Source organism: Nocardia sp. NPDC006044, from assembly GCF_042871115.1.
GTDB lineage: Bacteria > Actinomycetota > Actinomycetes > Mycobacteriales > Mycobacteriaceae > Nocardia.
The window spans coordinates 1,256,082-1,481,793 of sequence record NZ_JBIAID010000001.1 but is presented as its reverse complement, the minus strand read 5'-3'; the positions used below and the strand labels follow the sequence as shown (position 1 = coordinate 1,481,793).

General features: G+C 67.9%; 226 protein-coding genes, 4 tRNA genes and 3 pseudogenes (2 of these 233 only partly in view). 87 read left to right on the top strand and 146 right to left on the bottom strand.

What is annotated here, in order from left to right; translation table 11 throughout:
* Positions 1-144: the final stretch of a hypothetical protein gene (locus tag ACFYO1_RS07000; protein ID WP_387227949.1), read on the top strand. Its footprint begins 384 nt before the window's first position; the window shows 144 of its 528 coding nt (coding positions 385-528); the start codon falls outside the window, past its left edge; it ends in the stop codon at positions 142-144.
* A 15-nt stretch (positions 145-159) separates the two neighbouring features.
* On the opposite strand, the gene ACFYO1_RS06995 is transcribed toward ACFYO1_RS07000, so the two are convergent.
* Positions 160-1,137, bottom strand: coding sequence for a TerC family protein (locus tag ACFYO1_RS06995; RefSeq protein WP_387227947.1), 978 nt, complete (start codon positions 1,135-1,137; stop codon positions 160-162).
* Positions 1,138-1,269: 132 nt separating this feature from the next.
* Here ACFYO1_RS06995 and ACFYO1_RS06990 point away from each other — a divergent pair, with 132 nt between their 5' ends.
* From ACFYO1_RS06990 to ACFYO1_RS06970, 5 genes are all read left to right on the top strand, one after another.
* Positions 1,270-2,106 (top strand): class I SAM-dependent methyltransferase, encoded by an 837-nt coding sequence (locus tag ACFYO1_RS06990; RefSeq protein ID WP_387227945.1) that lies wholly within the window; start codon positions 1,270-1,272, stop codon positions 2,104-2,106.
* A 36-nt stretch (positions 2,107-2,142) separates the two neighbouring features.
* Positions 2,143-2,769: a hypothetical protein gene (locus ACFYO1_RS06985; protein WP_387227943.1), complete on the top strand. Its 627-nt coding sequence runs from the start codon at positions 2,143-2,145 to the stop codon at positions 2,767-2,769.
* 273 nt (positions 2,770-3,042) lie between these two features.
* Positions 3,043-3,114: transfer RNA gene (locus tag ACFYO1_RS06980), tRNA-Arg, on the top strand.
* Positions 3,115-3,124: 10 nt separating this feature from the next.
* Positions 3,125-3,198: transfer RNA gene (locus ACFYO1_RS06975), tRNA-Leu, on the top strand.
* Positions 3,199-3,226: 28 nt separating this feature from the next.
* Positions 3,227-3,299, top strand: a tRNA-Arg gene (locus ACFYO1_RS06970).
* A gap of 154 nt (positions 3,300-3,453) precedes the next feature.
* Here ACFYO1_RS06970 and ACFYO1_RS06965 read toward each other — a convergent pair.
* Entirely contained in the window at positions 3,454-3,882 is a 429-nt protein-coding gene (locus ACFYO1_RS06965; protein WP_387227941.1) for a hypothetical protein, read from the bottom strand.
* 132 nt (positions 3,883-4,014) lie between these two features.
* On the opposite strand from ACFYO1_RS06965, the gene ACFYO1_RS06960 reads away from it, so the two are divergent.
* Together ACFYO1_RS06960 and ACFYO1_RS06955 are read left to right on the top strand one after the other, a co-directional pair.
* Positions 4,015-6,729 carry an AAA family ATPase gene (locus ACFYO1_RS06960; RefSeq protein ID WP_387227939.1) on the top strand — a complete coding sequence of 905 codons (2,715 nt, stop codon included), beginning with the start codon at positions 4,015-4,017 and terminating at the stop codon, positions 6,727-6,729.
* A 141-nt stretch (positions 6,730-6,870) separates the two neighbouring features.
* A complete protein-coding gene (locus ACFYO1_RS06955) occupies positions 6,871-7,905 on the top strand; it encodes an alpha/beta fold hydrolase (RefSeq protein WP_387227937.1) in 1,035 nt (344 codons plus the stop codon).
* A gap of 40 nt (positions 7,906-7,945) precedes the next feature.
* Here the strand turns inward: ACFYO1_RS06955 and ACFYO1_RS06950 are convergent, their stop codons facing one another.
* The 4 genes and pseudogenes from ACFYO1_RS06950 to ACFYO1_RS06935 form a co-directional block, all read right to left on the bottom strand.
* Entirely contained in the window at positions 7,946-8,644 is a 699-nt protein-coding gene (locus ACFYO1_RS06950; protein WP_387231740.1) for an ATP-binding cassette domain-containing protein, read from the bottom strand.
* Between the two features lie 387 nt (positions 8,645-9,031).
* Positions 9,032-9,541: pseudogene (locus tag ACFYO1_RS06945) on the bottom strand (ATP-binding cassette domain-containing protein); the annotation flags it as partial.
* 302 nt (positions 9,542-9,843) lie between these two features.
* Positions 9,844-10,695: an alpha/beta fold hydrolase gene (locus tag ACFYO1_RS06940; RefSeq protein WP_387227934.1), complete on the bottom strand. Its 852-nt coding sequence runs from the start codon at positions 10,693-10,695 to the stop codon at positions 9,844-9,846.
* 107 nt (positions 10,696-10,802) lie between these two features.
* Complete coding sequence (locus tag ACFYO1_RS06935; RefSeq protein ID WP_387227932.1) at positions 10,803-11,291, bottom strand: YkgB family protein; 489 nt, start codon at positions 11,289-11,291, stop codon at positions 10,803-10,805.
* Positions 11,292-11,411: 120 nt separating this feature from the next.
* Here ACFYO1_RS06935 and ACFYO1_RS06930 point away from each other — a divergent pair, with 120 nt between their 5' ends.
* Positions 11,412-11,981 carry a CGNR zinc finger domain-containing protein gene (locus ACFYO1_RS06930; protein ID WP_387227929.1) on the top strand — a complete coding sequence of 190 codons (570 nt, stop codon included), beginning with the start codon at positions 11,412-11,414 and terminating at the stop codon, positions 11,979-11,981.
* Positions 11,982-12,011: 30 nt separating this feature from the next.
* On the opposite strand, the gene ACFYO1_RS06925 is transcribed toward ACFYO1_RS06930, so the two are convergent.
* Positions 12,012-14,582: a DNA translocase FtsK gene (locus ACFYO1_RS06925; RefSeq protein WP_387227927.1), complete on the bottom strand. Its 2,571-nt coding sequence runs from the start codon at positions 14,580-14,582 to the stop codon at positions 12,012-12,014.
* Positions 14,583-14,802: 220 nt separating this feature from the next.
* A complete protein-coding gene (locus ACFYO1_RS06920; protein ID WP_387227926.1) occupies positions 14,803-15,426 on the bottom strand; it encodes a TIGR03085 family metal-binding protein in 624 nt (207 codons plus the stop codon).
* Between the two features lie 173 nt (positions 15,427-15,599).
* Between ACFYO1_RS06920 and ACFYO1_RS06915 the strand changes: the two genes are divergently transcribed.
* Positions 15,600-15,968 (top strand): DUF4189 domain-containing protein, encoded by a 369-nt coding sequence (locus tag ACFYO1_RS06915; RefSeq protein WP_387227924.1) that lies wholly within the window; start codon positions 15,600-15,602, stop codon positions 15,966-15,968.
* Positions 15,969-15,997: 29 nt separating this feature from the next.
* Positions 15,998-16,558, top strand: coding sequence for a hypothetical protein (locus ACFYO1_RS06910; protein ID WP_387227922.1), 561 nt, complete (start codon positions 15,998-16,000; stop codon positions 16,556-16,558).
* A gap of 64 nt (positions 16,559-16,622) precedes the next feature.
* On the opposite strand, the gene ACFYO1_RS06905 is transcribed toward ACFYO1_RS06910, so the two are convergent.
* Together ACFYO1_RS06905 and dapA are read right to left on the bottom strand one after the other, a co-directional pair.
* Complete coding sequence (locus ACFYO1_RS06905; RefSeq protein ID WP_387227921.1) at positions 16,623-18,662, bottom strand: RNase J family beta-CASP ribonuclease; 2,040 nt, start codon at positions 18,660-18,662, stop codon at positions 16,623-16,625.
* 67 nt (positions 18,663-18,729) lie between these two features.
* A complete protein-coding gene (dapA, locus tag ACFYO1_RS06900; RefSeq protein ID WP_387227919.1) occupies positions 18,730-19,638 on the bottom strand; it encodes a 4-hydroxy-tetrahydrodipicolinate synthase in 909 nt (302 codons plus the stop codon).
* Between the two features lie 147 nt (positions 19,639-19,785).
* Here dapA and ACFYO1_RS06895 point away from each other — a divergent pair, with 147 nt between their 5' ends.
* A complete protein-coding gene (locus ACFYO1_RS06895) occupies positions 19,786-20,229 on the top strand; it encodes a hypothetical protein (protein ID WP_387227917.1) in 444 nt (147 codons plus the stop codon).
* Here the strand turns inward: ACFYO1_RS06895 and ACFYO1_RS06890 are convergent, their stop codons facing one another.
* The 7 genes from ACFYO1_RS06890 to dapB form a co-directional block, all read right to left on the bottom strand.
* On the bottom strand, positions 20,230-21,429 hold the full coding sequence (locus ACFYO1_RS06890) for a winged helix-turn-helix domain-containing protein (protein WP_387227916.1): 1,200 nt from the start codon (positions 21,427-21,429) through the stop codon (positions 20,230-20,232).
* Positions 21,430-21,474: 45 nt separating this feature from the next.
* Entirely contained in the window at positions 21,475-22,494 is a 1,020-nt protein-coding gene (locus ACFYO1_RS06885) for a hypothetical protein (protein WP_387227914.1), read from the bottom strand.
* Complete coding sequence (locus ACFYO1_RS06880; RefSeq protein ID WP_387227912.1) at positions 22,487-23,680, bottom strand: ATP-binding protein; 1,194 nt, start codon at positions 23,678-23,680, stop codon at positions 22,487-22,489. The genes ACFYO1_RS06885 and ACFYO1_RS06880 overlap by 8 nt, the downstream gene beginning before the upstream one ends.
* Positions 23,681-23,766: 86 nt before the next feature.
* Positions 23,767-24,453: a response regulator gene (locus ACFYO1_RS06875; protein ID WP_387227910.1), complete on the bottom strand. Its 687-nt coding sequence runs from the start codon at positions 24,451-24,453 to the stop codon at positions 23,767-23,769.
* Between the two features lie 165 nt (positions 24,454-24,618).
* A complete protein-coding gene (locus ACFYO1_RS06870) occupies positions 24,619-25,074 on the bottom strand; it encodes a flavodoxin family protein (RefSeq protein WP_150405769.1) in 456 nt (151 codons plus the stop codon).
* A gap of 344 nt (positions 25,075-25,418) precedes the next feature.
* Positions 25,419-25,928: a hypothetical protein gene (locus ACFYO1_RS06865; RefSeq protein ID WP_387227908.1), complete on the bottom strand. Its 510-nt coding sequence runs from the start codon at positions 25,926-25,928 to the stop codon at positions 25,419-25,421.
* Positions 25,929-25,950: 22 nt separating this feature from the next.
* On the bottom strand, positions 25,951-26,697 hold the full coding sequence (dapB, locus tag ACFYO1_RS06860) for a 4-hydroxy-tetrahydrodipicolinate reductase (RefSeq protein WP_387227907.1): 747 nt from the start codon (positions 26,695-26,697) through the stop codon (positions 25,951-25,953).
* Positions 26,698-26,831: 134 nt separating this feature from the next.
* On the opposite strand from dapB, the gene ACFYO1_RS06855 reads away from it, so the two are divergent.
* On the top strand, positions 26,832-27,653 hold the full coding sequence (locus ACFYO1_RS06855) for an alpha/beta fold hydrolase (protein ID WP_387227905.1): 822 nt from the start codon (positions 26,832-26,834) through the stop codon (positions 27,651-27,653).
* Here the strand turns inward: ACFYO1_RS06855 and ACFYO1_RS06850 are convergent, their stop codons facing one another.
* Genes ACFYO1_RS06850 through ACFYO1_RS06840 form a run of 3 tightly spaced genes read right to left on the bottom strand, consistent with a single transcriptional unit; the run spans position 27,654 to position 28,853 of the window.
* Complete coding sequence (locus ACFYO1_RS06850; RefSeq protein WP_387227902.1) at positions 27,654-28,100, bottom strand: type II toxin-antitoxin system VapC family toxin; 447 nt, start codon at positions 28,098-28,100, stop codon at positions 27,654-27,656.
* Positions 28,100-28,381, bottom strand: coding sequence for a type II toxin-antitoxin system Phd/YefM family antitoxin (locus ACFYO1_RS06845; RefSeq protein WP_387227901.1), 282 nt, complete (start codon positions 28,379-28,381; stop codon positions 28,100-28,102). Before ACFYO1_RS06845 ends, ACFYO1_RS06850 begins: the two co-directional genes overlap by 1 nt.
* A 49-nt stretch (positions 28,382-28,430) precedes the next feature.
* Positions 28,431-28,853, bottom strand: coding sequence for a hypothetical protein (locus ACFYO1_RS06840; protein ID WP_387227899.1), 423 nt, complete (start codon positions 28,851-28,853; stop codon positions 28,431-28,433).
* A gap of 90 nt (positions 28,854-28,943) precedes the next feature.
* On the opposite strand from ACFYO1_RS06840, the gene ACFYO1_RS06835 reads away from it, so the two are divergent.
* The gene (locus ACFYO1_RS06835; RefSeq protein ID WP_387227896.1) at positions 28,944-29,384 is read left to right on the top strand and encodes a MarR family winged helix-turn-helix transcriptional regulator; all 441 of its coding nucleotides are present in this window, start codon (positions 28,944-28,946) and stop codon (positions 29,382-29,384) included.
* 16 nt (positions 29,385-29,400) lie between these two features.
* On the opposite strand, the gene ACFYO1_RS06830 is transcribed toward ACFYO1_RS06835, so the two are convergent.
* Together ACFYO1_RS06830 and ACFYO1_RS06825 are read right to left on the bottom strand one after the other, a co-directional pair.
* Complete coding sequence (locus ACFYO1_RS06830; RefSeq protein ID WP_387227894.1) at positions 29,401-30,513, bottom strand: alcohol dehydrogenase catalytic domain-containing protein; 1,113 nt, start codon at positions 30,511-30,513, stop codon at positions 29,401-29,403.
* A 46-nt stretch (positions 30,514-30,559) separates the two neighbouring features.
* Complete coding sequence (locus ACFYO1_RS06825; protein ID WP_387227891.1) at positions 30,560-31,798, bottom strand: DUF418 domain-containing protein; 1,239 nt, start codon at positions 31,796-31,798, stop codon at positions 30,560-30,562.
* A 179-nt stretch (positions 31,799-31,977) separates the two neighbouring features.
* Between ACFYO1_RS06825 and ACFYO1_RS06820 the strand changes: the two genes are divergently transcribed.
* From ACFYO1_RS06820 to ACFYO1_RS06805, 4 genes are all read left to right on the top strand, one after another.
* A complete protein-coding gene (locus ACFYO1_RS06820; protein ID WP_387227889.1) occupies positions 31,978-32,646 on the top strand; it encodes a response regulator in 669 nt (222 codons plus the stop codon).
* Complete coding sequence (locus ACFYO1_RS06815; protein WP_387227887.1) at positions 32,643-33,725, top strand: sensor histidine kinase; 1,083 nt, start codon at positions 32,643-32,645, stop codon at positions 33,723-33,725. The genes ACFYO1_RS06820 and ACFYO1_RS06815 overlap by 4 nt, the downstream gene beginning before the upstream one ends.
* Positions 33,726-33,865: 140 nt before the next feature.
* The gene (locus ACFYO1_RS06810; RefSeq protein WP_387231738.1) at positions 33,866-34,261 is read left to right on the top strand and encodes a VOC family protein; all 396 of its coding nucleotides are present in this window, start codon (positions 33,866-33,868) and stop codon (positions 34,259-34,261) included.
* A 239-nt stretch (positions 34,262-34,500) separates the two neighbouring features.
* Positions 34,501-35,628, top strand: coding sequence for an SGNH/GDSL hydrolase family protein (locus ACFYO1_RS06805; RefSeq protein WP_387227885.1), 1,128 nt, complete (start codon positions 34,501-34,503; stop codon positions 35,626-35,628).
* A 3-nt stretch (positions 35,629-35,631) separates the two neighbouring features.
* On the opposite strand, the gene ACFYO1_RS06800 is transcribed toward ACFYO1_RS06805, so the two are convergent.
* On the bottom strand, positions 35,632-37,032 hold the full coding sequence (locus ACFYO1_RS06800; RefSeq protein WP_387227882.1) for a pentapeptide repeat-containing protein: 1,401 nt from the start codon (positions 37,030-37,032) through the stop codon (positions 35,632-35,634).
* A 198-nt stretch (positions 37,033-37,230) separates the two neighbouring features.
* Here ACFYO1_RS06800 and ACFYO1_RS06795 point away from each other — a divergent pair, with 198 nt between their 5' ends.
* Positions 37,231-37,638, top strand: a complete 408-nt coding sequence (locus ACFYO1_RS06795) for a hypothetical protein (RefSeq protein WP_387227880.1) — start codon at positions 37,231-37,233, stop codon at positions 37,636-37,638.
* Positions 37,639-37,927: 289 nt separating this feature from the next.
* A complete protein-coding gene (locus tag ACFYO1_RS06790; protein WP_387227878.1) occupies positions 37,928-38,863 on the top strand; it encodes an FAD-dependent oxidoreductase in 936 nt (311 codons plus the stop codon).
* Positions 38,864-38,953: 90 nt separating this feature from the next.
* Here the strand turns inward: ACFYO1_RS06790 and ACFYO1_RS06785 are convergent.
* Both ACFYO1_RS06785 and ACFYO1_RS06780 read right to left on the bottom strand, forming a co-directional pair.
* Positions 38,954-39,025 (bottom strand) — tRNA-Gly (locus tag ACFYO1_RS06785).
* A gap of 73 nt (positions 39,026-39,098) precedes the next feature.
* Entirely contained in the window at positions 39,099-40,307 is a 1,209-nt protein-coding gene (locus ACFYO1_RS06780; protein WP_387227876.1) for an MFS transporter, read from the bottom strand.
* Between the two features lie 93 nt (positions 40,308-40,400).
* On the opposite strand from ACFYO1_RS06780, the gene ACFYO1_RS06775 reads away from it, so the two are divergent.
* A complete protein-coding gene (locus ACFYO1_RS06775; RefSeq protein WP_387227875.1) occupies positions 40,401-40,730 on the top strand; it encodes an ArsR/SmtB family transcription factor in 330 nt (109 codons plus the stop codon).
* 1 nt (position 40,731) lies between these two features.
* Here the strand turns inward: ACFYO1_RS06775 and ACFYO1_RS06770 are convergent, their stop codons facing one another.
* The 4 genes from ACFYO1_RS06770 to ACFYO1_RS06755 form a co-directional block, all read right to left on the bottom strand.
* Positions 40,732-42,027, bottom strand: a complete 1,296-nt coding sequence (locus ACFYO1_RS06770; protein WP_387227874.1) for a M16 family metallopeptidase — start codon at positions 42,025-42,027, stop codon at positions 40,732-40,734.
* An 86-nt stretch (positions 42,028-42,113) separates the two neighbouring features.
* The gene (locus tag ACFYO1_RS06765) at positions 42,114-44,405 is read right to left on the bottom strand and encodes a polyribonucleotide nucleotidyltransferase (protein WP_387227872.1); all 2,292 of its coding nucleotides are present in this window, start codon (positions 44,403-44,405) and stop codon (positions 42,114-42,116) included.
* A 373-nt stretch (positions 44,406-44,778) separates the two neighbouring features.
* Positions 44,779-45,048, bottom strand: a complete 270-nt coding sequence (gene rpsO / locus ACFYO1_RS06760) for a 30S ribosomal protein S15 (protein WP_194834828.1) — start codon at positions 45,046-45,048, stop codon at positions 44,779-44,781.
* Between the two features lie 125 nt (positions 45,049-45,173).
* Positions 45,174-46,145: a bifunctional riboflavin kinase/FAD synthetase gene (locus ACFYO1_RS06755; protein ID WP_150405749.1), complete on the bottom strand. Its 972-nt coding sequence runs from the start codon at positions 46,143-46,145 to the stop codon at positions 45,174-45,176.
* A gap of 235 nt (positions 46,146-46,380) precedes the next feature.
* Here ACFYO1_RS06755 and ACFYO1_RS06750 point away from each other — a divergent pair, with 235 nt between their 5' ends.
* Positions 46,381-47,049 (top strand): metal-dependent transcriptional regulator, encoded by a 669-nt coding sequence (locus ACFYO1_RS06750; RefSeq protein ID WP_387231736.1) that lies wholly within the window; start codon positions 46,381-46,383, stop codon positions 47,047-47,049.
* 187 nt (positions 47,050-47,236) lie between these two features.
* Here the strand turns inward: ACFYO1_RS06750 and ACFYO1_RS06745 are convergent, their stop codons facing one another.
* From ACFYO1_RS06745 to ACFYO1_RS06735, 3 genes are all read right to left on the bottom strand, one after another.
* Positions 47,237-47,407, bottom strand: a complete 171-nt coding sequence (locus tag ACFYO1_RS06745; RefSeq protein ID WP_387227870.1) for a hypothetical protein — start codon at positions 47,405-47,407, stop codon at positions 47,237-47,239.
* 170 nt (positions 47,408-47,577) lie between these two features.
* Entirely contained in the window at positions 47,578-48,663 is a 1,086-nt protein-coding gene (locus ACFYO1_RS06740; RefSeq protein ID WP_387227868.1) for a tartrate dehydrogenase, read from the bottom strand.
* Entirely contained in the window at positions 48,660-50,129 is a 1,470-nt protein-coding gene (locus tag ACFYO1_RS06735; protein ID WP_387227866.1) for an NAD-dependent succinate-semialdehyde dehydrogenase, read from the bottom strand. The genes ACFYO1_RS06740 and ACFYO1_RS06735 overlap by 4 nt, the downstream gene beginning before the upstream one ends.
* Before the next feature lie 144 nt (positions 50,130-50,273).
* On the opposite strand from ACFYO1_RS06735, the gene ACFYO1_RS06730 reads away from it, so the two are divergent.
* Together ACFYO1_RS06730 and ACFYO1_RS06725 are read left to right on the top strand one after the other, a co-directional pair.
* A complete protein-coding gene (locus ACFYO1_RS06730; RefSeq protein WP_387227863.1) occupies positions 50,274-51,515 on the top strand; it encodes an aspartate aminotransferase family protein in 1,242 nt (413 codons plus the stop codon).
* A 201-nt stretch (positions 51,516-51,716) separates the two neighbouring features.
* Complete coding sequence (locus tag ACFYO1_RS06725; RefSeq protein ID WP_387231734.1) at positions 51,717-52,211, top strand: DUF3830 family protein; 495 nt, start codon at positions 51,717-51,719, stop codon at positions 52,209-52,211.
* Between the two features lie 792 nt (positions 52,212-53,003).
* Here the strand turns inward: ACFYO1_RS06725 and ACFYO1_RS06720 are convergent.
* Together ACFYO1_RS06720 and ACFYO1_RS06715 are read right to left on the bottom strand one after the other, a co-directional pair.
* Positions 53,004-54,389 (bottom strand): amidase, encoded by a 1,386-nt coding sequence (locus ACFYO1_RS06720; protein ID WP_387231732.1) that lies wholly within the window; start codon positions 54,387-54,389, stop codon positions 53,004-53,006.
* Positions 54,390-54,416: 27 nt separating this feature from the next.
* A complete protein-coding gene (locus tag ACFYO1_RS06715) occupies positions 54,417-55,382 on the bottom strand; it encodes a D-2-hydroxyacid dehydrogenase (protein ID WP_387231730.1) in 966 nt (321 codons plus the stop codon).
* A gap of 86 nt (positions 55,383-55,468) precedes the next feature.
* On the opposite strand from ACFYO1_RS06715, the gene ACFYO1_RS06710 reads away from it, so the two are divergent.
* Genes ACFYO1_RS06710 through ACFYO1_RS06700 form a run of 3 tightly spaced genes read left to right on the top strand, consistent with a single transcriptional unit; the run spans position 55,469 to position 57,620 of the window.
* Positions 55,469-56,209, top strand: coding sequence for an Asp/Glu/hydantoin racemase (locus tag ACFYO1_RS06710; protein ID WP_387227861.1), 741 nt, complete (start codon positions 55,469-55,471; stop codon positions 56,207-56,209).
* A gap of 15 nt (positions 56,210-56,224) precedes the next feature.
* On the top strand, positions 56,225-56,956 hold the full coding sequence (locus tag ACFYO1_RS06705) for a maleate cis-trans isomerase (RefSeq protein WP_387227860.1): 732 nt from the start codon (positions 56,225-56,227) through the stop codon (positions 56,954-56,956).
* Entirely contained in the window at positions 56,943-57,620 is a 678-nt protein-coding gene (locus ACFYO1_RS06700; RefSeq protein ID WP_387227858.1) for a GntR family transcriptional regulator, read from the top strand. The genes ACFYO1_RS06705 and ACFYO1_RS06700 overlap by 14 nt, the downstream gene beginning before the upstream one ends.
* A gap of 9 nt (positions 57,621-57,629) precedes the next feature.
* Here ACFYO1_RS06700 and ACFYO1_RS06695 read toward each other — a convergent pair whose 3' ends face one another.
* The 3 genes from ACFYO1_RS06695 to ACFYO1_RS06685 all read right to left on the bottom strand — a co-directional run bounded on the left by ACFYO1_RS06695 (position 57,630) and on the right by ACFYO1_RS06685 (position 60,563).
* On the bottom strand, positions 57,630-58,469 hold the full coding sequence (locus ACFYO1_RS06695) for a hypothetical protein (RefSeq protein ID WP_387227856.1): 840 nt from the start codon (positions 58,467-58,469) through the stop codon (positions 57,630-57,632).
* 478 nt (positions 58,470-58,947) lie between these two features.
* Positions 58,948-59,370 (bottom strand): EF-hand domain-containing protein, encoded by a 423-nt coding sequence (locus ACFYO1_RS06690; RefSeq protein ID WP_387227854.1) that lies wholly within the window; start codon positions 59,368-59,370, stop codon positions 58,948-58,950.
* A 782-nt stretch (positions 59,371-60,152) separates the two neighbouring features.
* Positions 60,153-60,563 carry a DUF4345 domain-containing protein gene (locus ACFYO1_RS06685; protein ID WP_387227852.1) on the bottom strand — a complete coding sequence of 137 codons (411 nt, stop codon included), beginning with the start codon at positions 60,561-60,563 and terminating at the stop codon, positions 60,153-60,155.
* A 141-nt stretch (positions 60,564-60,704) separates the two neighbouring features.
* Between ACFYO1_RS06685 and ACFYO1_RS06680 the strand changes: the two genes are divergently transcribed.
* Together ACFYO1_RS06680 and ACFYO1_RS06675 are read left to right on the top strand one after the other, a co-directional pair.
* Entirely contained in the window at positions 60,705-61,334 is a 630-nt protein-coding gene (locus ACFYO1_RS06680) for a TetR/AcrR family transcriptional regulator (protein ID WP_387227850.1), read from the top strand.
* A gap of 55 nt (positions 61,335-61,389) precedes the next feature.
* Complete coding sequence (locus tag ACFYO1_RS06675; protein WP_387227848.1) at positions 61,390-61,998, top strand: MerR family transcriptional regulator; 609 nt, start codon at positions 61,390-61,392, stop codon at positions 61,996-61,998.
* Between the two features lie 106 nt (positions 61,999-62,104).
* Here ACFYO1_RS06675 and truB read toward each other — a convergent pair whose 3' ends face one another.
* From truB to ACFYO1_RS06660, 3 genes are all read right to left on the bottom strand, one after another.
* Positions 62,105-63,010, bottom strand: coding sequence for a tRNA pseudouridine(55) synthase TruB (gene truB, locus ACFYO1_RS06670; protein ID WP_387227845.1), 906 nt, complete (start codon positions 63,008-63,010; stop codon positions 62,105-62,107).
* Positions 63,010-63,678, bottom strand: a complete 669-nt coding sequence (gene npt / locus ACFYO1_RS06665; protein ID WP_387231728.1) for a 4'-phosphopantetheinyl transferase Npt — start codon at positions 63,676-63,678, stop codon at positions 63,010-63,012. The genes truB and npt overlap by 1 nt, the downstream gene beginning before the upstream one ends.
* Before the next feature lie 180 nt (positions 63,679-63,858).
* On the bottom strand, positions 63,859-64,815 hold the full coding sequence (locus ACFYO1_RS06660) for a metallophosphoesterase family protein (RefSeq protein WP_387227843.1): 957 nt from the start codon (positions 64,813-64,815) through the stop codon (positions 63,859-63,861).
* Positions 64,816-65,000: 185 nt separating this feature from the next.
* Here ACFYO1_RS06660 and ACFYO1_RS06655 point away from each other — a divergent pair, with 185 nt between their 5' ends.
* Complete coding sequence (locus ACFYO1_RS06655; protein WP_387227842.1) at positions 65,001-65,435, top strand: hypothetical protein; 435 nt, start codon at positions 65,001-65,003, stop codon at positions 65,433-65,435.
* Between the two features lie 3 nt (positions 65,436-65,438).
* Here ACFYO1_RS06655 and ACFYO1_RS06650 read toward each other — a convergent pair whose 3' ends face one another.
* From ACFYO1_RS06650 to rimP, 8 genes are all read right to left on the bottom strand, one after another.
* On the bottom strand, positions 65,439-66,857 hold the full coding sequence (locus ACFYO1_RS06650; protein WP_387227840.1) for an MATE family efflux transporter: 1,419 nt from the start codon (positions 66,855-66,857) through the stop codon (positions 65,439-65,441).
* Positions 66,858-67,404: 547 nt separating this feature from the next.
* A complete protein-coding gene (locus ACFYO1_RS06645; protein ID WP_387227838.1) occupies positions 67,405-68,406 on the bottom strand; it encodes a bifunctional oligoribonuclease/PAP phosphatase NrnA in 1,002 nt (333 codons plus the stop codon).
* Positions 68,407-68,419: 13 nt separating this feature from the next.
* Positions 68,420-68,863 (bottom strand): 30S ribosome-binding factor RbfA, encoded by a 444-nt coding sequence (gene rbfA / locus ACFYO1_RS06640; protein ID WP_375903578.1) that lies wholly within the window; start codon positions 68,861-68,863, stop codon positions 68,420-68,422.
* Positions 68,864-68,887: 24 nt separating this feature from the next.
* Positions 68,888-69,178 carry a DUF503 domain-containing protein gene (locus ACFYO1_RS06635; RefSeq protein WP_150405719.1) on the bottom strand — a complete coding sequence of 97 codons (291 nt, stop codon included), beginning with the start codon at positions 69,176-69,178 and terminating at the stop codon, positions 68,888-68,890.
* Between the two features lie 96 nt (positions 69,179-69,274).
* Positions 69,275-72,307: a translation initiation factor IF-2 gene (gene infB / locus ACFYO1_RS06630; RefSeq protein WP_387227836.1), complete on the bottom strand. Its 3,033-nt coding sequence runs from the start codon at positions 72,305-72,307 to the stop codon at positions 69,275-69,277.
* A 110-nt stretch (positions 72,308-72,417) separates the two neighbouring features.
* Positions 72,418-72,777 (bottom strand): YlxR family protein, encoded by a 360-nt coding sequence (locus ACFYO1_RS06625; RefSeq protein ID WP_387231726.1) that lies wholly within the window; start codon positions 72,775-72,777, stop codon positions 72,418-72,420.
* Between the two features lie 59 nt (positions 72,778-72,836).
* Positions 72,837-73,868, bottom strand: coding sequence for a transcription termination factor NusA (gene nusA, locus ACFYO1_RS06620; protein WP_364720839.1), 1,032 nt, complete (start codon positions 73,866-73,868; stop codon positions 72,837-72,839).
* Positions 73,865-74,539, bottom strand: coding sequence for a ribosome maturation factor RimP (gene rimP, locus ACFYO1_RS06615; protein WP_387227834.1), 675 nt, complete (start codon positions 74,537-74,539; stop codon positions 73,865-73,867). Before rimP ends, nusA begins: the two co-directional genes overlap by 4 nt.
* Before the next feature lie 257 nt (positions 74,540-74,796).
* Here rimP and ACFYO1_RS06610 point away from each other — a divergent pair, with 257 nt between their 5' ends.
* Positions 74,797-75,306 carry a hypothetical protein gene (locus ACFYO1_RS06610; protein WP_387231725.1) on the top strand — a complete coding sequence of 170 codons (510 nt, stop codon included), beginning with the start codon at positions 74,797-74,799 and terminating at the stop codon, positions 75,304-75,306.
* Positions 75,303-75,737 carry a ferritin-like domain-containing protein gene (locus tag ACFYO1_RS06605; RefSeq protein WP_387227832.1) on the top strand — a complete coding sequence of 145 codons (435 nt, stop codon included), beginning with the start codon at positions 75,303-75,305 and terminating at the stop codon, positions 75,735-75,737. Before ACFYO1_RS06610 ends, ACFYO1_RS06605 begins: the two co-directional genes overlap by 4 nt.
* A gap of 67 nt (positions 75,738-75,804) precedes the next feature.
* On the opposite strand, the gene ACFYO1_RS06600 is transcribed toward ACFYO1_RS06605, so the two are convergent.
* Both ACFYO1_RS06600 and ACFYO1_RS06595 read right to left on the bottom strand, forming a co-directional pair.
* Positions 75,805-77,556: an acyl-CoA dehydrogenase family protein gene (locus ACFYO1_RS06600; RefSeq protein WP_387227831.1), complete on the bottom strand. Its 1,752-nt coding sequence runs from the start codon at positions 77,554-77,556 to the stop codon at positions 75,805-75,807.
* A 159-nt stretch (positions 77,557-77,715) separates the two neighbouring features.
* Positions 77,716-79,473: a proline--tRNA ligase gene (locus ACFYO1_RS06595; protein WP_387227829.1), complete on the bottom strand. Its 1,758-nt coding sequence runs from the start codon at positions 79,471-79,473 to the stop codon at positions 77,716-77,718.
* 58 nt (positions 79,474-79,531) lie between these two features.
* On the opposite strand from ACFYO1_RS06595, the gene yaaA reads away from it, so the two are divergent.
* Positions 79,532-80,275: a peroxide stress protein YaaA gene (gene yaaA / locus ACFYO1_RS06590; protein ID WP_387227828.1), complete on the top strand. Its 744-nt coding sequence runs from the start codon at positions 79,532-79,534 to the stop codon at positions 80,273-80,275.
* A gap of 64 nt (positions 80,276-80,339) precedes the next feature.
* Here the strand turns inward: yaaA and ACFYO1_RS06585 are convergent, their stop codons facing one another.
* Complete coding sequence (locus ACFYO1_RS06585; RefSeq protein WP_387227826.1) at positions 80,340-80,975, bottom strand: metal-dependent phosphohydrolase; 636 nt, start codon at positions 80,973-80,975, stop codon at positions 80,340-80,342.
* 217 nt (positions 80,976-81,192) lie between these two features.
* Here ACFYO1_RS06585 and ACFYO1_RS06580 point away from each other — a divergent pair, with 217 nt between their 5' ends.
* Complete coding sequence (locus tag ACFYO1_RS06580) at positions 81,193-81,924, top strand: hypothetical protein (RefSeq protein WP_387227824.1); 732 nt, start codon at positions 81,193-81,195, stop codon at positions 81,922-81,924.
* A 425-nt stretch (positions 81,925-82,349) separates the two neighbouring features.
* Here the strand turns inward: ACFYO1_RS06580 and ACFYO1_RS06575 are convergent, their stop codons facing one another.
* Both ACFYO1_RS06575 and ACFYO1_RS06570 read right to left on the bottom strand, forming a co-directional pair.
* Complete coding sequence (locus tag ACFYO1_RS06575; RefSeq protein ID WP_387227822.1) at positions 82,350-83,027, bottom strand: NADPH-dependent F420 reductase; 678 nt, start codon at positions 83,025-83,027, stop codon at positions 82,350-82,352.
* Positions 83,028-83,113: 86 nt separating this feature from the next.
* Entirely contained in the window at positions 83,114-84,712 is a 1,599-nt protein-coding gene (locus ACFYO1_RS06570; RefSeq protein ID WP_387227821.1) for a PucR family transcriptional regulator, read from the bottom strand.
* A 135-nt stretch (positions 84,713-84,847) separates the two neighbouring features.
* Here ACFYO1_RS06570 and ACFYO1_RS06565 point away from each other — a divergent pair, with 135 nt between their 5' ends.
* The 3 genes from ACFYO1_RS06565 to ACFYO1_RS06555 all read left to right on the top strand — a co-directional run bounded on the left by ACFYO1_RS06565 (position 84,848) and on the right by ACFYO1_RS06555 (position 88,304).
* The gene (locus ACFYO1_RS06565; protein ID WP_387227819.1) at positions 84,848-86,338 is read left to right on the top strand and encodes a CoA-acylating methylmalonate-semialdehyde dehydrogenase; all 1,491 of its coding nucleotides are present in this window, start codon (positions 84,848-84,850) and stop codon (positions 86,336-86,338) included.
* Positions 86,339-86,370: 32 nt separating this feature from the next.
* Positions 86,371-87,738, top strand: a complete 1,368-nt coding sequence (locus ACFYO1_RS06560; RefSeq protein WP_387227818.1) for an aspartate aminotransferase family protein — start codon at positions 86,371-86,373, stop codon at positions 87,736-87,738.
* 152 nt (positions 87,739-87,890) lie between these two features.
* Positions 87,891-88,304, top strand: a complete 414-nt coding sequence (locus ACFYO1_RS06555; protein ID WP_387227816.1) for a PPOX class F420-dependent oxidoreductase — start codon at positions 87,891-87,893, stop codon at positions 88,302-88,304.
* An 18-nt stretch (positions 88,305-88,322) separates the two neighbouring features.
* On the opposite strand, the gene ACFYO1_RS06550 is transcribed toward ACFYO1_RS06555, so the two are convergent.
* Together ACFYO1_RS06550 and cobA are read right to left on the bottom strand one after the other, a co-directional pair.
* Positions 88,323-89,783, bottom strand: coding sequence for an MFS transporter (locus ACFYO1_RS06550; RefSeq protein ID WP_387231723.1), 1,461 nt, complete (start codon positions 89,781-89,783; stop codon positions 88,323-88,325).
* 323 nt (positions 89,784-90,106) lie between these two features.
* Complete coding sequence (cobA, locus tag ACFYO1_RS06545) at positions 90,107-91,297, bottom strand: uroporphyrinogen-III C-methyltransferase (RefSeq protein ID WP_387231721.1); 1,191 nt, start codon at positions 91,295-91,297, stop codon at positions 90,107-90,109.
* A 232-nt stretch (positions 91,298-91,529) separates the two neighbouring features.
* Between cobA and ACFYO1_RS06540 the strand changes: the two genes are divergently transcribed.
* Entirely contained in the window at positions 91,530-92,504 is a 975-nt protein-coding gene (locus ACFYO1_RS06540) for a hypothetical protein (protein WP_387227814.1), read from the top strand.
* A 90-nt stretch (positions 92,505-92,594) separates the two neighbouring features.
* Positions 92,595-93,980, top strand: a complete 1,386-nt coding sequence (locus ACFYO1_RS06535; protein ID WP_387227812.1) for a purine-cytosine permease family protein — start codon at positions 92,595-92,597, stop codon at positions 93,978-93,980.
* A 20-nt stretch (positions 93,981-94,000) separates the two neighbouring features.
* Here the strand turns inward: ACFYO1_RS06535 and ACFYO1_RS06530 are convergent, their stop codons facing one another.
* Positions 94,001-95,533, bottom strand: a complete 1,533-nt coding sequence (locus ACFYO1_RS06530; protein WP_387227811.1) for a PucR family transcriptional regulator — start codon at positions 95,531-95,533, stop codon at positions 94,001-94,003.
* A gap of 84 nt (positions 95,534-95,617) precedes the next feature.
* Between ACFYO1_RS06530 and ACFYO1_RS06525 the strand changes: the two genes are divergently transcribed.
* Together ACFYO1_RS06525 and ACFYO1_RS06520 are read left to right on the top strand one after the other, a co-directional pair.
* Complete coding sequence (locus ACFYO1_RS06525; RefSeq protein ID WP_387227809.1) at positions 95,618-96,091, top strand: nucleoside deaminase; 474 nt, start codon at positions 95,618-95,620, stop codon at positions 96,089-96,091.
* 100 nt (positions 96,092-96,191) lie between these two features.
* A complete protein-coding gene (locus ACFYO1_RS06520; RefSeq protein ID WP_387227807.1) occupies positions 96,192-97,151 on the top strand; it encodes an isopenicillin N synthase family dioxygenase in 960 nt (319 codons plus the stop codon).
* A gap of 7 nt (positions 97,152-97,158) precedes the next feature.
* Here the strand turns inward: ACFYO1_RS06520 and ACFYO1_RS06515 are convergent, their stop codons facing one another.
* On the bottom strand, positions 97,159-98,064 hold the full coding sequence (locus ACFYO1_RS06515) for a LysR family transcriptional regulator (RefSeq protein ID WP_387227805.1): 906 nt from the start codon (positions 98,062-98,064) through the stop codon (positions 97,159-97,161).
* A gap of 197 nt (positions 98,065-98,261) precedes the next feature.
* Between ACFYO1_RS06515 and ACFYO1_RS06510 the strand changes: the two genes are divergently transcribed.
* Positions 98,262-98,900 (top strand): TetR/AcrR family transcriptional regulator, encoded by a 639-nt coding sequence (locus tag ACFYO1_RS06510; protein WP_387227803.1) that lies wholly within the window; start codon positions 98,262-98,264, stop codon positions 98,898-98,900.
* A 3-nt stretch (positions 98,901-98,903) separates the two neighbouring features.
* Here the strand turns inward: ACFYO1_RS06510 and ACFYO1_RS06505 are convergent, their stop codons facing one another.
* A complete protein-coding gene (locus tag ACFYO1_RS06505; RefSeq protein ID WP_387227801.1) occupies positions 98,904-99,368 on the bottom strand; it encodes a thioesterase family protein in 465 nt (154 codons plus the stop codon).
* Positions 99,369-99,858: 490 nt separating this feature from the next.
* Between ACFYO1_RS06505 and ACFYO1_RS06500 the strand changes: the two genes are divergently transcribed.
* The 5 genes from ACFYO1_RS06500 (at position 99,859) to ACFYO1_RS06480 (ending at position 104,190) form a co-directional block, all read left to right on the top strand.
* Positions 99,859-100,965 carry a cytochrome P450 gene (locus ACFYO1_RS06500; RefSeq protein WP_387227798.1) on the top strand — a complete coding sequence of 369 codons (1,107 nt, stop codon included), beginning with the start codon at positions 99,859-99,861 and terminating at the stop codon, positions 100,963-100,965.
* Positions 100,952-101,176: a ferredoxin gene (locus tag ACFYO1_RS06495; protein ID WP_387227795.1), complete on the top strand. Its 225-nt coding sequence runs from the start codon at positions 100,952-100,954 to the stop codon at positions 101,174-101,176. Before ACFYO1_RS06500 ends, ACFYO1_RS06495 begins: the two co-directional genes overlap by 14 nt.
* Positions 101,177-101,250: 74 nt before the next feature.
* Complete coding sequence (locus tag ACFYO1_RS06490; protein ID WP_387227793.1) at positions 101,251-102,639, top strand: MFS transporter; 1,389 nt, start codon at positions 101,251-101,253, stop codon at positions 102,637-102,639.
* Between the two features lie 25 nt (positions 102,640-102,664).
* Complete coding sequence (locus ACFYO1_RS06485; protein WP_387227791.1) at positions 102,665-103,474, top strand: mycofactocin-coupled SDR family oxidoreductase; 810 nt, start codon at positions 102,665-102,667, stop codon at positions 103,472-103,474.
* Positions 103,474-104,190, top strand: a complete 717-nt coding sequence (locus ACFYO1_RS06480) for an SDR family oxidoreductase (protein WP_387227789.1) — start codon at positions 103,474-103,476, stop codon at positions 104,188-104,190. Before ACFYO1_RS06485 ends, ACFYO1_RS06480 begins: the two co-directional genes overlap by 1 nt.
* 40 nt (positions 104,191-104,230) lie before the next feature.
* On the opposite strand, the gene ACFYO1_RS06475 is transcribed toward ACFYO1_RS06480, so the two are convergent.
* Positions 104,231-104,530 carry a hypothetical protein gene (locus ACFYO1_RS06475; RefSeq protein WP_387227788.1) on the bottom strand — a complete coding sequence of 100 codons (300 nt, stop codon included), beginning with the start codon at positions 104,528-104,530 and terminating at the stop codon, positions 104,231-104,233.
* Positions 104,527-105,606: a DoxX family protein gene (locus ACFYO1_RS06470; protein WP_387227786.1), complete on the bottom strand. Its 1,080-nt coding sequence runs from the start codon at positions 105,604-105,606 to the stop codon at positions 104,527-104,529. The genes ACFYO1_RS06475 and ACFYO1_RS06470 overlap by 4 nt, the downstream gene beginning before the upstream one ends.
* Positions 105,607-105,928: 322 nt before the next feature.
* On the opposite strand from ACFYO1_RS06470, the gene ACFYO1_RS06465 reads away from it, so the two are divergent.
* A complete protein-coding gene (locus ACFYO1_RS06465; RefSeq protein WP_387227783.1) occupies positions 105,929-107,059 on the top strand; it encodes a phosphotransferase family protein in 1,131 nt (376 codons plus the stop codon).
* An 8-nt stretch (positions 107,060-107,067) separates the two neighbouring features.
* Positions 107,068-108,165, top strand: a complete 1,098-nt coding sequence (locus ACFYO1_RS06460; RefSeq protein ID WP_387227781.1) for a hypothetical protein — start codon at positions 107,068-107,070, stop codon at positions 108,163-108,165.
* A 1-nt stretch (position 108,166) separates the two neighbouring features.
* Here ACFYO1_RS06460 and ACFYO1_RS06455 read toward each other — a convergent pair whose 3' ends face one another.
* From ACFYO1_RS06455 to mqo, 7 genes are all read right to left on the bottom strand, one after another.
* Complete coding sequence (locus tag ACFYO1_RS06455) at positions 108,167-108,559, bottom strand: VOC family protein (protein ID WP_387227779.1); 393 nt, start codon at positions 108,557-108,559, stop codon at positions 108,167-108,169.
* A 108-nt stretch (positions 108,560-108,667) separates the two neighbouring features.
* A complete protein-coding gene (locus ACFYO1_RS06450; RefSeq protein ID WP_387227777.1) occupies positions 108,668-109,033 on the bottom strand; it encodes a cobalamin biosynthesis protein in 366 nt (121 codons plus the stop codon).
* 275 nt (positions 109,034-109,308) lie between these two features.
* Positions 109,309-110,943 (bottom strand): cobyrinate a,c-diamide synthase, encoded by a 1,635-nt coding sequence (locus ACFYO1_RS06445; RefSeq protein ID WP_387227775.1) that lies wholly within the window; start codon positions 110,941-110,943, stop codon positions 109,309-109,311.
* Between the two features lie 64 nt (positions 110,944-111,007).
* Complete coding sequence (cobO, locus tag ACFYO1_RS06440) at positions 111,008-111,622, bottom strand: cob(I)yrinic acid a,c-diamide adenosyltransferase (RefSeq protein ID WP_387227773.1); 615 nt, start codon at positions 111,620-111,622, stop codon at positions 111,008-111,010.
* 111 nt (positions 111,623-111,733) lie between these two features.
* Positions 111,734-113,842: a magnesium chelatase subunit D family protein gene (locus ACFYO1_RS06435; RefSeq protein ID WP_387231719.1), complete on the bottom strand. Its 2,109-nt coding sequence runs from the start codon at positions 113,840-113,842 to the stop codon at positions 111,734-111,736.
* Positions 113,843-113,992: 150 nt separating this feature from the next.
* Positions 113,993-114,442, bottom strand: coding sequence for a GNAT family N-acetyltransferase (locus tag ACFYO1_RS06430; protein ID WP_387227771.1), 450 nt, complete (start codon positions 114,440-114,442; stop codon positions 113,993-113,995).
* An 18-nt stretch (positions 114,443-114,460) separates the two neighbouring features.
* The gene (gene mqo, locus ACFYO1_RS06425; protein WP_387227769.1) at positions 114,461-115,990 is read right to left on the bottom strand and encodes a malate dehydrogenase (quinone); all 1,530 of its coding nucleotides are present in this window, start codon (positions 115,988-115,990) and stop codon (positions 114,461-114,463) included.
* A 206-nt stretch (positions 115,991-116,196) separates the two neighbouring features.
* Between mqo and ACFYO1_RS06420 the strand changes: the two genes are divergently transcribed.
* A complete protein-coding gene (locus ACFYO1_RS06420) occupies positions 116,197-117,261 on the top strand; it encodes an alpha/beta hydrolase (protein WP_387227767.1) in 1,065 nt (354 codons plus the stop codon).
* On the opposite strand, the gene ACFYO1_RS06415 is transcribed toward ACFYO1_RS06420, so the two are convergent.
* From ACFYO1_RS06415 to map, 5 genes are all read right to left on the bottom strand, one after another.
* Positions 117,241-117,804 carry an alpha/beta hydrolase gene (locus ACFYO1_RS06415; protein ID WP_387227765.1) on the bottom strand — a complete coding sequence of 188 codons (564 nt, stop codon included), beginning with the start codon at positions 117,802-117,804 and terminating at the stop codon, positions 117,241-117,243. The genes ACFYO1_RS06420 and ACFYO1_RS06415 overlap by 21 nt on opposite strands.
* A gap of 45 nt (positions 117,805-117,849) precedes the next feature.
* Complete coding sequence (locus ACFYO1_RS06410) at positions 117,850-118,242, bottom strand: PIN domain-containing protein (RefSeq protein WP_040737245.1); 393 nt, start codon at positions 118,240-118,242, stop codon at positions 117,850-117,852.
* A complete protein-coding gene (locus ACFYO1_RS06405; protein WP_387227762.1) occupies positions 118,239-118,532 on the bottom strand; it encodes an AbrB/MazE/SpoVT family DNA-binding domain-containing protein in 294 nt (97 codons plus the stop codon). The genes ACFYO1_RS06410 and ACFYO1_RS06405 overlap by 4 nt, the downstream gene beginning before the upstream one ends.
* A 91-nt stretch (positions 118,533-118,623) precedes the next feature.
* Positions 118,624-120,168: a cobyric acid synthase gene (locus ACFYO1_RS06400; protein WP_387231717.1), complete on the bottom strand. Its 1,545-nt coding sequence runs from the start codon at positions 120,166-120,168 to the stop codon at positions 118,624-118,626.
* A gap of 100 nt (positions 120,169-120,268) precedes the next feature.
* The gene (map, locus tag ACFYO1_RS06395) at positions 120,269-121,132 is read right to left on the bottom strand and encodes a type I methionyl aminopeptidase (RefSeq protein ID WP_378715253.1); all 864 of its coding nucleotides are present in this window, start codon (positions 121,130-121,132) and stop codon (positions 120,269-120,271) included.
* A 142-nt stretch (positions 121,133-121,274) separates the two neighbouring features.
* Here map and ACFYO1_RS06390 point away from each other — a divergent pair, with 142 nt between their 5' ends.
* Complete coding sequence (locus tag ACFYO1_RS06390; protein ID WP_387227760.1) at positions 121,275-122,285, top strand: LLM class flavin-dependent oxidoreductase; 1,011 nt, start codon at positions 121,275-121,277, stop codon at positions 122,283-122,285.
* A 102-nt stretch (positions 122,286-122,387) separates the two neighbouring features.
* Here the strand turns inward: ACFYO1_RS06390 and ACFYO1_RS06385 are convergent, their stop codons facing one another.
* Together ACFYO1_RS06385 and ACFYO1_RS06380 are read right to left on the bottom strand one after the other, a co-directional pair.
* The gene (locus ACFYO1_RS06385) at positions 122,388-122,735 is read right to left on the bottom strand and encodes a hypothetical protein (RefSeq protein ID WP_387227758.1); all 348 of its coding nucleotides are present in this window, start codon (positions 122,733-122,735) and stop codon (positions 122,388-122,390) included.
* Positions 122,736-122,965: 230 nt separating this feature from the next.
* On the bottom strand, positions 122,966-123,619 hold the full coding sequence (locus tag ACFYO1_RS06380; RefSeq protein ID WP_387227756.1) for a papain-like cysteine protease family protein: 654 nt from the start codon (positions 123,617-123,619) through the stop codon (positions 122,966-122,968).
* A 271-nt stretch (positions 123,620-123,890) separates the two neighbouring features.
* On the opposite strand from ACFYO1_RS06380, the gene ACFYO1_RS06375 reads away from it, so the two are divergent.
* Positions 123,891-124,739 (top strand): C1 family peptidase, encoded by an 849-nt coding sequence (locus ACFYO1_RS06375; RefSeq protein ID WP_387227754.1) that lies wholly within the window; start codon positions 123,891-123,893, stop codon positions 124,737-124,739.
* Between the two features lies 1 nt (position 124,740).
* On the opposite strand, the gene ACFYO1_RS06370 is transcribed toward ACFYO1_RS06375, so the two are convergent.
* A complete protein-coding gene (locus ACFYO1_RS06370; protein ID WP_387227753.1) occupies positions 124,741-125,508 on the bottom strand; it encodes a GntR family transcriptional regulator in 768 nt (255 codons plus the stop codon).
* Between the two features lie 97 nt (positions 125,509-125,605).
* Between ACFYO1_RS06370 and ACFYO1_RS06365 the strand changes: the two genes are divergently transcribed.
* From ACFYO1_RS06365 to ACFYO1_RS06330, 8 genes are all read left to right on the top strand, one after another.
* The gene (locus ACFYO1_RS06365; RefSeq protein WP_387227751.1) at positions 125,606-126,733 is read left to right on the top strand and encodes a TIGR03364 family FAD-dependent oxidoreductase; all 1,128 of its coding nucleotides are present in this window, start codon (positions 125,606-125,608) and stop codon (positions 126,731-126,733) included.
* Between the two features lie 9 nt (positions 126,734-126,742).
* Positions 126,743-127,432 (top strand): phosphonatase-like hydrolase, encoded by a 690-nt coding sequence (locus tag ACFYO1_RS06360; protein WP_387227749.1) that lies wholly within the window; start codon positions 126,743-126,745, stop codon positions 127,430-127,432.
* A gap of 85 nt (positions 127,433-127,517) precedes the next feature.
* Positions 127,518-128,591, top strand: a complete 1,074-nt coding sequence (locus ACFYO1_RS06355) for a 2-aminoethylphosphonate ABC transporter substrate-binding protein (protein WP_387227747.1) — start codon at positions 127,518-127,520, stop codon at positions 128,589-128,591.
* A gap of 27 nt (positions 128,592-128,618) precedes the next feature.
* On the top strand, positions 128,619-129,809 hold the full coding sequence (locus tag ACFYO1_RS06350) for an ABC transporter ATP-binding protein (protein ID WP_387227746.1): 1,191 nt from the start codon (positions 128,619-128,621) through the stop codon (positions 129,807-129,809).
* Positions 129,810-129,918: 109 nt separating this feature from the next.
* Positions 129,919-130,815: a 2-aminoethylphosphonate ABC transporter permease subunit gene (locus ACFYO1_RS06345; protein ID WP_387227744.1), complete on the top strand. Its 897-nt coding sequence runs from the start codon at positions 129,919-129,921 to the stop codon at positions 130,813-130,815.
* A gap of 4 nt (positions 130,816-130,819) precedes the next feature.
* On the top strand, positions 130,820-131,617 hold the full coding sequence (locus ACFYO1_RS06340) for an ABC transporter permease (RefSeq protein WP_387227742.1): 798 nt from the start codon (positions 130,820-130,822) through the stop codon (positions 131,615-131,617).
* A 57-nt stretch (positions 131,618-131,674) separates the two neighbouring features.
* A complete protein-coding gene (locus ACFYO1_RS06335) occupies positions 131,675-132,271 on the top strand; it encodes a DUF4126 domain-containing protein (protein ID WP_387227739.1) in 597 nt (198 codons plus the stop codon).
* A gap of 125 nt (positions 132,272-132,396) precedes the next feature.
* The gene (locus ACFYO1_RS06330; protein ID WP_387227737.1) at positions 132,397-135,690 is read left to right on the top strand and encodes a hypothetical protein; all 3,294 of its coding nucleotides are present in this window, start codon (positions 132,397-132,399) and stop codon (positions 135,688-135,690) included.
* A 226-nt stretch (positions 135,691-135,916) separates the two neighbouring features.
* Here ACFYO1_RS06330 and ACFYO1_RS06325 read toward each other — a convergent pair whose 3' ends face one another.
* The 3 genes from ACFYO1_RS06325 to ACFYO1_RS06315 form a co-directional block, all read right to left on the bottom strand.
* The gene (locus ACFYO1_RS06325) at positions 135,917-136,276 is read right to left on the bottom strand and encodes a DUF4254 domain-containing protein (RefSeq protein ID WP_150405685.1); all 360 of its coding nucleotides are present in this window, start codon (positions 136,274-136,276) and stop codon (positions 135,917-135,919) included.
* A gap of 516 nt (positions 136,277-136,792) precedes the next feature.
* Positions 136,793-137,215 carry a ribonuclease domain-containing protein gene (locus tag ACFYO1_RS06320; RefSeq protein ID WP_387227735.1) on the bottom strand — a complete coding sequence of 141 codons (423 nt, stop codon included), beginning with the start codon at positions 137,213-137,215 and terminating at the stop codon, positions 136,793-136,795.
* A gap of 71 nt (positions 137,216-137,286) precedes the next feature.
* On the bottom strand, positions 137,287-137,862 hold the full coding sequence (locus ACFYO1_RS06315) for a TetR/AcrR family transcriptional regulator (RefSeq protein WP_387227732.1): 576 nt from the start codon (positions 137,860-137,862) through the stop codon (positions 137,287-137,289).
* 169 nt (positions 137,863-138,031) lie between these two features.
* Between ACFYO1_RS06315 and ACFYO1_RS06310 the strand changes: the two genes are divergently transcribed.
* Both ACFYO1_RS06310 and ACFYO1_RS06305 read left to right on the top strand, forming a co-directional pair.
* A complete protein-coding gene (locus ACFYO1_RS06310; RefSeq protein ID WP_387227730.1) occupies positions 138,032-139,282 on the top strand; it encodes an NADH:flavin oxidoreductase/NADH oxidase family protein in 1,251 nt (416 codons plus the stop codon).
* Positions 139,283-139,488: 206 nt separating this feature from the next.
* Positions 139,489-140,352: a helix-turn-helix domain-containing protein gene (locus tag ACFYO1_RS06305; RefSeq protein WP_387227728.1), complete on the top strand. Its 864-nt coding sequence runs from the start codon at positions 139,489-139,491 to the stop codon at positions 140,350-140,352.
* On the opposite strand, the gene ACFYO1_RS06300 is transcribed toward ACFYO1_RS06305, so the two are convergent.
* Both ACFYO1_RS06300 and ACFYO1_RS06295 read right to left on the bottom strand, forming a co-directional pair.
* On the bottom strand, positions 140,349-141,170 hold the full coding sequence (locus tag ACFYO1_RS06300) for an ABC transporter permease (RefSeq protein ID WP_387227726.1): 822 nt from the start codon (positions 141,168-141,170) through the stop codon (positions 140,349-140,351). The genes ACFYO1_RS06305 and ACFYO1_RS06300 overlap by 4 nt on opposite strands.
* Entirely contained in the window at positions 141,167-141,982 is an 816-nt protein-coding gene (locus ACFYO1_RS06295; protein ID WP_387227723.1) for an ABC transporter permease, read from the bottom strand. The genes ACFYO1_RS06300 and ACFYO1_RS06295 overlap by 4 nt, the downstream gene beginning before the upstream one ends.
* A gap of 263 nt (positions 141,983-142,245) precedes the next feature.
* On the opposite strand from ACFYO1_RS06295, the gene ACFYO1_RS06290 reads away from it, so the two are divergent.
* The gene (locus ACFYO1_RS06290; protein WP_387231715.1) at positions 142,246-143,577 is read left to right on the top strand and encodes an APC family permease; all 1,332 of its coding nucleotides are present in this window, start codon (positions 142,246-142,248) and stop codon (positions 143,575-143,577) included.
* A 93-nt stretch (positions 143,578-143,670) separates the two neighbouring features.
* Positions 143,671-144,168 carry a hypothetical protein gene (locus tag ACFYO1_RS06285; protein WP_387227720.1) on the top strand — a complete coding sequence of 166 codons (498 nt, stop codon included), beginning with the start codon at positions 143,671-143,673 and terminating at the stop codon, positions 144,166-144,168.
* Between the two features lies 1 nt (position 144,169).
* Here ACFYO1_RS06285 and ACFYO1_RS06280 read toward each other — a convergent pair whose 3' ends face one another.
* The 4 genes from ACFYO1_RS06280 to ACFYO1_RS06265 all read right to left on the bottom strand — a co-directional run bounded on the left by ACFYO1_RS06280 (position 144,170) and on the right by ACFYO1_RS06265 (position 147,578).
* Positions 144,170-144,613: a DUF4254 domain-containing protein gene (locus tag ACFYO1_RS06280; protein WP_387227718.1), complete on the bottom strand. Its 444-nt coding sequence runs from the start codon at positions 144,611-144,613 to the stop codon at positions 144,170-144,172.
* Positions 144,614-145,368: 755 nt separating this feature from the next.
* The gene (locus tag ACFYO1_RS06275) at positions 145,369-145,860 is read right to left on the bottom strand and encodes a hypothetical protein (RefSeq protein ID WP_387227716.1); all 492 of its coding nucleotides are present in this window, start codon (positions 145,858-145,860) and stop codon (positions 145,369-145,371) included.
* A gap of 11 nt (positions 145,861-145,871) precedes the next feature.
* The gene (locus ACFYO1_RS06270) at positions 145,872-147,170 is read right to left on the bottom strand and encodes a MerR family transcriptional regulator (protein ID WP_387231713.1); all 1,299 of its coding nucleotides are present in this window, start codon (positions 147,168-147,170) and stop codon (positions 145,872-145,874) included.
* Between the two features lie 69 nt (positions 147,171-147,239).
* A complete protein-coding gene (locus tag ACFYO1_RS06265; RefSeq protein ID WP_387227714.1) occupies positions 147,240-147,578 on the bottom strand; it encodes a winged helix-turn-helix transcriptional regulator in 339 nt (112 codons plus the stop codon).
* A gap of 71 nt (positions 147,579-147,649) precedes the next feature.
* On the opposite strand from ACFYO1_RS06265, the gene ACFYO1_RS06260 reads away from it, so the two are divergent.
* Positions 147,650-148,402 (top strand): SDR family oxidoreductase, encoded by a 753-nt coding sequence (locus ACFYO1_RS06260; RefSeq protein ID WP_387227712.1) that lies wholly within the window; start codon positions 147,650-147,652, stop codon positions 148,400-148,402.
* A gap of 37 nt (positions 148,403-148,439) precedes the next feature.
* On the opposite strand, the gene ACFYO1_RS06255 is transcribed toward ACFYO1_RS06260, so the two are convergent.
* A complete protein-coding gene (locus ACFYO1_RS06255; protein WP_387227711.1) occupies positions 148,440-148,859 on the bottom strand; it encodes a hypothetical protein in 420 nt (139 codons plus the stop codon).
* 839 nt (positions 148,860-149,698) lie between these two features.
* Here ACFYO1_RS06255 and ACFYO1_RS06250 point away from each other — a divergent pair.
* Positions 149,699-150,199: a peroxynitrite isomerase gene (locus ACFYO1_RS06250; protein WP_387227710.1), complete on the top strand. Its 501-nt coding sequence runs from the start codon at positions 149,699-149,701 to the stop codon at positions 150,197-150,199.
* 6 nt (positions 150,200-150,205) lie between these two features.
* Here the strand turns inward: ACFYO1_RS06250 and ACFYO1_RS06245 are convergent, their stop codons facing one another.
* Positions 150,206-150,772 (bottom strand): TetR/AcrR family transcriptional regulator, encoded by a 567-nt coding sequence (locus tag ACFYO1_RS06245; protein ID WP_387227708.1) that lies wholly within the window; start codon positions 150,770-150,772, stop codon positions 150,206-150,208.
* Between the two features lie 75 nt (positions 150,773-150,847).
* Between ACFYO1_RS06245 and ACFYO1_RS06240 the strand changes: the two genes are divergently transcribed.
* Both ACFYO1_RS06240 and ACFYO1_RS06235 read left to right on the top strand, forming a co-directional pair.
* Entirely contained in the window at positions 150,848-151,312 is a 465-nt protein-coding gene (locus tag ACFYO1_RS06240; RefSeq protein ID WP_387227705.1) for a cupin domain-containing protein, read from the top strand.
* Positions 151,313-151,666: 354 nt separating this feature from the next.
* The gene (locus ACFYO1_RS06235) at positions 151,667-151,822 is read left to right on the top strand and encodes a hypothetical protein (RefSeq protein ID WP_364720668.1); all 156 of its coding nucleotides are present in this window, start codon (positions 151,667-151,669) and stop codon (positions 151,820-151,822) included.
* Here the strand turns inward: ACFYO1_RS06235 and ACFYO1_RS06230 are convergent.
* The 5 genes from ACFYO1_RS06230 to dxr all read right to left on the bottom strand — a co-directional run bounded on the left by ACFYO1_RS06230 (position 151,816) and on the right by dxr (position 158,603).
* On the bottom strand, positions 151,816-153,624 hold the full coding sequence (locus ACFYO1_RS06230) for a penicillin-binding transpeptidase domain-containing protein (protein ID WP_387227703.1): 1,809 nt from the start codon (positions 153,622-153,624) through the stop codon (positions 151,816-151,818). The genes ACFYO1_RS06235 and ACFYO1_RS06230 overlap by 7 nt on opposite strands.
* Before the next feature lie 88 nt (positions 153,625-153,712).
* Complete coding sequence (locus ACFYO1_RS06225; protein ID WP_387227701.1) at positions 153,713-154,579, bottom strand: GNAT family N-acetyltransferase; 867 nt, start codon at positions 154,577-154,579, stop codon at positions 153,713-153,715.
* A 111-nt stretch (positions 154,580-154,690) separates the two neighbouring features.
* Complete coding sequence (gene ispG / locus ACFYO1_RS06220; protein ID WP_387227700.1) at positions 154,691-155,848, bottom strand: flavodoxin-dependent (E)-4-hydroxy-3-methylbut-2-enyl-diphosphate synthase; 1,158 nt, start codon at positions 155,846-155,848, stop codon at positions 154,691-154,693.
* 142 nt (positions 155,849-155,990) lie between these two features.
* Positions 155,991-157,190, bottom strand: a complete 1,200-nt coding sequence (locus ACFYO1_RS06215) for a M50 family metallopeptidase (RefSeq protein ID WP_387227699.1) — start codon at positions 157,188-157,190, stop codon at positions 155,991-155,993.
* A 273-nt stretch (positions 157,191-157,463) separates the two neighbouring features.
* Positions 157,464-158,603, bottom strand: a complete 1,140-nt coding sequence (gene dxr, locus ACFYO1_RS06210; RefSeq protein ID WP_387227697.1) for a 1-deoxy-D-xylulose-5-phosphate reductoisomerase — start codon at positions 158,601-158,603, stop codon at positions 157,464-157,466.
* Between the two features lie 120 nt (positions 158,604-158,723).
* On the opposite strand from dxr, the gene ACFYO1_RS06205 reads away from it, so the two are divergent.
* Positions 158,724-158,993, top strand: a complete 270-nt coding sequence (locus tag ACFYO1_RS06205) for a DUF2631 domain-containing protein (RefSeq protein WP_387227695.1) — start codon at positions 158,724-158,726, stop codon at positions 158,991-158,993.
* Positions 158,994-159,126: 133 nt separating this feature from the next.
* Positions 159,127-159,459, top strand: a complete 333-nt coding sequence (locus ACFYO1_RS06200) for a hypothetical protein (protein WP_387227693.1) — start codon at positions 159,127-159,129, stop codon at positions 159,457-159,459.
* A 35-nt stretch (positions 159,460-159,494) separates the two neighbouring features.
* Here the strand turns inward: ACFYO1_RS06200 and ACFYO1_RS06195 are convergent, their stop codons facing one another.
* The 3 genes from ACFYO1_RS06195 to ACFYO1_RS06185 form a co-directional block, all read right to left on the bottom strand.
* Complete coding sequence (locus tag ACFYO1_RS06195) at positions 159,495-159,782, bottom strand: hypothetical protein (RefSeq protein WP_387227691.1); 288 nt, start codon at positions 159,780-159,782, stop codon at positions 159,495-159,497.
* Positions 159,779-160,330, bottom strand: a complete 552-nt coding sequence (locus tag ACFYO1_RS06190; protein ID WP_387227689.1) for an RNA polymerase sigma factor — start codon at positions 160,328-160,330, stop codon at positions 159,779-159,781. Before ACFYO1_RS06190 ends, ACFYO1_RS06195 begins: the two co-directional genes overlap by 4 nt.
* A gap of 162 nt (positions 160,331-160,492) precedes the next feature.
* Complete coding sequence (locus ACFYO1_RS06185; RefSeq protein WP_387227687.1) at positions 160,493-161,428, bottom strand: LysR family transcriptional regulator; 936 nt, start codon at positions 161,426-161,428, stop codon at positions 160,493-160,495.
* A gap of 36 nt (positions 161,429-161,464) precedes the next feature.
* Between ACFYO1_RS06185 and ACFYO1_RS06180 the strand changes: the two genes are divergently transcribed.
* Complete coding sequence (locus ACFYO1_RS06180) at positions 161,465-161,878, top strand: DUF5997 family protein (RefSeq protein ID WP_387227685.1); 414 nt, start codon at positions 161,465-161,467, stop codon at positions 161,876-161,878.
* 17 nt (positions 161,879-161,895) lie between these two features.
* On the opposite strand, the gene ACFYO1_RS06175 is transcribed toward ACFYO1_RS06180, so the two are convergent.
* The 5 genes from ACFYO1_RS06175 to ACFYO1_RS06155 all read right to left on the bottom strand — a co-directional run bounded on the left by ACFYO1_RS06175 (position 161,896) and on the right by ACFYO1_RS06155 (position 164,905).
* Complete coding sequence (locus ACFYO1_RS06175) at positions 161,896-162,321, bottom strand: hypothetical protein (protein WP_387227684.1); 426 nt, start codon at positions 162,319-162,321, stop codon at positions 161,896-161,898.
* A 43-nt stretch (positions 162,322-162,364) separates the two neighbouring features.
* Positions 162,365-162,709, bottom strand: a complete 345-nt coding sequence (locus ACFYO1_RS06170) for a hypothetical protein (protein ID WP_387227682.1) — start codon at positions 162,707-162,709, stop codon at positions 162,365-162,367.
* Positions 162,710-162,723: 14 nt separating this feature from the next.
* Positions 162,724-163,575, bottom strand: a complete 852-nt coding sequence (locus ACFYO1_RS06165) for an inositol monophosphatase family protein (RefSeq protein ID WP_387227680.1) — start codon at positions 163,573-163,575, stop codon at positions 162,724-162,726.
* 122 nt (positions 163,576-163,697) lie between these two features.
* Complete coding sequence (locus ACFYO1_RS06160) at positions 163,698-164,291, bottom strand: hypothetical protein (RefSeq protein ID WP_387227679.1); 594 nt, start codon at positions 164,289-164,291, stop codon at positions 163,698-163,700.
* Positions 164,288-164,905, bottom strand: coding sequence for a papain-like cysteine protease family protein (locus tag ACFYO1_RS06155; protein WP_387227677.1), 618 nt, complete (start codon positions 164,903-164,905; stop codon positions 164,288-164,290). Before ACFYO1_RS06155 ends, ACFYO1_RS06160 begins: the two co-directional genes overlap by 4 nt.
* A 304-nt stretch (positions 164,906-165,209) precedes the next feature.
* On the opposite strand from ACFYO1_RS06155, the gene ACFYO1_RS06150 reads away from it, so the two are divergent.
* Entirely contained in the window at positions 165,210-166,070 is an 861-nt protein-coding gene (locus ACFYO1_RS06150) for a C1 family peptidase (RefSeq protein ID WP_387227675.1), read from the top strand.
* 388 nt (positions 166,071-166,458) lie between these two features.
* Positions 166,459-168,429, top strand: a complete 1,971-nt coding sequence (locus ACFYO1_RS06145) for a glycosyl hydrolase family 18 protein (protein ID WP_387227673.1) — start codon at positions 166,459-166,461, stop codon at positions 168,427-168,429.
* Positions 168,430-168,481: 52 nt separating this feature from the next.
* Here the strand turns inward: ACFYO1_RS06145 and ACFYO1_RS06140 are convergent, their stop codons facing one another.
* Positions 168,482-169,888, bottom strand: a complete 1,407-nt coding sequence (locus tag ACFYO1_RS06140) for a serine/threonine-protein kinase (RefSeq protein ID WP_387227671.1) — start codon at positions 169,886-169,888, stop codon at positions 168,482-168,484.
* Positions 169,889-170,194: 306 nt separating this feature from the next.
* Between ACFYO1_RS06140 and ACFYO1_RS06135 the strand changes: the two genes are divergently transcribed.
* A complete protein-coding gene (locus tag ACFYO1_RS06135; protein WP_387227669.1) occupies positions 170,195-171,151 on the top strand; it encodes an alpha/beta fold hydrolase in 957 nt (318 codons plus the stop codon).
* A gap of 48 nt (positions 171,152-171,199) precedes the next feature.
* Here ACFYO1_RS06135 and ACFYO1_RS06130 read toward each other — a convergent pair whose 3' ends face one another.
* The 3 genes from ACFYO1_RS06130 to ACFYO1_RS06120 form a co-directional block, all read right to left on the bottom strand.
* A complete protein-coding gene (locus tag ACFYO1_RS06130; RefSeq protein ID WP_387227667.1) occupies positions 171,200-171,490 on the bottom strand; it encodes a hypothetical protein in 291 nt (96 codons plus the stop codon).
* Positions 171,491-171,736: 246 nt separating this feature from the next.
* The gene (locus tag ACFYO1_RS06125; RefSeq protein WP_387227665.1) at positions 171,737-172,009 is read right to left on the bottom strand and encodes a hypothetical protein; all 273 of its coding nucleotides are present in this window, start codon (positions 172,007-172,009) and stop codon (positions 171,737-171,739) included.
* A 199-nt stretch (positions 172,010-172,208) separates the two neighbouring features.
* On the bottom strand, positions 172,209-172,991 hold the full coding sequence (locus ACFYO1_RS06120) for a MerR family transcriptional regulator (protein WP_387227664.1): 783 nt from the start codon (positions 172,989-172,991) through the stop codon (positions 172,209-172,211).
* Positions 172,992-173,053: 62 nt separating this feature from the next.
* On the opposite strand from ACFYO1_RS06120, the gene ACFYO1_RS06115 reads away from it, so the two are divergent.
* Together ACFYO1_RS06115 and ACFYO1_RS06110 are read left to right on the top strand one after the other, a co-directional pair.
* Positions 173,054-173,539, top strand: a complete 486-nt coding sequence (locus tag ACFYO1_RS06115) for a DUF6194 family protein (protein ID WP_387227662.1) — start codon at positions 173,054-173,056, stop codon at positions 173,537-173,539.
* Positions 173,540-173,763: 224 nt separating this feature from the next.
* Positions 173,764-174,414, top strand: a complete 651-nt coding sequence (locus ACFYO1_RS06110; protein WP_387227660.1) for a hypothetical protein — start codon at positions 173,764-173,766, stop codon at positions 174,412-174,414.
* 13 nt (positions 174,415-174,427) lie between these two features.
* Here ACFYO1_RS06110 and ACFYO1_RS06105 read toward each other — a convergent pair whose 3' ends face one another.
* The 5 genes from ACFYO1_RS06105 to ACFYO1_RS06085 form a co-directional block, all read right to left on the bottom strand.
* A complete protein-coding gene (locus tag ACFYO1_RS06105; protein ID WP_387227659.1) occupies positions 174,428-175,219 on the bottom strand; it encodes an SAM-dependent methyltransferase in 792 nt (263 codons plus the stop codon).
* A gap of 316 nt (positions 175,220-175,535) precedes the next feature.
* Positions 175,536-176,273, bottom strand: coding sequence for an Rv3235 family protein (locus ACFYO1_RS06100; RefSeq protein ID WP_387227657.1), 738 nt, complete (start codon positions 176,271-176,273; stop codon positions 175,536-175,538).
* A gap of 536 nt (positions 176,274-176,809) precedes the next feature.
* The gene (locus ACFYO1_RS06095; RefSeq protein ID WP_387227655.1) at positions 176,810-177,565 is read right to left on the bottom strand and encodes a helix-turn-helix domain-containing protein; all 756 of its coding nucleotides are present in this window, start codon (positions 177,563-177,565) and stop codon (positions 176,810-176,812) included.
* Positions 177,566-177,655: 90 nt separating this feature from the next.
* Entirely contained in the window at positions 177,656-178,963 is a 1,308-nt protein-coding gene (locus ACFYO1_RS06090; protein WP_387227653.1) for a cytochrome P450, read from the bottom strand.
* Between the two features lie 320 nt (positions 178,964-179,283).
* Complete coding sequence (locus ACFYO1_RS06085; RefSeq protein ID WP_387227650.1) at positions 179,284-180,198, bottom strand: hypothetical protein; 915 nt, start codon at positions 180,196-180,198, stop codon at positions 179,284-179,286.
* A gap of 665 nt (positions 180,199-180,863) precedes the next feature.
* On the opposite strand from ACFYO1_RS06085, the gene ACFYO1_RS06080 reads away from it, so the two are divergent.
* Together ACFYO1_RS06080 and ACFYO1_RS06075 are read left to right on the top strand one after the other, a co-directional pair.
* Positions 180,864-181,205: a hypothetical protein gene (locus ACFYO1_RS06080; protein ID WP_387227648.1), complete on the top strand. Its 342-nt coding sequence runs from the start codon at positions 180,864-180,866 to the stop codon at positions 181,203-181,205.
* Positions 181,206-181,233: 28 nt separating this feature from the next.
* The gene (locus ACFYO1_RS06075; protein WP_387227646.1) at positions 181,234-181,860 is read left to right on the top strand and encodes a nucleotidyl transferase AbiEii/AbiGii toxin family protein; all 627 of its coding nucleotides are present in this window, start codon (positions 181,234-181,236) and stop codon (positions 181,858-181,860) included.
* 76 nt (positions 181,861-181,936) lie between these two features.
* Here ACFYO1_RS06075 and ACFYO1_RS06070 read toward each other — a convergent pair.
* Positions 181,937-182,332, bottom strand: a pseudogene (locus tag ACFYO1_RS06070) (23S rRNA (adenine(2503)-C(2))-methyltransferase RlmN); the annotation flags it as partial.
* On the opposite strand from ACFYO1_RS06070, the gene ACFYO1_RS06065 reads away from it, so the two are divergent.
* Both ACFYO1_RS06065 and ACFYO1_RS06060 read left to right on the top strand, forming a co-directional pair.
* Positions 182,295-182,627, top strand: a complete 333-nt coding sequence (locus tag ACFYO1_RS06065; RefSeq protein ID WP_387227643.1) for a type II toxin-antitoxin system Phd/YefM family antitoxin — start codon at positions 182,295-182,297, stop codon at positions 182,625-182,627. The pseudogene ACFYO1_RS06070 and the gene ACFYO1_RS06065 sit on opposite strands and share 38 nt — an antisense overlap.
* Positions 182,624-183,022 (top strand): type II toxin-antitoxin system VapC family toxin, encoded by a 399-nt coding sequence (locus tag ACFYO1_RS06060; RefSeq protein WP_387227641.1) that lies wholly within the window; start codon positions 182,624-182,626, stop codon positions 183,020-183,022. The genes ACFYO1_RS06065 and ACFYO1_RS06060 overlap by 4 nt, the downstream gene beginning before the upstream one ends.
* 210 nt (positions 183,023-183,232) lie before the next feature.
* On the opposite strand, the gene ACFYO1_RS06055 is transcribed toward ACFYO1_RS06060, so the two are convergent.
* The 5 genes and pseudogenes from ACFYO1_RS06055 to ACFYO1_RS06035 all read right to left on the bottom strand — a co-directional run.
* Positions 183,233-184,366 (bottom strand): TIGR02679 domain-containing protein, encoded by a 1,134-nt coding sequence (locus ACFYO1_RS06055; protein WP_387227639.1) that lies wholly within the window; start codon positions 184,364-184,366, stop codon positions 183,233-183,235.
* A 124-nt stretch (positions 184,367-184,490) separates the two neighbouring features.
* Positions 184,491-188,288, bottom strand: a complete 3,798-nt coding sequence (locus tag ACFYO1_RS06050; protein ID WP_387227638.1) for a TIGR02680 family protein — start codon at positions 188,286-188,288, stop codon at positions 184,491-184,493.
* 435 nt (positions 188,289-188,723) lie between these two features.
* Positions 188,724-189,818, bottom strand: a complete 1,095-nt coding sequence (locus tag ACFYO1_RS06045) for a DUF2398 family protein (protein ID WP_387231711.1) — start codon at positions 189,816-189,818, stop codon at positions 188,724-188,726.
* A gap of 49 nt (positions 189,819-189,867) precedes the next feature.
* Complete coding sequence (locus tag ACFYO1_RS06040; protein WP_387227637.1) at positions 189,868-191,418, bottom strand: DUF2397 domain-containing protein; 1,551 nt, start codon at positions 191,416-191,418, stop codon at positions 189,868-189,870.
* Between the two features lie 100 nt (positions 191,419-191,518).
* Positions 191,519-191,785, bottom strand: a pseudogene (locus tag ACFYO1_RS06035) (23S rRNA (adenine(2503)-C(2))-methyltransferase RlmN); the annotation flags it as partial.
* A gap of 215 nt (positions 191,786-192,000) precedes the next feature.
* On the opposite strand from ACFYO1_RS06035, the gene ACFYO1_RS06030 reads away from it, so the two are divergent.
* A complete protein-coding gene (locus ACFYO1_RS06030; protein ID WP_387227634.1) occupies positions 192,001-192,924 on the top strand; it encodes a hypothetical protein in 924 nt (307 codons plus the stop codon).
* 293 nt (positions 192,925-193,217) lie between these two features.
* Here ACFYO1_RS06030 and rlmN read toward each other — a convergent pair whose 3' ends face one another.
* Positions 193,218-194,327, bottom strand: a complete 1,110-nt coding sequence (rlmN, locus tag ACFYO1_RS06025) for a 23S rRNA (adenine(2503)-C(2))-methyltransferase RlmN (RefSeq protein WP_387227631.1) — start codon at positions 194,325-194,327, stop codon at positions 193,218-193,220.
* A 125-nt stretch (positions 194,328-194,452) separates the two neighbouring features.
* Here rlmN and ACFYO1_RS06020 point away from each other — a divergent pair, with 125 nt between their 5' ends.
* Positions 194,453-194,809 carry a lipopolysaccharide assembly LapA domain-containing protein gene (locus ACFYO1_RS06020; RefSeq protein ID WP_387227628.1) on the top strand — a complete coding sequence of 119 codons (357 nt, stop codon included), beginning with the start codon at positions 194,453-194,455 and terminating at the stop codon, positions 194,807-194,809.
* Between the two features lie 11 nt (positions 194,810-194,820).
* On the opposite strand, the gene ACFYO1_RS06015 is transcribed toward ACFYO1_RS06020, so the two are convergent.
* The 7 genes from ACFYO1_RS06015 to rpsB all read right to left on the bottom strand — a co-directional run bounded on the left by ACFYO1_RS06015 (position 194,821) and on the right by rpsB (position 200,840).
* The gene (locus ACFYO1_RS06015; RefSeq protein ID WP_387227626.1) at positions 194,821-195,552 is read right to left on the bottom strand and encodes a hypothetical protein; all 732 of its coding nucleotides are present in this window, start codon (positions 195,550-195,552) and stop codon (positions 194,821-194,823) included.
* The gene (locus ACFYO1_RS06010; protein WP_387227624.1) at positions 195,549-196,235 is read right to left on the bottom strand and encodes a hypothetical protein; all 687 of its coding nucleotides are present in this window, start codon (positions 196,233-196,235) and stop codon (positions 195,549-195,551) included. Before ACFYO1_RS06010 ends, ACFYO1_RS06015 begins: the two co-directional genes overlap by 4 nt.
* Before the next feature lie 52 nt (positions 196,236-196,287).
* A complete protein-coding gene (locus ACFYO1_RS06005) occupies positions 196,288-197,244 on the bottom strand; it encodes a phosphatidate cytidylyltransferase (protein ID WP_387231709.1) in 957 nt (318 codons plus the stop codon).
* 222 nt (positions 197,245-197,466) lie between these two features.
* On the bottom strand, positions 197,467-198,024 hold the full coding sequence (gene frr, locus ACFYO1_RS06000) for a ribosome recycling factor (RefSeq protein WP_387231708.1): 558 nt from the start codon (positions 198,022-198,024) through the stop codon (positions 197,467-197,469).
* Between the two features lie 50 nt (positions 198,025-198,074).
* The gene (gene pyrH, locus ACFYO1_RS05995; RefSeq protein ID WP_387227622.1) at positions 198,075-198,803 is read right to left on the bottom strand and encodes a UMP kinase; all 729 of its coding nucleotides are present in this window, start codon (positions 198,801-198,803) and stop codon (positions 198,075-198,077) included.
* A gap of 257 nt (positions 198,804-199,060) precedes the next feature.
* A complete protein-coding gene (gene tsf, locus ACFYO1_RS05990) occupies positions 199,061-199,885 on the bottom strand; it encodes a translation elongation factor Ts (RefSeq protein WP_378715123.1) in 825 nt (274 codons plus the stop codon).
* 100 nt (positions 199,886-199,985) lie between these two features.
* Entirely contained in the window at positions 199,986-200,840 is an 855-nt protein-coding gene (rpsB, locus tag ACFYO1_RS05985) for a 30S ribosomal protein S2 (RefSeq protein WP_387227619.1), read from the bottom strand.
* A 902-nt stretch (positions 200,841-201,742) separates the two neighbouring features.
* On the opposite strand from rpsB, the gene ACFYO1_RS05980 reads away from it, so the two are divergent.
* The gene (locus ACFYO1_RS05980) at positions 201,743-202,213 is read left to right on the top strand and encodes a M23 family metallopeptidase (protein ID WP_387227618.1); all 471 of its coding nucleotides are present in this window, start codon (positions 201,743-201,745) and stop codon (positions 202,211-202,213) included.
* Positions 202,214-202,567: 354 nt separating this feature from the next.
* A complete protein-coding gene (locus ACFYO1_RS05975; RefSeq protein WP_387227616.1) occupies positions 202,568-203,086 on the top strand; it encodes a DUF1990 family protein in 519 nt (172 codons plus the stop codon).
* Positions 203,087-203,175: 89 nt separating this feature from the next.
* On the opposite strand, the gene ACFYO1_RS05970 is transcribed toward ACFYO1_RS05975, so the two are convergent.
* From ACFYO1_RS05970 to ACFYO1_RS05935, 8 genes are all read right to left on the bottom strand, one after another.
* Positions 203,176-203,541, bottom strand: a complete 366-nt coding sequence (locus ACFYO1_RS05970; RefSeq protein WP_387227614.1) for a hypothetical protein — start codon at positions 203,539-203,541, stop codon at positions 203,176-203,178.
* 53 nt (positions 203,542-203,594) lie between these two features.
* Positions 203,595-205,511, bottom strand: a complete 1,917-nt coding sequence (locus ACFYO1_RS05965) for an alkyl/aryl-sulfatase (protein WP_387227612.1) — start codon at positions 205,509-205,511, stop codon at positions 203,595-203,597.
* A 71-nt stretch (positions 205,512-205,582) separates the two neighbouring features.
* Positions 205,583-205,891 (bottom strand): DUF202 domain-containing protein, encoded by a 309-nt coding sequence (locus ACFYO1_RS05960; RefSeq protein ID WP_387227611.1) that lies wholly within the window; start codon positions 205,889-205,891, stop codon positions 205,583-205,585.
* Positions 205,888-206,253 (bottom strand): YidH family protein, encoded by a 366-nt coding sequence (locus tag ACFYO1_RS05955; protein ID WP_387227609.1) that lies wholly within the window; start codon positions 206,251-206,253, stop codon positions 205,888-205,890. The genes ACFYO1_RS05960 and ACFYO1_RS05955 overlap by 4 nt, the downstream gene beginning before the upstream one ends.
* Complete coding sequence (locus ACFYO1_RS05950) at positions 206,250-206,423, bottom strand: hypothetical protein (protein ID WP_387227607.1); 174 nt, start codon at positions 206,421-206,423, stop codon at positions 206,250-206,252. Before ACFYO1_RS05950 ends, ACFYO1_RS05955 begins: the two co-directional genes overlap by 4 nt.
* Complete coding sequence (locus tag ACFYO1_RS05945; RefSeq protein WP_387227604.1) at positions 206,396-206,917, bottom strand: DUF3159 domain-containing protein; 522 nt, start codon at positions 206,915-206,917, stop codon at positions 206,396-206,398. Before ACFYO1_RS05945 ends, ACFYO1_RS05950 begins: the two co-directional genes overlap by 28 nt.
* Before the next feature lie 168 nt (positions 206,918-207,085).
* A complete protein-coding gene (locus tag ACFYO1_RS05940) occupies positions 207,086-207,817 on the bottom strand; it encodes an acetoacetate decarboxylase family protein (protein ID WP_387227602.1) in 732 nt (243 codons plus the stop codon).
* 99 nt (positions 207,818-207,916) lie between these two features.
* On the bottom strand, positions 207,917-208,663 hold the full coding sequence (locus tag ACFYO1_RS05935) for a TetR/AcrR family transcriptional regulator (RefSeq protein ID WP_387227601.1): 747 nt from the start codon (positions 208,661-208,663) through the stop codon (positions 207,917-207,919).
* Positions 208,664-208,717: 54 nt separating this feature from the next.
* Between ACFYO1_RS05935 and ACFYO1_RS05930 the strand changes: the two genes are divergently transcribed.
* Entirely contained in the window at positions 208,718-210,178 is a 1,461-nt protein-coding gene (locus ACFYO1_RS05930) for an MFS transporter (protein ID WP_387227599.1), read from the top strand.
* A gap of 127 nt (positions 210,179-210,305) precedes the next feature.
* Here ACFYO1_RS05930 and ACFYO1_RS05925 read toward each other — a convergent pair whose 3' ends face one another.
* From ACFYO1_RS05925 to ACFYO1_RS05870, 12 genes are all read right to left on the bottom strand, one after another.
* Complete coding sequence (locus ACFYO1_RS05925) at positions 210,306-211,229, bottom strand: tyrosine recombinase XerC (RefSeq protein WP_387227597.1); 924 nt, start codon at positions 211,227-211,229, stop codon at positions 210,306-210,308.
* A 48-nt stretch (positions 211,230-211,277) separates the two neighbouring features.
* Positions 211,278-211,712, bottom strand: coding sequence for a PIN domain-containing protein (locus tag ACFYO1_RS05920; RefSeq protein ID WP_387227595.1), 435 nt, complete (start codon positions 211,710-211,712; stop codon positions 211,278-211,280).
* Positions 211,709-211,948, bottom strand: a complete 240-nt coding sequence (locus tag ACFYO1_RS05915) for a ribbon-helix-helix protein, CopG family (RefSeq protein ID WP_387227593.1) — start codon at positions 211,946-211,948, stop codon at positions 211,709-211,711. Before ACFYO1_RS05915 ends, ACFYO1_RS05920 begins: the two co-directional genes overlap by 4 nt.
* A 64-nt stretch (positions 211,949-212,012) precedes the next feature.
* The gene (gene dprA, locus ACFYO1_RS05910; RefSeq protein WP_387231706.1) at positions 212,013-213,140 is read right to left on the bottom strand and encodes a DNA-processing protein DprA; all 1,128 of its coding nucleotides are present in this window, start codon (positions 213,138-213,140) and stop codon (positions 212,013-212,015) included.
* Between the two features lie 116 nt (positions 213,141-213,256).
* Positions 213,257-214,765 carry a YifB family Mg chelatase-like AAA ATPase gene (locus ACFYO1_RS05905; RefSeq protein WP_387227591.1) on the bottom strand — a complete coding sequence of 503 codons (1,509 nt, stop codon included), beginning with the start codon at positions 214,763-214,765 and terminating at the stop codon, positions 213,257-213,259.
* Complete coding sequence (locus ACFYO1_RS05900; RefSeq protein WP_387227589.1) at positions 214,765-215,121, bottom strand: YraN family protein; 357 nt, start codon at positions 215,119-215,121, stop codon at positions 214,765-214,767. Before ACFYO1_RS05900 ends, ACFYO1_RS05905 begins: the two co-directional genes overlap by 1 nt.
* Positions 215,122-215,261: 140 nt before the next feature.
* On the bottom strand, positions 215,262-215,567 hold the full coding sequence (locus ACFYO1_RS05895; protein ID WP_011210678.1) for a DUF2469 domain-containing protein: 306 nt from the start codon (positions 215,565-215,567) through the stop codon (positions 215,262-215,264).
* Between the two features lie 46 nt (positions 215,568-215,613).
* Positions 215,614-216,405, bottom strand: a complete 792-nt coding sequence (locus ACFYO1_RS05890) for a ribonuclease HII (RefSeq protein ID WP_387231704.1) — start codon at positions 216,403-216,405, stop codon at positions 215,614-215,616.
* A 43-nt stretch (positions 216,406-216,448) separates the two neighbouring features.
* A complete protein-coding gene (gene lepB, locus ACFYO1_RS05885; RefSeq protein ID WP_387227587.1) occupies positions 216,449-217,231 on the bottom strand; it encodes a signal peptidase I in 783 nt (260 codons plus the stop codon).
* Between the two features lie 59 nt (positions 217,232-217,290).
* Entirely contained in the window at positions 217,291-218,064 is a 774-nt protein-coding gene (gene lepB, locus ACFYO1_RS05880) for a signal peptidase I (protein ID WP_387227585.1), read from the bottom strand.
* Between the two features lie 77 nt (positions 218,065-218,141).
* The gene (gene rplS, locus ACFYO1_RS05875) at positions 218,142-218,483 is read right to left on the bottom strand and encodes a 50S ribosomal protein L19 (RefSeq protein ID WP_029893064.1); all 342 of its coding nucleotides are present in this window, start codon (positions 218,481-218,483) and stop codon (positions 218,142-218,144) included.
* 162 nt (positions 218,484-218,645) lie between these two features.
* Positions 218,646-219,212: a helix-turn-helix domain-containing protein gene (locus ACFYO1_RS05870; RefSeq protein WP_387227582.1), complete on the bottom strand. Its 567-nt coding sequence runs from the start codon at positions 219,210-219,212 to the stop codon at positions 218,646-218,648.
* Positions 219,213-219,286: 74 nt separating this feature from the next.
* Between ACFYO1_RS05870 and ACFYO1_RS05865 the strand changes: the two genes are divergently transcribed.
* Positions 219,287-219,727 carry a hypothetical protein gene (locus ACFYO1_RS05865; RefSeq protein ID WP_387227580.1) on the top strand — a complete coding sequence of 147 codons (441 nt, stop codon included), beginning with the start codon at positions 219,287-219,289 and terminating at the stop codon, positions 219,725-219,727.
* On the opposite strand, the gene ACFYO1_RS05860 is transcribed toward ACFYO1_RS05865, so the two are convergent.
* Together ACFYO1_RS05860 and ACFYO1_RS05855 are read right to left on the bottom strand one after the other, a co-directional pair.
* Positions 219,718-220,872: a serine hydrolase domain-containing protein gene (locus ACFYO1_RS05860; RefSeq protein WP_387227578.1), complete on the bottom strand. Its 1,155-nt coding sequence runs from the start codon at positions 220,870-220,872 to the stop codon at positions 219,718-219,720. The genes ACFYO1_RS05865 and ACFYO1_RS05860 overlap by 10 nt on opposite strands.
* Before the next feature lie 22 nt (positions 220,873-220,894).
* The gene (locus ACFYO1_RS05855; protein ID WP_387227576.1) at positions 220,895-221,311 is read right to left on the bottom strand and encodes a DoxX family protein; all 417 of its coding nucleotides are present in this window, start codon (positions 221,309-221,311) and stop codon (positions 220,895-220,897) included.
* 127 nt (positions 221,312-221,438) lie between these two features.
* Between ACFYO1_RS05855 and ACFYO1_RS05850 the strand changes: the two genes are divergently transcribed.
* Positions 221,439-222,308, top strand: coding sequence for a sigma-70 family RNA polymerase sigma factor (locus ACFYO1_RS05850; protein ID WP_387227574.1), 870 nt, complete (start codon positions 221,439-221,441; stop codon positions 222,306-222,308).
* 561 nt (positions 222,309-222,869) lie between these two features.
* On the opposite strand, the gene ACFYO1_RS05845 is transcribed toward ACFYO1_RS05850, so the two are convergent.
* Positions 222,870-223,766, bottom strand: a complete 897-nt coding sequence (locus ACFYO1_RS05845) for a hypothetical protein (protein ID WP_387227572.1) — start codon at positions 223,764-223,766, stop codon at positions 222,870-222,872.
* 24 nt (positions 223,767-223,790) lie between these two features.
* Positions 223,791-225,712, bottom strand: the 3' portion of a protein-coding gene (locus tag ACFYO1_RS05840; protein ID WP_387231702.1) for a Tex family protein. The gene runs 484 nt beyond the window's last position; the window shows 1,922 of its 2,406 coding nt (coding positions 485-2,406); its start codon lies beyond the right edge, outside the window; its stop codon occupies positions 223,791-223,793.

Here is a 225,712-nt window from a genome sequence, read left to right as displayed (position 1 = left end):
GAGGCCGGGCCGGTGCTGCCCGCCGGAACCACCCTGCACGCGCACGGATTCACCTGCCGCGCCGACACTTTCAGCGTCACCTGCAGCAATGATGAAGACGGGCACGGGTTCGAGATCGCGCCGGAAAGCAACCGGGTGTTCTGAACGTTCGCGCCCGGCTCAGCTCGACCGGGCGCGGGTACGCAGCAGGCTGGCGACCGTCGCGATGACCAGGATGCCGATGATCACACCGAGCGAGACGCCGGTGGAGATTTCCGGCACGCTGACGTGCTCGCCGCCGTTGACGAACGGCAGCGTGTTCTCGTGCAACGCGTGCAGCACCAGCTTCACGCCGATGAACGCGAGGATCGCGGACAGGCCGTAGGACAGATAGACCAGACGATCGAGGAGTCCACCGATCAGGAAGTACAACTGCCGTAAACCCATGAGCGCGAACGCGTTTGCGGTGAATACCAGGTACGGCTCGCTCGTCAGACCGTAGATCGCCGGGATCGAGTCCAGGGCGAACAGCAGGTCGGCGAAGCCGATCGCCAGCAACGCCAGCAGCAGCGGGGTCACCACGCGACGTCCGTCCATCCGGGTGACCAGCTTGTCGCCGTCGTAGCTGTCGGTGGTCGGCAGTATCCGTTTGGCCAGCGCGACGACCCGGCTGTCGCGCTTCTCCTCGTGCTCGGCCTCGTGCCCGCTTTCGGTGACCAGCTTGATCGCGGTGTAGATCAGGAACAGGCCGAACAGATAGAACACCCAGCTGAACGCGCTGATCGCGGCCGCGCCGACGGCGATGAACACCCCGCGCATCACCAGCGCGATCACGATGCCGATCAGCAGCGCCTTCTGCTGATACATCCGCGGCACCGCGAAGGTGGACATGATGATGAGGAAGATGAACAGGTTGTCCACCGAGAGCGCCTTCTCGGTGACGAAGCCCGCGTAGTACTCCCCCGCGAAGGTCGAGCCCCACCGCCAGGCGACGAAACCGCCGAAGGCCAGGGCGATGCCGATGTAGACGGCGGACCAGAAGCCGGACTCGCGGAAGGTCGGTTCGTGCGGGGTGCGCACGTGGGCGAAGAAGTCGAAGACGAACAAGCCGAGGATCACCACGCAGGTGATCACCCATTCGAGAGCGGTTACCTGCATGCGGTGCGTCGATCGGTAGCGAAGGTCATGGCGTCCATCATGCCCGATTTGTCCGTTCTGGTCGGCTAGCGGGTTGGTTGCTGACCATAATTTCACATGCGCTCGCCGCGGCCTCCGTGCCAGAGTGACGCCGTGACCGACGACTACCTCCGCCTCAACAAGGCCAACTGGGACGAGCGCGCACCCGTGCACGCCGCCTCGCGCGACTACGCGGTGCACCGGTTCCTCGTGGAACCGGACTTCCTCAGCGAGGTCGTCCGGTTCGATCGGCCGCTGCTCGGTGACATCGACGGGCTGCGCGGGGTGCACCTGCAATGCCACATCGGCACCGACACCCTGTCGCTGGCCCGGCTCGGCGCGACCATGACCGGGCTCGACTTCTCCCCCGCGTCGCTGGCACAGGCCCGGTTGCTCGCCGAAAAGACCGGGGCGCAGATCGATTTCGTCGAGGCGGACGTCTACGACGCGGTATCCGCGCTCGGCGCGGCGCGATTCGACCTGGTGTACACGGGAATCGGTGCGCTGTGCTGGCTTCCGAGCATCGAACGCTGGGCGCAGACCGTCGCCGGGCTCCTGCGGCCCGGTGGACGGCTGTTCATCCGGGACAGCCATCCGATGCTCTGCACGATCGACGAAACCCACACCGACCGGCTGGTCGTCGGCTACCCGTACTTCGAAACGCCGGAGCCGATGGTGTTTTCCGACGGCGGCACCTACGTCGAGACCGACGCCGAGTTCGTCCAGACGACGACCCACGAATGGAACCACGGGTTCGGCGAGATCGTGACCGCGCTGTTGAACGCCGGCCTGTCGATCACCGGGCTGACCGAACATCGAAGCGTGCCGTGGGAGGCGTTGCCCGGCAAGATGACGCGCGGCGACGGCGACGAATGGCACCTCACCGAACACCCGGAGCGGTTGCCGCTGAGCTTCACGGTGCAGGCGCGCAAACAGCCCGGCGCGTCCTGACCGAAAGGCTCGCGGACGCGGTACAGAATGCCCCTCATGCAAATCCGAGGAGCTCGTATCGCTGTGGTGCCCTGCGCCGTCGCGCTGGCGTTGCTGGCCGGGTGTGGCAATGACGACAAGGGTTCGGGCACGCCGCCGACCCGCGGCTCGGTGCCGCCGAGTTCGGCCGTGAGCAGTTCCCCGGTCGCGCCGGCGACCCCGGCGCCGACCTCCTCGGCCGCGCCGACCACGACCCGCGGCCCTGTGTCCGGTCCGGTCGATCCGGCCCAGTACCGGCAGTCGATGGGGTACTACTTCCAGTCGCCGACCGGGTCGTTCCTCTGCGCGATCCTCGATCAGCCGATCGATGACAACGCCCAAGCCGGTTGTCAGGGACCGACTTCCCCCGCGCCCGCACAGGTCAAGGACTGCTGGAGCAAGCACCCGCAGGCGAGCGCGCTCACCGTCGGCACGCACTCCGAGGCGCTCTGCTTGAACCAGGGCGTGTTCGTCGGCGCGCCGACCGACGGCGGCGATCGCGGCGGCGGCCGGGTGCTGCCGTACGGTGGGATGCTCACCGTGGGCGCGTTCACCTGCGACTCCGCCGAAAGCGGAGTGACCTGCACGAACGACACCACCGGTGCCGGATTCAAGATCTCGCGGGAGTCCAACCGAACCTTCTGAGTGGAAAATTCGGTTCCCATCGGGAAATCCGGGTGTTAACGTCGGTACCAACAACACACATGACCAGGAAGGCGAAGACGATGACCGGGACCCAGCAGCGACGGATGTCGCGCCGTGGTGCCTGGCAGTCGCGCGCCGATGTCGTGCTATCGACGGTCGCCTATCGACGGCTGATCGTACGGAGCGGCCCCTGATTCGTGTCTGCACACAGACCCGAGAAAGGGGTCACTCCGCGGCAAACGCCAAGGGGTGACCCCCTTTTTCGTGTTTCATATCCGTGTAGCTCAGTGGAAGAGCGGCACCCTCCGAAGGTGCAGGTCGGTGGTTCGACTCCACTCACGGATACGAAACCCGATCCCTCGTAGCCCAATCGGTAGAGGCACCGGACCTAGATTCCGGGAGGTGCGAGTTCGAATCTCGCCGAGGGAACCCGTTTTCCGCCCCCGCGGGGGCGCGCGTGCCCGTAGCTCAGCGGAGAGAGCGCCTGCCTACGAAGCAGGAGGCCGGAGGTTCGAATCCTTTCGGGCACACACACTTACGACTGGGCGAGTAGGTCTCGGACAGTGGGCCCCTGCCCGTGTAGCAGTGCGGTCTCCGACCAGATCCACAGTGCGGCGGGCGCGGTCGAAATCGTTGTCGCGCTGAGTAGGTCGACCCAGTGGGACATGTGCTTCAGCGCGTGCATCAGGCGGCCTTCAGCGGGACGGCGAGGGACTTGCGCAGGGAGGATGGTCCGATCAGCGGGAGCAACGCGGCCAGCAGTTTGGCTTTGAGCGTCTGCGGGGTCCGGGTCAGGACGACCTCCACACGACTGCCGGCGCCCTCGGGGGAGGTGCGGAAGGTCCAGCCGCCGCCCTGGCCGAAGAGCTTCGATTCGAGCGTGGTGATGGTGACGGTGTCGCCGTCCGGATTCCACTGGTAGCGGGCGCGCTCCCAGGCGGCGGCGGTGCCCTCGGTCACCTCGGCCCACGTCTCGCCGCGGTCGTGTACGACGAAATGGCGGGCGTCGATGGACGGCCACCGGTCGGGTCGGGTGGGGCCGAAATCGGTGAGCACCCGCACGACCTCGGCGGGAGTCAGCGTGGACGAGAGGTGGAAACGAACGGTAACCATGGAACTACCCTCGCCGCCGGGTGGCGGTCGGCGAATCAGTCAGGTGACGCTGGGTTGACGTATTCGCGGTTCAGATAGGGTCGCGGCGGGTCCGCGATATCGCCGGAGGACCCGGAGAAGGGATGCCGCACGATGCCGATGGTCGGACGAGACGCCGAGCTGAAAGCCCTGGCCGCGCTGTTGGACGGGCCCACCGAGCAGAGCGGGATCCTGATCGAGGGCGAACCGGGCATCGGCAAGTCGGCGCTGGTCGAGGCGGCGATCGCCGCGGCGGCCGTCGCGGGGCTGCGGGTGCTGCGCGCCACCGGCCTCGAGGCCGAGCAGAATCTGCCGTACGCCGGGCTGCATCGCCTGGTCTATCCCTTGCGCCGGGGCTTCGACGCCCTCCCTGCCCGTCAGGCCGAGGCGCTGACCACCGCCTTGGGCATGTCGGACACTTCGGGAGATCCGAGCCCGTACCTGGTCGGGCTGGCCGCGTTGACCGTGCTGGCCGACGCGGCCGCCGACCGGCCGCTGCTCGTCGTTGCCGACGACGTGCACTGGCTCGATCCGGCCAGCGCCGACGCGCTCGCCTTCGTCGCCCGCCGCATCGAGGCCGAACCGCTCGTCCTGCTCTGCACGCTGCGCGACGGCGGCGCCGCACCGCTGTGCGACGCCGGGCTGACCACGATGCGGCTGGACGGGTTGTCCGACGACGAAGCGACCGCACTGCTCGACCACGCCGCCGCGGACCTGCCCGCGCCGGTCCGGCGGCGGGTGCGCGCAGAGGCGCGGGGCAACCCGCTCGCACTGCTCGAACTACGCACGGCGGCCGCCGAACTCACCGAGCCGACCGCGGCGCTGCCGTTGACCGAACGCCTGGAACGCGCCTTCACCGCCCGCGCCGCCACACTGCCCGCGGGTAGCCGCTCGGCACTGCTGGTCGCGGCGATCAACGACAGCGACTCGCTCGCCGAAACACTCACCGCCACCGGCATTCTCCTGGATCAACCGGTCGAGCCCGAGATCCTCGAACCGGCGGCCGCGGCCCGGCTGATCGACATCGGCTCCGGCACAGTGACCTTCCGGCACCCGCTGATCCGGTCGGCGCTCGCGTCGACGGCAACCGCCGACGACCGCCGCCGGGCGCACCGCGCGCTCGCCGAGGTACTCGGCGCGCTGCCGAATCGCCGGGTCTGGCATCGCGCCGCCGGCACCATCGGCCCCGACGACAAGCTGGCGGCCGAACTCGAAACGACCGCGGAACAGGCCAGACACCGGGCAGGCGCGGTCGCGGCATTGGAACGGGCCGCGGCGCTCAGCGCCAGTCCCGAGTTACGTGCGCAGCGTCTGCTTCGCGCGGCCGAACTGGCCGTCGACTCCGGCCGTCGCGATGCCGTCGAACGCCTGGTCGGCCTCGCGCGGACGCTCGCGCTGACCCCGCGGCAGGCGGCCACCGCCGATTGGCTGCTCAGCGGGTTCGACGACGGGATGCGCGAAAGCCCTTCGCGGATAGCCGAACTGGCCGCGACCGCGACCGCCGTCGCGGCCGACGGGTACCACGACGCCGCCCTGCGCATCCTGTGGGGTGCGGCCATGCGGTGCTTCTGGATCGAGCCCGGCCCCGACACCCGTCGAACCCTGCTCGCCGTCGCCGACGCGCTCCCCATTGCCGCCGACGACCCGCGCATGGTCGCGATTCAGGCGTACGTGGCGCCGTTCGAACGCGGCGACCGGGTCCTGCGCCACCTCCGTGCGCTGGTCTCGATCACCGGGCGCGACCCGGAGGTGGACCGCTTCCTCGGCAGCGCGTCCCTTCAGGTCGGCGCCTTCGACCTGGCCGCCGACTTCTCCACCGCCGCCGCGCCCGGACTGCGCGCCGCCGGACGACTGGGACTGCTGCCCCGCGCACTCACGGTGCAGGCCTGGAGCCTGGCCCGGCTCGGCGACCTCGCCGCCGCGGCGCCGGTCGCGACCGAGGCGGCCGCCTTCGCCCAGGAGACCGGCCAGCCGTTCATGCATGGACTCGCCATCGCGGTGCAGGCCGAAATCGCCGCGCTGCGTGGGGATTTCCCGCAGGCGGTGACGCTGACGGCGGAGGCGGAACGGATCGGGCTGGCCGCGGGCGCGCGGCCGGTGCTGGCCACCGTTCAGCTCACCCGCGGACTCATCGCCCTGGGCGAGGGCCGATTCGACGACGCGTTCGCCGACCTGAACCGCCTGCACGATCCGCGCGATCCGGCCCACGCACCGTTCCTGCGCGGATATTTCCTCGCCGAGCAGGCCGAGGCGGCGGTGCGAGCCGGGCAGTCCGAGGCGATCCAGACCTTGCTGCGCGAATTGACCCCCGCGGCCGCGCTGACCCCGTCACCCGCACTGCACATCGGAATGCGTTACGCGCAAGCAGTTTTCGCTACCGAGGCGGTCGACGAGCGGTTCACCGCCGCACTGGCGGCGGACCTGCGCCGCTGGCCGGTCGAGCGCGGCCGCCTGCACCTGGCCTACGGCGAATGGCTGCGCCGGCAGCGCCGGGTCGTCGAGTCCCGGACCCATTTGCGCACGGCCAGAGAGACTTTCGACGCCCTCGGCTGCACCGCCTGGAGCGAACGAGCCCGGGTCGAACTGCGCGGCGCCGGCGAGTCGAGCCCGGACCGCAGCCTGGACGCCCGCGACCGGCTCACCCCGCACGAGCTGAGCATCGCGCAACTGGCCGCGCAAGGGCTGACCAACCGGGAGATCGGACAGCGGCTGTATCTGTCGCATCGCACGGTCAGCACCCATCTGCACCGGATCTTCCCGAAGCTCGGGATCAGCGCGCGCGGCGATCTGGCCGCGCTGCTGCCGACCCTGGGCGGCACGAACTCGTAGCCGAGACCTATCCCGGCACCGCTGACCGACACCGATTACGTCATCCGACGCTCGCGGTGGCTCCGCCGCGCTGGTTAGCGTCGGTACCAGCGGTGACGGACCTCGCCGCGCATCCGCCGGGAACCGACAGCAGGAGCGCAGATGGACATCAGCAGACGATTCTTCGGGGGCGCCCTGGCCGCCGGCGCGGTGGCCGCGTTGGGGGCCTGCGCCACCGACACCACCACCGTGCCCGCGACCACGGCGCCGAGCCCGAACCCGCGGGCAGGCTCGGGCGCCAACACCACGCTCGGCCCGATCAAGCAGATCGACGCCGGGGTGCTCAGTGTCGGATACGCCGAATTCGGGCCCAGCACCGGACAACCCGTGATCCTGCTGCACGGCTGGCCCTACGACCCCTACAGCTACGCCGATGTCGGCCCGCTGCTGGCGGCCGCCGGATACCGGGTGATCGTCCCGTTCCTGCGCGGATACGGCCCGACCACCTTCCGGTCCGCCGACACCGTCCGCAACGGGCAGCAGACGGCGATCGCCCGCGACATCGTCGACTTCATGGACGCGTTGCACATCGACCAGGCCGTCCTCGGCGGATTCGACTGGGGCGCACGAACGGTCGACATCATCGCCACCCTGTGGCCGCAGCGCTGCAAGGCGATCGTCGCGGTGAGCGGATACATCGTCACCCAGCAGGCGGCTCAGCAGCAGCCGCTCGCGCCGGAGGCCGAACTCGGCTGGTGGTACCAGTACTACTTCGCCACCGAACGCGGCCGCCTCGGTTACGCCCGCAACCGGCACGACTTCAACAAGCTGATCTGGCAGCGCGCCTCCCCGCAGTGGCATTTCGACGACGCCACCTACGACCGCAGCGCGGCCGCCTTCGACAACCCCGACCACGTCGACATCGTCATCCACAACTACCGCTGGCGGTTGAGCCTGGCACCCGGCGAGCCGCAATACGACGCGTACGAGCAGCAACTCGCCGCCGGGCCGGCCATCACCGTGCCCGCCATCACCATCGGCAGCGATTTCGACGGCGCGGCCAAGGACGGAAAACCGTACCGCGGCAAGTACTCCGGCAAGTACGAGCACCGCGTGCTCGACGGCATCGGGCACAACGTGCCGCAGGAGGCGCCGCATCCGTTCGCGCAGGCGATCATCGACGCCGATCACTTGTGAGCGTCGGGGCCGGTGATCCATCGCCGGCCCCGACGTCGCACTACAGGTAAGCCCGTTGCCGGATGCCGCCGCCGGACCCGAGCTCGAGCACGGTGTCGACGCCGATCCGGCGCAGGAACGGATAGTCGTGACTGACCACCAGAATCGCGCCGCGATAATCGGCCAAGGCGTCGACGAGCTGGTCGACGCTGGCGATGTCGAGGTTGTTGGTCGGCTCGTCGAGGATCAGCAACTGCATCGGCGGATCGGCAAGCAGCAAGCGCGCCAACGATACTCGGAACCGTTCACCACCGGACAACGTCGAGACCGGCCGCTCGACGCTGTCGCCGCGCAGCAGTAGCCGGGCCAGCTGATTGCGGATCGTGGCCGGCGGGGTGGCGGCGGCGACCGCGTGCACGTTGTCGAGGGCGCCGGCCCGCTCGTCCAGGTTGTCGAGGCGTTGCGGGAGGTAGCCCACCCGGTCGGTGTACAGGGTGCCGCGTTCCGGGGCGCGACCGTGGATCAGGTTCTCGATCAGCGTCGTCTTCCCCGCGCCGTTGCGGCCGATCAGGGCGACGCGTTCCGGGCCCTGGATGACGATGCCGCGTTCACCGTCGCGCAGTTCCGCGATGCGGCGGCTGCGCGGCACATCCGGGTCCGGCAGTTCGAGATGGATGTGTTCCTCGCGCCGCACCCGCGCCGCCGCGGACGCGAGCGCATCCTGCGCCGCAACGACTTTCGCGTCCAGCGTGGTACGCATGGCCCCGGCCGAAGCCTGCGCCTTGCTGGCCCGATTGCCTGCCAGGATCCGCGGAATGCCACCGTTCTGCTGGGTGTTGCGCCCCGTCCGTTCGCGTCGGGCGAGCTTGGTCTCGGCCTCGACGCGTTGGCGTTTCTCGACTTTCAACGCCTGCTCGGCGGTGCGGGCCGCCTGCGCAGCCGCCGCCTGTTCCTGTTCGATGTGCCGCTGCCAGTCGCTGTAAGGGCCGCCGAACACGTCCAGGGTGGCACCGTGCAGTTCCGCGGTGGCGTCCATCCGCTCGAGCAGTTCCAGGTCGTGGCTGACCACCACCAGGGTGCCGGGCCAGGTGTCGACGAATTCGGCCAGCTGGGCCCGGGTTTCGCGATCGAGGTTGTTGGTCGGCTCGTCGAACAGGGTGATCGGGGTGCGCTGGATCCGCAGGCCGGTGATCGCGACGAGCACCGCTTCGCCGCCGGAGATCTCCCCCACCTTCCGGTCCAGATCCGCCGCGCTGAAACCGATTTCGTCCAGGGCCTGGTCGGCGCGGGCCTCGATGTCCCAGTCGTCGCCGATGGTCTCGAAGTGCCGTTCCGCGCTGTCGCCGGATTCGATCGCCCGCAGCGCCGCGAGAGTGTCGGCGATGCCGAGCAATTGGGCGATGGTGGCATCGCGGCCGAGGGTGAGGGTCTGCGGTAGGTAGCCGACCGCACCGGTGGTTTCGACGCGTCCGGAGGTGGGGGTGAGGATTCCGGCGATCAGGCGCAGCAGCGTCGATTTGCCCGCGCCGTTGCGGCCGACCAGACCGGTGCGCCCGGCGGTGAGGGTGCCGTCGACCCCGGCCAGCGCGACGGTGCCGTCGGGCCATTCGAAGGTCAACTGCTGCAAGGTGATCGCGGATTGCGTGGATATGGACATGATGGGTCGACTCTTTCCTGCTCGCTTACGAGCGGGCCGCACGTTGCGCGCCGAGGTCGCGAAGACCGTGGCGCGGGGTGATTTCGGAACGTTGCGGAAGCAGACGGAGGCGAAACAGGCGCAGGCACGAAGACCTCGGACCGTCCCCGATACGGGACGCCGAGCGGAATGTGCGATCGATACGCCGCCCCCGACTGGGCGGCTACAGTCTGTCGACTTCCTCCATGATCACCAGATCACCCTAACATTCGGCCCGTCGGGGGCGAGGTAGACCGCCCTCGGCGAACTCCGCGGACCGCCCCTCAGTGGGCGGCGGTGTCCCGTGCGGCCTGCTCGATCACGTCCGCGACGGCGTCGGGGTGGGAGACGGCGACCGAGTGCGACGCGGCGATCTCGGTGACGTGCGCACGGGCCCGCTCGGCCATGAACCGCTGCGCCGCCACGGGGATGTTGAGGTCCTGGGTGGTGATCACGTCCCAGCTGGGCTTGTCGGCCCAGGCGGCAACGGTGGCCTTCTCCTCCAGCGCCGCTTGCGCGACCGGACGCTGCGCCGCGGCGGCCAGCGCTGCCCGGTCGGCGGGCACGTCGGCGGCGAACTGGGCGCGGAACTTGTCCTGCTGGATATAGACATCGGTGCCCGAGGCGCCGTCGGCGGTGGTGAACGGGACCGGGTCGAGCGTGCCGGGCAGGGTGCTGCCGGGGAACTTGCCGGTCAGCTCCAGCGCGGTCTCGCCGGGCGCGGGCAGGAACGCCGCGATGTACACCAATGCTCGCACCTGATCGCTGCCGGCGGCGGCGGTGCTGATGACCGAGCCGCCGTAGGAGTGCCCGACCAGCACGACGGGCCCGTTGATATGGCTGATCAATCCCCGCAGCGTGGCGGCGTCGGCGACCGGGCCGCGCAGCGGGTTGGCCGCCGCGAGAACGGGATACCGATCCTTGCGGAGCTTGTCGATGACGTCGTTCCAGCTGGACCCGTCCGCGAACGCGCCGTGCACCAGCACGACCGTCGGCTTCGGCGCGTCCTCGGCCGACTCGGCACGTGTGGTGCTCGCGGTGCAGGCGACGGCGAGGCTACCCGCGGCCACCGCGGCGGTGATCGCCGCGATCGCCCGGGCAGCGTGCCGGTTATGGGGGCGTCGGATGCCGGCCATGTGATTGTTCCTTCCGCGAAACAGTGGGCTTGACGGATTCCACTGTGCGTCGGCCGGTCCCACCGCCACATCTGTCAACTGACGCCGACCATGACGTAGCCGGTACGTCAGCGCCGCTGGGCGCGAAGGGCGGTGATGCCTTCACCCGCGGTGGCGACGGAAACCCCGAGCAGGACCAGGTCTTTGATCAGGAAGCCCCCACCCGCTCCGAGGAACGGGAAGCCGTAGCCGGGTTGCCAGACGCCGGGCGCGCTGAGCATGAAGCTCAGCGTGGTCAGGAACAAAATGACAGCGCCCGCGCTGCCGAGCAGGGCGACGCGCGGGGCGAAGCGCCACGCGGCGATCGATAGCCCGATCGCGATTTCCACGACACCGAGGACCGCCGAGAGGGCATTCACACTCAGCAGGTCGTAGAGCCACGACATCAGCGGCGAGCTGGCCACCAGCGGCTGGATGCCCTGAGCCTCGAAGGCGAAGAACTTCATCGCGCCGATCCAGACGATGACCAGCGCCAAGCCGTAGCGGCTCAGTGCGGCACCGATCGTCGGCACAGCGGTTACTCGATCGAACGTCGAGGTCCGGGTGATGGTTGCCATGACATGCTCCCTGCTTTCGGTGATAGCGCCGGGTTCCATCCTGAGAGTGACCGGCTAACTCGTAACACTGGTCATTGTGACCCGCGACACCGTGACCGGTCAAGTGGTTACACTGGTCTCATGACGATCGAGGGTCAGCCCGAAGCGGTGCATCGACTGGTGGCGTTCATCAACACCCGGCACTGCCCCGACGGCGACGACGTGCTGGCCGACGAGCGCGCTCCGGCATGGCTGACCAGCTGGCTCGGGCGCGACGACGCCGCACTGCACGTCGGACCGGATGCGCTACTGGCACTGCGAGATTTGCGCGAGGGCATGCGCGAGCTGGCCGCGGCCAACAATGGGCAGCAGCCCGACACCGGCGTGATCGAGGGCGCGGCAACGGTTTTGGCGTCCGCTCCGGTGATCCTGCGGCTCGGCGACAATCAGCGAGGCCCGCACCTGGTAGCCGAGGCCGACGCGGATCCGGCGCGGCACGCCGCCGCCGCGGTGGCGCAGTCCTACCTCACCGTCCGCGCCTCCGGCGACTGGGCCAGGGTCAAATCCTGCGCCGCGGCCGACTGCCGCTGGGTCTACTTCGACACCTCACGCAATCGCTCCCGCCGCTGGTGCGACATGACCAACTGCGGCAATCGAGCCAAGAACCGCACCTGGCGCGAACGGGTCCGCGCCGGCGAGCACGCCGACTGACTCCCTTGCCGCCGTACGGAATTCTACGAGCTAGGACTCCTCGGGCGGCGGCTCCTCGCCACCGCCGCGGATGGTCCACAGCAGACCGTCCAGCTCATCCGGCTTGATCAGGACATCGCGGGCCTTCGAGCCCTCGCTGGGGCCGACCACGCCGCGGGTTTCCATCAGGTCCATCAGGCGACCGGCCTTGGCGAAGCCGACGCGGAGTTTGCGTTGCAGCATGGAGGTCGAACCGAACTGGGAGGTGACGACCAGTTCGACGGCTTGGATGAACACGTCGAGGTCGTCGCCGATATCGGGGTCGACATCCTTCTTCTCGCCCTGTTTCGCGGCGGTGACGCCCTCCTGGTATTCGGGCTCGGCCTGATTCTTGGCGAAGTCGACGACGGCGTGGATTTCCTCGTCGCTGATGAACGCGCCCTGCAGGCGGGTCGGCTTGTTCGCGCCCATGGGCAGGAACAGGCCGTCGCCCATGCCGATCAGTTTCTCGGCGCCGGGCTGATCCAGGATGACCCGCGAGTCGGTCAACGACGAAGTGGCGAAGGCCAATCGGGACGGCACGTTGGTCTTGATCAGGCCGGTGACCACGTCGACCGAGGGACGCTGGGTGGCCAGCACCAGGTGAATGCCTGCGGCACGGGCCTTCTGGGTGATCCGCACGATCGCGTCCTCGACGTCGCGCGGGGCGGTCATCATCAGGTCGGCGAGCTCGTCGACGATGGCGAGGATGTACGGGTAGGGCCGGTACACCCGCTCGCTGCCGAGCGGCGCGGTAATCGCGCCGGACTTGACCTTCTTGTTGAAGTCGTCGATGTGGCGAACCTTGTTGGCCTGCATGTCCTGATAGCGCTGCTCCATCTCCTCGACCAGCCAGGCCAGCGCGGCGGCCGCCTTCTTCGGCTGGGTGATGATGGGCGTGATCAGATGCGGAATGCCCTCGTACGGGGTGAGTTCCACCATCTTCGGGTCGATCAGGATCATCCGGACCTCGTCCGGCGTGGCCCGGTGCAGCAGCGAGACCAGCATCGAGTTCACGAAACTCGACTTACCGGAGCCGGTGGAGCCGGCCACCAGCAGGTGCGGCATCTTGGCCAGATTCGCGGCCAGGTAGTCGCCCTCGATGTTCTTGCCGAGCCCGATCACCAACGGGTGGTGGTCGTTTCGGGTGGACGGCGCCTTGAGCACGTCGGCGAGGCGAACCAGCTCGCGATCGGAGTTGGGTACCTCGATGCCGACGGCGGACTTGCCGGGAATCGGCGCGAGCAGCCGAACGTTCTCGGTGGCAACGGCATACGCGATGTTGCGGGCGAGCGCGGTGATCTTCTCGACCTTCACGCCGGGCCCGAGTTCCACCTCGTAGCGGGTCACCGTCGGGCCGCGCACGAAACCGGTGACCGCGGCGTCGATCTTGAACTGCACCAGCACCTCGGTGATCGCCTCGATCATCGATTCGTTGGCGGCACTGCGCTTCTTGGGCGGCTCGCCGTCGGTCAGCAAGGACATCGGCGGCAGCACGTAGTCGCCCTCGACCTCGCGGTCGGCGACGAATTCGAGCTGCTTCGGCGGCGGCGGGGTCTGGTCCTCCACCTGCACGGCCGGGCGCTGCTTCTTCGGTTTCGGCTTGGCGGCCGGGGTTTCCGTCGCGATCGGCTTGGCGTCCTGCAGCGGCGGCTCGCCGATCACCTCGGTCACCGCGTCGGGATCGCCGAACTCGTCGGGCGGGTAGTTCTCCACCGGCGTCCGGCCGCGGCGCTTCGCCTTGGCCGAGTGCAGCGGGAACCCGTCGGCATCGTATTTGGCCGGGTCGTAGCCGTATTCGCCCTCGTACTCACCGTATTCGTCGCCACCGCTGCCGGTGCCGAAGTACTCGCGCAGCCGGGCGGGTACCTCGCGCACGGTCGTGCCGGTCAGCAGCAGCACGCCGAAGACGATGGCCAGCAACAGGATCGGCACCGAAAGCCAGGCGGTGAGCCCGTTGGTGAGCGGCCCGCCCACCACGAAGCCGACGAAACCCGCTGCGCGCGAACGCCCGTGCGGATCGGTCGGCGCGCCGGCCAGGACGTGCCACAGTCCGAGCACCGGCAGACCGACCAGCAGCCCGCCGAGCACCAGCCGCGGCCGGATCTCCGGACGCGCCTCGGTCCGCATCAGCACGACCGCGATCCCGGTCGCCACGAACGGCAGTCCGGCCGAGGCCGAGCCGGACACGGCCCGGATGGCCTCCCCCACCCAGTGCCCCACCGGGCCGCCCGCCGACAGCCACACCGCGGCGGCGATCACCGCGCTCACCGCGATCAGGGCCAGCGCGATGCCGTCGCGGCGATGGCCGTGCTCGATCTCCCCCGCCTTGCTCAGCGTCCGGGTGGTGGCGCCGAGCCCGCGCGCGAGCATGTTCCAGCCGCTGCTGATGCCGCGGCTCACCACGGCCAGCGGCGCGGTGTTCGAGGTGCGCCGAACCGGTCTGCGCGCAGGCGGTCGGCGCGTCCGAGGAGTCGTCGTGGTGCGGGGCGTTGCCGAACGAGACCGAGCCGCCGTGGTCCGTCCCCGCGCCGATCCCGCCCGCGCCCGAGTAGTCGTGGTGCTGCGGGACTTACCTGCCATGCACCCAGGCTAGCCGCAAACGCCCCTTACAGACCATCCGCAACACTGGTATCGCCCGTCTCAGGAGTGCCGAACTGTGCAGATGCCCAGGTCGCCAGGGATCCGGTGCGCTCGCCCCCAGCGGGTGATCCAGCGTGTCGAACCCGACCGGTCGGCCCTGAAGGACATCGAGCAAACCGTCCCTTCGCCGGGCCGCGACCGCCCGGCACGGTGCGAACGATCAGACGGAGCGATCCAACGTCAGAACGGACTGCACCGCCTCGGGCGTGCCGGTGGTCTCGATCCGAACCTCGTTCCGCCCGAACGAGTGCAGCAGCAGCTCCGACGGCGCCCCGGTCAGCACCACTTCCTCGCCCGGCTTGGACCGGACGACCGCGCGCCGCTCGTCCAGCGTCTCCAGCACGACCTGAACCGGCGCATTCCGGTAGGACCGCCGCGCCATCCGCCGGACCAGCTGCCAGTACCGGTCCTCGTCCGCCTGCGGCAGCGCCCGCGGCTCCCATCCGGGGCTGCCGCGCCGCACGTCCTCGTGGTGCACGAACATCTCGGTCAGATTCGCGATGGCATCGACCGGTCGCAGCGGCGACCACCACGGCGGCCCGGTCCGGACCAGTTCCAGCAGCTCGGGAAACGGGCGGCTCGCCGTCTTGGCCTGCACGCCGTCGAGATACCCGGCGAACGGCTTCAGCATGATGCCCGGCGCGGCATCGGGGCGTCGCTCGCGAACCACCAAGTGCGCGGCGAGGTCTCGCACCGTCCAGGTGCCACACAGCGTCGGCGCCTCCGGCCCGACCGCGGTCATGGTCTCGACGAGCTTCTGACGTTCCCGCTGCGCGATGCTCACTCCTCGAACATACCGACCGGCTCGAGCGCCTCCACCCCGGCATCGTGCGTACCGAGCGGCGAGACCCCCGAATTCTTGGGTAGCGCAATGAGGGTTCGCTATGTACCTTGTCACTCGGTCCATCGGGTCGTGGACCTAAATACAAGAAGGGCAAATTCCCTGTGAAGAAGTTTATGACTGGTGCAGCCGTCGTGGCCGCCGCGGGTTGCGCGCTGGCTATCAGCTCGCCTGCCGCGCAAGCCAAGGCTTACAACTACGGCGCGATCGCACTGTCCACCTCCACCGGACTGATCGGGTACTCCTACGACTACCCGGATTCGAGCTCCGCGCAGGCACGGGCGGTCCGCAGCTGCGGCGCCGACGATTGCGAGACGGTGGTCTGGTTCGCCAACGGCTGTGGGGCGGTGGCCTATTCGAACCGGACCGGCGCCTACAGCTGGGGTTACGCCGCGTCGCGCAGCGGCGCGCAGAGTAAGGCGCGGGTGAACAACTCCTCCGACGCCTACATCGTGCACTGGAACTGCACGTCCAACCACGGCTGATGTCCGCGAATCGATTCAGGGGAAACATCGTGAAACACCGCACTTTCCGGACCGCCGTGGCCGTCGTGCTGACCGCCGCCGCGTGCACGCTCACCGCCTGCGCCTCCGGTGACAAGGAATCCACGTCGCCGAGCACCACCGCCAACGCCGACACCAAGCCCGGCGAACTCCAGGGCGGAAGCGACAAGGGCGACAAGGAAACCGGCTCCGCGCCGACCACCCCGTCCTCGCCGGCGCTGGCCAAGCCCTCGACCCAGCAGTTGAACGACCGCCTGACCAAGGCGTTCGATCCGAACGTGCCGAACAAGGAGAAGATCAGCTGGATCCAGGCCGCCGAGCAGGATCCCTACCTGGTCGCCAACCTGGTCGACGCCGCCAAGAAGCAGGGCGTCAAGGTCGAGATCACCAAGGTGAACGACCCCGCCGACGGCAAGCTGAAGGCCGACGCCAAGGTCACCATCAACGGCAGCCCGGTCGACGGCGCGTTCGTCTCGTTCGTCTCCGAGGGCGGCGAATGGAAGGTCGACCACACCTTCGCCTGCAACATCGTCAAGAGCGCGAAGATCGAGTCCGCCGCTTGCGAGGAATGAGCTGGGTCTTACATCCGAAAAGCGCCGGAAGCCGTTGGCTCCCGGCGCTTTTCGTTGATCTGGGTCAGACGCCGATAACCGTGGGCACGATCATCGGGCGGCGACGGTAGGTGTCGGCGACCCAGCGGCCGACGACGCGCCGCACGCTCTGCGCGATCCGGTGGATGTCGGTGACCCCCTCGGTGGCCAGCCGCTGCAACTCCGCCTCGACCAGTTCGGCCGCGTCGGACAGCGCCGTCGGATCGTCGGAGAAACCGCGTCCGCTGACCTCCGGCGCGCTCACCGCCTTGCCGGTGGTCTCGTCGATCGCAACGGTGATCGAGATGAAGCCGCCCTCGCCGAGCACCAGCCGGTCCGACAGCGTCGACTCGCCGACGTCGCCGACCGAGAGACCGTCGACGTACACGTGCCCGACCGGCACCCGCCCGACGATCGAGGCGATGCCGTCGACCAGGTCGACCACCACGCCGTCCTCGGCGAGCATGACCCGGTCCTCCGGCACGCCGGTCGCGATGGCCAGCGCGGCGTTGGCCCGCAGGTGCCGCCATTCACCGTGCACGGGCATCGCGTTGGTCGGACGGACCGCGTTGTACAGGTAGAGCAGCTCGCCCGCGGACGCGTGCCCGGAGACGTGCACCTTGGCGTTCTGCTGGGTGATCACCGTGGCGCCGAGCCTGGCCAGGCCGTTCACCACCGCGAACACCGAGTTCTCGTTGCCGGGGATGAGCGAGGAGGCCAGCACCACGAGATCGTCCTGGCGAATGTTGATCTGGCGGTGGTCGCCGCGCGCCATCCGGGACAGCGCCGAGAGCGGCTCGCCCTGCGAACCGGTCGAGATCAGCACCAGTCGATCGCCGGGCAGCGTCGCGGCCTGATCGAGGTCGACGACCACGCTCTCCGGCACGGTCAGGTAGCCGAGGTCCTGCGCGATCTGCATGTTGCGGACCATCGAGCGGCCGACGAAGCAGACCCGCCGGTTGTACTTCTGGGCCACGTCGACGACCTGCTGGATGCGGTGCACGTGGCTGGCGAACGAGGCGACGATCACCCGGTTGCGCGCCTTGCCGATCACCGTGTCGAGCACGCCGCCGATTTCGCGTTCCGGCGTGACGAAGCCGGGCACCTCGGCGTTGGTGGAATCCACCAGGAACAGGTCGACGCCCTCGTCGCCGAGCCGGGAGAAGCCGGCCAGGTCGGTGAGGCGGCCGTCGAGCGGCAGCTGGTCGAGCTTGATGTCACCGGTGTGCAGCGCGACGCCCGCGGGGGTGCGGATGGCGACGGCGAGCGCGTCCGGGATGGAGTGGTTGACCGCGAAGAACTCGCAGTCGAACGGGCCGTGGTTGGTGTGCTGGCCCTCGATGACCTCGATCAGCTTCGGCTGCTGGCGGTGCTCCCGGCACTTCGCCGCGACCAGCGCGAGGGTGAACTTGGAACCGACCACCGGGATGTCGCCGCGCAGCCGCAGCAGGAACGGGACCGCGCCGATGTGATCCTCGTGACCGTGCGTGAGCACGACCGCGACCACATCGTTGATCCGGTGCTCGATCGGGCGGAAGTCGGGCAGGATCAGGTCGACGCCGGGCTGCTGGTCCTCGGGGAACAGCACGCCGCAGTCGACGATGAGCAGCTTGCCGCCGTATTCGAAAACGGTCATGTTGCGGCCGATTTCACCGATGCCGCCGAGCGCGAAGACCCGCAGGCCGTTCTTGGCCAGCTTCGGCGGCGCGCCGAGGCGGTCGTGCGCGAGCGCCGCGGCGCGCGGATCCTGTTGCGGCGCGGACTGTTCGCCGCGCCCGCGACCGGACTGCTGGCGGCCGCGGCCGGACTTGCGGGCCTGCTGGCCGTTGTTCGGCGCTTCGGCGCGCGGGGCACCCTGCTTGGCCGGCGCGGACTTCTTCGCCGCCGACTTGCGCGGCTGCGTGGTCTTCGCCGCGGCGGGCTCGGACGTGGCCGCCGGGGACTGCGCGACCTCGGGCTGCGCCGCGACTTCCGGCTGGGCCGCGGGCTTTTCGACGCGCTTGGGCTGCTCGACCGGAGCCGGCGGCGGGGGGCCCGCGGTACGGGACGCGGCTCGACGGGGACGACGCGCGACAGGTTCGGTCATGACCTGACCTCGATGCGCCGGGTATTCGGCTCGCTCTGCTGTGTGGTGATTCGCTCGCTCCGCTCTCTCATCCGAGCACCCCCGCCGCCCGTAGATCGGCGGCAAGGAACTCGAGTTGTTCAGGGTTCGGCATCAACTGCGGCAACCGCGGCTCACCGGCGTCGATCCCGAGCAGGCGGAGGCCGCCTTTGCTCATCGCGACACCGCCCAGCCGGAACATCGCCGAGTTCAACGGCACCAGGCCGGCGTTGATCTCGCGGGCGCGCTCGACCGCGCCCGTGGTGTAGGCGGTGAGCAGCTCACGCAGCCGCTCGGGGACGAGATGTCCGATGACGCTGATGAATCCGGTCGCACCGATCGACAGCCAGGGCAGGTTCAGTGTGTCGTCGCCGGAGTAGAAGGCCAGGCCGGTGTTGGCGATCAGGTCGGCGCCCGCGTTCAGGTCGCCCTTGGCGTCCTTCACCGCGACGATGCGTGGATGCTCGGCCAGGCGGCGGATGGTGTCGCTGGCGATCGGCACCACCGAGCGCGGCGGAATGTCGTAGAGGGTGACCGGCAGGTCGGTGGCGTCGGCGACCGCGGTGAAGTGCGCGAGCAGGCCCTCCTGCGAGGGACGCGAGTAGTACGGCGTCACCACCAGCAGACCGTGCGCGCCGGCCCGCTGGGCGTTGCGGGCGAGTTCGATGGAATGCGCGGTGTCGTAGGTGCCCGCGCCCGCGATCACGGTGGCCCGGTGGCCGACCGCCTCGACGACGGCGCGGAGCAAGTCCGCCTTTTCCTGTTCGGTGGTGGTCGGCGACTCGCCGGTGGTGCCGGAGATCGCGAGCAGATCGACACCACGATCGACCAGGTGAGCCGCGAGCGCGACCCCGGCATCGACGTCGAGCTTGCCGTCGGCGCTGAAGGGGGTCACCATCGCGACACCGACCGTGCCGGACGCGCGCAGCTCGTTCTGCGTCGATTCACCGTTCGTCATGGTCAGAAAGGCTACCCGGTCGGAGGAACACCCTCGACACCGTCGCCACCGAATGGACCGGCCGGTTCGGTGCGCGGTCACCTACGACAGGATCGTGATGTCACACCCTTCCTTGCGTGACATCAGATATGACGCCACACTGATGTCATGGATTTGAACAAGTACACCGCCCGCCTGCGCGAGGACCTGATCGCGGCCGCCGCCCTCGGCGACGAGAAGACCCAGGCCACCGCGGCGGCGCTGGCCGCGGCGACCGAGAGCTCGGCCCGGCTGGTGCTGCTTGCCGCGCTGTCCGACCTCGCCAACGAGCTCAGCGCCGAACTGGGCGACCGCACGGTGCACCTCTCGTTCGACGGCACCGAGGCCAAGGTCGATCTGCGCAAGAAGGCGTCCGCGGACGATCATCCGACCTTCGACGAAATGACCGGCGACATCAGCCGGGTCACGCTGCGGCTGGTCGAAACGCTGAAGTCCAAGGCCGAAGAGGCTGCCGCGCAGAGCAACCAGTCGCTGAACTCCTGGTTGTCCGGCGCGGTCTCGGGCGCCCTGCGCGACCAGATGCGCGGGTACGGGCAGAAGCGTGACGTCTGACTAGAGGAACGGGGCGAGATTGCCCTTGGACCCGAAGACCACCTTGTCCAGTTCGAGCCAGTCGGCCATGTCGCGCAGCGACTCGGTGAGGGCGTGCGCGGTGGCGGGGGTGTCGTAGCCGGGTTCGGCGAAGGCGGCGGGGACGGAGAGCCGGCCCGCGGCCCGTTCGGCGCGCAGGTCGACCCGGCCGACCAGTTCGCCGTTCAACAGGAACGGGAAGACGTAATAGCCGTGCACCCGTTTGGGTTCCGGGGTGTAGATCTCGAGCCGGTAGTGGAAGTCGAAGAGACGTTCGGTGCGAGCGCGGAAGAAGATCAGCGGGTCGAACGGGCACAGCAGCGCCGCCCCTTCGACCCGGCGCGGGATGGCCGCGCCCTCGCGTAGATAGGCGGGCTTATCCCAGCCCTCGACCTCGACCTGGTGTAGCTCGCCCGCATCGATGAGGTCGGCGATGGCCGGTTCGGTCTGGCTGCGCTGGAGCCGGTAGTAGTCGCGCAGGTCGGTCTCGGTGCCGATGCCGTGCGCGGTGGCCGCGCGCAGCATCAGTTCGCGGATCGCGTCCTCCTCGGAAACGGTGCGCGCCAAGATATCCGGCGGGATCACCCGTTCGGCTAGGTCGTAATACCTGGCGAAGCTGACCCGCTTGTCGATCGACAGCGCACCCGCGGCGAACAACTGCTCGCAGATCGTCTTGGTATCGCTGAGGTTCCACCAGGACCCGCCGCCGCGCGGCTTGTCCAGCTCCAGATGCCGTTCGACATCGCCGGCGGTGCACGGGCCGACCTCGGTGAGCACGTCCAGAATGTCGTTGCCCAGGCTGGGATTGCGCTCGACCACCTTGGTGGCGGCCGACCAGCGGCCGTTCTCGAACCGCTTCATCCGCCAGCGCATCAGCGGCCAGTCCTCGACCGGGATCAGCGCGGCCTCGTGCGCCCAGTACTCCACCAGCCGCCGCGGCCGCCGCGCGTTGTGGCTCCACGCCGCATCCTCGAGCAGCGACCGATCGTAGGCACCGATCCGGCTGAATACCGGCGCGTAGTGCGCCCGCACCACCGCCGACACCGAATCCAATTGCAGCAGTTGCGTTTTCTCGACCACCCCGAGGACCGACCGCCGGGTGGCCCGCGCCGGTTTCCGGGCGGTGAACCCCTGCGCCGCCAGCGCGATCCGCCGCGCCGCCGCGACACTGAACTTCCGCATCCCTGCAATATGCCACGGGGGTCCGACAAGCTTCGCCGAGCGGGCCTAGGTGGAGATCTTGATGCTGCCCGCGGCGTCGATCTCGGTGCGGCGGTCCTGGTCGGGAGCGTTGGCCAGGACGGTGGCGAGGATGCGCCGGCCCATGGGGAGCACGCGCACGGTGACCGAGCCGGCGTTGGCGGCGTCCAATTCCTTTGTCGCGGCTTCGATTACCTGTTGACGGACCCAGCGGGGCACGCCGGCGAAGCCGCCGTCGTCGAGCAGGACCACCTCGACGCCGCGGGAGCGCGCGCCGCGGGCGGCGCTGCTGAGTTCGTCGGTGACGAGTTGCGGGGCGCGCAGCCCGTCGCGCAGTTCGGCCTCCAGCAGCCGGCACTGCTCGCGTTCGGTGGCGGTGAGTTCGACGCCGTCGGCGATGCGTTCCAGGATCGGCCGGGCCACCTTGTCCAGGCGGGCCAGCTGACGGTCGCGTTCGCCGTTCTCCGCGGCCATGGTGGCCTCGGCGGCGGCGCGCATCGTCGACTCCTCGCGCAGCAGCCGCAACGAGCGTTGCGTCGGGCGCATGATCACCGCGAACAGCGAGACACCGGCCACCGTGGCGATCGGCACGATCGATCCGGCGATCACTTCGCCGCGCAGCCCGTTCACCACGCCGACGGTCGCGATGACCACCGCCACGCCGGCGACCCCGAGCCACGCCGCGCCCAATCGGCCACGCAGCACGAGTACCGCGAGCACATAGGACGCGGCGAACGCCGTCCACACCTGCTTGGACCAGCCGTCTTCGACATCGAGCACGGTGAGCGCGGTGGCCAGCGGCCCGGACGCGGCCACGAATATCGTGGCCGGCAGCGGCAGCGGATCGACCGGGATGACCAGCACCAGCACCCCGGCCGCGGCCAGCAGCACCAGCGCGGTCACCGCCGCGACCAGCGGCGAATCACCGAAGTTGCGCACCATGTACAGCACGATGGTCGCCTGCAGGATGAGCAGGAACAGCCCGGCCGCCGGATCCCGCAGTCCGAGCAGATCGCGCAGCCCGAATTCGGTATCCTGCTCAGCCATCGCTACCCCACACCAATGTCACCGTGGTGCCCTCGCCCGGCTGCGATTCCACGAAACCCGCGCCGCCGGCCAGCTGCCGCATCCGGCCGAGAATGCTCACCGAGATGCCGAGGCGGTCGGCGGGCACCTGGCCCAGGTCGAAACCCGCACCGTCGTCCCGGAATACCACTCGGATGCCGCCGGCGCTGATGGTCACCGTGACGGTGCGCTGCACCTCCCGGCCGGGCACGGTCGCGTGGCGCAGGCTGTTGCGCACCGCCTCGGTGAGCGCGGCGGCGATGGTGCCCGCGGCGTCCACCGGCAGTCGCAGGTCGTCGAATCCGGACCAGCGGCGCGCGGTGAAACGGATGCCGGGGTTGACCTCGTGCACCGCCGAACGCAGGAACCCGGTGGCGGACTGCGCGTCCAGCCGATTGGGTTCGACGTCGCCGACCCGGCATTCGTCGAGCTGTTCGAGGGTCCGCTCGGCCTGCCTGCGCAGCACCGGCGAGTCGGTGCCCGCCCGGGACGCGTCGAGCAGCGTGGACAGCACCGCGTCGTGGATCAGCGCGGCGAACCGTGCGCGTTCACGATCGCGAGCCGCCGCGCCGGCCACCGCCGCCGCCCGCCTGCTCTCGATCGCCGACTCGCGGTCCACCCGGTCCGCGGCGGCCTTCGCGTAGATGGCGCACCACAGGAACAGCGCGCAGAGTCCGGCCGCGCGAACGAAGTCCCCGGCCCACACCACGGGCGTCGAGTCGGGCAGCACGAAGGAATTGGCGAATGCCGACAGCGCCGCACCGATCACCAGGTAGATCACCGCGAACAACGGGCGCCAGGCCAGCACGGCCGCGAGCACGCCGAGCGCGAGCACCCGGTACAGCCACACCGAGGAGGCCTCCGGCACCGGATCCGGATACGCGAGCGGGATCACCGCCATGGCGGCGAGAAAACTCACCGCCGCCGCACCCGAAACCAGTTGGATCAGTTGCCGGCTCGACGCGATCGACACCGCGGCCAGCACCGGGAACAACCCGAACGCCAGGACCACCGTGAGGATCGTCCAGCCGCCCGCGATCAGGCGGCTTTGGTCCGCGATCTCCGGCAGTTCCACCACCGCGACGATCACGCCGGCGATGCCGATCGCCAACCCGAAGCGCCGCAGGATTCGATCGGACGCGCCCTCGTAACCACTCTGTTTGGACACCGGAGCCGCACCCCTGCGCCAGCGGCTCGGAGAGATGCGCTCGAGTGACACAGTGGGGGTCGGGGTGTCCAGCATGCTGGACGCAGTCATCCGCGTGGCTGCCGCTCGGGCACCGGAAGCCATCCGTCCTCCACTGCCCGCTTGTACAGGTCGGTCTTGGTCGGCGCGGGACGGCCCGCGTCGGCGTACTTCTGCCGGATGCGGCCGAGGTAGTCGTTGACCGTCTGTTCGGACAGACCGGTCAATCGCGCTACCCGGGAAGCCTTCTCGCCGGACGCGTACAGCGTGAGCACCTCTTCCTGACGCGGGCTGAGCCCGACATCGGACAGCTGCGGATCGCCGTCGATGGCGGCGGCCCAGTCGGTGGTCACGACCTGTTCACCGGAACCCGCGCGGCGCACGGCGGCGACCACGGTCTGCACGTCCTCGGACTTGCGCACCACGCCGAGCACCCCGGCCCGCGCGGCGGACCGCACGAGGAACGCGTTGTCCGCGCCGGTGAAGATCAGTACCTCGATGCCGCGGTCGCGCAGGGCGCGCACGTTGTCCTCGGGCGTCGACCCGTCGGCCAGGCGCAGGTCGAGCACGACCAGATCCAGTTGCGGTAGATCCTGAGCGGCGGCCAATAACTCCGGCACCGTGCCTGCGGTCAGCACCAGGTCGAGATCGGGTTCGGGCGCAAGCATCGCGGCCAGTCCGATCGCTACTGATTCGTGGTCTTCGACCACTCCGATCCGGCGCGGTGCGTTATTGCCCCCTTCGGCCAACGTCACCTGAAATCTCCATTCCCGAGCAAACTCGTCACATCCCCACCGCAACAACGTTCTGCCAGTATGCCGGGCCGAAGCACCGAATGGTCAGACACCAGAAATCGGGGCCGTGCCTAAATGACATCCGGCAGAGATTGTCACTGTCAGCTATTTCGGGGACAAAAACTGTCAGTCGCCCATTAGTTGCGCGGCAATGGTCGCACCGAGCTCCCAGCAGCGCTGGATGTCGTCCTTGGTGGGTGGGCCGGACACGATGACCGGTGCGGCCGACTGCTGCCAGCCGAGGCCGGTGGTGACCCGTTCCACCCCGCGTTCGGCGCCCTCGGTGCCCTCGTTGCCGTGCAGGTAGAAACCGAAGGGCCGACCGGTGGTGGAGTCGAGACAAGGATAGTAGAACGTGTCGAAGGCGTGCTTGAGAGCACCCGACATGTAGCCGAGATTGGCCGGGCTGCCCAGCAGATATCCGTTGGCGGCCAACACATCCGAGGCGGTGACCGCGAGCGCCGCGCGCCGCACCACCTGGACGCCCTCGATCTCCGGATCGTTCGCGCCGGAGACCACCGCCTCGAACATGGCCTGCATGTGCGGGGACGGTGTGTGGTGGATGATCAGCAGCTGCGCCACACGACGAGCTTAGTGTCCGGTCGCGGCGCGCGGGGTCGGTGCACGCCGCGGGCAGGTTGCGCGCGTCTTGCTCGAATCGTCGCGACGAGTCGGTTCGCGGATATCCAGCGAAGTGTCTGCCATCGGTCTGCCGGCATGTCCGTCTGCGATGAACGGCCGCGAAAAATCTTCGGACGTGAGCGAATTCACCAGGGGGCCGGCGCGCCGTGACCGATTCGGCCGATGTCCCGTCGCGAACGCGTAGTTGAAACCGCCACTACCACGTCGAGTCGGTTCGGCGGTGAAATCTGCGACCATCGGCGTTCGTGAAACTTCGCGAATTGAGCGGCTCGTTGTGCAGGGGTTCAGCGGGTTCGGTCGCGTTCGAGTTTTTCCAGCGCGACGGCGCGGCGCATGGTGGCGCGGGCGCGGGTGCGGTCGCCGGCGTAGTCGTAGGCACGGGCGAGGCGGTAGGAGACCCGCCAGTTGTCCGGGTCTGCCTCCCATTCGGTTTTGACCTGGGCGAACAGTTCGTCGGCGGCGTCGCGTTCGATGCGGCCGGACGGGCGGTGTGGAAGTTCGGAGACGTCGAGTTCGCCGCCCTCCTCGTGCATGCGCCGGGCCAGGCGCTGATGGGCCAGCGCGGCGAGCACGGTGGCCCAGACGACCCAGACGCCGACGAACGGCAGGATCAGCACCCCGATGCCGATGAGGATCGCGGCGACGCCGCCGGCGCCGATGAGGCTGAACGCGATTCGGCCGAGCAGCAGGAAGTAGAACCCGAGCACCAGGACCAGGACCGCGAGGAACGCGACGATCTTGATGACGTCCCGGTTCTGCTTGGCCCCGTCCGCGGCGGGGTCGGCGGCGTTCACGCCCGCACCTCGATGCGCTCGCTCACAGGTCGAGGAAGGGGTCGAGGCCGACGGTGAGGCCGGGCCGCTCGGCGATCTCGCGCACGCCGAGCAGCACGCCCGGGGCGAACGAGGACCGGTCGATGGAGTCGTGCCGGATGGTGAGCGTCTCGCCCTGGGTGCCGAACAGCACCTCCTGGTGGGCGACCAGCCCGGCCAGGCGCACCGAGTGCACCCGCACGCCGTCGACGTCGGCGCCGCGCGCACCGTCGAGTTCGGTGCTGGTGGCGTCGGGGCTGCGGCCGACGCCGGCCTGCTCGCGGGCGGCGGCGATCAGGCCGGCGGTGCGGTAGGCGGTGCCGGAGGGCGCGTCGGCCTTGTTCGGGTGGTGCAGCTCGATGACCTCGACCGATTCGAAGAACCGGGCGGCCTGTTCGGCGAAGCGCATGGACAGCACCGCGCCGATGGCGAAGTTCGGTGCGATCAGCACGCCGGTGTCGGGGCGGTCGGCCAGCCAGCCGCGCACCTCGTCGAGGCGGGCGGCGTCGAAGCCGGTGGTGCCGACGACCGCGTGGATGCCGTTGCGCACCAGGAACTTCAGGTTCGACATCACCACGTCGGGGTGGGTGAAGTCGACGACCACCTGTGCGTTCGCCGCGGTGAACGCGTCGAGCGAGTCTTCCTTGTCGACGGCGGCGACCAGTTCCAGATCGGCCGCGGCGTCTACCGCCGCGCAGATGGCCTGTCCGACTTTGCCGCGCGCTCCGAGCACTCCGACCCGTGTGGTCACCGCACCTCCTCTTTCCGCTTTCGTCGGTGCCAGCCTATCGACCTGGTCGAGGCGGCGGTCTGCTGACCTCTGTGATTTACATTGCTACATGCGCATATTTGCGCGTCCCCGGCATCTCCCCTACCGTCACGGGCGTGGTTTCGATTCGGGAACGGGCAGCGATCTTCTTCGGGCAGCACGACCGCAAGAAACTCGATGCCGGACAACACAGTTGGCGGTATTACACCGGCGGCGCCGGCGATCCGGTGCTGCTGCTCGGCGGTGGTGCGGGGATCGGTATCGGCTGGCTCGATCTGGCACCCGCGCTGACGCCGCGCTTCCGGACGATCGCACCCGACTATCCGTCGGGCGCCGGCTCCTGCGCCGAGTTGATCAACGGTCTGGTCGCGGTGCTCGACGCGGAGGGGGTCGATCGGGCGCATGTGGTCGGGCAGTCGGCGGGTGGCATGTTCGCGGAGCTCCTGTCGCGTCGGGTGCCGGATCGCGTCCGGTCGCTTACTTTGTCGAGCACCGGGTTGTACGGGCCGGAGGATGTGGACCGGCTGCGGATGCGGGTCGAATCCACCTTGTCGACGCCGTGGCCGGAGACGCGGGAGGCGATTCGTACCGCGCTTCGGCGCACCTGGCCGGACTCCGAGGACGCCGAGTTCTGGATCGAGCAGGTGGTGACTGCCACTGACGCGGCGGGCAGCGCCGGTGCCGCCAATTCCTATCGTCTGCTGCTCGAACTCGCCGAGGGTGTCGACGAACTCATGCGAGGCCCCGCCTGGGCCGGACCCACGCTCCTCTTCCGCGCGGACGACGATCCGCTGATCACCGCCACCCACACCGGACGCCTGCGCGACCTGCACCCGGACTGCGATTTCCGCACCTTCGCCGAGGGCGGTCACTCCTTGCTGATCAGCCGGACCGCCGACTACATCGCCCTGGTGACCGAGTCCCTCTCCCGCACATGACTATTCGTCCCAGGGGCACAGCAGCCGCACGCCGGTGCCCTGAAAGTCCTTGCGGTTACGGGTGACAACGGCCAGATCGTGTGCTTCGGCGGTGGCCGCGATCAACCCGTCCACCGCATCCACCCGCTGCCCGACGCCGTCGGATCTGGCGCGGATCCGGCCCCACGCCTGCGCGACGCCGAAGTCAACCGGCAGGAGTCGATCGTCGAATCGGTCCGCCACCTGTTCGGACAGCCAGGTGGTCAGCCGGGCTTTGCGCCGTCCGTCGGACATCCGGTCGACGCCGCGGCGGATTTCTCCGATCGTGATGACGCTCAGGAACATTCGTTCCTCGTCGGCCTCGTGCAACCACCGCATCAGGCCGGGGTCGGGTCGCGGCTTGATCCACTCCGAGACGGCGTTGGTGTCGAGGAGGTAGCCTGCGGGCTCGGCCTCGAAGGCCGCCATCACAGGGTCACGTCGCGATGCCGCGCATCGGTCCTGTCCCGTTCCACCACTAGGTCCGCGTCGCGAAGCGGCGAGTCGGCGAAAAACTCGGCCAGACTCCCCTGCCTCGCGTTCCGGCGACGCCATTCATCGATGGCTACCACGACGGCGACTTCACGCCCATGCTTGCTGATCACCTGGGGTCCCTCCCGCTCTACCGTGTCGATCAACTCGGACAGTCTGGCCTTCGCGTCGGCAAGGGGCCATGCGATGTCAGGTCGCTCCGACCGCTTTCGAGCCATCCGATCACCCGTTTCGACTACTCTGACTACTCTGACTACTCGAGAATAGCTATCGGACGGCCTCGGCGCCAGCCATATTCGCGGCCATCTTTTCCAGCACCCGCATGGTCTCGGCGAACTGCTCGTCGGTGATACCCTCGGCCATCTTCTGGCGGCGCGCGCCGATCCGAATCCAGGCCCGCGCGTGCAATTCCCGGCCCGAGCCGGTCAGCGCGAGCGTGCCCGACTCGTCGACGACCAGCCCACCGGCGACGACCGCCGCGAGCTCGGCGTCCCACTCCGCCGAGTCGGCCAGGAACGGATCGAGCGCCGCGTACAGCTCGGTCGACCGCTGCGGTCCGCCGGACAACGAGTGCAGGATCTGCCAATGCCTGCGGCTGAGCCCGCCGGCGGCGAGGTCCTCGTCGAACCGCTCGGTGATCAGGCGATCGAGTTCGACGAGCCAGTAACCGATATGGCGGCGCACGGCCATAGTTCCTCCCAAAGCATGCAAATGAACAACTACATGTACTATTACATGCACATCTGGTGGAGGGAAAGAGCACACACGCGGAAGGACCCGATGACGGAGCACGATGCGATCACCGAGGCCGTCGAGGCGGCGATGGTCCGGATACGGCGCAGACAGACCCGCGGCGCACTGGCCGGCGACTCGCCGATCCCGGTCGCCCTGCATCGCGTGCTGGACGCGGTAGCCGCCGCCGAATCCCCTACGGTCACCGCCCTGGCCTCCGCCCTCGGCGTCGATCAGCCGCGCGCCAGCCGCCTGGTCGCCCAGGCCGTTTCACACGGACTGCTGGAACGCGTCGCCGATCAGCACGACGGACGCCGCGCCGTGCTCCGCCTCACCGGCGACGGGCAGCAGGCGATGACGGCCGCCCGGACCGGGCGCCGCACCGCGATGGCCGCGGCGATGTCCGGCTGGACCGCGACCGAGCGCGCCGAATTCGCGCGCCTGCTGGCACGTTTCGTCGACGCGATGGACGCGCCGGACCCGCGCTGAGTGCCGGTGGCTCGGGTCAGTCGAAGACGATCACCTGGCGCAGCGCGTGACCGGCGGCGAGTTCGTCCATGGCGCGGTTGATTTCGTCGAGACCGATATGCGCGGACACCAACCGCTCGACCGGCAGCCGGCCTTCGCGCCACATGCCGACATAGGTAGGAATGTCGCGAGACGGAACAGCCGAGCCGAGGTAGCTGCCGACGATCGAACGCCCTTGCGCGACAAGCGCAAGCGGGGAGATGCCGGCCCGGGCGTCAGGAGCGGGCAGCCCGACGGTCACCGTCGTGCCGCCGGGCGCCGTTGCGGCGACGGCGGTTTCGAAGGCGCGAATGTTGCCCGCGGCCTCGACCACGATCTCCGCCTGCACCCCCAGCTCGGCCACCTGCGCCGGTGTGTACGCCGCGGTAGCGCCCAATTCCGTGGCCAACGCGAGCTTCTCCGGCACCGTGTCCACGGCGATGACCTCCCGGCCATCCGCCGCCAACGACACCGCGACCAGCACCGCCGCCATGCCGACCCCGCCGAGGCCGACCACCATGATCCGGTCCCCCGGCCCCGGCTTCGCCGAATTCAGTAGCGCGCCACCACCGGTCAGCACCGCGCAGCCGAGTACCGCCGCCACCTCGGGCGGCACGTCGTCGTCGACCGGAACCACCGACCGGCGGTCCACCACGGCATGGGTGGCGAACGCGGACACCCCGAGATGGTGGTGCACCGCATCGCCGTCGCGAGTCAGCCGCCGCCCACCGCCGAGCAGTTCACCCGCGTTGTTGGCGACGCTGCCCGGAATGCACGGTGTCCGGCCGCCGGTCGCGCAGCCGGCACATTCACCGCAGCGCGGCAGGAAGGTCATCACCACGCGCTGCCCGACCGCGAGATCGCTGCCGCCGGGACCGATCGCCTCGACCCGCCCCGCCGCCTCGTGCCCGAGCAGCATCGGCACCGGCCGCACCCGATTACCGTCGACCACCGACAGGTCCGAATGGCACAGCCCGGCCGCCTCGATCCGAACCAGCAGCTCCCCCGCGCCCGGCTCGCCCAGCTCCAACTCACCCACGCTGATCGGCGCCGATTCGGCGAACGGCACGGGCGCCGCGATCCGCTCCAGGACCGCCCCACGAATCTTCATTCCGCCGACGCTACCGTCCGCACTGTCCCAGGCACAGGGGCAGCGGCTACCGCACCCGATCCGCGACCGTGGTGGCCCGGTGGAGCAACCACTCCAAGGGTCCGCGGCGGAAGAACCGGCTCCAGCAGTAGGCGAACATCATGATGATCGCGCTCAGACCGAGCAGCACCGGGAGCGAACCGGCCGGGAGCACGTCGAAGCCGAGGACGGCGATCGCGACAACATGAAATACGTAGGCGGTCAACGACATACTGCCGACCGCGAGCAGCGGCGTGGTCACCCGCGAGCGCCGCAGGGGCCCGTCGCACGCAGCCAGGCAGGCGACCAGAACGGTCAGCGCGACACCGGTATTCGCGATGATCGACAGGGTGGTCTCGCTGTGCGGCATCGCCCCCAGCTGGTATCGCCAGCCCGACGGATCGTCGGCCATGTCGGACCACCACGGCGCGTACATGATTCCCGGCCGCTCCCGCATGCCCGACGCGAAATGCAATGCCAGCGCGGACCCGCCGTACCCCAGCACCGCGAGACCGACGCCGGCCGCCGCCAGCCGGACCCGAATCACGGTGGCGGTCAAGTCGAGTCGAGCGACGGCCATACCCGCGAACACGAACGGCATCCAGCTCAGCGCCGGATAGTTGCCCGTGACCAGCAGCCCGATGACCCCGTCACTACTTCCGGCCGGATCGCCCCGGCTGCCGAGCCAGGCCAGCGGATCGAACCGGTTGACCGCATCGGCCCAGCCGAGATCTGTCAGGACCAGGAACACGATCTGCGGCAACACCACCGCACTCACCGCCGCGATCACCGCCAACGCACCCGCCCGCAACCGCGCGAACGGCAACGCCAGCAGGAAGTACATCCCGTAGTAGGCCAGAATCACCTCCACCTTCGTCCCGGTCGCGGTCAGCGCGGTGCCGATCACCAGCAGGATCCCCGCTCGAATCAGAATCCTGACCCGCGCCTGCCGCCCCGCCCGCCCCACCTTCGGCACCCGCCGCCCGGTGATCAGCAGAATCGAGAACCCCGCCAGAAACGCGAACAGCGCCGAGGACCGCCCATGCGTCAGCTCCATGACGAAGCCCAGGACCCCGCCCTCGCGCGGATCCGGCCCCACGTGCGCCGCGTACATCCCGAGCACCGCGAGACCCCGCGCCAGATCCACCCCGAGCAATCGCGCACCGGCAGGCACCGCATCACCGGTTCGCGCGGCCGCAACCGCACTGGCCGGAGACGGAGGACCGATCTCGGCATCGATCGATGCCGGAGTTCCGTTGTGTGCCATACATTCATCGTCGATAACGCCCGATTCATCCGGTATCCGGCACGCGTCCGGATGATCTCCGCCCGGTGGCGGGCGGCGCCCCGCCGACCGGCTGGACCATCCCCGTCGGCCGGCCGTCGCGGCGCCTCGCCGACAGAGCGGTACCTCGCCGGGATCTAGGCTCACGTGCAGGAACAGGGATGGCGAAGGAGGTGTGGCGGGTGATTCGGGTGGTGGTCGTCGACGACGAGGCGCTGGTGCGGTCCGGTTTCGAGATGATCCTGAATGCGGCCGCCGACATCGAGGTGGTCGCGACGGCGACCGGGGCGGAAGCGGTCAAGGCGGTGACGACGGCCCGGCCGGACGTCGTGCTGCTCGACATCAGGATGCCCGATGTCGACGGGCTGACCGTGTTACGGCACCTGCGGGCCACGCCCGACCCGCCGGTGGTCGCGATGCTGACGACGTTCGACACCGACGACTACATTCTGTCCGCATTGCGTTCCGGCGCAGCCGGTTTCGTGCTCAAGGATACCGAACCCGAACAACTCGCCCAGCTCACCCGCACCCTCGCCGCGGGCGGCGTCGTGCTGTCCCCGAAGGCCTCGGCCGCTCTGCTGCGCAACGCCGAACCGGCCACCGCCGCGGGCATCGACGCCGACGCCGCGCGCGTCGAACGGCTCACCGGACGGGAACGCGCGGTGCTGGTGCTGATCGCCGGCGGCCTGTCGAACGCGGAGATCGGTCAGCAGATCCACCTGAGCGTCGGCACGGTGAAGGACCACGTCAGCGCCATTTTCACGAAGTTGCGGGTGACCAGCCGGGTGCAGGCCGCATTGCTGGCGCAGCGGGCCGGTCTGCTGCCGTGAACCGGCTCCCCGCGTGGCTGATCGACCTGGCGCTCGTCGCGATCGCCGCGGCCGACGTGCTCGTCGACGGCGGCGTCAGCACCCGGCTCGAACTGGCCGCCGCGGTGCTCGCGTGCGCGGCGTTGCTGCTGCGCCGCCGCTTCCCGTTGCTGACCTTCGTCCTGACGCTGCCGGTGAGCTGGATGCTCGACATCCTCGTCGCTCCGGCGGTCGCGCTCTACACCCTGGCCGAGCGCACGAGCAACCGCGCGCTGCTGTGGGCGGCCGTGCTCGCCACCTCGATCGCCGCATCGGCTCCGTGGCCGCTCGGCGTCACGTTCGACCAGCGCGGCGCGCTCGTCTCGTTCGCCTACTCGCTGGCCTGGGCGGGCGCGCCGGCGCTGCTCGGCCAGCTCGTGCGGACCCGTCGCGACCTGTCCTATCGGCTGGTCGAGATCGAGGAGGCGCGCGATCACGAACGGCTGCTGCACGCCCAGGCGGTGCTCGCCCGCGAACGGGCGCAGATCGGCCGTGAGATGCACGACGTCGTCGCCCATCAGGTCAGCTTGATCGCCGTGCGCGCGGGCGCGCTCCAGGTGGCGGCCACCGATCCCGACGCGGCCGACGCCGCCCGCACCATCCGCAGGCTCAGCGTCGACACCCTCGACGAGCTCCGCCACATGGTCACGCTGCTGCGCGCCGCGGGCGGCCAGAGCACCGAGCTCACGCCCCAGCCGACCCTCGCCGATCTGCGAAAACTGCTCGACTCCAGCGGAATTCCGGTGGAGTTGCACGGCGAGCTGCCCGACGACGTGTCCGCGCCCGGCCAGCGCACCATCTATCGCACCGTGCAGGAAGCCCTCACCAACGTGCGCAAGCACGCGCCCGGCGCGAACGCGACCATCGAGCTGTGGCACGACAGCGACCATTTCGGCGTCACTGTCACCAACACCAGGTCGACCCGGCCCGCGGTGGCGCTGCCGAGCTCGCGGCACGGGCTGGTCGGCCTGGCCGAACGGGCCGAACTGCTCGGTGGCACCTTCGACTCCGGCCCGACCGCCGACCGCGGGTATCGCGCGGCCCTGCGGCTGCCGCGCTGACCCGAAACATGGTCTGTGTCACTGGATACTGGCGAAATCCATGGGACGTTTGCTAGCGTCGTCGATCGTGACGGTGCTCCCGTTGGCCGCCTTGTACCGAGCCCGGGGTCGGGACCGTCACGGCACAAGGAGAAATTCCCCTGTCAGTACAGTTCAATCACACCATTGTCGGTTGCCGGGATAATCGCGTGACCGCAGAATTCTGGGCAGACATCCTCGGTACGGAACTAGGCGCCGAATGGGGCCCGTTCATTCCACTGCCGCTGGACAACTCGGTAACCTTCGATTTCGCGAACGTGCCACCGCACGTCACCGAAATCTCGCCCCAGCACTACGCATTCCTGATCTCCGAACCCGAATTCGACGTGGCCTACGAAAAGATCCAGCGCTACAAACTGGAGCACTGGGCCGACCCGCGTCAACAGGGTGTCAACCAGATCAATCACAATGATGGTGGCCGCGGCGTCTACTTCCTGGACCCCAACGGCCACTTCATGGAATTGATCACCGTCCCGTACGGTGGCTGGCCGAGTTAAGTGTTCCGGGGGCGGCAACTACTCGTATGCCGCCCCCGGGCAAACCGACTGATCCCTCTGTATTGTCGCTCTCGGCGACGATTTCCGCTGTCGCGGTTTGTTTTTCGAGTTGGGCGTGGCGCGCCTCGCGTCTGAGTACCCTTGACGTACTCCGGAAGGCCTTGCGGGGATTCGCACTTTGCGACTCTTATATCGAAACTCGTGCCGCTGGCGCGAGATACAGAAATGCGAGTAAATCCATGCCTATCGCCCTGCAGAATTTGATCGTGCTCGGGGACAGCCTGTCCGACGTCGGGAACAAACGGGAGGCCCCGACCGGGCTGTTCGCCCGTGCGATCAAAGCGATGCGCACCAACGAGATCGGCCGCTACAGCGACGGAAAGAACTGGACGGACTTCCTCATCGAGTGGACGGGAGCGGATCCGCTGGTCCAATCCACCAAGGAGCTCACCGAGCAGGCCACGCTGTACCATCGCAGCCTGAGCAAACACTCGCTGCTGCTGAAGACCGATGTCGACGCGAATCCGCCTGTCCGCTATGCCAATTACGCCGAGGGCGGCGCGATAGCGGGCTCCGACTGGAGTCCAAAGGCCGGCGCGCTGGGCTATCTGAAAACGCAAGTCACGCAGTACATCAAGGCCCGTAAGGCGCTGGGCGACCAGTACACCGGTGACACCATGCATATCATCTGGATCGGGCTCAACGACATCGTCACCGCCGAACGCGCCGAGGGCAACGTGATGACCTCCGCGGACGGCGCGTTCGAGGTTCCGCGCGGGATGAAGGACAAGGCGGGCACCGGCATCACGCCCGTGGTCGCGGAGATCAAGGGGCTGGTCGACAGCATCGCGAACGCGTTCCCCGGCCCGCCCGATCGCAATCACTTCATGCTGATCGATCTGCCCAGCCCGACCGTCTCGATCCGGTTCCAGGATCAGATCGCCGACGGCAAACGCAAACAGGTGGACCAGTTCTCGGCGAACACCGCCCGGTTCAACGAGGTACTCGACTACTTCGTCCGGTACTGGCCGATGACCGCCAAGGATCCGCAACCGGGCGCCACGCAGAACCACGTGAAGCTGGTGCGGATGTGCGACTGGATGACCTACGTCGCCGATAACGCGAAGGCATTCGACCTCACCGGATTCGCGCAGCTGCACGGTGTTTCGGTGCCCTATCTCGGCGAGAAGGACACTGTCGAACCGGCGATCCGCCGCTGTCTCACCACCAGCGACCTCGCCCATCCCACCCAGGCGGTGTACGAGCTGATCGCCAGGAAGATCGCGGACGATCTGCTCGACGGGTACACGCTGGGACGGCTGAACGCGCAGTCGTGGAAGAAGATTCGACCGTACGCGGACGTATAGCTCCTACTCGGGCCGCTCCGGCGGCCATGGGTTCGGTTTGACGTTGGCCGGCTTGCGGGTCGGGATGTCGTCCCAGTCGAAGTGGGTGCCGACCCAGGCCGTCGGCCGGTCGAAGGTGATCTCGCCGGCATTGAACTTGGCGTCGACGAAGGAGGTGTCGCCGAAGAAGTCGCCCTCGCTGAAATCGACGGAACGGCCGGCGAAGGTGGTGCCCGCGAAGGTGGTCTTGCCGTGGAATTCGGCTCGACTGAAATCGATCTCGCGGGTGCCGCGGTTGCGCATGCGGGCGGGGGCGCCGATTCGGGTCTCGTCGAAGGCGACGGTGCCCGCCTCGAACTGGGCTCCCGAGAAGGTGATTCGCGGGCTGGAGATGTCCGCGCCGGTGAAGGCGAGGTGCTGACCGTCCAGGGTGGCGCATTCGAACGAGGTGAGGTCGGCGTGGAACTTGGTGTCCTGGAACGAAGTTCGCTTCCCGGTGGTGCGGATACCGGCGAAGGTGGCGCGCGGGCCGACAAAAGTCGCCTGCTCGAAGGACACCGAGCCGTCGAACCGCGCGCCGTCGAAAGTGGTGCCGTACTCGGCGCGGACGGCCTTTTCCGGCCGGGTCGAACCGAAGTGCGCGTGGTCGAACAGCACGGGTCCGCCGTCGAAGGTCGCCTCCCGGAAGGTGACCTGCGGACCGGCGAAGCTGACGTGTTCGAAGGTGGTGCGGCCGCTGAATACCGCGCGGGCGAACGAGGTCTTCCGCCCGGCGAACACCGCGTGCCGGAAGTCGGCGCGTTCGATCACCGCGTTGTTGAAGGTGAAGTCACAGTTCGACCAGGAGACCTCGGCCGAGCGCTGCAGGTGATCGACGATCACCTGCACGATGGTGCGGCGCACCTCCCTATCGTTCTGCCGGAATTGGTAGACGCGTTGGACCTCGAGTCCCGATTCGTTGACCGTCTCCGCTTGCGACACAAGATGGTTCGCACCGGCGACCGGGTCGTAGGGCAGACGAAGATATGCGCAGAGCACGTCGACGCACTGCTGCCGCCGGCTCGCGGAACGGAACTCGTCGGCGATCCCGGTCATCGCGTAGACCCCGGCGATCCGCACCGCCACATCCGAATCGCCCAGTTGCCTGGACGCCGCCCCGAACAATTCGGCGAAGCGCCCGCGTTCGAGGTCCCGCTGCCGCCGGTAGGCCACCACCAGCGCGACGGCGCCACCGACGCCGGCCGCCACCGCCAACGCGATCTTGGTCAGATCCAGCTGATTCGGCGTCTCGGCCTTGGCCCCGAGCGCCAGCCACAGCAGCCACCAGGTGAGCGCCGCGATGCCGAGGCCGCAGACAACCGCCACCAGCACCGCGAGCAGCAACGCCGCGCGGTGCAGTCGGTCGCCCAACCTCCCCCATCGCATTAGCGCATGGTAGCCGCATTGCCGCCGGTCGACTACCGGACAAGATCGGCTATCCGTGCGCCCCAAACCCTTTCGAATGTCCTCTATCCACACCGGGCACACCGTGCGACTCGTTGGCGTCGGATGGCACAAAACGGACATCGATCGGCCATCGCGTCGCTCGGCTACGCGGCCGTTCCGCTCGAGTACGCTGCGGAGATGTCTGCATCCGATGCGCTCGATCCGGTAGCCGAAGTCGAGGCCGTGCACGCGCTGCTCGCCACCTGGTTGGGGACCGACGCCGAGCCGGATGTGCTCGAGCGTTTCGCCGCGACCCAGCACGACACCATGTCCATGGTCACCACCGGAGGTACGCGTCTCAGTCGCTCCGAACTCCTGTCCGGCCTGCGGCGCGCCCGCAACGCCCGGCCCGGCCTCGATATCGAGATCTCCGAGGTGGAGGTGCTGTTCGCCGAGGGGAATGTGACCGTCGTCCGCTTCATGGAACGGCACCACTTCGACGGCAATCACGCCGACCGCTGGACGACCGCGGTCCTGACCACCGAGGGCCGCCCGCCCCGCTACAGCTGGCGAGTGTTGCACGAGACCGAGGCGCCCGGCGAGTAGCGTCGCGGAGGCATCGGCGACCTCGAGCCTCGTCGATCAGGGAGCCCTCCGCGAACGGCCCCAGGGCGAGCCGTATGCGCGACGCTCAGGGCACGGTGCCGGAATCTTGCGGACGCGCACGAAATCGCTGGCTACTTCAGGCGCGGCGGACCGATGCGTGCGCAGCGGGACGATTCGGCTGCGGGAGGGCGGTTCAGTGCGCGGCGGGCAACATTCACCGCGGTTTGTTCAGCGGCGCGCATTCGCTCTTTCCAAGCCGGAGAACGGGATTGGTGAGTACCGTCCGAATATGGCAAATGATGTGTTGGTGCTGGGGGCGGGGGTGATCGGGCTGACCACCGCGGTCTGCCTGGCAGCGGAGGGCCATCGGGTCCGGGTGTGGGCGGAGCGACCGCCGCAGCGGACGACGTCGGCCGTGGCGAGCGGGCTGTGGGGACCCGGCAGCACGCCAAGGGATTTGGCGTGGAGCCGAGTGACCTTCGCCGAATTCACCGCGCTGGCCGAGGATCCCGCGTCCGGTCTGCATTTCGAACGCGGACTTCAGGTTTCGAGCACCTGGCCCGAACCGCCCTCCTGGATCGAGGATTTGGTCGACGTGCAGATGTGTACTCCCGACGAGCTGCCCCCGGGCATGCGGTTCGGCTTCCGGTGCACGGCCCCGCTCATCGATCTGCCCCGCTACCTGCGCTACCTGACCGATCGCCTTACCGCACAGGGCATCACGATCGAGCAGCGAACCGTGCACGATCTCGCCGAGGCCGCGGCCGCCGCACCCGTCGTGGTGAACTGCACCGGCGTCGCGGCCGGCAAACTCGCCGGCGACGACGCCGTCCAACCCGTCCGCGGGCAGCACGTGATCGTCCGCAATCCCGGCATCGCCGAGTTCTACGTCGAACTCGGCGGCGAAACCGAATGGGCCGGCTTCTTCCCGCACGGCGATCGCCTCATCCTCGGCGGCGTCCGCCAGCACGGTCAGTGGAGCCTGGACCCGGATCCGGAGATCGCCGACCAGATCCTGCGCCGCTGCATCGCCGTCGAACCGAAACTCGCGACCGCCGAGGTGGTAGGCCACGAAGTCGGCCTCCGCCCCGGCCGCACCGAAGTCCGCCTCGACGAGGAGCGCATCGGCGAATCCCGCATAGTGCACAACTACGGCCACGACGGCCAGGGCGTCAGCCTGTCTTGGGGCAGTGCCCGCGAGGTCGCGGGGATGCTCGCCGACTGATCACCGCGCTGAGTTACGGAAACGACTGCGGCTGAGCCAGGACGTCGTTCGGAGATCCCGGCTGGCCGGGGTGAGACAGTTCTTTCGAAGAGCGGATGACGGGATTTGAACCCGCGACCCTCACCTTGGCAAGGTGATGCGCTACCACTGCGCTACATCCGCATTCGCACCCCGGGTGACTCCGTGATGCGAGTAGAACTTTAGCTGATCGACGGCGGAAAATGCCAATCCGGGCTCAGGCGGCCGTCCGGGTGCGGCGCAGGCCGAGTCCGGCGGCGGTCAGGCAGGCCAGCGCGACGACCCCGACGAACCAGGGGAACACCGTGCTCAGCCCCCAGGTGGTGGCCGCCCAGCCGGCCAGGATGGTGGGCAGCGCCATGGCCGTGTAGGCGAGCAGGTAGTAGGCCGACATGGTCTCGCCCCGCTTCTGCTGCGGCACCACCTCGGACAGGTGTCGCAGCGAGCCGCCGAAGCCGAGTCCGAAGGTGGCGCCGAGCAATACACCGGCCAGCAACACCACGACCCAGTTGCCGGTGTGCAGCGCGGGCACGGTGAGCAGCAGCGCGATCGCCATGCCGGTGTCGCCGCCGATGGCCGCGCGGCGGGCCGGGATCTTGGTGGCGAACAGCTGCGAGGTGGCGCCGGCCAGCGCGGTCGACGCGACCACCGCGCCGCCGAAAACCAGGTTGTGGATGCCGGTTTCGGCCGAGGCCAGCGACGGGTACAGCGACAGCAGCACGCCGAGCACCGACCAGGCCGCCATCACGCCGAGCGCGGAGAACCAGAAGTCGCCGCGAATCTCCGGCGGCACAGCGGGTTTCGCGATCCGGATGCGTCCGGCGATGCGACCGGTGTGCGGCTCCTCCAGCGCGATGACGCCGATGCCGATCACCAGGCAGACCACGGTGATGACCACGTACGGCGTGCGCAACGGATGCGGCGCGTACTGCGCGAGCAGGGCCGAACCCAGAATCGCCACGGCCATACCGACATTGAACGCGACCCCGGTGAGCTGACCGGACCGCGCGCCGTGCTTGGGCCGCAGATCCAGCAGCGCCGCCGCGCCCGCGACCACCGTCGCCCCCACCGCGAACCCGTGCAACGCGCGCGCCACCAGCAGCATCACCACGTTGTCGGCGAGCAAGAACACCGCCAGCCCGGCGATCATCGTCACAAAAGCGCCGAGCAGCACCGGCTTCCGGCCGACCACGTCGGAGATCTTGCCGGACACCAGCACCGCACCCAACGCCGCGAACGCGTAGACAGCGAATACGAAAGTCGTGGTGAGCGGCGAGAAATGCCACTCCTTCTGGTACATGCCGTACAGCGGGGCGGGCACTCCGGACACACCGAGCGCCACTCCGCCGGCGGCCAGCACGAGCCCGTAGGCCCAGCGCTGCGAGGTCCGCTCGTCAGCGGCGGGCACCGCGATCGTCGCTGCCATCGAAACTCCGATCAGGTAAGTTTGATAATGATCGAACCGCATTCGACGGTACAGCTAGTTTGACGATCATCAAACCCCGGAGTGAGGTAGATCATGACCGAAGCTAAGGAGGCGGCGGCCGACGCCCCGCCGGTGGCCGGGTTATCCACCGTGCTCGGCGCGATCCAGGACCCCATCCGCCTGGAGATGGTGCGCCGCCTGAGCAACGCGGGCGTCGCGGTCCGCTGCAACGAGCTCTACGACGTGATCAACAAGTCGACCGCGACGCACCACTTCAAGATCCTGCGCGAGGCAGGCGTGATCGAGCGGGTGATCGTGGACGGCCAGATCTGGCAGCGCCTGCGCGCGCGAGATCTCGAATCCGCGCTGCCCGGCGTGGTGTCCGCGGTGGTCGAGGCGGCCAACCGCGCGAACGCGAAGTAGCTCAGCCCTCGACCAACCGGCGCACCGCGGCGGGCAGCTCCCGAGTTCGCTTGTAGGGGCCGGCGATCGACGCCGCGAACGGCCGCGACAGCAGCGTGTTCGCGATGGCGGAGACCTCGTCGGTGGTGACCGCGTCGATCCGGGCCAGCGTTTCCGACACGCTGCGATGGTTGCCATAGCTGAGTTCGCTGCGGCCGATGCGGTTCATCCGGGACGCGGAATCCTCCAGGCCGAGCACCAGCCCACCGCGCAGCGAACCCTTGGCCCGCGCGCACTCGGCGTCCGTGATGCCGTTGGCCGCAACCTCTTCCAGCACCCCGCGGGCCAGCGTGGCCACCTTGCCGAGGTTTTCCGGCTGGCAGCCGATGTACACCGAGAACGCGCCGGTGTCGGCGAAGGTGTCCACGCTGGAGTACACCGAGTAGGCGAGCCCGCGTTCTTCCCGGATCCGTTGGAACAGACGGGAACTCAGCCCGCCGCCGACCACGGTGTTGAGCACCGAGAGCGGCCAGCGCCGCTCCCCCTCGTGCCGCCCGAAGGCACGCACACCGAACGCCAGGTGCGCCTGCTCGCTGTCGCGGTGGCTCCAGTGCAGTTCGGGATCGCCGGCCGGGCGGAACTTGCCCTCGCGGCGCTTGGCCGGGGTGGCGGCCGGATCGAGCCGATTCTCGAACGCGCGGTGCACCAACTCCACCGTGTGCTCGTGTTCGACATTGCCCGCGACCGCGACGACCATCCGGTCCGGCCGGTAGCGGCGCAGGTGGAAACCGCGCAGCTGCGCGGCGTGCATCGCCTCGATGGATTCGATGGAGCCGATCACCGGCCGCCCGATCGGATGATCACCGAACAGCGCGGACAGGAACGCGTCGCCGACCAGGTCCTCCGGGTCGTCGTCGCGCATGGCGATCTCCTCGAGCACCACCTGGCGTTCCAGGTCGACGTCCTCGGCCCGGCACAGCCCGTTGAGCACCACGTCGGAGACCAGATCCACGGCCAGCGGCAGGTCCTCGTCGAGCACGTGCGCGTAGTAGCAGGTCTGTTCCTTCGCGGTGAACGCGTTGAGCTCGCCGCCGACGGCGTCCATCGCCTGCGCGATGTCCAGTGCCGTGCGCGTGGGGGTCGCCTTGAACAGCAGGTGTTCGAGGAAGTGCGCCGCACCGGCGACGGTGGGGCCTTCATCGCGGGAGCCGACACCCACCCAGACGCCGATCGAGGCCGAGCGCACGCCGGGCACATGTTCGGTCACCACGCGCAGTCCGCCGGGTAGCACGGTGCGTTGAACGCCGGGATCGGTCATGTTGGCTCGCAGCTCCAGTGACGAACCCCCCTGCTCGCGTCGGAGCAGAGGGGTTGTCGTCTTCTTCGTCGTCACAAAGACAAGTACTACTCGGTCGCTGCCGCGCCCGCATCAACGGTCTCGGCTTCCGCGGAGTTTCCTGCCGCTTCGGCGTTGTCATCCTCGACCGGGACCAGCGAGATCTTGCCGCGATTGTCGATATCGGCGATCTCGACGCGCAGCTTGTCGCCGACGTTCACCACATCTTCGACCTTGGCCACGCGCTTGCCGTTGCCGAGCTTGGAGATGTGCACCAGGCCGTCCCGGCCGGGCAGCAGCGACACGAACGCGCCGAAGGCGGTGGTCTTGACGACCGTGCCCAGGAAGCGCTCGCCGACCTTCGGCAGCTGCGGGTTCGCGATGGCGTTGATCTGGTCGATCGCCGCCTGCGCCGCGGGGCCGTTGGTCGCACCGACGTAGACCGTGCCGTCGTCCTCGATCGAGATGTTGGCGCCGGTCTCCTCGGTGATCTGGTTGATCACCTTGCCCTTGGGCCCGATCACCTCGCCGATCTTGTCGACCGGGATCTTGATCGCGGTGACCCGCGGAGCGTACTGGCTCATCTCGTCCGGGGTGTCGATGGCCTCGGCCATGACCTCCAGGATGGCGGTACGGGCGTCGTGCGCCTGGCTCAGCGCACCGGCCAGCACCTGCGAGGGGATGCCGTCGAGCTTGGTGTCGAGCTGCAGCGCGGTGACGAAGTCCCGGGTGCCCGCGACCTTGAAGTCCATGTCGCCGAAGGCATCCTCGGCGCCCAGGATGTCGGTGAGGGCGACGTAGCGCACCTCGTCCTCACCCTTGTCGTTGGTGATCGTGTCGGACACCAGGCCCATGGCGATGCCGGCGACCGGCGCCTTCAGCGGCACACCGGCGTTCAGCAGCGACAGGGTCGAGGCGCAGACCGAGCCCATCGAGGTGGATCCGTTGGAGGACAACGCCTCCGACACCTGACGGATGGCGTACGGGAACTCTTCCTGGCTCGGCAGCACCGGCATCAGGGCCCGCTCGGCGAGCGCGCCGTGGCCGATCTCGCGCCGCTTCGGCGAGCCGACGCGGCCGGTCTCACCGGTGGAGTACGGCGGGAAGTTGTAGTGGTGCATGTAGCGCTTGCTGGTCTCCGGGCCGAGCGAGTCGACCTGCTGGGCCATCTTCACCATGTCGAGGGTGGTGACGCCGAGGATCTGCGTCTCGCCCCGCTCGAACAGCGCCGAACCGTGCGCCCGCGGCACCACGGCGACCTCGGCGGACAGCGCGCGGATGTCCGCGAGACCGCGGCCGTCGATGCGGAAGCCGTCGGTCAGGATGCGCTGGCGGACCAGCTTCTTGGTCACCGAGCGGAACGCGGCGCCCAGCTCCTTCTCGCGGCCGGCGAAGTCGTCGCCGAGCCGGGACAGCACGTCGAGCTTGATCTCGTCGATCTTGGCTTCGCGCTCCTGCTTGTCCGCGATGGACAGCGCCTCGCCCAGCTCACGCTTGGCGGTGCCCTCGACGGCCTCGTAGACGTCGGCCTCGTACGGCGGGAACAGCGCGAACTCACCGGTCGGCTTGGCGGCCAGCTCGGCGAGGTCGGCCTGCGCCTTGCACAGCCGGGCGATGAACGGCTTGGCGGCCTCGAGGCCCTCGGCCACGACGGCCTCGGTCGGCGCCTGCGCGCCACCGTCGATGAGCGCGATGACCTTGTCGGTGGCCTCGGCCTCGACCATCATGATCGCGACATCACCGGACTCGACCACGCGGCCCGCGACGACCATGTCGAACACGGCGCCCTCGAGCTGCTCGACGGTCGGGAACGCGACCCACTGGCCTTCGATCAGCGCGACGCGCACGCCGCCGACCGGGCCGGAGAACGGCAGACCGGCGATCTGGGTGGACGCGGACGCGGCATTGATCGCCACCACGTCGTACAGATCGTTCGGGTCCAGGCTCATGATCGTGACGACGACCTGGATCTCGTTGCGCAGGCCGTCGACGAAGGACGGGCGCAGCGGCCGGTCGATCAGGCGGCAGGTCAGGATCGCGTCGGTGGACGGGCGGCCCTCGCGGCGGAAGAACGAGCCGGGGATGCGGCCCGCGGCGTACATGCGCTCTTCGACGTCGACCGTCAGCGGGAAGAAGTCGAACTGGTCCTTCGGGTGCTTGCCCGCGGAGGTGGCGGACAGCAGCATGGTCTCGTCGTCGAGGTAGGCCACGACCGCGCCGGCGGCCTGGCGGGCCAGCCGGCCGGTCTCGAAGCGGACGGTGCGGGTGCCGTAGCTGCCGTTGTCGATCAGCGCGACGGATTCGAACACACCGGGCTCGACCTCTACGGCCGAGGACTTGCGTTCAGTTGTTTCGGTCATTCTCTTCTCTCAACCTCTCGTCTTCGCCGGATCGAGCGCCCGCTGGCGCGATCCGGCTCTTCGTCAGCCGTACCTGGTATGGACGCGCGGCAACCCTCCTGGCTGCGGCGCGAGCACCCGGCCGAATCCCCTTGAATCACGGCGACGCGGAGGCGGTCATCGATCGAAGCCCGCCGGCGGTGTTCGCCCCTGCCGGGAGGCCACTACCGAAGACCGACGCCACGCAGGCGGGTGCTTACGGCTGTGCAATGTCGTCGTATTTCCGGGCGCGCAGAAGTGTGCGGCCCGCATACACGAATAGCCAACGGGGAGATTGTACGTCTCCCCGTTGGCCGGGTCTGCGGCTACCTCGGGTAACCGGCGTGTGGAGCGATCAGCGGCGCAGGCCGAGACGCTCGATCAGCGAACGGTAGCGCTGGATGTCGTTGGCGGCCAGGTACTTCGACAGCCGGCGACGACGGCCGATCAGCGCGAGCAGGCCGTGCCGGGTGTGGTGATCGTGCTTGTGCACCTTGAGGTGCTCGGTGAGGTCGGAGATCCGCTTCGACAGCATCGCGATCTGGGCTTCCGGCGAGCCGGTGTCCTTCTCGTGCAGGCCGTATTCCTTGAGAATCGCCGACTTCTGCTCGGTGGTCAGGGCCATGAGGCATCCACTCTCTATTTCAGTACCGCGCTCGAATTTCCGGTTACCCGGGCCGGGTGCCGCCGCGGACCGCAGCAAACCCGAGGATCTACATTACCGGATCGAATTCGGCGAACCGAATCGGGCTAGCGGTCGTCCACGGCGATCAGGATCTTGCGCGCGTTTTCCACGTCGCGACCCATGTGCTCGATCAGTTCGTCGACCGAGTCGAATTTGCGCTGGCCGCGGACGTGATCGACGAAGTCGACCGCGACGTGCTGGCCGTAGAGGTCGGCCTCGCCGTCGAGAACGTACGCCTCGACCGTGCGGGCCCGGCCGGAGAAGGTGGGATTCGTGCCGACCGAGATGGCCGCCATCGCGCGTTCGCCCGGGGTCACGGTGCCGATGGTCGGGCCGGGGCCGAGCACGGTGAACCAGCCCGCGTACACACCGTCGGCCGGGATCGCGGCGTGCATCGGCGGCGCGACGTTCGCGGTCGGGAAGCCGAGCTGACGACCGCGGCCGTCACCGTGCACCACCACGCCCTCGACACGGTGCGGGCGGCCGAGCGCCTCGGCGGCCGCGGCCATGTCGCCCGCGTCCACGCAGGCGCGGATGTAGGTGGAGGAGAAGGTGACCGCGTGTTCGCCGAGCAGCTTGACGCCGTCCACCTCGAAGCCCCAGCGGGTGCCGAGCTCGCGCATGGTGTCGATGGTGCCCGCGGCCTTCTTGCCGAAGGTGAAGTTGTCGCCGACCACGACCTCGGCCACGTGCAACCGCTCGACCAGCAGGTCGTGCACGTAGCGCGCGGGGGTCAGCTTCATGAAGGCCTGGGTGAACGGCATCACGCAGAACACGTCGATGCCCAGTTCCTCGGCCAGTTCCGCACGCCGGGTCAGGGTGGTCAGCTGGGCCGGATGCGAGCCGGGCCGGACCACCTCCATCGGGTGCGGATCGAAGGTCATCAGCACCGCGGGAACCCCGCGCGCGGCCGCCGATTTCACCGCCCGGCTGATCAGCTGCGCGTGTCCGCGGTGCACGCCGTCGAACACGCCGATCGTGAGTACACATCGGCCCCAGTCCGCGGGAACGTCGTCCAGCCCTCGCCATCTCTGCACAGCCGCAGCTTATATCGCGCAGCTGAACGGAGTTCGACCGAAGTCCGTGATGTCACACGCGGCTTCCGGTGTTGTGTACGAGTGATGAATCCCTGGTTCCACTGTGCGGCGAGCTGTGTCTTTCGGCATTGCTGTGCTTAAGCTCGAGTATGTGCCCGGTAAACGAGACATCGCCACCCGCCGTGAGCTAGCCGACGCTGCCGCGCCGAGACAGGCCACCGGCGGCACCGCGACGATCGCGCCGGTGCTCTCCTCGGTTGCCCAGGACTATCTGAAGGTGATCTGGACCGCACAGGAGTGGTCGCAGGAGAAGGTGTCGACCAAGTTGCTCGCCGAACGCATCGGGGTCTCCGCGTCCACCGTGTCCGAGGCCGTGCGCAAGCTCGCCGATCAAGGCCTGGTCGAGCATGCCCGCTACGGGTCGATCACGCTGACCGACGGCGGGCGCCGGGCCGCGATCGCGATGGTGCGCAGGCATCGGCTGATCGAGACGTTCCTGGTGAACGAGCTCGGCTACGGCTGGGACGAGGTGCACGACGAGGCCGAGGTGCTCGAGCACGCGGTCTCCGAACTGCTGATGGCGCGCATCGACGCCAAACTCGGCTACCCCGACCGGGATCCGCACGGCGACCCGATCCCCTCGGTCGACGGCGCCGTGCCGACCCCGCCGGCCCGCCAGCTCAGCGACTTCGGCGCCGGAGAGTCCGGCCGGGTCGCGCGCATCTCCGACTCGGACCCGGACATGCTCCGCTACTTCGACTCCGTCGGCATCGCCCTGGACACCGCCATCACGGTCGTGGAACGCCGGGATTTCGCCGGCACCATCGCAATTCGCATCGGCACCGCCGAAACCCCCACCGACCTGGGCAGTCCCGCCGCCGAAGCAATCTGGCTCACCACCTGAGGGGGTTGCCCACCGTCGTGGGTGCGGCGCACAGCCCGTAGAGGCAACCCACCATTGAGGATGCGGTGCACAGCCCACCTTCGAGGGCGCGCCGCACCGACCGCCCACTCATCCCGGGGGATTGCCAGCGGGTCTATTGACGAACCGCGAGGTCGCGGCGGGCTCGATCGTCAATGCGATTCGGCGCCTACTGTTCCGCCAGTTCGGCTGCGCGGGGCGCGACGGCCGCGGCGAAATCCGTGACTGCCGCAGTGCCGCCTGGGTCCGGAGTCAGGACTTCCCCTGCGGCGAGCACGTCGCAGACGGCGCGGTCGACCGCTTCGGCGGCCGGGTGTTCACCGAGGTGGTCGAGCAGCACCGCGCTCGATCGTCAATGCGATTCGGCGCGTGCCGGATCCACCAATTCCGCGGCGCGACGGGGGCATCGAGGGCGCAGGCCCACCACCTGAAGGAGCAGTCACCATCAACGGCGGCCGACCGACTGCGCAGGTCGCAGTCGCATCGGGCGGCTCGTATCGGTCTCGATCGTCAATGTGGTTCGGCGCCTACCTGAGTCGTTAGTTCGGCGGCGCGGTCGGCGATGGCGGCGGCGAGGTCCGTGGTTGTGGCGGTGCCGCCGAGGTCTGGGGTCAGGACTTTGCCTGCGGCGAGCACGTCGCAGACGGCGCGGTCGACTGCGGTGGCGGCCGTGTGTTCGCCGAGGTGGTCGAGGAGCATTGCGCCGGCGAGGATTTGGGCTACCGGGTTTGCGATGCCCTGACCCGCGATGTCGGGGGCGCTGCCGTGCACTGCTTCGAACATCGATGGTGCGGTGCCCGCGGGGTTGATGTTGCCGGACGGGGCCAGTCCGAGTCCGCCGGTGACCGCTGCGGCCAGGTCGGACAGGATGTCGCCGAACAGGTTCGAGCCGACGATCACGTCCAGGCGGTCCGGGTGCAGGACGATCTCCGCGGCCAGCGCGTCGACGTGCATCTGCCGGGTTCGCACGTCGGGGTATTCGCCGGAGATGCGGTCGAACACGCTGTCCCAGTACGGCATCGAGTGGATCAGGCCGTTCGACTTGGTGGCCGAGCACAGTGTGCCGCCGCGTTCGCGCGCCCGGTCGAAGGCGTAGCGGATGATCCGTTCGCAGCCGGCCCGGGTGAATACCGACTCCTGGAGCACGAATTCGTCCTCCCGGCCGGGGTTGTGTGTGCCGCCGATCTCGGAGTACTCGCCCTCGGAGTTCTCCCGCACGATGAGGATGTCGAGGTCCTCGGCGGTGCGGCCGCGCAGCGCCGACTCGGTGCCCGGCAGCAGCCGGACCGGACGGAGGTTGACGTACTGACTGAACGCGCGCCGCAACGGAATCAGCAGACCCCACAGCGAAACATGGTCGGGCACACCGGGAAAGCCGACGGCGCCAAGCAGGATCGCGTCGAAGCCGGCCAGCAGTTCGGGTCCGTCGGCGGGCATCATCTCGCCGGTGCGCAGGTAATTCGCGCAGGACCAATCGAATTCGGCCCATTCGATACCGGGCAGCACGGTGTCGAGCACCGTGACCGCCGCCGCGGTGACGTCGACGCCGATGCCGTCGCCGGGGATGGTCGCGATGCGGTACTTGCGGTCGGTCACAGGCGCACTCCGATGTATTTGGTCTCGAGGAACTCGTCGATGCCGATCGTCCCGCCTTCGCGACCGAGCCCGGACTCCTTGACCCCGCCGAAGGGTGCGGCGGGGTTGGAGACGACACCCTGGTTGAGCCCGACCATGCCGGTCTCCAAGGCCTCGCAGACCCGCAGCCCGCGCCGGAGGTGCTCGGTGAAAACATATCCGACCAGGCCGTACGGGGTGTTGTTGGCGCGGGCGATCACCTCGGCCTCGGTGCCGAACGCGGCGATCGCGGCGACCGGCCCGAAGATCTCGGTGTGGCACAGCTGGGCGTCGTCGGGCACGCCGGTCAGCACGGTCGCGGGATAGAAGTTGCCCGGACCGTCGATCGCCGTGCCGCCGGTCAAGACCTGCGCACCGCGGCGGCACGCGTCGGCGACCAGCTCGCTGACCTTGATCACCGCGTCGGCGTCGATGAGCGGGCCGACGACCACGCCGGGCTCGGTGCCCCGGCCCATCGGCAGGGCCGCCATCCGGGTGGCGAGCTTGGTCGCGAATTCGTCGACGACGTTGCGCTGCACGAAGATTCGGTTCGCCGCGGTGCAGGCCTGGCCGATGTTGCGCATCTTCGCCGCGAGCGCGCCCTCCACCGCCTCGTCCAGGTCCGCGTCGTCGAACACGATGAAGGCCGCGTTGCCGCCCAGCTCCATCGAGGTGCGCATCACCGTCTGCGCGCACTGCTCGAGCAGTCGCTTGCCGACGGCGGTCGAGCCGGTGAAGGACAGCTTGCGCGAACGGGGGTCCAGGATGAGCGGCGTCATCAGCGCGCCGGGGTCGGCGGTGGTGAGTACGTTGACCACCCCGCGCGGCACACCCGCGCGGTCGAGGAGGTCGGCGAGCGCGAGCATCGACAAGGGCGTCTGCTCAGCGGGTTTCACCACACAGGTGCAGCCGGCGGCGAGCGCGGGCGCGATCTTGCGGGCGCCCATGGCCATCGGGAAGTTCCACGGCGTGATCAGCAGGCTCGGGCCGACCGGCTGTTTGGTCACCAGGAATCGCGCGCCACCGGCCGGCGCGGGCAGATAGCCGCCGTCGAGACGCACTGCCTCCTCGGCGAACCAACGTAAAAACTCAGCGGCATAAGCGATTTCGCCACGCGCCTCGGCAATCGGCTTACCCATCTCCAACGTCATGATGAGCGCGAGCCGGTCGGTGTCGTCGAGCAGCGCGTGGTGCGCGCGCATGAGCAGGTCGGCGCGTTCCCTGGGCGGCGTCGCGGCCCACGCGGATCGGGCGGCGTGCGCGGCGGCCAGCGCGTCGAGACCGTCCTGCGGTCGCGCGTCGGCGACCGCGCACAGCGCCCCGCCGGTGGCCGGATCCAGCACGAGCAGTTCGGCATTCGTCTCGCACCACTGGCCGTCGATATACAGACCCGTCGGCACAGTGTCGATGACGGCTCGTTCCGCGGCGGACACGGTCTCGGTAAGCATCGGCGCCGGACTCCTTTCACTTGCCGGACGCGACCGTGGGCTATTGCTGCGGCCGCTGTCGCCATGTTATGCATATTGTCAACAATCCGACAATAGACAATGTGCGGATGTTGGGCGCGCACCACTTCCCCGGAGGCGATCACCATGACCGAACTCTCGCCCGTTCTGCGACAGGCCACCCCGGTGACCGTCGACCACGGAACCGGCTGCTACCTCTACGGCACCGACGGGCGGCGCTATCTCGACTTCACCGCGGGCATCGGCGTCACCAGCACCGGCCACTGCCATCCGCGGGTGGTCGCGGCGGCGCAGGCGCAGGTGGCCAGCCTGATCCATGGGCAATACACGACCGTCATGCACCGACCGATGCTCCAGCTGATCGAACGTCTCGGCACGGTGTTGCCCGAAGGACTGGACACACTGTTCTTCGCCAACTCCGGCAGCGAGGCGATCGAGGCGGCGCTGCGGCTCGCGCGCCAGGCCACCGGACGGCCGAATGTCGTTGTCTTCCATGGCGGTTTCCACGGCCGCACCGTCGCGGCGGCGACCATGACGACCTCGGGCACCCGATTCTCCGCCGGATTCAGCCCGCTGATGTCCGGGGTGCACGTGGCCCCGTTCCCGACCGCGTACCGCTACGGCTGGACCGAGCAGGAGGCCACCTCGTTCGCCCTGCGCGAGCTGGACTACCTGTTCGCCACGATCACCTCGCCGGCCGAAACCGCCGCGTTCGTGGTCGAGCCGATGCTCGGCGAGGGCGGTTACATCCCGGGCAACACCGCGTTCTTCCACGGGCTGCGCGAACGGGCCGACCGGCACGGCATCCTGCTGGTCATCGACGAGATCCAGACCGGTTTCGGGCGCACCGGAAAGTTCTTCGGGCATCAGCACTTCGGGGTGCGTCCGGACATCATCACCATCGCGAAGGGACTCGCCAGCGGGTTCCCGCTGTCCGGCATTGCGGCCCCGCGTGAACTGATGGCCAAGGCGTGGCCTGGCTCGCAGGGCGGCACCTACGGCGGCAACGCCGTGGCCTGCGCCGCCGCCGTCGCGACGCTGGAGGTCATCGAATCCGAGCGCCTGGTGGACAACGCCGCCGCCCGCGGTGAACAGCTGCTCGCCGGGCTGCGCGCGAGCGCCACCAAGGCGATCGGCGACGTGCGCGGTCTGGGGCTGCTGGCCGGTGCCGAATTCACTACCGCGACAGGGGAACCCGACACCGAGACGGCGAGTGCCGCGCAACGGCTCGCGGTCGAGAAGGGGCTGCTGCTGCTCACCTGCGGCGCGCACATGAACGTGGTGCGAATGATCCCGCCGCTGATCGTGACCGAGACCCAGATCGAGGACGCGCTCGCGATCTGGAACGAAGTGCTCGCCGAACTCTAGCCCGAAGCCCCGGGCCTGCTCGCCGGGCTCTAACCCAAAGCCCCGGGCCTGTTCGCCGAACTCTAGCCCGAAGCCACGGGCCTGCTCGCCGACTATGCCGAACCTTTCCCCGATAGCGCAGGTTCGCAACATTATTCGCGTCCCCACTGTTGCAACTTCATCGACCGCCGCGCCCATCGCGCGATGACCAGGAGACAGACCATGGCCCGCTACATCACCATCACGCTCACCAAGGCCGGCGTGACCTGCCGCGCCCGGCTGCTCGACACCGAAGCGCCGCGCACCTGCGCGGCGGTGTGGGACGCGCTGCCGCAGGAAGGGGACGCGTTCCACGCCAAGTACGCCCGCAACGAGGTATACACGCTGGTCCCCCGCATCGGCGCGGCCCCCCACCGAGAGAACCCGACCGTCACGCCGATCCCCGGCGATGTCTGCCTGTTCGACTTCGAGCCGTGGGAGATCGGCAACCCGGCCTACGGTTACGACCCCGGCTCCACCGCCCACCACGACCAGGGCGCAACCGATCTCGCGATCTTCTACGGCCGCAACAACTTACTCATCAACGGCGACATGGGCTGGGTCCCCGGCAACGTCTTCGCCACCATCGAAGAAGGCCTGGCCGATATCGCCGCAGCCTGCAACACCCTCTGGCTACACGGCGTAGCCGGCGAAACCCTGTCGTTCGCCCGCGCCTGAAACCACGACCCCGGGCACCAATCCCCCTCCCGCGCACCAATTCGCAAACGAACTCATACGCACCGCCACAAACGTGCGCGCCATCGATGGCCCGGCGCAGGCAGCGGCAATCGGTAATCGGCAGAGGCCGCCACGCACCAATCCGACTCCAGCGCACGAGTTGGCTGGCGAAGTCGTGCGCACTGCTACGAAACGTGCGCGTCATCATTGACCGGCGCTGGCAGCGACAGCGGCAATCGGCTGCCGCCGGAGCCCGCCCGCGCACCAATTCGACTCCCGCGCAAGCATTAGTTAGCGAATCCATGCGCACCACCACAAACGTGCGCGCCCTCGATGGCCCGGCATCGGCAGCGGGCCGACATGCCATCCCGACGCAGGGTCAGAGGCAATCGGCCGCCGTGCACCAATTCGACTCTCGCGCAAGCGTTAGTTGGCGAATTCGAGCACCGCCACAAAACGTGCGCGCCATCGATAGCCCGCCACCAGCCATGGACCGGCCAGCCGACCTGCCACCCGACACAGCGTCAGCGGCAAGCGGCTGGCGCCAGAGGCCGCCGCGCACCAATTCGCAAACGAACTCGTACACACCGCCACAAAACGTGCGGCCCTCGATGGCTCAGCACAGCAGCGGCTCGGCCAGCCGGTTGCCAACCCAACGCAGCGTCAGTGGCAATTGGCCGCCGCGCATCAATTCGACTGGCGCGCAGGCGTTGGTTGGCGAAGTCGTGCGCACTGCTACGACACGTGCGCGCCGTCGGCGGTTCGGTGCTGTCGGGTCGGCGGCGGGCTATTTCAGGGGGTCAGGATGTGTTCGGCGTAGCGGGCTACCGCGAGGACCAGGTCGTCGGAGTGGCGGGGGCCGATGATCTGCATGCCGACCGGAAGGCCGGCCTTGGTGGTGCCGACCGGGATGCTGATGGCCGGTTGCTGAGTCATGTTGAACGGGTAGGTGAATGGCGTCCACTGTGGCCAACTGGTCAGGCCGCTGCCGGGCGGCACGTTGTGGCCTGCTTCGAAGGCGGTGATCGGCATCGTCGGCGTGATCAGCACGTCGAAGGCGGTGTGGAAGGCGCCCATGGCGATGCCGATCTCGGCGGCCACGTTGCGGGCGTCGAGATAATCGACGGCGCGGACTGCGTCGCCCTGTTCCCACACGTCGCGCAGGGCCGGATCCACCCGCTCCCGCGCGCCCGCGGGAAACTTCGACAGCATGGTCGCCGCGCCCGCCGCCCACAGCAGTTCGAACGCCTCGCGCGGATCGGCGAAGCCGGGATCCGCTGCGACAACCCGCAATTCGGCGTCGGCGAGCTTGCGCACCGCCGCGTCGACCAGCGCGGCGACCTCGGGGTCGACCGTGGCGTACCCGAGGGTCGGCGAGTAGGCGACGGTCAGTCCGCGAACCTCGCGCACCACCTGCCCGCGAAACGTGGTCAGCGTCGGCGCGAGACTCGTCGGGTCGCGCGGGTCGGGCAGTGACAGGATGTCCATCAGCAGCGCGGCGTCCTCGACGGTCCTGGTCATCGGCCCCGCATGCGCGAGCGGGCCGAACGGGCTCGCCGGATACAGCGGAATCCGGCCGTGCGTCGGCTTGAACCCGACGATGCCGCAGAACGCCGCCGGAATGCGAATGCTGCCACCACCATCGGTGCCGACCGAGACCGGTCCCATGCCACCCGCGACCGCGGCCGCACTACCGCCGGACGAACCGCCCGCGGTGGTCGCCGGGTCGACGGGGTTGCGGGTGATGCCGGTCAGCGGGCTGTCCGTGACCGCCTTCCAGGCGATCTCCGGCGTCGTCGTCTTGCCGAGGAACACCATGCCGTCCTCGCGCAGCCGGGCCGCGACCGGGCTGTCCACCGTCCACGGCCCAGCCGGGTCCACCGACGTGGAGCCGCGCCTGGTCGGCCAGCCCTCGGTGAGGAAGATGTCCTTGATCGAGATCGGCACGCCGTCGAGCAGCCCGCGGGCGTGTCCGGAATGCCAGCGCGCCTCGGAGTCCTTGGCCTGCACGAGCGCTCGATCGGGGTCGACCAGGCAGTACGCGTTCACGTCCGGATCGCGGGTCGCGATGGCGTCCAGTACCGCCTCCGTCGCCTCGACGGGTGAGAGAGCGCCCGCCGCGTAGGCCGAGACCAGTTGCACGGCAGTCATCGCCGCCGGTTCGGTGGGAATGTTGATGTCGGGGTAGCTCATCCAAGGGCTCCTTCAGCCGGGCACGTACCCCAGCTCCTTGTCGACCACGTTCTGCAATGGCCGGCCGGCGATCCAGTTGTCGAAGTTCTCGGCGAACGCGCTGACGATCTCGGTCCGCCAGCCGATGAAATCGCCCGAATTGTGCGGTGTGATCGACACGTTCGGCAGATCCCACAGCGGATGGTCGGGTGGCAGCGGCTCGGGGTCGACCACATCGAGCGCGGCCCCGGCGATCGATCCGGCGGCGAGTGCGGCCACCAGATCGTCGGTAACTACGAGTTCCCCACGGCCGACGTTGACAAACCTCGCGTGCGGCTTCATCGCGGCGAATTCTCTGGCGCCGAACATGTTCCGGGTCTGCGGTGTCAGCGGGGCGATGGCCACGACATAGTCGGCCGCCGGTAGCTCGGCATAGAGGTCGGTGCCGACCGAGCCGAAATCCGGGTCGACCGAACGCATTCGGCGACCGACCGCGCGAATGTTCATCCCGGCCGCGCGCAGCAGCCGGGCGATGGCCCGGCCGATCGAGCCGGTACCGACGATCAGCACGGTGCTGCCCGCGACCCGTTCGTTCTCCCGGTGTTCCCACGCGTGGCGCAGCTGTCTGCGCATCGATCCGGGCAGGTCCTTGGCGAAGCCGAGAATCTGCCCGAGCACGTATTCCGCGATGGCTGTATCGAACAGGCCGCGCGTGTTGGTCACGACGACGTCGCTGGTCCGCAGCGCGGGGAACATCGCCGGGTCCACCCCGGTCGATCCCATGTGCAACCATTGCAGCCGGTCGGCCGATGGCCACGCGCCGGGGATCGCGCGGGTCAGGAAGTCGTAGACGAACAGCACGTCGGCACCGCGCAACGCGGTCGCCAGACCGGCTGCCTCGGTGTAGCGCACAGTCGCCCGAGCCGCGACGGCGGCCAGCAGATCCGCCTCGGGCACGCGGTCACTGTGCAGGACGGTGACAATGGGGCCCGTTTCCACATTGACACAGTAAGATCGCATCGTATGATTGTCAACAATCCGACTCCGCTCGGAGGTCCAGCCAGCTGAGTGCGAGAGGGGCCGTGGTGGAACTCAGCTTCCCGGATATCGAGGGCCCCGTCGCACAACGGGGCATCGGCATCATCGCTCCGTTCGACCTCGCGCTCGAACGTGAACTCTGGCGCTGGGCGCCGATGGAGGTCAGCCTCCACCTCGCCCGGACGCCCTACGAGCCGGTTCCGGTCTCGCTGGCCATGGCCGAACTGGTATCCAATCCAGCGCATTTGACCGCCGCCACCCGCGACGTGCTGCACGTCGAGCCGGAAGTGGTTGCGTACCTGTGCACTTCGGGCAGTTTCATCAAGGGCCTGGAGTACGAGCGCTCGTTGCGCGAAACGATCTGCGCGGCAGGGGCGTTGGACGCGGTCACCACCTCGGGGGCGCTGGTCGAGGCGATCCGGCATCTGGACCTCAGCCGGGTCTCGGTGCTCACCCCGTACGACGAAGTCCTGACCGGCAAGCTGCACGAGTTCCTCGGCGAGGCAGGCTGTTCCGTCATCCGCTCCGACCATCTCGGTCTCGGCGGCGGCATCTGGAAGGTCAACTACCGCACCATCGCCGAACGCATTGTCGGCGCGGACGATCCGGCCGCCCAGGCCATCTTCGTCAGCTGCACCAACCTGCCCACCTACGACGTCATCGAGCCGCTCGAACAGGCCCTCGGCAAACCCGTGCTCACCGCGAACCAGCTCACCATGTGGGCCTGTCTCGGCCGGATGAAGCTGCCGATGATGGGCCCGGGCAAGTGGCTACTGAACGTCTTCTGATCGGGAGAACACCACATGCGGACACCCACCATCGGTTTCATCTACCCGGACCACGCGGCCGAGGACGACTACCCGCTGGCCGCCGCCGCGCTCGGCGCCGGTCTGCCGGTGGCGCATATCTACGGCACCGATCTGCACGCCATCCCAGAGCTGCTCGATCTGGGTAGCCCGGACAAGCTGCGCCACGGCGCCGAACTGCTCGCGCCACACCGGCCCGACGCGGTCGTATGGGCCTGCACCTCAGGCAGTTTCGTCTACGGCCCGCGCGGCGCCCGCGATCAGGTCGACGCACTGGCCGTCGCCGCCGGTGTGCCGGCGACCAGCACCAGCCTCGCGTTCGTCGACGCGGTGCGGGCGCTCGGCGTGCGGACCGTCGCCGTCGCGGCCAGCTATCCGGACGACGTCGCGGCACTGTTCGTCGAATTCCTGGCGGACGCGGGCATCGACGTCGTCTCGATGCGCAGCTCGGGTATCGACACCGCCGCCGAGGTCGGCACCCTGACCGCCGAGCAGGTCCGGCGGCTCGCCGTGGCCAACGATCACCCCGAGGCCGAGGCGCTGCTCATCCCCGACACGGCCATGCATACGCTTGCCGTGCTGCCGGAGCTCGAGGCCACCCTCGGCAAACCGGTACTCACCGCCAACCAGGTCACCATCTGGGCGGGGCTGCGGCTGGCCGGCACCGCCGTGACCTGCCCGGCCCTCGGCACCCTGTTCACAGAAAGGCACGCGCATGCCGCTCGTTGAGATCGAGCCGGTCAGCAGGCAATCCACCGCCGAGGTCATCGCCGACCGGCTGCGCGAGGCGATCATGCGCGGCAGCTTCGCGCCCGGCGACCAGCTCGGCGAGGCCGACCTCGCGGCCCGCTTCGACGTGTCCCGCGGGCCGGTACGTGAGGCGATGCAACGACTGGTCTCCGAGGGTCTGCTGCACAGCATCCGCCACCGCGGCATCTTCGTCATCGACCTCACCCTCGACGACGTCGCCGACATCTACCAGGCCAGGACCGCCATCGAGGGCGGTGCGCTGGAGCTGATCCTGGACGGTCGCCGCGAGATCGCCTACGCGGCACTCGGCGACAGCGTCACCCAGATGTGCGCGGCCGCCGAAATCGGCGATGCCGGAGCGCTGTCCGACGCCGATCAAGCTTTCCACGTCGCGCTGGTCGACAGCGCGGGCAGCCCGCGCCTGGTCCGCGCCGCCCGCACCCTGCTCATCGAGACCCGAATGTGCTTGGGCGCCTTGCAGACAACCAATCCGGACCTGACGGAACAAGCCCGCGAGCACGTCGACCTCCGCACCGCCATCGGCGCCGGACCGCCCGCCCGCGCGCGCAAGCTGCTGATCGACCACATGCAGGGCGCGGTCCGCGCGATCGCCGCTCAGCGCAGTCAGCCGGACGTGGTGTGAGTCTCCCGGTCAGCAGCTGAAGTACGGGCGAAGCCGGGCGGGGACTCCGTCGGCGACGGCCGTGGTCCAGCAGACGTCGTGCGGGAAGTAGACGTAGGTGAGCCAGCCGTCGGCGGCGTGCCGGACGATGCGCTGGCTGTCGCCGTGCGAATCCCAGACGATGACCGCCCACGCGCCGTCGCACTCGCGCACCGTGGCGTTCGCGTCGATCAGCTCGCCGAGGTCGTCGAGGTCGTGCACGATCGTCGCGGCGGCGCACGACGGGACGAGTCCCGGTTCTTCGAAACGCAGTTGGCCGGAGACCTTTTGGCCTTCGCTCATCAGGAAGAGGCTGTGCATGCCCTCCGGGACCGGGGTGGCGCCGGGCGGTGGGGTTCCCAGGCCGAAGAGGTAGCAGCCGGTCGGCACCGAGAAGGTCGCGAGGCCGGTGCCGTCGGTGACCGCGTCGCGGCGCAAGGTTTCGGTGGTTTCGCCGAGTGGAATGTCGTGGGACGCCGGGTCACACGGTTGCACCAAGGACAGATGGACCGGCACGTTCGGTACCGGGGTTCCGGAGAGTGTTCTGGTGCGGATTTCCGCGGTGCCGAATGCCTGCGGCGGATTGCCGGGCGATGGATTGCCGGGCGATGGATTGACAGGTGACGGCTTGACGGGTGACGGACTCGCCGACGGCGAATTGCCCGGCGGCACAGACGTTGTGGATCGCTGCGGCGTGACTCCCGGCGCCGAGCTGATCGTCGGTATGGCACCTGTAGTCGGCTTGCCTCGCGCCGCCACTCCGTCATCCCCACCGCACGCCGAGGCGACCACCAGTACCGCGGCCAGCACCCCCGCCACTCGAACCAACATCGCCCCACCTCCCAATCGAGCGACCAGATACCTACTTATCGCCGACCAGAACCCGCCGGTTAACACCGAACGGGACATGAAGAAGGGCGAGGCGGCGTGTCACCACCACTATGTCCCGCTCGGGTGCGTGTCCTCGAACCTCTGGCGGCATCCCGTCGCCTCCGGTGCCAGGACATCCGCACCCTCGGGGGGAGAAGGCGGCTGAGCCATCGCGAACGTCCTGGAGCATCGCCGCCTTGGCGTCCGCACTGGTTGTCCCGAGATGATCGTGGCGACCTCGCAACGGTCGTCGACCGCGGATGGTTGACCCGCTGGGCCGAGCATTTGCGCTGAAAACCGTTGCCCCGCAATCGACTGAATCTGAATGTCCGGAGTCACACTCAACTGGGCCTTACTGAACTGGCGCCCACGGTGGCGTGAGGCAACAGCGTGGGGCGGGCCAGGGTATATCGCTGGACCACGTCCCGTTCGGGGGTGATCAGCGAGAGAGGAAGTCGAGCAGGGAACGGAATTCGGGGAGGGAGAGGTAGCCGTCGTTGTCCTGGTCGGCGGCGGCCAGGAGGGTTTCGGCCGATTCCTCGATGCGGCCCTCGCCGACGTGGCGGATGAGGGATTCGAGTTCCTCTACCGAGATGCGGCCGTCCTGATTCACGTCGAAGACGGCGAACGCGGCATTCGCATCGGTGACCTCGATCCGGCCGCCCACCAGCGCGGCATCGAATTCCGCCCGGGAGATCAGGAAGTCGCCGTCGGTGTCGGCGGCGGCGACCATCCGCTCGACCGCGTCGTCCTCGACCTCGAGGCCGAGCGCCCGAATACCCGCGGTGATATCCGCGACCGAGACGAGCCCGTCCCCATCCCGATCCCAAAGCTCGAACGTGTCGACCGGACGTCCACCCATTGCCCACTGCCTCCCACTACCACCCCGCCCAGGGGCCAATCCACACTGTACGGATTCCCTCGCCGCCCAGCAGCCCAGCGGCCTCGGCCCGCGAACGGGACTTCACCAAGCCACCACCCGCACTCCGCCGCAGGGAAGTCCCGCTCGGCAACGACTGGTGCTGTGAGCGGGACGTCAGGGAGGCGCTACTTGTACTTCGCCACGAGCTTGTCCGGAGCGGCGGGAGACGAATCGCCAAGCGATGGAAGTGGATTGAAGCGCGATGGTTGCGGACGCCGGTCCGATGGACGCGATACCGGCCCGATGAAACGCGACGACAGTCCAATGGACGCGATACCGGTCCGGTAAAGGCGACGCCGGTCCGATGGAGGCGACGCCGGTCCGGTCGACGCGATGCCGGTCCGGTAAAGGCGACACCGCCCCGGTGGACGCGACGCCAGTCCGATGGAGGCGACGCCGGTCCGGTCGACGTGATGCCGGTCCGATGGAGGCGACACCGGCCCGATGGACGTGACGCCGGTCCGGTCGACGCGATGCCGGTCCGATGGAGGCGACGCCGGTCCGATGGACGCGATGCCGGTCCGGTAAAGGCGACGCCGGTCCGATGGACGCGATACCGGTCCGGTCGACGCGATGCCGGTCCGATGGAGGCGACACCGGCCCGATAAACGCGACACCAGTCCTATGGAGGCGACACCGGCCCAATGAACGCGACACCGCCCCGGTGGACGCGACGCCAGTCCGATGGAGGCGGATTACCAGTTCGCGGAACGTATTTGGAGTCAGGCGCTGATCGAGGTGGGCGGGGTTGTGCGGGTGCGGTTTTCGTCGGCGGTGGCGAGCCAGAGGTAGAGCGGCGGGAGGGCGACTTCGAGGGCGGTGAGGACGATCTGGAACCAGTGTGGCCAGCCGTAGACGGCGACGGAGATGAAGCGGCCGACGGCGCCGAGCAGGAAGATGCCCGCCAGCCAGCGGATGACGATGGCGGGGATCGGGGTCTGGCGGGCGGCCCAGATCCAGGCGACACCGTAGCCGAGGAAGATGGCGCCGAAGAACCGGGTCTGGCTGTCGGCGGTGACGCCCGAGGAGCCCATGTCGGGGATGCCGTCGATGCCGGCCGCCAGGTGGAAGATCCCGATCGCGACGCAGGCGAGGCCCATCGTCATGGAAAGCCATTTGAGTGCGGTTGCCATGTTGTTTCTCCCCGGTGTGCAACGAATCCCGCTGGCGTGCAGCAGGTTTCCGACTCGAACCAGCAGCAGAAGACTAGTAGACGTTTGTCTACTAAAAGACCCTACGGCGCTTAGTAGACAAACGTCAACTAGAGTTTTGACATGAGCACTCGCCGTCGCCTGTCCCCCGACGAGCGCCGCCAGGTACTACTGGAGGCGGGCGCGCAACTGTTCGCCGAACGCGCCTACGACGCGGTGCTGATGGAGGACGTCGCGGCGGCCGCGGGAGTATCGCGGGCCCTGCTCTACCGCCACTTCCCGAGCAAGCGCGAGCTGTTCGCCAGGGTGTACGAGCAAGCCGCGGAACAGCTGCTGATCGCCACGCCCCTGGACAACGAACGACCGCTCGCCGAACAGTTGACCGCCGGGCTCAACACCCACTTCGACTACTTCGAAGCGAACGCCAACAGCGTGCTCGCGGCGAATCGGGTACTCGCCGGCGACCCGACCATCCAATCCATCATCGCCGGCGAACTCGGCGAACTGCGCCGCCGGCTGCTCGACGCCCTCGATCTCGAAGGAACCGTGCGCACCCAGGTCTCCTCGATCCTGATGAGCTGGCTCACCTTCGTCCGGGTACTGACCGTCGAATGGCTGGAAAACCAACACTATTCACGCACCGAACTGGTGGACATCAGCATCGGCTCTCTCCTCGGCGCCCTACACCCCATCCTCGGCCCGGCTTCCCTCCGAGTGATCAGGGTCGCGCGGTGTAATCCAATCGACACTTGAACCCGACGTTGCGTCAGGTTCTACCGTGGGTTGTGCACATCGAGAGGAAACCACGGTGGTCGAGCGGATTTGGCGGGTCGGGGAACTAGCCCGGGAAACGGGCATGACGGTGCGCGCGCTGCATCATTACGACCGGCTCGGGCTGGTGGTGCCGTCGTCGCGGACCTCGGGCGGGCACCGGTGCTACACCCAGGCCGACGTCCGGCGGTTGCATCGCGTCGTTGCCTTGCGGGGCTTCGGGTTTCGGCTCGACGACATCGCGGCGCTGCTCGACGCCGAACCGAACCAGGACCCTCGGGACCTGATCCGCCAGCAACTGGCGGCGGTCGGCGAACGCATCGCGCACGCGATACGACTCCGTGCACGCCTGCTCGGTGCGCTCGACGGTCTCGACCATGCGGTCGAGCCGACGACATCGGAGTTCCTGCAACTGATCGAGGAGACGATCACCATGAATAAGCCACTGACCCCCGAGGAATTCGCCCGACTGGCCCAGCAGCGCGCCGACTACACGCGCCAGTTGGACGCCGAACAGCTTGCGGCACTGACGAAACGACGCGAGGAGGCATTCGCGGCCATGAGCCCGGCCGAACGAGAGCGTCTCCAGGCCCGGCGCGCACAGCTGGTCCCACCCGGTAGCGACATCCCGAGCGCGGACAGCTGATCCGACGCGACGACCGCCAAGGCTGCCCATCCCACGAGCCAGCGCACATTCCGAGCGGAACTCGCTATGCCACAGCGCGTTCCGCCCGGCGCAGCACCCCGACGACCTACAGGTTCGACGGGCGGACGACCATGACGGAGGCGGCGCGCTTGCCGCTTTCCTGGAGGAGCGCGATGGCTCGGCCGTCGGGGGCGAGGGCGGCGTAGACGCCGGGGAGGCCGATGGGGTCCAGCCAGCGGCCGTTGCGCAGGTCGTCGACCTGGGATTCGTCTATTTCGCGGTGCGGGAAGGCGGTTCGCACCGCCTCGTCCATGCCGAGGCTGAGCAGGGTGGCGCCGGATTCGGCGGACTCGGCCAATTCGCCCAGGGTGCGGGCGTGTTCGAGGGTGAACGGGCCGACTCTGGTGCGGCGCAGCGCGGTCAGGTGGCCGCCCACGCCGAGTGCGGCGCCGAGGTCTCGGGCCAAGGCGCGAACATAGGTGCCGGACGTGCATTCGACGACCACATCGAGGTCGACGAATTCGCCGTCCGGGACGTCGCGGCGGGCGAGGATGTCGAAGCGGGACACCGTGACCGGCCGCGCCGCCAGCTGGACCTCTTCACCCGCGCGGTGCCGGGCATAGGCGCGTTCGCCGTTCACCTTGATCGCGCTGACGGTGGCCGGGACCTGTTCGATGTCGCCGGTGAGTTTCGTTGTCTGCGCGGCAATTTCGTCGTCGGCGAGGTGCAGGGCGGAGGTGGTCGAGAGCACCTCGCCCTCGGCGTCGTCGGTGCTGGTGGCCTGGCCGAGACGGATGGTCGCGGTGTAGGCCTTGGTGGTCAGGGTGAGCAGGCCGAGCAGCTTGGTGGCCCGTTCGACGCCGAGCACGAGCACTCCGGTGGCCATCGGGTCGAGGGTGCCCGCGTGCCCGACCTTCTTGGTGCGCAACAGTTTCCGGCAGCGCGCGACGACGTCGTGACTGGTGAGGCCGCCGTCCTTGTCCACGATCAGCAGCCCGCCGAGACCGTCCATCAGCCGTGCACGATCGCGGTGAGGATGAACCCGTCGGCGATCAGCCACCGGCCGTCGAACGACAGCAACGGCACCCCGCCGTCGGTGGTCTGTCCCGGCACCAGCAGCTCGCTGTGGAACGTGCCGTGGCCGGAATCGCCGGTGCTGTCCTGGATCTCGAAGGTGATGTGCGCGTCCTCGAAACCGAGCCAGCGCGCGGTCAGCGGGAACCACGCCTTATAGGTCGCTTCCTTGGCGCAGAACAGCAGCCGGTCCAGGTGCAGCGCGGAACCGGTGGCCTGCAGCCACTCCCGCTCCGGCGGCAAGCTCACCGAGTCGAGGATGCCCTCGGGCAGCGTCGCGTGCGGCTCGGCATCGATGCCAACCGAGCGGAAGCGCAGCTTGTGCGCCAGCGCCGCGGCCCGATAGCCGTCGCAGTGCGTCATGCTGCCGACGATGCCGCGCGGCCAGATCGGCGCGCCCCGCTCACCCTTGCCGATCGCGACCGGCGGCTCACCGAGCTCGGCCAGCGCCAACCGCGCGCAGTGCCGGGCGCCGATGAAGTCCCGGCGCCGTTTCTCCACCGCCTTCGCGATGAGATGTTCCTCGGCCGGATGCGCCTTCAGGTCCTCCGGGTACTCCAGCAGCTCAGCCGACGCGACACCCGCGGGCAGAATTGTCTCGATCAGTTCCCCCGCCTCCCCGAAACTTCAGGCCGGACTCGTGTGCCACACACGTATGGATGGCGTCCGGCGGTCAACGGGCGGGTGAGTGTGCCCGGCGAGTTACCCATGTACACACCAAATCAGTAGTTGCGTTGGGAATCAAATTGCGCAGTGACCTCCGCCGGGGTCACCGCGCGAGCTCGGTCAGACGCCGCGGCGACGCTCGGCTTTGGCGCGCATCTCCTCGGCGGCGGCCTTCATTTCGGGGGTCACCTGGAAGTGGCCACCCCACTCGTTGAGGGAGCCGGGTGGGTATACGGGAGCGGGGAGGATCTGGCGGAGGAGGCGTTCGGGGAGTCCGCGACGCTGCCATTCGCGGGGGTAACCGAGGGACACCTCCTCGAAGCGGACGCCGTCGTAGTGCGAGGTGCGGGGGATGTGCAGGTGACCGTAGACCGAGCAGACCACGTTGTAGCGGGTGTGCCAGTCGGCGGTCAGCTCGGTGCCGCACCAGAGCGCGAACTCGGGGTAGAACATGACGTCGGTCGGCTGCCGGACCATCGGCCAATGATTGATCAGCACCAGCGGCGTGCCCTCGGGCAGCGCGTCCAGCTTGCGCTGGGCGACCTGCACGCGGGCGTGGCACCACGCATCCCTGGTCAGATACGGGTCCGGGGAGAGCAGGTATTCGTCGGTGGCCACCACGTTGCGGTCCCGCGCGATGGCGAGCCCCTCCGCCTTGGTGGTGGCGCCCTTGGGCAGGAACGAATAGTCGTAGAGCAGGAACAGCGGCGCCAGCGTCACCGAGCCGCCGTACTGCTCGGCGCCCGCGCCCTCCCAGACCGGGAACGGATCCTCCGGGGTCAGCACGTCCAGGTCGCGGCAGATCGACACGAGATAGTCGTAGCGCGCGACGCCGGTCATCTGCACCGGGTCCTTCGCCGTCGTCCACAGCTCGTGATTGCCGGGCACCCAGATCACCTTGGCGAACCGGCCGCGCAGCAGCTCCAGCGCCCACCGGACGTCGTCGGTCTTCTCCCCCACGTCCCCGGCCACGATCAGCCAGTCCTCCGGTGAGTCGGCATGAATCTGCTCGACCACCGGCCGATTCCCCTGGTGCCCGACGTGAATGTCGCTCACCGCCATCAACTTGGGTATCACCACACCTACCTTGGCACACCCGACCCGCTTCGCGCCCGTCACCCCGCCGGGAACGAAACGCCCGGGCACGGCTGTGCGCGACGCACGAAGAACCGTCGAGCGCTCCCCCAAACCGAAATGAGGCAATTATCTCGGAACACGCAACCCGGTAGATCTGCGTGAACGATTCGGTAGGTTGACCGAACATGATCGCACGCAACACATTCCGCGGGATTGTCGTGGCATCATCGGCCGCGGCCGGCTTCGCCATTCCGGGTCTGGCCGGAGCAACCATCAGTCCGCCGAGCAGCGCGACGTTGCAGGTCGCCGGGGATACGCTCACCGCGACCCAGAGCCGGATCAGCTCCGACCTGCCCGGCGCCACCGTGCAGTGCACGCTGCTGGTCGACGGCAATACCAAGCAGAACACGCTGTCCCCCAGGCAGCCCGCCCCGGCCGATTTCACGCTGACCCGCCGACTGGCCGAGGGCGAGCATCTCGCCCTGACCTACTGCGCCGACTTCCCCGCCGATGCCGATACGCCGAGCTCGTACCCGACGCTGGCCTGCGCCAAGGTGACGGTGCCCGCCGGCCTGGTGGAGCAGTTGCCGAACGACGCCTGCTTCCTGACCAACAGCTGACCGCTATCCAGCGGCGCTGACCTGCCCTGGAAGCTCGGCGCCGACCTGCGCCCACCGGCCGGACCAGGCCCGCCAGGACACGGCGACCAGGCGCAAAACCATGAAAGCGACCAGGCCGGACCAGATTCCGGCGATCCCCCAGTCGAAGGCCAGCGACAGCCAGATCGCCGGGAGGAAGCCGAGCAGGGCCGAGCCGAGCGTGGTGGTGCGCAGGTAGGCGGCATCGCCCGCGCCGAGCAGGACTCCGTCGAGCGCGAAGACCACGCCGGCGACCGGGATGATGCAGACGAAGAACCACCAGGTGACGTGGGTGCGGTCCAGCACGGCCGGGTCGTCGGTGAACAGCCTCGGGATCAGGCCGGCGCCCGCCGCGAAGCACGCGGCGAGACCGAGGGCGAAGATCTCCGACCACCCGGTGACCCGTTTGGCCAAGGCGCGAGCGCCGGGTGCGTCGCCCGCGCCGAGGGCCGCGCCGACCAAGGTCTGCGCGGCGATGGCCAGCGAATCAAGGGTCAGCGCAAGGAAATTCCATAGTTGCAGCACCAGCTGATGCGCCGCGACCGAGGCCGCGCCGAACCGGGCGGCGACCGCGGCGGCCGACACGAAGCACGCCTGGAAGGCGAGGCTGCGCACGATCAGGTCTCGCCCGAGGACCAGCTGAGCGCGCATCACCTGCCACTGCGGCGCGAGCGAAACCCGCTCCCGGACAATGGCGTTCAAGAAGAGCCCGGCCATCACCAGCTGACCGGCCACGTTCGCGACGGCGGAACCGGGTAGCTCCAGCCGCGGCGCACCGGCCAGCCCGTGCACCAGCACCGGACACAGCACGCCCGAAACGATCAGCCCGGCGACGACATAGATCAGCGGACGACGAGTCTCCTGCACGCCGCGCAACCACCCGTTGCCCGCCATGGAGATCAGGATCAACGGCACGCCGAACAGCGCGATCCGCACCCACTCCAGCGCCGCGTGGGCGATATCCCCGCCACCGGCGATCGCATCGGTCAGCGGCACCGCGAAGACCTGAACCAGCAGCAGGATCAGCACCCCGACCGAGATCGCCAGCCAGGTCGCCTGCACCCCCTCGGCCACCGCGCCGCGCTCGTCCCCCGCACCGTGCTTGCGCGCGGCCCGCGCGGTGGTGCCGTAGGACAGGAAGGTGAGCTGCGAACTGGTCTGCGCCAGAATCAAACCACCCACCGCGAGCCCGGCCAGCGCGAGCGCCCCGAGCCGCCCGACCACGGCAAGGTCGAACAGGAGATAGATCGGCTCCGCGACCAGCACACCGAGCGTCGGCACCGCGATCCGCAGTATCCGCCCCGGCCCAGCCTCTGCCGCTGGCTCCACGACCGCACCCGTGGCAACCGTCGACGGCGCGGCACCCTCCGCCGGATCGCCCTCGGTGGACGACTCCCCGCTCATGAAACCTCCCTCACCGCAACACATCCTGCTAACCGCGCAGATAGACGGCCCGGACACCACGCTCGAATCACGATCCCCACCCGCTCGGCAACATGCCCGACACCATCACCCGACCCAGCAACTACACCCGCTACCCTGCCATGCGGCACCGACAGACCAGCCCTCACACCTCCTCGCCACCGACCCACCGCAGGGACACCGCCCACAGCCGCACGGGTTCTGATCTTCCGCACAGCGACATGCCGCGCTGACACGCGTGCGCATATCAAAAGGTGTTCGGCAAGGACTGTCACCGTGGTCGTCGCCCGATCGCGAGTTCGAACCGCCTGCCGAGGCGTGTAGCCCACCAGCCGCACAGGTCCTGATTCCCCGCACAGCGACTTGCCGCGCTGACACGCGTGCGTGTATCAAAAGACGTGCGGCTGCCGCTGGGGTGGTTCGGGGGTTCTGAGTTGCCTGGTGGGAGAGGTGGGTAGCTCGTCCGGTAGACGAGGACGACCTGCATTTCGCGGCCGGACCGTACTGCGCAGGCGGCTGCCGATAACGTTCAGCCCAGTGCGGTCAGCAGGGTGGTGACGAGTTCGTCGGCGGCTCCGTATGCCGTGTATCCGGCGGCGAAACGATGTCCGCCGCCGCCGAGCGCGGTCGCTACCTCGGCGACATCCACCCCGTCGTCGGCCCCGGGCCGGGTGTCGCGGGCACGCAACGACACCGTCCACCGATTGGCACCGGTCCCGGATTCCTTGAACACCGCGGCAATTCCGGCTTCGGAGGTGGTCCGGACGATGTCGATCACACTCTCCGCCTCCTCCGAACTCACGTCGGCGATGTCGTCGAGTCGCACGAACGCGTACACCAGACCGATCCCCCCGCGCACGTGCGGCACCAGCTGCGCGGTGGCGAGCACCCTGGACAGCATGGTCAACCAGCCGAACGGGTGCGTGTCCAGCAAGGTCCTGGCGATTTCGCCGCCGTCGATCCCGGTGGCCAACAACCGCTCGGCCAGCTCGTGCGTGCCGGGCCGGACCCAGCGGAACGACCCGGTATCGGTCACCAGGCCCGCGTAAAGACAGTGCGCCACTTCGAGATCGATCGGCACACCCCACACATCGAGCAACCGCACGATCAGGCTGGTCGTCGATTCCGCCCCGGCGTCGACTACGTTGATCGTCCCGAACCGGTCGTTCGATCGATGGTGATCGATCACCAAAGTCCGTGCGGCCCCGTCGATTCGATCGGCCAGCGCACCGAGCCGCCCGACGCTGCCGCAATCCACCGCGATGAGCAGATCCACCGACGCGGGCACCTCGGCGGGCGGCACCAGATGGTGCACCCCCGGCAGTGACCGCATCGATTCGGGCAGCTCCGCCGGCTCGGCGAACGACACCCAGACCGGAATCCCACGCCGATGCAGGACCAGCGCCAGCGCGAGGCCACTGCCGACGGTGTCGGCGTCCGGTTGTACATGGCAGACGACGGTGACCGAGCGGGCAGCGTTCAACGCCTCGACCGCAGCATCGAGGTCGACCGCGTCCCGCATTGTCGTCATCGTCTACCGCATGTCACTCGGTGTCGTCGCGTTCGACCTTGTACGGGTCGGCGTCGCCTGCGTGCCTGGCGTTGGCGGCGACCTTGGCCACCTCTTCGTCCGCGGCCTTGGCCCGCGCCAGCAGCTCTTCCATGTCCTTGGCGACCTCGGGGACCTTGTCGAGCACGAACGCCAGGGTCGGCGTGAACTTCACGCCGGTGCCCGCGCCCACCTTCGAGCGCAGCACCCCCTTGGCCTTCTCCAGGCCCGCCGCCGCGCCCGCGTAGTCCGGTTCGGCGTCCAAGGTTTCGCCCAGCACCGTGTAGTACACCGTCGCGTCGCGCAGATCGCCGGTGACCTTGGCGTCGGTGATGGTCACGAAACCCAGCCGCGGATCCTTGATCTCGTACTCGATCGCGGTGGCCACGATCGAGGAGATCCGCTTGGCGAGTCGGCGTGCCCTGGCTTGATCCACCATGGCTGAACCTTCCTCACTAGATAGTTAGTCTTCGGGTCCGAAGATCCTGCGGCGCACTGCCAGCAACTGTAACTCCGGACGTGCCGCGACGTGCCGCTCACAGCGGTCGAGCACCTCGGTCAGGTGTTCCATTCCGGAACTGACCAGGGCGACCCCCAGCAACGAGCGACGATGGCGGTCTTGTTCGCCGCCCTCGGCGGCACTCACGCCGAAACGCTGCAATTCGGCCAGGATCGGCCGGATCACCGAACGCTTCTCTTTCAGTGAGTGCACGTCTCCGAGGAGAAGGTCGAATTCGAGTGCCCCCAGGAACAACTACGTACCTCTTCGTGTCGAAGAAGCCCGAGCTATCGACGAGTCGATCCGCACGTCACGCCGGGCGTGGGGCCCGGCGTGACGTGCGAGTCCGAGTCAGTCGCGCGGCTTTTCGCGCAGCTCGTAGGCCTCGATGATGTCGCCTTCCTTGATGTCGTTGTAGGTCAGCGTCAAACCGCATTCGAAGCCCTCGCGGACCTCGGTGACGTCGTCCTTTTCCCGCTTCAAGGAGGAGATCGTGACCGTCTCCGCGATCACCACGTTGTCCCGGAGCAAGCGCGCCTTGGCATTGCGCTTGACCGAGCCCGAGGTGACCATGCAGCCGGCGATGTTGCCGACCTTCGACGAACGGAAGATCGCGCGGATCTCCGCCCGGCCCAGCTCGACCTCTTCGTAGATCGGCTTGAGCATGCCCTTGAGGGCCTTCTCGATCTCGTCGATGGCCTGGTAGATAACCGAGTAGTACCGGATGTCCACGCCTTCGCGGTTGGCCAGCTCGGTGGCCTTGCCCTCGGCGCGGACGTTGAACCCGATGATGATCGCGTTCGACGCCGAGGCCAGGTTGACGTTGGTCTCGGTGACGCCACCGACACCGCGGTCGATGACCCGCAGCCGAACCTCGTCGTCGATCTGGATACCGAGCAGCGCCTCTTCGAGGGCCTCGACGGTACCGGAGTTGTCGCCCTTGAGGATCAGGTTGAGCTCCGAAGTCTCCTTCAGCGCGGCATCGAGATCTTCCAGGCTGATCCGCTTGCGGCTGCGTGCGGCCAGCGCGTTGCGCTTGCGTGCGTTGCGGCGGTCGGCGATCTGGCGAGCGATCCGGTCTTCGTCGACAACCAGGAGGTTGTCACCGGCGCCCGGCACCGACGTGAAGCCGATGACCTGGACCGGCCGCGACGGGAGTGCCGCGATGACATCCTCGCCGTGCTCGTCGACCATGCGCCGGACGCGACCGTAGGCGTCGCCCGCCACGATCGAGTCGCCGACGCGCAGCGTGCCGCGCTGGATGAGCACGGTCGCCACCGGGCCACGACCGCGGTCGAGGTGGGCCTCGATGGCCACACCCTGCGCGTCCATGTCCGGGTTCGCCCGCAGGTCCAGGGCCGCGTCCGCGGTGAGCAGGACGGCCTCGAGGAGCGCATCGATGTTGATGTTCTCCCGCGCGGAGATGTCGACGAACATGGTGTCGCCACCGTATTCCTCGGCCACCAGGTTGTACTCGGTCAGCTGCTGCCGGATCTTGTCCGGGTTCGCGCCTTCCTTGTCGATCTTGTTGACCGCCACCACGATCGGCACGTCGGCCGCCTGCGCGTGGTTGATCGCCTCCACCGTCTGCGGCATGACGCCGTCGTCGGCGGCGACCACCAGGATCGCGATGTCGGTGGCCTTCGCACCGCGGGCACGCATGGCGGTGAACGCCTCGTGACCCGGGGTGTCGATGAAGGTGATCAGGCGGTCGTTCTCGCCGAGGTGGGTCATCACCTGGTAGGCGCCGATGTGCTGGGTGATGCCGCCGGCCTCGCCCTCACGGACGTTGGCCTTACGGATCGTGTCCAGCAGTCGGGTCTTACCGTGGTCGACGTGACCCATGACGGTCACCACCGGCGGACGCTGCTCGAGATCGTCTTCGCCGCCCGCGTCCTCGCCGTAGGTCAGGTCGAACGATTCCAGCAGCTCGCGGTCCTCGTCCTCCGGGCTGACCACGTGCACGACGTAGTTCATCTCGCTGCCGAGCAGCTCGAGCGTCTCGTCGTTCACCGACTGGGTCGCGGTGACCATTTCGCCGAGGTTGAACAAGGCTTGGACCAAGGCGGCCGGATTCGCGTCGATCTTCTCCGCGAAGTCCGAGAGCGAGGCACCGCGGGCGAGCCGGATGATCTCGCCGTTGCCCCGAGGCAGCCGCACGCCGCCGATGGCGGGAGCCTGCATGCTCTCGTACTCGGCGCGCTTCGCCCGCTTCGACTTACGGCCACGACGCGGTGCGCCACCGGGACGACCGAACGCGCCGGCCGCACCGCCACGACCACCGGGACCACCCGGACGACCGCCGCCGCCACCACCGGGGCGACCGCGGAAACCACCGGGAGCGCCGCCGGCACCGGGAGCACCCGTGCCCGCGCCCGCGCCACCACCGGGAGCGCCGCCGCCGCGGTAACCACCGCCACCGCCGCCGGGACGACCGGCGCCGCCACCGCCACCGGGACGACCGCCGGGACCACCCGGACGACCGGCGCCGGGTCCACCGGCACCGCCCGGACGTGCCGCACGAGACGGCATCGCACCCGGGTTGGGCCGCGGCGGCATCGAGCCGGGGCTGGGCCGCGGTCCGCCGGGACGGGGACCGCCCTGACCGGGCGCGGGACGGGTGCCGCCCTGCGCCGGAGTGCCCGGACGCGGCGAACCCTGAGCCGGACCCGGACGGGGACCGCCCTGGGCCGGACCCGGACGCGGGCCACCCTGGCCGGGGGCCGGACGCGGCGCGGGCCGCTCGGGCGCCGAGGAGTACGGGTTGTTGCCGACCCGCGGGGTCTTCGGTCCCGGACGCGGACCCGAACCACCCGGACGCGGCGAACCCTGCGCCGGGCTGGCACCGGGACGCTGCTGCTGACCCGGACGCGCGGCATTCGGCGTCGGGCGCGGCCCGGCCGGTGTCGCGGGCGCGGAGCTCGCGGGCGCCTCGGTGGACGCCGACGCGGCGGGCGCCGGGGCGACCTCCTGCGCGGCGGCCGGCTTGGGCGCCGGAGCCGGGGTCGGACGTACTGCGGGACCCGGCTTCACGGCCGGTCCCTCGCTGGTCCGCGGGGCTTCGCGGACGGTTTCCTGCTGTGCTGCCGCGGCCGGGGCGGGCGCGGGAGCCGGCGGGCGCGGTCCCGGACGGGGACCGTTTCCTGCGGGCTTCGCGGCCGGACGGGCCGACGAGGACGGGCCGGGGCGTGATCCCGACTTGGTGCCGTTCGCGGGGGCTGATTTGGATGCGAACGACTCACGCAGACGGCGTGCGACGGGAGCTTCCACCGTCGAGGACGCCGACTTCACGAACTCGCCCTGCTCCTTGAGCTGTGCGAGTAGTTCCTTGCTGGTGACACCGAGTTCTTTGGCCAACTCGTGCACGCGGGCCTTGCCTGCCACTGCTCTCCTCACTGAGAGGTCGAGCAGGTGCACCCGTTGTTCAGGGACGGGGCCCGCACGACCTCGGGTTATCTCCGATGGACGTTCATCGTTGGTGCTTCACGGTGTGCTCATGAGTGCTCGTGCCTGTTCTCGAGGTACTTCTCCAGGGCTGAGATATCCAGATTTCCGGACACTCTTAGTGCTCTGCCGAATGCTCGGCGCCGTTCTGCCGCAGTCAGACAAGCCGAGACGGGGTGCAACCAGGCACCCCGTCCGGGAAGTCTGCGCCGCGGATCGGGAACGATCGTGACAGAACGCGGACCGTTTCCGGTATCCGTGTCCCGTGCGACGATCCGCAACAGATCGGCGGCCAACTCGCGCTTCCGGCATCCGATACAGGTCCGAATCGGTCGCGCGTGCTGAACCTCTGTCCACTCTACCGCCGACCCGGTCGGATCAACGAACCGCTCCCCTGCGGAAGTTACCAACATGTCATCCCGACGGTCTGATTCCCGACCCGACGAACGGTCTGCCGCGCCGGTTCCGGTCAACTGCGGTGCGCCTCCGTCCGCACCGAGCCGCCGCCCATGTCCGGGGCGGCGTCGCTGCGGATATCGATCCGCCAGCCGGTCAGCCGGGCGGCCAGACGGGCGTTCTGCCCCTCCTTGCCGATGGCCAGCGAGAGCTGGAAGTCCGGCACCACGACCCGCGCGGCGCGCGCCTCCGGATCGACGATAGTGACCGACACCACTTTCGACGGGGAGAGCGCGTTGCCGACGAAGGTGGCCGGATCCTCGGCGTAATCGATGATGTCGATCTTCTCGCCGGCCAGTTCGCTCATCACGTTGCGCACCCGCTGCCCCATCGGGCCGATGCAGGCGCCCTTGGCGTTGACCCCGGACACGGTGCTGCGCACCGCGATCTTCGAGCGGTGCCCGGCCTCGCGCGCCACCGCGACGATTTCCACGGAGCCGTCGGCGATCTCGGGCACCTCGAGCGCGAACAGCCTGCGCACCAGATTCGGATGGGTGCGGGAGAGGGTGATCTGCGGGCCGCGCGGACCACGCGAGACGCCGACGACGTAACACTTGATCCGGTCGCCGTGCTCGTAGGTCTCGCCCGGCACCTGCTCGGCGGGCGGGATCAGACCCTCCGCGCCGTTGATCTCGCTGCCGATGCGGACCACGATGGTGCCGCGGGCGTTGGCTCTCGCGTCGCGCTGCACCACGCCGCCGACGATGTCGCCCTCGTGCGTGGAGAACTCGCCGAAGGACTTCTCGTTCTCGGCGTCGCGCAACCGCTGCAACACCACCTGGCGCGCGGTGGTCGCCGCGATCCGGCCGAAACCCTCTGGGGTGTCGTCCCATTCGGAGATCATGTTGCCGTCGGCGTCCAGCTCGCGCGCCATCACCCGGACCGTGCCGGTCTTCTGGTTGATGTCGATGCGCGCGTTGGGCTGGTGGCCCTCGGTGTGCCGGTAGGCGGTGAGCAGTGCCGACTCGATCGCGGAGATCACGGTCTCGATCGAGATCCCCTTGTCGGCGACGATCGCGCGCAGGGCTTCGATTTCGATGTTCATTCCACGGTCCCTTCGGTCGGCGAATCGGACGCTGTTACTGATTCGGGTAGTAATGGTGTTGATCCTCGAACATCCGCGGCGTCGACCGCCGGCTCATCATCGTGCTGGCCTGGTACCGGGCGGCCGGGGATGATGCCCCCGGCGAGTTCCAGCTCTTTCGCGCCCGGCTTGGAGAATTCCACTTGCACGACCGCCTCGGCGATGTCGGCGAGTGGGACGTGCACCAGGTGTGGTTTGTGCTTGCCACCGAGCACCAGCGCCACTGTGTCGCCGCTGAGCTCACCCACCCTGGCTTCGAACTTCACCGCACCGCCCGGCTCGGGCGCGGGCGCGCCCTCGCGGAGCAGGACGCGCACCTTGCGCCCGCGCGCTCGGCGCCAGTGCCGGTCCGCGCTGAGCGGACGGTCCACGCCCGGTGTGGTGACTTCCAGAAGATACGGCGTCTCGCCGAAATCGCCTGCCTCGTCCAGTAACTCCGACAACTCGGTGCTGAGCGTGGCGATGGTGTCCAGATCGGAAGGGCCGTCGCTGTCCACGGTCACCTTCGCGCGAGCCTGCGCGTCCGCATGCTTACCAGTCGTCGAGATCTCGACGCCCTCGAGGTCGAATCCTCGGCGTTCGACGAGTCCAGCGATCAGCTGGCTCAGCCTTTCCTCGGTCGGCATCGGCATATGGGGCGGCTCCTGGTTCAGTTGTGACGGCGGCGGGAATTACTTATACCGAGGGTCTAGCGTAACGCGCCCAGAGAGTGTAGAGGACCAACGGGCAGCCACTACGCTCGCCACACGATGCCTCGTCCGGGGCGGTCTCGGGAATCTGGCACGATGGTGCCGTGCCTATCCGCCTTCCCGCGCAGCCGATCGTCCTGTGCACCTCCGGCATCCCGTCCGACCGGCACGATTCCCGGTTCGCCGTGGACCGGCGCAGCATGTTACGGCTGGCCGGTGGCGGCGCGGTCGGCGTCTTGGCGCTCGGCGCGCTCGCCGGCTGCGGCACCGAGGACAAGGTGTACGAGCCGGATCCGCTTGCCGCCCAAGAGGTTCAGGCGCGCACCGACGCCGCCGCGGCGACCGCGGCCATCGCCCTGACCCCGCAGCGGCACAGCGCGTTGACCGCGATCGCGGCCGAAAGGACCGCGCACGCAGAGGCTTTGAAGGCCGAGATCGATCGGTTGATCGGCGTCTACGGCGACGGCACCAAACCGGTGCATCGCACCCGGGAGAACGGTCCGGGACAGTCCTCGGGCTCGTCCGCGGTGTCTTCCGGCACGGCGATACCACCCAGCCCACCACCGTCGGTCGACGCGCTACGCGCACAGCTCACCAAATCGCGCCAGTCGGCCGCCGACCTGGCCCGCGGCCAGTCCGGTTACCGGGCGGGGCTGCTCGCCTCGATCAGCGCGGCGTGCGCGGTTCAGGCGGGGGTGCTGCTCGCATGACCGATAGCGAACGCCAGGCGCTGCTCGACGCGCTGCGCGCCGAATACGGTGCGGTGTATGCCTACGGCGTGATCGCCGCGTATGCCTCGGCCGAACGTGGCCGCCTGGTCGCGGAAAGCACTGCCGCGCACCGCGCCCGCCGCGACGCCACCATCGATGCCCTCACCGCGGCCGGCGTCACCGCGCCCCCGCCGGATGCCGCCTACACGATGCCGTTCCCGGTCAACGACCCGATTCCGGCGGCCCGGCTGGCCGCGACGGTCGAGACCGACACGGCAGTGGCCTGGCGCTCGGTGGTCGAACGCGGCGACACCGAGAACGTCCGCCGCATGGGCGTCGACGCGCTCACCGAAAGCGCTGTGCGCCTTGCCACTTGGCAGTCGATCCTGGGCACCGACCCGCCGACGATCGCCTTCCCCGGCAAAGCCTGACCCCGCCACGCGAAGAAGGCCGGCCCCGCAGTCGTTGCGGGACCGGCCTTTTCGCTAGCGCGCCGACCTACGGGCGCATCTCGTACGCACCGTCATAGGACGCGACCTCGGCCCAGATCCGGTCGAAGCGCGCACGGTCGGCCACCGGCGGACGCAACGCCGAAGCGGCCCAGCCCTGCTGATCCGGGGTGGCGGACGGCTTGCCGTAGAGCGTGGTGGCATAGCTGTTGAAGTCCCGGATCTGGAAGTCGAAGATCTGGTCCAGCAGATCGCGGTCCAGGCCGGTGGGGGCCGCCTGCTCCAGGATCAGCTGCCCGTAGACCACCAGGGAGAACAGGTGGCCGATGGTCAGCATGAAGTCCAGGTCCTTCTGCTGGTCGGCGCTGGGTGCCGCGGTGCTCAGCAGCGTGCGCAGCGCCTGGGCCTGCTCGAAGAACCGGCCGACGTTCGGGATGTCGGCGTGCTTCTCATAAGCCGGGGTCCAGTCGGCGAACTGCACCTTGCCCGCGCCGCGGGCCGGGCCCTGGTGCCAGAAGAACTCGTCGTCGGCGGCGTCGCGCCGGGTGCCGATCTCCGGGTAGTCCTTCGGGTTGAACAGGTAGTTCGGCATGAACTTCAGGATCTGCCCGACGTTCACGTGCACCGTGCCCTCGAGCCGGGGCAGCGTGTTGATCAGCCGGGCCACCTCGGCGAAGTAGGTGTTCTTCTCGAATCCCTTGGCCGCCAGCACGTCCAGCAGCAGGGTCATCACGGTCTCGCCCTCGGAGGTCACCTTGGACTTGGTCATCGGGTTGAACAGCAGGTAGCGCCGATCCTCCAGGCTCGCGCTGCGGAAGTAGTCCACGGCCCGGTCGCTGAACAGCTTCATCGCCACGATGCGGGCGTAGGCATCGACGAAATTCGTTCGCACGTGCGGGAACTCGGTGACCGGGTTGCCGTAGAGGATGCGGTTGTTCGCGTGCGTGATCGCCTCGTAGAACGAGTGCTCGACCATGCCGATGCCGCCGTGGCAGAGGTTGAACTTGCCGACGTTGACCGTGTTCAGCGCGGCGGAGAACGCCTCGGGCCCGGTGTGCAGGATGTCCGCCGCGCGCACCGGGTAGTTCTCCAGCCGGAAGGTGCTGACATACATCTGCTGGTGCACGACATTGCCGAGCAGCCGGTAGTTCTCGTGCCTGCTGTCCGCGGCGAACCACACATAGCCGTCCGCGCCCTCGATGTCGGCGCGGCGGGAGAACACCGACACCATGCTCGCCACATTGCCGTTGCCGATGTAGTACTTCTCGCCGTTGGCGCGGAACAGGATTCCGGCCTCGGCGTCGGCGCTGCCCGGCTCGCTCGGGGTCAGCACCAGGTCGGTGTTGTAGATGTCGGCGCCGTGCTCGCGCTCGGACAGCCCGAACGCCATCACCTGTCCCTCGGCCAGGTCCGCGGCCGCGCGCCGCTTGGCCTCCTCGTTGTCGCTCTGCCAGATCGGTCCGAGGCCGAGGATGGTCACCTGCTCGGCGTACCAGTAGGCCAGGCCGTAGAAGCCGAAGATCTCGGACAGGGCCGCGTTGCGGGCCGCGTCCCAGCGCCGGTTCTCGTCGCCGTCGGCGTAGGCGGCCGGGGTCAGGAAGGTCGCGAACAGCTTCTCCTTGGCGACGAAGTCCAGGAAGTCCGCCGTCCACACCGCGTCCGCGTCGTCGGCCAGCAACTGCTGCTTACCCCGCGACTCGAACCACTCGATGGTCGCGCGCAGCAGCCGCCGGGTCTCGGCGTCGAACTGCTGCGGGTCGTAGGTGGCCGGGTTGAACAACAACGCGTCGGTGCTCGTCATGCCGTTAACTTACCAGCGGGTAATCGCACGCCGGAGCGGGTCCGTCGTACCTCACACAGCAAATCTCGCCTACGCGACCGTAGGTCCGCCGGTCTGTTCGGCGGGAAAACAGCGCGGCCCCGATGGGAGATCCATCGGGGCCGCGCGGCGTATCGGTGACTAGCCGCGAACCTTCGCCACGACCGCGTCGACGGCCGACTCGGCGGGGATCTCGTCGGCTTCGCCGGTGAACCGGTCGCGCAGTTCCACCTTGCCCTCGGCCCAGCCGCGGCCGATCACGAGAACCAGTGGCATGCCGAGCAATTCGGCATCCTTGAACTTCACCCCCGGCGAGGCGGTGCGGTCGTCGAAGAGGACGTCGAGGCCCTGGGCGTTGAGACCGGCCACGACCTCCTCGGCGCCCGCGCGGGCCGCGTCGTCCTTGTTCGCGATGACGACGTGCACGTCGTACGGCGCGACCTCGGCGGGCCAGCGCAGGCCCTTGTCGTCGTGCTGCTGCTCGGCGATCACCGCGACCATGCGGGACACGCCGAGACCGTAGGAGCCCATGGTCAGGCGCACCGGCTTGCCGTTCTCGCCGAGCACGTCCACGTCGAACGCGTTGGTGTACTTCTGCCCGAGCTGGAAGATGTGGCCGATCTCGATGCCGCGCGAGGCGACCAGCACGCCGCGGCCGTCGGGCGAGGGATCGCCGTCGCGGACCTCGGCGGCCTCGATGGTGCCGTCTGGGGTGAAGTCGCGCCCGGCGACCAGGCCGACGACATGCTTGCCCGGCGCGTCGGCGCCGGTGATCCACGCGGTGCCGGTGACCACGCGAGGATCGACCAGGAACCGAACACCGTTGGCCTGCAACGCCTTCGGCCCGATGTAGCCCTTCACCAGGAACGGATTGGCGGCGAAATCGGCCTCGGTGAGCAACTCGACCTCGGCCGGCTCGACCGAGGAACCGAGGCGCTTGTCGTCGACCTCACGGTCGCCGGGGATGCCGATGCCGACGATCTCTTCCTTGCCGTCCGGGTGCCGCAGCTTCACCATGACGTTCTTCAGGGTGTCGGCCGCGGTGACCGGACGGCCGAACTGCTCCGCGATCCCGGCGCCGTTGGCCCAGTCGACCAGCGTCGCGATGGTGGGGGCGTCCGGGGTGTCGTGCACGACGGCCTCGGCCAGTCCGTCCAGTGGCAGCGGCGCGGGCGCGGGCGTGACCACGGCCTCCACGTTGGCCGCGTAACCGGACTCGACGCAGCGCACATAGGTGTCCTCGCCGGACGGGCTGTCGGCCAGGAACTCCTCGGACGCGCTGCCGCCCATCGCACCGGAGGTGGCCGCCACGATGACGTACTGGACCTGCAACCGGTCGAAGATCCGCTGATAGGCCTCGCGGTGGGCGTTGTAGCTGGTCTTGAGGCCGTCGTCGTCCAGGTCGAACGAGTAGGAGTCCTTCATGATGAACTCGCGGCCACGCAGGATGCCCGCGCGCGGACGCTCCTCGTCGCGGTACTTGTCCTTGATCTGGTACAGGATGACCGGCAGGTCCTTGTAGGAGTTGTATTCGCCCTTCACGGTGAGCGCGAACAGTTCCTCGTGCGTCGGGCCGAGCAGGTAGTCCGCGCCCTTGCGGTCCTGGAGGCGGAACAGGTTGTCGCCGTACTCGGTCCAGCGGTTGGTGGTCTCGTACGGCTCGCGCGGCAGCAGCGCGGGCAGCGAGATCTCCTGGGCGCCGATCGCGTCCATCTCTTCGCGCACGACTTCCTCCACCCGGCGCAGCACCCGCAGGCCGAGCGGCAGCCAGGAGTAGACGCCCGGCGCGATGCGCCGCACGTATCCGGCGCGGACGAGCAGTTTGTGGCTGGGCACCTCGGCGTCGGCGGGATCGTCGCGCAGGGTACGCAGGAAAAGTCGAGAGAGGCGGGTGATCACGGATGCACAGGGTAGTCGCTGGCCCGGCGATGGTCACAGCGCATTACCGTTATCGCTCGTGCTGGTGCTGCTGCCTCCCTCCGAAACCAAGTCCGACGGTGGTACGGACGTTCCGCTGGACCTCGACGCACTGTCGATGCCGCAGCTCACAGCGGTGCGCGACCGGCTCATCGACGAGCTGACCAAGCTGGCCACCGACCCGGACGCCAGCCGCGCCGTGCTGGACCTCGGCAAGGGGGCTGACGCGGAGATCGCCCGCAACGCGGCCCTGCGGACCTCGCCGACACGCCCGGCGCTGGAGCGCTATACCGGGGTGCTCTACGACGCGCTGGACGCGCGCTCGTTCACCAAGGCGCAGCGCGCGAAGGCGTACGCGCAGCTCGGCATCGGGTCGGCGCTGTTCGGTGCGGTTCGGGCGAGCGATCCGATTCCGGCCTACCGGCTCTCCGGCGGGTCGAAACTGCCCGGCCTGCCGACGCTTTCGGCAGTGTGGCGGGAAACCCTGCCCGAGGCTTTGCTCGCCGAGGCCGCGGGTGAACTGGTCGTCGATCTGCGCTCGGGGGTGTATCAGCAGCTCGGCCGGGTTCCCGGCGCGGTCACCGCCAATGTCCTGACCGAACACCCGGACGGCTCGCGGACGGTGGTGAGTCACTTCAACAAGCACCACAAAGGGCTGCTCGCCCGCGCCCTCGTCCTGTCCCGCGCCGAACCCACCGATGTGCGTGGCCTCGCCCGGGTCGCGACGAAATCGGGCCTGAAGACCGAAATCGCCTCCCCTACCGAGTTGTTGATTCTCACCTGAGCCGACGCGCGGGATCGCCGGACCGGACCCGTCACTCGGGACTCGACCACGAGCCGCTACCCGTTCAGTCGGCCGGCTCCGTGAGCTGGATCAGTTCCCGCTCCAGGTTCGCCCGCGCGGCGGCCTCGAATCGGGTTCGGGCAGTGCGTGTCCGGAACAATCGCGGTTGCCGGACGAGGTCCTGGAGTACCGCCGTGCGCCCGGCTCGGAACAGCGCGTCGGGCACGTGCCGGTACTCCGCCCTGACCGCCGCGACATACGCGGCGTAACCCGGACCGTCGGCAGCGAGTACGGCCAGGTCCGCGTCGCACAGGACACCGCCATTGCGGTCGTCGTCGGCCGGATCGTGGGTCGCGGTGAGGCGCACCAGTCTCGCCACCTCGTGCACGAGTTCCGGTGCCGCGCCGAGGGATCCGAGCATCTGCTCGGCCAGCACCGCGCTCTGCTCCTCGTTGTCCGCACGATCCACCGCGTACACGGCGTCGTGAAAGAACGCCGCGTACCGAACCGCGTCCGCATCTGCGGCGTCCCCGGCCAGCTCATCGATGACCGGCAGCATCGCGGCCAGGTGATCGACCGTGTGATACCGCCGATGCGGCTCCTGATACCGCCGGATCAGGTCGTCCCCGACCGCCGCGGCGTCCGCCCCCGCCAGTGCTGCCCACCGTTCGCGCAGGCCCGTCTCCGTCGATGTCCCCATCGGCACAGTCTGGCGAACCGCGCCCTCGCCGACAATGCCCCGGCCGCTGTGCCGTACAGCACAGCACGAAACCCGCCCCAGGAAAAATAAGATGCGCCGACCCCACACCGGTCCGTACCGTGGCACCGGAGCTCAGGGTTGCCGAAACGGGAGGATTCGGCGGCATCGAGCCGAATGTTGGTGCACCGCGCGGGAATTGCGCGGCGGGGAGGTAGAGATGACAAAGCTGAATCAGATCATTGCGGTCGAGAAGGGTATCAAGAGCGGTGCCCTGCGCGAGCTGGCCGAGGCGCACGGCGCATTGCAGAAGCCGTCGCTGCTGGCCGGTCTCGCGCGCACCTATCAGCCGAAAGACGAAGAGGGCGAGCAGCTTCCGCCGGAGTCCACCCGGGTGCAGGTGAAGTCCGAGGAGGTGCTGCGCCAGACCGCGGCGACGCTGACCCGCCTGTTCGACGTCACCGCGACCAAGGACTGGGCGAACACCGCGGCCAAGGCCGACGTGACGGTCGACGGCGAGGTGTTGCTGCGCGACGCGCCGGTCTCCTACCTGCTGTTCCTGGAGAAGCAGCTGGCCGAGCTGCACACCTTCGTGAAGAAGCTGCCGGTGCTGGACGCGGCCGAGGTGTGGTCGTTCGACGACTCGTCCGATACCTGGCGCACCGACGCCGTGCGCACCATGCGCACGAAGAAGGTGCCGCGCAACCACGTGAAGGCCGAGGCGACCGAGAAGCACCCGGCCCAGGTCGAGGTGTACTACGAGGACATCGCCGTCGGCTACTGGACGCTGGTGCGCTTCTCCGGCGCGCTGCCGGCCCGGCGGATCAACGAACTGGCCGTGCGGGTCGAAAAGCTCCAGCGGGCAGTGCAATTCGCGCGTGAAGAGGCGAACGGGACCGAGGTCACCGACCGCAAGACCGGTGACGTGATCTTCGGCTACCTCTTCCGCTGACCCCGGCGCGGGGCCGGCCGCCATCGGCCCCGCGCCCCCACAGACTCCCCCGCCGGGTGCGGGGGAAGCGCAAGGAGCGCAAAACTCAATCTGAAGCTAAAGCTGAATCACACGGCGTCAGTAGGGGTTCGAGTCCCCTCCCGGGCATCCACGCCCGGGTGGCCCAACTGGTAGAGGCAACCGTGGTCAACCTCAGACTCTCGCTCCAGCACGAGTATTCGCCGCCGAACACCCCGGGACGAGGAAAGGACATGCCCGCGACGAGATGCCGGTTCAACTCCGGTCTTCCGCGCCCATGCGGAGGTGGTCCAACCGTAGGATGCGTCGCTAACCTGAAGCTCATCCGATCCCGACGCCGGGGTGTGCGAATTGGGCGGCACTTCGAGACCCGGGAGCAGGCTACGCTCCCGGGTTTCGCCAATCGATCAGCGCTGTGCGGCGGCCAGCAGGGCGCGAATCTTCGCGGCGTCGGCGGGCGCACCGTCGTTCTCCCAGAACGGAAGTGCCGACGCGTAGACGTCCGCGTACACCGGCGTGCTCACCTGGAAACGCCAGCTCTCGCTCAACGGCCCGACGTCGACGGTGTCGTAGCCGAGTACGTCGAGCAGTTGCGCCGCAGCGGCTTTCGCGTCCGCGTCGTCGCCGGCGATCGGCAGCGCGGTGCGCTCCGGCGAGCCGATCGGGCGGGCCAGCTGGCCGAGGTGGGCGAAGTAGATGTTGTTGAACGCCTTCACCACCTTCGAGGTCGGCAGATGCTTCTGCAGCAGTTCGCTGCTCGTCGTGGACCCGTCCTCGAGCTCGGGGAACGTGCCGTCCCGATCCGGGTAGTAGTTGTTGGTGTCGATGACGACCTTGCCCGCCAGCGGCGCCACCGGCACCTGCCGGTAGTTGCGCAGCGGCACGGTCACCACCACGATGTCCCCCGCCGCGGCCGCCTCGTCGGCGGTCGCCGCCCTGGCCCGTGGGCCGAGCTCGGTGACCAGATCAGCCAGGGTCTGCGGACCACGCGAGTTACTCAGGACCACGTCCAGCCCGGCAGCGATGGCGAGCCGCGCCACCGTGCTGCCGATGTTCCCGCTACCGATCAATCCAAGGGTTGTCATACGCCGTCAAACACCGCCGTGACCTCGGATGTTCCCGCACCGGACAGCGGCGACGGCGGCGCGTGAGCGACGTCACCCGCGGGCGTTCACGGCCCGTCGGCGTTGGCGGTGAGGTCGCGGATGAGCAGCGCGGCGTGCAGCGACGTGCGCGACTCGCCGTCTTCGAGATCGACCGCCAGGATGCGTTCGATGCGGGCCAGCCGGTCGTAGAGCGTCGGCCTGCTGATGCTGAGCCGGCGCGCGAGCTCGGTCTTGTTGCCGGCCAGGTCGAGGAATTGACGCAGGGTGCGGGACAGGTCGGCGGTGTGCCGAATGTCGTAGCGCAGCAACGCACTCAGCTCGGTCTCGGCGAAACGTTGCACGCCCGGTTCGTCGCGGATCAGCGACAGCAGTCCGCGCAGCCGCACATCGCCGCTGCGGTAGAACGGCCGCGGCGCCGAACTCTTCAGCGACAGTGCGACTTCCGCGACGTGCGCGGCGTGCGGCAGCTCGTGCGCGGTGTCCAGCAGCGAATCCGATTCCGCGCCGACGCCGATCACCACGCGCTCGACACCGTCCACGCGACGCACTTCGCCGGTGATCGCCGTGCAGGCGGCGGTCAGGCTGTGGTCGAGGTCGCCGGATCGGGGCAGCGCCAGAATCATGCCGACCCGGTCGCCCTGGTCGGCGGCGGCGAGCGCGGTCAGCTTGGCTAGGCCGAGGCCGTGCGTGACCGCGTCCAGGATCCCGGCGGCCCGGCGTTGCCTGGCCACCGGATCGGCCTCCGCGACCGCGGCGACGTCGACGGCCAGCGGAACGTAGGCGGCGCGACGAGTCAGACCAAGGGCGGCGGCCCGCGCCAGCGCGTCCCGTTCGTCCAGTACCCGGCCGTTGACCAGATCGTCGATGAGCCCGGTCTGCGCCTGCCGATGCAGGCCGAAGCGGTCCTTCTCGATCATCCGGTGCAGGGTCAAGGTCTGCGCGGCGCGTTCGAGCACCATCCTGGCGCGGGCGGTCGGGACGTCGCCGGCCGGCAGGATCAGCCGCCCCCACCGCTGGGTGTGCGGGCCGACGGCCACCGCGTCCCAGCCGTCGGGCAGCAGCCGCGAGGTGGTCTCCCAGTCGTCCAGCAGCGTCGAGGTGGACGCGTGCCGCGCGGTGAACGTGAGCACCCGGTGCGCCAGGTCCTCCAGCACCACCGACGAATCCAACATGCCCGCAGCGGTTTTCACGATCTCGGCGAGCGACGCCCGGCGCACGCTGAGGTCGGTGAACGTCTCGTGCACGGTGCGCGCGAACTCGAGCTCGGCGTACTGCTCGGCCACGATGACCCGGTGCACCGCCTCGGTGATCTCGACGAACCGGGTGATCTTGTGCAGCACGATCACCGGCAGGCCCAAGGCGTCGGCGGTCGCGGCCACTACCGGCGCGAGTTCCGGCACGTAGCCACCCAGCTCGATGACCAGCCCCGCCACCCCGGCGGCGGCCAGCGCGGTCAGATAGCCGACCGTCGCGATGTCGCCGTGGCTCATGGCCTGCCCGGTGGTGAGAATCAGTTCCCCGCCGACCAGCAATTGCGCCACATCCGCCACGTCGCTGACGTGCACCCAGCGCACCGGGCGGTCCAGCGATCCGCCCGCCACGACCTGCGGCTCACCGGCGCGCACCACCGGCATCGCCAGCACATCGGCCACGGAGGGAAGCACCGACGAATCGTAATACGAAATCGGAAATCCCGTACAGATCGTCGGGCCATCCAGCAAGGTTGATGCCGCAGAGTAGTACCCAGGAGGCGTCCGCCCGCCGGCGCCCGCGACGCTCACGGATCGAATCGAGGAGAAATGCAGACAATCGCGCACTGGCTCGACGGCAAGGCCTTCGCAGGCACCAGCGAGGCGACCGCGCCGGTGACCAATCCGGCGACCGGCGTGGTGACCGGACAGGTCGCGCTTGCGAACGTCGCGGACACCCGGGCCGCGATCGATGCCGCGGCCGATGCCTTCCCGGCCTGGCGGGACACCTCGCTGGCCCGGCGCACGCAGATCCTGTTCCGCTTCCGCGAGCTGCTCAACGAGCGCAAGGAAGACCTGGCGAAGCTGATCACCGCCGAGCACGGCAAGGTGCTGGCCGACGCCATGGGCGAGGTGAGCCGCGGCCTGGAGGTCGTCGAATTCGCTTGCGGCGTACCGCATCTGATCAAGGGCGGGTACACCGAGAACGCGTCGACGAAGGTGGACATCTTCTCCATCCGGCAGCCGCTGGGCCCGGTCGCGGTGATCTCGCCGTTCAACTTCCCGGCGATGGTGCCGATGTGGTTCTTCCCGCTGGCCATCGCCGCGGGAAACACGGTGGTGCTCAAGCCGAGTGAGAAGGATCCGTCGGCGTCGCTGTGGCTGGCCGAGCTGTGGGACGAGGCCGGTTTGCCGGCCGGTGTGTTCAACGTGGTGCAGGGCGACAAGGTCGCGGTCGACGAGTTGCTGGACAACCCGAAGATCAAGGCGGTCTCGTTCGTCGGCTCGACCCCGATCGCGAAGTACGTCTATCAGCGCGGCACCACCGCGGGCAAGCGGGTGCAGGCGCTCGGCGGCGCGAAGAACCACATGGTGGTGCTGCCGGACGCCGATCTGGACCTGGCCGCCGACGCCGCGGTGAACGCCGGATTCGGTTCGGCGGGTGAGCGATGCATGGCGATCAGCGTGGTGGTCGCGGTCGGCGACGCGGCCGACGAGCTGGTCGGCAAGATCACCGAGCGGGCCACCACGATCAAGACCGGCGACGGCACCCGCGGCACCGACATGGGCCCGCTGGTCACCCGGGCACACCGGGACAAGGTCGCCGAGTACATCGCGGCGGGCGAATCCGCCGGAGCGCGTGTGGTTCTGGACGGACGCGGAATCGAGGCAGACGGCGCGGCGGACGGATTCTGGCTCGGGCCGACGATTCTCGACCAGGTCGGCACCGACATGAGCGTCTACACCGACGAGATCTTCGGTCCCGTCCTGTCTGTCGTACGCGTGGACAGCTACGACGACGCGCTCGCGCTGATCAACGCCAACCCCTACGGCAACGGCACCGCCATCTTCACCAACGACGGCGGCGCGGCCCGGCGCTTCCACAACGAGGTGGAGGTCGGCATGGTCGGCATCAACGTGCCGATCCCGGTGCCCATGTCCTACTACAGCTTCGGCGGCTGGAAGAACTCGCTGTTCGGCGACTCGCACGCGCACGGCGCCGACGGCGTGCACTTCTTCACCAGGGGCAAGGCGGTCACCACGCGCTGGCTCGATCCGAGCCATGGTGGGATCAACCTCGGCTTCCCGGAAAACAAGTAGCCACAATCCCAGCGACGCAGGAGAACTCGCCGATGACCCTCCCGAACGGATTGACCCCAGAGACCGCCCGCGCGGCCGCCGAACGCGCATACGAGCTCGACCGCCGCCACGTCTTCCACTCCTGGTCCGCCCAGGCGAACCTGAAGCCGATGACGATCAGCGCCACCCAGGGCTGTTACGTCTGGGACGGGGAGGGCAACCGGTTGCTCGACTTCTCCTCCCAGATGGTGAACACCAACATCGGCCATCAGCACCCGAAAGTCGTTGCGGCGATCCAGGAACAGGCCGCGAAGCTGTGCACCGTGGCACCGCCGCACGTCAACGACGCCCGCTCGGAGGCGGCCCGGCTGATCGCCGAGCGGACGCCGGGCGAGCTGAACAAGATCTTCTTCACCAACGGCGGCGCCGAGGCGGTCGAGCACGCGGTGCGGATGGCCAGGCTGCACACCGGCCGCTACAAGGTGCTGGCCCGTTATCGCTCGTATCACGGCGGCACCGAGACCGCGGTCAACCTGACCGGCGATCCGCGGCGCTGGGCCAACGATCACGGCAACGCCGGCGTGGTGCACTTCTTCGGCCCGTTCCTCTACCGCACGCAATTCCACTCGACCGACGAAACCCAGGAAACCGAGCGCGCTTTGGCGCATCTCGAACAGACCATCGCGTTCGAGGGGCCGAACACCATCGCGGCGATCGTGCTCGAATCCATCCCCGGCACAGCGGGAATCATGATTCCGCCGCCGGGATACATGGCGGGTGTGCGGGCGCTGTGCGACAAGTACGGCATCGTCTTCATCGCCGACGAGGTGATGTCGGGGTTCGGCCGGACCGGAAAGTGGTTCGCGATAGAGCATTTCGAGGGTGTCGTCCCCGATCTGATCACCTTCGCCAAGGGCGTTAACTCCGGGTACGTCCCGCTCGGCGGGGTGGCGATCAGCCCGGCCATCGCCGCGACGTTCGACGACCGGCCCTACCCCGGCGGGCTCACCTACTCCGGGCATCCGCTGGCCACGGCCGCCGCGGTCGCGACGATCAACGCGATGGCGGACGAGCGCATCATCGAGAACGCCGCCGACATCGGCGCCCGGGTCCTCGGTCCCGGCCTGCGGGAGATCGCCGAACGGCACCCGAGCATCGGCGAGGTGCGCGGCACCGGGGTGTTCTGGGCGCTGGAACTGGTCCGCGACCGGGCCACGCGCGAACCGCTCGCGCCGTACGGCGGCACGAGTCCGGCGATGAACGAGGTGGTCGCTGCCGCCAAGGCGGCCGGGCTGCTGCTGTTCGTCAACTTCAACCGGCTGCACGTGGTACCGCCGTGCATCGTCAGCGAGGCCGAGGCGAAGGAGGGTCTGGCCATCCTGGACAACACGCTCGCGGTCGCCGACCGGCACGCCGCCTGAGAACGGCACGCGCCACAGCCGCACGACTTCTGGTTTCCCGCACCGGGACTCGCCGCACGGACACCCGTGCGGATGTCGGAAGCCGTGCGGCTGTGGCGCGTGGGCTCACGTTCGCCGGAATGTCATCGGCGCCCAGTGTGTTCCAACTATGCGTGACCGATACCACTGAGCTTTCCGAAGATCTGAAGAAGTATCTGGACGAGTCCAAGGTGTTCGCGACGGCGGCGACGACGAACCCGAACGGCCAGCCGCACCTCACCGTCATCTGGCTCGAGCGCGACGGCGACGACCTGTTGTTCTCCACCACCACCGATCGTCAGCAGGGCAAGAACCTGGCCCGCGATCCGCGGATCACCATCATGGTCAACCCGCCGGAGAACCCGTACACCTACGCCGAGATCCGCGGCACCGCGACGCTCACCCCGGACCCGGACAAGACCCTGCCGGACAAACTGTCGGAGAAGTACACCGGGCAGAAGTACCTGGACTTCAACCCGGCCTCGGTCAACGACGGCCCGCGCGTCATCGTGCGGGTGACGCCGAGCAAGGTCGCCGGCCGACTCTGAGCAACCGGTCCAGCGGGCTCAGGCCTGCTGGGCCTCTTCCTGCGCGTGCTGGGCCTGGGCGAGCTGGGCCGGGGTGAACCGCAGGGTCAGCGCGATCAGCCCGGCCACGAACGCGACGATCGCGCAGACGAACAGCACCAGCGTGTAACCGCTGCCCAGCGCGGCGACCTCGGTCGCGTTCATCTCCGTCACCTTGCCGGTTCGGCCGCCGAGCGACAGGGTGCGCGAGGCCGCGATCGGCGTGAGCAGGCCGATGGCCACCGGCGTGGCCAGGTTCATGAACATCTGCCCCACCGCGGACAGCGGCCCGATGTTCTCCGCGGACACCCCGACCAGCACGCACAGCGGCGCGAGCACCATCGCCATGCCGACGCCGAAGCCGATCACCACGAGCAGCGGCAGCAGCGTGGTCGGATACTGCACGTCGCCGTCGAGCGTCGAGCCGAACAGCAGGCCGACGCCGAGCACGACCGCCGCCCCGGCCAGCAGCCAGCGCGGCGCGAAGAGCATGGCGAGCTTGGAGGCCAGCGCGCCGCCGATGCCGATGCCGATGGTGAACGGGATGGCCGCGACCCCGGCCTGCAGCGGGCTGTAACCGATGACGTTCTGCAGGAACTGCGCGACGAAGAAGGTCATCGCGCCGAGCACACCGCCGGCCAGGAAGATCAGCAGGAAGGTCGCGACCCGGTCGCGGCTGTCGAACAGCGACCACGGCAGCAGCGGATCCTCGATCTGGCGCTCCATGATCACGAACACCACCAGCAGCACCACGCCGCCGATCAGCGCGCCGATGATGAACGGGTTGCCCCAGCCCAGCTCGGGCCCCTCGGTCGCGCCGAACACGATGGCCGCGCAGGCGAGGGTGCCGAGGATCGCGCCGCGCACGTCCAGCGGAGAGCGGTGGTGCGCGGTGTCGGCGAGCTTGTATATCGCGCCGACGATGATCAGCACGCCGATCGGCACGTTGATCAGGAAGATCCAGCGCCAGGACATCTGGGTCAGCGCGCCGCCGACCACCAGGCCGCCGACCGAGCCGATGCCGACCATCGAGCCGACGATCGCGATCGCCTGGTTGCGCGCCTTACCCGGGGCGAAAGTCGTTGCCACGAGGGCGAATGCGGTCGGGGCCGCGATCGCCGCGCCCGCGCCCTGAATCGCGCGGGCGGCGAGCAGCATGCCCTCGTTCTGGGCCAGGCCGCACAGCAGCGAGGCGAAGGTGAACAGCGCGACGCCGATGATCAGCATCCGCTTGCGCCCGAACGCGTCGCCGAGCCGGCCGCCGAGCAGCATCAGCCCGGCGAAGGTGAGGCCGTAGGAGGTCACCGTCCACGCGCTACCCGCGCTGGACAGCCCCATCTCCTCCTGCAGCCGGGGCAGCGCGAAGATCACCACGGTGCCGTCCAGCACCACCATGAGTTGCAACCCGCTCAGCACAAGGATGGCGAGCCCGAAGGCCCGCTGCTTCATCGGATACTGCATCGTCGCAGCGGGATTCTCGAGCACAGTGAGCCACTGTACTTACCCCGCCCCACCCCCGATACCGGCGACCGATCCCCCACCCGCACACCTCCTGACAAACGCACGCGTCTCAGCCCCGCGAGTCGTCCTCAGTAGCACATGCCGACATCCGCGCGTGCGTTCACCCGGCGAGTCGAGGTGCGGCACATCAGTACCCAGGTACTGCGATCCGTCCGCCACTTCCGACACCATGATGGCGCAGCACGCCGCACAGCTTCTGACACAGGCACGCGTGTCAGGGCGGCGAGTCGATCTGCGAGGAATCAGAAGGTGTGCGGGTGGGATCAGCTGTCGGCGGAGAAGGAGGCGGTGGGGCCGATGACCACGATGGCGGGTGGGCGGATGCCTTCGTCTTTGACCCGGGTGGCGACGGTGCCGAGGTCGGCGCGCAGGACGCGCTGGGTGCGCAGGGTGCCCTCCTGGATGACCGTGGCCGGGGTGGTCGCGGCGCGGCCGTTCTCGATGAGGACGGTGGCGAACTGCTCGATGCGTTCGACGGCCATCATCAGGACGATGGTGCCGCGGAGGCGGGCGAGGGCGGGCCAGTCCACGAGCGAGTCCGGGTGGTCGGGGGCGACGTGGCCGCTGACCACGACGAATTCGTGGGTGACGCCGCGATGGGTCACCGGAATGCCCGCGGCCGCGGGGACCGAGATCGGGCTGGTGATGCCGGGGACCACGGTGACCGGGATGCCCGCGTCGACGCAGGCCTCGAGTTCCTCGAAACCGCGGCCGAAGACATAGGGATCGCCGCCCTTGAGCCGGACGACGAACTTGCCCGCCTTGGCCCCCTCGATGAGCGCGGCATTGATCGCGTCCTGGGCCATCGCCCGCCCGTACGGGATCTTCGCCGCGTCGATCACCTCGACGTCGGGGCCGAGTTCGGCCAGCAGTTCCGGCGGGGCGAGGCGGTCGGCGACCACCAGGTTCGCCCGGCCGAGCAGTCTGCGACCGCGCACGGTGATCAGGTCCGGATCGCCGGGTCCGCCGCCGACCAGGGCCACGCCCGGGGTGATCGGCGTCGAATCATCGGTCACCACACCGGATTGCAGCGCCTCGAGCAGCGCGTTGCGCACCGCGGCCGAGCGGCGGTGCTGCCCACCGGCCAGCACGCCGAGGGTCATGCCGTCATACCGTGCGGTCGCCGGCGTGACCGCCGTGCCGAGCCGGGCGATGTCGGCCCGCACACAGAAGACGCGGCGACGAGTGGCCTCCTCGACCACGGCCGCGTTCGTCTCCGGCTCGTCGGTGCAGGCGATCGCGTACCAGGCGCCGTCCAGGTCGCCGTCGGCGTAGGGCCGCAGCGTGACGGTGATCTGCCCGGAGGTCGCCATTCCCTCGACCGCCGGAGTCACCTCGCGACTGATCACATGCACGTCCGCACCGGACGCGATCAGCAGCCCGAGCCTGCGCTGCGCCACCGTCCCGCCGCCGAGCACGACGACACGACGCCCGTCGAGGTCGAGCCCGACCAGATAATTCGGGTCGCCCTCATTGGACGCGGCGGTATCGGATACCGCCTGTTCGGCGCTGCGGTCTGACGTGTTCGGCACAGTTTTCGAGCCTACGGCCTGGCCACGGAGCCACCGCAATCGACTCGGGTCACCGCTGGTACGAGGCTCGCGCTGGCCTGGAAGCAGTGCTCGACCAGCGGGAAACGGCCGACGCCGGGGTCCGGCGACCATGATCGTTCCTATACTCGGGCGCATGAATCGCTGGAGCCGGACAGTGCGTGTGGTGGTCGCTTCGATAGCTCTGGCGGGCGGGCCGGCCACGGCCGGTGTGGCGCAGGCCGATCCGGCGGCGTATGTGCCCGCGCGGGGGGTCGAATCGACGTATTTTCAGCCGGGTCCGGCGGCGGTGACCGAGCGGCTGGGGTTCGGGTGTTGCGACTCCACCGGGGCGAAGTTCGATGTCTGGTATCCGGCGGATCTCGGCGATACCCGGCATCCGATCGTGGTGTGGGGCGACGGGACCAGTGCGGTGCCGGGCCAATATGCCTATCTGCTGCGGCATTTGGCGTCGTGGGGGTTCGTGGTGATCGGCACCGAGAACCAGAACACCGGATCGGGGGCCGATATTCGGAAGTCGCTGGATTACCTGCTGGCACAGGACGGCGATCCGGCGAGTGTGTTCTACGGGAAGCTGGACAAGGCGGCGGTCGGGGCGATGGGGCATTCGCAAGGCGCGTCGGGTGTGCTGAACGCGTTGCGCGACGCGGGCGGGGCGATCAAAACCGCGGTGCCCCTGGAGCTTCCGGCGCAGCACTTCTGCTCCACGCCGAGCTCCTGCGCCGATACCCGTTCGCTGACAACAGGTTCGGTGTTCCTGGTGAACGGCTCGGCCGACGCCCTCATCTCGCCCTCGCAGCAGTTGCTGCCGTGGCAAGCGGAGGGGTTGCAGTCGAATCAGGCGTATTACGAGGCGACCCCGGCGAACGTGCCGAAGGCGTGGGGCACGCTCAACGGCCCGAATCACAACGACGTGCAAGGGCAGCCGGACTGCGCGGCCGCGTCGGTGCCGTGCACGACCGGGGTGTACGGCTACCTCGGATATCCGACGGCCTGGCTGATGGCGCAGTTGCGCGGTGATGCCGCCGCGTCGGCCGCCTTCCGGCCGGGCGGCGAGTTCAGCACCTCCTCGCCGAATTGGAGCAACCAGGTCAGCGCCGTAGCCGGATAGGCCGGGGTGGGCGAATTGTCCGTCGCACGGTACCCACTGACGTACGGTTCGCCCGTTGCCGACCGGCCCGGCACGGACGAGTGTTCATACATGGCTTTGACCGATGACACGCCGCTGGCGTCCGAATACGCCGACCGCGTCATCGCGGTGGAACCGGGCGGCAACGAACACATTCCCGACGACGCCCGGCACGGCAAGCCGCGTCAGCTGTTCTGGACCTGGATGTCACCGAACCTCGAATTCGCCACCATCTTCATCGGCGTGCTGTCGGTCACCGCGTTCGGCATGAACTTCTGGCAGGCGACGCTCGGTCTCGCGGTCGGCGTGGGGCTCGGCGCCGCGGCGCATTACGTGCTGTCGGCGCGCGGGCCCGCGCACGGTGTGCCGCAGATGGTGCTGGGGCGCTTGGCTTTCGGGTATCGGGGCAACGCGCTGCCCGCCGCGTTCATGTCGATCATGTGCGGGGTGGGCTGGTTCGCCACCAACAGCGTGAGCGGCGCGTTCGCGCTGAGCACGCTGACCGGGATGCCGAAACTCACCGCGCTGATCCTGATCGTGCTGGTGCAGACCGGGTTCGCCGCATTCGGCCACAATCTGGTGCACGCGTTCGAGCGGTTCGTATTCCCGGTGCTCGCGGTCGTGTTCCTGGTGGTCACCGTGGTCATCTTCAGCAAAGCCGATCTCGGTGCCGCCGCCCCGTCCGGTGGTGTCGGCGGGATCGGCGGATTCCTGCTGACCGTCGGCACCGCGTTCGGCTATGCGGGCGGCTGGAATCCCTACGCGGCGGACTACTCTCGCTACCTGCCCAGGACGGTGTCGCGGGTCGCCACCGGCGGCTATGCCGGGGCAGGCCTGTTCGTTTCCTGTCTGTGGTTGTCGGCACTCGGCGCGGCCTCGGCCACCATCGCCGGCTCGGCGCAGGGCAGCCCGACGGACGTGTTCACCGCGAATCTGCCCGGCGTGCTGGCGAATCTGACCCTGCTCGCCATCGCACTCGGCGCGGTCGCGGCCAATGCGTTGAATGTGTATTCGGGCGCAATGGCATTCGTGACGATCGGGCTCGAGCTGCCGGTCCGTACCCAGCGGGCGGTCGTCTCGATCTGCTTCGGCGCCATCGGTTTCCTGGTCGCCTGGTGGGCGCTGCCCGACGCCGCCGCCAGCTACGAGGCGTTCCTGCTGATCGTCGCGTACTGGATCGGCCCCTGGCTGGGTGTGATGTTCGTCGACCAATACCTGCGCCGCGGCCGCAAGATCGATGATCTGCTCTACGCCCGGTCCTACACCAATTGGCCTGGCGTAGCGGCGTTCCTGCTCGGCCTGGCCGTCTCGGTGCTCCTGTTCTCCAACCAGGCCAAGTTCACCGGCTACCTCGTCCGCCAACTCCCCGAACTCGGCGACATCACCTTCTTCGTCGGCTTCGTCCTCGCCGCGGCGGCGTACCTCGGGCTCGGCCGGCGCAAGGCTACGGCCGCTTGACCTTCGAGATCGACAGCGGATCACGGGGTGGCGAGACGATGGGCGCACAGGGCGAGTAGGAGGGTGCCGGTCAGGGTGGGGGCTGCGGGGTCGTAGCCGAGGAGGTCGCGGATGCGGTCCAGGCGCTGATAGAGGGATTGGCGGCCGATGTGCAGGGTGGTGGCGCAGCGGGTGGGGCTGGCGCCGTGCCGGAGGTAGACCTCCAACGTGCGGGTGAGGTTGCTGTGATGGGTTGTGTCCCAAGCGATCAGCGGCGCGATGGTGGTGGCGATGAGGCGAGTTCGTTCGGCGGCGGGCAGGGATTCGACGACCAGTTCGGTGGCCAGTTCCCGGCAGGTGGAGATGGGGGTGCCGGCCAGCCAGTCGCGCCGGTGGCGGGTGGCCAGGCGCAGCGCGGACTGGGCGGCTTCGAGTGAGCCGGTCAGCGCGGCGGAGGTGAAGTCGCAAGGGTCGCCGACGACCAGGGTGACGCCATCGATGCTGTTGGTGGCGAAAGCGTTTCGCAGCATTCGAACCGTTTCACCGACCGGGTCGGCGATGGCCTGGTCCAGCGCGAGCACACCGTAGGTGGTCGCGTGCACCTCGGCCACCAGACCCGGCCTGCCGAGTTCTTTTGCCGCGGTGTCGATCAACCGGGCCGCGATGCGCGCATCGGGTGCGTCGACCGCCACCGGCACCAGCGTTCGCCCGGCCGCCGCGGGCAGGCCGGCGGCCGCGACCCGCACCTTCAGATCGGCTTGGCGAATCGCCTTGCCGTCCAACAGGTCCGCGAGCAGCGTAGTTGCCGCGAGCTGCGGGCGTCCGGTCGGTGCGCCCGAATTCGCCAGCGCCAGGCCGAGGCTCGGCGCGGACTGATCGAGGACAACGGCGAGAGTCGCACTGTCCAAAGCCGAGCCCGGCCCCGCGGTGAGCGTACCCAGGGTGTTGTCCTTGCCCCGGATCGGCGCGGACGCGGCAGCGGATTCGACTGCGGCCCAGGCCGATCGATCATCATCGACGCCGTGCGCGGCGATCAGCGCACCATTGCCGCTCGTCACGATCAACGCGCAACCGGTGATCTGACCGATCCTGGCGAGCAGCTGCGCCAGACCGTTGCCCGCCGCCAGCTCACCGGTCAGATCGCGAGCGAGTTCGTTGAGCAACCGCAGCGAACGCACCTCACGCGACACGATCTCGGTATTCGCCGCGCGACACAGATCGATGAACGGCACCACGCTGCGCAACGCGATCAGCGGCAGGCTGTGCCGCGACGCCTCCGCCACCATGTCCGGCGGGATGGCGTCGAAGGTGCGGCCGAGTTCGAACGCGACGCCGGCCACCCTGCGCCCGGCGATCTCGCGCAGGTAGTGCCGCCGCATCCCCGCGTCCACCCCGGTCAGCCCGAGACCGGTGGTGAGCAGCAGTTCCCCACCGGAGAGCAGCGGGCTGATCTCGTAGATCTCGCTCGAGTGCACCCAGCGCACCGACCGCCGAAGAGCGCCGTGACCGGCCAGGACGAGCGGATCGGCGGCGGCGAACTGATCATCGAGCAACTCGCGCACGGTGGGCAACATACGGTCATCCTGTCATCCGCCGCCCCGGACCGGGTAGACGATCTGTACGTTGCGGCCGGAGCGGTTCCCTTGGAGGCTGGACCCATGACGCAGGCGATATCGGCACGACAACTGCTCGAGGTGGCATACGACGAGGCCCAGCTCGGCCTCGCCGAGGGCGGCATCCCGATCGGCGCCGCGCTGTTCGCCGCCGACGGCACCCTGCTCGGCCGCGGCCACAACCGCCGCGTGCAGTCCGGCGATCCCAGCATCCACGCCGAGACCGACGCCTTCCGCGCCGCGGGCCGCCGCCGCGACTACGGTTCGACGATCATGGTGACCACCCTGTCGCCGTGCTGGTATTGCAGCGGGCTGGTCCGCCAGTTCGGCATCGGCTCGGTCATCGTCGGCGAATCGCAGACCTTCCACGGCGGCCACGACTGGCTGGCCGAGCACGGCGTCGCGGTGACCGTGCTCGAGGACGACCGGTGCGTCGAGATGATGACCAAGTTCATCGCCGAGAACCCCGCGCTCTGGAACGAAGACATCGGTGTCGCGGACGAACTAGAGGCGCGCTGAGCACAGCTGATCGCGAGCACGGCGACCGCACGTGATCGGCCGAAGAACAAGAGCGCGCCGACCCGATCGGGACCGACGCCAGCACAGAGAGTGAGACGCAGTGAACGCGATCGCATCGATCGACCTGTCCCGGTGGCGTAGCGGCGGTCCGGCCGCGGCCGAGGTCGAGCGCGAGGTGGACGAGGGGTTGCGTCGCGCCGGGTTCCTGCTGGTCCACGGGCATGGCGTGCCGGAGGGTCTGGCCGGTTCGGTGCGCGCGGCGGCGCGGCGGTTCTTCGCGCTGCCGGACGCGGTGAAGGAGCGTTACGCCGTCACGGTCGGCGGGCGCGGATGGATCGGACCGGGCAAGGAGGCCAACGGTTATGCCGAGGGCACCGAGACACCGCCCGATCTGAAGGAGACCTTCGCCGTCGGCGCGGACACCGCCACGGGCGATCGGCGCATCGATGACGTGTGGTTCCTGCCCAATGTCTGGCCGGACGAGGTGATCGAGCTGCGCGAATTGCTCACCGCCTACACCGATGCCGTGCACATCCTGTCCGACGAATTGCTCGCGTTGTTCGCGTCGTCGCTTCAGTTGCCCGCCAATCCTTTCCAGGACTTGGCGAGCCGCCCCACCTGGACCTGCAACATCAATCACTACCCACCGATGACCGCGGTCGGCACACCGGAGCCCGGCCAGTTCCGGATCGGCCCGCACACCGATTTCGGCACCGTCACCGTGCTCGACAGGGAGCCCGGCGCGGGCGGACTACAGGTCTACACCGAGGCGGAAGGCTGGGCCGACGCCCCCTACGATCCGGCCGCCCTGACGGTGAATATCGGTGACCTGCTTGCCTATTGGAGCGGCGAACGCTGGCCGTCCGGCCGGCACCGGGTACTACCCCCGCAAGCCGAAGCCCCAGAAGAAGACCTGGTCTCCCTCATCTACTTCTACGAACTCGACCACGACGCCGTAGTCACCCCCCTCGACCCCCCGCTCGCCCGAACCACCGGCCGCCCACCCGTCATCTCAGCCGACTTCCTCCGCACCCGCCTAGACGCCATCACCATCGGCTGACCCAGCGTCATTGCGCCAGCGGATCGTCGGCGGCGACCTGGGCGCATACTTCGTTGAAGGACTGGAGCAGGGCGGTGTCTCGGTCGGCGCGCCATACCAGGCCCCATTGCAGCGGGCCGGCGTCCCGGATCGGCACATAGGCCAGGTCGGGGCGGACGTGGAACAACGCGGTGTGCGCGGAGACGATGACCACCCCCTTGCCCGCCGCCGCGAGCATCATCAGCTCCAGGAAGGTCTCCGAGACCGCGCCTTGGGGGATCCGCCGGCCCGCCGGCGTGTAGGCCGGATTACGGTCCACCCGAACCGATTCCGGCATCGACTCCGGCATCCGGAGCAGTTGCTCGTCGGCGAGTTCCTCGAGCGAGATATCGGGCTGCCCGGCCAACCGGTGAGTCGCCGCGACGGCGAGCAGCCGGGGTTCGGTGATCAGGACCGGACCCACGACGATGTCCGGATCCGTCACCGGGTACGGCATGAACGCCGCGTCCGCGGTGTCGGCGCGCAGCCGCTGCATGACGTCGGCCAGCTGCGCCTCGCGGATGCGCACCTGACAGTGCGGCGACCGGCGGCGGAACTCGTCGGCGGCGGTCGTCAGCAGATGTCCGCCACCGATGCTGATGAACAGAATGTCCAGAGCATGCTCGCCGCCCTGTCCCGCCCGGATGGCTCTGGCCATCGCGGCCTGCGCTTGCGACCAGGCGGGCAGCAGATCCTGGTACAGCTGCGCGCCGATCTCGGACAGTCTCACCTGCCGGCTCGTGCGATGGAACAGCGGAGTTCCGATGCGCCGCTCCAGCTTTCCCACGGTCTGGCTCACCGAGGACGGCGACAGATGTAGCCGCTTCGCCGTTCGCCCGAAATGCAGCTCCTCCGCCAAGGTGAGAAAGATCTCGACTTCCTGCCGTTCGATCACCGGTACCCCCCATCGTTCAGTTCACCTTCATGATCGTGTCCCGATCACGCCTTGATCGCCCCGCCGCGGATATGGGAGGTTCGTTACAACCACCGTTCCGGGTGGGGTGCGCGGGCTCGAATACGTTGCCGCACTTCGTATTGCGAGCACAGGGCCGTGGACGCGCACCGGCAGTCGCGGACCAGCGAAGGGGAAACATGTCCGACGTCTTCGAAGAACTGCACTGCGATCCCCTTGTCGCGATAGATATTTCGGCTCCTGAACGGCGCGCGGAGCTGTTGCGCACCGCCGCGCGGACATTCGCGCAGCGCGGGTTCGCGGCCACCACGATTCGCGATATCGGCGAGGCCGCCGGTACCTTCGCCGACAGCATCTACTACCACTTCGAGTCGAAAGACACGATGGTGGACGAGATTCTGCGCGAATTCCTGGAGGACCTGTTCGGTCGTTACGGCGACATCAAGCTCAGCGGCCTCGATCCGGTGGAAACCCTCCGGCTCATCCTCGCGGCCTCGTTCGAGTCGATCTTCATCCATCACGACGCCGTCGTCATCTATCAGGCCGAATCGGCCCGGCTGATCGCGCGCTCGGCGAGGTTCGCCTATCTCGACGACTACAACCTCGAGTTCCACCGGAACTGGACCGAACTGCTGCGGGCCGGTGTCGCGCTGGGGCAGTTGCGGGCGGACCTCGACGTGGATATGACCTACAAGTATCTGCGGGACGCGGTCTGGTCGGCGGTCCGCTGGTACCGGCCGGGTTGCGGCAGGTCGGCAGAAGAGTTGTCGGACAAGTACTTCGAGATCGTGTTGCACGGGGTAGGCCGGGCCCGGTGATCGTCAATTCCGCGGGAACCTGATCGTGCGCCCCACCCCGTCGGGATGGCCCGCTTCGCGTTGTCCGGCGGCGAACCGGGTGAGGCGGGTGAAGACATCGGCGGGCAACGGGGCGGTCTTTCTCGTGCCGAGGTCGACGTGCAGGTCCAACTGTTCGGATACGGCCACCCGCGTCCGGTCGCCGAGATTGCGCACCTCGTGAAAGAAGTGCAGCCGCTTGGCATCCACTCCCAGCAACCAGGAATCGACGGCCAGCCGTGACCCCTGCCGTACCTCGCGTTCGTAAGTCATGGCGGTCTGCACCACGACCTTTCCGAATCCGGTGGTCCGGACGTAATCGTCGCCGAGCCCGAGGGCGTCGGTGAACGCCGCATGGGCGCGGTAGACCACGATCCCGTAGTACTGGGCGTTCATATGGTCGTTGATGTCGATCCAGTCCGCGTCGACGTCACATTCGAGGGTTCGCAAACCGCCACCTTCCCCACGCTGTCAGCAGTTACCCGCACAGAGTACAACCAAGCGCTTGTTTGGGGCAACCGTAACCACACCCGTAGTCGCCGAAATACGTTCTGGCGGAATCTTTTTGGCGGACATGCGGGTTGGAATCACAGCCTCGGGGCAGAGCCTCCGATGATCTTCAGTGACTTGGATCACAGGCGCAGTCGCAGCCGTTGCGGTCGATATTTAGGTGACGTAATGTTCGAAGAAGGGGCGACAAGATAGCAACATCACTCCGAATCTTATTGTGCCCCTTGCGTTCATCGCATGGTGGTGTTGCCTGACCGCAGCCGCAGGTGGGGGTTTTCGAATCACACACAGCTCTATCGAGCGCTAGCACGCGGGCGGATTCGATATCCATCCAGAGAAGGGGAGAAACGTGCAGCCGACACATTTGTCTACGAAACGGAACAACACACCGCCGACGAAATTCAAGCTGCCGGCCGGGCCGGAATGCTGGTTGGTCACAAGTTACGCGGATGCTCGAAAGGTATTCGCGGATCCCAGTTTCGGCCGGGCCGATCTGTTCTCCGGAGAACTGCCCGATCTCGTTCCCTCGCCGAACATGATCGAGGATCCGGACAACCTGACGAATCTCGACGGCGCCGATCACCGGCGCCTGCGCGGTCTGCTCCAGCGAACGTTCACGCCTTCGGCCATCGCGCTCTGGCGTCCGTGGATCGAATCGGTCGTCGAGAAGTACGTCTCGGGATTGCACGAACTGCCCGACGGATTCGACCTGATCTCGGAATTCACCCACACACTGCCGGTCTCGGTGATCACCAGACTGATGGGACTGCCCACCGAACGCGAAGCGGACATGCTGCGCTGGAGCGAGATCTCGTTGACCACCGAGGGCGTCACGCTCGACGACATCCAGAAGAGCAACGAGGAATTCAAGGATTGGGCCAGGGAACTCATGGCGGCCCGGCGGGCCGAACCCGGTGACGATCTGATCAGCTACCTGGTGCAACGCGACGACGGGACGATCCCGGAGGGACAGCTGACCACCCTCGTCTGTGTGCTGATCATGGCGGGGCACGAGACGACGATGTCGATGCTCGGGAATTTCCTCGTCTATCTGCTCGCCTACGACCGGGAAGCCTGGGCGGCATTGCGCACGGCGGACGACGACAAGATGGAGCGGATCGTCGAAGATCTGTTGCGCATAACTCCGCTCGGCGATCGGAAGCACCGGCCCGGCCCGCTGCGCTATACCAAGTCGGACGTTGTCGTCGGCGGGGTGCAGTTTCGCAAGGGCGATGTGGTCGCCATCGATGTGGTGGCGTCCAACCACGATCCAGAATTCCACTGCCCGGTATCGAAGATCGACACCGAAGCCGATCTTCCGGTGCCCCATCTGACCTTCAGCTCCGGGCCGCACTTGTGCATCGGCGCCTGGTTGGCGCGGTGGGAATTGGGGCTCGCGCTACGCGGGCTCGCGCGCGCTTTCCCCGATCTGACGGTGGCGGACGAAATCGGCGAACTCACCTGGATCATCGGCATGGTGACCCGTAGTCCTCGAAAGCTTCGGGTCAACAAAGGGGTGGCGTATGGAGCAGCGTAATCCCATGGACGAGCGCCGCTTCTATGTCGACCGGAAGTCTTGTATGGGTACCGGACTCTGCTTCGGCGCCTATCCGAACTCATTCGAGCCGGTGGCGCCCAATCAGGCGCGGGTACGTCGTGAATCCGCAGCCTTGTCCGAACTCGAAATAGCCACGAACAATTGTCCGACCGGGGCCATTCGGGAAGCGAATTCCAAGCGGAGCAAGTAGTCGGCAAACGACCTGTACAGCGAGCCGGGGTTCGGCTCGCTGTACGAGGTCGTCTTCACCAGCGAGAAGGTGCGATGCAGACTCGGACATCCACGATCCACCCGGTCGGTGCCGTGACGGCGCTGGCCTTCGGCGTGCTGTCGTACAGCCTGACCCAGACCATGATGGTCCCGGCTATCGGCGTGCTACAGCGGGCGCTGCACACCAGCGCCGCTAGCGCAACCTGGGCGGTGCTAAGCGCCCCGCTGCTGGCGGGCGCGATCGTCACGCCGCTGGCCGCCCGGCTCGGCGACCGCTACGGACGGCGGCGCGTGCTGCTGATCGTGTTGAGCCTCGCGCTGGCCGCGATGCTGGTCGCGCTGGCCGCACCCGGGATCGGCTGGCTGATCGCGGCGCGCGCGGTGCAGGGCATCAGCTTGGCCGTCCTACCGCTCGCCTTCGGAGCGGTGCCGGATATTCTGCCGCCCGAGCGCGTACACACCGGACTCGCGCTGCTGTCCGGCCTGATCGGCGGCACCGCGGGCGTCGGGTTGATCGGCGGTGGGCTTATCGTCGATCATGCCTCGTGGCGTTGGCTATTCGTGGTCGGCGCCGGATTGGCCGGTACCGCGCTGGTCTCGAGCTACCTGTACGTCCCGGAGGGCCTTTCGCACAAGGCGGGCCGGCTGGATCCTGCCGGCGCGCTGTTGCTGACGGCCGCGCTGAGCGGAATCCTGTTGGCGCTCACCATCGGACCGAGCAGCGGGTGGTCGTCCGCCCCGACGCTCGCGCTGGCCGGGGCCGGGGTGGTGTTGCTCATGGTGTTCGTCCGGGTCGAGCGCGTGCTGCGATATCCGTTGCTGGACATGGATCTTGTGCTGCATCGACGCGTCGGCATCGCGCACATCGCGGCATTCGCACTCGGGCTGATGCAGTTCCTGTACTACGTGCTGGTCCCCAAGCTGACCGTATTGTCCGTCGACGCGGGCGGATTCGGCCGGTCGGTGACCGTGGCCGGGCTGGTCATGGTGCCGCACACGCTGGTGATCCTACCGACCGGCGGGGTCGCCGCGCGGATCATCGCTCGGTTCGGGCCGCGTATTCCGCTGGCGGGCGGGCTGCTGGTCACCGCGGCAGGCACGACGCTGCTGGCGCTGTTCCACGCGCAGCCATGGCAACTGGCGGTCTGCGCGATTCCGATCGGCCTCGGCACCGGTCTGGTGATGACAGCGCTGCCCGCCCAATTGCATCGAGTGGTCGAACCGGCACAGGCGGCCACGGCCAATGGCATCAACACCGTGATGCGCACGGTCGGCGGCGCGGTGGGCAGCCAGCTGGGCGCCGCGCTGGTCGCCGGCGGCTTCCGGACCGGCATCCCGGTCGCGTTCTGGGCGGCTACGGCCATCGGAATCGCCGGGGCCGCAGTGGTTTTCACCGCGCTGTCCAATCCCACAACGACACCGCACGAGATGGCGCGCAATTGAGGTTGTGCGCGCGAAAGGAGAGGCGATGACACGGATGACCGACAAGGTGGCGCTGATCACCGGCGCACGCCAGGGCATAGGACGCTCGTGTGCGATACGACTCGCGGAGCAGGGTGCCGACATCGTCGCCGTGGATCAGCCGGGACCGGAATCGGACGACGCACTGGGCTCCCTGGCGAATTCGGTGCGGGAGCTCGGACGCGCGGCAGTCGTCGCGGCCGCCGATATCCGCGACCTCGACGCGGTCACGGGTGCTGTGCGAGCGGGCGTGGACGAACTCGGCCCGCTCGACGTCGTCGTGGCCAATGCCGGGATCTTCGATGCGCCCGGGCCGTCCTGGGAGATTGAGGAGCAGGTGTGGCTCCGTTCGATAGACGTGAACGTGACCGGCACCTGGAACACCGTCAAAGCCGCAGTCGCGCAGCTGAACCCGAGGGGCGGATCGGTGATCATCATGAGTTCCACGGCGACGGTCAAGTCGCACGCGGGGTCGTCGCACTACTCGGCGGCCAAGAACGCGATCACCGGTCTGGCCATGACACTCGCGAATGAGCTGGGAGAACGTTCCATTCGGGTGAACTCGGTGCATCCAGGCTCGGTGGCCACGCCGATGATATTGAATCCCACGACCTTCGCGCGGTTACGGCCCGACGTGGACGATCCGTCGGCCGCGGACGTGGCGCCGGTTCTGGCGGGACGGACACTACTGCCCGTCCCCTGGGTGGACCCGATTGATGTCAGCAACGCGGTGCTGTTCCTGGCGTCCGACGAATCCCGGTACGTCACCGGACTACAACTGGTCGTGGACGCCGGCCTGGCCCAGAAGGTGGCGTGATGACCGGGCGGTTGGACGGCAAGGTCGCCCTGATCACCGGTGCGGCGCATCCGGTAGGACGCGCGCAGGCATTGCGTTTCGCGCAGGAGGGCGCGGATATCGTCGCGATCGACACGTCGTCGTGGGATCTCGCCGAAACGGTCAGCCGGGTCGAGGCGGTCAATCGCCGGATTCGCGCGTTCGAGGCCGACATCGGCGACCAGCAGTCGCTCAGCGCGGCTGTCGCCGCCGGCGTCGATGCGCTGGGCCGGCTCGATATCCTCTGCGCCACTGTCGATGTCGAATCGTCCGGCCCAGCGCTCGACATTGCGGCGCCGCACTGGCAGAGCGGGCTGGACGCGAACCTCACCGGAGTGTGGCGGATCTGCAAGGCGGGCATCGGGCACCTCGTCGGCGGTGGGCGTGGCGGCTCGATCGTGCTGATGGGCTCGATGGCCGGGTTACGTGGCGTAACCGGCGTCGGTGCGGCGACGACCGCCGAACACGGCGTGGTCGGGCTGATGAAGTCGCTGGCGAACGAGTTGGCGCAGCATCATGTGCGAGTGAATACGGTGCACCCGACCCCGCGCCGTTTCGGGAAGGCGATGCACCTGTTGCCGGTGGAAGCCGTAGAGCCGGAAGACATCGCGAACGCGAGCCTGTTCCTCGTCTCGGACGAGGCGCGTTTCATCACCGGGGTCAGCTTGCCCGTGGACGCCGGACACTGCGTGAAGTAGCGGATTGATCCGATGCTCCGATAACGCGCGGCCGTGCGCGTCAGCTGAAGTGCGGGTAGTCCTGGACCCACTTGAACTTGGTGCTGCGCAACGGGAACGAGTTCAGGTCGACCTGGTCGAGTGAGAGCGTGACGTGGTGGCCGTTCAGTTGGCCGTCCAGGCTCAGCCGGTCCGGTGTGGGCCGGGTGTAGGTGAACGTCGCGATCTGTGTCGGCTGTGCCTGGGCAATATGCCCGGGGAGGATGTCACCGGCAGCTCGGGACACCGTCAGGGTGTGGGCCGGGCTGTCGAGCGTGCCTACCGCAGGTACCAGTGTCCCGTCCATTTTCTGATACGTCATCCGTTGATGTCGAAAACCACTCGCTGCCAACGATTCTGGTCGGTGAGCAGCGGCGCGACCGGCTGGCCGTCCTGGGTGAACTCCGATACCTGCCAGATCCCGTACAGCTCAGGCTTTTCCGCGCCGCCACTCTGATCCCAGAACTCCAGGTCTTGCTGCACCTGGCCGATCAATGCCCAGAGGCCGAGCACGACGGGCACACCGGCGGCGATCAGCCGCAGACGCCGCGAACCGAACAGCTCCTGCTGCGTCGCGGGCTCCGACGGACGTTGCAAGACAAGCACATTCGCCAGCCGACGAGCCTGCGGCGCGAGCAGCACCAGCGAGATCAGCATGAGGTGACCGGCCAGAATCTTCACCGGCACATCGAAGGTCATGTTCAGCACGAACACCTGCATCATGCTGACCAGGCTGATCATCGCGCCCAGCGTCGCGGTCCGCGGCAGGAACAGCAGCAGTCCGCCGAGCACCTCCGCGGAACCGAGCAGGATCTCGTAGACCGGCGAACTGCCGACCTGCATCCAGAGCACCGCCGCCGGGGTGAAGTCGCCGTACTGCGTGAGCAGGGTGGCCAGCGGCGGCTCCGGCATCTGCGACGGAATGACCTTGGCCATGCCGTAGAAGAGCATCTGCCCGCCGAGGCACAGTCGCAGGAACAGCATGAACCAGGCGTTCAGCCGCCGGTAGTCCGGGCGTCGGCGATCCAGCACCGTCCACAGTGCTGTCGTCACCGCGGCGACCACCAGGATGCAGAACAGGAACACCCAGATGATCGCCTGGTCGCCGCTGCCCGAGTCCAGATGCAATTCGACTTCGGTGCCGAAGACGTGCCGGCCGACCCACTCCCAGATCGGGCTCAGCGGGTCCAGGAATCCGTTGATCGCCCGCTCGGGCAGCTTCGGACCGAGCGGCCCCGTATAGACGAACATGAACTGCGGAAAGATCAGGCAGAACAGCCCGAAATAGGTGAAGCAGAACCGGAAGGCGATGCGGGTCGGCAAGTTCCACCGCGGACCGGCCGCCAATGCCTCGGTCCCCCGATCCCGATCGACCGGCACCGTTCCGACAGCACTCACAATGAACCCCTCACTCCGAAATCCTCCGCGTGCGGCCAACGGTATTTCGGTGAGGAAGCGCCGACATCCAGGAAATCCCCGGTCTTTCCCTAGGTAATCAGTCGTACGTGGTACCCACACCCACGCCCTCGTGCCAACCCGCGCCGCACCGAGTACTCCCATGTCAAGGCCCGGTTCCAGCCAGTGAGCGAGTTCGGGAACCTCGATCGTTTCGCCCCCGCGGGCCGACTGGAACGCGTTACTGTCGCGTATCGCGGCGGACCGCCGTCGATGCGGGCTGTGCCGAGGCGGGCCCGCGTTTCATGGCGTCAGGAGGACAACGATGGCCGAAGATCCGGATCCCGCCAAGCGGCAGCAGCTGACCGTCAGCGAGCGCGATCTCGACGTGCTCGCCGAGGATCTGGCGCGCTGGCTGGATTCGCGCGTCTCCGCCGATCATCCGCCGAAGGTCTCCGGGCTGTCCCGGCCGCAGTCGGGCGGGATGTCGAGCACCTCCATCCTGTTCGACGCCGAATGGAGCGTGGACGGGCGGCAAGAACGCGGGTCGTTCGTGGCCAGGATGGCGCCGGAGGACGGGTCGTTCCCGGTGTTCGAGACCTACGATCTGGCCACCCAGTACCAGGTGATGGCCGGCGTCGCCGAGACCACCGACGTGCCGGTGCCCGGCCTGTGCTGGCTGGAAACGGACGAGAAGGCGCTCGGCACAACGTTTTTCGTGATGAAGCGGGTGGACGGCCGGGTGCCGACGGACAATCCGCCGTACGTGTTCATCGGCTGGCTCTTCGACGCCACCCCCGAGGAGCGCGCGCGGCTCACCGCGAACACCGTCGAGGTGATCGCGAAGGTGCACGCCATCCCGGATCCGGCGATCCGCTTCCCGGCGCTGCGCGGCCCCGGGCAGTCGCTGCGCAGGCATGTCGAGGCGCAGAAAGCGTGGTACCGCTGGGCACTCGCCGACGACGGCTACGAGATCCCTTTGCTGGAGCGGGCTTTCGCCTGGCTCGAGGACAACTGGCCCGCCGATCCGGGACCCGACGTGCTCAGCTGGGGCGATGCCCGGCCCGGCAACATCATCTTCGACGAGTTCGAACCCGCCGCCGTATTGGACTGGGAGATGGCCGCATTGGGGCCGCGCGAACTGGATGTCGCGTGGGTGATCTTCATCCACCGGTTCTTCCAGGACATCGCCACCCGATTCGACCAGCCGGGCCTGCCCGACTTCCTGCGCCGCGCCGACGTGGTCGCGAAATACGAAGAGCTGACCGGTCATACGGTCCAGAACCTGGATTGGCACATCATCTATGCCGCGCTGCGGCACGGCATCGTGATGGCCAGGGTGAAGCGCCGGATGATCCACTTCGGCGAGGACACCGACACCCCCGACCGGGACGACTATGTCATGCATCGAGCGAGCCTGGAACGGCTGCTCGATGGTACCTACGAGTGGGATTGAGATCCGCTATGCCAGTTCCGTTGGACGAGTACCCGATTCACCAGACCGGTCTGTCGCTGGCCCGGGTGGCCAGCACCGACCGAAACTTCTACGACCGCAGCTACTTCAACGGTCACAACCGCGACGGCGGCACCTTCTTCATCACCGGCTTCGGCGTCTACCCGAACCTCGGGGTGACCGATGCCTACGCGCTGGTCCGGCGCGGCGATGTACAGCGCAGCGTGCGCTTCTCCGACGCGCTCGGCGACCGCAGCCTGGAACAGCAGGTCGGCGGCTACCGCATCGAGGTGGTCGAGCCGCTGCAACGGATCCGGGTGATCTGCGAGCACGACGACCTGTCCTTCGACCTCACCTGGGAGGGCGCCTTCCCGGCCGTACAGGAGCAGCCGCACCTGATCCTGGCCGGCAACCGGCCGATCATCCAGGCGTCGCGATTCGCCCAGCTCGGCTCGTGGGCGGGGACGTTGAGCGTGGACGGCGACGACATCACCGTCGACCCGGCGGTGTGGACCGGCACCAGGGACCGGTCCTGGGGCATCCGGCCGGTCGGCGAGAGCGAGCCGCCCGGACGGGTGGCCAGCGAGCCGGCCGGCGGGTTCTGGTGGATGTATGTGCCGCTGCGGTTCGACGACTTCGCGGTCGTCGTCATCGTGCAGGAGGACCCGGACGGGACCCGCACGCTGAACGACGCCGTGCGGATCTGGCCGGACGGGCGCACCGAACAGCTCGGCTGGCCGCGCATCTCCATCGACTACCGTTCCGGCACAAGGATTCCCGTCGGCGCACGACTGGAGCTGACCACGCCGGACGGCAAGCCGCTGGAGATCGAGGTGACCACGGGTACCAATGTTCCGCTGCACGTGGGTTGCGGTTACGGCGGCGATCCGGACTGGCAGCACGGTCAGTGGAAGGGTCGCGACTGGTCGTTGTCCAGCGTGTACGACCTCACCGACCCGGCCGTCGTCGCCCGCACGCCCTACGGCGTCATCGATCATGTGGCGCGGGCCCGGTGCGGCGACGCCGAGGGCTGGGGGCTGTTCGAACACGCCAGCCTCGGCCGGCACGATCCGACCGGCTTCGCCGACTGGGGTTCGGTCGCGCCGTAGGTCAGAACGCCGGACGGGCCAGTTCGGGGCGCTTGCGGTAGTCGGTCAGGCCGATCACATTGCCCCACGGATCGGTCACCTCGACGCTCCATCCGGTCGCGACTTCGAAGGGCGCGGTGCGTATTTCGACACCGCGCCCCTTGAGTTCGGCCGCCGCGGCCTGTGCGTCGGGCACCTCGAGCCAGACCCGCATCGCGGGCGGCCCGCCCTGCCCCGCGGCCGGATCGACCATCGCCATGATGCCGGGGGTTTCCGCGGCGACGCCGAACAGCGCGATCCTACGCTCCGGCACCGTGAATCGGACCGAAAGACCCAGCCGGTTCGCGTAGAAGTCCACTGCCGCAGTCAGATCCCCCACGGGCACCAGCACGTTGTCGATCCCTCGGATATCCACTCCGTCATCAAACCACTCGATGGTCGCCGGTTCACCTGGTTCCGGGTGGAGGTAGGCCGCCAGAGGTGGCGCCGGTCCGGGTCGAGGAACCGGCGATCTGTGGGCCGCTCAGTCCGGGTTACGCCGTGCCGCGGCCACGACAATGCCGTGCGCGGTGTGTTTGGGTACCACCAGGACACCCCCGCCCGCCGCGAGAACAGCGGCCGCTTCGGCAACACTCGCCGTGCCCACCGCGGCCGCCGTCCGCGAATCCGGGTTCGGCACAGGCACTTCCGCTAGCTCAGCGGCGGTGAACGTCCGGATCGGCACGCCGAGCACGGCAGCCGCATCGAGCAGCCCCGACTCCCCCGCCCGTCGATCGATAGTCGCCAAGCAACTGATCCGATTGAATGCCAGCACTTCACGTACCCCCGCCACGATGCGGTCAGCAGAGGTACCCGGCCGCAACCCCAGGCCGACAATCAATTCAGGCACTGATCACCTCCGCGCGCAGAAGGGCGGGACCGCAGACAGCGTGCGGCGGACGCCGCTGCGGGAGCGATGGCCCCGGCGCATCAAAATTCATGCGGGAGCGGCGGATCGGCGCATCACGATCCATGCGAAAGCGGCGGCTCCGCGCGTCCAGACTCATGCGAATGCGGTGGGTCGGCGCGTCCAGATCCGCGCCACCGCAACCCCGCACGCCCACCGGTACGGTCTCGGCAGGGAGGCGCGCCGCAGTGCGGTCGCGACCCGCGCCTTCCGCTCGGTCACCGGATGGCACGAGTACCCGCGTACTCGGTCGCTGACGCTACGAAACGTGTTGTCGCTTCCGGGTTTCCGGCTGGGTGCGTGTGTAGGTAGGAGGCGTGGACGCGGTGCACCAGCGCGCCCTCGCGAGCCGGTGCGCCGTCGCTGCCGCGCCAAGCCCAGGCGGGGGTGGCCGAGGCGGCGGTGGTCAGGCGGGTCCGGTGGAATTCGTGGCCGCGGACGCGTTCGCCTGCGCGCCACAGCGGGGAATCCGCCAGCGCCACCGCATCCCGGTAGCCGAGGGTCAGGCGGGGGCCGAACTCGGCGTCGGCGTCGATCACGCCGGCCATCGGATGTCCGTCGAGTGAGCGGGTCAGGTACAGCAGTCCCGCACATTCCGCGTGCACGGGCATCCCGCGCCGAGCCTGCTCCGCGACCGCGGTCAGCAGAGCGGTATTCGCCGCCAGTTCCGCCGCATGCTCTTCCGGGAACCCACCGGGCAACACCAAACCCGCAGTCCCACTCGGCAATTCGTCCCGCAACGGATCGAACACCACCACCTGCGCGCCCGCCGCCAGCAGCAACTCGCGATGCTCCGCGTAGCCGAAGGTGAACGCAGGCCCGCCCGCCATAGCGATCAGCGGCCCGGAACCCGCGAACAGATCAGCCGCCTCCCGCACCGCTCCCGCCGAACCGCCCGCTGCCGCGATCGTCGGACCACCCGACGCGACCAGTCGATCGGAACCCGATGGATCCTCGGCCGAAATCTCCTCGCCCCGAACCACTTCCGCCGAACCACGCGCCGACCCGCCCGCGGCGGACCGGGCCGGCAGCCCGCCCGTGCGACCACCCGCCGTCGCGATCAAGTGACCGGAACCCGATGGATCCTCGGCCGAAACCTCCTCACCCCGCACCGCTTCTGCGGGATCCCACGCGGGCGCGTGCGCGGTGAACCGGGCTAGCGCCGCGATCGCAGAGAGATCTACGTGGGCGGCAACCAGATCCGTCATCGCGGACACGGCGGCGGTCGCGGCGGCTCCGTGCTCCACAGCGGGGATCAACCCGAGATGCCTTGACGGCACCTCCAATTCGGTCATGCGCGGCAGCGAGCCGAGCACCGGCAGCCCGACCCGATCGCACGCCGCACGCAAAACCTGATCGTGCCGTTCACTGCCGACCCGATTCAAGATGACCCCGCCGAGCCGAATCCCGCTGTCGAACGTGGCGAAACCATGCAGCAGCGCAGCAAGACTCTGACTGTGCCCGCGCGCGTCGACCACCAAAACCACCGGCGCACCGAGCAGACTCGCGACCTGCGCGGTAGATCCCTCCGCGACCGGCCCGGCGTGGTTCTCATCGATGCGCCCGTCGAACAGCCCCATCACGCCCTCGACCACCGCGAGATCGCAATCCCGCGCACCGTGCCGATACAGCGGCACCACCCGTTCCGCACCAACGAGCACCGGATCGAGATTGCGCCCCGGCCGCCCTGCAGCCAACCCGTGATACCCCGGATCGATGTAATCCGGCCCCACCTTGAACGGAGCCACCCGATGACCGACCCGCCGCAGCGCCCCGATCAACCCCGTCGCCACAGTGGTCTTCCCACTCCCGGAAGCAGGCGCGGCAATCACCACCGCAGGCACGCCGCTCACCGGCCACCCCGCTCGAGGAGTGACACGCGGTAGCGGAATCCGCACCGAGAAAGGGTGCGGGGATTCACCATTCGATGCCGCGCTGGCCCTTGCGGCCGGCGTCCATGGGGTGCTTGAGCTTGGTCATTTCGGTGACGAGGTCGGCGGCGTCGATGAGTGCCCGGGGGGCGTCGCGGCCGGTGATGACGACGTGCTGGTTGCCGGGGCGGTTGCGTAGCGTGTCGACGACCTCGTCGAGGTCGACCCAGCCCCACTTCAGGGGGTAGGTGAATTCGTCCAGGACGTAGAAGCGGTGCTGTTCGTCCTTCAGCCGACGGGCTATTTCCTGCCATCCGGCCAGCGCGGCGGCGGCGTGGTCTTCGTCGCTGCCCTGCTTGCGGGTCCAGGACCAGCCTTCGCCCATCTTGTGCCATTCGACCGCGCCGCCGGCCCCGGTCTCCTCGTGCAGGGTGCCGAGGGTGCGGAAGGCCGCCTCCTCCCCCACCTTCCACTTGGCGCTCTTCACGAACTGGAACACGGCGACATCGAAACCCTGGTTCCAGGCTCGCAGCGCCATACCGAACGCCGCGGTCGACTTCCCCTTGCCCGGTCCCGTGTGCACGGCCAGCACCGGCTGATTGCGCCGCTGTCGCGTGGTGAGGCCGTCGTCGGGCACGGTCTCCGGAACACCCTTAGGCATCGAAACTCCTTGTCACTCCACGACTCATCATCGAGCCACCCACATCGCGCCGACCCACCAACCGGCCTTGGCCGCCACGCCGCCCGCCGGCGACCGGTTCCAAGCCGCGCATCAAGCCGCGCGCACCGATGCCGAATTAGGCCGCCCGGACCCCGCGCGCACCACGTCGGCGACCGAATCACCGGTCAGCTCAGCCAATCTCAGGTATCCCCCGCGCAGTTCGCGGGCCAGCTCGGCGGCGAGACCGAGCCGGATCATCCCGCGCTCGCAGTCGACCACGATCGAAGTGACCCCGTCATTGGCGAGGCGAGCGGCGGCCGCGCGGGCGCGCGGCAGCGGATCCACACCACCGGTGGCGCGGCCGTCGGTGAGCAGCACCAGCATCGGGCGGCGGCGCGGGTCCCGAACCCGTTCGCGCAGCACGATTTCGCGCGCCTTCACCAGGCCAGCGGCCAGCGGCGTCTTGCCGCCGGTCCGCATCGAGGACAACCGGCGCACGGCGATATCGACCGAAGACGTAGGCGGCAGCACGAGTTCGGCGTCCTGCCCGCGCACGGTGATGACCGCGACTTTGTCCCGCCGCTGGTAAGAGTCACGCAGCAGGGTGACGACCGCGCCGGTGACGGCGGAGAGCCGATCCCTGGACGCCATCGACCCGGACGCATCGACCACGAAGACGACCAGATTGCCTTCGCGCCCTTCGCGATACGCGCCCCGCAGGTCCTCGGCGGCCAGCTTCAGCGGACCTTCGCCCCGGCCGCGCGACCACTGATGCGGCGCGGCGGCGAAGACGGTGCCGAGCAGATGCAGGCCGGTGGCGGTATCGGTGCTCGGCCGAACGACGCGACCGTGGCGCGACTCCGCCCGCGACCGACGCCCCGGCGCGCCCTCGCCGACGCCGGGCACCTCCCAGCGCGGCGGCGTCGCGGCGACGGAACCCGGTGTGCCCGTACGGCCTTCGCGAGACGGCCGCCCACCGCCGGGGCCGTCCGGCGGGGAATCCGGGTCGTCGTCCGGACCGGGCTCGGGATCACCCGCGTCCGGTCGAGCCGCCTCGGCTGACCGGCCCTGCTCGGAATCCTCGGTGTCCGACCGAGGCGACTCGTCGGACGGCTGCTCGAGCTCCTCGGTGTCCGATCGGTGCGACTCGGGCGACTCCCCCTGCTCGGAATCCTCGGTGTTCGACTGCCCCTGCTCGAATTCCTCAGCGGCCGAACGGTTCTCCCGGTCCACCTCCTCCGCCGCCTCGCGCATCGCGTCGTCGAGCTGGTCCTCGCTGATCCCCGGCTCGTCGAACGGATCGCGTCGCCGCCGATGCGGCAGCGCGAGTTCCGCGGCAACCCGGACATCCTCCTCGGTGACCGCGTCCGCGCCACGCCACGCGGCGTGCGCCGTCGCGGTCCGCGCGACCACCAGGTCCGCGCGCATCCCGTCGACGTCGAAGGCGGCGCACAGCGCGGCGATCCGGCGCAGCTCCCCGTCGTCGAGCCCTACCTCCGCGACCCGATCGCGCGCGCCGAGGATGCGCTCGGCGATCGCCCGATCCGCGGCGGCATAACTTTCGGCGAACCCGGCCGGATCGGCCTCGTAGTCCAGCCGCCGCCGCACCACCGACATCCGCACGTCCACGTTCCGCGAGGCGGCCACGTCGACGGTGAGCCCGAACCGGTCCAGCAGCTGCGGGCGCAGCTCGCCCTCCTCCGGGTTCATGGTGCCGACGAGCACGAATCGCGCCGGATGCGAATGCGAGACACCGTCGCGTTCGATGTGCACCCGCCCCATCGCCGCGGCGTCGAGCAGCACGTCGACCAGATGGTCGTGCAGCAGATTGACCTCGTCGACATAGAGCACGCCGTGATGCGCGGCGGCCAGCAGACCCGGCCGGAACGCCTGTTCCCCGTCGCGCAGCACCCGCTCCAGATCCAGCGAGCCGACCACGCGGTCCTCGGTCGCGCCGACCGGCAGTTCCACCAGTCGCGCGGGCCGCGCGCCGGTTTCGTCGACGACCGGCGGCAGCAGCTGCGCCAGCGCGCGCACCACGGTCGACTTCGCGGTGCCCTTCTCGCCGCGCACCAGCACACCGCCGATGCCGGGGTGCACCGCGCACAGGATCAACGCCAGTTGCAGCCGCTCCTGACCGACCACGGCGGAGAACGGAAAGCCCACCTCGAGGTCACCACCGGGACGCGTACGTGATCCGGTCAGCGAGTGAGGCGGCACAGTTTCGGCATGGGACAACGACACGCCCCAACTCTATGCGCGCTCGCCCGGCCCACCGACGCTGCCCTGTGGATCGAGTCACCCCTGGGGACACCACCGCCCTCGTCGCAGGTCTGCGTCGAGGGCGGCGACCGAGCAACGGCTCGACGATCACCCCTTGCGCATCGGAATGTGCAGGATCCCGTCTTCGTCGAATTCCTCACCATCGGGCTTGAACCCGTGCTTGGCGTACATGTCGACCAGGTAGGACTGCGCGTTCAACCGCACGGTCGCCGAGCCGACCTCGGCCAGCGCGGCCTGCAACAGGCGCGTGGTGTAGCCGTGGCCGCGCGCGGGCGCGACCGTGCACAGCCGCCCGATGCGGAAGGACTTCACCCCGTCCTCGTGCTCCTCCAGCAGCCGCAGCGTGGCGATCACCTCGCCCTCGTCATCGAGCCAGAAGTGCCGCGTCTCCGGCAGCAGGTCCAGACCGTCCAGTTCCGGATACGCGCACTTCTGCTCCACGACAAAGACTTCGACGCGAAGTTTCAACAGCTGATAGAGGGTGGCATTGTCGAGATCCAACGCCCATGACCGTTTGAGAGCAACCGTTGACATCATCGCCTGTTGCTATCACACCTAGCGGTTTGCCGCGACCCCCGCGTGCTCGGGCGTGTTATCTGTGCCACCCGTGAGGTTCAGCGTCTTGGACGTCCAATCCCATACTTCGTGGAACAACGCCGGATCCTCGGACAGCTTCACCCCGAGTGAGGGAATCATCTCCTTGAGCTTCGGCGTCCACCCGGCGTACTCGGCCGGGAAGCAGCGCTGCATGACGTCGAGCATGGCGGTGACGCCCGTCGACGCGCCCGGGGAGGCGCCGAGCAGACCGGCGATAGAGCCGTCGGCGGCGGCGACCACGGCGGTGCCGAATTCGAGCACGCCGCCCGCGCCCTTGCGCCGGATCACCTGCACGCGCTGGCCCGCGGTGATCAGCTCCCAGTCCCGGCCGTCGGCGCGCGGGATGAACTCCTTGAGCGTGTCCACCTTGCCCGCCTCGGACTTGAGCAGCTCACTGACCAGGTACTTGGTCAGGCCGAGCTCGGTGACGCCGACGCCGAGCAGGGAGAGCAGATTGTTCGGCTTCACCGACTTGAACAGGTCGGTGAGCTTGCCCTCCTTGAGGAACTTCGGCGTCCAGCCCGCGTACGGGCCGAACAGCAGGCCGGGCACGCCCTTGATCACCCGAGTGTCCAAGTGCGGCACCGACATCGGCGGCGCGCCGACCGCGGCCTTGCCGTACACCTTGGCCTCGTGCTGGTGGATCAGGTCCGGGTTGGTGCAGCGGAAGAACTGACCGCTGACCGGGAAGCCGCCGAACCCGTCGATCTCCTTGATGCCGGACTTCTGCAGCAGCGGCAGCGCGCCGCCGCCCGCGCCGACGAAAACGAATTTGCTGATGAGCGTGCGGGTTTCGCGGGTACGCAGGTTGCGCACCTTGACCAGCCAGGAGCCGTCGGACTGCTTGGACAGGTCGCGCACCTCGTGGCCGAAGGCCAGATCCGCGCCGCTGGCGCCGAGGTAGGCGAGCAGTTCCTTGGTGAGCGAGCCGAAGTCGATGTCGGTGCCGCCGTCAGTCCAGTTCAACGCGACCGGATCGGAGAAGTCGCGACCACGCGCCATCAGCGGCAGGCGGCGGGCGAATTCGTCGGGGCTGTCGATGAACTCCATGCCCTCGAACAACGGATGCGGAGCCAGCGCTTCGTAACGCTTGCGCAGGTACTCGACGTTGTCCGCGCCGTGCACGAAACTCACGTGCGGGATCGGATTGATGAACCGGGACGGGTCACCGAGGATGTTGTTCTCCACGGCGTAGGACCAGAACTGGCGCGACACCTGGAACCGCTCGTTGATGTCGACGGCCTTGCTGATGTCCACCGAACCGTCGGCGTTCTGCGGGCTGTAGTTCAGCTCACACAGCGCGGAGTGGCCGGTGCCCGCGTTGTTCCACGGGTCGCTGCTCTCCGCCGACGCGGCGTCGAGCCGCTCGAACAGGGAGATCGACCAATCGGGCTGCAACTGGCGCAGCAGTGCACCGAGAGTGGCACTCATGATGCCGGCGCCGATGAGTACAACATCGGTCTTTTCAGTCATGGCAGCGTTCGGCACGGCTAGATCGACTTCCTTGTCCTTCTACGCGGGCCCACCGGGCGGGTGGACCTGCCTGGGCACGGTGCTTGCGAGTTATTGCCTCGGTCCGGGTTCCTAAACCATGGCGGGAGTTAGGTTACCCGCCGTTCACCTAGCCCCAATTGTGCACCTCACCACGTCGATCCCCCGCGCCGAACCCGCCGAATGTGACCTAGATTGTGTATGTGACAAAGGAAACTTCACTCGCCGCTCGGCAATCCGACACCCAGGGCGACAGCCAGTGGAAAGCCGATGTCCTGGGCGAGAAATACCAGCAGCGCACGCTGTCTTTCGGGGCCGATCCGGACGGCGAAGGCGAGGCCGTGGCCACCCTGGTGCGCTATCTGCCCGGCGGAAAAATCGAGGCAGGCGCGGGCGCCGTGCTGTACGTGCACGGGTTCACCGACTACTTCTTCCAAGAACATCTCGCGGAGCATTTCGCGGCGCAGGGCTACCAGTTCTACGCGCTCGATCTGCGTAAATGCGGACGATCGCTGCGCGAGGGGCAGACGCCGCATTATGTGACCGATCTCGCACTGTATGACGACGAGTTGAACGAGGCGTTGCGAATCGTGCGGGCGGAGACCGGCGCACCGGTCGTGCTGAACGCGCATTCGACCGGCGGGCTGATCCTGCCGCTGTGGCTGGACCGGCTCAACCGCGACCGCGGCACGGCCGCCTCGGGCGTGGCCGGCCTGGTCCTCAACAGCCCGTGGTTCGATCTACAGGGCCCGTCCTACTACCGGACCGTCGGAACGCCGATCATCAAGGGGCTCGGCCGGTTTCGGAAGATGTTCCAGTTGCCCAGCGCGAAGGTCAGCACCTACGGCGACAGCCTGCATCACAGCGTGGCCGGCGAGTGGGATTACAACCTGGACTGGAAACCGTTGCACGGCTTCCCGGTTCGGTTCGGCTGGCTGCGCGCGATCCGCAACGGGCACGCGAAACTGCACGGCGGGCTCGACATCGGGGTGCCGTCGCTGATCCTGCGTTCCCGGGTGACGAAGTTCGCCCGCCGCTACGGTCCCGCCGTCGACGTGGCCGACGCGGTATTGGACGTCAAGCAGATTCAGCGCTGGTCCGGCTGCCTCGGCGACCGCACCAACATCGTGCCGATCGACGGCGCGAAGCACGACGTGTTCCTGTCCTCGGCCGAACCGCTCGCGCACGCGTTCGCCGAACTCGACAGCTGGCTGAAGTGGCTGGCGATCTACCGCGCCGGGTCCGGCTCACCAGGTGCTGGTGCGTAGCACGATCTCGGTGGCCAGTTCGTGGTCGGCCTCGGTCGCCACGTTGGTGACATCGATGTCGACCACGCGGAACTCGCCGTAGACGAAGCGGCCGGAACCGTCGGCCACCGAGCGCGGCAGGTTCTTGGTCACCAGCACCGTGGTGGGCAATTCGACCGGACGGACCGTGGCGTCGGCGACGGTTCCGTCCGGGCCCGGAGCCGCCGGATGGCCGTGATCGGCCACCACGAGGCTGATGAAGCGCCCGAATCCGGCCGCGCAGGCCCGCCACGCCAGTTCCGCGCCGGTGCCGCGCGCGGCCACGTTGGCCCAGGGCACGCCGATCTGATCCAGGATCGCGGTGACGCCCGCGGCGTCGAGCCCCTCGGCCGACTCCAGCACCACCGTGCGCAGATCCGAATTGTGCAATCGAGCACACACCTGGTCGTAGACGTCCGCCGGGTCGTTCGCGTCGGGCAGCAACAGCACGCTGTGCCGGGATTCCGGGCCGTCCACCCGCACGGTCCATGCCCGATCGCCCACCGTGATCTGCCGAGATTTCATGCCGAATGACGCTACACGGGTCTGCTGAACGAGGCCCGGTCTTCGTCAGGCCAACAGCCGCATACCGGCGCGCTCACCGGCGTTGTGATCGAAGGTGACGGTGAGGTCGCAGCCGGCCTCCTGGCCCAGCTGCTGGATGAGCGCGTCGGCGAAATCCGCGCCGTCGGCGGCCCGGCGCAGCGCTTGGCGCACCGTGTCGGCGCGTTCGACCACGATCTCGGTCGAGTCGAGCAGGCCGAGCAGCACGTCGGTGACCGCCTCGGGATCCTGCTTGTAGCCGCGGCGCAGCACCCAGTGGATCTCCGCGAGCACGATCATCGTCACGTAACCGGGACGGCTCTCGCTGAGGCCATCGATCACCTGGTTGGCGCGCGCGGACTGCTCCGGATCGTCCTGGGTGAGGTAGCGGATCAGCACATTGGCGTCCAGACCGATCATTTCTGCTTGCCTTCCACGACGTTTCCGGTGATCGCCTCGTTCATCTGCGCGAGGCCGATCGGCGAGCCGGACCAGCCGACTATCCCCTTGAGTGACTTGATGGTCCGGGTCTCGGGCACCAGTTCGTAGGTGCCGTTGACGGTGGGCACGAAGGCGACCCGGACCCCGGCACGCAACCCCATGGCGACCCGGACGTCGATCGGGATGGTGATCTGTCCCTTGCTCGTCACGGTCGCGGACACCACGTTTCCCGCCCTGCTGCTGGACTTCTTGTCTGCCACTTCAGTCACCGACCCGTGCTACTCCCACGCCCATCGTCCCCTTACCCGGAGCCGAATTCCTTACTGAAAGGTAAGGGGCGAGGTACGTCGCGTCAACAGTTCAGCTACGCGAGGTTGCCGAAGTGGGGAGCGCGTGGGTTGCCAGGACGGGCAGATCGGGGGGCGCGCCGTCGGTGAGCAGGCGCTCCAGCCGGGCCGGATCGAGGTGCTGCTCGACCAGGTCGGCGAGCAGGTCGAGTTGGGCGGCGCGCACGGTGGCGACGGAAGTGTCTTCGGCGGCAACGAAACCCGTACGGCCGGCCGCGACGGCCACCGAACGCAGCCAGCTTCGGCGGAACTCGTCGGATTCGAGCAGGCCGTGCAGGTGGGTGCCCCAGAGCGCTTCGCGGACACTGCCTTCCGGTTCGCCGTCGAGGTCGAGCCAGCGGCGGTCTCCGTTGCCGGTCACCCGGCCGTGGTGGATCTCGTAGCCGTGCACCGGGATTCCCGCCGTGTCGTGACCATCGGTGCGGCGCAACACCTTCGGGTCGGCGAATTCGATCTCCAGGTCGAACAGGCCGAGTCCGTCGACCGGGCCCGCGCCCGATTCGATCGGGTCGACGATCCGGGTGCCGAGCATCTGGTAGCCGCCGCAGATGCCCAGGATCGGGCGGCCCGCCGCGGCTCTGGCGCGCAGCGCGTCGGCGATTCCGGTGCGGCGCAACCACTCCAGGTCCGACACCGTCGCCTTGCTGCCGGGCAGTACGACCAGGTCGGCCTCGGCCAGGCGGGACGGTTCGCTCGCCCAGCGCACCGCGACACCGGGCTCACAGGCCAGGGCCTCGATATCGGTGGAGTTGGAGATGCGGGGCAGCCGGACGGCGGCGACGGTGAGCCATTCCGTGCCGAGCGGTGGATGCGGGCGGCCGACCGGCGCGTCGGCGAGGGTGCTCAGCGAGTCCTCGGCGTCGATCCAGAGGTCGTCGGTGTACGGGAGCACGCCGAGGGTGGGCCGGCCGGTCAGTTCGGTGAGCCGGTCCAGGCCGGGGCGGAGCAGTTCGACGTCGCCACGGAACTTGTTGATCACGAATCCGGAAATCAGTTGCTGGTCTTCGGGTTCCAGGATGGCGACGGTGCCGAAGAGGTGCGCCAGCACGCCGCCGCGATCGATGTCGCCGACCAGCAGCACCGGGAGCCGGGCGGGCCGCGCGAGGCCCATGTTCGCCAGATCCGTTGCGCGCAGGTTGATTTCGGCGGGCGATCCGGCGCCCTCGCAGATCACCACGTCGAATTCGGCGCGCAGCGAGGCGAGTTCGCCGGCGACCACCTCGCGCAGCCGCTGCCGGTGCTGGAAGTAGTCCCGCGCGCCGACCGTGCCGACCGCCTTGCCCCGCACCACCAGCTGCGAACGCCGATCGCTGCCCGGCTTCAGCAGCACCGGGTTGAACCGCACGCTCGGTTCCAGCCCGCACGCCTGCGCCTGCAACGCCTGCGCGCGGCCGATCTCCCCGCCGTCCAGGGTGACGACGGAGTTGTTCGACATGTTCTGCGCCTTGAACGGCGCCACCCGCACCCCGCGCCGCGCCAGCATCCGGCAAATACCCGCCACCACAACGCTTTTACCCGCGTCCGACGTGGTCCCCGCGACGAGCAGCGCGCCTTTCACCGCCCCGCCCGGCAGCCGCACACCTGTTGATTTCCCGCACACGGATTCGCATGCGATTCGGTATGCGGGAAATCAAGGGCTGTGCGGCTGTGGGGCTGGTTCACGGCAGGGTGAGGATTTCCGCGCCGGTGTCGGTGACCACCAGGGTGTGCTCGAACTGCGCGGTCCACTTGCGGTCCTTGGTGACCACGGTCCAGCCGTCGTCCCAGATCTCGTAGTCGATGCCGCCGAGGTTGATCATCGGCTCGATGGTGAAGGTCATGCCCGGTTCGATGATCGACTCGATGGCCGGCTGGTCGTAATGCAGGATCACCAGGCCGCTGTGGAACGTCGGGCCGACGCCGTGCCCGGTGAAGTCGCGGACCACGCCGTAGCCGAATCGGTTGGCGTAGGACTCGATGACCCGCCCGATGACGTTCAGCGCCCGGCCCGGCCGGACCGCCTTGATCGCCCGCAGCGTGGCCTCCTCGGTCCGTTCGACCAGCAGCCGGACCTCCTCGTCCACGTCACCGGCCAGGTACGTCTTGTTCGTGTCGCCGTGCACCCCGTGGATGTAGGCGGTGACGTCGATGTTGACGATGTCGCCGTCCTCGATCACCGTCGAGTCCGGAATGCCGTGGCAGATGACCTCGTTCAGCGAGGTGCAGCAGGACTTCGGAAATCCCTTGTAGCCCAGCGTCGACGGGTACGCGCCGTGGTCGCACATGTACTCGTGCGCGATCCGGTCCAGTTCGTCGGTGGTCACGCCGGGCGCGACCGCCTTGCCCGCCTCTTCCAGCGCCTGCGCCGCGATCTTGCTCGCGATCCGCATCTTGTCGATCGTCTCCGCCGTCTGCACCCAGGGCTCGCGACCCTCGTTGACGGTCTTCTTCCACGCGTACTCCGGGCGCTCGATCGTGCGCGGAACCTCGCGGGTGGGTGACTGGGTGCCGGGTACGAGCGGCTTGCGAGTGCGGACAGACATAACGAACAGCCTAATCGGCCCCGATCCCCTGCGCTCGAGCGCCAGACCGACTCGACAGCGGGACCTGCGTGGAATACCTGCGGACCGTGGTCCGTTTAAGCTACTGGTTGACATAGACACTACTGAAGGAAGAGGCTCGACCGTGGAATTGGGACTCACGACGTTCGCCGAGCTGTATCCGGCCGGCGACCGGCCCGCGCCGAGTGCGGCCGAGCGGTTGCGCGAGGTGGTCGAGGAAGCGGTGGCCACCGAGCAGGCTGGGCTTGCCGTCTATGGCGTCGGGGAACATCATCGCAAGGATTTCGCCGCCTCCTCGCCGGCGGTCGTGCTGGCGGCGATCGCGGCGCGGACCGAGAAGATTCAGCTGACCAGCGCGGTCACCGTGCTCAGCTCGGATGATCCGGTACGGGTGTACCAGGATTTCGCCACGCTGGACGGACTGTCCAACGGTCGCGCGGAGCTGATGGCCGGGCGGGGGTCGTTCACGGAGAGCTTCCCGCTGTTCGGCTACGACCTCAGCGACTACGACGAGCTCTTCGAGGAGAAGCTGGCGCTGCTGCTGCACATCCGCGAAGACGAGCCGGTCACCTGGAACGGCAAGTTCCGCGCGCCGCTGCACAATGCCACCGTCTACCCGCGCACCGACAACCGGCCGCTGCCGGTGTGGATCGCGGTCGGCGGCTCCCCCGAATCCGTCGTGCGCGCAGGACTTCTCGGCCTTCCCCTGGCCATCGCGATCATCGGCGGACAGCCGGCCCGGTTCAAGCCGCTGGTCGACCTGTACCACCGCGCGCTCACCGAGGGCGGTCACGAGAAGCAGCCGGTGGCGGTACACGCCCACGGCTACATCGCCGACACCGAGGAAGCGGCCGTCGCCGACTTCTACGAGCCGTACGCCCGCGCGATGAGCGTCATCGGCCGGGAACGCGGCTGGGGTCCGATGACCCGCGCCCAATTCGACGGACTCCGTTCCAAGGAAGGTTCGCTGTTCGTCGGCAACCCCGACTACGTCGCGGAGAAGATCGCCGACATCCGCGACACCCTCGGCCTGGACCGGTTCATGCTGCACACCAGCGTCGGCACACTGCCGCACGAAAAGGTCCTGCACAACATCGAATTGCTCGGCGCGAAGGTCGCCCCGCAGGTCGGCTAATCGGAAACCCTTGCGCCGCGAGCGCTGTGGTAATCCGCGCACGAAATCGGTGACGGTCTCGTGCGCGGCAGGCCATGGCGCGGGCGCGAATGACGTGGCAGGTCAACGGGATTGCAGCCAGGCGTGGAACTGCGCGCCGTCGAATACTTTGCCCGCCAACGCCGGGGTCGTGCCCGAGGAGATCACGGTGAGGCTGGTTCGCGTCCACGCGAACCAGGTATGGCTCGGATAGTCGAGCAGCAGTCGCGCGTCGGCAGCCCGGGGTTGACTCGTCTCGTCCACTCCCGTCGCCATGGCGCGTGGCATATACGGCGACACCGGTTCCAGCTGCACCGTATCGGCGGTATCGCGTCCGGTAACGCGAACCGGCACCGCGATGTAGGACTCGACTCCGGCGCGCTCGAGCGTGGGACTGTCGGCCGACTTCGGATCGGTCGCGTACACCGTCACCGGTGCGCCGTCTCGCCGAAGCGTAATGGCCCCAACATTATTCGACGCACCCGACGATCGAAGGAACGATCCGACGAGGCGCTGCGCTGCCGGGGTATCGATCGCGCGGTCGATGACACTGTCGTCCGGCTCGCTCGCCCACGCCGGCGCGGGCGCACCGCGATCCGCGCACCCGGCCAGGGCCAGGCCGACAGCCGCCAATCCGGCCGAGAAACGCCATACCGACCCATTCATCGGGCCGCGATGCCGTAGTCCTCGCCGAACCACGTCCAGTCCGAGTTCCGGGTATAGGAGTCGATCGACTGCGTGACAGTGCGCCGCGAGGACGGCCAGGGATCCCCGTAGGTGATGGTGCCCGCGTCCACGTCGAAGCCGTAGATCACCTGCGCGTGCCCGCCGCCGGCCGACCACGCGATGCCGGTGAGGATCGGCCGGTCGGCCGAGATCTCATCGACGACCTTGGCCATCGACAAGGGTGCGCCGACCGCTGCGGTGAATCCGATTCCCCGGAACGCCGAGGCGATCTGCTCGAGCGATGCCTCCTCGTTGGGGCAGGCGCCCCCGGCACCGACACCGTGCACCAGTGCGCAATATTGATTCTGGCTGATCGGCCGGTGCAGATAGGTGGCTATCGATGAGCCGTCGGCCGCCCAGCACCACTGATCCGCGGTCTGGGCCTGCTGGAGATACGGCAGAGTCTGCGCGCCGAAAACGGCGGCGCGCGGTTCCGGGACCCGAGGCAGATTCGGCGTAACCGCCAACCCGTGCGAACGGCCGGCCGCATGCCAATCGACGGGACCGGGGTCGGCGACAGCGGAGTCGTGCAGCGCGAAGGCGAGGACTATCGCGACCGGGCCGCCCAGCAGCTTCCATTTACGCGCCATGCCTCATCCTTCCGAGCGGAAATACCATGGCACGCTACATATCCGCGTAGCAAGCCGCAATATGCTCGCGCCGATGCACCGGAAGAATGGGCGACTTGGGCGAATTTACTTGCGAGACACCGCCGTTAACCATGACTTAAATGAATCATGATGACTTATATATTGTCGCCGCCGAAACATGGTGGAACACTCCCTGTTCAGTTTACCGATCATTCCATCCGGAAGTGATGGATCATGGGGCTCAGCAGGAGGAACCTTGCACTATCCGCGCTTGTCCACCGCTTTCATTTCCGCCCTGGGAATCGGCCTCGCGGTGTCCGTCACCGCACACGCCGCCCCGGACGAACCCGCTCCGCAGATCAAGCACCATGCGTTCGGTCTCGACCGCGCGGCCGCGCACGACAGCCTCGGCCGGGATACCACCGTCGGCACGGCGCTGCCGGTCCAGCTGGGCGCCGTCGGCGCACCACCGGCCGCGTATTCGTTGCGCCAGTACGCATTACCCGCAGGCGATCAGGGGCCGGTCGGCTCGTGCGTCACCTGGGCGACCGGATACACCGGATACGGGGTGCTGATGAACGAGCAGCAGATCGCCGGCGATCCGATGGCCCCGATGTTCATCTACGCGCAGATCGCCCAGGGCGACGATCAAGGCACCTACGCCGGAGTCGCCCTACCGCTGGAACAGCAACAGGGCATAGACACCAAATCCGACTATTGGCAGGGCGATTTCGACTACACCACCCAGCCCGACGCCAAGGAACGCGCCAACGCCGCCCATTACAAGCTGTCCGGCGCACTGGATCTCACCAAGGGCGATATCGTCACCAACATCAAAAAGGCGATCGCCGCCGGCCTGCCCGTCCCGTTCGGCTTCGACGCCAGGGAAAGCTTCGAAAACCTGGACAGCACCAACGACAACTACAACCCGTCACCTCGCGAGAAAATACTCGGCGGCCACGAGGTAACCATCGTCGCCTACGACGCGAAAGGCGTGACGGTGGAGAATTCCTGGGGCCCGAACTGGGGCAAGAACGGCTTCTTCACCGCCCCTTGGTCATTCATCACCAGTGCCGACGTGAACGAAATCCACTCGATGGGCCGGCTGCTGCCCGCCTGAGCTACTCGGTGAGATGAGCTTCGAAGGCGATCCGGTCGCCGCGGTAGAGACCGCGGACGCGTTCGATCGGGTCGCCGTCGGCGTCCAGGCTGCGGCGGTGCAGGAGCAGAAGCGGTAGGGCCGTGGTGCATTCGAGGAGGGCCGCCTCGCGTGGGGAGGCGAGGACGGTCTCGATGCGTTCGGTGGCGCGGCCGAAGATCACGCCGGAGTCGCGGACCGCGGCGTACAGCGAGGTGGCGGGGTCGTAGGTGGCGCGCAGGCCGGCGAAGCGGTGCAGCGGTAGGTAGGTGCTTTCCAGGCCGATGCGTTCACCGTCGGCGAGCAGGACCCGTTCGAGGTGCATGACCGAAGTTCCCACGGGGACAGCGAGATCGCGGGCGGTGTCGGCGTCGGCGGGGACGTCGTCCCAGCCGACCAGCAGGCGGCCGGGGACGCGTCCGTAACTGATGGCGCCTTCGGTGTAGGACCGAAGCGACAGCGGCTGAACCATTTTCGGGCGCGAGACCACGGTGCCGCGACCCTGCCGCCGAATCCGGCCCTCCACCAGCAAGTCTCGCAGCGCCTGGCGAACGGTCTCGCGCGCCACCTCGAAGCGAACCGCCAGATCGCGTTCCGAGGGCACCGGATCGCCCTCGGCCAGCTCGCCGAGGATCGCCTCCAGCTCGGTGCGCACGCGATAGGACTTCGGCAACCGGTCGGGCAGCGCGAATTCGGCTCGCTCGCCGGGCGCCACCGCGGCGCCGACCCCGTCCACCTCCGTTGCTTCCATGGGGCACAGCATACCCATAATTGGTCTATACCAATTGTTAACCTGACGTTTGCGCAGGAAACACCCGTTGGTCTAGACCAATGTGCACCATGGTCCCATGCGATTGGTCATCATCGGAGGTGGAATCCTCGGCACCGCCCACGCCTTGGCCGCCGTCCGCCGCGGTCACGAGGTCGTGCAGCTGGAGCGGGAGACCGAGGCCCGCGGCGCCACGGTACGCAACTTCGGCCTGGTGTGGGTCTCCGGGCGCTCGGCCGCCGAACTGGAGCTGACGCTGCGCTCGCGGCAGCTGTGGGAGGAGATCGGCGGCCAGGTCCCCGGCGTCGGGTTCCGCCCGGCCGGGTCGATCACGCTGGTCCGCACCCCGATCGAGCTGGCCGTCGCCGAGGCCGCCGCGACCGGTCCGTCGGCCGAGGCGCGCGGGTTCGAGTTGCTCGAGCCGGAACGGGTGCGCGCGCTCAACCCGGCGCTGCGTGGGAAATTCGTTGCCGGACTGCATTGTTCGACGGACGCCGCGGTCGAGTCACGGCAGGCGCTGCCCGCGTTGCGCGCCTACCTGGCGGCCACCGGCCGCTACACCTTCCACGCCGGCACCGAGGCCAGGTCGGTCACCGACACCGCCGCGGGCGCGACCGTGCTCGACGACCAGGGCCGCCGCTTCGCCGCCGACCTGGTGCTGGCCTGCCCCGGCGCGGCGCACGGCGGCCTGACCCGCGAGCTGGCCGGCCCGCTCCCGGTGCGCCGGGTCCGGCTGCAGATGATGCAGACCGCCCCGCTCGGCGAGCCGCTCACCACCGCCATCGCCGACGGCGACAGCTTCCGCTACTACCCCGGCTTCGCCGGCGCGCAGGTGGACACGCTCAATCGCGAACAGTCCCAATCGGCTACCGCCGCCGAACACAAGATGCAGCTGCTCTGCGTGCAGCGATTGCACGGCGGGCTCACCATCGGTGACACCCACGAATACGACGAGCCGTTCGCGTTCGACGTGGACGAGTCCCCCTACGAACACCTCACCGCGGTGACCGAGGAACTGCTCGGACGCGAACTGCCGCAGGTGATCCGGCGCTGGGCCGGCGTGTACAGCCAGAGCCTCGATCCGGCCGCGATCGTCACCCGCGCGCAAGCGAGCGAACACACCTGGGTGATCACCGGGCCCGGCGGCCGCGGTATGACCCTCGGCCCCGCGCTCGGCGAGGAAACCGCCGACCTGCTGAACCTGTAAGGAACCACATTGTCGAACAACACCATTCAACTAGCCGTGCTCGACATGGCGGGCACCACCGTGGCCGACGGCGGCCTGGTCCTGCGCGCCTTCGACGCCGCCGCCACCGCGGCAGGCATCGAAACCGAAGGGCCACAGCGCGAACAGGCCCGCCAGTACGTGCTCGACACGATGGGCCAGTCCAAGATCGCCGTCTTCCGCGCGCTGCTCGACGACGAAGACCGCGCCCAGGCAGCCAATGTGGCCTTCGAGCACGCCTACGAGGCGCTGATCGACGAGGTCGACATCGCCCCGGTTCCCGGTGCGGCCGAGGCCATCGGCAAGCTGCGCGGCGCGGGCGTCAAGGTCGCGCTCACCACCGGATTCAGCCGGAGCACCCAGGACCGCCTGCTGACCGCCCTGGACTGGAAGGACATCGCCGACCTCACCCTGGCCCCGTCCGACGCGGGCCGCGGCCGCCCCTATCCCGACCTGGTACTCGCCGCTCTGCTGCGCCTGCACGCCGACGCCGTGGATCGCGTTGCGGTGCTGGGCGATACGACCAGCGACATCGCCACCGGACTGGCCGCGGGCGCCCGGATCGTGGCGGGCACGCTCACCGGCGCGCACGACGAGGCGCAGCTGCGTGCGGCGGGCGCCACCCACGTCGTGCCGTCGGTGACCGAGTTCGCCGAATTGGTTCTCGCCGAGCATATCTGACCCCGTCGACCGGCCCTCCGCGCTACCGACGGTCCTCCGCCCCTTCGACTCCGACACTCCTCACGAACCGAAAGTTGTAGTCATCGTGCGTACTTCGTACAAGCCGGCCGAGCTGGCACGCACCCTCGCCCGCACCACCCTGCTCGTCGCCACCGCGACCGCCGTCGCGGCCACCGCGGCCTGCGGCGGCACCGGTACCGACAGCGCCGGCGGCAAGACCGTCACGGTCTACTCCGCCGACGGCGTGGGCCCCTGGTATCAGACCCAGTTCGCGGCGTTCCAGAAGCAGACCGGGATCGCGGTCAACCTGGTCGAGGCCGGCTCCGGCGAGGTCGTCAACCGGGTCGACAAGGAGCAGGCCAACCCGCAAGCCGACGTGGTCGTCACGCTGCCGCCGTTCATTCAGAAGGCGAAAGCCAGTGGGCTGCTGCAGGACAGCGGCATCGACACCGGCGCGGTCCCGGCGGCCGACAAGGACCCCGAGGGCAAGTTCGTCACGCTGGCCAACAACTACCTGTGCTTCATCGCCAACCCGTCGGTCGACACTTCCGCGTTGAAGTGGGACGACCTGCTGAAGCCGGAATTCAAGGGCAAGCTGCAATACTCGACACCCGGCCAGGCCGGTGACGGTACCGCCGTGCTGATCCTGCTGCAGAAGCTGCTCGGCAAGCAGGGCGCGCTGGATTACCTGAACAAGTTGCAGGCCAACAATGTCGGGCCGTCCTCGTCCACCGGAAAGTTGCAGGCGAAGGTCGATAAGGGCGAGCTGACCGTCGCCAACGGTGACGTGCAGATGAACCTGACCACCATCAAGGACAAGGGCTCGAAGTTCAGTGTCTTCTTCCCGGCCACCGCCGACGGCAAGAAGTCGACGGTGGCGGTCCCCTACGTGATGGGCCTGGCCAAGGGCGCGCCGCACAAGTCCGACGCGACCAAGCTGATGACCTTCCTGCTCGCGGCCGAGGCGCAGAAGACCCTGGGCCCGGACGCTTTCGCGGTGCCGGCCCGCGCGGAACTGCGCGATGCTCCGGCCACCGGATCGGGCCCGTCGCCGAGTGCGGCACTCAAAGGTGTGGAAGTGCTGCCGGTCGACTGGAACAAGGTACTCACCGACCTGGACGGCGACCTGGCCGCGTACCAGAAGGCCACCGGTAGCTGAAACGCTGTCTCGCACAGAGGAGTCGACATGTCCGCCGGTGACGCGCTCACGAAGTCATCCACCACTGCCCCGTCCCGAACCCCAGCCACCGAACCGGCGATCGTGTTCGACCGGGTCGGCGTCAGCTACCGCAGCGGCCGCAAAACCACCGTCGCACTGGCCGATTTCACGCTGCGTGTCGCCGCGGGCGAGACCGTCGCCCTGCTCGGGCCGAGCGGCTCCGGCAAGTCGACCGCGCTCAAGGCCCTGGCCGGCTTCGTCCGGCCGACCTCGGGCGCGGTCCGGCTGGCCGGGCGCGACGTCACCGACCTGTCCCCCGCCAAACGCGGCATCGGTGTGGTCGTGCAGTCCTACGCGCTCTTCCCGCACATGAGCGTGCACGGGAATGTCGCCTTCGGGTTGAAGTCACACCGGGTGCCGCGCAACGAGATCGGCGCCCGGGTGTCCGAGGCGCTGGCCATGGTGGGCATGGGCGCGTATGCCAAGCGGCTGCCGCGCGAGCTGTCCGGCGGCCAGCAGCAGCGGGTGGCGATCGCCAGGGCGCTGGCCATCCGGCCGAAGGTGCTGCTGCTCGACGAACCGCTCGCCGCACTGGACGCGCAACTGCGCCAGTCCATGCTGGGCGAGCTGCAGGAGCTGCGAAAGGCCTTGCCGGACACGGCGATGCTCTACGTGACGCACGATCAATCCGAGGCGCTCGCCTTGGCCGACCGGATCGCGGTCATGTGCGACTCGCGTCTGGTCGACATCGACACCGCGGAGAACCTGTGGCGACGACCGCCCAGCGACTTCACCGCCGCCTTCCTGGGTGGGGCGAACCTGCTGCCCTGCACGGTGAACCGCCTGTCGGGCGGGTCGGCACTCGTCACCGTCGGCACCCGGACGCTACGCGCGGAGGCGCCCACACCTGGAGTCGGCCAGGCGAATTGGGTTCTCGACGCCCCTGCCCTGCTGTGCGTGCGTCCGCACACCGTCCGGGTCGGCGCGACCTCCGAACGAGACGCATTGCGCGGCACAGTGATCTCCGCCGTCTGGCGCGGCGCGTCCACCCGGCTGCGCCTGGCCGTCGACGGCTTGTCCGACGAGGTCACCGCCGACGTCCCCGGCCAGGTCGACACCCCCACCGGCGCGGTAGTCGGCGTCCACCTCCCCGACCCCGCCGGCGTCCTGATCCCCCGCGCCCTCGGCCGCACCACCCCCAGCGAGGCCCCGCGATGACCCGCCGCCAGAGTTCGCGCACACCCGCTGATTTCCCGCACACCGAGTCGCGTGCGATTGGCTGTGCGGGAAATCGAGAGGTATGCGGCGCGCCGGAAGGCGGGCGGTCATGAGTGCGCCCGCGGTGCTGGAGCCGGTGTCCGGTGCTGAGCCGGCGAGTCCTGCTGCGCGGCAGCGCAGCTGGCGGCCGGTGCTGTGGGGGGTGCCGCCGATGCTGGTGGTGCTGTTCATCGCCGGGTATCCGATCATCCGGGTGCTCGCCGAGTCCACGGTCACCCCGACCGGCCGGGGCACTTCGGTCTGGTCGCAGGTGCTGGGTTCCGAGTCGTTCCGGGATGCGTTGTGGCGCACCGTGTTCATCGCGGTCGGCTCGGTCGCGGGCTGCCTGGTGCTCGGCACGTTCCTGGCGATCGTGCTGGCGTTCGTACCGTTTCCCGGCTCGCAGGTCGTCGGCCGGCTCATCGATACGGTGCTGACGCTGCCGTCGTTTCTCATCACGCTGGCCTTCACGTTCCTCTACGGAACGGCGGGCGCGGTGAACGCGCTGATCACCCGCATCACCGGGAACAACGAGCCGGTGCTGAACTTCCTCAGCACCCCGCTGGGCGTCATCCTCGCGGAGATCACCTTTTTCACGCCGTTCGTCGTGCGCCCGCTGCTCGCCGCGTTCGCCCAGCTCCCGCGCGAACAACTCGACGTGGCCGCCAGTCTCGGCGCCTCACCGTGGCGGGTACTGCGCCAGGTCGTGCTTCCGGAGGCGTGGCCCGCGCTCGCGGCGGGCGGCAGCCTCGTATTGCTGTTGACGCTCAACGAATTCGGCATCGTCCTGTTCACCGGGGCCAAGGGGGTGATCACGCTGCCCGCGCTGATCTACACCCGCGGCATCGTCACCTTCGATCTGCCCGGGGCCGCGGTGCTCGCCTCGGTGCAGGTGCTGCTCTCGCTCACGCTGTACGTCGGATACCGGCTGATCTTCGCCCGGTTCACGGCCAGGAAGGAGAACTGACGCGATGCTGATGTGGACCAGGCGCGGCCGGGGACTGGTGCTCGCGGCCTTCGCGCTCGTCGTGTTCGTGGTGTTCGTCGCGCCGATCGTCACCGTCGTCGCGGCCGCGTTCGCCGGGCACTGGACCGGCCCGCTGCCCGCCGACCTGGGCTTCGCCAACTTCGACCGCGCGATGTCCGGTGAGCAGGCGGCCAGTCTGTCGGTGAGCCTGCAGACCGCGTTGCTGGCCGGCGCCGTCTCGCTGATTCTCGGCACCTGGGCGGCGCTGGCCGCCCGCGAGGCGCCGGGCTGGTGGCGGCGCTGCACCGACGCGGTGTTCCATCTGCCGGTCGCGGTCCCCTCGGTGGCCATCGGCCTCGGCGTGCTGATCGCGTTCAACGAACGGCCGGTGCTGCTCGGCGGCACCAAATGGATTGTCATCCTTGCGCATTCGGTGCTCGTGCTGGCCTACGCGTTCAGCGCGGTGGCCGCCGCGCTCGACCGCCTCGATCCCGGCTATCGCGAGGCCGCCGAATCGCTCGGCGCGAGCCCGGTCCGCGTCCTCTGCCAGGTCACGCTGCCGCTGCTGCTGCCGGCGCTCGGGGCGGCCGCCGGTCTCGCCGTGGCCCTGTCCATGGGTGAGCTCGGCGCGACCATCATGGTCTACCCGGCCACCTGGAAGACGCTGCCGGTCGGCATCTTCGCCCAGACCGATCGCGGCGAGGTCTTCGACGCCGCCGCCAGCACCACCCTGCTGGTCCTCGTCACCTTGATCGCGCTGATCCTGCTGGGCCGCCTGCGCAGCCGCGCCGCCCTGCGCTGACCCCGCGTGTTCTCGACGGTCGAGGCGGGCGATCCCGTCTCGACCTAGGATGACTTCGTGTCAGCACTTCCCCTCATCTTCACCGCGGGCTGGGCGAGCGGCGTCAACGCCTACGCCGTGGTGCTGCTGCTCGGCCTGTTCGGCCGCACCGGCCTGTCCGATTCGGTGCCCGACGCCCTGCAACGCACCGACGTGCTGATCGCCGCCGCGGTGCTGTTCCTGATCGAGGCGGTCGCGGACAAGATTCCGTACCTCGACTCGTTCTGGGACGCGCTGCACACCGTGGTCCGCCCCGCCGCGGGCGCGGTCGTCGCGGCATTGCTTGCGGGACAAGACGGTTCGCTGCCCGAGCTGGCGGCCGGCGCGGTCGGCGGCGCGTCGGCTCTGGCCAGCCACCTGGTGAAGGCGGGCACCCGGATGGCGATCAACACCTCGCCGGAACCGGTGACCAACATCGTGACCAGCACCGCCGAGGACGTCTCGGTCGCGGGCATCGTCACCCTGGCGATCTTCCATCCGCTGCTCGCGGCCATCGTCGCCGGCGCGCTGCTGGTGACCGGGCTGATCCTGGTGTCCTTCCTCGCCACCCGCATCCGCCGCTACCTGCGCCGCCGCCGAGCACGCCGGGAGGCCCGCAGCGCCGCCGCGACCTGAGCGCGACGGGTTACGCACGGGCCGCCGATTCGATCTCGGTCCGGCCGAACCCGGTGTGCGCGACATATCCTCACAACGACCACGGGGGATTCCTCCGCTTCAGAGGGAAGGTTGGCGGTCGAACAATGGCATCACCGGCGACGAAGCTAGTGAAGGACATCGAGCCGTTGTCCGCGCCGCAGCGGCGGCGGGCGATCGCGACGGTCGCGTTGCGGTTGGCCGGTACGGGTGAACTCAGCGCGCTGCTGGCCGATCTGGCCGGGCGCGGGCGCTACGAGCGGGTCCTCTCGATTCATCTGGCCGCGATCGCCGCCGACCGCGATCACCTTGTCGGCCAACTGGATTCGGCCGGACAGGAGTTCGTCTCGCGAGCGGTCGTCGCGCTGGTCCGGCTCGGTGTCGAACCCCGGACGCTGGTCGAGCGGCTGCCGCGGATGGCACACCGGACGCGGCGCGTGCTGTATCGCGCGGTCGGGCGCCGCGCGCACGACCCGGGTCTGGCCGACGCCCTGCTCCCCGAGGTGCGGCGACTGTTCGGCGACGCCGAGGCGGCGCGAATCCTCCCGTATTGCTCGACGCGACTGGTCACCGAGTACCTGCCCGAGTTCGCGTACGCGGCGCCGAACTGGCAGACATTGGCCCGCAGGCACGCCGACGCGGTGCTCGCATATCTGACCGACCTCGCCGCCCAGGCGGGCGAGCCGGACTGGCCCGAGCTCTGGCCGCGCATCGCCGCCGGATCAGCCACATTCGCGCTGCACGCCCCCGACCGCCTGCTCGCACTCGCCGCGCAGGCAGTGGCGCACCACCAGATCTACGGCCTGGATGCGATCGCGGGCAAGCTGACTCGGCACGATCCCGAGGCCGTCGTCGAGCTGATCCTGCATCCCAGCGGCCGCGGCAACTGCCTCGCCGGACGCGCGGTGTTCACCGCACTGCGCGCACTCGCCGACGATCGGCTGATCGCCGTGTGCGCCGCGTATTCCAGCTATCACCGGCGGCAATTCCTGCACTCGCTGCCGCCGAGCCGGCGCACCGAGCTCGTGCGGCAGGTGTTCATCCGCCCCGGCGTCGACGCCGCGCTGGTCGATCTGGACGCGCTCGACCGCCTGCCCCGGACCGATCGAGCGACGCTCGCGCGCGAATTGCTCGCGCGCCAAGGCGGATCCGATGATCGGCGGGCGCGGGAACGGCTGATCGCCCGGCTCTCCTGGGAGGAGGCCGAGCCGGTCCTGCACGAAAGCATCCGCCGGCCGACCGCCGACGAGCGCATCGAGGCGTATCCGCTGCTGGTGGTCGCGGCGATCGGCAGCCGCGATCCTGAGGTGGTCGGCGCGCTGCTCGAATCCCTGCGCCGCCTGCGCAACGAGCAGGATCCGGTGCGGCGCACCGCATTACAGGCGATCACCGAGATACCGCCGACCCTGCTGCGCCCCGCCCATCTGCCCGCGCTGGAAATCCTGGCCACCGACGCGCTGCAAGCCCGCGACCGTTCGGCCATGACCACCGGCGCGGTCGGCACGCTGGCCCGCACCCTGCTCGTGCACGGCGCCCGCGCCGACGATCCGGCCTGCACGGAGTCGGCGCTGCGGTTGATCGAAAGCCTTGCGGCGCATGCCAGTTCGATCCCGCTGCGGGACCTGGACCGCAACCTGCCCCGCGGCGCGGAACATCGGCTGTTCGCGGCACTGCATCGCCGGCTGGACGGCGACGCGATGCGCGACGAGTGGACCCTGACCCTCGCCCTGGCCAACGGCCTGCACAAACGCGCCTGGAAGGTCGGCGCCTTGCAGCAGTTGCTGCTGCGCGCCTGCGGTGCGCGCAACGATTCGGTGATCCATAACGCGGTGGACCTGGTGCTGGCCAACCCGATCACCCGCGACGAGCACCTGGCCGTCCTGTTGAGCCGGGACCGCTCGATGATCTCGCTACCCCGGGTGCAGCACGTGATCGCCACGCGCCGAACGGATCTGCTCGACCAGGTGCTCAGCGGCGCGACCCCCGGCCGGTTCATCGCGCCGAAAGTGCGCCTGGTGCCGGAGTTCTCGGCCGGCTTCGACGGATGGACACCGCGCCAGATCGAGCTGTACGCGCGGGCACTCACCGGCCTGATCCGGTCGAAGGACGCCTCGCCGTGGGAGAAGTCCTGGGCGGTGCGGCGTTTGGGCCGCCTGCCCGGCAGCTTCGCGCGCCTGGTCGGGTACACCGATCATCCCGAGCTCACGGTGGCCGAGGCGGCGCTCACCGCGCTCGGCCGCAGCGACGAGGCCGAGGCCGCGATCGGGGTGCTCGGCCGCTACGTGGATTCCGATCGCGCGCGAGTCGCGGTGAGCGGCATCGCTTCCCGTGCCCGGAGCATCCCGCCGGATCGGCTCGCGGCCGCGCTCACCCCGCTGCTGGACTCGCCGAAGATCACCTCGCTGAAGGAGGGGGTGCGGCTGCTCGCCGCGTTGCAGGTACCGCAGGCGCTGGCGACGATCCGGGCGATCTGGGACCGGCCGAATCAGCATCGTGACGTCAAACGCGCGGTCGTCTTCGCCTGTCGCTGGCTGCTCGACCACGACGAGGCCTGGCAGATCCTCGCCGACGCGTCCCAGGACCCGGCGGTGGCCGGCGAGGCGCTGAGTCTCGCGCCCGCGCTGCTGCCGATTCCGCAGCGCCGCCGGATGGCCGAGCTGGTGCGGGAGATGGCGGGCGGGACCGATGTCCAGCTGGCCACCGAGGCGATGCGGGTACTCAGCGCCTGGCAGCGCTGGGCGCCCGCCGACACCGGAGACATGCTGGTGCGCAGGCTCGCCGATCTCGGCGAGGCCGGGTTGTGGCGGCAGGCCGCGCGGGTGCTGGTCGGCGGCGCGTTCCGGGCGGAGGTGCCTGCCGCGGTGGATCGGCTGCTGGCCGCCGAGGACATCGTCATTCCCGGTCGCGATCTGCCGGCCCGGCAACGGCTTTCGACGCTGCTCGAAAGTCTCGGGCAGGCGGCCGGGCGATCGGAATCGGCACGGGCGACGGCGGTCACGGTCGCCGAGCGCCTCTCCGGCGAGACGCAGTGGCGGCGATTTGCCATCGATCTGCTGCTCGCCCAGATCCGTTGGGCCGATCCGGTGTCGAGCGCGCGGGCGATCCAGCAGGCGTGTGGTCTGGCCCGCGGTGCGATGGTGGTGTATCCCGCCGAGCAGTTGCGGACGCGGCTGGCCCGGACCGGGCAGATGGTCGACGCCGACACCATGACGACGGTCGCGCGGGACCTGTCCACCGATGTGGACAGTGCCACCGCGCTGGCCGCGCTGGCCTTGATCGCGCAGTGCGGCAATCATTTCGGCTGGACGCCGACCTGGGTGGAACTACTCGCCCGAATGCGTACGCACGGGCAGAGCAATGTCCGGGTGGCGGCACACGAGATCTTCACCGTGGCCGAATGAGGGTGGCACCGATGCGGCGCGGCGAATTCTCAGCGGGCGTGCCGCGCCAGTCGACCACGCGGCACGCCGGGCGGGGCGCCCCGTTGCGCCCGCCGTCACTGGGCAGGCGACTTATCGTCCGCGGGGGTCACTGGTCGGATGACCACCCTGGGACATCGCCTTCGAGCAAGCGACGCTGTCGGGGCAGTGTCACTCTCGTGGTTGTCGATTCGTCGATCGGGAATGATCACTGCTCTGGCAAACGGCGGCGGCCACCGGCCACGTCGGTTACCAAATCAGTGTACCCATCGACAAGTTCTGCCAGGTGGTACCAATGTTTATGGGTATTGTCACTGCGCGCGCCCTCGACGTCGATGACCTGATTCGCATCCACCCAGCTGCGTGCCATCCGGTCTACCACCGCCCCCAGGCTTTCCGTGTGCAGCGAGGCGCCGTTGCGGTGCTGCGGGATCTCCTTGCCGATCCAATCGTTGATGTCGTCGACGAGTTCACTTCGGCGGCAGTCGATTTCGACGATCAGCGCGGAGTCGCGCACCTGCTGCCTGCGCGCATGCAGTTCGGCGAGCGCATGGGCGGAGCGCAGCATTTCTCGATCTTGAAAACGGCGGCCCTGGAATGCACACAGTAATTGCGGAGCTGTCGGCAGTACCCCCACTGTCGGCGCGCTCATGACTGCGCACCGAGTTCGCCCGACACCAACACGCTTTGTACCAACATAATTGGCTCTCGATTCGGTTATCCCGGTCATCGGATCGGTTGTTCACAACTAGGCTAGCTGGATCATGCACTTACTGATGCAAGAACGCAAGAGTGCGTCTGCATTGCTGCATCTCGTCTGTTCGCGTCGTTTCAGGCACCCGGTTTCGGCACCGGACAACCGCTTCGACACCGCTCGAGCAGGGGCGTCGTCGGCGACCTCGGGCGATGCGCGAGTTTTCCCCCGCTACCGGAATCAGACTTGGGGACAGTGTGTCTCGATGGTGGATCAGCCCGCGTCGAGAAGGATGCCGGACGGTTGCTCATCGACATCACGGATCGCGATATCCGCCGCGAAACGTGTCAAGGCCGGTTGCGAACCGCGTCCGAACCTGGTTGTTCCCGGTCAGCGCATGCGGGTGAATGTGGCGTAGTGATCGCCGGTGTACCAGGCGGACTTGTCATTTCCGGTGACGATGCGTTCGGCATCGCGACTCTGGCCCGGCTTCTTGATATTGACGTCCCACTCCTGATAGGCGATCCGGCGTCCCGCCGAATCCGTGCTGGGCAGCGTCCCCTCTCGATTCGACCAGGTGCCACCGCCTTTGGTGCCGGACCCGTCGTTCGGCGGCCAGGTGCCCGCATCGATCCGGGCGAGGGTGTCCCAGGCGCGTTGCGGGATCGCGGCGCTGACCAGCGTGACCGAGTCCGCGTGCGCCGGGCGCGGCGACTGCTGTTCCGCCGACCATCCGAAGACCAGCGCCGAGACCGCCACCAGCACGGCGAGCACGCGCACGAACCGTTTCGAGGTCGATCCCGCCCCAGTCATACCGCGTGAACCTACCTGCGCGAGTCGAACTCCAGGTTTCGGCAGGTTTCCGATCCGGAAAACGTTGGCGACTACCCGAGTTCGGACGTCCGGCAGCGCAGCAGATAGCCGAGCTGCTCCGCGGCCCGGTCGAGCGGGGTGACCGAGCGGGTGGCAATGGACATGACGACGGCGCCTTCGATCGCGGCCACCGTCGTGGTCGCCAGCGATTCCGCCACCTCGGCCGTGAGCCCCTCGCTGGTCAGCTGCGCGGCGATCAGCGCTTCCCATTCGGCGAACGCTTCGGCGGCAATGGCCGGGGCCGCAGGCACTTCCGAGCCGGCCAGCGCGGCCGCGACCACCGGGCACCCCGCGGTGAAATCGGCGGCGACCAGCGTGTCCTTCCACATCCGGACAAAGCCGGCGAGCCGCGCCGCCGAACTGCCATCTTCTTCGGTGGCGGTGATGGTCGCGGCCAGCACCTGGCCCGCCGTCCGGGTCGCCTCCTCGATCAGCTGCTGTTTGCCGCGCGGGAAGTTCTGATAGATCGACCGGCGGGCGGTGTTGCTGTGCGCGAGCAGTTCGGTCATTCCGGTGCCCGCGACGCCGTGGCGCCGGATCAGGTCGATCGCGCCCATGATGAGCCGTTCACGGGGCCGCATCGTCATAGTCGCAGCTTACCCATTCCCTCCTTGCGATAGACCGATCATTCTACTACCGTGAGAGCACGCGTGACCCGCCGTAACAGAAATGCGCCGTTGATCGCCCCGCGTCCGGCCGAATGCCCGCGGTTGCCGTGCCCGCCCCGAATACATTGCGCGACAAAAGGACTCACCGATGACAACGCTCGCCGACGCACTCCCGCTGCCGTGCGGCCAGGTCCTGCCGAACCGGCTGATGAAGTCGGCCTTGAGCGAAGGCCTCGGCACCCCGGCCAACGCCCCCGACCAGCGGCTGACCCGGCTCTACACGCGCTGGGGCGCGGGCGGTTACGGCCTGGTGGTCACCGGAAACGTGATGGTCGACCGCGGTCACCTCGGCGAGCCGGGCAATGTCGTGGTCGACGACGAGCGCGACCTCGACGCGCTGACCGCCTGGGCCAAGGCCACCCATGACGGCGGTGCGCCGATCTGGATGCAGATCAATCATCCCGGCCGGCAAGCCAATCCGCTGGCCACCCGGACCCGTCCGGTCGCGCCGTCGGCGATCGCGCCGAAGATCCCCGGCATGCCGACCCCGCGGGCGCTCACCGACGCCGAGATCGAGGCCGTCGTCGACCGCTACGCCGCCACCGCGCGGATCGCCGAGATCGCCGGATTCGACGGCGTGCAGGTGCACGGCGCGCACGGATACCTTGTGTCGCAATTTCTTTCGCCGCTGGCCAATCAGCGCACCGATCGCTGGGGCGGTACTCCCGAGCGGCGCATGCGCTTCGCGGTGGAGGTGGTCCGGCGGATTCGCGCCGCGGTCGCCCCGGGCTTCGCCGTGGCGATCAAGCTCAACTCCGCCGACTTCCAGCGCGGCGGGTTCACCGAGGACGAGTCCCGCGCGGTCGTCGAACGACTCGCCACCGAGGGCCTCGACCTGATCGAAATCAGCGGCGGCAGTTACGAATCCCCCGCCATGATGGGCCGCAAGGACGCGCCGGCGGCCAGCACCCGCGCCCGCGAGGCCTACTTCCTCGACTACGCGCGCACCGTCCGCGCCGCGGCCGGCGACCTGCCGCTCGCAGTCACCGGCGGCTTTCGTTCCCGCTCCGCCATGGCCGAGGCCGTCGGCTCCGGCGACTGCGACGTGGTCGGCATCGGCCGCCCCACCTGTCTCACCCCCGACGCCGCCGACGCGGTGCTCACCGGCCGCGACGAACGCCTGCGCAGCGCGGGCATCGCCATGGGCCTGCGCGGCCCGCTGTCCGCCGTCACCAGCCTCCGCTCCCTGGACGGCGCCCTCGACCTGCAATGGCACACCGACCAACTGCACCGCCTCGGCGCGGGCGCGGACCCCGACCCCGACCGCCCCTGGTGGAAAACCACCGTCTCGATGCTCGGCCGCAACGGTCTCGACGCCTTCCGGCACAAGCGCGGCTGACCGGATCGCCGGACGGAATCCGACCCGTCCCCGCTTTCGGTCCCTGCTGCCCACCGGGGCGCCGACTACGCCCCGGATGCTCGGCGACTTCGGGAATCTGCCGAGTCGGGAACCGGAAACCTTGGACCTCACCAGGATAGGAAGCGGTACTCTTTCGTCCTACGAACGCGCGCTGTCGGCGCAGGCGGGACCGAAGGGATGTGGTCATGGCAGGCAAGCGCACCGTCCTGACCGTGCGCTTGCGCCGGCTGGCCGCGATGCTGCACGAAATGCGTGAGCACGCCGAACTCAGCAAGGAAGAGGTGAGCGCGCAGACCGGGATCAACGTGACCACGTTGTACCGGATCGAGACGGCGCAGGCGCGGCCGCAGCGGCGCACCCTGCAGGCGATGCTCGACCTCTACGGCGTCACCGAGGAGCAGCGCGAGGACGCGATGGAGCTGCTGTCGGACGCGCTGAAGCCGGGCATGTCGCGGGCGTACGAGGGCAGCGTTTCGGAGGTGTACGCGGCGTACATCAACTTCGAGTCCGAGGCGTTGTCCGCGCGGCACTATCAAACCTCCACCATCCCAGGGCTTTTACAGACGATGGAGTACGCGACGGCGGTGATCGATACGTCGATGCCGAAGGTCGAGGCGGCGATCATGGAGGATCGGGCGCGCGCCCGGATGGACCGCGCCGCGAATCTGACCAAGGAAGAACCGCTCGAACTGTGGGTGGTGATGGACGAGGCGGCCATTCGGCGCACCGTCGGCGGGCCCGCGGTCATGCACGGCCAGCTGGATCGCCTGCTGCAGGAAACCAAGCGCAAGAACGTGATCCTGCAGATTCTCCCGTTCGAAGCGGGCGCGCACCCCGGAATGGCGGGGTCGTTCACCCTGCTGGACTTCCACGATCCGGCCGATCCGGAGCTGGTGTACGTGGAGGGCATCGCGGGCGACGAGCTCATCGAGGGGCATCCCGAAATACGCCGCTTCGGCGTCATTTTCGACCAGCTGCGCGCGATGGCCCTGAGCCCGCGCGATTCCGCGGAGATGATCATGGACGCCGCCGCCCGGATGGGCCGCTAAGTCCGGCTGGCCCTGCGGTATCCGACGGCGGCCGGCACGGCGAACACCACGATCGCACCGACCGACCAGGTCACGGTCGCCAGCAGCGGAGCGCGAACCGCCCCGCCGAGCGACAATCCGCGCATGGCATCGATCGCATAGGTCATCGGCTGGTGCGCGACAATCGGTTTCGCCCAGGCCGGATACGCGGTCAACGGCACGAACCCGGTGCTGAAGAACATCATGATCGACGAACCGAGCGAAACCGCCTCCACGAGCGCAGTTTTCGCGCTGAAGACGGCTACCGCGGTGACCAGCGTCGCGAACCCGAGCCCGTACAGCAGCGGCACTGCGAACAATGCGATCCCGGCGAGCACCCCTTGTTCGAACCGGAACCCGAGCACCATGCCCACCGCGAACAACACCATGGTGCACAGCAGTATCCGCACCCCTTCGGCGAGTATGCGCGAGGCCAGTCCGGACGCGCGATGCACCGGCAGCACCCACAACCGGGCCAGCAGACCCTGGTCGCGTTCCCGGCCGAGCGTGATCGCGCCGGCCAGCGACCCCGACATCACCCCGACCAGCGCCACCATCGGCACCGACCCGTACAACGCACTCGCCCCGGAGAACGTCGAAATCTGCTTGCCGAGAACGGTATTCAATACGATCAGCAGCAACGCCGGGAAGATCAGCGACTGCACCATCGTCAACGGGTCACGCCACCAGCGTAGTAGCAGTCGACGCGTCTGAATGACGGTCTGCGGCAGCAGCCGCCGCCAGGTCTCGGTCTGCCCGTGCACCGAAGGAAGGTTCGCGGCGCGGCCGGTCGGGGTCATGCCGACCTCCGCACAGCCACCACCACGCCCAGCGCGCCGAACACCACGAGGATCCCGAGCGCCCAAGCCAGGCCGGGCCCGAGCACCGGCCAGCCGACGACGCCCGCGTTCCCGCTCGGATCACCGGCCAGCGCGCGCATTCCGTACACGAACTGCGATACCGGCTGATTGCGCGCGAAACCCTGCAGCCACGAGGGGAATTGACGCGCGGGCGCAAGACCGGTGGACACCAGGCCGAGGATCAACTGCGGAAAGATGAGCACCTGGGTGATCGCCTCCGGGCTCTTCGCCAGGCTGCCGATCAGGTCCGCACCCACGCACAGCGCCAACGCCACCAGCACCGCGAATCCGATGAATCCCGCTGTCTCCCAGAATGTTCCGTAGAACCTGACCCCGATCACCCGGCCGCAGACCAGCGCGACCGCCAACGAGACCACCGCGCGATACATGGCCGCGGTGATCCGGGCCGCCAGCGGCGCCGCCGCGGGCATCGGCATGGAGCCGAATCGGACAGTGAGTCCGTCCTTGGCGTCGCTGGCCGCCCGGAACGCGGCCGAGGTGGCGCAGAACGCCACCGCCTGCATCACGATCATCGGCATCAGGAACTGCGCGTAACTGCTGAGTCCGTGCCCGTACACGCTCATGACCAGGTTCAACGGCACGTAGAACCCGAGGGTGAACACGGTCGGCGCGACCACCGCGGTCACCAGTTCGCCGTTGCGCCAAGACGGCCGGATCAGGCGGCAGGTCAGCACCCACCACTGGGCGACCGCCCCGATCCGCGGCCGCGACGGCACCGTCAGCAGGCTCATCTGCACGCTCTCATCCTGCGGATATCTCCGCCGGTTTGCCGGGAACCGGCGGTTGCCCGCATGTCGTGGGCGGCTGTCCTGGGAAATACCGAAATAGCGCGCGATTCGGTTCACCGGCCGGCGAATTTGCCCCGTGCAGGCACGCCGGTCGACTAATTTCGGACGATTCGGGTACTTCATCCATCTGTTGCGAAACATCGGGGAGGGACCGCGTGGCCGGCGTCACCACACAGCGAGAAGCGGAACCGGAGCTGAAGCGGGTGATGGGCCCGTGGCTGTTGTTGCTGTTCATCATCGGCGACATCCTCGGCTCCTCGGTGTACGCGCTCACCGGGAAGGTGGCGCACGAGGTGGGCGGCGCGGTGTGGGTGCCGTTCGTGGTGTCCTTCCTGGTCGCGCTGGTCACCGCGATGAGTTACCTGGAGCTGGTCACCAAGTATCCGAATGCCGCTGGGGCCGCGCTCTATACGCACAAGGCGTTCGGGATCCAGTTCCTCACGTTCATGGTCGCGTTCGCGGTGATGTGCTCCGGGATCACCTCCGCCTCGACGGCTTCCCGAGCGTTCGCGGCCAACTTCGCCGAGGCGTTCGACCTGGATATCGGCACCGGCGTGGTGGTCACGGTGATCGCGCTGGCCTTCATGGCGGTGATCGCGGTGATCAATCTGCGCGGGGTGAGCGAGGGCGTCAAGCTGAACGTGCTGCTCACCTGTGTCGAGCTGACCGGTCTGCTGATCGTCATCGGGATCGGCTGCTGGGCGCTCGGCGCGGGCGACGGCGATTTCAGCCGGGTCACCGACTTCGACACCGGCGACCGGACCGCCGTCGGCGGCGTCATCGCCGCGACCACGCTGGCGTTCTACGCGATGGTCGGCTTCGAGGACTCGGTGAATATGGCGGAGGAGTGCAAGCAGCCCAGCCGGATCTTCCCGAAGGTGCTGCTGGCCGGGCTGACCGTCACCGTAGTCGTCTATGTGCTGGTGTCGATCACCGCGGTCGCGCTGGTACCGGTGTCCGAGCTCAGCCAGGGCGACACGCCACTGTTGCAGGTGGTGCGGGTGGGCTGGCCGTCGTTTCCGACGCATATCTTCGCGTACATCAGCATGATCGCCGTCGCCAACACCGCGCTGATCAACATGTTGATGGCGAGTCGACTGCTCTACGGCATGGCCAGGCAGGGCGTGTTGCCGCGGGCACTCGGGCGGGTCCATTCCGGTCGGCGCACGCCCTACATCGCGATCCTGTTCACCACGTTGCTCGCGCTGGCGCTGATCGCGTTCGTCAGCGAGGTGCCCGAACTCGGCGGCACCACGGCGCTGTTGCTGCTCGCCGTGTTCACCATCGTGAATGTCACCGTGCTGGTCTTGCGCCGAGATCGGGTGACGCACGAGCACTTCCGCACGCCGACCGCGCTGCCGGTAATCGGCGCGTTGAGCTGCGGATTCCTGGTGACGCCGTGGACCGATCGGAATCCGCAGCAGTACACGATCGCGGGAATCCTGCTCGCGATCGGCGTCGTGCTGTGGGCGGTGAACCAGCTGCTGATCCGGTACCTGCACGCCGAGCCCGCCGCGGCTGAACCGCCGGCCGAATAGCGGATCTTGTTCCTGGACAGTGCACCAACTCACGCCGGGTTCGTCCGGATCACTAGGTGACTAGTGCCGACCCTGTGAGTAATGTGTGCCGGGATGACCAGCATGGAAGCTCGTTTCGGTGACGCGACCCGGACCGTGCCCCTCCCCAACCCGTGGAACCTCACCGCCTACCTCGCCGCCGTCGCCGCGCATCGTGGCCGCTCCATCAGCCTGCACACCGCGCCCAGGGCACTGCTGAACGAGATCGGTTGTGGCGGAGGCGGTTTGTGGGTCGCACGCAGACATGACGACCTCGTCATCTATGACGCGGACGCGACCGATCGCAATGCCGATCACATCATCCTGCACGAGGTGGGACACATGCTGCTCGGGCACGGCACCGAGGAGTCGGATCGCCGCGCGCCGGTGCCGCCCGCGTTGACGCTGATGCTGCCGTCGATTTCGCCGCAGTCGGTCGAGCATGTGCTCGGGCGCAGCGAATTCGGGGTCGAGCGGGAGCGGGAGGCGGAGGTGTTCGCCGATATGACCATGGTTTACGCCACGTTGCCGCGGCGCCGGAGCCGATCGTTCCGGCTGTTCGGGCGCAAGTAGGTCACCAGTGGTCGTACGGGTCGTCGGGTAATCGGCGGATGCCGTTGCGCAGGTCGTCGATCAGGTCCTGGTAGCCGTCGGCCATCTCCTCGATCTGCACCCAAGCGTCGTAGAAGACCGCCTCCGGGGCGAAGGCGAGGCCGGCGAACGCCTGCGCGGTCATGCCCGCCAGCCGGTCCACCAGCCGGCCGACGGTTTCGGTGTGTTCGGGCGCCGCGATCTCCGGGACCGGCGTGGCCAGCGTGACCCAGCGATCGATGGTTCGCACCAGTTGCGTGCGGCGGCGATCGATCTTCACCGCCTCGACCGCCGGGGTACGTTCGCGCGCGAGGTGCAGCTGAGCCAGTTCGCCCGCCGCCTCCAGCATCGGATGGTCGGCATGCGGGAAGCCGCGGAAGGCGGCCAACAGCAGGTCCTTCCCGGGCAGCCTCCGGTCATAACTCATCGCGGCGCTCCCACCCGGCCGTGCGCCGACACGCCCCGCCCCTCGGGTGGTGACGAAACCCGCGCCGTTGCCGCAGCACAAACCGCACCTGGCACACATCGATAGCGTGAACGAGACTTCCCCCCTTCACTTCGATTTCACCCACTTCCGTTCGTCCGACACACGCTGGTCAGCCACCTCCCCACCAGGACGCCGCCCCGGAAATCCGCCACGGCAAACCTGGAGTGACCACACCTTAATCTGCCACTCGGAAGTAATCACCTGCGGCTATGCCCATCGCACCCGCCGACCCAACCGATCTCGGACGAGTCGGGCAAACCTCGCCTGATGCGTGCGGGGGTGCGGCGAATGTGTGGGTGACGGTCGCCGGGCATTGACCGCCCGGTATCCAGCAAGCAAGCATCCGCCGGCTCGGCTTATTCAACGATCGTTCGGCCCGCAACACAGCAAGTGCGTGCCGACCGAGGGCGCGGCGCTGTGACCTGTCGAGTCGAGTCAAATGGTCGTTTCCGAAGATCAACTCGCGACCTTTTGACTCGACTCGATTCTGCTGGCGCAGGCCGCTCTCGCAATGCAGCACAGCCGCTTCCTTCCGATCGGTGCCCGCCAGCAGCTGAGCCGCGGCTCCGTGCGGGATCGGCGGACGAAGCGACCCGGAGTCTGGCCGAGTTCGGCGACGAGCAATCGGGGGCGAGCTGGCGAGGGGACATTGGTGCAGCACCTTTGCGTTCGGCGCTGCTGGGTCTTGGTCGGCGCTATGCCCGGCCGGTTGGGGCGGAGGGGCGGGGGGTGGTGTCTTCGGCTTGGATTGCTGCTTCGACTTCGTCTACCGCGGTGCGAATCATTGTGCCGTAAGGGGATTCGGGGAGGGTGTGGAGTTTGGCTCGGGCGGCCGCGAGTTCGCGCTGGGCGGCGGGGAAGGAGCTGAGTCTGCGGTAGTTGTCGGCGAGGTTGAGGTGGAGGGACGGGTAGAAGCCTCGGACGTCTAGGGAGGGATCGAATTCCTGGGCACGGGCGTTGGTCAAGGCGTCGGCGGCGTCGAGGGCACGGATGTCCCAGGCGAGGGCTTCGGCGGCATCGTCGTGCAGGTCGGCGAGGTAGTGCGCGAGGGTGCAGCGGTGCAGTGGATCACCCTGTGGGCCAATGGAATTCCACAGGGAGCGCAGGGACTCGCGAGCGGCGTCGGGTTGACCTTCGTGCCCGAGGGCCACGGCGCGGGTGATGGCGGTCATGGTGTCGTCTGTCATGGTGTCGAGTCCTATCCGTTGGTCGGCTGCCAGGTCGGCATGGCCAGGGTGGTGAGGTCGCCGTCGGTGGCCGAGCGGATGACGACGGGGCGGTCGGCGGCGGCGATGTCGAACATGAGATCCGGGCCCACTGCGGTGTCTATCGCGGGCAGCAGGGTGGCGACTTCGAAGAAGAGATCGATGGCGCAGCCGGTGACCGTAGCCGGAAGGCGCTTACCGGACACCGCGATTCCGGTCGCACCGACCTCGAATCGCACTGTGGAGCAGCCCCTTTCGAGAAGTGCGAGCAACGGCATACGCGCTGTCAGCACCCGGGTCCGAACCGGCCCCAGCCCCGACAACACCGCTCGATAATCCGGAAACGACTCATCGATCACCAGGCAACGCCGCTCACCACCGACGCCACCACCAGCGCCAACCGCAGAGCCAGCGCCAGTAACGGCGTCAGCTGCAGCAGCAGTAGCAGCGGTGGCGTCAGCAACGGCGGCGACCGCAGCAGCAGGAGCGGCGGGACTGTCCAAAGCAGGAGAGTCAGCAGCGGCAGCAGCACCGCCAGGAGCTTCAGCGTCAGCAGCGGCGGCGGCACCGTCGGCAGCGGCGTCCGCGTCGGCAACAGCACCGCCAGGAGCTTCAGCGTCAGCAGCGGCAGCACCGGAGCCAACACCAGCGAAGGCGTCGTCGGCGGCGGAGGCGGCGGCGGTCAGCAGCAAACCGTGATCTGTTGGGGCAGCGTGGATTTCATCCATGTCGCGAAGCCAGTCGATGATCGGGGCAAGGTGTCCGCTGTCTACGACCAGCGTCCAATCGTCTCCTTGCCGATCTCGTGACACCAAGGTCCGGGTCGACAGACGGTATCTGTCAGTGGCGGTGAGGGTCAGCGAATTCCCGGTCGCTTCCAGCAGAATGCCTGCGAGAACGGGTATTTCGCGACTGTTCGCCGCAGCGGACCGCACCTGCTCGAACGCCTCCGCCAGCAGCCTGGCCGGCAGCGCAATCCGCTCATCCATTGCGAGCGTCCGCTTGATCGACTCGGCCACGACCGCGGCCTCCACCGCCCGCCGGTTCAGCTCACCGACGTGCGCATCCAGCATCCGCTCGGCCCGTCCGAGATCCCCGGACAAGATCTCCGAGATCGACTCGAGCGGCATTTCGATCGCCCGCAGCCGGCGAATCAGCCGCGCGCGTTCCCGCTGACCCTCGGTGTAGTACCGATACCCGGTGAGCGGGTCGACCCGGGCGGGCGTCAGCAATCCGCAGTCGTCGTAGAACCGCAGCGCACTCGCCGTGAGCCCACTCGCTCGCGCCAGCACGCCTATCGTGATCAAGTCATCTGCCACCCGGCCATCATGAAGTCTCAGGTAGGCGGAAGGTCAACCCGCTCAGCCGTCCGGTTCGGTGATCGACGCTTCCCACCGGCGCGACCAAGCCCACACGCCTTCCAGCGCGCTGCCGAGTTCTGTTCCCGCACTGGTGAGTTCATAGGACTTGTCCGCGTTCTTCACGATCAGGCCCGCGCCCTGCAGGTGCTGCAAGCGCACCGAAAGCATGCTGGAGGAGCAGTTGTCCATCCGCCGGCGCAGCTCCAGGAACCCCAGCCGACCGGGCGCCAGCTCCCACAGCACGCGCAGCGTCCAGCGCTGTCCCAGCAGTTCCATCGCGGCCAGCACCGGCACGTTCGCCGGATCGTCGGACGGCTTCGTCCCGCTTGCACTTCTCATTCAGAACTACCATAGTGATTCTGATTTAGAAGCAATCCGCCGGGCCGACGGTCCGCCGTCGAGAGGGAAACGTGGGTCATCCAGCCGGACAGCGAGTCGTTCTGATCACGGGTGCCTCCCGCGGCATCGGCGCCGAAACCGCGCGCATTCTCGCCGCCCGCGGCGACCACGTGATCATCAACTATCGGGAAAAGCTCAAGCGCGCCAAGACGATCGCCGACGAGATCAGCGCCGCCGGCGGCAGCGCCTCGACCGCGGGCGCGGACATCTCCGACGCGGCCTCCGCCCGCACGCTCGTCGAGACCGTTGTCGAGCAGTTCGGCCGCCTGGATGTGCTCGTGCTCAACGCCTCCGGCGGTCTCGAACGCAACGCCGCACCCGATTACGCCATGTCGATCAACCGGGACGCCCAGACTCGCCTGGTCGAACTCGCCGTCCCGCACATGCCGCCCGGCTCCCGCATCGTCTTCGTCACCAGCCATCAGGCCCACTTCCACGGCCGCAAACCGGTACCCGCCGACTACGAACCCATCGCCGCCAGCAAACGGGCGGGTGAAGACGCCCTCCGCACCATGATCCCCACCCTCGCCACGCACGGCGTAACGCTGCACATCGTCTCCGGCGACATGATCGACGGCACCATCATCGTCCAACTCCTCGAACGCCGGAACCCCGCCGCCGTCTCCGCCCGCCGCGAATCCGCCCCGCTGCCCACCATCCCCGAATTCGCCACCGCGGTAGCCGAAGCCACCACCAGCCCAACCGATTCCGGCCACACCACCTACGTCGGCGGCCCCGACTACCTCACCACCCACTCGCACTGACCGCCACCGAAATCGCACGCCCACACCCCACCCCCGCTCAACGCCGACCCGACCCGCAAGCAACTCCCCGCCAATGCCCCCCTCGACGATCTCCCCTTTCGCCGAGCGGGACATCACTGCGGAGAAGTGCGAGAACACCCTCCGCCACGTCCCACTCGACGACCTCCCCTTCGCCGAGCGGGACATCACCGCGCAGAAATGCGAGACCACCCTCCGCCACGTCCCACTCGACGACCTCCCCTTCGCCGAGCGGGACATCACCGCGCAGAAGTGCGAGAACACCCTCCGCTACGTCCCACTCGGCAAGACTCAGTTCGCCGAGCGGGATTCGCCGGACAGACGCAGCGTCCTCGCCGGGGTCCCGGTGGACGATAGGCTGCCTCGGAACGGCAACCCTTGCGCCGGAACACATCTCGCGGACAGATGCCGACTTCATCCTCGGTGGCGACCTGTTCATGCCCCATTCGCAGACGCTAGCGATCAGACACCTCGTCGAGCGGACATCGGTCCGCAGAAGTACGGGAACGCCCTCTGTCACGCACCTTCGGCGACCTCCATTCGCTGACTAGGGCATCACCCAGAGAGGTGCGAGAACGCCCGCGGTCATGGCCCGCGATCATGGGCAAGTCCCCAGGGGTAGCCGACCGGGGTGTACGGCGGCAGCCTTTCATCGTTCCGGATTGGGGTGGCGGGAGTAGGCCGAGGACTGATCCACTATCGACCGAGAACTGTTCGCGGAGGGCGAGGCTCCTGGGAGTCGGCGCCATCGGCAGCGGCGGCGGATCGGGCTATTCACCGAAGGGTGCCGACCCGTCCGGACGGAGGCAATAGGCTCGTCTCCGACCCCGTCCGGACGGAGGCAATAGGCTCGTCGGCAGCACGTCCGGACAGAGGCAATAGGCTCGTCTCCGGCGCCTCCGAGGTGAAGCACCCTGGGCCTCGTCGCGGGCGGTGGATGGTCGCGACACGCCGTTCGTGTCGACCCGGCTGATCGCGTTCATGAACTGATCGCGGGTGCGGGACGCACGGCTCGACAACATGGCAGCGAACGTGCCGATGCCATCGGGGTAGGAACGGGGACAAGATCCTCTATAAATGCTGGACCAGCTACTTCCGGATATTCGGATCGTTTACTCCGCACCGGAAACGCGTGCACCACACCGCTCGATGAATCGCCCGGACCTCTTCGGCGAACCACACACCGTGATCATCGTTCCGGCGAAGCCGACCTTCACACCAACAGATTTCGGCAGTATACGAACACTCCGAGAACCAACAAGGTTTAGGCTGTGCGCCGTGGTCGAACCCCAACCCTCCGTCGCGCCCCATCCCGATATCGCCCCCTTGGCCCCACTGCTCGGCACCTGGCGTGGCGAGGGACACGGTGAATATCCGACCATCCAGTCGTTCGATTACCTGGAGGAAATACGGTTCGGCCACCTCGGCCGCCCGTTCCTCACCTACCGGCAGCGCACCCGCGCCGCCGACGGCAGCCGCCCGATGCACGCCGAAACCGGTTATCTGCGCTGCCCGAGCCCGGACCGGGTGGAATTGATCTTGGCGCATCCCACCGGAATCACCGAGATATGCGAGGGCGCATTGAATGTCGCCGACGGCGCGCTGCACCTGGAATTCGACTCCACCAGCATCGGCCGCAGCAGCACCGCGAAACTTGTTACCGCCCTTGGCCGCACCTTTCAGTTGAAGGGCGACACCATCGATTACACGCTGCGCATGGCGGCGGTCGGCGAGCCGTTGCAACACCATCTCGCCGCCACGCTGCGCCGGGCCGACTGAAAAGCACTACGCGCCCAGGCCGTTCATGGCCAGCTCGATGAACCGCCGCCAATCACCGCTGCCGGTACGGATAGTCGCGGACAGCGCACCGACCAGCATGTAGACGTCGGCGACCGTCGCATCGGCCCGGATGGTCCCGGCGGCGCGACCGTCGTCGAGCAGATCACGCACGGCCGCTTCGAGTTCCGCCCTGGCCGCGCCCCGCGGTTCGGTCTCCGAGGTTCCCCTCGCGGCCTCGATGGCCGCGGACAACCCCCGGTCACTCGCCAGCACCTCGCCGACCCTGGCGAGATAGACCTCCACTCCGCGCTCGGGTTCCCGGCGGCATTCGACGCGCGCGTATTCGGCCAGCTCGGCGAACCGGTGCTCGGCCGCCGCCTCGACCAGCGCTTGCCGCGTGGGAAAGTGCCGGTACACCGTGCCGACCCCGACCCCGGCCGCCTTCGCGAGTTCGGGCATCTGCACCTCGTCGCCCCGCTCGGCGAACAACGCGCGCGCGGTTTCCAGCACTCGCTCCCGGTTACGTCGCGCGTCGGTACGACCGGTTCGGTTGGGCGGCAACGGGGTTGACAAGGCGGCACTCCTCGGCGCTGATTGAAACGGAAGCGGATTCCGTTTCCAGTATTGCATCCAGGAAGGTTGCTCGCCATGTCCAAGGACAGATTCCTCCTCCTCGACCCCGCCGAGGCCCGCCCCGGCCGAGTACCACTACCGCCCGCGTTCGCGGTGAAGGCGATGACCGCCGACACCGAAGGACGGTTCTCGCTCCTCGAAGTGGTGCTCGCCCGGCCGATCCCGCGGCACATCCATGAAGCGGCCGACGAGTGCATCTACGTGCTGGACGGCGAACTGGGCATCGAATTCGACGATCACAGCTACACCGCCGGAAAGGGCTGCTTCACCCTGCTCCCCCGGGGCGTGCCGCACGCCCTGCACCCCGTCTCGACTCCCCCGCCCCGCGTCCTGCAAATCTCCTCGCCGGGCGGCTGGGAGCACTACCTCGAAGATCTCTTCGAAGCCGGACCCACGGTGCTTACCGACGGTCAGCTGGACCCGGCGAAGATCAACCCGATCGCCGCCGCCTACGACATCCGCTACGAAGTGCGCGCATAACGCGTCGCTCAGATCGCACTCCGGCGATATCGGACACCCTTCGCCGACGCGGGGCAGAATCCGGAACATTGCCTGACCCAACGGCGCGCCCCCTGGAGTTGTTTTCGAATTCGGCGAATTCGGCGAAATTACCCCCTCGCGCGGAGGTAGTCTCTCCGGGATTCACCGGAAATGTGACCTGAGACTCTTTCTCGCCGCACTGTGCAGTCAGCCACTAGAGCTTGTTCGGTAAATCGCTCCCGGTTTACGGTTCCGAAGTCAGCAAACTTTCAGAAAACAACGCGCGGGCAATCCCCGCGCCGACCAGTCAGAACCCTTCCCCCGTCGACACCCCTGACCTGAGGGAGCCGAACAATGAAGCGTTCCACCACAATTCTGGCCAGCGTGGCCATCGTCCTCGGCGGCGCCGCGACCGTCCAGATCCTCGACGGCGGCGACGCCGGCGCGGTGATCATGGACCACACCGCCTCGACCAGCAATCCGTCCGCACAGGACGGCGCGGCTCAGTAACCAGGTGGCAGCGCGGCGAACATGTCGCGCGTGACCGCGACCGCGTTGTCGGAGCTGCCACCCTTGACCAATAACGTCGCGAACGCGATATCCCCGCGATAACCGACGAACCACGAGTGCGACCCACCGTCGACCTCGGCCTCACCGGTCTTCCCGTACACCTCACCCTGATCGGCGATCCGCTCCGCGGTGCCACCGGTGACCACCCTGCGCATCATCGCGCGCAACCCGGCAATGACCTGCGGCGCGAGGGCGGGCGCGGCGTCGTCGACCGTCGTCGCGCGCCCGGCGATCAGGTACGGAACCGGCACCGAGCCGTGCGCGACGGTGGCCGCCATCAGTGCCATGCCGAGCGGGCTGACCACTACCTTGCCCTGACCGATGCCGTCCTCGGTGCGCTGGATCAGCTCGTCCGACGGCGGCACCGAACCGGAGAACGTCGGCAGCCCCGCCACCGTATAACCCGGTCCCACACCGAGTTTCGCGGCGGTGGTGTGCAGGGCGTCACCCGGCAGCCGGCTGGCCACGTTGGCGAACGCGGTGTTGCAGGACCGTTCGTAAGCGGTGATCATCGGCGCGTCCCCGATGGTGAACAGGTTGTAGTTGGGAATCGTGCGGTCCCCGATGGTGATTCGGCTCGGGCAGGGCAGCACCGTGTCCGGGGTGGCGAGACCGGTGGACATCGCCGCGGCCGCGGTCACCGTCTTGAACACCGACCCCGGCGGATACTGGCCGATGGTCGCGACCGGCCCGTCCCGATCCGCCGCCTTGTTCTGCGCGATCGCCAGGATCGCGCCGGTCGACGGCCGCAGCGCCACCATCATGGTCTGCTCTTCGCGCAGGTCGACGGCGCGTTGCGCGGCGTTCTGCACGTTGCGATCCACGCTGAGCGAGAACGACGGGGCCGGTTGGGACGGCACCTCGGTGAGCACGTCGGTGTCCGCGCCGTTCGCGTTCATGGTGACCACGCTCCAGCCGGCCTTGCCGTCCACCTCGGCGATCACCGTCTTGCGGATCTGTGCGAGCAGATCCGGCGCGAACGCGCGATCGGTGGGCACCAGGTCCCACTCCGAGGTGACCACGACACCGGGCAGGCCGATGAGATCGGTACTCACCTGGTCGAATTCGCTCTCGCTGAGCAACGCGACGGTATACGCGCCCTTGACGGCCAGCGCCGCGTCCCGGACGGATTCGGGCGTCAGCTCCGGATCGAACGGGCTCAGCGCCGCCGACAGCGAGGTGGCGACCGCGCCGGGGTCGGCGGCGTCGGCCGCGGTGAACGCGACCCGGGACACCCTGCCCGGCACCAGCACATCGCTGCCCGCCTGCTCGTTCACCCGCGCACGCGGCGCCGGATTGGCGCGCAACGACATCGTCTGAGTGTCGCCGAGTTTGGGATGGATGTTCGACGAGGTCCAGCGCACCTTCCAGCGACCGCCGCTGCGACCCATCTGCAACTGCCCGGTGTAGCGCCAGGTCCGGTCCTTAGGCAATTGCCACTCGTAGGTGTAGTCGACGGTCGCGGTGTCGCCGGAGACCCTGGCCGAGCCGGTAGTCGCCTTCAGCTTCTCTGCCTGCAAGTGATCCCACGCGGAATTCAGTGCGGCACTGGCTTTTTCGGGCTGGTTGGTGAAGCTCGCGGCGGCGGCGAGGTCATGTTCGGCGAACGCCTCGACGAAGTCATCGGCGGCAGGCACCGGTCCCTGCGGACCGCGTGCGCAACCGGCCGCGGGCGCCGCGAGCAGCGCGACGGCCAGCGTGGCGATGAGCGGTTTACGCAGCGATTCAATCCTGGTCGACATCGGCACCGATGGTAATAGCCAACGTCGGGCAAACCTCCGCGCCGCTCCGTGTTGCTTTCCACTGAAACAGCTTTCAGTGTCGACCCGGTCAGTCGAGCAGGATGGTGGAGAAGGTGGCGATCTGCCGGAAGCCGACCCGGCTGTAGGCGCGGCGGGCGACCTCGTTGTAATCGTTCACATACAGGCTCGCCGTGCGCCCGGAGGCGACCACCGCGTTCGCGATGGCGGCCGTGCCCGCGGTGCCGAGCCCGGTACCCCGATGTTCGGGATGCACCCAGACGCCTTGGATCTGGCCGGTGCGCCGGGACAGCGACCCGACCTCGGCCTTGAACACGACCTCGCCGTCCTCGAAACGTGCCCAGGCGCGGCCGGATTCGATCAGGCTCTGAATGCGGCGACGGTAACCGCGGCCACCGTCACCCGCGCGCGGATCCACACCGACTTCCTCGATGAACATGGCGATCGCCGCGCAGAGATAGCGGTCGAGTTCGTCCGGGCGTACCCGGCGGACCTTCGGGTCGGGCGTGGCCAGCGGCGGTTGCGCGAGCGCGAGCAGAGGCTGTTCGCCGCGCAGTTCCCGCTCCGGACCCCAGTGCCCGGACAGCATCTCCCACAGGGGTAACGCCAGCTCACGGCGTCCGACCACCGACGATGCGATGCGCGGCCACCTGAGCGCCCGGTCCGCGAACGCGCGCAGCGCGTCGTGATCGCCGCGCAACGGAACCAGGTTCGCACCGGAGAAACACAGCGACTCCGCGGGCCCGCCTCGGCTCCACAGTTCGCCCTGCCCGCAGCGCGAACTGTCCAGACCGAATTCCTGCAGGCGGGCGGCGACCATGCACGAGGCCACCGGATCGGCATCCAGCACTCGGAGGACCTGTCCCAGGTCCCGATTCGCGAGCTGACGCGCGGGAACGTACTTCGCCCTACGCGTCGGCTCCAGCAGACTCCGCACGTTGCTAGCCTGCCACGAAAATCGACGATGTGGTACGGCTATGCCGAACGCAACAGTTCGTGATCTGTTCCGCTGAACCCGACGATGCCCGGCTACCCACCGGCGGCGGCCTCAGCCGACCGTGACGACCGGCTCGCCCGCACCCGCGTCCACGCCCATCTCCTCGGCGATGCGCAGCGCCTCCTCGATCAGGGTCTCCACGATCATCGCCTCCGGCACGGTCTTGATGACCTCGCCCTTGACGAAAATCTGTCCCTTGCCGTTGCCGGACGCGACACCCAGATCCGCCTCGCGCGCCTCACCGGGCCCGTTCACCACGCAGCCCATCACGGCGACCCGCAACGGCACCTCCATGCCCTCCAAGCCGGCGCTGACCGCGTTCGCCAGGCTGTACACGTCCACCTGGGCGCGACCACACGACGGGCAGGACACGATCTCCAGCTTGCGCGGGCGCAGGTTCAGCGATTGCAGGATCTGGTCGCCGACCTTGATCTCCTCGGCCGGCGGCGCGGACAGCGAGACCCGGATGGTGTCGCCGATGCCCTCGGACAACAGCGCGCCGAACGCCACCGCCGACTTGATCGTGCCCTGGAACGCCGGACCGGCCTCGGTCACGCCGAGGTGCAGCGGGTAGTCGCTGCGCGCGGCCAGCTGACGATAGGCCTCCACCATGACCACCGGGTCGTTGTGCTTGACCGAGATCTTGATGTCGCCGAACCCGTGGTCCTCGAACAGGCTCGCCTCCCAGAGCGCGGATTCGACCAGCGCCTCCGGGGTGGCCTTGCCGTACTTCTCCAGCATCCGCTTGTCCAGCGAACCGGCGTTGACGCCGATGCGGATCGGGATGCCCGCCGCGGCCGCGGCCTTGGCGACCTCGCCGACCCGGCCGTCGAATTCCTTGATGTTGCCCGGGTTCACCCGCACCGCGGCGCAGCCGGCGTCGATGGCCGCGAAGATGTAGCGGGGCTGGAAGTGGATGTCGGCGATGACCGGGATCTGGCTCTTACGCGCGATCGTCGCCAGCGCGTCCGCGTCTTCCTGACGCGGGCAGGCCACCCGGACGATGTCGCAGCCGGACGCGGTGAGCTCCGCGATCTGCTGCAGCGTGGCGTTGATGTCGTGGGTCTTGGTGGTGGTCATCGACTGCACGGAGATCGGGTGATCACTTCCGACCCCGACATTGCCCACCCGCAACTGGCGAGTCTTGCGTCGAGGAGCGAGAACGGCCGCAGGAGCGGCGGGCATCCCCAATCCGATTGTGCTGGTCACTTTCGGCTGCCTACTTTCGTACGTACATTGTGGGCCGTTCGCTTTCCGAGCTTAGTCGCGCACGCCGAACGACCACCCTGTGACGCCCACGACAACGTGCTGTCCCCCAGTGCCGGCGACAGGGTACCCCGTCCGCGCGAATTCAGAACAACTTGATCGGATTGACGATGTCGGCGACCAAGGTGAGCACCATGTAGGCGCCGCCGATCACGACCGCGACATAGGTCAGCGGCAATAGCTTCAGGTAGTCGACCGGGCCGCCGGGGGCCAGGCCCTTCCAGCCGCGGATGGTGTTGCGGACCTTCTCGTAGAGCACCACCGCCATGTGCCCGCCGTCCAGCGGCAGCAGCGGCAGGATGTTGAACGCGCCGAGGAAGAAGTTCAAACTGGCCAGGACCAGGATGAATACGCCCCACAGCCCGCGTTCGGCGGTCTCGCCGCCGATCTTGCTCGCGCCGTAGACGCTGACCGGGGTTTCCGGGTCGCGCTCGCCGCCGGTCACCGCGGACCACAGCGCGGTCACCTTCTGCGGCAGCTGGGCCAGCGATTGGAAGGTGCGCACGAACATGTCGCCGGTGAACGAGGCGGATGCGGGGATGGCGCTCAGCACGTTGTATTTGACCGGCTCGTAGAAGTCCTGGCCGACGCCGACCGCACCGACCTCGCGACCGGCGCCGCCGCCCTCGGGATAACGCATGACACGTTCCGGGGTGACCGGGATGGTGATGGTCTTGCCGTCGCGCTCGACGGTGTAGGTGAACGGGCCGGTCTGCTTCTGGGTTTCGGACTGGAAGTCCTTCCAGGTCGTCACCTTCACGTCGTTGACCGACTTGACGATGTCGCCGCGTTGCAGACCCGCGCGCTGCGCCGGACCCGCGCCCGAGCACGGCTGGATGCTGCCATCCGGATTCTGCTGCGCCGCACAGCTCATGTTGCCGAGCGCGGTGGCCGGCGGCTGGTCGAACCGGGGCAGGCCCCAGCCGATGGCCAGGATGACCACCAGGATGAAACCGAGCAGGAAGTTCATCGCGATGCCGCCGGACATCACGACCATCCGCTTCCAGGTCTCCTGGCGGTACATCGCGCGGTCGATCTCTTCCGGCGCCAGCTCGTCCAGCGCGGTCATGCCCGCGATGTCGCAGAAACCGCCGAGGGGCAGCGCCTTGAGGCCGTATTCGGTCTCACCGCGCCGGAACGAGAACACCTTCGGCCCGAAACCGATGAAGTACCGCCGCACCTTCATGCCGGTGGCCTGGGCGGTCCACATGTGCCCGCATTCGTGCAGCGCGATCGAAATCGTGATGCCTAGCGCGAACAGCACGAACCCCAACGCGTAGACCATGTGTTTAGCAGCCCTCCTGCATAGCGCAGCTCGCCTCGATGAAGTGCGACCGCCGGATCGGCCGCCCACAAACCTGGCCCGCACATCCCGTCACGGCCGCGAGCACCCCGACCACAGTAACCGGACCCCGCGCGGCACTACGTGTTCAGTGTGCCAGGCGGGGGTCACCAGGCGAGTCCGGTGCTTCCCCAGTGCCGCGCGCGGGCTCACCGGCATCGCGCGACGCACGTGGCGGGCGGCTCGCCCGTTGCCGCGCCGCTCGACGGGATGGGTTCAGGCGTGCACGCGGGCGCGGGCGAATTCGCGGGCCCAGGTGTCGGCCGCCAATACTTCTTCGAGCGAGTTCGGTTCGGTGCGCCACTGGTCGGCGGCCTCGACCGCGGCGGCGACCGTGCGGACGATGTCGGGGAAGCGGATGGCGCCGTCCAGGAAGGCTTGTACCGCAACCTCATTGGCGGCGTTGTAGACGGCGGTGACGCTGCCGCCCGCTTCGCCGGCCCGGCGGGCCAGGTCGATGGCCGGGAAGACCTCGGTGTCGACCGGCTCGAAGGTCCACGTTGCGGCGGTGCCGAAATCGCAGGCCAGGGCGGCGCCGGGGACCCGGTCGGGCCAGCCGAGGGCCAGCGCGATGGGCAATTTCATGTCCGGCGGGCTGGCCTGGGCGAGGGTGGAGCCGTCGGTGAAGGTGACCATCGAGTGCACGATCGACTGCGGGTGCACGGTGACGTCGATGCGGTCGTAGGGAATGCCGAACAGCAGGTGCGTCTCGATCAACTCCAGGCCCTTGTTCACCAGCGAGGCCGAGTTCAGCGTGTTCATCGGGCCCATGGACCAGGTCGGATGGGTCTTGGCCTCAGCGGGATTCACCGATTCCAGCATCTGCGCGGTCCAGCCGCGGAACGGGCCGCCGGACGCGGTGAGCACCAGCCGGTCCACCTCCTCGGCGCGACCGCCGCGCAGGCACTGGGCCAGCGCGGAATGCTCCGAATCGACCGGGACGATCTGGCCGGGTGCGGCGGCGCGGGTCACCAGGGAACCGCCCGCGACCAGCGATTCCTTGTTCGCCAGCGCGAGCCGGGTACCCAATTGCAGGGTAGCCAGCGTGGGTTCCAGGCCGAGCGAACCGACCAGCGCGTTCAGCACGACATCGGCCTCGGTGCGGCGCACGAGTTCGGTCACCGCGTCCGGGCCGGCCAGCTGGACGTCGAGCTGCTGGGCGGCTTTCGGATCGGCGACCGCGACATTGCGCGTCCCGGTGGCCGCGATCTGCGCGGCGAGCAGTTCGGTGTTGCCGCCGCGCGCGGCCAGGCCGACCACCTCGAACCGGTCGGGGTTGGCGGCGATCACCTCGAGCGCTTGGGTACCGATGGATCCGGTACTGCCGAGGAGCAGGACTCTCACGATGTCGGACACAGGTTCATTGTGGCGCACAAGAAAGTACGAAGAACCGGCGTGGCCCGACTTACAACGACGCACCGTCGTATGTCACGATATCGAGCAGCAGTCCATCCCGAACCAGCTAAGGAGCGAATCGTGGCCGCCACGGAACTCGAACCCGCCAGCACCGAGCGCGGCATCGTCACTCACGTGGACACCGCCGAGGTTCCCTCCGCCGCCTGGGGGTGGAGCGGTGAGTCGCTGCGCACCTTCCGCGTCGCCGGCTGGATCGTCGCGTTCATCCTGGTCGCCATGGTGATCGGTAACCACAAGGGACGTGTCGAGGACATCTACCTCATCGGTTTCGCCGCCGCGATCGTCGGCATCCTGATCCGGGACTCGATCCTGCGCCGCAAGCCGCGCTAGCCGACCGGGGCCGAATGCCCTGATAGATATCGGCTTTCGCCGGGTGCGTCCGGCCAAGTACGGTGTGCGTCGAGAGGTCCGCGACTCGATTCGGGTCGCGGACCTTCGCTGCTGACCAGACCGTGAGGACGCTATGCCCAAGATTTTCGCCGCCGCGCTGCTGACCGCCAGCACCGTCGGTTCGCTGTTCCTGCTGCCCGTCGCCACCGCGCACGCCCAGTCCGAGACGTGTGGCCGCGCCGTGGACGCGATCAACAAGGCGGTCGCCGGATCCCCCAACGGCATCTTGGAGGACCCGGTCGCGAAGGCATTGCACGTCACCCTGCTGTCCATCGCGGCGAGCGGCGGCGAGCAGGCCGAAAAGGACGTCATCGTCGCCTACGCCAATGCGCTCGCCGACGACAACATCACCGACCTGGACCCCGTCACCAACGAACTCAACCGCGTCTGCGGGGCCAACAGCTGAGTGCCGACCCCATCGAGCGGGACATCACTGCGGACTTACTCGCGTTTCGCCGCAGCTGTGTCCCGCTCACCGGGCCGGATCAATTGGCATTGTCCGGTGGTGCAGGAGCGTTGCAGCCTGCCCCGCGAGATCGTTTGCAGTAGGCCGATCGCCCAGCAGGTCGGGCAGCCGCGGAGTGCGACGAAGCCGATCGGGGCGAGCAGCAGGCTCGCCACTCCCAGCCACGGCAACAGCGCGAACGCTCCGATCAACGCGCCGAATCCGGCCACGCCGCGGATCAGATGGCGCGGCACCGAACTGCTCGCGAAGGTCTGGTCGTTCATGCGCGACCGTCCTCGGACAGAACATAGCCCTCGCGCAACGAGCATTGCACGGCCGAACGCGCCCGATGCAGCCGCGATTTCATCGCCGCCGTGCTGAGGCCGAGCCGCTCGGCCACCATCCGCCCGCCGAGGCCCTGGATATCCCGCATGATCAGCACCTGTCGCTGATCGAGCGGCAGGGCCGCGATGGCCGACGCCACCCGCTCGGCCTCCCAGCGGCGCATCGCCTCCTCCTCCGCCGATACCGTCGCGACATCGTCCGGTACCGGCTCCCCCCGGCGCGCCAATTGCCTTATCTGGCGCAGGCATTCGTTGCGGACGATCCGAAACATCCACGACGCCAACGCGCCTGACGCCCGTAGCGTGCCGATCTTGCGATACAGAATGATCAGCGCCTCCTGCGCCGCGTCCTCCGCGTCTTCGGCTGAAGCACACAGGGAAAGGGCGAACCGTCTTATATGCGGATGCGTCCCCGACACCAGCGCGGTGAGCGACTCCACATCGCCCGACCGCGCCGCCGCCACCAACTGCTCATCGGGCCAGGTCATTTCGAACTCCGACGCCGCAGCACGGCAATGCTGCACGCGCAAACCAGCAGTACGGCAACAACAATCGCGGTGATGATCACGACAACCTCCCGATCTCCGGCCGACGTCGTCGCCGGCACGGATATGAGAGGGAGCGACACCGCGAAAGGATTCACCCCTGGGCTAGCGTCCTCGGCGCTTCGCCGGCTTCTTCTTGGCGGACGTGTTCCGCGCCTGGCTCGGCCGGCCGGTCCGCTTCGCCGGTGACTTCTTCTGCGGCTCAGGGCTTTTGGCGCGAGTGGACGGCGAGCGGGAACTGCGTTCGGACCGCCCGCGGACCACGCCGACGAAATCCTCGACCAGATCGGTGGTCCGGTCCGTCGGCCAGGCCAAGGCGATCTCGGTGTCGGCGACATCGGTCACCGTCCGGTACACCAGGTCGCGCCGGGCGTGCAGCCGGGCGATCGAATGCGGGACCACCGCGACACCCACGCCGGCCGCGACCAGCTCGATGGCGCCCTCGACCGCGTCGATATCGGAGGCGTCCTGCATCCGTTCTTCCGCCAGGTCGGCCATGCTCACCTGCTCGAACACCGAGATCGGATGGTCCTTCGGCACCACGACCACCGGCAGTTCCCGATACAGCGGAATCGCGCTCATTCCGTCCCGATCGATCGGCAACCGGACGAAGCACAGCTCGACCCGCCCCTCGCGCAGCGCCGCTTCCTGCTCCCTCATCGGCACCGCTACCACCTCGAGCGGAGTATCCGGAAAACGCTCACTCCAGATTCGGGTCCACTTCGACACCGTCACCCCCGGCACGAACCCCACCCGCAACGTCGCTGGCCCGGTCGGAGGTTCCTCGGCCGCCTCCGCCGCCCGCGCGATCAACTCCCGCGCCTCCCCCAGCAACGCCTCGCCGTCCGCGGTCAACCGGGTCGGCTGCGCCCCCGGCACGAACAGCTTCGTCCCCAGCTCCCCCTCCAGATCGATCACCGTCTGACTCAACCGCTGCCGCGAAATATTCAACCCCTTCGCCGCCCGCGCGAAATGCAACTCCTCGGCAACGGCGACAAACCACCGCAGGCGCGTGACATCTATCGACTCGAACCGGCTCATGCCAGGAACCATATCGGCACCGGATACGCTCTATCAGTGAGCCCGGACCCGAACCCCCAGCTGATGAAGCCCCTGACCGCAGCCAACAAGCTCGGCATCTACCTCCCCGCGGCCCCCGAATCCTTCCGCAACACCCCGCTCTCCCGCGCCGACCTCGACGCCCTTCGCACCGATCCCCCGGAGTGGCTCACCGAACTCCGCCGCACCGGCCCCTTCCCCCGCGACATCACCGCCCGCAAACTCGGCGTCTCCAACTCCGGCCTCTCCCGCGCCGAAGTCTCCGACGCCCTGACCGCCGACGAAATCGCCACCCTCCTCGCCGACCCACCCCAATGGCTGATCCGCGAACGCGAAAACTACGCCGAGGTCGTCAAGGAAAACGAGCGAATCGCCGCCAAGGAAGCCGAACGCCGCGCCGCCACCAACCGCCCCGCCAAAAACCGCACCTAGATCTCTCCCGGACGCCCTCACATCCCGCTGACGAACTCGCGGTAGAGAAACTTCTGGTGCAGGCCTTCCAAGGTCCCCGAATACCGCCGGAACGGAACCAGCGCGAGCCGGAGCGGCCGGGTGATCGGTATCCCCGGCCCGACCAGCTCCGCGACCGATGCCGCGGCTTCGATCAGGGTGGCCTCCGTCTCGTTCGGTTCGGCCGACTCGAGACCCAATCGTCGGAGTAGTTGATCGCGGACGCCTTCCACGTCGAGTTCCAGGCGACGCGCTTCCTCTTCGGTGTCGCAGCGAGACAGCGCGCGCCGGAAATCGACTGCACGCGAGCGGTATTCGTCGATACGACCACAGATCATCTGTAGCCAACGCTCGTCGGTGAACCGTCCGCGGTCACGCAGCGACCACAATCGGCCGCCCAGCAACGGCAATTGGTATTCCAGCATTTGCAGGCGCCGACCCTGCCGAGCCCCGGCGACCTTGCGAATCTCACTGGGTATCCCGCGGACCGCCGAAATCACCTCCTCGATCGCGCTCTCCGCCAGCGTGCTCGGCCGTGACCAAGGTCGCCGTCGAACCCGGGCCAATGGACATCGGCACGGCGATTCGCAGATCGAAGAGATGCCGGAGGATTCGCGGCAGCTCGCCGTAGTCGGCAGGAATCGGGTCAAGTTTGGTCGGATGCGGAACGAGCACCTCGTCGAAGTAGATCAGTGACTGGACGAGTTCCGCATAGCACTGCTGCGCAAACGGATCGCGAGGCCGGGATGGGGAGCTGTGGTTCTGGGAGAGGATGAATTCCTCGGCACTGATGAACGTCGTGATGTCCACCATGACACGATTCGACATCAACCTCTCCGGGACTCGGCGAGCAACTCGACGAACCACCGCACGCAATTCGGGTCGCCGGCAATCGTTTCGGGGAGGATCGGCTCGCGTTGGTTCAGGAACTCCTCGGCGAGCGGCAATGGCGTGATCCCGCGCCCATCGGTGGCTGTGCGGCCCATCGCCATCGCCAGTCCGATGCCTGCGGCGCCGTCCCATATCTTCTGGTTTGGGCGATAGAACAGATCGAACTGAGATTCCGGAGCCTGTGTCCAGGCGGACAGATCGACGCAAGTTCTGACCATGTCGAGGGATTGGGATGTGGTGCGGGTCTTCATGAGGCAACCGGCGCCGGCGAGATCAATTTCGAACTTCCGGGCGCTGGAGTTCTTGCTTCGTGTCACCGACGCGCGCCTCGGTGACATTGTCGGACTGAGGGCTTTGGCCCGCTGACCGTTCACCGTGACTTCTGCCGACCAGTGAACTGTTATCGGTGAGCGGTCGACGCCCAGTTCGGGAGCGAGAACGTAGGCCGCAGTCGGTGCACCGCCTTCGAGAAGGCAGACGACACTGCAGAATTCGCGTCCGTGAGGTGTGACGAACTCGCTCGTGCCGTCTATCGGATCGATGATCCAGGTCGGCTCGCCAGAGCTGGGTAACTCCGCCTCTTCTTCTTCCGCAATGAATCGCGACCCAGGGAAATCTCGCCCGATGGTCTCGATGATGACCGTCTGGGTGGCGAGGTCGGCCTCGGACAGCAGCGTGTTGTCAGCTTTCGTGTCGACCTGTAGCGACGCGAGATTGCGGCGGTATCGGCGGAGCAACGGCAGCAGCTGCTCGTCCAGTGCCTTCCACAACGATCCGACGTCCCGCAACGCGCCCTCCCCGCACAGTGTTGTCCGTCGAGAGTAGCGGTTCTGGGCGTCTCTGAGGTCGTAACCTGCGGGTCCGATTCAGTTGTCCAGCACCCGGGACACGGTCGGATCCCCCGCCTGCCTCACCGCGATGCCAGCCATTGTTTGAACTGGTTTGCGTCGAACTGTTGGCCGTTCAAAGTGGGGTTTGTGCTGGATGAGATTGTGGTTACTCGGGTTTGGGTCCAGGCGAACCAGGTGTGGGAGGGATAGTCGAGGAGGAGGCGGGCGGTTTCGGGGAGGGATTGGGCGGCTTGGGATTCTTCGGTGCCGGTGGCTATTGCTTGGGGGGTGTAGGGCGGGGTTGGGGTGAGTTGGATTGTGTCGGGGGTGGTTCGGGGGGTGAGGGTGGCGGGTACCGCGATGTAGGAGGGGGTGCCGGCCTTTTCTAAAAGGGATTGGGGGTCGGTCGCGAAATTCGGATTGGTTGCGTAGACGAGTATTTGGGTGCCCATGCGGTGGAAAGGGCGTGGGTCTTCGATGGTGGCGGGTGGGTGTTGTGATCGGAGGAATGAGGCGGCTAGTTGGGTTGCCTCGGGGGAATCGAGGACTCGATCGATCGTTTCGGTATCAGGGGTGGGCACCCGGCTCAGGTCGGCCGGGTCGTGGGGTGGTGCGGCGCAACCCGGGATTGCCAGCGCGGCGGCGAACATGAGTGCTGCTGCGGGGCGGTTCATTTCTTTTTCGATATTCCGTAATCTTCGCCGAACCACGCCCATTCGGGGTTTTGGGTATAGGACGTGAGTGTCCGGGTGACGATTCGTTGCGAGGTCGGCCAGGGGTCTCCGTAGGTCACGGTGCCGTTGTCCGCGTCGTAGCCGTACATGACTTGAGCGTGCCCGCCACCCGCGGTCCAGGCTATGCCGGTGAGGATCGGGCGGTTCGCCGAGATCTCCGCGGCGATCCTGGTCATGGAGAACGGGGAGCCGACGGATGCGTCGAAGCCGATCTTCTTGAATGCGGCGGCGATCTCTTCGAGTGACGCACTCTCGTTGGGGCACTGTTTACCCTGTGCGGTGTCGTGCACGAGCTTGCAGTAGTCGGCCTGCGCGATTCGGCGACCGAGGTAGGTGGATATCGCGGCGCCGTCGGCCGCCCAGCACCATTGATTCCACTCTTGCACCTGCTGCGCGTACGGCAGCGTTTTCGAGCCGACGACGGCAATCCGCGGTTCTATGACGCGGGGCAGTCCGGTGGTGACCTTCAGCCCGGTCGGTCGCGCGGTGAAATCCTTTCCAGGAGAAAGTGGTTCGGCGATGGACGCACCATGGCCGCACGAAAGTATCACCACTGTCGCGGCGATTATCCAGGCATGAAGTTTTCTTCGCGGCAGCACGAGGGCACCCCTCTTTCGGGTTGCTGAATTTCAGGAAAAACTACGCCGCGACTTCCGACGGCGGCAAGTGGGGAACGTCCCCAATCCGAAACACGATAACAACACTCAATGCTGTTGCCGCAGTGATGTTTTGCGAGGAGCATTCGCAACGTAGCAACGGAGAGCCCGGACTGTTCCACAGTTCAACAATTTCGGCGTCCGGTGCGCATCGGGCAACTGCCCTAAATTGACAAAACGGACAAATCAACCAGGAGTTGTCATGCGTTATTCAAAACTGCCTGCCGCGATGGCATTCGCGGTCGGCATCGGACTCGTCTCGGTGGGAATCGCACAGGCCGATCCGCCCACCGTGGGACCCGAACTCAAGCACCATTCCTTCGGCTTCGACGTGCAAGCGGCAAAGGCCAATCAGGACAAGGACACCAGCACCGGTTTCGCGCTGCCGGTGCGGGTCGGCTCCGCCGTCGCGCCGGCGTCCTATTCGCTCAAGCAGTTCGCGGCGCCGGCGGGTGACCAGGGTCCGGTCGGGTCCTGCGTGGCCTGGGCGACCGGGTACACCGGCTACGCCGTGCTGATGAACGAGCAGAAGATCGCCGGCGGCCCGATGGCCCCGATGTACATCTACGCGCAGATCGCGAAGGGCAACGACCAGGGCACCTGGGCGGGCGTCGCGCTGCCGATGGAACGCAACCAGGGCATCGACACCAAATCCCACTACTGGCAGGGCGATTTCGATTACACCACCCAGCCCGACGCGTCGGAGCGCGCGAATGCCGCGCACTACAAGCTCTCCGGCGCACAGGATCTGGATTCCGGTGATCGCGTGACCAACATCAAGAATGCGATCGCGGCCGGCCTGCCGGTCCCGATCGGCTTCGAGGTCAGGCAGAGCTTCATGGATCTGGGCCCGGGCCATTCCCGCTACAACCCGTCGCGCAACGAGCGCACGGTCGGCGGCCACGAGGTCACGATCGTCGGATACGACCAGAATGGCGTCACCATCCAGAATTCCTGGGGCGCGAGTTGGGGTGACAACGGATTCTTCACCGCACCGTGGTCCTTCATCACCGGCGGCGACGTCGATGAAATTCACTCGATGGGACGACTTGTCACCGGATGATCGATCACAACATGAGTAGTTCGAAGTCCTGATTCCTGTCGGCGGCACCGCCGGCAGGAACCGGGCGTTTCCACCGATTGCACCTCCTGCAATCTGCTCGGCGTCTACCCTTCAGAACTGGGGAAAACCGACGCTGACCAGCCAAGATCCCCACTCTCACTGGGGATCCGAAGGTCGCCGTTCATGTCATGATTCAAACGGTTGGCCGGAATCGGCGGCACCCCCATCGGCCGGGACAACCACCAGCACAATATATTTCGGTTCTCGTTCGCCTACGATCTTCGGGCCATCGCCGCGCGCACAGAAATGTCGCGGTGAACGATTCGCTGACCTTTATGCGACTTCCGTTCATCGGGGACCGATCCAACGTCCCCATAGGGAGGACCCCATGCGAACGGCGAAATCTACCGGGCTCGTCGCAATTGTCGCGAGTCTATTGATCGGCATAGCCGCGGTGTTGGTGGGATTCACCAACGCACCGGCCCAGACGGCGGCCGCGGCGCCCCCGACGTCCGGCGGTGTCAAGATCGGCTACTACAACCAATGGTCGGTCTACGAAAACGCCTTCTACCTCAAGAACGTCGACACCTCGGGTATGGCGGGCAAGCTCGACTACATGATGTACGCGTTCGCGAACATCCACCCCACCGACCTGACCTGCTTCGAGGCGAACAAGGCGGCCAGCCAGGACGAGAACAACCCGAATGCCGGTGACGGTGCGGGTGATTCGTTCGCCGACTACGGCAAGTCGTTCGGCGCGTCGATCAGCGTCGACGGCACCGCGGACGCTTGGAACGACCCGATCGTGGGCAACTTCAAGCAGATCAAGCAGCTGAAGGCGAAGCACCCGAACCTGAAGGTGCTCCTGTCGATCGGCGGCTGGACCTACTCGAAGTTCTTCTCCGATATCTCCGCGACCGACGCCTCGCGCAAGAAGTTCGCGTCCTCCTGCATCGACATGTTCATCAAGGGCAATCTGCCGAAGGCAGACGGATACGGCGGCCCCGGCACCGGTAAGGGCGTGTTCGACGGCCTCGACCTGGACTGGGAGTATCCCGGTGGCGGCGGCCATCTCGGCAACCACGCCTCGCCGGCCGACCGGGCCAACTTCACCTTGCTGACCGCCGAGTTGCGCAAGCAGCTGGACGCGCAGGGCCAGGTGGACAACAAGCACTACTCCCTGACCGCGGCCGTGGCGGCAGGGCAGGACAAGATCCGCAACTACGAGACCGACAAGCTCGGCAACTACCTCGACCTCGTCAACGTCATGACCTATGACATGCACGGAGCGTGGGATGCTAAGGGCCCGACCAACTTCCAGGATCCGATCTACAGCAGGCCGGACGATCCGATGAACCCGGTGCCGCCGGGCAACGCGAAGTACAACATCGACGAGGCGATCACCGCGTGGACCACGGGCGACAGTTCCTACGGCATCCCGGGTGGCTTCCCGCCGACCAAGCTGACCATCGGCTATCCGTTCTACTACCGCGGCTGGACGGGTGTGCAGCCCGGCAACAAGAACGGGCTGTTCCAACCCGCGACCGGTCCGGCGCCGGGTGGACCGTCCTCCGGCAACGTCCCGGGCATCCGAATGTACAAGGAACTGGCCGGTGTCGTCGACAATCCGTCCCGCACGTTCTACGACCCGGTTGCGCAGGCCGCCTACTTCTACGACGGCACCAACTTCTGGGGCGGCGACTCGCTGCAATCCATCCAGGCCAAGTCGGATTACCTGCACTGCAAGGGACTCGGCGGCGCGATGATGTACTCGCTGGAGAATTTGGACGCGGCCTCGACCCTGTTCAATCAGGTGATCAAGACCGTCAACGGCAGCGCGTCCACCTGCACGCCGCCGACCACCACACCGACGACTCCGCCCACCTCCACGACTACGACCACGACAACCACCACCACGACCGTGCCGCCGACCACGACAACCACCACGCCGCCCACCGGAAACGGTGTGGTCAACGGTGATTTCGAGGCCGGTTCACTGTCCCCGTGGTCCTGCGCGGGCAACCTCGGCACCCTCGTCACCAGCCCGGTGCACGGCGGCAAGAGCGCCCTCACCGCCGCGGCGAGCAGCAGCGACACCGCGCAATGCGCGCAGGAGATCACCGTCGAGCCGAATCACGCGTACACGCTGTCGGCGTGGGTGAACGGCAACTACGTCTACCTCGGCGTCACCGGTTCGGGCACCAGTGACACGTCCACCTGGACTCCGGGTACCGGCGGTGCGTACCAGCAACTTTCGACCAAGTTCAGCACCGGCGCCTCGACCACGAAGGTCACCGTCTGGGTGCACGGCTGGTACGGCCAGGGGTCGTACAGCGTGGATGACATCACGCTGAAGTAGACAGCTGGAATGGGAAGGTGGGCTTCGTGTTACGAGGCCCACCTTTGCCGTGTCAGATTTCGCTGTCGTCCCGCGGCCGGTACGCGAGCCAGCGCGTGGTCGAATGCGCGGTCGCGCACCAGAGCGCGGCGAGCGAAAACACCGGCACCGCACCGAAAATGGCCAGACTCGGGTAGTCACGATCGATGAGTACCGCACCTACGGCGGCCAGGCCGGCGAGCATGACGATCGCCGAACCGACGGCGACCGCCGTTCTTCCGCCGCGTTTCCGCAACAGCAGTGCCATGGCCCCGCCGATCAGCAGCGCCGACAGTGCGGTGACGGCGGCCGCGATAGCGATCATCTCGGTCGCCGCGTCGGTGCCGTGTCCCCTGGCCAGCTCGATCACCGCGCCGACCGCGGGTACCTCGGCGATCAGGCCGAAGAGCAGGGCGAGGACGGCAGCGGTTCTGGCGGTGCCGGCCGACGGTGGCGGATCGGGGACCGGCGACATCTGCTGTGGATAAGCCTCCACCGGACCCGAGTGCTGATTGAGCATCGTCGCAGCGGTGCGGCTTCGCGCGTCGATGGCAGGGGACGGTTCAGGGCGCGTGTTGAACACGGTCGGCGCCGTCCGATACCCCGCGACGGCCGGCCGGCCGGACAGCGCGTCCTGCGCCGCCTCCGCGAATTCGCTACAGCTGGCGAACCTTTCGTGCCGCTGCTTGGCCATCGCGCGGCCGATGACGTCGTCGAGCGGTGCCGGCAGGTCGGGACGTCGCTCGCTCAGCCGCGGGACCGGCTTGGTGATGTGCCCGGCGACGATCTGACCCGGATTCGTTGCGGGGTACGGGGTCTGACCGGCCAGCAACGTGTAAAGCGTGCAGGCCAGCGAATATTGATCGGCGCGATGGTCCACCTGTTCACCGGACAGCTGTTCCGGCGACGCATAGGCGAGGGTGGCGGTGAATGTTCCGGTCGCGGTCAGCTTGGTGTCGGCATCGAGCAATCGGGCGATACCGAAATCGGTGAGGATCGCGCGCGAGGGATGACCGGATGTCGATTCGGCGAGCAGGATGTTCGCCGGTTTGATGTCCCGGTGCAGCACGCCGCGGCCGTGGGCGTAGTCGAGCGCGTCCGCCGTGTCGGCGACGATCCGCACGACATGTCCCGGAGGCGTCGCACGGGGATCCAATCGCGCGGCGTCGGTGCCTGCGATGTACTGCATGGAGATCCAGAGATGCCCGTCCTGGGTGCCGCGGTCGTACACCCCGACGATTCCCGGATGATCCAGCCGCGCAACAACATTGGCTTCCAGCTCGAAGCGCCGCCGCAATTCCTCGTCTTCGGACACCGCGCGGTGCAGCAGCTTGAGCGCGACCAGTCGCGGCAACCGCGGATGCCGGGCCCGATAGACCGTGCCCATCCCGCCCTGTCCGAGCACGCCCTCGACGAGGTAACCGGCGAACGAGTCCCCCACCCCAAGCACCACGCCCCCTTCCCGTCGAGCATCCGGATCGAGGCAGCATAACCCGTGTCCGTTTCGGGGTGGCCGGTCCATACGGGGTGACGCGAACAACATCGGTAGGCCGGATTCGCAGGGAAGCGCTCGACGATCTTGGCGATCCGGGCCAACCGCCGCAGCCCCGGCGGCCAGACGAACAGCCACCTAGGGTGGTGATCTGCTCCACCTCGGAGGTCCGGGCTCAGCACTCGGGGGCCTGCTGCCGCGGGCGGATCCGGCGGAAAGTTGTAGGTGTCACCACCAGCGAACCCGGAGCCTCCGATGCCGAACTCCAACACCATCGTCACCTCGGCCGAGCGTCGTGCCACAGTTTCGACCGAAGACGGGGTGGCGCTGGCGGTTCGTGAATACGGGCCGCGCAACGCGGAGCTCACCGTCGTTCTCCTGCACGGGCATTGCTTGCGCACCGAGTCGTGGACCTACGTCCGCGACGCGCTGGTTCGCCAGTACAGGGGGGCCAAGGTGGTCAGTTACGACCATCGCGGGCACGGCGATTCGGGCGCGGCGTCCCGGCAGACCTACAACCTCGAGCAGCTCGGCCACGATCTGCGCGACGTGCTCGACGCCGTCGCCCCTACCGGTCCGGTCGTGCTCGTCGGTCACTCGATGGGCGGCATGGCCGTGCTCACCTACGTCAGCCAGCGTCCGCACGAAATCGGTTCGCGCATAGTCGGAGTCGGGCTCATCGCGACCGCGGCGAGCGGGCTGGCCGACGCGGGATTCGGGCGGCTGCTGCGTAATCCGGTCGTTTCGGTGTTCCAGGCGGCGGTCCGGCGGGCTCCGGTGCTGATGCAGCACGCGAAGCTGTTGGCCTGCAAGGTCTTCGCACCGGTGATCCGGATGGCGGAGTTCGGCGATCGCAAGGTCAGTCCGCGGGTGCTCGCGCTGGCCAACGCGATGCACAACGAGACACCCATCGTGACCATGGCGAGCTTCTTGAGCGATTTCATGGGCTACGACCGGACCGACGCGCTTCCGGTGCTCTCTACGATCCCGACCCTGGTGCTGTGCGGTTCCGCCGATCTGATGACCCCGGCGTCGCACTCCGTCGCACTGGCCGCCGCAGTCGAGTACTCGGATTTCGTCCTGGTCGAGGGTGCAGGGCATTCAGTAATTCTGGAGCAGCCGGGGCGGGTGGCCGAGGCCGTTGCTCGCCTATTGACGCGAGCGGGTGGCACCGGTAGGAGCCGAGCCACTCACCTCACACTGGTCGCATGAACGAATGGACGCGTAGCCGCAGCGGCCACGCGTCCATTCAACGTTCGGTCAGGAATACTTGCCCTGCAACGCGATAACGAAGCCACCGGCGCCGTTGGCGTCCGTTCCGGTGTCGAGCACCTTGTCGTCCAGGAACGCGGCGGCCTCCTGGTCCAGGAAGATTCGGGAGCCCTCGGCGGTCAGGACCTGGTCCTGTTCGGCCGGAATGGCGGCCACTTCGAGCTGTAATGTCTCGGCGCCGTCCACGGTGGAGATGCGGAGACCGGCCTCATCCGGCGTGCCTTCCGCGGACGTGATGGTTCGAACGACCTCGATGGCGGTGGGGGTGAGCATCAGCATGTATTCGTTTCCTTCCCGCTGTCGTGGCAGCCCACCGAGTACCGGTGAACTGCGGTCCCGCCGACCAGCCGTCTACGCGTTTCCGCGCCGACGGCCCGTATCGGCGTTCTCCAAGGGGTAGCCACATGCCGCTCCCCGAAACTCCTTTTCTCGGCGCGGTACCTGTTCCCCCTGGTCAGAGGAGGATTGTGACCCTGACCGCACCAATTCGGCTAGCGGCCAGCGGCGTGGCCTGGTAATCGGCCGTTACGCGGAGCGGCCTCGCGACTTGACCCACTGGAACACCAGCAATACCGGCAGGATGAACGCCTGGAAGAACATCCAGTACGAGCCGCCCTCGAAGAGGAAGGCGAGATAGATGCCGTAACCCACGAACAGGGTGCCGAAGACGGCGTTGAGGATCTGGCCCACGTTGCCCTGTGATTTGGTGAAAGAGAGGGCGAGCATGGCTACGCCGCTCACCAGCAGTAGGACCACGTACCACGAGAACTGTGGGTCGGCGCTGAAGTCGAGATTCACGGATTTCCCCCATCGAAGTTTGTCCAACACAGAGTTCGGCGATGCCGAACAAGCCCCCCGAACGGGGGAATCGTGCCATTGCCGTCGGACGATCGCAAGTCGGAGATGCACGACACTGTCGGCCTCGATCGAATTCCGCTTGCTTTCAATCGTTTTCAGTCAGGAATCGACCTTGTGCGAAGTTGTCGCGAGGTGGTCTTCATCGGCCGAGGCCCCGCTGCCGAGGTGGGCCGAACGGTGAATCCTCTTGCGTCGAATCATTTTTCGTACCGAGCGAAATCACGATGCGCAGTTCCGCGGCGGCGTCGAGGAGCGCGGTGGCGCGGGCGGTGAGGCCGGCGTCGCGGGCGGCGAGCGCGGCGTGCAGGTCTTCGGATCGGTGGGCGCTACGCAACTCCGGCATCACGGCGCGCAGGTGCGCGATCCGGTAACCGGCTTTTCGGAGTTGATGGACGATGCGGGCGTCTCGAACCTGGCTCGGCGGGTAGTACCGGGCACCTTGGTGTGTCTCGTCGCGTTCCGGAATGACCAAACCCTCTGCGTCCCAATGCCGCAACGTCGAGGTGCGAATGCCGAGCGCGTCGGCCAGTTCGGCGATGCTCATCGAGTCGGAGCCGCGCACGTCATCGATCGGTTCGAGGGAGATCAACGCTGCCGCCTGTTTGGCATGCCCGAGTTCGACGCGCTCGGTGTGCAGTCGGGCGTGCGCCGCGTCGAGCAGGGCGAGGGCCTCCGGGATCGGGCCGTGGTGGAACGCCCGCAGAATCCGCTTCGCCTCGATGGGGCCCGCGCCGGCCGCGAGCGCTCGGTAGGCCAGCGCCGAATGCTGATGGATATCCCCGTAGATCCGATGACCGGTGGCGGTGCGGGCCGCGGGCGGCAGCACGCCGTCGCGTTCGAGATTGCGCACCTGCTGGACCGAGTAGCCCGCGCCTCGAGCGATATCGACCGTGCGTTTCACCTGCGATTTGAGGTTTGACAAGTAAATCTCCTCGTAATGCCACGCAAAGTCCACACAAGCACTTGAATGAGACGCTGGAACCTATGACCATAGACGAGATCATCGATTTCATGGCCGGCCTCGACGGAGTTCTCACCCTCCGCCCCACGGCGGGAACCGACTGGCCGGAGATCAGTTGGGGCGACACCTTCTTCTACTACTCCCCCGATGGGGTGATCCCCACCAGAACCCAGCCCTTCGCCACGGTGGTCACGAAGGACTACCCCGGCGAACCCAGCTCAGATCTGCACCGCCCCAACAGCTTCCGAGTCAACATCGCCGCCGGTAAGACAGCCTTCATCGAATGGACCGGCCACACACCACGGCAGCAGGCCACCGACGTGGATTACCGCGTCACCGACACCGTCCTTCCCCACCCCACCTACAGCTCTGCGGGGTGGCTCTGCGTGGTGAATCCGGGGGCCCGGACCGAGACGACGACACGTGAGCTACTCCACAAGGCCTACGAGCGTGCCCGTTCGCGCTACGAGCGCCATTCGAGCTCGGAGCAGACCCCCGCTCAGCAGTAGCAATGTGCCACAGCTAACACTCAGCTAGCCTTGTCCCGCGCGACTCGCCGACCTACCTTTGACGCATATCTTCATGCGGTATAGCTATCGTCGGCGGGACGCCCGAGACGTCCACGATGTCCCGCCGACATGTCCGAAAACCCGTTCTGACGCGCGGTGCCGCCGTGCCAGCAGTCCGAATCGAAGGCAGTGTGCGCATGCATGTATCGACGAAATTCGTTGCCGTGTCAGTGCTGACGGCGGCAATCGTGGCAGGTTCGCTGAGCACGGCACAGGCCGACCCCGAACCGGCCGGCCTGCACTACACCGCACAGGCAATCGGCGGCTCGATGGTCCTGTCCACCGACGCGGGTTCCCTCGACACCGCCGACGACAAGCTCGAGATCCGCGACGACAGCGGCAACCTGATGGCGGCGTTCCCGCTCGGCTACTACCGGGACAACCAGCGCTGGCCGATCGCCGCCCGCATCGACGGCAACACCGCGACCCTGACGCCGAGCGTGGACCCCGCGAGCGCGACCCCGGCGCCGGGCACCACCGACCAGCTGAACGACATCGCCCTGGACCCGATGTCCCCCGCTTTCGGCGCCGCGCTGTCGACCTTCTCCACCATCGTCGGCATCGGCACCGCGCTGGGCACGATCATCGGCACCCTCGTCGGCGCCTCCCTCGGCTGCTTGCTCGGCGGCCTGCTCGTCGGCGGCGCCGCGACCATTCCCACCTTCGGCGCCCTCACCATCCCCGGCTTCCTCGGCGGCTGCATCGTCACCGCCATCCCCGGAGCCGCCCTCGGCGCGATCGTCGGCACCATCGTCTTCGGTGTGCCCGCGATCATCATCGGCGGGATCTTCCTGGGTGGGGCGCTGGCGGGCTGAGCGTTCGAAGTACTTACGACTTCGTGCAGACGCAGCCCAGGATCTCCACGCGGGTGGTGGGCGAATCGTCGTCGAGCCAATCCTGGATGGGTGCCAGGCCAGGATCGAGCATCTCGAAACCATCGAGATAGGTGGCGATTTCGGTGCTCGAGCGCAACGCGGGGACGGCTGAACTCCCCCTGGTCGCCGACATCGCCTGCCGGATGAAGTTCGAGTCGGAATCGCTGGTCGCGTGGGTGAGAACCAGCAGACTGCCCGGTGCCATCACGGCACGCAATCGAGCGATGATCTCGGCCGGGCCTTCGTCGTCCATGATGAAGTGCAGGACGCCGACGATCAGCACCGCGACCGGCCGCGCGAAATCGATCAACGCTTCCGAACGCAACCGCTCGATGAGGTCGTCAGGATCGCGGAGGTCGGCCCAGATGGGCGTCTGCCCGGACGAACCCGACAGCAGCGCGGTCGCGTGCGCGTGCACGACCGGATCGGAATCGACCGAGATCACCCGCACCGACGGATCGATCTCGCGGGCCACCTCGTGAACCGACGGCGAAATCGGAATGCCCGCGCCGACATCGATGAACTGACGAATCCCCGCTTCGGCCGCCCGGGTGACACCCTGCAGCAAAAACCGGCGACTCATCTGCGCCAACGCCTTCGAATCGGGCGCAACCAGCAAAACCCGCTCGGCGTACTCCCGATCCGCCTCGTAGTAGTCCTTACCCCCGAGCATGTAGTTGTAGATCCGCGCCGAATTGGGTTTGAACGGATCAACCCCCATCGGCACTCGCCTGGAATCCGACACTTCACCTCCTCGGTAGCGCGCCGATCCTAGCAACCTGGGCTCAGCTCGCCGGACGATCGCATCCGATTGGCGCAACACCCAGATGCATAACGCGGTAAGGGATTACCAAACCTCTGCGCAACCACGCCGGGGCGCGACGCGTGGCATCGTCAACCTGCCGACGCATCTCGATCGGCCCGGCACGCCGACTACGACCTGGACCGGCCAGGCAGAATCGCGACCGGTACCGCACCGTGATCAACAAGCAGCCGCCGCCTTGCACTCTCTCAACGAGGCGAGCCTGCTTCGGGCATGACGAACCGAATGCGACTCGCGATCAGCGCACTCGGAGGGCGGTGATGCGCCAGCCGTCGGCGCGCGTGCGGGCGATGCGGGCGGCGAGCGCGAAACGACGGTGACCTCGGGCGTAAGCGGCGAACAGCTCTGCGGCGGAGTCGTCGATCATCGCGACGTCGACTCGTTTCAGTACCGCTGTGCCCAGCTCGCGGCCCGGCACGAAGTCACCCTTGACCAACGTGCGTACCGCGGCGACCACCGTGGCCTCGGCCATGCCCGCGAGGTGCGCGACCGGCCGGCGGCGATCGAGCACCTCGAGTGCGATACGCAGGGCTTGGTCGGAGAACTGCCGTGCATCGCTCTCTGCTCGATTGATCGAGCGGGATCCGACTGGTTCTGCGTACGACGCGCAGCGCGGATCGGTCCGGCGAGAGCGGTCGCCACGCGTTGTCCCTCGAAGTCGGCGGGGTTGCCGACCCGGGGCGGCGGACGTCTCCGTACATCGCCGGTGATAGTCCGCTGATGGTTCGGTACTGGGTGCCGGCGACGGCGCGGCAAAGCTGTCCACTTCGAGTCCCCCTCGGTTCACGTCGCATCCCCTGGCGATCGGATCGCGAAAGCATGCCACGTGCGTTTCTGCCCGTCCACCAACCAAGCGACCGCTCTCGCCGCTGAAGGTGCACTGCCTGGTCAGCACTCGGTGCGGTCCCCTCCCCTCCAGATGGGGGACCGTACTTGCTCGCACCGGGCAGTGCACCTTCAGCGGCGAGAACCACATCGATTCGGGCGCATCGGCCTGATGCGTACGGGTGGCCGCCGACAGGACGATCGGGCACCGCGAACCTATCGAGGTGCAGGGTCGTCCTGAGGGAAGATTCGGGCCGCCAGCTGCAACGATCTACTCGCGGATGGCGCGGCGATTCCGGTTACTGCGACCGAAGAACAGTTCAGTTTTCTGAAAGTTGTTCTCGGTCCCGTGGTTCCGCGCACGGATTCCCGATTATGCGGGGGCCGAATATGTTTGGGCGTCGACAATCCCCAATTCAATACACGGCCAAGCGCCGCAACAGTTTCGGTCGTCGGTTGTTTCGTCTCCTCGATGCCGGATTCGATCAGGTGACCGGATCGTTAACGGTCTGCGCCCTACGGCTTTCCAAGCGTCACGATGAAGTCTTTGACCACGCACGTTGCTTGTCAACCGTCCCGAGGGCTCGTCGCGCGCGATCACCAACGCGTCCAGCAGCTTTCGAGGACTGAGGGAAAAGAATGTCTACAACTTGTAGCACTTCCCGTGTTCTCGGACACCACTCCGGATCACGGCGTCTCGACCGGGATCAGGGAATGGAAGAGCACCGGCGGCAGTGCGGGTGTGCTGGTGCGCGGCAGTGGGTTGGCGTCCCGGTGGACGTTGACGTAATAGAACCGCTGACCGGTGTGATCGCGCAGATGCAGTCGCGCGCGGCCGGCGTAGAACCGTGCCGTCGGCCGGGTCGACATGATCCGGAATTCCGGCGCCGCGGACATCCGCTCGAAGACCTGCCGATCGGCCTGATCCGTGAAATGGTGCCGTAGCTGAGTGGCGGTCCAGACACCGAGATGCGTTTCCGGCCACCAATCTTCGCTCAGCACATGTTTGGAACGATGGTCGAGCACCAGCCACTCCAGAAACGAGCTGCCCGCGTGCACGCCGGGATGGAGCCGTTCGTAGGCGGCATTCGCCTCCAGCACCCACAGCAACCCCGGGATCAGCAGCGCGGCGGGAAAAGGCATGCTGTGCACCCACGCCTTGTCCCGCGGTTCCGGGGCGGTCCGTGCCCCCGGCATGGCGTGCTGGAGCTGAATGCCTTGCACGAGAATCTCTTCCAGACTGTGCAGATCGGGCAGCCCCAGCGCGGTAGCGACGGTCGCCAAGGTGCGATGGGTCACCTTCCTGGCGCCCGACTCGTACGCCTTGATCGTCGCAACCGACAGGCCGGTGAGATCGGCCAGATCCTGCTGGCTGAGCCGGGGGTCGGCGTCGAGCCTGGCCTTCGCCAGCCGATCCCGCACTGCGGCTTGGCCGGCCGTCAACGTCGGTCGATTACCTGCCGGCGCCGAACTTCGGCGAGCGGGTGCCGGGTGATCTTCGTTCTCTCCAGAGGTCCTCTGAGCCATAGCGATTCACACTCGTGCGGGCGTGAGCCGAACCGGCAGGTACTGCGGGGCCGCGGTAAGGATCGACTCGGTCATCGGGATTTCGGCCGGAGCGGCGGCGAGGCACAGGTCGGGGTAGCGCGCCAGCAGTGCCCGCAACGCCACCTGTCCTTCGAGCCGAGCCAGTCGGGCACCGATGCAATAGTGCATGCCGAGACCGAACGCGAGATGACTCGGGCCACTGCGTTCGGCCAGATGCACCCGCATGGGGTCGTCGAAGACCGCGGGATCGGTGTTCGCCGCGCCGAGCCCCACGATGACCACCCGGCCGGCCGGAATCTCCACCGGCCCCAAAGTCAATGGCGCCGTGGTGTATCGAAGGGTGGCGAACGGTCCTGGGCTCAGGATGCGCAGCACCTCCTCGACGTAGGTCTCGATGCGATCCGGATCGGCGGCGAGTTCGTCGCGAATTCCGGGGGTCAGCAGCATGATGCTGTTGGCGATCAGCCCCCGGGTGGTTTCGTATCCGGCGGCCAGGAGCACGGTGGTGTTGGTCGCGATCGCCCGGTCGGCCGCGGCGATCCGGTCCGCGGTCGGCAGGCCGGCAAGCGCCGGATCTTCCGCGACCGCGGCATCGCAGCGAATGATCAAGGTACCGAGCAGGTCGGCCGGCAACGGGTCCGCCGATGTGCGGGACACCAGGTCGGCTTGCTGCCTGCGGTGCTGCACCTGCCCCATGAGGTAGTAGGCGAATTTCTTGCTCGCCTGGGCGCGTTCTCGACCCGGGTTCTGGGACAACAGCATTGTGTGCACCCACTCACCGAACTGCTGATGATCCTCGGCCGGGACGCCGAGGATTTCGCAGATCACCTGCACCGGCAGGGGTGTGGCGTACGTCGGCAACAGATCGACCGGATCATCGGGGGACGCGGCGAGGTCGGTGAGCAGCCGCTCGGCGATTTCCAGCACACGCGGCTGAAGAGCGGCGACCGTGCGCGGCGTGAACGCGTCGGCCACCAACGCGCGCAGGCGGGTGTGCTCCGGCGGATCCGACCAAGGCAACCGCTCCGCCATCGCCAGCGCAGGCAACGTGAGGTCCGCGAACTCCTTGACCTGCGGGCTGGTGGTCGCGGAGGGATTCTTCCGCAGGCTCTGCTCCCCCAGCGCCTGCCGGGCCAACTTGTAATCGGTCACCAGGATCGCCGTGCCGCCACCGGGAAAGGTCACCTCGTGCACCCCACCGGCTTCCCGCAAACCCGGGTAGATCTCATACGCCCGCCGAAAGAAATTCTCCGGCAACTGCACCCGCGGCGGCGGATTGAGCGAGGTGGTCATCCGAACCCCTGTCCCCTTGTCTCGATCGGCGCAGACGCACGCTGTACCCCCGCCACCGCCGGGGTTCACCCCCGCTGCAGACGATCATGCAACATGAATAGCAACAGGTTCCAGTTTTGGGCGGTGCGGGTGGAGTTGGCAACGGATCCTTTTGCGTCAGTCATCCCGCCGAAACGGTTCTGACGGAACGTCGTCGTAGAGCTCTAGGTCCTCAGAGATCCTCGTCAACTCGGACAGTCCGGCAACCAGTTCGGCGCGCCGATCCGCACGGAACGTCAGTACGTCATAAAGGTGGTGGCGATTCGGACGATTGACAGACATCAGGGCTGTGACCGCATTGCCGCTGTGGCGATTGCTTGGCGGGTGGCGTTCAGCTCGGTTGGTGAGAGGTCGATTGGGCGGTGGGTGAAGGTGTTGTCTTCGATGGCGGTCGGTGCTTGGCCGAGCGAGTGCGTGAGATCTTGGAGCCAGTCCGTCGTGTTCAGCAGGGCCGCCGATGCTTCGGTGCCCGCGTCGAGCAACTGGTGCTGCTCGAAACTCGCAGAGAGGGACTGGAAAGCCGCCATCAAGCCAGGGGGTGGGCCGGGGTCGGTCTTGGACAGCACATTGAGCATCTGGTCGTCCCAGTTCTCCCAGCGCCAACCGCGCCACTGCTCTGCGATCGCCTCCAGGACACCCGAATTGTTGTCGAACGCCCACCAGGCACCGGACCTCTGCGCTGGGACGAGATGGAGGCCGGACGGCGGCATGGTGGGCAAGCGGTCGGCGTGCTTCCAACCGGCGATGACGTCGACCAGTGCAGGCCCCTGCTCCAGTAGATGCGCCAAATCGATGGCGGGCGTGTATAACCGGGGTTTATCGGGACCGAAAACCGTGACGACGCATTGCGGCCAGCGACCGGCGCAGTAGTCGACCAAGTCACGTTCTCGGAATTCTGCCCAATGGACAGTCCAATCCGGCCAAGTCTCGTGCATCGTCTCGAAGACTGCGCAGCGAATCGCAGACTCCTTGCACACGGTGGAGTGCCACAACAACATTCGGTTATCCACGTCGATCACCGCCGCAGCGTCGAGGTCGTAAATCCAATTTTCAACCTCTTCTTGCGCGGTAGCAAACCGCAGTGCGCTCTGCGCTCCCGGCAAGAGGTCCAGATGTAGCGATCGAGCGCCCCAGTGGGTATAGAACTTCCGCTGTGCCCCTGCGTCGATAACAACGATCTCGGCTCGTGACCCCATGGCGCAACACTAAGGGCAAATCCTCAAGATCTACCTGCGAATGAACCTGTTCTAGGCGATCAGTGGACTCGCCTTGCACCGGCCGTCGCTCGACCGCGAAAATCGAAGCGCCAGAACTCAACTAGCGTCCAACTCGCGATCACCAACACGGCCTGAATCAATCCAACGATACCGAATTGCCACGTTCCAAACGGTTCTCGCGGTAGGCGAAACTTTTTCGCCTACCCCCTAGGTGGCGAGTTGTCCGCAGGCAACGGCGATTTCTTGGCCGCAGGTCTCGCGGATAGCGCAGGGACGCCTTGGCTTTTACGCTACGAAAGCATTCGGCTCCAACAGGTTTCGTATGGTGCTCTCATTTCCTTCCGAGGGGACTCGATAGGATCGTTTTGACTGCACGCGCGGGTCGCGGAGGTCGTTCGTCGGCCAGATTGCAGAGACCAAGCCGTCTGTGGAGATCACGACGTTGCACTGGGGAACCGAAGCCTGCCGGCGCCGGAGGTGACGCGGTGGACCGCCACGGGCACCGCTTGTAGTTGGCCAAGAGTCGTTCGTACGACCATCGAAAACTGATTGACCTGCGGAATTAGCTGCGCGTCGCCTCACGCTTCCCTCGGGCGCCAACGGTAAACTGGGCGGGCGAGCAACATGCCAGAAAGGGCGGGAAGATGCCGGAACCGACAGACGGCCAGCCGAGTTACCACAAGCCTGTCGCAGTACCCGAGGACCTACACCTGCTCACGGGCCCAACCAGTGGCATCGTCAACCTCCCAACACATCTCGACTGGTCCGGCCATGCCGAGTACGACCTCGATCGGCCGGGTAGAATCGTCGACCTCTATCGCACTGTGATCAACGAAGCAGCCGGCCCGGCCGACCTGTACGCCTACCTCAACGAGGCAGTTCTCAAACGGCTCTGGTCCTACATGTGGCTTCCGCAGCAGATCAAACGCGCCTGGGAAAGCCGGTTCCCCGAACTCGCGCAACTCAGCCGGCTGGCCTCGGCGTAGGCGTCCGGTGGAACCACGGCATCGCAAGTTGGCAGAAATCGCACTGGCGGTTGCCGGCGACCAGGGATTCGCCCTCGCCGGCGGCTACGCCATCCGCGCCCACGGCATGGGTAACCGCCCCAGCGGTGACGTCGACCTGTTCACCGATTGGCACCGCCGAGCGGATTTCCCCGAGGCGGTCAAGAATGTCGTCAGCGCACTCGAAAATCACGGCTACGTAGTCGCCACCACAATGAGCGGCGACACCTTCGCACGCCTGCTGGTTTCCTCGCCCGGCGAACCCGGCGCCGCGGACAAACTCGAGCTGTCGGCCGACTGGCGGGCGCATCCTCCGGTTTTGCTCGACATCGGACCTGTCCTCCATCCCGATGATGCCGTCGCCAATAAGATGTGCGCGCTATACGGGCGAGCACTCCCTAGGGATTTCCTCGACATCGACGCCACAATCACCAGCGGCCATTACAGCCGCGACCGGTTATTGGTCCTCGCCAAGGAATCCGACAGCGGATTCGACCCGCACATGTTCGCCGATGCACTCGGCGCGCTCAGCCAGATCACCGACGATGCATTCGCCGAGTACGGCACATCGTCAGATCTCGTCGCGGCAATGCGTCGCCGATTTGCAGACTGGCGACGCGAACTTGGAAGCTCATGAGTCCATCCGATAAGGTACTTCGATCAACCGTCGAAGCCTGTGACGAGGAACGCACCAAGGCTGGCTACCAGCTCGATCAACCCTCGGCGGCGAGTTGGCCGCAGGCGGCGGCGATCTCCTGCCCGCGGGTGTCGCGGACGGTGCAGGGGACGCCTTGGGCGTTGACGCGGCGCACGAATTCGGCTTCGACGGGTTTCGGCGAAGCATCCCATTTGCTGCCCGGGGTGGGGTTGAGTGGGATGACGTTGACGTGCACTCGGGAACCGAGGGCCTTGTGCAGTTTCTGGCCGAGCATGTCCGCGCGCCAGGGTTGATCGTTGATGTCGCGGATCAGGGCGTATTCGATGGAGACGCGGCGGCCGGACTTGTCGGCGTAGTAGCGGGCGGCGTCGAGGACCTCGGCGACCGGCCAGCGGTTGTTGACCGGGACCAGGGTGTCGCGGAGTTCGTCGTCGGGGGTGTGCAGCTCCAGCAGAGCATGTAGCACATGCGCTACTCTGGAATCCGTGGAGAGCATTGGCCTGCGAGAACTGCGACAAAACGCTTCCGAGCTTGTGCGTCGAGTCGAATCCGGCGAAGAGTTGACCATCACCGTCGCCGGGCGCCCTAGCGCTCGACTCGTACCGCTGGCCCCGGCAAGCACCTCACCGAGAACATGGCGAACCTACGAGCAGATCGCAGATCTATGGTCCGGCGTCAGCGACAGTGAATGGGAAGCGGACCGCGACCGCATAGATCAGACACTGCGCGATCCGTGGGCGCAATGACTACTGCACCCGAACTGAGGGCCATCCTCGACACCAGCGTCGTGATCGCCGACAACGTCATCCCACTGCCTGGCATCCTGACCATCAGCGCCGCCACTCTCGCAGAACTGCATTTCGGCGTCCTCGTCGCCCGCACTGACACCACCCGTGCGGAAAGACTGCGCCGACTCTCGATTCTGCAACGTCAATTCGATGCACTCCCAGTCGACGAACCAGTCGCAGCAAGCTACGGACGGATCGCCGCGGCAGTAGTCAACGTTGGCCGACAACCTCGAGCCCGAACAATGGATCTCATCATCGCGGCCACAGCCCATGCACATTCGGCAATCCTGTACACCCGCAACCCAAAAGACTTCATCGGGCTCGAAGACCTCGTCGAAGTTCACTCCGTGTAGCCGTCCGGAATGAACTGCTACCCATCTGGCTAATTGTCCACAATCGACAAGCACGGACCGCGCCACTGCAGGAGTTCATCGACCATAAAAATTCCGCGGCGATTTCGCAGTTCGTGCCGCCAGTCGCAACGCACCGAACCACCGACTCGTCAGCTCGCTCTCCTTGATGACTCCGATGAGAACTTCAGCGGGTACAGGCCTACACCCCGGTCACTGCTTTACCGCACGGCGTAGGTCGGTAAGGAGCAACGGGAGAATCGCTTCTTCGTGCAAGTCGTGGCCGTGGCTGTTCCGCGCTTCTTCCGGCAATGCGGCTGGGGCCGCGGCAAGGCCGAAATATGTTGTGTAGGTGTCGGCGTCGAAACGCCAAGGAACGGCGTTCGGGGCGATCGCTCGTAGCGAGTCGACAATGGCGAAACCGGCCGGATCGAAGTCGGCCCGGATATGGATCTCGATCCCGGCATCGGCAGCACCGACGATGAGATCCAGGGCAGCGAGCGCCGGGACCCCATCAGTGCACACCATAGCTGGGCATGCCGTCCCCAGCTCGTCCGCGGCCGCTTCGACAACGGTGGGGTTCTCGCACACGAAGAGCCGGGCAGGTGTCGGTTCGAAGCGCCACGGACCCAGGAAATCCCGCAGAGTCAGCCACAGCGGCGCCCCGAGCCGGTAACCGGCCGAGATATCCAGCGGCACATTCAGAGTCAGCACGCGAGAGGAGACAGTGTCACAGCGAACGCCCGCCGCAGCCCAGGCCGCCCGCCATGCCCGCCCGGGTCGTGCTGGCCGGTCGACGCCCGCGGTGGCGGCGATCAGGCGCGCTACCGCCCGTCCCAGTGCGGTATCGGGGTCGAGCCCATGTGCGTTGCGAGTCGTGGTCGCGGCCAACTGCGCGAGCCGCGTCGGCGTCCCGGCCCACGGCAACGCAGGCCATACGCTGGCGATCTCGGTGGCGAGCACAATCGCGTCGCCCGATCCCAGACGAGGCGAACCCGATCCGTCGATCCATGACTCGGCAACCTCGGCTCCGACTCCAGTGCTGTCCAGGACCTCGAGCACTCGGCGGCGTTCCTCGTCCGCCACTTGGCGTTCGGCGGCACGAACGTGCTGCCGCGCCACCAACGGCGCGCCGTCGAGAATTTCAATGAACTGCCGCACGGTCAACCCATGTTCGGCGAGCCCGCGCTCCAGCAATCGCAACGCGACTGCACGCCCCGAAACCTCCCACTCGGTGCCCAGCATCCGCGCCACCTGGCGACGCTCCTCGACGGTCAACTCGATCCGCAGCGGCCCGGTTTCCACTTGCGCGCCACGTCGTGCCCGGCGGCGGATCGCCTCGAGCACCTGCGCCGGACCAGGCAGCGCCGCCCACGACCGCAAGCCGGCGGGCAATTCTCCGCTCATACCTGCACCTCGCCGGCGCTCGGCTCCGGCACGCGAGATACGGGCCGGCACATGATTCGCTCGCTCATTCCGCCATCGTGAACAGGTCGTCCTGAGCCGGCGGCGGTGGTGCCTGCGCCACTCCAAGCCGATCGACGTCCACGCTGGAGAGCGTGCCACCGCACCATAGATACGGCAGTGCGTCGACACCGGGCAAATGACGTTCACGGGCCAAGTCGTAGATCGCGACCGCGGGTACCGAGTCGTAGGTACACCATTCGTCGTGCGCGGTCAGCATGATGTCGAGTTCGAAATCTACGGTCAGCCCCATGAACGAGGCCTTCACTTGCGCGTCCACCCCGGTCATCGCCTCGTCCAGCCACACCCAGCGGGGTGCGTCGGCGGCGGCGGCGTCGTAGGCGACGACGGCTGCGGCGAACAGTGGCTGCGACAGCAGAACCACTTTCTCACCACCGGATTTCGCACCGTGCTTGGCCGCGTCGAACACAGTCCATTTGCTGGTCGACCCCGGCCGATATTGCAGGGTGATCTTGAGCCAGCCGCGGTAGTCCAACGCCTTCGTCAGCTGCTGCTTCCACTCCGCGGCACCGTCGGCGTTTGCCTCGCTGCGGGCTTCGTCGATCTTACGGGCCAGGAATTCACGCACGCGCTCTTGTCGTTCCGCCGAGAGTTCGTGATATCCGCGACCGAGCGCTTCGATCACCGCGCCCGCGTCGGGATCGGCGGGATCCGGCGCACAAACCACCCGCACCGCATGCCCCTGTCTGGTGGGGTGCGCGGCGAGGTGGGTGTTGATATTGGCGAATGTGCGTGTCGTGTAATCGAGGCGATCCTTCAGATGCTCGATGAAGGTCGAACCCAGCAGGGTCGCCAGCACCCGTTGTTGTTCGGCGTCGTACCCGCGGCGCTGCTCCTGGACTCGCTCGGCAAGAGTGTCGGCCGCCGCGGGCGGGAGTTGGAAGCCGTGGGTGGAGTCGCTGTGGATTTCGACGCGAGGCAAGGTGTCGTCTTCGTCGAGTACACGCGCGTCCTGCTGCGGCAGCAGCGCTTGGCGCAGCTCCTCCAGCTTCTGCAGGCAGTGCCGCCAAGCTCGGGCCTCGACGGCCTCCTCGGCGTTCACCGAGATCTCTCGGCGCACCGCCGCCGCGAATTCCCTTGCGGCCTGGACGCTTTTCCGTTCGGGCGGCGGAATGTCCAGCGACTGGGCGAGGCCCTGGCCGACAGCTTCCCAAAGCGCAGTCATGGCCGCGTCGCGCTGGCTCTCGGCCTTGGCGCGACTGTCCTCGTGGTTGCGCAGCACTTCCTCGGACCGGGCCGCCGCGGTTCCTGCCTGAGTGAGCTGATCCGAATAGGTGTCGAGGTCGCCGGACAGCTCGGTCAGCCGTGCCTCGAGGGTGCCCTTGCGGTCGAGTTGCTCGCGATGGCCCGCACCGAGTGCCTTCTCGGCGGTGGCGAGCCGGACGCCGACCTGGCGGCGGTGGCCGACGACGGCGGCCAACTCGTCTTCGGCGCGCGCACGGGCATCGGAACGTTCGGCGAGCACGGTCTCCGCGTCCGCGAGCTTCTCCTGGACGAGTCCTGAACGGTTCAGCGCGTGCACGTATCTGTCCAGGGCCGAACGGAATTCGGTGAGCGCGTCGCGTTGAGCGTCCAGATCGGTCAGCCGGAACCGGTGGGTACCTGCATATTCGGCGAATACGGCGCGGGCCCCGTCGCGGCGGGTGACATCGGTCGCGTGCGCACGTTCGGCGGCCGCGAGTTCCTCGGCCCGGGTACGAGCGGCCCGGCCACGTTCGGCCCACCGCACAACAGCATCGGCGACCATGCGCTCGCCCTTCGCCGGCAGCGCTCGTTCCTCGATCTTCAGCCGGGTAAGTGCGGACTTCGCGGCGGCGAGCTCGTTATCGATGAGTGTCAGCCGACGGTCGAGCTCTTCGAGTTCGCCTTCCAGGTGCGCAATGAGCCGAACTCGCGCCGCCTCGCGCGCCGCCGCACCGACGAAGGCCGCCGGTCCCGTCGGTTCGGCGCGGCCCGTGAGTCTGCCGAGGCGCCAACTCCCGTCTGCGGCAAGCCAATCCCCGGACACCTCATCCGGCCGGTGGGCATACCAGCCGATCCCGGCCAGCACCTGTTCGGCCACCGCGGCCGCCACCCCGCCCGCCGCCACCGGCACGAGCACGGCGGTCAAGTTAGACACCGCCACACCATTCGAGCCCCGGCCGTCAGCCAGCACCGTCACATCCGCCGCATCGAAATCGACACTGCCGTCCGGATGCACCCAGGCGTCCAGCAAACCCGAGCCGCCCAACGCGGCCTCCAACAACGCGAGGGCCTCGTTGTCGACTTCCGGCGCCGGATTGATCAGCCGCCACAGCGGAGCGCCCTCCCGTTCGCCGAGATCCGGACGTGCGCGTCGCTGCCACAGGTTCGGCGCGGGCGGCACGGCCTCGGTCTGCCGCCGCGCGTCAGCTAGCTTTTCGCCAGTCGCGGCCCGCTGGGTGGCTATCGGCGCACGGTCCATCCGGTGCTCTTCGGCACGCTGCGACCAACTTGCACGGACATCGTGGAGGTGGGCGCGCATCGCCTCGAGCACCGCAACCGGCTGCGGCACCGTGCCTTCGTCGTCGATGATGGTCATCTCGGCAATCAAGTCGCACCACTGGCCGACCACCGACTCCGGGCAGCGCGCCACCTCCGCTTCGGCCGCCCAGGCCCGCACCTGCTCGGCGAAGGTATCGGCGGCGATCCGCACCGTCGCCAGCGCGTCGGCCTCGTCGGCGCGGGCCAACTCGACCGCGGTCGCCATCTGCTCCACCGACTGCCCGGAACGCTCCACCTGCCGCTCTGCTTGTGCCTGTGCCGCATCGAGTTTGCGTAGTTGCGCGAACCGTTCCTGCCGTGCCTGCAAGGCGCCGCTGAGCGCGTCGACCTCCCGATCCGGTAGATGGCGCACGACGGCATCGGCGAGCCCTGCGGCATCGGCATCGGTGGTGAGTGTCGCGGCGGCATCGGTGACAGCATTCATCGCATTCGTCGCCTCCGTGCGAGCGGTCTCGACTCGCTTGGTGGCGGTTGATTCTGCCGTATGCTCGGATTCGACCCGCATCGCCGCCGCGCGATGTTGGTCGTTCAAGTTCGACAGCTCCCGGCGCAAGCCTTCCACCCGCCCCGTCGCGGCGACCGCGTCCCGGTAGGACTGCGACTCGAGCAACTCGCGCAGCGCGGTGTCACTGTCTGCGCGTTCGGTTTTCGTCGTGGCCAGCTTGGCTTGGGCATCGGCCAGCTCGGCCCGCGCCTGCTCCAACCGCCTCTCGGCGGCCTTCTTTGCCTCGGTCGTCTTGTCCAGACTGGTTGTGGCACTCGCCATCTCATCGGCTCGGCCACGCAGCACGGTCCGGGCCCAGGGCCGCCAGCCGGTGCGGACGAACAGGGCGATCGCGCGCGCGGCATCCTCGGTGCGCTGCATGGACAGCCGCAGTTGCTCGAGATGCTCCCATCCCTCGGCAAGCTGGTTGACCTCATGAGTCGCTAACGGCGGCAACGCATCTCGCAAAGTAGCGGCCAAGCTGGCGGGGTTGAGCCGCTCCCCCAGTTTCGGTTTGCGTAGCTGCTTGAGCAATTCGGTGAGGTTGTCGTAAGACTCTGCCGACAGGTCGAATAGTTCGTCGGCCAGTCGGGCCCGATAGGCCGTGGCGTTCGGCGGCACTGTGATCCCGTCGATCTTCTTCAGATCTTTTTGTTCGATGGCCCGACCCTCGGAAAGCAGACGGAAATCGCGACCGGGCCGGCACCGGGTGTGGAAATGCCAGGTGCTCACCGCACCGGAGCCGGTGGCCCACCCGAGCAGAGGCTCCGAGACCACACACGAAGTAGTGGGCCGCACCGTCGGCGTCGCGGCGCCCGAACTCCACCCAGGCATATCCCAGACCCGCGTCGGAAGGCTCGCGCGGGTCGTCACCGTCTCCGGTAGGAAGCAGATTGAAACGCATGGTTCGATGCTGGGAACCGAACGGATCCAGCACCGCAGGCGCGATTTCACCGCGCAACAGCATCAGCGTCGTCAGTTCGAGCACCTTCGTTTTCCCGGCGCCGTTGCCGCCGCGCAACACCAAACGGCCGTCGGCGAACCAGAATTCGGCGTCGTCGTATTCCCACAGATTGACAATGCCGACCCGCAGTGGTTGCCAGCGCGGTCGGCCCGGCGCCGGCAAGCCACCCGAAGTCGCGGACCGCAGCCACTCCGCCCCCGAATCAGCGGCCGCGCCCTCGAGTTCGATGTCGACCTCCGGTACCAACGTCATTCGGTGTCCTCCAGACGAGCAGTGACGGAAACGACCCGGGGATCGCGGTAGCGCGCGGCGATCGGCGTGAGTTGCCACAACCCGGGCCGCAGGCCCGGACGCAGCAGATCCAGAGCCCGCAGCAACTCCATCGCTCGTTCGCTGCGCGCGGTTTCGGACGCGATCTCGTTGGTGATCGACTTGGGATAGCGGGCCGCGACTTCCAGCACCGCAGCGGCGAGATCGGCGTCGGTCACCACGTCATCGCCGGAACGTCGCCGGAACAAATCGTCCAAGATCATCAGGGTTACGAAATCGACGGCACGCAGTCGCGGGAAAGGCAGGTCGGTATCGGCCTCGTCCTGGGCGATCAGGGCCAACCCCTCCGCGCGCTGCTCCACCGTCCACCCGGTCATCTCGGTGCACCAGGCCACGACCCGGCTGCGCTGCCGGATCAAATACGCCCGCTCGGTCTCGGTCAAATCGGTGTACAGGCAGACCGGCAATTCGATCAGCCGCCGCATCACCGTGAACCGTTCGGCCGACTCGGTCAGCACCGGGCCGCGCTCACCGAGCGCTGCGGCGAATGACGCCGGATCGACCATACGCAGCAACATCTCCCGCTGCACCTGATAGGTGGTGCCGATCTTGTCGGCCCGGCGAGCCCAGCCCTCACCGGGGTCTGCGCCGACCTGCCACAGCACCCCCGCCGACACCAGCAACTCCACCGCCGCCTCGAACAGCTTCCGTTCCGCGAATTGATCGGGGTCATAGCCGGCGACATCGCAATCCTCGCGAGCAGACAGCACCCGCACCCGATCCGACAGATCCTGCGTCGTGGTGATGTCCTCCGTGTCCTCGGCCGCCGCGGCCGCCAGCAACGCCAGCACCAGCATTCGGCGGGGCGGAGTCGTGACCCGGCGCGGAGCCAACACCGAATCCCCCAGCGGCAGGCGGAACAACCGCGCTGCCGTGTCGGTGACCACCAGCCGATAACCCAGACGGGAACTGAACCAGTTCATCAACTCCGAACGATGCCGGGGATGGCGCACCAACGCGAATAATTCGGGATGTCGACGTCGATCCAGCACCGGATTCGCGAGCAGTCCCACAAATGCGCGGCGCCGATCCGTCTCATCGCGTGCTGTTGTGTCCACGACATCAGACCTCAACTGCCGGTTCGAGATCGAATCGCCAGTTGGTGGTGACGAACCGGCCACCCGGCGAGAGCACCGTGGTGGTCGCGCCATCAGCGGGCGAGGTCAGCGACACACGCCAGCGACCGTCCTCGGTCATCGCCGAACGGTACTGCTCGCCGCTGCGGCCACGAGCCACAGCCAGGAATTCGAGCAGCAAACCCAGCTCCGACTGCGTCAGCGCGTCCCATTCCGCCAGCGAAGTTCCCGACCGAGCCCGCAATGACGCCTCGGCCGCCCGGCGCTCCGCCAACGCTGCCGCTCTGGACCGGCGGGCGGCCTCGCGTCCCACCGAGTTGTCGATAGCCTTGGTGCGCTTACCTACCGCCGCCCGATGTCCGTGCTCCCGGAAACGGCCGGTGATCGGGGCAGCGTCCGCCTCCTGCCATGGCGTGCTGTGTTCGTCCGCCCCTTCGGCGGCAATGATCAGATGCCGAGCCGGGAAGACTCCGATAGCTGTATCCCACATCCGCCACGCCGACTCGTCATCAGGAGCCCGCTCGATCGCCCGCGCCAACGCGAGCAGCTCACCGCGGCGGGTCAACGCACCACCAGTGTCCATCAGAATGTGCATGTTCCGCGCCCATGGCGCCACCAGATCACGAAGTTGACGGCGCAAACGCCGCGCCTGCCCGTCGGTGCCCGCGAACCACCCGCCGAGCGCCTCCCAAGTTCGCGCCCATCGCTGCTGCTGCGCATCGACCACGGTGTCCGGCGCATCCTCGGGCAAAGCGCCCCGCACACACGCCCGCCACACCGATTCGGTAAGCACCGGCTCGAGTTCGACGATCATGTCGGCGATCGCCGGGGTGTAGGTGTCTACCTGTTCACCCCACATGCCGATATAGGACTGCAAGGTGCGCCACAGAATTTCTTGCTTGTCTGGGTCCGGGCCACCCGAGAGCGCGTGGGCCAGACTGCGTTGCCAGGTGCGTGCCGCCACCGCCATACCGTGATGCAGGGTGATGATCTGCTGAAACTCGGCCGCCGACGCCGGAAACCGGCGTTCGCGCAAGGTAATTGCGAACTGTTCCAAACGATCGTGGATGGCGCGTGGCGCCAACGTCAGGTCGGCCGCCGCATCTTCGTCCGACGACAGCTCCAATGTCCAGAACGTGTGCAGCCGCGCAGCGGTCGGGGTGAGCTGAAACCGGTCACGGCGACGCAGAAAGTCCTCGCCGGTGCGCGCGGGTTCCTGCCAGCGTGTCAACACTCCCCACCGCACCAGGCTTTCCAGGCGTGCGTCCAGTACGAACGCGTCCTCACGCAGCAACCGGTCTGCGATCTCCGGCGAACCGGTGCGCTCCCCCACCCAGGTCCGCAATTGCGTCGCGATCTCGCCGTAAGCCATCCCGGTCAAACTCGTATCCTGCGCCTCCACCATAACTTCCACGATCGCCCGGTACTGCGCCGCGAACCGCGACACCAGATACGCGGGAACAAGCTCCTGCCCCGGGAGATACGCCGCCCACGCATCAGCACCAGTCGCTTCCGCGAGCTCATCCCCATCAGACACGAGGACTACGGTAGCGGCCCGGTATCAGTTGAAGCCATCTGCTGTGGGTGGTTTGCAAACGTTACGAGTACGGGCGGAAGAACCATCAGGCGGGCCTGGAGAACTCAGCGACTGGCATCGGCGGAACGGCTACGACGTCACGACCGCCATGAGCAAGCACGTGGGAGCCGAGGGCCTTGTTCAGCTCCCTGCCGAGCAAGTCAGCCCGCTACGGTTGGTCGCTGCGATCACGAACCAGCGCGTACTCGATCAACACTCGTCGACCCGACTTGTCAGCGTAATAGCGCGCAGCGTCAAGAACTTCCGCAGCCGGCCTGCGAGTGTTCACCGGCACCAACGTGTCCCGCAACTCGTCGTCCGGAGTATTGGCAATACACCAGCTGCCAAAATCCTTCCGCCCGACTCCCACATCTGCTAGCGTCCAACACATCCCGCAACGGGACCAGCGGTCGGACCCTGGTCACCAGCAGGAACCCCTTAGACAGAATCATGCCGGGTGATGACCTGTGTAGTGAGCGCTTGCGCCTCTGCCCAATCCAAGAACCTTGGCGTGAGCACTTACGCGCACGGAAGGTCGAACCAATGAGCAGCAACAACCCCTTCAAACTCTTTCTACCGCAACACACCCCTAGCAAGCATCGCGTCGTCGCGATTTTCCAACAGGAGGGTTGGGACGAACTGAAAGCCATTGCCACATTCGACCAACGATGGGACGCAGTCAGGCTCGCTGACGCCTTAAACGAACTCCTTGCCGGAACAGATCTTGCCTCGGAATTCATTGACGAGGCATTGAAAAACGCCCCCGGACCCGTACGCGCTGAAGTTGAGCGTATATCCAAGGAGATTTCTGAAAGCGTGGCGTCCGAAATAAGGATACTCGGCAAGGTACACAATCGACACCTCGATGCAACAGCTAGGCCGTCGATATGTGGAGTAATGCGCTTTCCGGTTTCGGCGCCTCTTCTCGACGAGAACGGCATCGAAGTCGACGAAGATCAGAACGCCGAAAACGACGATGAGTACTATCATGAAACGATCATCACGCCACGTACCGCTGAAGCTTTGCGCACCGCAGGAATTGTCGCTGTAGATGAGATTCGACACCCCGATCTCACGTATGCACTACCCGAGTCGCTGGAAGGTCAGAAGCCTGCCTTCTACGAGAATCTCGCGCAGTGCTTCGCAGACCTGGTCGACGACTTAAATCGCGGACAGGACCCCGAACCTCGCAGCATGGGTGAAGAGATCGCATTATGGATGATGCTCGAAGATGCAGAGGACTATTCAGAATCGGACTACGCGCCTCCTTCGATTCGCGATCTTCCGGAGTCGCCGCAGGATTTCAATTTCGACGACCTCAGAGATGTTCTCTATCAGGATCACGACTTTCGAGGCCTACTGTCCGACCGTAAGAACCCTACAGGCTCAAGCCTGCAATACATCTTCAAGCCGTTCAACTACCCGGAGCCACGGCCGCGGCGGCGGCCTACCGCGACACGTAGGTAGCTGACATGAAGGGGTTGCCCCGGTCAGCACCCGGGGCAGCCCGTTCAGACTCAGCTCGTCGCCGGTGAGAGAGCCGGACCCACGCATCGTGACGACGGAAGTCGAAGCTCACCATTGCGGGATGAACTCTCATCGGCCAGCGACAGTCTGGACACGCCCAGCTTCCAGCCGTCTCCGGCGGGGTGCCGTAAATCCAGCATCTCCGTGAACCACTTATCGCGTCACCCTGGTCACGGAGTGACTACCTGACCGCACACCACGACTTGTTTCTGGAACTGAGAGCCTTCGGCGCGCTATCCCTCCGCAGCGAGCTGCCCGCAGGCGGCGGCGATCTCCTGCCCGCGGGTGTCGCGGACGGTGCAGGGGACGCCTTGGGCGTTGACGCGGCGCACGAATTCGGCTTCGACGGGTTTCGGCGAAGCATCCCATTTGCTGCCGGGGGTGGGGTTGAGTGGGATGACGTTGACATGTACCCGGGAACCGAGGGCCTTGTGCAGTTTCTGGCCGAGCATGTCGGCGCGCCAGGGTTGATCGTTGATGTCGCGGATCAGGGCGTATTCGATGGAGACGCGGCGGCCGGATTTGTCGGCGTAGTAGCGGGCGGCGTCGAGGACCTCGGCGACCGGCCAGCGGTTGTTGACCGGGACCAGGGTGTCGCGGAGTTCGTCGTCGGGGGTGTGCAGGGAGACGGCGAGGGTGACGGAGAGGTCTTCGTCGGCCAGTTTGCGGATGGCGGGGGCCAGGCCGACGGTGGAGACGACGACGTTGCGCTGCGAGATGCCGAAGCCGTCCGGCGGCGGGGAGGTGATGCGGCGGACCGCGGCCACCACGCGCTTGTAGTTGGCCAGGGGTTCGCCCATGCCCATGAAGACGATGTTGGAGAGTCGGCCGGGGCCGCCGGCGACCTCACCGTCGCGCATCGCGGCGGCCGCGGCGCGGACCTGGTCGACGATCTCGGCGGTGGACAGGTTGCGGTTCAGCCCGCCCTGACCGGTCGCGCAGAACGGGCACGCCATGCCGCAGCCCGCCTGGCTGGAGATGCAGAGGGTGGCGCGGTCGGGGTAGCGCATGAGCACGCTTTCCAGCAGGGTGCCATCGCCCGCTCGCCACAACGTCTTTCGCGTCTCGCCGGCGTCGCAGGCGACGTGCTTGACCACCGACATGAGCGGCGGGAACAGCGCCTCGCCGATCTTTTCGCGCACCGGCGCCGGCAGGTCCGTCATCTGTTCCGGGTCGGCTTGCAACCTGCCGTAGTACTGGCGGGCGATCTGGTCGGCGCGGAACTTGGGCAGTCCCAGCTCCTCGACGGCCGCCCGCCTGCCCTCGGCGTCGAGGTCGGCGAGGTGCCGAGGCGGCATGCCACGGCGCGGAGCATCGAAAACGAGGGGCAGGGAGACGGTCATAGTTCTCCCATTCTCCCATCTGGGCGAATGTGCCGCACACCCGCCCGTCGGCCGGGGCCTCGACATGACCAGTTCGTTGCAATGAAATACGTGTAACTGCCATAGCAGTGGGCAATGATCGGGATATGTCCACCAATGCTGATCACCTGTCGGATCCCGATCCGGCGTTCCCGAACGAGCCGGTGACCAAAGCGCCCCCGGCCACCACTCCGCCGGCCGTCCCTGCCGCCAAGCATCGCCAGTCGCTGTCCTCCCGGATCGGCAACACCTGGATTGGGCTGATCGCCGGTGCGCTGATCCTGATCGTGCTGCTGGTCTTCATCCTGCAAAACCTCGACCAGGTCCAGGTCGGCCTCTTCTTCTGGCACTTCTCCCTGCCCCTCGGCGTCGCCGTCCTGCTGTCGGTGATCGGCGGCGCGCTGGTGATGGCCTTGGTCGGCGGCGTCCGCATCCTGCAGCTGCGCCGAGCCGCGAAGAAGTAGGTCGAAGCGGCTCAGCCCGCGAGAGCCCGGACGAGCGCACGGATCCGGGCCGGGTTCCCGTGCCAACTACGCAGTGCCCGCCCCGGCTGATCGAAGTGCTTGCGCAGCAAGCCGAGTGCTTCGGTAAAGGTAGTGCCACTCGGCCATACCGCCTGATCGGCGTAGCCGCACTCCAGCAGCCGGGCGATATCTTCCGCATCGCGCGGCGCCAGCCGCTGCCCGTAGGCGAACACCTTGATACAGATGGCGGTCGGTATATCCGGGATCGCGATCCGAGTGGCAAGCCGGGTGCCATCGGTCAGCGTGGCGTCGAGTGCGATCCACACCGGATCTCTGGCCAGTGCGACGTGCAAGGCGGGAATTCCGTCGACGGCGATCGGCCCGGCGTCGAGGTCGGGCACGTGCCGATTGGTACACGAAGGAGCCAGCAAGTCGATCGTCGCGGCGGTTCCAGCGACCGAGCGCTCGAATCGGTTTCCGGATCGCGGATTGTCGTAGCCCAGCTCGCGCAAGCTGTCCAGCAGGACGCCGTCGCGAATGGCGATCAGCTCGACCGCGAGGTCGGCATCCCGGGTGGCGCGCAGCGGGATCGAAACCCCGCTGCGCAGGACGTGCAGGTTGACCATGTGCCCACCGACCACCGCCCACGACTCCAGCCCCCGCGAGACGACCGCGGCATCGGCCAGCGCTCGGTACGCGCCGTCCTCGGCTCGCGAACCGCTGTAGACCGCAATATCTTTCACGCGGCGCGCTCGAGCTCGGCGCGCGCGGTGAGGAATCGTTCTTCGAGTTCGGCGACGGCGTCGGCGGCGTCGGGTTTGTTGCCGATGAGCATGTGCCTGGCCACCTCGATGACCGGCGCCAGCGGCCACACCTGGGCCTGCAGTCCACCCATCGCGGCGGCCAGCGCCGAGTCGAGGCGCCAGCCGGGTGGGGTTTCGCCGATGGTTACCACCAGACTCGCGTCGGACGGATCCGTATCGACCGGGACGAAACCTGCGTCATCCAACTCCAAATGCGCGTCGGCATGCAGCACGACGATCTCCGGAATTCGCCAGGGAGCGATTCGGTCGGCCGCCCAGTCACCGCATACGTGCAGTGAAACCCGCTGTGCGGCGGCCCGTTCGAGCGCGAGTTCGATCTGCCTCGGGCCGTTGTCCAGGCTGTACCAGGCTTCCACCGTGGTCACCCTGGGCGGACGAGCGGTGACGAGGTGGTCGAAAACCTCGCGCGGACGCAGCACCCGCCAGCCCTCGACGCAGCGCTCGGTCCAGCCGCGCTCGTCGGCGATCGCCATGATCTGCGAAACCCGGGCCTGGGTGACGCCCGTGGCCGCCGCGATATGCACCTGGCGCTGCGGTGCCGGAGTGCCGAGCAGGTACGACAGCACCGCTACCTCGGCATGCGACAGTCGGAACTCGGCCATGCGACGAGTATAAATTTTTGCCCATGGTCGGGCAAATATTTATAGTGCCTGGTCAGAGGAGGGTGGAGAGGACTAGCCAGGAGACGAAGGCGGAGGGGAGCATGGAGTCGAGGCGGTCCATGATGCCGCCGTGGCCGGGGAGCAGGGTGCCCATGTCCTTGATGCCGAGTTCGCGCTTGATCTGGGATTCGATCAGGTCGCCGCAGGTGGCGACCAAGACGAGGCCGACGCCGAGGACGACGCCGATCATCGAGTTGGCGTCGAGCAGCAGGGTGACGGTGAGCAGGCCGCCGATGACGCTGAAGACGAGCGAGCCGCCGAAACCCTCCCAGGATTTCTTCGGGCTGATCGACGGCACCATCGGATGCCTGCCGAACAGCACCCCGGCGACGTATCCGCCGACGTCGGAGCAGACGACCAGGATCATGAAGGTCAGCACCCGCAGATTGCCGTCGGGTTCGAGCAGCAGCAGGGTCGCGAACGAGGCGAGCAGCGGGATCCAGGCCAGGGTGAAGATGGCAATGGCGGTGTCGCGCAGGAAGTTTCGCGGCGCGGTTTGCAATCCGTGGTCGAACAGCCGCCACACCATGCAGGTCAGCGCGGTGGCGGCGAAGGCACCCGCGACCCCGCTCGCACCGTAGGGCCAGCCGAGCCAGAACACGGCCTGACCACCGGCGATGAGCGGAATCCGCGGCACCAGAACGTCGGCTTCGCGAAGCCGCTTGGCGACCTCCCAGGTGGCGACACCCACCGCGACGCCGACCACGCCGATGAACACCTTCGGCACGAACAGCAGGATCGCGATCAGCGACAACCCGAGCCCGAACCCGACGGCGAGCGCCGCGGGCAGGTTCCGCCCGGCCCGCGAACCGGCCGGTGGAGTCGCGGCGAGCACCGCGTTCGGGCCGTGCGCCTCCGGGTCGTGCTCGGCCGCGGAGACGGCCGGAACCGCCTGCTCGGCGGCGGCCGACGCCCATCCGGCACCGTCGGCGGCCGGAGCGTCGTGCACGGACGCCGCAGCCGAGGCTAACGGCTCGTGACCCGATGCTCCCGCATCGCGCACGCGCTCCTGCCTCGGATCAGCTGTGCCGTTCACCGGCCTCGGCTCCTCAGCCGCACCGGTCGCGGCGGCGTTCTCGGCCACGATTGTCCCGTCGCTCAACTCGTCGTTCCGTTCGTCCCCCGCCCGGGCGGGCCTGCTGCGTCGATCGGCGGCGCGCCGCCGTCAGCGTCAGACCTCGAGCAGTTCAGCTTCTTTGTGCTTGACCAGTTCGTCGATCTGGCCGACATACTTGGCGGTGGTCTTGTCGAGGTCCTTCTCGGCACGCCCGACCTCGTCCTCACCCGCCTCGCCATCCTTCTGGATGCGCGACAGTTCGTCCATGGCTTTGCGGCGGACATTGCGGATCGACACCTTGGCGTCCTCCCCCTTGCCCTTGGCCTGCTTGGCCAGCTCGCGGCGGCGCTCCTCGGTCAGCTGCGGCACCGAAATGCGAATGATGTCACCGTTGTTGGTGGGGTTGACGCCGAGATCGGAGTTGCGGATCGCGGTTTCGATTGCCCCGAGCTGCGCCTGCTCGTACGGCTTGATGACGACCATGCGCGGCTCCGGCACCGTGATGCTGGACATCTGGGTGATCGGGGTCAGCGAGCCGTAGTAGTCCACGACGATCCGAGAGAACATCCCCGGGTTGGCACGTCCGGTGCGGATGCCCGCGAGATCGTCCTTCGCTACCGTGACAGCCTTTTCCATCTTCTCCTCGGCGTCGAAGAGCGCTTCTTCAATCACGACCGTTTCCTCCACAGCGTCGTCATCGTCATGATCCGCGGGTCGCGGGGTCAGGACCGAACCAATGTGCCGATCTTCTCACCGGCGACCGCTCGGGCGATATTGCCCTTGGTCAACAAATTGAACACCAGCATCGGCATCTGGTTGTCCATACAGAGACTGAAGGCGGTCGCGTCGGCGACCTTGAGCCCCTTCTCGATGACCTCTTTGTGGGTGATCTCGGAGTACATGGTGGCGTCTTCGTCGACCTTGGGATCGGCGGTGAACACGCCGTCGACCGCCTTGGCCATCAGCACCACCTCGGCACCGATCTCCAGGGCGCGCTGCGCGGCCGTGGTGTCGGTGGAGAAGTAGGGCATGCCCATGCCTGCCCCGAAGATGACCACGCGGCCCTTCTCCAGGTGGCGCCTGGCGCGCAGCGGCAGGTACGGCTCGGCGACCTGACCCATGGTGATCGCGGTCTGCACCCGGGTCTCGATCCCCTGCTTCTGCAAAAAGTCTTGCAGCGCAAGGCTGTTCATCACGGTGCCGAGCATGCCCATGTAGTCCGAGCGGGCGCGTTCCATGCCGCGCTCCTCGAGCTCGGCGCCGCGGAAGAAGTTGCCGCCGCCGATCACCACGGCCACCTGCACGCCGGTCACGACGACCTCGGCGATCTGCTCGGCGACCGTCTCCACCACGTCGGGGTCGAGTCCGACGCGGCCACCGCCGAACATCTCGCCGCCTAGCTTGAGAAGCACCCGGCGATATCCTGGGCGATCGATCCCCGGGTCCGTCATGGGTGTTCTTCTCCTTCGGCGGTCAACGTTGTTCTCGGCAGGCAAGTGCGTCACAGAATTCGGCAGCTCGGAAAGGCTCCTCAACACGGAGCGGCCCCTATCCTGCCCTATGCGTGTTCTGTGGCATAAGAAGACCCCCCGTCAACCGGCAAATCGGTCGACAGGGGGTCTGCTCGCTATGGTGCTGTGAGTGCGGCTAGACCCGGTCCCGCACGTCTCGACCCCGGTGTTCGCCGGGACGAGCGCGCGGGGCGCGATCAGTTGGCGCCGACCTCGAAGCGGGCGAAGCGGGTCACGGTGACCCCGGCCTCGTCCAGCAGGGCCTTGACGGTCTTCTTCGAATCGGTGACCGACGACTGCTCGAGCAGCACGACGTCCTTGAAGAAGCCGTTGACCCGGCCCTCGGTGATCTTCGGCAGCGCGGCCTCGGGCTTGCCCTCTTCGCGCGCGGTCTGCTCGGCGATGCGGCGCTCGTTCTCCACGATGTCGGCCGGAACCTCGTCGCGGGTCACGTACTTCGCCTTGAGCGCGGCAACCTGCATGGCGGCGGCACGCGCGGCCTCGGCCGCCGCGTCACCCTCGCCCTGGTACTCGATCAGCACGCCGACGGCCGGCGGCAGATCCGAGGCACGCTTGTGCAGGTAGGTGGCGACCGGGCCGTCGAGCGAGATCACGCGACGCAGCTCGAGCTTCTCGCCGATCTTCGCGGCGAGCGCCTGCACGGCCTCGTCGGCGGTCTGGCCGCCGAGGTCGATGGCCTTGAGCGCGTCCAGGTCGGCGGGCTTGGCCGCCGCGGCGGCAGCCACGATCTGGTCGGCCAGCGCCTGGAACTCCGCGTTCTTCGCGACGAAGTCGGTCTCGGAGTTGATCTCGACCATGACGCCGCCCTTGGCGGTGACCAGGCCCTCGGCGGTGGTGCGCTCGGCACGCTTGCCGACATCCTTGGCGCCCTTGATGCGCAGGATCTCGACCGCCTTGTCGAAGTCGCCGTCGGTCTCGGCCAGCGCGTTCTTACAGTCCATCATCCCGGAGCCGGTGAGCTCCCGGAGCCGCTTCACGTCGGCGGCGGTGTAGTTCGCCATCGGTGGCGAGCCTCCTTCGGAGAAAGTGCTTGAGTACTGGGCAGCGGTGATCACCATCGCACGCGTTGGTGATCACCGCTGGAACAGCGAGTTACGAGACTCAGGCCTCGGCCGGGGTCTCCACCGGGGCGGCTTCCGCGGCAGCGTCGGCGGGGGCTTCGGCCGGCGCGTCGGCGGCGGGTGCGGCCGAAGCGAGCAGCTCCTGCTCCCACTCGGCCAGCGGCTCGCCCGCGCCCGCTTCCGGCTTGTCGTCACCGGAGGACAGGCCGGCCCGCGCCTGCACGCCCTCGGCCACCGCGGAGGCGACGACCTTGGTCAGCAGAGCGGCGGAACGGATCGCGTCGTCGTTACCCGGGATCGGGTAGTCGACCAGGTCGGGGTCGCAGTTGGTATCCAGGATCGCGATGACCGGGATGTTCAGCTTGCGCGCCTCGCCGACGGCGATGTGCTCCTTGTTGGTGTCGACGACCCAGATGGCCGAGGGCACCTTGGCCATGTCGCGGATACCGCCGAGGGTGCGGTCCAGCTTGTTCATCTCACGCGTGAGCATGAGGATTTCCTTCTTGGTGCGACCCTCGAAGCCACCGGTCTGCTCCATGGCCTCGAGCTCCTTGAGGCGCTGCAGACGCTTGTGCACGGTGGAGAAGTTGGTGAGCATGCCACCCAGCCAGCGCTGGTTGACGTAGGGCATCCCGACGCGAGTCGCCTCGGCCGCGATCGACTCCTGGGCCTGCTTCTTCGTGCCGACGAAGAGAACGGTGCCACCGTGGGCGACAGTCTCCTTGACGAACTCGTAGGCCTTGTCGATGTAGGTCAGCGTCTGCTGCAGGTCGATGATGTAGATGCCGTTGCGGTCGGTGAAGATGAACCGCTTCATCTTCGGGTTCCAGCGCCGTGTCTGGTGCCCGAAGTGCGCGCCGCTGTCGAGCAGCTGCTTCATTGTTACGACAGCCATAGCTCCCGTATCTCTCTTTCGTTTGCCGGTTGACGCAACGAATCGGTGATTCGTTGCCCTGGCGCCTCCGAACCGTCGGACCCGACCGCGAGGGTGGGGACCAGCCGACGACTCCCTGCTCCGCACAGGCTCTGCCGCGAACCGAAAACTACTGAACTCGATTCGAACAGCGCCGCTGCGAACAAGCACGGGGTGGCGCGCGAAGTCGGTCCATGCACGCACAGACCGCTCAATCAGTCTACGGGGTAGGGGGCTCAGCTTCTAAATCGGCCTGTCAGGAGGTACGCGAGGGTGATTGCGACAGGTGGAACGAGGGATGTCCACAGTCGAGAAAGTTGTCCACAATCGGGGTGGTGGGGGTTCCGCGCGGGGGCCGGGCGGATGAGGCTTCATGCATGCCTTCGAATCCGATTTCCTCGATGACGACGCTGGTCATACCGCTTTTCTTCGTGCTTGCCGTGCTGACGGCGCCGCCCGGTACGGCGGGTACGCAGGCAGTGGTGGCGCCGGAGCCCGCGAGTTCGGTCGGCGGGCGGCCGCGGAATGAACCCGTGCCCGGGGCGTGCACGGGTTCGTTCTGCGGTTTGGTGCGTCCGGCACCGTTACGGGTCGGGAACGCGGTTCAGGGTTCGCCGCCGGGCGTTGCGCGAGGGTGTGCGTCATCCGGTCCCGCAGGGCTGCTTCCGTCGCCGGACTGTGGGGGCGAATTGTTGTCTCCGCTCGATCCCGAGTTCTGCGAATACGTCGGGCCCGCACCGTTTTTCATGTCGCCGAGTGATTCCGAGTTCTGCGGGTTGAGCTCGCCGGCTCCGTGGGCGTTGCCGTCGGCGGCCGAGTGATGCGGGGTGGTATCGCGGAACTGGGTACGTTCGAATGTCGTCGCCGCGGTCCTCGTTGGGCTCATGCTGACCGGTGCGGGACCGGTGGCGACGGCCTCGCCCACCGGGCAGTTCGGCTGGCCGTTGCAGCCTCGGCCGACCATCCTGCGGAGGTTCGACAAGCCGGCGCGGGATTGGCTGCCGGGACATCGTGGGGTCGATCTCGTCGGTACGCCGGGGCAGGCGGTGCTGGCGGCCGGGGACGGGATCGTGGTGTTCGCGGGGACGGTGGCGGACAAACCGGTGGTCTCGATCGATCATCCGGGTGGGCTGCGGACGACGTATGAGCCGGTGCGTGCCGAGGTTTCGGTCGGGCGGCGAGTCGGGCGGGGTACCCGGATCGGCACCTTGGAATCGGGGCACGAAGGATGCGGGACCTGCCTTCATTGGGGGCTACGGAGTGAGGGTGGTGGTCGGCGTCGCCGGGAGTATCTAGATCCCCTCCGTCTGCTGCACCTGATTCCTCTGCGCCTGAAACCGGTTGTGCCAGATTGAGTTCGGCCCTTCGTCAGACTGGCCTCAGTACCTCGGGTCTGCTGCACGACGGCTGTTGCGTCCCGGGTTTCGCTACCTCCATAGCTGATCGGGTGTCGGTGAGCGCGGCAGCGTGAGCACCTGAGCCGGAACTGCCGGACGTGAGATCGCGAGACTCGAATCCGGAGATGCGGCTCCGAGTCGAACCCGATGCAGACCCTGCCGGCAGGTCACCCCCGTGACGAACCGCGACCATGAATGGGAGAGTGATCAGCAGATAAACGACGAAGACCGCGGCCCCCCGGGCGCGCGGCGTGTCGAAACAGACGCTCCGGATTACTTCCCAAGGGCGACGGACGGGGTGAAGATCAGGCAATGGAGCATGCGTCCGACGAGCCGCCGTTCACCTATCCGGAAGTCGGTGCGACGGCCAGTGAATTGCCGGAGGGGTATCACCGGTTCCGGCTTCGCCGACGGATCGGGCATGGACGGGCACTGTTCGAGCATGCCGGTGCGGCGATTCTGGAGTACCGGATGCAGAAGGGCACCGGGATCTTTCACGACGCGTCGACCGTGCGGGCCGAACCGGGTACGCGTTTGACGGTCCGGCTCGGTGTCGGCCCGCTGGCGATCATCGCGCCGTGCCGGGTGGTGTATGTGCTGGCCGCGCCGAATCAGCGCGGGTTCGCCTACGGGACGCTGCCGGGGCATCCGGAGATCGGTGAGGAACTGTTCGCGGTCGAGTACGACCCGGCCGACGAGTCGGTGTACGGCGTCGTCACCGCGTTCTCCCGGCCCGGGACCTGGTACACCAAGCTCGGCGGACCGGTGGTGCGCGTCATCCAGCGTTTCATCGCCGGACGGTACATCAGCGCCCTACCGGTCTCCGCCTGACTCGTGACGTGGGGTGCAGTCACGAATAATGTTGTGCATCAAGCAGGTTCAATACCCGAGGGCACAGTTCGGATGACTATCCGTCCGGTCTAGAGCAGATCGGCCAAGGCCTCGGCCTGAGCGCGCAAGTCCGCGGCGTGGTCCGCGCGGCCGTGCCCGTCGTACTCCTCGGCGACGGTGTGGCGTTCGGCGATCTCGGCGCGCACGATCTGTTCGATGTCGCCTTCGGTCAGTTCGCGGCGCGCGACCTCGGCGACCCCAAGGCCGGTCGCGCTGCTCTCGACCGAACCCGCCCGGTGCTCGCCGACGTCGACCGCCTCCGCGTTGTCGACCGCGCCCAAGGCGGACCGCAGAGCGGTGATCGCTTGGCGGTCACGGGACTTCATCGCGACGGTCAGTGCGGCGCGCATGCGCTCGCGCAGGGGCGGCCGATCGGTCGGCGGTTCGGTTGACATGTGCACCACCGTAGGGAGGGTCGGTTTCGGAGTCGAACTGTTTTCGCGGGTGATCAGCCGATCGTTCCGCGCGGCGTGACGATGGCGAAATCCGGATCGGGCGAATCGAACACGCCGACGAGCTCGGCCAGCTTGGTGACGTCGCCGTCGATCAAGATGTCGCCCGCGGCCGCCGCGACCCCGAAATCCTCGCCCGCCAGCAGCACCCGCATGAGCGTCGCCTTGCTCAGCGTGAAGACCGCGTCGGGCTCCGGCAGCGGCACCCCGTCCGGCCGGTCGTAATGGGTCAACCGTCCGTTGCGCAGTTCGAGACGGTGCACGCGATCCTCGTCGCTGATCTGCCAATCCGCGACGACCCGCTGGTTCCACGCCTTCGGACCGTCGACCCGCAGCGCCATGGCGTCGAAGACCTGCTCCACGCTCAGCGCGGCCAGCAGGGTCGGCGCGTTGGCCTTGGTCGGCGTGCCGAACGAACCGTAACGCAGTTCGTAGGCGCCGCTGAGATAGAAGTTGCGCCAGGTCGCGTTCTCCGCGCCGTAGCCGAGCTGCTCGAAGGTGCTGGCCTGCAACGCCTTCGCCGCGTCATTGGTGGGGTCGGCGTAGATCACGTAGTTGAGCACCTGGGCCACCCAGCGATAGTCGCCCGCGTCGTAGGACTTGCGCGCCTTGCGCAGCACTTCCTCGGCGCCGCCCATGAATTCGACATGCCGGACGGCGGATTCGACCGGCGGATGCTCCCACAGGTGCGCCGGATTGCCGTCGAACCAGCCCATGTACCGCTGGTAGATGGCCTTGACGTTGTGGCTGACCGACCCGTAGTACCCATGCGTGTGCCAGCTGCCTTCCACCGCCGAGGGCAGGGTGATCATTTCGGCGATCTCGGCGCCGACGTAACCCTGGTTCAGCAGGCGCAACGTCTGATCGTTCAGATATCCGTATAGATCTCGCTGCAGCGCAAGGAATTCCACCAGCCGGTCGGTGCCCCAGGTGGGCCAGTGGTGGGAGGCGAACACCACATCGGAGCGGCGTGCGTACAGGTTGATCGCCTCGGTGAGGTACTTCGCCCAGATGTGCGGGTCACGCACCAGCGCGCCGCGCAGGGTGAGCAGGTTGTGCAGGGTGTGCGTGGCGTTCTCGGCCATGCACAGGGCGCGGCGGTCCGGGAAGTAGAAGTTCATCTCGGCGGGCGCTTCGGTGCCGGGGGTGACCTGGAAGACGATCCGGATCCCGTCGATCGTCTCCTCCTGCCCGGTCGCGGTGATGTCGAGGGTCGGCGGGATGAGGGTCACCGTGCCGACCGAGGTGGTCTGGCCGAGCCCCGCGCCCACCGCGCCGAGCGGCCCGCGCGGCAGCACGGCGCCGTACATGTACCCGGCCCGGCGCGCCATCGCGGTACCCGCGTACACATTCTCGGCCACCGCGTGTTCCAGGAACCCGGCCGGTGCGATCACTGGACAGCGCCCTGCCGCAACGTCTTCGGTGGTGGTCACCCCCATCGCACCACCGAAATGGTCGACGTGCGAATGGGTGTAGATGAGCCCGGTCACCGGGCGATCCCCGCGGTGCGCCCGATACAGCGCGAGCCCCGCGGCCGCGGTCTCCGCGGAAATCAGCGGATCGATCACCAGCACACCGGTTTCGCCCTCGACCAGGGTCATGTTGGACAGGTCGAGCCCGCGAATCTGATAGATCCCCTCGGTGACCTCGAACAGCCCCTGCTTGATGACCAGTCCGGCCTGCCGCCACAGACTGGGATTGACCGAGGCGGGACAGGATTCGCGCAGGAAGTCGTAGGAGTCGTTGTCCCACACCACGGTTCCGTCGGCGGCGGTGACCACCCCGGGCTCCAGCGCGGCGATGAACCCGCGCTCGGCGTCCGCGAGATCGGCGGTGTCGGCGAACGGCATCGCGGCGGCGGAACGCTGCTGCTCCGCGACGATGAAGTCGCTCGGTTCGGTCGCGGTGGTCATGCCCGCACCTCGCTTCGTTCGCTCATGTCAACCTCCTGGGAGTCGGTGCAAGTTGCTGTGCCGGTGGGGATCTAGGGCCACGGATCGGTGCACTCGATGACCGCCGCAAGAACTGCGACGGCCATCACCACCGTGGCCGCCGCGGCGACGATGGATCCGCCGTGGCCGAACCGGCCTTCGCGCAGGCTGCGGTTGCGCAGGTAGCTCAGGCCGGCCAGTGCGGCCATGGCGATGGCCGCACCGATCGGCGCGATCATCGCGGGCCGCCAGCCGTTGGTGACGGCGTGGTTCAGGAACAGCGCGCCGGTGATCATCGAGGCCACCGCCGTACGCCGCCACGCCAGGGCGGTGCGCTCCGCGGCGAGCCCGGCGCGGCTCATCGCAGCAACACCGCGACGCCGGCGAGCACCGAAACGACGGCGATGCCCGCGGACAGGATCGGCACCAGCACGTTCTCGGGCAGCGGACGGCCCTGCCGCATCGCCACCCGCACCCGCCGCCAATGCGCATAGGCGCCAACGGCAATGACCACCGCGAGCACGAGACAACTCAGGGCGAGCACCCGTCGCACGCCGCCCATCCGGAACGGCTGCACCAACGTGTGCACCGCGACACCTCCGGCGAGCAGGCCGAGCGAAGTACGCATCCACGCCAGGAACGTGCGCTCATTGGCCAAGGTGAACCGGTAGTCGACCTCTTCTTCCCCGTCCTCCGACTCGGCGCCGGGGCTCGGCAGCGTCATGCCGCCCCGGCCCGGGCGGTGGACCTGTCCCGCACCCACAGCCAGGTCAGCGCTAGCATGACGATCAGCGCGGGCTTGCCGAAGAGCAGGGCGAAGGTGCCGCCGAGGAGAACGGCCTTGTCGGCCACGTACAACGGAACCATCACCGCCACGTGTGCCGCCCAGAACACGAACCAGGCGAGGGTGATTCGCCGATGCACCCGGGCCGCGGGTCGGCGGGCTCGGTCGGTTCGAGCCGGATCTTGCGGGTCGCGGTATGGCTCAGCGGCTTGCCAGTGAGCAGCGTCGCGCCGAAAAGCACGGTCATCACGACGCTCAACGCTACTTCCGGCAGGTAGAAACCGCGCCCCTCGCCGGTGATCTCGACGAACAGCGAGAACACCAGGATCACCAGCGCCGCGCCCGCCACCACCCGTACCGAATCGCCGCGCATCAACCGGACCGCGCCAAGCACGACGGCGATCAAGATCGCGACGAAGACACCGACCTCGGCGCCGGCCGCGGAGTAGGCGATCAGAAACCCGATCGCGGGGGCGGCCCCGTCGAGCAGGTGCTGCGGGCCGTGCATCGCGCGGAACTTCCCCCGCATCTCGCCGACCACACCGCGCGACTCCGCCAGACTGTCGCCTGGATCCAGCTGCCTGCGCTGGTGGTCGGAATTCACGGGCACCTCTCCCCTACAGGTCGGCTTCGTGCAGCGAGCAAACAGCCCGCTACGTCACATTAACCGGCCCTCCGCAGGGCGTCCACGAGCCGCGCAGGCCGTGATCATGCGGTTACTCGACCTGCCGCCGACCTGTTCTCGCTGGTGACCACCGGACTACCGAGGGGGCTAGACGGCGACCGCGTCCTCGAAGGTCATCGCCAGATGGGAAATCGTGGAGGTCATGACGGCGCGTCGCGGCAGGCGCAGCGCTCGCAGTTCGTCGGCGAGGGGGTGATCGCCCAGCGCGAGAGCGGCTCCGCCGGGACGGGCGTGCACGCCGGCGGGTTCCATTCGCCATGGCGTGCATCGGGTGACACCGTCGAGATGGGAGTAGGCGTCGAACGAGGACGCGGCGCTTCGGCGCTGCGGAGTGGAAATGCCCTGTCGAACAGTCAGATCGACAATCAACTCGCCGTTCTGGTGTAGCGCGCCGTGGCGCTCACCGGCGTCATGCCGCACCGTGAAATCGGCGAGTTCCTTGGGAAATCCCCAGATCCCGCGGCCGGCGGCGAGGGTGAAGTCGCCGTCGACCGGCAGTCGATGGATGAAGACCCCGGCCCGGTTCGTGGCCAAGGCGCGCAGGTCGCCGAACCGGACGGCGGGATCGGCGGTGTGGTACCGGACCATGAACGAAACGCCGAACTCGTTGTACGGGCCGAGATCACCGTCGACGTACTCGACGAAGACGAGCGAACACAGCGCGCGGCGGCCCGGCAGGCGCAGCACGCGCAATCCGGAATAGTCGATCAACTGCTGCGCGGCGCCGGCCGGAACCAGGTAGCTCGCCATGAACGCGCGCGCGAGCCGGATGCGAACCGGCATGCGAACTTCCTGGCCGAGGACGGTGTGGGTGCTCATGCGAACGCCTTCCTGTGCACCCACGCCGAAACCGTTGGAGTACACCGCGTCGCCGGCGCCCGGGTGCGCCGTCGACAAACTAGAACTCGTTTCAGTTTATCAAGACAGCCCGGCGTCGGCGCCGCGATCCCGCGATGGTTCGCCGGAACTTTCGGGCAGCCGGTGCTCCAGCCCGTCCAGCAGGCACAGCAGGCCGAAATCGAATGCCATCGCGCGCGCCGCTTCGGGGCTGACCGGCGAGAGCGCCCGATAGTCCGACAGCATGTCCGGATAGTCCCCGGCCACCTCTTCCATCATCTGCACGATGGACTGCCGGTTGATATCGACGTCGCCGTACGTCTTGGCCCACGCGATCTCCGGCGTCACGATTCCGAGCACATAGGACATCACCGTGCCGCTGGCGAGATAGATATCGATGCCGCGGAAGCCCGCGCGGATGTACGCGCGCCGCAGCCGATCGGTGAGCCGCAACGCATTCGGCCCCATGCTGGGCAATTGCCCGATCAGCGAGGCGCTCCAACCGTGGGCGCGCAGCGTGTCGCGGAAGTTGTAGGCGAAGGTCGTCAGCACTTCCCGCCACGGCGCGTCTTCCGAATCCGGGACCTCGACCATGCCCCAGAACTCGTCGAGCACCAATTCCAGTAGCTCGTCCTTGTTCGCGACATGCCAGTAGAGGCTGGTGGCGCCCGCGTCGAGCTTGGCGCCGATCTTGCGCATGCTCAGCGCGTCGAGCCCCTCGGCGTCGAGGAGGTCGACGGCCGCGCCGACGATGTGGTCCAGGCGTAACCCCGACGCCTTCGGTTGCCGAGGTTCGCGGAGCCATACCGAGTCGAACTGCTTGGTCACCGGCCAATTCTATATTGAGTCGCACACTGTGCGAGTTCATCGTACGCTGTTCGAGTGGAATCGAACGTTGTACGAGACCCTCGCCGCTGGTGGATTCTGGGGGTCCTTTGCCTGTCCTTGCTGGTGCTGATGCTCGACAGCACGGTGCTCAATCTCGCTATCCCCTCGCTGATTCGCGAGCTCGGGGCCACGCCGTCGGACGTGCAGTGGATCCTGGACGCCTACGTGCTTGTCTTCGCCGGACTGCTGCTCACCTCAGGCAGCCTGTCGGACCGATTCGGCCGGCGGCGGATGCTGATCTACGGCCTGGCCGTGTTCGGCGTGGCGTCGCTGGCGGCGGTGCTGGCCACCGAACCGTGGCATGTGGTCGCCGCGCGGGTGCTGATGGGTATCGGCGGTTCGCTGCTGATGCCGTCGACCATTTCCATCCTGATGACCACCTTCGCCGAAGACGAACGGCGCAAGGCGATGGCCGCCTGGTCCACCGTCTCGATGGTGGGCATCGTCGCCGGGCCGACGCTGGGCGGTGTGCTGCTCCAGCACTACTGGTGGGGTTCGGTGTTCCTGCTGAACATTCCGGTCGCGGCGCTCGCCATCGTCGCGGCGCTGGTGCTGATGCCGGAAACCACCGGTGAGCAGCGGCCGGTCGACCTGGTCGGTGTGCTGTTGTCCATCGTCGCGCTCGTTTCCACGGTCTACGTGATCATCGAACGCGAGTGGAACGTCGGCATGATCGTGCTGGCCGTGCTGACCGCGATCGGATTCGTGGTGTGGGAGAGCCGGTCCGAGCATCCGATGCTGCCGCTGGCGGTGTTCCGCAATCGGGACTTCACCGGCACCGCGCTCACTCTGCTGCTGATGGTGTTCGGGATGGGCGCGGTGATGCTGATGCTCACCCAGTACCTGCAGTTCGTGCTCGGTTATGGGCCGATGAAGGCTGGTCTGGCGCTGCTCCCCTACGCCGTGGCCGCCGCGGTGTGCAACGGGCTCGGCGCGACCCTGGGGAAGAAGCTCACCAACAAGACGCTCATCGTGTCGGGTCTGCTGATCATGGGCGGGGCGTTCGCGATCCTCGCCATGAGCGAGAGTTACGTGTGGATCCTGGTCAGCATGCTGGTCATGGGCATCGGCGGCGGTTTGGCCGGCCCGGCCGCGTATGCCGCGATCATGAGCGCCATTCCGCTGGAACACGCCGGCGTCGGTTCGGCGATGAACGACACGTTGCAGCAGGTGGGCATGGCGATCAGCATCGCCATCCTCGGCAGCGTGCTCGCCGGGGTGTTCACCGAGAAAATGCCGGCGGATATCCCCGAGGCGGCACGCGAATCCATCGGCGCCGCATTCCAACTCGGGTTCGCCGAGCCGGCCAAGGTGGCGTTCACCGCCGCCATGTCCACGGGTTCGTGGATCAGCGCCGGGTTCTGCGTGGCGGCCGCGTTGCTCGGTGTGACGCTGCTTCGCGCGCGGCGGACACCGGCCGGTGAGCCGCAGGAACCGGTGGTCGAGGTCGGTTAGGGATCGGCGACGTCGTCTCTCCATGCGATACGGGGAGGCGGCGTTGCCGTGCGGCGCTCATCGCGCCAGGCCGATCGCCCGGAGCTCGGTCCGCGGATCATCATGTCGCGCCGCCGATTTCGTTGCCCTACGCGCGCGGATGGGCCTGGTCGTGGACCTTCTTGAGCCGTTCGATCGAGACATGGGTGTAGAGCTGGGTCGTGGCCATGCTGGCATGGCCGAGAAGTTCCTGGACGACGCGGAGGTCGGCGCCGCCCTCCAGGAGGTGGGTGGCGGCGGTGTGGCGTAGGCCGTGCGGGCCCATGTCGGGGGCGCCGGGGATGGATGAGACCACTTCGTGGACAACGGTTCTGGCTTGGCGTTGATCGAGGCGTTTGCCGCGGCGGCCGAGCAGGAGGGCGCGGCCGGACTCTTCGGTGGCGAAGGCGGCGCGGCCGTGCTGGAGCCAGTTGCCGATCGCCTCGTCGGCGGGGATGCCGAAGGGGGCCGAGCGTTCCTTGTTTCCTTTGCCGAGGACGCGGACCACGCGGCGTTCGCGATCGACATCGTCGATGTCGAGGCCGCACAGCTCGCTGACCCGGATTCCGGTGGAGTACAACAGTTCCACGATCAACCGATCGCGGAGCGCCATCGGATCATGCTGTGCGGCGCCGGATTCCGCGGCGTCCATGGCGCCAAGGGCCTGCTGGCGGCCGAGTACCGCGGGCAGCACCCGGTGCGCCTTGGGGGAACCGAGCCGCAGTCCGGGATCGACGGTCAGGCGTCCGGTCTGGGTGAGCCAGGCGGTGAAGGTCCGGGCCGAGGAGGCCCGCCGGGCCATCGTGGTTCGCGCCACCCCGGCCTGGGACTGCTGGGCTAGCCAGGAGCGCAGCAGCAGCAGATCCAGTTCGCGCACCGCGGAATCCGCCGACCTGGCGTACAGGTGCGCCAGCAGCGAACGCGCGTCGCCGAGGTAGGCGCGCACCGTGTGCGCGGATCGGTTGCGGCCGAGCCGCAGATGCCTGCCGTACTCGGTCAGCAGCGCTTCCAGGTCCTCGGGCAGTTCGTCCATCTCACCACCGTCCCGACCGTTGTCCGGGTTGGCAAGTCACCGCGCCGCTCATAGGTCGTCGGGCAGCACTCGGAAGGCCTCGGCACCGGTGAGCGGCCGGATCGCGCGAAAATCCTTGCGGTCCAGGGTCAGGATGACGTCGGTCTCGTATTCGGCCGCCAGCACGACGTTTACCGCATCGGTGAAGTCGAGTCGCAGATCGAGATATCGGTCCTGCACCCTGCGCGCCTTGCGCAGGTGGTCGCTCGGCAGCGCCGGTAGGGCGACGCGGCCGAGCGGTTCCTGGGCGAGCAGCCAGTCGTGCAGGACGCCTGCCGTCTGCCGGTCGAAGTCCCGGGTCACGATGTGTTCGATCTCGAGCAGCACCAGCGGGCAGACAACCGTCAGCGCGGCCGCGGCCAACGAGGCACGCGCGCCGTCGTGGTCCGAATGATCGGTGTCGAAGGCGGCGACCAAGGCGGAGGTGTCGCCGATGATGATCAACTGTTCCGCCGCACGATCTCCTCGTGCACCACCTGACTCATTTCCTCGGCGGTCCGCGTCCGTCCGGAACTGATTGCGGGGATGTCCCAGTCGTCGTCCCACCGTTTTGTGCGTAGTGCGGCGATGTGGAACGCCTCGCGGAAAATCTCGGACTCGGGCCTGCCCTCCCGCGCGGCAGCCGCCTTGATGAGGGCCAGGTCCTCTTCGTCGACCATTACTGTCGTCTTTTTCAGCATGGAGGTTATGGTACCTGCACCATACATTTGTGTCAGCTTTCTTTTGGGGGGTTGGGGGCATCGGTCAGGTGTCCTCGGGGTGGCGGCGGGCGGTCGTTTTCCGGTACCAGCCGCCGTCGTTCGTGCCGGCGAACTCCGCGAGCTCGAGGGCGGGCAGGGCCGCGCGAACCGCGGATAGGGTCAGGCCGGACTGCTCGGCCAGTTCGCGGGGTGTGCGCGAACCGATCTTCGGGAGCGCGGCGAAGACGAGGGCTTCGTCGCCGGACAGCGAATCCCCGGGGCCGCCGACCGCACCGGACAGTGGCAAGCGCAGCGGCCCCGCCTCGTCGACGACCTCCGCCACGCACGTGACGAGCAGGGCTTCGCCTTCGCGGATCATCCGGTGACAGCCGACGGAGGCCGCGGAGGTGACCGGACCGGGGATCGCCAGCGCCGGACGACCAAGGCGCCGGGCCCATTTCACCGTGTTGCGCGCCCCGCTGCGCAACCCCGCCTCGACGACCAGCACGCCGTCGGCGAACGCGGCAACGAGCCGGTTCCGCGCCAGGAACTGGTGTTTGTGCGCGGTGGCGCCCGGCGGGTATTCGCTGACCACCAGCCCGGTCTCGGCGATCTCCGCCAGCAGCCGATCGTGCTGAACCGGATAGGGACGGTCGATTCCGCAGGCCAGCACCGCGATGGTGCAACCACCGACGGCCAGGGCCGCGCGATGTGCCATCCCGTCGATCCCGAAGGCCGCGCCGGAGACGATCGTCCAGCCTTCGGCCGCGAGATCGCCCGCGATCTCGCCGGTGACCTGGTTCCCGTACCCGGTGCTGCAGCGCGCGCCCACGACCGCGAGGGCACGGTCGCTCGCTTCCAGCAGCGACCGCGGACCGCGCACCCACAGCACCAGCGGCACCGCACCGTCCCGGTCACGACCCGCGTCGAGCTGGCTGAGACCCAGCAACCGCCAGGCAGGCCACTCCGGATCATCCGGCGTCACCACCCGCCCACCGATCCGCTCGATAAACTCCAGATCCCTTGCGGCCGAGTCGGTTCCGCGCCGCTGCTCGGTCGGTCCGCGCAACGACTGCGGCAACGCGCACTCGCGCACCGCACGTGCCGCCTCGAGCACTCCTACCGACTCGATCAGTGCCGAGAGCGCCGCACACGGCCCCGACACCACCCGGGACAGGTACACCCACGCCAGCCGTCGTTCGTAGGCGTCGAGATCGAACGCCGCGGCGCAGCTTCCCGCCGAGGACACCGGCAGTTCGATGCCGCCGCCCACCGGGGACGGCACGGCTTCCGCGCCAAGGCCCGCACTCACTGTGCACCCCGCTGCCGAAAGTTCAACGCCGCCAGCACATCTTGCGCGGTCGGCGACTCCGCCGCGCGCAAGTCACTGATCGTCCAGGCGACGCGGATCGCCCGGTCCGCCCCGCGCGCCGACAGCCGTCCGAGCCGCAACGCGGTCTCGACCGGCGCGACCGCCTCGTGCGGCAACCGGAATTTCTGCCGCAGGATATGGCCCGGCACTTCGGCATTGGTCAGCCAGCCGTACTCCTGCCAGCGCCGCACCGCCGCCTGCCGCGCCGCGGCGACGCGCTCCCGCACCACCGCGCTGCTCTCGGCCTTGTCGGTGCTGAACGCGGCCCCCGACTGACCGCGCATCTGCACCCAGATATCGATGCGATCCATCAGCGGCCCGGACAATTTCCCGAGATAGCGCCGCCGGGCGAGCGGCGCGCAGATGCAGTCGACGTCCCTGGCCGGCGCGCACGGGCACGGATTGGCCGCCAGCACGAGCTGGAAGCGCGCCGGATACCGGGCGACACCGTCGCGGCGCGCGATGCGCACCTCGCCCTCCTCCAACGGAGTTCGCATCGCCTCCAGCACCTTGGTGCCGATTTCCGCGCACTCGTCGAGAAACAGCACGCCACGATGCGCCCGGCTCACCGCACCCGGTCGCGCGGTGCCCGATCCGCCGCCGACCATGGCGGTCACCGACGTCGAATGATGCGGCGCGACGAACGGCGGCATCGTGATGAGCGGATGATCGCCGGACAGCACGCCCGCCATCGAGTGGATGGCGGTCACCTCCAGCGACTCGGACTCCGACAGCGGCGGCAACAGCCCCGGAAGACGTTGCGCCAGCATCGTTTTACCGATGCCCGGCGGTCCGGTGAGCAGCAGATGATGCCCGCCCGCCGCGGCCACCTCCAGCGCCCAGCGGGCCTCGTCCTGCCCGACCACCTCACTCAGATCGCCGCCGGAGCGCACCGGCTCCGGCATTCGCCCCGTCGGCTCGGCCAGCGCGCCTTCCCCGCGTAACCAAGCCACCACCGCGCGCAGGCTCGGCGCCCCGAAAACCGTTATCCCGTCGACCAATCCGGCCTCGGCCAGCGCCGACTCCGGCACCACGACCGCGGGCCACCCCGCATTGCGGGCGGCGATCACCGCGGGCAGAATGCCGCGCACCCGCCGAATCCGCCCGTCCAGCGCGAGTTCACCGAGCAACACCGTCTTCGCGAGCCGCTCGGACGGAACCGCCCCCGACGCGTCGAGTACCGAAATCGCCAGGGCCAGATCGTAAACGCTGCCGATCTTGGGCAACGTCGCCGGCGAGAGCGCCAGAATCACCCGCCCGTCCGGCCACTTCTCCCCCGAGTTCGCCACCGCCGAACGAACCCGGTTCCTCGACTCCTGCAACGCCGTATCCGGCAACCCCACCAGGTGCACCGAGGGCAACCCCTGCCCGATATCGGCCTCGATCTCCACCAGCAGCCCGTCCACCCCGGTGACCGCGACCGAGTGGGCCCGGCCGAGGGCCATCAGAACACCGCCTTGAGGTGATCGATGACCGGTTCGTGCCCGCGGGCCAGCAGCACGGAGACGACGTCGAACCGGATCTGCCGCCAGGGACCTTCCTGTTCGGCCAGCCACAGCAGCGCCAACCGCCGGATCCGCTGCTGTTTGGTGAAGGTGACCGACTCGGCCGGTATCCCGAAACCGAGCCCCGACCGGGTTTTGACCTCGACGAACGCGGTGACCCCGACGTCGCGGACGATCAGGTCCAGTTCACCGTATTTGCATCGCCAGTTCCTGCTGACGATCTCGATCCCCGCTGCCTCGAGGAACCGCGCCGCCAGCTCTTCTCCACGCGCACCGAGCGCCCTTTTATCCGTCACCGGGCCAATGTGCCCGGCGGCTCACCTCGGCCGCGGCCGACGACCTGGGGAAATACCGGCCTTGGGGATAGCCGAACCCCTGTGGACAACTCGCGGCGCGCGGCTACCCGAGAGCGCCGCGGCGTCGGCCGACCGTGCTATTACTCCGGCAGGCGCAGGTCCGGCTTCTCCAGCTCTTCGATGTTGACGTCCTTGAAGGTGATCACGCGGACGTGCTTGACGAAGCGGGCCGGGCGGTACATGTCCCACACCCAGGCATCGCTCATCCGCACTTCGAAATACACCTCGCCGTCGGCGTTCTGCGGGCGCAACTCCACGGAGTTGGCCAGGTAGAAGCGGCGCTCGGTCTCCACCACGTACGAGAACTGACCGACGATGTCTTTGTACTCTCGGTACAGCGAGAGCTCCATCTCGGTTTCGTACTTCTCGAGGTCCTCGGCACTCATCGGGTGGGACGTCCTCCTTCTCGCCGCGCTGCGTCGTGTGTTGACATCATCGCGCATGGGTGGCGCCGGTAGCCACTCGGCTATCCGGACGCCCGTCTCGGCACTCATCGGACATCATCGGGGTCTGCTCGCCGGAGAGCACCGCGTCCGCCGCCTCGGCCACCGCGGACACCGGTCGCAGGCCCTCGACCTCGCGCACGTTGCGCCAGGAACGCCGGTGCTCGTCGCTGGGCCCGAGCCGCCGCAAGGCCGCGAGGTGGTCGGGCGTGTTGTAGCCCTTGTGACCGGCGAAACCGTAACCGGGATACCGCTCGTCGAGCTCGACCATCATCCGGTCCCTGGTGACCTTCGCCAGGATGCTGGCGGCGGCGATGCAGGCCGCGGCCGCGTCACCACCGATCACCGGCAGCGACGGCGCGGGAATGCCGGGCACCCGGAACCCGTCGGTCAATACGTATCCCGGTGTCGCACCGAGCCCGGCGACCGCGCGCCGCATGCCCTCGATATTGGCGACGTGGATGCCGATCGAGTCGATCTCCCAGGCCGGGATGACCACGACGTTCCAGGCCAGCGACAACCGGATGATGACCGGGTACAGCTCCTCCCGGACCGCCTCGGTGAGCTTCTTGGAGTCGTCGAGGCCGGCCAGCTTGTCGTAGGCCTTGGGCGCGAGCAGGCAGGCCGCGACGACCAATGGTCCCGCGCACGGCCCGCGGCCCGCCTCGTCGACGCCGGCGACCGGGCCGAGCCCGCTGCGGATCAACGCCGCTTCGAGCGTGCGTAACCCACCCGCCTTCCGCATCACCACGCGCGGCGGCCACCCGTTGCTCTGTACCACTCGGCTCTGCCCCACCGTCCAATTATGCTGCGGCCGCTGATGATCAGTTCGCTTGGGCGTTCTGTGAGCGGACCGGACCGATCCGGCTCGGCGGCCAGATCTTGAAGACGGCCTTGCCGCGAACGTTGTCCACGGGGACCGTGCCTTGCAGTTCATCGGTGATGTGGGCGCGCGAATCGGCCGACTCGTTGCGGTTGTCGCCCATCACCCACAGGTGCCCCTCCGGCACCTTGACCGGCTTGAATTCGCGTCCGCCGCCGGGACCGTAGGGCTGCCCGGGGACATACGGCAGCAGGTAGCGCGCGTACGGCTCGTCGAGTGGCTTGCCGTCGACCAGGACCCGGCCCTGCGCGTCGCAGCACTGCACGGTCTGACCGCCGACCGCGATCACCCGCTTCACCAGATCGTTCTCGTCCGGCGGCACCAGGCCGAAGAAGGAGAAGAAGTTCTGCACGCCGCGCGCGACGGCGTTGTCCGAACGGATGGACTGGTAGTGCGTGTTCCAGGACGGCGGGCCGACGAACACAACGACGTCGCCCGGCTGGGGATCGCCCCAGTAGTAGCTCAGTTTCTGCACGTAGATGCGGTCACCGGTGCAGCCCGCACAGCCGTGCAGCGTGGTTTCCATCGATTGCGACGGAATCACGTAAGGGCGTCCGACGAAGGTGACCATCAGCGCGGCGATCACCGCCGCGATGACGATCAGGATCGGCAGCTCCTGCCAGAACGGCCGCTGCTTCTTCTCGCGCCGCCGCCTGCCGCGCCGCGGTTGCACCCGCTCGTCGTCCGAATCGGACACCGACACCGACCCACTTTCGTCTGCCACGCCGAACAGATTAGCCCGGCACCCTGAGACTCGGCTGACGCCGGGCGATCGGTGTCACACTATTTCGGTTGCGGATCCTCCGAGCGCACCGGCCCGATCCGGCTCGGCGGCCAGATCTTGAACAGCGCTTTGCCCCGGACGTTGTCCACCGGGACGGTGCCGTGCAGTTCGTCGGTGACGTGCGCGCGCGAGTCGCGCGAGTTGTTGCGGTTGTCGCCCATCACCCACAGGGCGCCGTCGGGCACCTTGACCGGCGCGAACTCGCGGCCCCCGCCGGCGCCGAAGGGCTGGCCCGGCTTGTACGGGAGGGTGTAGCGGGCGTACGGCTCGTCCAGTGGCTTGCCGTCGACCAGGACCCGGCCCTGCGCGTCGCAGCACTGCACGGTCTGACCGCCGACCGCGACCACTCGCTTGACCAAGTCGTTCTCGTCCGGCGGCACGATCCCGAGGAAGGAGAAGAAGTTCTGCACACCACGAACGACGGTGTTGCTCGAGCGGGTCGACTGGAAGGTGTCGTTCCAGGACGGCGGGCCGACGAACACGACGACGTCACCCGGCTGGGGATCGCCCCAGTAGTAGCTCAGTTTCTCCACGTAGATGCGGTCACCGGTGCAGCCCGCGCAACCGTGCAGCGTGGTCTCCATCGACTCCGACGGGATCTTGTACGGACGTCCCACGAAGTTGACCATCAGCGCGGCGATGACCGCGGCGATCACGATCAGGATCGGCAGTTCCTGCCAGAACGGGCGCTGCTTGCGCTCCCGCCGCCGTCTGCCGCGACGCCCTCCCCCGTGGTCGGCCGATTCCGTCGAGGACGCGCTGTGGTCTGTCACACCGAAAACAGTAGCCCGGCAGCGGAACTGAGTTCCGCTGCCGGGCTACCGGACGCTCTGTGGTGCGAAAAGCCAGATCAGCGCTTTTCCTTGATCTTGGCGGCCTTGCCGCGCAGATCGCGCAGGTAGTACAGCTTGGCGCGGCGGACGTCACCGCGGGTGACGACCTCGATGTGGTCGATGTTCGGGGTGTGCACCGGGAAGGTGCGCTCCACGCCGACACCGAACGACACCTTGCGGACCGTGAAGGTCTCGCGGATGCCACCGCCCTGGCGTCGGATGACGACGCCCTTGAAGACCTGGATGCGCTCCTTCGAGCCTTCGATGACCTTTACGTGCACATTGAGGGTGTCGCCCGGCCGGAAGTCGGGGACGTCGCTGCGCAGCGACTTCTCGTCGACGAAGTCAAGGGTGTTCATTTCCATCCTTATGGGTTCGCGCGAACAGAGGACCCTGGCGGCACCTCACGTGCTCGACCGGTTCATGCTCCGATTCAAGGGGATGCGCCTGGTGCACAACTCGCCCAGGGCAACCTGAGTATTGTGCCAGATCAGCGGGTCGCCGGAAAAATCGGCCCCGGATCAGGCCGGTGTCTCGGGCACCGCGAACAGGCGGACGCTCATCGGTTGCGCGCCCGCCGGGGCGTCCTCACGGGCGGTGCCGTGGCGCGCGAGCAGCGCCTTGTACTCCGCGACGAACGCTACCACCTGGTCTTTTGTCATATAGGTTGCGGTGCGCTGCACCTGCGCCCAGCCATCCGGGCCTGCCCATTCGCGCACCGCCCGCAGATAGAGGTCGATGTCGCGGCCCGCCTTCAGCCTGCCGAGATGTTCGGCCGCCGCGTATTCGGCGGGCGCCATGGTCGCCGGATCGGGCGTGGTGTGTTCGAACGGCAGCGACTTCCACCAGCGCTCGCGGCCCGTCGATTTCTCCGGGATCTCGGTGATGAGGCCGAGCTCGGCCAGCTTGCGCAGGTGGTAGCTGGTGCTGCCGGTGCTCTCGTCGAGCACCTCGGCCAGCGTCGCCGAGTTCGCTTCGCCGTGTTTGCCCAGGTAGTCGAGGATGCGTCCGCGCAGGGGATGGGCGAGCGTGCGGTAGAGCGCGGTGCGCTCGGCACTGGTCATGTCGTCGCTGCTGCGCGGTGCCATGGGCGAAGAATAGCAAACATTCCTTTGCAAAGAAATGTTTGCAAAGACTTCTTTGCGGACGTAGCGTGGCCGTCATGCGAATGACCGCCCTGCTCCCCTCCCGAACCCGATCGGCCCGCGACAAGGCGCGCTGGCTCATCGCGGCCAGCGCGCTGGCGCTCGTGCCGTGGGCCGCCATCCTCTGGATGACGTTGCCCGGTACCGCGCACGTGCGGAACTGGTCCTCGGCGTGGGTCGGCCTGGATCTGTTTCTCGCCGCCGGCTGCGGACTGACCACGAGGTTGGTGCACCGCAACGACTCTCGGGCACGACTGGTGGCGTCGGCGGTCGCCGGCGCGGCAGTGATCGACCTGTGGTTCGACCTGGTGACCTCCGACCCCGGGGCTCCGATGGCGCAGGCGGTGCTCTGCGCGGTGGCCGAGGCCGCGTTGATCGCCGCGTGCATGCACGTCGCGCTGGCACCGGAAGATATGCCGGCGCCAGCGCATACGCGGCGAATTACGTTTCAGCCCTGAGCATTTCGAGCGGCACGGTGCAGCACCGCGGCCAGTCGCTCGTTTTCCGCCGCGGTGAAGGCGAAGGCGGCGCGCCGGCGGGTGTAGCCGTAGGACAGGCCGCTGTGCGGGTCGGCGAAGCCCTCGGAACCGGCGGCGCCGGTGTGACCGAAGGCCTGTGCGCCGAGGAACGGATAGCCCAGGCCCTTGGCCTCGAAGCCGACCAGATAGGGCGCGTTGTCGCCGCGGACCAGATCGCGACCCGCGGTCTGGACAGTGGTGAACACAGCGAGCGTATCGGGCTTCAAAAGTGCTGCACGGCCGTTTATTTCGGAGATCGCCGCCGCGTACATGGTGGCCAATCCACGCGCGCTACCCACGCCGCCCATCGAGGCCGGGCCGTTCGCGCGCAGAGCGGCATAGTTGGGCAGCGAGAGCACATCGTCAGGGGTGAATCCAGCGGCGTTGAGGTTGTACGAGATACCCGGAATGCTCTGCGGACCGGGCGAATTCGCTTCGAACGCGGCCCGCATCTCCGGTGTCGCCGACCACGGCAGGATCGGCAGGTACCGATCCTCCAGTGCCGCAGGCAATCCGAGATAGAGGTCCAGATCGTACGGGGCTCGGACGCGTTCCTCGAACAACTCCTGGATCGAGCTGCCGGTGAGGCGGCGAACCGTCTCGCCGATGATGGCGAAGGTGACGAAGCCGCCGTAGCCCTGCACGACTCCGGGCCGGAAGAACGGGCGCTGACCGGCGACGCGGCGGGCGATGAGCCGGTCGTCGGCGAGTTCGGCCAGGGTGAAACCGCCGTCCACCCCGATCACGCCGGATTTGTTGGTGAGCACCTGCCGCAAGGTGATCGTGACCTTGCCCGCGTCGGCGAACTCCGGCCAGTAGGCGGCGACGGGCCGGTCCAGGTCGAGCAATCCGTCCTGGACCAGCAGCGCCACCACCAGGGTCGCGGCCCCCTTGGTCGAGGAGAGCACGCCGGTCACCGTCTCGCCGGTCACCTGCGGGCCGGCCCAGAGGTCGACCACCGGTCGGCCGTGCGCGAAAGCGGCCAGCTGCGCACCGGATTCGCCGTTCTCCGCGGCTACGACCTCGGCGAACTCGTCTCGCACCGATTCGAATCCCGGTGCGACAGTGCCCTGTACGTCGTTCATGATCGTCCTTCCCGCCTAGTTCTCAAGCCGCCGAACGGCGCAGCAACGTCAGTGGATTGCGTCGGCCACTGGGCGGCCGCAAACCCCAGGACGCCAGGCTGAGCCCGGCGAACACCAACGGCCCGATCGCCGCCTTCGGCTCGTCACCGGCCGCGAGGTGCGACACCGCCGCGCCGCCGTAGACGAAGGTCAGTCCGGCATAGGCCCATTCCTCAGCCCGCGGCCGGCCGGGCAGCACGATCGCGGCCACCGCCGCCGCCTTGGCGACGCCGAGCATGGTCGCGAAATACATCGGATATTCGAGCCGGTCGAAAACCTCACGGACATAGGGAATCCGCGCGACGTCCCAATAGGAGCCGATCACCGATTCGGTGAGCACGACCCCGGTGGCGCCCAGATAGGCGACGCTGCGTGCGAGGTCCTTGGTACCGGTGCGCATAATGTCGTTCCTTCCGTCGTTGTTGTCTCTCTGACGGACGGGGAGGAGGAGAGGTAACACCGCCGTTGTCACATCGGGCGCCCGCGATTCGTCATCACGGTGGGACGACAAATGCGGAGGAGACCACGTGGACGAATACCTGGCCGATCGGTTCGAGGCGCATCGCGCGCATCTGGTCTCGGTGGCCTACCGGATGCTCGGGTCGCCGGCCGAGGCCGAGGACGCCGTGCAGGAGGCGTGGCTGCGGTTGGCCCGCACCGATGCCGACGGCATCGACAACCTCGGCGGCTGGCTGACCACCGCCGTGAGCCGGGTATGCCTGGACGTGTTGCGCTCGCGCCGGGCGCGGCGGGAGGACTCGTTCGAGGAGCAGTTGCCCGACCCGGTGGTCCGCCTCGACGACGGAACCGATCCGGAACAGCAAGCGCTGCTGGCGGATTCGGTCGGCCTCGCGCTGCTGGTGGTGCTCGAATCGTTGAATCCGGCCGAGCGGCTAGCGTTCGTGCTGCACGACATGTTCGCCCTGCCGTACGACCAGATCGCGCCGATCCTCGGCAAGACGCCCGGCGCGGCCAAGATGATCGCGAGCCGTGCCCGCCGTCGTGTCCAAGGTGGCGCTCCGCGGCTGGACCCGGACCTCCCCCGCCAGCGCCGCGCCGTCGCCGCGTTCTTGGCCGCCGCCCGCGACGGCAGCTTCGATGATCTACTGTCCCTGCTCGATCCCGACGTGGTGCTGCGCGCCGACGCCGGTGCCGGTGGCCTCCAGATCATCCGGGGCGCGTCCGCCGTCGCCGGACTGCTGGACACCTTCCACAAGTTCGCCAACCAGTACGACGTCACACCCGCCGTGGTGAATGGCGTTGCGGGCCTGCTGAGTACCGCCGACGGCACCCCGATGTCGGTCATCGCCTTCGCCGTCGCCGACGACCGGATCACCGCCATCGACCTGCTCGCCGACCCCACCCGCCTGGCCACGCTCCCCCTCCCGATCCCCTGAGGCGCACGAAACATCGCCCCGTGTAGGAGATCGTGTTCGATCACCTACACGGCCCGCCGACCGCTGCGCGGCGGATCGCCCGCTCCTATTGGCGCGCACAATTTCCGGCCGCGCACCTCTTCACCCGCCGCGCACCGTTAGGATCGCCCCGCCCGCCTCGCAGCCCTGACGCGCACGATTCACCACGCCGCACGAAATAGCCGGCAATTCCATGCGCAGCAAGCCACTTCGCGCGCAGCGGCCCGATTCACCGGCGAGCAGGGCTGCCGACTAGAGCAACTGCCCGCTCCGGTCGGCGCGCACGAACTCGGGCGCCGCGAACCACCTGACTCGCCGCGCACGAAATAGTCGGCAATCCCGTGCGTAGGAAGCCACTTCCTGCGCAGCGGCCCGATTCACCCGCGAGCTTGGCTGCCGCCTAGACCACTTGTCCGGTCTGTTTGGTGCGCGAATTCGGGTGCCGCCCACCATTTGGATCGCTGTGCGCGGAGACGTTTGGAGGATACGTGCGCGGCGCGCAGATCAGCGGGCGGCAAGACAATTCGCGCGCGGCGACACGGTTCAGTCGCGGTCCGGGGTGTTGGCCACCTGGTCGGCCTCGTGGTCGGACGGAAACAAGGAGAGGTGGTGCCGGTGGGGGGCCGGCGGGGCCGGGACGACGGTGCGGGTCAGCTCGGCCTCGGTGGCGGTGCGGACGTGTTCGACGTCGGGTTTACCCGCGACCAGATCTTGTACGAAGATCTTGGCGCGGATCACCGGGCGACGGTAGCGCCGTTCGCGAACGATGGCGCGATACATCAACCGGCGCCGATCCGAATACCGCCAGCGAGCCCAGGGCGCGCCGGGCCGGCTCAACCGCAGCGCGCCGACGAACAGCAGCGGCAGGAAGAACATCCCGAACAGCCCGGTCCAGATCTTCCCCTTGGCGATGACGATCGCGGCCAGCGCGAGGTTCACCACCGCGAAGAAGACGACGAACACCCTGACCTCGATGCTCGGATCACTGCGGAAGTCGTTGATGTCGAGCAACCACAGCGGATGAAAACCCAAGAGCAGCAACCCGGTGACCGCGAGCGCGACGAACACCGCGTCCACCGAGGTTCGCCCTTGCTCCTCCCAGTACACGTCGCGCAGGTAGAAGATCAGCGCGAATTCGTCCAGGGTCAACGCCGCGCCGACCCCGAAGAACGCGGCGAGCACGGCGGCCGTGGTGACGTCCGCGGTCTGGTACAGGGTGACCATGCCGACGCCGGACACCAGCACCAGGATCACCCCGAACACCATGTGGTGGATGTGCACGCCACCGGACCGCAGATTCCCCGGCCACCAGCGCACCTGCTTGCGGATCAACCGGACGCTGAGCCGGATCAACAGGAAGCCGACGATGAACCCCAGTAGGAAGCACAGCAGCGGCAGCCGGCCCTGCGCGATCACATCCTCACTGAGCCATCGTCGCATGGCCGCCTGAAACCTCCGTCTGGGCTACTGTCCGAAACCTGCCCGGCGCAGCGCGTCCGCCATCGAACCGCTCGGCGCGGGCGCGTTGCGGCGCTGGTTGCCGCCGCCGCGGGTCTGACCTTGACTCTGATTGCGCTGTCCTTGGTTGCGGACCTGCTGGTTCTTACCCTGACCATTCTGCCGGTCCGGCGCACCACCCTTGCGGTCACCGTGACCACGCTGGCGATTGTCGCCCCGCTCGCCCTTCACCGCGGTCCCCGGCTCGTCGTCCAGGCGCAGCGACAGACCGATGCGCTGCCGTGCGACATCGACCTCGAGCACCTTCACCTTGACCACGTCGCCGGTGTTCACCACCTCGCGCGGATCCTTGACGAAGTTGTGCGACATCGCCGAAACGTGCACGAGCCCGTCCTGGTGCACGCCCACGTCGACGAACGCGCCGAACGCCGCGACGTTCGTGACGACGCCCTCGAGCACCATGCCCGGCTCCAGGTCGGCGACCTTCTCCACGCCTGCGGCGAATTCCGCGGTCTTGAACTCCGGTCGCGGGTCGCGGCCCGGCTTCTCCAGCTCGGCGATGATGTCGGTGACGGTCGGCAGGCCGAAGCGTTCGTCGGTGAACTCGTCGGCCCGCAGCGCGCGCAGCACCGTCGTGTTGCCGATGACCTCGGTGATGTCGCGGCCGGTCGATTTCATGATCCGGCGGACCACCGGGTACGCCTCGGGGTGCACCGCGGAGGTGTCCAGCGGGTCGTCGCCGCCGCGGATGCGCAGGAAGCCCGCGCACTGCTCGAACGCCTTCGGTCCGAGCCGCGGCACCTCGAGCAGCGCGGTCCGGCTGCGGAACGGGCCGTTCTGGTCCCGATGCGCCACAATGCTTTCCGCGACCGAGCCGGCGATGCCGGACACCCGGGAGAGCAGCGGCACCGAGGCCGTGTTGACGTCGACGCCGACCGCGTTCACCGCGTCCTCGACCACCGCGCCCAGCGAACGGGCGAGCAGCGTCTCGGAGACGTCGTGCTGGTACTGGCCGACGCCGATCGACTTCGGATCGATCTTCACCAATTCGGCGAGCGGATCCTGGAGTCGGCGCGCGATGGACACCGCGCCGCGCAGCGACACGTCCATGTCCGGCAGTTCCTGGGTGGCGTAGGCCGACGCGGAGTACACCGAGGCGCCCGCCTCGGACACCACGATCTTGGTCGGCTTGTTCTCCGGAATGCGCGAGATCAGCTCGGCGGCAAGGGCGTCGGTCTCGCGCGAGGCGGTGCCGTTGCCGATGGCGATGAGCTCCACGCCGAACCGGGCGACCAGCGCGCCGAGCACGGCCAGGGACTTCTCGGTCTGGCCTTGCGGCTTGTGCGGGTAGATCACCTCGGTGGCGACCGCCTTGCCGGTGGCGTCGACGACGGCCACCTTCACGCCGGTCCGGTAGCCGGGGTCGAGACCCATGGTGGTGCGGGTGCCTGCGGGCGCGGCGAGCAGCAGGTCGCGCAGGTTCGCCGCGAACACGTCGACCGCGTCCTTCTCCGCCGCCTGCCGCAGCCGCATCCGGGTGTCGATGCCAAGGCTCACTTGCAGTTTGGTCCGCCAGGCCCAGCGCACGGTGTCCAGCAGCCAGGTGTCGGCGGCGCGGCCCTTGTCGGCGATGTCGAACTTGATCGCGATCCGGCCCTCGTAGATGGACCGCTCGCCGGGCTGGAGTTCTTCGGTATCCGGCTCCAGATGCAGCGAGAGTACGTCTTCCTTCTCGCCGCGCAGCAACGCGAGGATCCGGTGCGAGGGCAGCTTGCTGAACGGCTCGTCGAACTCGAAGTAGTCGGCGAACTTCGCGCCCGCCTCCTCCTTACCCGGACGCACGGTCGACCTGACCTGACCCCGGTTCCACATCAGCTCGCGCAGCTCACCGACCAGGTCGGCGTCCTCGGCGAACCGCTCGACCAGGA

What these genes read in the sequence shown, in the direction of transcription:
- ACFYO1_RS06995 (WP_387227947.1), bottom strand. Translation starts at nt 1,137, where the DNA reads ATGCAGGTAACCGCTCTCGAATGGGTGATCACCTGCGTGGTGATCCTC.
- ACFYO1_RS06985 (WP_387227943.1), top strand. Translation starts at nt 2,143, where the DNA reads ATGCAAATCCGAGGAGCTCGTATCGCTGTGGTGCCCTGCGCCGTCGCG.
- ACFYO1_RS06965 (WP_387227941.1), bottom strand. Translation starts at nt 3,882, where the DNA reads ATGGTTACCGTTCGTTTCCACCTCTCGTCCACGCTGACTCCCGCCGAG.
- ACFYO1_RS06960 (WP_387227939.1), top strand. Translation starts at nt 4,015, where the DNA reads ATGCCGATGGTCGGACGAGACGCCGAGCTGAAAGCCCTGGCCGCGCTG.
- ACFYO1_RS06955 (WP_387227937.1), top strand. Translation starts at nt 6,871, where the DNA reads ATGGACATCAGCAGACGATTCTTCGGGGGCGCCCTGGCCGCCGGCGCG.
- ACFYO1_RS06950 (WP_387231740.1), bottom strand. Translation starts at nt 8,644, where the DNA reads ATGCGTACCACGCTGGACGCGAAAGTCGTTGCGGCGCAGGATGCGCTC.
- ACFYO1_RS06940 (WP_387227934.1), bottom strand. Translation starts at nt 10,695, where the DNA reads ATGGCCGGCATCCGACGCCCCCATAACCGGCACGCTGCCCGGGCGATC.
- ACFYO1_RS06935 (WP_387227932.1), bottom strand. Translation starts at nt 11,291, where the DNA reads ATGGCAACCATCACCCGGACCTCGACGTTCGATCGAGTAACCGCTGTG.
- ACFYO1_RS06930 (WP_387227929.1), top strand. Translation starts at nt 11,412, where the DNA reads ATGACGATCGAGGGTCAGCCCGAAGCGGTGCATCGACTGGTGGCGTTC.
- ACFYO1_RS06925 (WP_387227927.1), bottom strand. Translation starts at nt 14,582, where the DNA reads ATGGCAGGTAAGTCCCGCAGCACCACGACTACTCGGGCGCGGGCGGGA.
- ACFYO1_RS06915 (WP_387227924.1), top strand. Translation starts at nt 15,600, where the DNA reads ATGACTGGTGCAGCCGTCGTGGCCGCCGCGGGTTGCGCGCTGGCTATC.
- ACFYO1_RS06905 (WP_387227921.1), bottom strand. Translation starts at nt 18,662, where the DNA reads ATGACCGAACCTGTCGCGCGTCGTCCCCGTCGAGCCGCGTCCCGTACC.
- dapA (WP_387227919.1), bottom strand. Translation starts at nt 19,638, where the DNA reads ATGACGAACGGTGAATCGACGCAGAACGAGCTGCGCGCGTCCGGCACG.
- ACFYO1_RS06895 (WP_387227917.1), top strand. Translation starts at nt 19,786, where the DNA reads ATGGATTTGAACAAGTACACCGCCCGCCTGCGCGAGGACCTGATCGCG.
- ACFYO1_RS06890 (WP_387227916.1), bottom strand. Translation starts at nt 21,429, where the DNA reads ATGCGGAAGTTCAGTGTCGCGGCGGCGCGGCGGATCGCGCTGGCGGCG.
- ACFYO1_RS06885 (WP_387227914.1), bottom strand. Translation starts at nt 22,494, where the DNA reads ATGGCTGAGCAGGATACCGAATTCGGGCTGCGCGATCTGCTCGGACTG.
- ACFYO1_RS06850 (WP_387227902.1), bottom strand. Translation starts at nt 28,100, where the DNA reads ATGGCGGCCTTCGAGGCCGAGCCCGCAGGCTACCTCCTCGACACCAAC.
- ACFYO1_RS06845 (WP_387227901.1), bottom strand. Translation starts at nt 28,381, where the DNA reads ATGGCTCGAAAGCGGTCGGAGCGACCTGACATCGCATGGCCCCTTGCC.
- ACFYO1_RS06840 (WP_387227899.1), bottom strand. Translation starts at nt 28,853, where the DNA reads ATGGCCGTGCGCCGCCATATCGGTTACTGGCTCGTCGAACTCGATCGC.
- ACFYO1_RS06835 (WP_387227896.1), top strand. Translation starts at nt 28,944, where the DNA reads ATGACGGAGCACGATGCGATCACCGAGGCCGTCGAGGCGGCGATGGTC.
- ACFYO1_RS06830 (WP_387227894.1), bottom strand. Translation starts at nt 30,513, where the DNA reads ATGAAGATTCGTGGGGCGGTCCTGGAGCGGATCGCGGCGCCCGTGCCG.
- ACFYO1_RS06825 (WP_387227891.1), bottom strand. Translation starts at nt 31,798, where the DNA reads ATGGCACACAACGGAACTCCGGCATCGATCGATGCCGAGATCGGTCCT.
- ACFYO1_RS06820 (WP_387227889.1), top strand. Translation starts at nt 31,978, where the DNA reads ATGGCGAAGGAGGTGTGGCGGGTGATTCGGGTGGTGGTCGTCGACGAC.
- ACFYO1_RS06805 (WP_387227885.1), top strand. Translation starts at nt 34,501, where the DNA reads ATGCCTATCGCCCTGCAGAATTTGATCGTGCTCGGGGACAGCCTGTCC.
- ACFYO1_RS06800 (WP_387227882.1), bottom strand. Translation starts at nt 37,032, where the DNA reads ATGCGATGGGGGAGGTTGGGCGACCGACTGCACCGCGCGGCGTTGCTG.
- ACFYO1_RS06795 (WP_387227880.1), top strand. Translation starts at nt 37,231, where the DNA reads ATGTCTGCATCCGATGCGCTCGATCCGGTAGCCGAAGTCGAGGCCGTG.
- ACFYO1_RS06790 (WP_387227878.1), top strand. Translation starts at nt 37,928, where the DNA reads ATGGCAAATGATGTGTTGGTGCTGGGGGCGGGGGTGATCGGGCTGACC.
- ACFYO1_RS06780 (WP_387227876.1), bottom strand. Translation starts at nt 40,307, where the DNA reads ATGGCAGCGACGATCGCGGTGCCCGCCGCTGACGAGCGGACCTCGCAG.
- ACFYO1_RS06775 (WP_387227875.1), top strand. Translation starts at nt 40,401, where the DNA reads ATGACCGAAGCTAAGGAGGCGGCGGCCGACGCCCCGCCGGTGGCCGGG.
- ACFYO1_RS06770 (WP_387227874.1), bottom strand. Translation starts at nt 42,027, where the DNA reads ATGACCGATCCCGGCGTTCAACGCACCGTGCTACCCGGCGGACTGCGC.
- ACFYO1_RS06765 (WP_387227872.1), bottom strand. Translation starts at nt 44,405, where the DNA reads ATGACCGAAACAACTGAACGCAAGTCCTCGGCCGTAGAGGTCGAGCCC.
- rpsO (WP_194834828.1), bottom strand. Translation starts at nt 45,048, where the DNA reads ATGGCCCTGACCACCGAGCAGAAGTCGGCGATTCTCAAGGAATACGGC.
- ACFYO1_RS06735 (WP_387227866.1), bottom strand. Translation starts at nt 50,129, where the DNA reads ATGCTTACCGAGACCGTGTCCGCCGCGGAACGAGCCGTCATCGACACT.
- ACFYO1_RS06730 (WP_387227863.1), top strand. Translation starts at nt 50,274, where the DNA reads ATGACCGAACTCTCGCCCGTTCTGCGACAGGCCACCCCGGTGACCGTC.
- ACFYO1_RS06725 (WP_387231734.1), top strand. Translation starts at nt 51,717, where the DNA reads ATGGCCCGCTACATCACCATCACGCTCACCAAGGCCGGCGTGACCTGC.
- ACFYO1_RS06705 (WP_387227860.1), top strand. Translation starts at nt 56,225, where the DNA reads ATGCGGACACCCACCATCGGTTTCATCTACCCGGACCACGCGGCCGAG.
- ACFYO1_RS06700 (WP_387227858.1), top strand. Translation starts at nt 56,943, where the DNA reads ATGCCGCTCGTTGAGATCGAGCCGGTCAGCAGGCAATCCACCGCCGAG.
- ACFYO1_RS06695 (WP_387227856.1), bottom strand. Translation starts at nt 58,469, where the DNA reads ATGTTGGTTCGAGTGGCGGGGGTGCTGGCCGCGGTACTGGTGGTCGCC.
- ACFYO1_RS06690 (WP_387227854.1), bottom strand. Translation starts at nt 59,370, where the DNA reads ATGGGTGGACGTCCGGTCGACACGTTCGAGCTTTGGGATCGGGATGGG.
- ACFYO1_RS06685 (WP_387227852.1), bottom strand. Translation starts at nt 60,563, where the DNA reads ATGGCAACCGCACTCAAATGGCTTTCCATGACGATGGGCCTCGCCTGC.
- ACFYO1_RS06680 (WP_387227850.1), top strand. Translation starts at nt 60,705, where the DNA reads ATGAGCACTCGCCGTCGCCTGTCCCCCGACGAGCGCCGCCAGGTACTA.
- truB (WP_387227845.1), bottom strand. Translation starts at nt 63,010, where the DNA reads ATGGACGGTCTCGGCGGGCTGCTGATCGTGGACAAGGACGGCGGCCTC.
- ACFYO1_RS06655 (WP_387227842.1), top strand. Translation starts at nt 65,001, where the DNA reads ATGATCGCACGCAACACATTCCGCGGGATTGTCGTGGCATCATCGGCC.
- ACFYO1_RS06650 (WP_387227840.1), bottom strand. Translation starts at nt 66,857, where the DNA reads ATGAGCGGGGAGTCGTCCACCGAGGGCGATCCGGCGGAGGGTGCCGCG.
- ACFYO1_RS06645 (WP_387227838.1), bottom strand. Translation starts at nt 68,406, where the DNA reads ATGACGACAATGCGGGACGCGGTCGACCTCGATGCTGCGGTCGAGGCG.
- rbfA (WP_375903578.1), bottom strand. Translation starts at nt 68,863, where the DNA reads ATGGTGGATCAAGCCAGGGCACGCCGACTCGCCAAGCGGATCTCCTCG.
- nusA (WP_364720839.1), bottom strand. Translation starts at nt 73,868, where the DNA reads ATGAACATCGAAATCGAAGCCCTGCGCGCGATCGTCGCCGACAAGGGG.
- rimP (WP_387227834.1), bottom strand. Translation starts at nt 74,539, where the DNA reads ATGCCGATGCCGACCGAGGAAAGGCTGAGCCAGCTGATCGCTGGACTC.
- ACFYO1_RS06610 (WP_387231725.1), top strand. Translation starts at nt 74,797, where the DNA reads ATGTTACGGCTGGCCGGTGGCGGCGCGGTCGGCGTCTTGGCGCTCGGC.
- ACFYO1_RS06605 (WP_387227832.1), top strand. Translation starts at nt 75,303, where the DNA reads ATGACCGATAGCGAACGCCAGGCGCTGCTCGACGCGCTGCGCGCCGAA.
- ACFYO1_RS06600 (WP_387227831.1), bottom strand. Translation starts at nt 77,556, where the DNA reads ATGACGAGCACCGACGCGTTGTTGTTCAACCCGGCCACCTACGACCCG.
- ACFYO1_RS06585 (WP_387227826.1), bottom strand. Translation starts at nt 80,975, where the DNA reads ATGGGGACATCGACGGAGACGGGCCTGCGCGAACGGTGGGCAGCACTG.
- ACFYO1_RS06580 (WP_387227824.1), top strand. Translation starts at nt 81,193, where the DNA reads ATGACAAAGCTGAATCAGATCATTGCGGTCGAGAAGGGTATCAAGAGC.
- ACFYO1_RS06575 (WP_387227822.1), bottom strand. Translation starts at nt 83,027, where the DNA reads ATGACAACCCTTGGATTGATCGGTAGCGGGAACATCGGCAGCACGGTG.
- ACFYO1_RS06565 (WP_387227819.1), top strand. Translation starts at nt 84,848, where the DNA reads ATGCAGACAATCGCGCACTGGCTCGACGGCAAGGCCTTCGCAGGCACC.
- ACFYO1_RS06560 (WP_387227818.1), top strand. Translation starts at nt 86,371, where the DNA reads ATGACCCTCCCGAACGGATTGACCCCAGAGACCGCCCGCGCGGCCGCC.
- ACFYO1_RS06550 (WP_387231723.1), bottom strand. Translation starts at nt 89,783, where the DNA reads ATGCAGTATCCGATGAAGCAGCGGGCCTTCGGGCTCGCCATCCTTGTG.
- ACFYO1_RS06540 (WP_387227814.1), top strand. Translation starts at nt 91,530, where the DNA reads ATGAATCGCTGGAGCCGGACAGTGCGTGTGGTGGTCGCTTCGATAGCT.
- ACFYO1_RS06535 (WP_387227812.1), top strand. Translation starts at nt 92,595, where the DNA reads ATGGCTTTGACCGATGACACGCCGCTGGCGTCCGAATACGCCGACCGC.
- ACFYO1_RS06530 (WP_387227811.1), bottom strand. Translation starts at nt 95,533, where the DNA reads ATGTTGCCCACCGTGCGCGAGTTGCTCGATGATCAGTTCGCCGCCGCC.
- ACFYO1_RS06525 (WP_387227809.1), top strand. Translation starts at nt 95,618, where the DNA reads ATGACGCAGGCGATATCGGCACGACAACTGCTCGAGGTGGCATACGAC.
- ACFYO1_RS06510 (WP_387227803.1), top strand. Translation starts at nt 98,262, where the DNA reads ATGTCCGACGTCTTCGAAGAACTGCACTGCGATCCCCTTGTCGCGATA.
- ACFYO1_RS06495 (WP_387227795.1), top strand. Translation starts at nt 100,952, where the DNA reads ATGGAGCAGCGTAATCCCATGGACGAGCGCCGCTTCTATGTCGACCGG.
- ACFYO1_RS06490 (WP_387227793.1), top strand. Translation starts at nt 101,251, where the DNA reads ATGCAGACTCGGACATCCACGATCCACCCGGTCGGTGCCGTGACGGCG.
- ACFYO1_RS06485 (WP_387227791.1), top strand. Translation starts at nt 102,665, where the DNA reads ATGACACGGATGACCGACAAGGTGGCGCTGATCACCGGCGCACGCCAG.
- ACFYO1_RS06480 (WP_387227789.1), top strand. Translation starts at nt 103,474, where the DNA reads ATGACCGGGCGGTTGGACGGCAAGGTCGCCCTGATCACCGGTGCGGCG.
- ACFYO1_RS06475 (WP_387227788.1), bottom strand. Translation starts at nt 104,530, where the DNA reads ATGACGTATCAGAAAATGGACGGGACACTGGTACCTGCGGTAGGCACG.
- ACFYO1_RS06465 (WP_387227783.1), top strand. Translation starts at nt 105,929, where the DNA reads ATGGCCGAAGATCCGGATCCCGCCAAGCGGCAGCAGCTGACCGTCAGC.
- ACFYO1_RS06460 (WP_387227781.1), top strand. Translation starts at nt 107,068, where the DNA reads ATGCCAGTTCCGTTGGACGAGTACCCGATTCACCAGACCGGTCTGTCG.
- cobO (WP_387227773.1), bottom strand. Translation starts at nt 111,622, where the DNA reads ATGCCTAAGGGTGTTCCGGAGACCGTGCCCGACGACGGCCTCACCACG.
- ACFYO1_RS06430 (WP_387227771.1), bottom strand. Translation starts at nt 114,442, where the DNA reads ATGATGTCAACGGTTGCTCTCAAACGGTCATGGGCGTTGGATCTCGAC.
- ACFYO1_RS06415 (WP_387227765.1), bottom strand. Translation starts at nt 117,804, where the DNA reads ATGAAATCTCGGCAGATCACGGTGGGCGATCGGGCATGGACCGTGCGG.
- ACFYO1_RS06410 (WP_040737245.1), bottom strand. Translation starts at nt 118,242, where the DNA reads ATGATCGGTCTGGACGCCAATGTGCTGATCCGCTACCTCACCCAGGAC.
- map (WP_378715253.1), bottom strand. Translation starts at nt 121,132, where the DNA reads ATGTCTGTCCGCACTCGCAAGCCGCTCGTACCCGGCACCCAGTCACCC.
- ACFYO1_RS06380 (WP_387227756.1), bottom strand. Translation starts at nt 123,619, where the DNA reads ATGGCGCGTAAATGGAAGCTGCTGGGCGGCCCGGTCGCGATAGTCCTC.
- ACFYO1_RS06370 (WP_387227753.1), bottom strand. Translation starts at nt 125,508, where the DNA reads ATGGAAGCAACGGAGGTGGACGGGGTCGGCGCCGCGGTGGCGCCCGGC.
- ACFYO1_RS06365 (WP_387227751.1), top strand. Translation starts at nt 125,606, where the DNA reads ATGCGATTGGTCATCATCGGAGGTGGAATCCTCGGCACCGCCCACGCC.
- ACFYO1_RS06350 (WP_387227746.1), top strand. Translation starts at nt 128,619, where the DNA reads ATGTCCGCCGGTGACGCGCTCACGAAGTCATCCACCACTGCCCCGTCC.
- ACFYO1_RS06345 (WP_387227744.1), top strand. Translation starts at nt 129,919, where the DNA reads ATGAGTGCGCCCGCGGTGCTGGAGCCGGTGTCCGGTGCTGAGCCGGCG.
- ACFYO1_RS06340 (WP_387227742.1), top strand. Translation starts at nt 130,820, where the DNA reads ATGCTGATGTGGACCAGGCGCGGCCGGGGACTGGTGCTCGCGGCCTTC.
- ACFYO1_RS06330 (WP_387227737.1), top strand. Translation starts at nt 132,397, where the DNA reads ATGGCATCACCGGCGACGAAGCTAGTGAAGGACATCGAGCCGTTGTCC.
- ACFYO1_RS06325 (WP_150405685.1), bottom strand. Translation starts at nt 136,276, where the DNA reads ATGCTGCGCTCCGCCCATGCGCTCGCCGAACTGCATGCGCGCAGGCAG.
- ACFYO1_RS06320 (WP_387227735.1), bottom strand. Translation starts at nt 137,215, where the DNA reads ATGACTGGGGCGGGATCGACCTCGAAACGGTTCGTGCGCGTGCTCGCC.
- ACFYO1_RS06315 (WP_387227732.1), bottom strand. Translation starts at nt 137,862, where the DNA reads ATGACGATGCGGCCCCGTGAACGGCTCATCATGGGCGCGATCGACCTG.
- ACFYO1_RS06310 (WP_387227730.1), top strand. Translation starts at nt 138,032, where the DNA reads ATGACAACGCTCGCCGACGCACTCCCGCTGCCGTGCGGCCAGGTCCTG.
- ACFYO1_RS06305 (WP_387227728.1), top strand. Translation starts at nt 139,489, where the DNA reads ATGGCAGGCAAGCGCACCGTCCTGACCGTGCGCTTGCGCCGGCTGGCC.
- ACFYO1_RS06300 (WP_387227726.1), bottom strand. Translation starts at nt 141,170, where the DNA reads ATGACCCCGACCGGCCGCGCCGCGAACCTTCCTTCGGTGCACGGGCAG.
- ACFYO1_RS06295 (WP_387227723.1), bottom strand. Translation starts at nt 141,982, where the DNA reads ATGAGCCTGCTGACGGTGCCGTCGCGGCCGCGGATCGGGGCGGTCGCC.
- ACFYO1_RS06290 (WP_387231715.1), top strand. Translation starts at nt 142,246, where the DNA reads ATGGGCCCGTGGCTGTTGTTGCTGTTCATCATCGGCGACATCCTCGGC.
- ACFYO1_RS06285 (WP_387227720.1), top strand. Translation starts at nt 143,671, where the DNA reads ATGACCAGCATGGAAGCTCGTTTCGGTGACGCGACCCGGACCGTGCCC.
- ACFYO1_RS06280 (WP_387227718.1), bottom strand. Translation starts at nt 144,613, where the DNA reads ATGAGTTATGACCGGAGGCTGCCCGGGAAGGACCTGCTGTTGGCCGCC.
- ACFYO1_RS06275 (WP_387227716.1), bottom strand. Translation starts at nt 145,860, where the DNA reads ATGACAGACGACACCATGACCGCCATCACCCGCGCCGTGGCCCTCGGG.
- ACFYO1_RS06265 (WP_387227714.1), bottom strand. Translation starts at nt 147,578, where the DNA reads ATGAGAAGTGCAAGCGGGACGAAGCCGTCCGACGATCCGGCGAACGTG.
- ACFYO1_RS06255 (WP_387227711.1), bottom strand. Translation starts at nt 148,859, where the DNA reads ATGAACAGGTCGCCACCGAGGATGAAGTCGGCATCTGTCCGCGAGATG.
- ACFYO1_RS06240 (WP_387227705.1), top strand. Translation starts at nt 150,848, where the DNA reads ATGTCCAAGGACAGATTCCTCCTCCTCGACCCCGCCGAGGCCCGCCCC.
- ACFYO1_RS06235 (WP_364720668.1), top strand. Translation starts at nt 151,667, where the DNA reads ATGAAGCGTTCCACCACAATTCTGGCCAGCGTGGCCATCGTCCTCGGC.
- ACFYO1_RS06230 (WP_387227703.1), bottom strand. Translation starts at nt 153,624, where the DNA reads ATGTCGACCAGGATTGAATCGCTGCGTAAACCGCTCATCGCCACGCTG.
- ACFYO1_RS06215 (WP_387227699.1), bottom strand. Translation starts at nt 157,190, where the DNA reads ATGGTCTACGCGTTGGGGTTCGTGCTGTTCGCGCTAGGCATCACGATT.
- ACFYO1_RS06200 (WP_387227693.1), top strand. Translation starts at nt 159,127, where the DNA reads ATGCCCAAGATTTTCGCCGCCGCGCTGCTGACCGCCAGCACCGTCGGT.
- ACFYO1_RS06195 (WP_387227691.1), bottom strand. Translation starts at nt 159,782, where the DNA reads ATGAACGACCAGACCTTCGCGAGCAGTTCGGTGCCGCGCCATCTGATC.
- ACFYO1_RS06190 (WP_387227689.1), bottom strand. Translation starts at nt 160,330, where the DNA reads ATGACCTGGCCCGATGAGCAGTTGGTGGCGGCGGCGCGGTCGGGCGAT.
- ACFYO1_RS06185 (WP_387227687.1), bottom strand. Translation starts at nt 161,428, where the DNA reads ATGAGCCGGTTCGAGTCGATAGATGTCACGCGCCTGCGGTGGTTTGTC.
- ACFYO1_RS06175 (WP_387227684.1), bottom strand. Translation starts at nt 162,321, where the DNA reads ATGCTGGAATACCAATTGCCGTTGCTGGGCGGCCGATTGTGGTCGCTG.
- ACFYO1_RS06170 (WP_387227682.1), bottom strand. Translation starts at nt 162,709, where the DNA reads ATGGTGGACATCACGACGTTCATCAGTGCCGAGGAATTCATCCTCTCC.
- ACFYO1_RS06160 (WP_387227679.1), bottom strand. Translation starts at nt 164,291, where the DNA reads ATGAACCGCCCCGCAGCAGCACTCATGTTCGCCGCCGCGCTGGCAATC.
- ACFYO1_RS06150 (WP_387227675.1), top strand. Translation starts at nt 165,210, where the DNA reads ATGCGTTATTCAAAACTGCCTGCCGCGATGGCATTCGCGGTCGGCATC.
- ACFYO1_RS06145 (WP_387227673.1), top strand. Translation starts at nt 166,459, where the DNA reads ATGCGAACGGCGAAATCTACCGGGCTCGTCGCAATTGTCGCGAGTCTA.
- ACFYO1_RS06135 (WP_387227669.1), top strand. Translation starts at nt 170,195, where the DNA reads ATGCCGAACTCCAACACCATCGTCACCTCGGCCGAGCGTCGTGCCACA.
- ACFYO1_RS06130 (WP_387227667.1), bottom strand. Translation starts at nt 171,490, where the DNA reads ATGCTGATGCTCACCCCCACCGCCATCGAGGTCGTTCGAACCATCACG.
- ACFYO1_RS06115 (WP_387227662.1), top strand. Translation starts at nt 173,054, where the DNA reads ATGACCATAGACGAGATCATCGATTTCATGGCCGGCCTCGACGGAGTT.
- ACFYO1_RS06100 (WP_387227657.1), bottom strand. Translation starts at nt 176,273, where the DNA reads ATGTGGTTCTCGCCGCTGAAGGTGCACTGCCCGGTGCGAGCAAGTACG.
- ACFYO1_RS06090 (WP_387227653.1), bottom strand. Translation starts at nt 178,963, where the DNA reads ATGACCACCTCGCTCAATCCGCCGCCGCGGGTGCAGTTGCCGGAGAAT.
- ACFYO1_RS06085 (WP_387227650.1), bottom strand. Translation starts at nt 180,198, where the DNA reads ATGGGGTCACGAGCCGAGATCGTTGTTATCGACGCAGGGGCACAGCGG.
- ACFYO1_RS06080 (WP_387227648.1), top strand. Translation starts at nt 180,864, where the DNA reads ATGCCGGAACCGACAGACGGCCAGCCGAGTTACCACAAGCCTGTCGCA.
- ACFYO1_RS06060 (WP_387227641.1), top strand. Translation starts at nt 182,624, where the DNA reads ATGACTACTGCACCCGAACTGAGGGCCATCCTCGACACCAGCGTCGTG.
- ACFYO1_RS06030 (WP_387227634.1), top strand. Translation starts at nt 192,001, where the DNA reads ATGAGCAGCAACAACCCCTTCAAACTCTTTCTACCGCAACACACCCCT.
- rlmN (WP_387227631.1), bottom strand. Translation starts at nt 194,327, where the DNA reads ATGACCGTCTCCCTGCCCCTCGTTTTCGATGCTCCGCGCCGTGGCATG.
- ACFYO1_RS06020 (WP_387227628.1), top strand. Translation starts at nt 194,453, where the DNA reads ATGTCCACCAATGCTGATCACCTGTCGGATCCCGATCCGGCGTTCCCG.
- ACFYO1_RS06010 (WP_387227624.1), bottom strand. Translation starts at nt 196,235, where the DNA reads ATGGCCGAGTTCCGACTGTCGCATGCCGAGGTAGCGGTGCTGTCGTAC.
- pyrH (WP_387227622.1), bottom strand. Translation starts at nt 198,803, where the DNA reads ATGACGGACCCGGGGATCGATCGCCCAGGATATCGCCGGGTGCTTCTC.
- tsf (WP_378715123.1), bottom strand. Translation starts at nt 199,885, where the DNA reads ATGGCGAACTACACCGCCGCCGACGTGAAGCGGCTCCGGGAGCTCACC.
- rpsB (WP_387227619.1), bottom strand. Translation starts at nt 200,840, where the DNA reads ATGGCTGTCGTAACAATGAAGCAGCTGCTCGACAGCGGCGCGCACTTC.
- ACFYO1_RS05980 (WP_387227618.1), top strand. Translation starts at nt 201,743, where the DNA reads ATGCTGACCGGTGCGGGACCGGTGGCGACGGCCTCGCCCACCGGGCAG.
- ACFYO1_RS05975 (WP_387227616.1), top strand. Translation starts at nt 202,568, where the DNA reads ATGGAGCATGCGTCCGACGAGCCGCCGTTCACCTATCCGGAAGTCGGT.
- ACFYO1_RS05970 (WP_387227614.1), bottom strand. Translation starts at nt 203,541, where the DNA reads ATGTCAACCGAACCGCCGACCGATCGGCCGCCCCTGCGCGAGCGCATG.
- ACFYO1_RS05965 (WP_387227612.1), bottom strand. Translation starts at nt 205,511, where the DNA reads ATGACCACCGCGACCGAACCGAGCGACTTCATCGTCGCGGAGCAGCAG.
- ACFYO1_RS05960 (WP_387227611.1), bottom strand. Translation starts at nt 205,891, where the DNA reads ATGAGCCGCGCCGGGCTCGCCGCGGAGCGCACCGCCCTGGCGTGGCGG.
- ACFYO1_RS05955 (WP_387227609.1), bottom strand. Translation starts at nt 206,253, where the DNA reads ATGACGCTGCCGAGCCCCGGCGCCGAGTCGGAGGACGGGGAAGAAGAG.
- ACFYO1_RS05940 (WP_387227602.1), bottom strand. Translation starts at nt 207,817, where the DNA reads ATGAGCACCCACACCGTCCTCGGCCAGGAAGTTCGCATGCCGGTTCGC.
- ACFYO1_RS05925 (WP_387227597.1), bottom strand. Translation starts at nt 211,229, where the DNA reads ATGGACGAACTGCCCGAGGACCTGGAAGCGCTGCTGACCGAGTACGGC.
- ACFYO1_RS05915 (WP_387227593.1), bottom strand. Translation starts at nt 211,948, where the DNA reads ATGCTGAAAAAGACGACAGTAATGGTCGACGAAGAGGACCTGGCCCTC.
- ACFYO1_RS05905 (WP_387227591.1), bottom strand. Translation starts at nt 214,765, where the DNA reads ATGGCCCTCGGCCGGGCCCACTCGGTCGCGGTCACCGGGGTGGACGGG.
- ACFYO1_RS05895 (WP_011210678.1), bottom strand. Translation starts at nt 215,567, where the DNA reads ATGAGTGCCGAGGACCTCGAGAAGTACGAAACCGAGATGGAGCTCTCG.
- rplS (WP_029893064.1), bottom strand. Translation starts at nt 218,483, where the DNA reads ATGAACACCCTTGACTTCGTCGACGAGAAGTCGCTGCGCAGCGACGTC.
- ACFYO1_RS05870 (WP_387227582.1), bottom strand. Translation starts at nt 219,212, where the DNA reads ATGGCACCGCGCAGCAGCGACGACATGACCAGTGCCGAGCGCACCGCG.
- ACFYO1_RS05865 (WP_387227580.1), top strand. Translation starts at nt 219,287, where the DNA reads ATGCGAATGACCGCCCTGCTCCCCTCCCGAACCCGATCGGCCCGCGAC.
- ACFYO1_RS05860 (WP_387227578.1), bottom strand. Translation starts at nt 220,872, where the DNA reads ATGAACGACGTACAGGGCACTGTCGCACCGGGATTCGAATCGGTGCGA.
- ACFYO1_RS05855 (WP_387227576.1), bottom strand. Translation starts at nt 221,311, where the DNA reads ATGCGCACCGGTACCAAGGACCTCGCACGCAGCGTCGCCTATCTGGGC.
- ACFYO1_RS05845 (WP_387227572.1), bottom strand. Translation starts at nt 223,766, where the DNA reads ATGCGACGATGGCTCAGTGAGGATGTGATCGCGCAGGGCCGGCTGCCG.